The 230,686-nt window shown below is 45.5% G+C and carries 204 protein-coding genes, 1 tRNA gene and 1 pseudogene (2 of these 206 only partly in view); 120 read left to right on the forward strand and 86 right to left on the reverse strand.

What is annotated here, in order from left to right; all coding sequences use genetic code 11:
- The 7 genes from ACMXI2_RS06270 to ACMXI2_RS06300 form a co-directional block, all read right to left on the reverse strand.
- On the reverse strand, positions 1 to 577 hold the 5' portion of the coding sequence (locus ACMXI2_RS06270) for a fumarylacetoacetate hydrolase family protein (RefSeq protein ID WP_483780843.1). Its footprint begins 284 nt before the window's first position; the window shows 577 of its 861 coding nt (coding positions 1-577); its start codon is at positions 575 to 577; its stop codon lies beyond the left edge, outside the window.
- Positions 578 to 583: 6 nt separating this feature from the next.
- Positions 584 to 1,816 carry a DUF6786 family protein gene (locus ACMXI2_RS06275; protein WP_483780844.1) on the reverse strand — a complete coding sequence of 411 codons (1,233 nt, stop codon included), beginning with the start codon at positions 1,814 to 1,816 and terminating at the stop codon, positions 584 to 586.
- A 31-nt stretch (positions 1,817 to 1,847) separates the two neighbouring features.
- The gene (locus ACMXI2_RS06280; protein WP_483780845.1) at positions 1,848 to 3,476 is read right to left on the reverse strand and encodes a UxaA family hydrolase; all 1,629 of its coding nucleotides are present in this window, start codon (positions 3,474 to 3,476) and stop codon (positions 1,848 to 1,850) included.
- A gap of 21 nt (positions 3,477 to 3,497) precedes the next feature.
- The gene (locus tag ACMXI2_RS06285; RefSeq protein ID WP_483780846.1) at positions 3,498 to 4,280 is read right to left on the reverse strand and encodes an L-fucose dehydrogenase; all 783 of its coding nucleotides are present in this window, start codon (positions 4,278 to 4,280) and stop codon (positions 3,498 to 3,500) included.
- 9 nt (positions 4,281 to 4,289) lie between these two features.
- Positions 4,290 to 5,852 carry an aldehyde dehydrogenase (NADP(+)) gene (locus ACMXI2_RS06290; RefSeq protein WP_483780847.1) on the reverse strand — a complete coding sequence of 521 codons (1,563 nt, stop codon included), beginning with the start codon at positions 5,850 to 5,852 and terminating at the stop codon, positions 4,290 to 4,292.
- Between the two features lie 19 nt (positions 5,853 to 5,871).
- On the reverse strand, positions 5,872 to 7,014 hold the full coding sequence (locus ACMXI2_RS06295; protein ID WP_483780848.1) for a glycoside hydrolase family 172 protein: 1,143 nt from the start codon (positions 7,012 to 7,014) through the stop codon (positions 5,872 to 5,874).
- A gap of 107 nt (positions 7,015 to 7,121) precedes the next feature.
- Complete coding sequence (locus ACMXI2_RS06300) at positions 7,122 to 8,141, reverse strand: LacI family DNA-binding transcriptional regulator (RefSeq protein ID WP_483780849.1); 1,020 nt, start codon at positions 8,139 to 8,141, stop codon at positions 7,122 to 7,124.
- A gap of 202 nt (positions 8,142 to 8,343) precedes the next feature.
- Here ACMXI2_RS06300 and ACMXI2_RS06305 point away from each other — a divergent pair, with 202 nt between their 5' ends.
- Positions 8,344 to 9,879: a site-specific DNA-methyltransferase gene (locus tag ACMXI2_RS06305; RefSeq protein WP_483780850.1), complete on the forward strand. Its 1,536-nt coding sequence runs from the start codon at positions 8,344 to 8,346 to the stop codon at positions 9,877 to 9,879.
- On the opposite strand, the gene ACMXI2_RS06310 is transcribed toward ACMXI2_RS06305, so the two are convergent.
- On the reverse strand, positions 9,880 to 10,677 hold the full coding sequence (locus ACMXI2_RS06310; RefSeq protein ID WP_483780851.1) for a class I SAM-dependent methyltransferase: 798 nt from the start codon (positions 10,675 to 10,677) through the stop codon (positions 9,880 to 9,882). It lies immediately after the preceding gene.
- Positions 10,678 to 10,875: 198 nt separating this feature from the next.
- On the opposite strand from ACMXI2_RS06310, the gene ACMXI2_RS06315 reads away from it, so the two are divergent.
- Together ACMXI2_RS06315 and ACMXI2_RS06320 are read left to right on the forward strand one after the other, a co-directional pair.
- Positions 10,876 to 11,217: a YciI family protein gene (locus ACMXI2_RS06315; RefSeq protein ID WP_483780852.1), complete on the forward strand. Its 342-nt coding sequence runs from the start codon at positions 10,876 to 10,878 to the stop codon at positions 11,215 to 11,217.
- Positions 11,218 to 11,259: 42 nt separating this feature from the next.
- Entirely contained in the window at positions 11,260 to 12,495 is a 1,236-nt protein-coding gene (locus ACMXI2_RS06320; protein WP_483780853.1) for an RNA polymerase sigma factor, read from the forward strand.
- Positions 12,496 to 12,501: 6 nt separating this feature from the next.
- Here the strand turns inward: ACMXI2_RS06320 and ACMXI2_RS06325 are convergent, their stop codons facing one another.
- A complete protein-coding gene (locus ACMXI2_RS06325) occupies positions 12,502 to 13,320 on the reverse strand; it encodes an SDR family oxidoreductase (RefSeq protein WP_483780854.1) in 819 nt (272 codons plus the stop codon).
- An 84-nt stretch (positions 13,321 to 13,404) separates the two neighbouring features.
- Here ACMXI2_RS06325 and ACMXI2_RS06330 point away from each other — a divergent pair, with 84 nt between their 5' ends.
- Both ACMXI2_RS06330 and ACMXI2_RS06335 read left to right on the forward strand, forming a co-directional pair.
- Positions 13,405 to 13,755 (forward strand): winged helix-turn-helix transcriptional regulator, encoded by a 351-nt coding sequence (locus ACMXI2_RS06330; RefSeq protein WP_483780855.1) that lies wholly within the window; start codon positions 13,405 to 13,407, stop codon positions 13,753 to 13,755.
- A 100-nt stretch (positions 13,756 to 13,855) separates the two neighbouring features.
- Complete coding sequence (locus ACMXI2_RS06335) at positions 13,856 to 14,398, forward strand: hypothetical protein (protein WP_483780856.1); 543 nt, start codon at positions 13,856 to 13,858, stop codon at positions 14,396 to 14,398.
- Here ACMXI2_RS06335 and ACMXI2_RS06340 read toward each other — a convergent pair.
- Entirely contained in the window at positions 14,332 to 14,724 is a 393-nt protein-coding gene (locus ACMXI2_RS06340) for a winged helix-turn-helix transcriptional regulator (RefSeq protein ID WP_483780857.1), read from the reverse strand. The genes ACMXI2_RS06335 and ACMXI2_RS06340 overlap by 67 nt on opposite strands.
- Positions 14,725 to 14,824: 100 nt before the next feature.
- Between ACMXI2_RS06340 and ACMXI2_RS06345 the strand changes: the two genes are divergently transcribed.
- Positions 14,825 to 15,307 (forward strand): hypothetical protein, encoded by a 483-nt coding sequence (locus ACMXI2_RS06345; RefSeq protein WP_483780858.1) that lies wholly within the window; start codon positions 14,825 to 14,827, stop codon positions 15,305 to 15,307.
- Here ACMXI2_RS06345 and ACMXI2_RS06350 read toward each other — a convergent pair.
- The gene (locus ACMXI2_RS06350) at positions 15,296 to 15,796 is read right to left on the reverse strand and encodes a DinB family protein (protein ID WP_483780859.1); all 501 of its coding nucleotides are present in this window, start codon (positions 15,794 to 15,796) and stop codon (positions 15,296 to 15,298) included. The genes ACMXI2_RS06345 and ACMXI2_RS06350 overlap by 12 nt on opposite strands.
- Before the next feature lie 173 nt (positions 15,797 to 15,969).
- Between ACMXI2_RS06350 and ACMXI2_RS06355 the strand changes: the two genes are divergently transcribed.
- Both ACMXI2_RS06355 and ACMXI2_RS06360 read left to right on the forward strand, forming a co-directional pair.
- Positions 15,970 to 16,470 (forward strand): RNA polymerase sigma factor, encoded by a 501-nt coding sequence (locus ACMXI2_RS06355; protein WP_483780860.1) that lies wholly within the window; start codon positions 15,970 to 15,972, stop codon positions 16,468 to 16,470.
- A 5-nt stretch (positions 16,471 to 16,475) separates the two neighbouring features.
- A complete protein-coding gene (locus ACMXI2_RS06360; RefSeq protein ID WP_483780861.1) occupies positions 16,476 to 17,126 on the forward strand; it encodes a hypothetical protein in 651 nt (216 codons plus the stop codon).
- A gap of 150 nt (positions 17,127 to 17,276) precedes the next feature.
- Here the strand turns inward: ACMXI2_RS06360 and ACMXI2_RS06365 are convergent, their stop codons facing one another.
- On the reverse strand, positions 17,277 to 17,861 hold the full coding sequence (locus ACMXI2_RS06365) for a hypothetical protein (protein WP_483780862.1): 585 nt from the start codon (positions 17,859 to 17,861) through the stop codon (positions 17,277 to 17,279).
- A gap of 163 nt (positions 17,862 to 18,024) precedes the next feature.
- Here ACMXI2_RS06365 and ACMXI2_RS06370 point away from each other — a divergent pair, with 163 nt between their 5' ends.
- From ACMXI2_RS06370 to ACMXI2_RS06410, 9 genes are all read left to right on the forward strand, one after another.
- Positions 18,025 to 18,633 carry an RNA polymerase sigma factor gene (locus ACMXI2_RS06370; protein WP_483780863.1) on the forward strand — a complete coding sequence of 203 codons (609 nt, stop codon included), beginning with the start codon at positions 18,025 to 18,027 and terminating at the stop codon, positions 18,631 to 18,633.
- 51 nt (positions 18,634 to 18,684) lie between these two features.
- A complete protein-coding gene (locus tag ACMXI2_RS06375; protein WP_483780864.1) occupies positions 18,685 to 19,260 on the forward strand; it encodes an RNA polymerase sigma factor in 576 nt (191 codons plus the stop codon).
- A gap of 22 nt (positions 19,261 to 19,282) precedes the next feature.
- The gene (locus ACMXI2_RS06380; protein ID WP_483780865.1) at positions 19,283 to 20,455 is read left to right on the forward strand and encodes a FecR domain-containing protein; all 1,173 of its coding nucleotides are present in this window, start codon (positions 19,283 to 19,285) and stop codon (positions 20,453 to 20,455) included.
- Positions 20,456 to 20,674: 219 nt separating this feature from the next.
- Positions 20,675 to 24,256, forward strand: a complete 3,582-nt coding sequence (locus tag ACMXI2_RS06385) for a SusC/RagA family TonB-linked outer membrane protein (protein WP_483780866.1) — start codon at positions 20,675 to 20,677, stop codon at positions 24,254 to 24,256.
- A 22-nt stretch (positions 24,257 to 24,278) separates the two neighbouring features.
- Entirely contained in the window at positions 24,279 to 25,751 is a 1,473-nt protein-coding gene (locus ACMXI2_RS06390) for a RagB/SusD family nutrient uptake outer membrane protein (RefSeq protein ID WP_483780867.1), read from the forward strand.
- Positions 25,752 to 25,778: 27 nt separating this feature from the next.
- A complete protein-coding gene (locus tag ACMXI2_RS06395; RefSeq protein ID WP_483780868.1) occupies positions 25,779 to 26,705 on the forward strand; it encodes an ABC transporter ATP-binding protein in 927 nt (308 codons plus the stop codon).
- Between the two features lie 9 nt (positions 26,706 to 26,714).
- The gene (locus tag ACMXI2_RS06400; RefSeq protein WP_483780869.1) at positions 26,715 to 29,027 is read left to right on the forward strand and encodes a Gldg family protein; all 2,313 of its coding nucleotides are present in this window, start codon (positions 26,715 to 26,717) and stop codon (positions 29,025 to 29,027) included.
- A gap of 6 nt (positions 29,028 to 29,033) precedes the next feature.
- Positions 29,034 to 30,368 carry a MutS-related protein gene (locus ACMXI2_RS06405; RefSeq protein WP_483780870.1) on the forward strand — a complete coding sequence of 445 codons (1,335 nt, stop codon included), beginning with the start codon at positions 29,034 to 29,036 and terminating at the stop codon, positions 30,366 to 30,368.
- A 16-nt stretch (positions 30,369 to 30,384) separates the two neighbouring features.
- Positions 30,385 to 31,707, forward strand: a complete 1,323-nt coding sequence (locus ACMXI2_RS06410; RefSeq protein ID WP_483780871.1) for a MutS-related protein — start codon at positions 30,385 to 30,387, stop codon at positions 31,705 to 31,707.
- Positions 31,708 to 31,722: 15 nt separating this feature from the next.
- On the opposite strand, the gene ACMXI2_RS06415 is transcribed toward ACMXI2_RS06410, so the two are convergent.
- From ACMXI2_RS06415 to ACMXI2_RS06430, 4 genes are all read right to left on the reverse strand, one after another.
- Positions 31,723 to 33,090 (reverse strand): hypothetical protein, encoded by a 1,368-nt coding sequence (locus tag ACMXI2_RS06415; protein ID WP_483780872.1) that lies wholly within the window; start codon positions 33,088 to 33,090, stop codon positions 31,723 to 31,725.
- Positions 33,077 to 34,060 carry a caspase family protein gene (locus tag ACMXI2_RS06420; protein ID WP_483780873.1) on the reverse strand — a complete coding sequence of 328 codons (984 nt, stop codon included), beginning with the start codon at positions 34,058 to 34,060 and terminating at the stop codon, positions 33,077 to 33,079. Before ACMXI2_RS06420 ends, ACMXI2_RS06415 begins: the two co-directional genes overlap by 14 nt.
- Positions 34,061 to 34,063: 3 nt before the next feature.
- Entirely contained in the window at positions 34,064 to 35,494 is a 1,431-nt protein-coding gene (locus tag ACMXI2_RS06425) for a hypothetical protein (protein WP_483780874.1), read from the reverse strand.
- A gap of 391 nt (positions 35,495 to 35,885) precedes the next feature.
- Positions 35,886 to 36,620 carry an SDR family NAD(P)-dependent oxidoreductase gene (locus ACMXI2_RS06430; protein ID WP_483780875.1) on the reverse strand — a complete coding sequence of 245 codons (735 nt, stop codon included), beginning with the start codon at positions 36,618 to 36,620 and terminating at the stop codon, positions 35,886 to 35,888.
- Between the two features lie 815 nt (positions 36,621 to 37,435).
- On the opposite strand from ACMXI2_RS06430, the gene ACMXI2_RS06435 reads away from it, so the two are divergent.
- On the forward strand, positions 37,436 to 38,209 hold the full coding sequence (locus ACMXI2_RS06435; protein WP_483780876.1) for a LuxR C-terminal-related transcriptional regulator: 774 nt from the start codon (positions 37,436 to 37,438) through the stop codon (positions 38,207 to 38,209).
- Here ACMXI2_RS06435 and ACMXI2_RS06440 read toward each other — a convergent pair.
- Positions 38,175 to 39,260 (reverse strand): ATP-binding protein, encoded by a 1,086-nt coding sequence (locus ACMXI2_RS06440; RefSeq protein WP_483780877.1) that lies wholly within the window; start codon positions 39,258 to 39,260, stop codon positions 38,175 to 38,177. The two genes, ACMXI2_RS06435 and ACMXI2_RS06440, sit on opposite strands and share 35 nt — an antisense overlap.
- A 163-nt stretch (positions 39,261 to 39,423) precedes the next feature.
- Positions 39,424 to 39,954 (reverse strand): NAD(P)H-dependent oxidoreductase, encoded by a 531-nt coding sequence (locus tag ACMXI2_RS06445; RefSeq protein ID WP_483780878.1) that lies wholly within the window; start codon positions 39,952 to 39,954, stop codon positions 39,424 to 39,426.
- Between the two features lie 99 nt (positions 39,955 to 40,053).
- On the opposite strand from ACMXI2_RS06445, the gene ACMXI2_RS06450 reads away from it, so the two are divergent.
- From ACMXI2_RS06450 to ACMXI2_RS06490, 9 genes are all read left to right on the forward strand, one after another.
- Positions 40,054 to 40,410 carry a winged helix-turn-helix transcriptional regulator gene (locus ACMXI2_RS06450; protein WP_483780879.1) on the forward strand — a complete coding sequence of 119 codons (357 nt, stop codon included), beginning with the start codon at positions 40,054 to 40,056 and terminating at the stop codon, positions 40,408 to 40,410.
- 148 nt (positions 40,411 to 40,558) lie between these two features.
- Entirely contained in the window at positions 40,559 to 41,398 is an 840-nt protein-coding gene (locus tag ACMXI2_RS06455; protein ID WP_483780880.1) for an NmrA family NAD(P)-binding protein, read from the forward strand.
- 149 nt (positions 41,399 to 41,547) lie between these two features.
- On the forward strand, positions 41,548 to 41,928 hold the full coding sequence (locus ACMXI2_RS06460; RefSeq protein WP_483780881.1) for a hypothetical protein: 381 nt from the start codon (positions 41,548 to 41,550) through the stop codon (positions 41,926 to 41,928).
- Between the two features lie 185 nt (positions 41,929 to 42,113).
- Positions 42,114 to 46,484: a CusA/CzcA family heavy metal efflux RND transporter gene (locus ACMXI2_RS06465; RefSeq protein ID WP_483780882.1), complete on the forward strand. Its 4,371-nt coding sequence runs from the start codon at positions 42,114 to 42,116 to the stop codon at positions 46,482 to 46,484.
- 4 nt (positions 46,485 to 46,488) lie between these two features.
- On the forward strand, positions 46,489 to 47,631 hold the full coding sequence (locus tag ACMXI2_RS06470; protein WP_483780883.1) for an efflux RND transporter periplasmic adaptor subunit: 1,143 nt from the start codon (positions 46,489 to 46,491) through the stop codon (positions 47,629 to 47,631).
- Positions 47,632 to 47,676: 45 nt separating this feature from the next.
- A complete protein-coding gene (locus ACMXI2_RS06475; RefSeq protein WP_483780884.1) occupies positions 47,677 to 48,282 on the forward strand; it encodes an HD domain-containing protein in 606 nt (201 codons plus the stop codon).
- Between the two features lie 35 nt (positions 48,283 to 48,317).
- Complete coding sequence (locus ACMXI2_RS06480) at positions 48,318 to 48,833, forward strand: DinB family protein (RefSeq protein WP_483780885.1); 516 nt, start codon at positions 48,318 to 48,320, stop codon at positions 48,831 to 48,833.
- Positions 48,834 to 48,836: 3 nt separating this feature from the next.
- A complete protein-coding gene (locus tag ACMXI2_RS06485) occupies positions 48,837 to 49,106 on the forward strand; it encodes a hypothetical protein (protein ID WP_483780886.1) in 270 nt (89 codons plus the stop codon).
- Between the two features lie 29 nt (positions 49,107 to 49,135).
- Positions 49,136 to 49,918: a serine hydrolase domain-containing protein gene (locus ACMXI2_RS06490; RefSeq protein WP_483780887.1), complete on the forward strand. Its 783-nt coding sequence runs from the start codon at positions 49,136 to 49,138 to the stop codon at positions 49,916 to 49,918.
- Here ACMXI2_RS06490 and ACMXI2_RS06495 read toward each other — a convergent pair.
- The gene (locus ACMXI2_RS06495) at positions 49,915 to 50,271 is read right to left on the reverse strand and encodes a cupin domain-containing protein (protein ID WP_483780888.1); all 357 of its coding nucleotides are present in this window, start codon (positions 50,269 to 50,271) and stop codon (positions 49,915 to 49,917) included. The genes ACMXI2_RS06490 and ACMXI2_RS06495 overlap by 4 nt on opposite strands.
- Positions 50,272 to 50,352: 81 nt before the next feature.
- On the reverse strand, positions 50,353 to 51,141 hold the full coding sequence (locus ACMXI2_RS06500) for a helix-turn-helix domain-containing protein (RefSeq protein WP_483780889.1): 789 nt from the start codon (positions 51,139 to 51,141) through the stop codon (positions 50,353 to 50,355).
- Between the two features lie 152 nt (positions 51,142 to 51,293).
- Between ACMXI2_RS06500 and ACMXI2_RS06505 the strand changes: the two genes are divergently transcribed.
- Entirely contained in the window at positions 51,294 to 53,153 is a 1,860-nt protein-coding gene (locus ACMXI2_RS06505) for a hypothetical protein (RefSeq protein ID WP_483780890.1), read from the forward strand.
- A gap of 126 nt (positions 53,154 to 53,279) precedes the next feature.
- A complete protein-coding gene (locus tag ACMXI2_RS06510; protein WP_483780891.1) occupies positions 53,280 to 53,846 on the forward strand; it encodes a hypothetical protein in 567 nt (188 codons plus the stop codon).
- A gap of 7 nt (positions 53,847 to 53,853) precedes the next feature.
- Here the strand turns inward: ACMXI2_RS06510 and ACMXI2_RS06515 are convergent, their stop codons facing one another.
- From ACMXI2_RS06515 to ACMXI2_RS06545, 7 genes are all read right to left on the reverse strand, one after another.
- Positions 53,854 to 54,165 carry a hypothetical protein gene (locus ACMXI2_RS06515; protein WP_079468386.1) on the reverse strand — a complete coding sequence of 104 codons (312 nt, stop codon included), beginning with the start codon at positions 54,163 to 54,165 and terminating at the stop codon, positions 53,854 to 53,856.
- An 80-nt stretch (positions 54,166 to 54,245) separates the two neighbouring features.
- Positions 54,246 to 55,607, reverse strand: a complete 1,362-nt coding sequence (locus ACMXI2_RS06520) for a DUF3526 domain-containing protein (protein ID WP_483780892.1) — start codon at positions 55,605 to 55,607, stop codon at positions 54,246 to 54,248.
- A gap of 8 nt (positions 55,608 to 55,615) precedes the next feature.
- On the reverse strand, positions 55,616 to 57,058 hold the full coding sequence (locus ACMXI2_RS06525; protein WP_483780893.1) for an ABC transporter permease: 1,443 nt from the start codon (positions 57,056 to 57,058) through the stop codon (positions 55,616 to 55,618).
- A gap of 4 nt (positions 57,059 to 57,062) precedes the next feature.
- A complete protein-coding gene (locus ACMXI2_RS06530) occupies positions 57,063 to 59,306 on the reverse strand; it encodes a TonB-dependent siderophore receptor (protein ID WP_483780894.1) in 2,244 nt (747 codons plus the stop codon).
- Between the two features lie 53 nt (positions 59,307 to 59,359).
- Positions 59,360 to 60,055 carry an ABC transporter ATP-binding protein gene (locus ACMXI2_RS06535; protein ID WP_483780895.1) on the reverse strand — a complete coding sequence of 232 codons (696 nt, stop codon included), beginning with the start codon at positions 60,053 to 60,055 and terminating at the stop codon, positions 59,360 to 59,362.
- A gap of 90 nt (positions 60,056 to 60,145) precedes the next feature.
- Positions 60,146 to 60,535 carry a hypothetical protein gene (locus ACMXI2_RS06540; protein WP_483780896.1) on the reverse strand — a complete coding sequence of 130 codons (390 nt, stop codon included), beginning with the start codon at positions 60,533 to 60,535 and terminating at the stop codon, positions 60,146 to 60,148.
- A 97-nt stretch (positions 60,536 to 60,632) separates the two neighbouring features.
- Positions 60,633 to 62,465 (reverse strand): glycosyl hydrolase family 18 protein, encoded by a 1,833-nt coding sequence (locus ACMXI2_RS06545; protein ID WP_483780897.1) that lies wholly within the window; start codon positions 62,463 to 62,465, stop codon positions 60,633 to 60,635.
- A 447-nt stretch (positions 62,466 to 62,912) separates the two neighbouring features.
- Between ACMXI2_RS06545 and ACMXI2_RS06550 the strand changes: the two genes are divergently transcribed.
- The 12 genes from ACMXI2_RS06550 (at position 62,913) to ACMXI2_RS06605 (ending at position 78,809) form a co-directional block, all read left to right on the forward strand.
- Positions 62,913 to 63,977 carry a LacI family DNA-binding transcriptional regulator gene (locus tag ACMXI2_RS06550; RefSeq protein ID WP_483780898.1) on the forward strand — a complete coding sequence of 355 codons (1,065 nt, stop codon included), beginning with the start codon at positions 62,913 to 62,915 and terminating at the stop codon, positions 63,975 to 63,977.
- A 352-nt stretch (positions 63,978 to 64,329) separates the two neighbouring features.
- Complete coding sequence (locus ACMXI2_RS06555) at positions 64,330 to 67,548, forward strand: SusC/RagA family TonB-linked outer membrane protein (RefSeq protein ID WP_483780899.1); 3,219 nt, start codon at positions 64,330 to 64,332, stop codon at positions 67,546 to 67,548.
- A 43-nt stretch (positions 67,549 to 67,591) separates the two neighbouring features.
- Positions 67,592 to 69,166 carry a SusD/RagB family nutrient-binding outer membrane lipoprotein gene (locus tag ACMXI2_RS06560; protein WP_483780900.1) on the forward strand — a complete coding sequence of 525 codons (1,575 nt, stop codon included), beginning with the start codon at positions 67,592 to 67,594 and terminating at the stop codon, positions 69,164 to 69,166.
- 32 nt (positions 69,167 to 69,198) lie between these two features.
- Positions 69,199 to 70,548 (forward strand): glycosyl hydrolase family 18 protein, encoded by a 1,350-nt coding sequence (locus ACMXI2_RS06565; RefSeq protein ID WP_483780901.1) that lies wholly within the window; start codon positions 69,199 to 69,201, stop codon positions 70,546 to 70,548.
- Positions 70,549 to 70,561: 13 nt separating this feature from the next.
- Positions 70,562 to 72,091: a beta-N-acetylhexosaminidase gene (locus ACMXI2_RS06570; protein ID WP_483780902.1), complete on the forward strand. Its 1,530-nt coding sequence runs from the start codon at positions 70,562 to 70,564 to the stop codon at positions 72,089 to 72,091.
- A 5-nt stretch (positions 72,092 to 72,096) separates the two neighbouring features.
- Positions 72,097 to 73,419 (forward strand): sugar MFS transporter, encoded by a 1,323-nt coding sequence (locus tag ACMXI2_RS06575; protein ID WP_483780903.1) that lies wholly within the window; start codon positions 72,097 to 72,099, stop codon positions 73,417 to 73,419.
- Positions 73,419 to 74,627 (forward strand): N-acetylglucosamine-6-phosphate deacetylase, encoded by a 1,209-nt coding sequence (gene nagA, locus ACMXI2_RS06580; RefSeq protein WP_483780904.1) that lies wholly within the window; start codon positions 73,419 to 73,421, stop codon positions 74,625 to 74,627. Before ACMXI2_RS06575 ends, nagA begins: the two co-directional genes overlap by 1 nt.
- 11 nt (positions 74,628 to 74,638) lie before the next feature.
- Positions 74,639 to 75,412 (forward strand): glucosamine-6-phosphate deaminase, encoded by a 774-nt coding sequence (locus ACMXI2_RS06585; protein ID WP_483780905.1) that lies wholly within the window; start codon positions 74,639 to 74,641, stop codon positions 75,410 to 75,412.
- The gene (locus tag ACMXI2_RS06590; RefSeq protein WP_483780906.1) at positions 75,409 to 76,053 is read left to right on the forward strand and encodes a carbohydrate-binding family 9-like protein; all 645 of its coding nucleotides are present in this window, start codon (positions 75,409 to 75,411) and stop codon (positions 76,051 to 76,053) included. Before ACMXI2_RS06585 ends, ACMXI2_RS06590 begins: the two co-directional genes overlap by 4 nt.
- Positions 76,054 to 76,083: 30 nt before the next feature.
- Positions 76,084 to 76,206, forward strand: a complete 123-nt coding sequence (locus tag ACMXI2_RS06595) for a hypothetical protein (protein ID WP_483780907.1) — start codon at positions 76,084 to 76,086, stop codon at positions 76,204 to 76,206.
- A gap of 6 nt (positions 76,207 to 76,212) precedes the next feature.
- Positions 76,213 to 77,337 (forward strand): acyltransferase family protein, encoded by a 1,125-nt coding sequence (locus ACMXI2_RS06600; RefSeq protein ID WP_483780908.1) that lies wholly within the window; start codon positions 76,213 to 76,215, stop codon positions 77,335 to 77,337.
- An 80-nt stretch (positions 77,338 to 77,417) separates the two neighbouring features.
- Positions 77,418 to 78,809 (forward strand): hypothetical protein, encoded by a 1,392-nt coding sequence (locus ACMXI2_RS06605; RefSeq protein WP_483780909.1) that lies wholly within the window; start codon positions 77,418 to 77,420, stop codon positions 78,807 to 78,809.
- 257 nt (positions 78,810 to 79,066) lie between these two features.
- Here the strand turns inward: ACMXI2_RS06605 and ACMXI2_RS06610 are convergent, their stop codons facing one another.
- On the reverse strand, positions 79,067 to 79,960 hold the full coding sequence (locus tag ACMXI2_RS06610; protein WP_483780910.1) for a DUF2268 domain-containing putative Zn-dependent protease: 894 nt from the start codon (positions 79,958 to 79,960) through the stop codon (positions 79,067 to 79,069).
- 244 nt (positions 79,961 to 80,204) lie between these two features.
- On the opposite strand from ACMXI2_RS06610, the gene ACMXI2_RS06615 reads away from it, so the two are divergent.
- From ACMXI2_RS06615 to ACMXI2_RS06635, 5 genes are all read left to right on the forward strand, one after another.
- A complete protein-coding gene (locus ACMXI2_RS06615; protein WP_483780911.1) occupies positions 80,205 to 82,175 on the forward strand; it encodes a DUF1963 domain-containing protein in 1,971 nt (656 codons plus the stop codon).
- A 34-nt stretch (positions 82,176 to 82,209) separates the two neighbouring features.
- The gene (locus tag ACMXI2_RS06620; protein ID WP_483780912.1) at positions 82,210 to 82,473 is read left to right on the forward strand and encodes a hypothetical protein; all 264 of its coding nucleotides are present in this window, start codon (positions 82,210 to 82,212) and stop codon (positions 82,471 to 82,473) included.
- Positions 82,474 to 82,599: 126 nt separating this feature from the next.
- Positions 82,600 to 83,040, forward strand: a complete 441-nt coding sequence (locus tag ACMXI2_RS06625; protein ID WP_483780913.1) for a YqgE/AlgH family protein — start codon at positions 82,600 to 82,602, stop codon at positions 83,038 to 83,040.
- 79 nt (positions 83,041 to 83,119) lie between these two features.
- Positions 83,120 to 83,425: an HP0495 family protein gene (locus ACMXI2_RS06630; RefSeq protein ID WP_483780914.1), complete on the forward strand. Its 306-nt coding sequence runs from the start codon at positions 83,120 to 83,122 to the stop codon at positions 83,423 to 83,425.
- Positions 83,426 to 83,551: 126 nt separating this feature from the next.
- Entirely contained in the window at positions 83,552 to 84,223 is a 672-nt protein-coding gene (locus ACMXI2_RS06635; protein WP_483780915.1) for a YceI family protein, read from the forward strand.
- A gap of 151 nt (positions 84,224 to 84,374) precedes the next feature.
- Here the strand turns inward: ACMXI2_RS06635 and ACMXI2_RS06640 are convergent, their stop codons facing one another.
- The 5 genes from ACMXI2_RS06640 to ACMXI2_RS06660 form a co-directional block, all read right to left on the reverse strand.
- A complete protein-coding gene (locus ACMXI2_RS06640) occupies positions 84,375 to 85,811 on the reverse strand; it encodes a DUF3526 domain-containing protein (protein ID WP_483780916.1) in 1,437 nt (478 codons plus the stop codon).
- On the reverse strand, positions 85,808 to 87,241 hold the full coding sequence (locus ACMXI2_RS06645; protein ID WP_483780917.1) for an ABC transporter permease: 1,434 nt from the start codon (positions 87,239 to 87,241) through the stop codon (positions 85,808 to 85,810). The genes ACMXI2_RS06640 and ACMXI2_RS06645 overlap by 4 nt, the downstream gene beginning before the upstream one ends.
- Positions 87,242 to 87,252: 11 nt before the next feature.
- Entirely contained in the window at positions 87,253 to 89,613 is a 2,361-nt protein-coding gene (locus ACMXI2_RS06650; protein WP_483780918.1) for a TonB-dependent siderophore receptor, read from the reverse strand.
- A gap of 102 nt (positions 89,614 to 89,715) precedes the next feature.
- On the reverse strand, positions 89,716 to 90,060 hold the full coding sequence (locus ACMXI2_RS06655; protein WP_483780919.1) for a hypothetical protein: 345 nt from the start codon (positions 90,058 to 90,060) through the stop codon (positions 89,716 to 89,718).
- A gap of 44 nt (positions 90,061 to 90,104) precedes the next feature.
- Complete coding sequence (locus ACMXI2_RS06660; protein WP_483780920.1) at positions 90,105 to 91,148, reverse strand: succinylglutamate desuccinylase/aspartoacylase family protein; 1,044 nt, start codon at positions 91,146 to 91,148, stop codon at positions 90,105 to 90,107.
- Positions 91,149 to 91,331: 183 nt separating this feature from the next.
- Between ACMXI2_RS06660 and ACMXI2_RS06665 the strand changes: the two genes are divergently transcribed.
- The 5 genes from ACMXI2_RS06665 to ACMXI2_RS06685 all read left to right on the forward strand — a co-directional run bounded on the left by ACMXI2_RS06665 (position 91,332) and on the right by ACMXI2_RS06685 (position 94,212).
- On the forward strand, positions 91,332 to 91,655 hold the full coding sequence (locus tag ACMXI2_RS06665; protein ID WP_079468362.1) for an ArsR/SmtB family transcription factor: 324 nt from the start codon (positions 91,332 to 91,334) through the stop codon (positions 91,653 to 91,655).
- A gap of 7 nt (positions 91,656 to 91,662) precedes the next feature.
- Entirely contained in the window at positions 91,663 to 92,130 is a 468-nt protein-coding gene (locus ACMXI2_RS06670; RefSeq protein ID WP_483780921.1) for an SRPBCC family protein, read from the forward strand.
- Positions 92,131 to 92,136: 6 nt separating this feature from the next.
- Positions 92,137 to 92,517 (forward strand): DoxX family protein, encoded by a 381-nt coding sequence (locus ACMXI2_RS06675; RefSeq protein ID WP_483780922.1) that lies wholly within the window; start codon positions 92,137 to 92,139, stop codon positions 92,515 to 92,517.
- A 12-nt stretch (positions 92,518 to 92,529) separates the two neighbouring features.
- On the forward strand, positions 92,530 to 93,108 hold the full coding sequence (locus tag ACMXI2_RS06680; protein ID WP_483780923.1) for a YdeI/OmpD-associated family protein: 579 nt from the start codon (positions 92,530 to 92,532) through the stop codon (positions 93,106 to 93,108).
- Between the two features lie 207 nt (positions 93,109 to 93,315).
- The gene (locus tag ACMXI2_RS06685; RefSeq protein ID WP_483780924.1) at positions 93,316 to 94,212 is read left to right on the forward strand and encodes a hypothetical protein; all 897 of its coding nucleotides are present in this window, start codon (positions 93,316 to 93,318) and stop codon (positions 94,210 to 94,212) included.
- An 80-nt stretch (positions 94,213 to 94,292) separates the two neighbouring features.
- Here ACMXI2_RS06685 and ACMXI2_RS06690 read toward each other — a convergent pair whose 3' ends face one another.
- The 3 genes from ACMXI2_RS06690 to ACMXI2_RS06700 all read right to left on the reverse strand — a co-directional run bounded on the left by ACMXI2_RS06690 (position 94,293) and on the right by ACMXI2_RS06700 (position 97,238).
- Complete coding sequence (locus tag ACMXI2_RS06690) at positions 94,293 to 94,757, reverse strand: hypothetical protein (RefSeq protein ID WP_483780925.1); 465 nt, start codon at positions 94,755 to 94,757, stop codon at positions 94,293 to 94,295.
- A gap of 104 nt (positions 94,758 to 94,861) precedes the next feature.
- The gene (locus tag ACMXI2_RS06695) at positions 94,862 to 95,992 is read right to left on the reverse strand and encodes a M12 family metallopeptidase (RefSeq protein ID WP_483780926.1); all 1,131 of its coding nucleotides are present in this window, start codon (positions 95,990 to 95,992) and stop codon (positions 94,862 to 94,864) included.
- A 388-nt stretch (positions 95,993 to 96,380) separates the two neighbouring features.
- A complete protein-coding gene (locus ACMXI2_RS06700) occupies positions 96,381 to 97,238 on the reverse strand; it encodes a sulfite exporter TauE/SafE family protein (RefSeq protein WP_483780927.1) in 858 nt (285 codons plus the stop codon).
- Between the two features lie 117 nt (positions 97,239 to 97,355).
- Here ACMXI2_RS06700 and ACMXI2_RS06705 point away from each other — a divergent pair, with 117 nt between their 5' ends.
- The gene (locus ACMXI2_RS06705) at positions 97,356 to 97,988 is read left to right on the forward strand and encodes a Crp/Fnr family transcriptional regulator (protein ID WP_483780928.1); all 633 of its coding nucleotides are present in this window, start codon (positions 97,356 to 97,358) and stop codon (positions 97,986 to 97,988) included.
- Positions 97,989 to 98,068: 80 nt separating this feature from the next.
- Positions 98,069 to 99,469 carry an MBL fold metallo-hydrolase gene (locus tag ACMXI2_RS06710; RefSeq protein ID WP_483780929.1) on the forward strand — a complete coding sequence of 467 codons (1,401 nt, stop codon included), beginning with the start codon at positions 98,069 to 98,071 and terminating at the stop codon, positions 99,467 to 99,469.
- Positions 99,470 to 99,482: 13 nt separating this feature from the next.
- Here ACMXI2_RS06710 and ACMXI2_RS06715 read toward each other — a convergent pair whose 3' ends face one another.
- The 3 genes from ACMXI2_RS06715 to ACMXI2_RS06725 are packed head-to-tail and all read right to left on the reverse strand — an operon-like array spanning position 99,483 to position 101,472.
- The gene (locus tag ACMXI2_RS06715) at positions 99,483 to 100,076 is read right to left on the reverse strand and encodes a hypothetical protein (protein WP_483780930.1); all 594 of its coding nucleotides are present in this window, start codon (positions 100,074 to 100,076) and stop codon (positions 99,483 to 99,485) included.
- A 50-nt stretch (positions 100,077 to 100,126) separates the two neighbouring features.
- Positions 100,127 to 100,966 (reverse strand): universal stress protein, encoded by an 840-nt coding sequence (locus ACMXI2_RS06720; RefSeq protein WP_483780931.1) that lies wholly within the window; start codon positions 100,964 to 100,966, stop codon positions 100,127 to 100,129.
- On the reverse strand, positions 100,963 to 101,472 hold the full coding sequence (locus ACMXI2_RS06725; RefSeq protein ID WP_483780932.1) for a hypothetical protein: 510 nt from the start codon (positions 101,470 to 101,472) through the stop codon (positions 100,963 to 100,965). Before ACMXI2_RS06725 ends, ACMXI2_RS06720 begins: the two co-directional genes overlap by 4 nt.
- Positions 101,473 to 101,673: 201 nt before the next feature.
- Between ACMXI2_RS06725 and ACMXI2_RS06730 the strand changes: the two genes are divergently transcribed.
- A complete protein-coding gene (locus ACMXI2_RS06730; protein WP_483780933.1) occupies positions 101,674 to 102,522 on the forward strand; it encodes a universal stress protein in 849 nt (282 codons plus the stop codon).
- A gap of 510 nt (positions 102,523 to 103,032) precedes the next feature.
- Here ACMXI2_RS06730 and ACMXI2_RS06735 read toward each other — a convergent pair.
- Entirely contained in the window at positions 103,033 to 103,797 is a 765-nt protein-coding gene (locus ACMXI2_RS06735; RefSeq protein WP_483780934.1) for an LOG family protein, read from the reverse strand.
- 135 nt (positions 103,798 to 103,932) lie between these two features.
- Between ACMXI2_RS06735 and ACMXI2_RS06740 the strand changes: the two genes are divergently transcribed.
- The 5 genes from ACMXI2_RS06740 to ACMXI2_RS06760 all read left to right on the forward strand — a co-directional run bounded on the left by ACMXI2_RS06740 (position 103,933) and on the right by ACMXI2_RS06760 (position 107,510).
- Complete coding sequence (locus ACMXI2_RS06740) at positions 103,933 to 104,331, forward strand: hypothetical protein (protein WP_483780935.1); 399 nt, start codon at positions 103,933 to 103,935, stop codon at positions 104,329 to 104,331.
- Between the two features lie 58 nt (positions 104,332 to 104,389).
- Positions 104,390 to 105,472 carry a hypothetical protein gene (locus tag ACMXI2_RS06745; RefSeq protein WP_483780936.1) on the forward strand — a complete coding sequence of 361 codons (1,083 nt, stop codon included), beginning with the start codon at positions 104,390 to 104,392 and terminating at the stop codon, positions 105,470 to 105,472.
- 26 nt (positions 105,473 to 105,498) lie between these two features.
- Positions 105,499 to 106,224 (forward strand): polysaccharide deacetylase family protein, encoded by a 726-nt coding sequence (locus ACMXI2_RS06750; RefSeq protein WP_483780937.1) that lies wholly within the window; start codon positions 105,499 to 105,501, stop codon positions 106,222 to 106,224.
- A 120-nt stretch (positions 106,225 to 106,344) separates the two neighbouring features.
- Complete coding sequence (locus ACMXI2_RS06755; protein WP_483780938.1) at positions 106,345 to 106,623, forward strand: zinc ribbon domain-containing protein; 279 nt, start codon at positions 106,345 to 106,347, stop codon at positions 106,621 to 106,623.
- A gap of 65 nt (positions 106,624 to 106,688) precedes the next feature.
- Positions 106,689 to 107,510, forward strand: a complete 822-nt coding sequence (locus ACMXI2_RS06760) for an adenine nucleotide alpha hydrolase family protein (RefSeq protein WP_483780939.1) — start codon at positions 106,689 to 106,691, stop codon at positions 107,508 to 107,510.
- A 91-nt stretch (positions 107,511 to 107,601) separates the two neighbouring features.
- Here ACMXI2_RS06760 and ACMXI2_RS06765 read toward each other — a convergent pair whose 3' ends face one another.
- The gene (locus ACMXI2_RS06765; protein ID WP_483780940.1) at positions 107,602 to 110,310 is read right to left on the reverse strand and encodes a cation-translocating P-type ATPase; all 2,709 of its coding nucleotides are present in this window, start codon (positions 110,308 to 110,310) and stop codon (positions 107,602 to 107,604) included.
- A 315-nt stretch (positions 110,311 to 110,625) separates the two neighbouring features.
- Here ACMXI2_RS06765 and ACMXI2_RS06770 point away from each other — a divergent pair, with 315 nt between their 5' ends.
- The 3 genes from ACMXI2_RS06770 to ACMXI2_RS06780 are packed head-to-tail and all read left to right on the forward strand — an operon-like array spanning position 110,626 to position 113,882.
- Positions 110,626 to 111,582: a 1-phosphofructokinase family hexose kinase gene (locus ACMXI2_RS06770; RefSeq protein ID WP_483780941.1), complete on the forward strand. Its 957-nt coding sequence runs from the start codon at positions 110,626 to 110,628 to the stop codon at positions 111,580 to 111,582.
- Positions 111,579 to 112,823: an NRAMP family divalent metal transporter gene (locus ACMXI2_RS06775; protein WP_483780942.1), complete on the forward strand. Its 1,245-nt coding sequence runs from the start codon at positions 111,579 to 111,581 to the stop codon at positions 112,821 to 112,823. Before ACMXI2_RS06770 ends, ACMXI2_RS06775 begins: the two co-directional genes overlap by 4 nt.
- 54 nt (positions 112,824 to 112,877) lie before the next feature.
- On the forward strand, positions 112,878 to 113,882 hold the full coding sequence (locus tag ACMXI2_RS06780; protein WP_483780943.1) for a zinc-dependent alcohol dehydrogenase family protein: 1,005 nt from the start codon (positions 112,878 to 112,880) through the stop codon (positions 113,880 to 113,882).
- Positions 113,883 to 113,893: 11 nt separating this feature from the next.
- Here ACMXI2_RS06780 and ACMXI2_RS06785 read toward each other — a convergent pair whose 3' ends face one another.
- Positions 113,894 to 115,024, reverse strand: coding sequence for a site-2 protease family protein (locus ACMXI2_RS06785; RefSeq protein WP_483780944.1), 1,131 nt, complete (start codon positions 115,022 to 115,024; stop codon positions 113,894 to 113,896).
- A 55-nt stretch (positions 115,025 to 115,079) separates the two neighbouring features.
- Positions 115,080 to 115,901, reverse strand: coding sequence for a hypothetical protein (locus ACMXI2_RS06790; RefSeq protein WP_483780945.1), 822 nt, complete (start codon positions 115,899 to 115,901; stop codon positions 115,080 to 115,082).
- A gap of 233 nt (positions 115,902 to 116,134) precedes the next feature.
- Between ACMXI2_RS06790 and ACMXI2_RS06795 the strand changes: the two genes are divergently transcribed.
- Entirely contained in the window at positions 116,135 to 116,533 is a 399-nt protein-coding gene (locus ACMXI2_RS06795) for a hypothetical protein (RefSeq protein ID WP_483780946.1), read from the forward strand.
- Here ACMXI2_RS06795 and ACMXI2_RS06800 read toward each other — a convergent pair.
- Together ACMXI2_RS06800 and ACMXI2_RS06805 are read right to left on the reverse strand one after the other, a co-directional pair.
- Positions 116,513 to 117,571, reverse strand: coding sequence for a response regulator (locus ACMXI2_RS06800; RefSeq protein ID WP_483780947.1), 1,059 nt, complete (start codon positions 117,569 to 117,571; stop codon positions 116,513 to 116,515). The two genes, ACMXI2_RS06795 and ACMXI2_RS06800, sit on opposite strands and share 21 nt — an antisense overlap.
- A complete protein-coding gene (locus tag ACMXI2_RS06805) occupies positions 117,568 to 119,163 on the reverse strand; it encodes a sensor histidine kinase (RefSeq protein ID WP_483780948.1) in 1,596 nt (531 codons plus the stop codon). The genes ACMXI2_RS06800 and ACMXI2_RS06805 overlap by 4 nt, the downstream gene beginning before the upstream one ends.
- Positions 119,164 to 119,367: 204 nt before the next feature.
- Between ACMXI2_RS06805 and ACMXI2_RS06810 the strand changes: the two genes are divergently transcribed.
- On the forward strand, positions 119,368 to 119,766 hold the full coding sequence (locus ACMXI2_RS06810) for a hypothetical protein (RefSeq protein WP_483780949.1): 399 nt from the start codon (positions 119,368 to 119,370) through the stop codon (positions 119,764 to 119,766).
- A 23-nt stretch (positions 119,767 to 119,789) separates the two neighbouring features.
- Entirely contained in the window at positions 119,790 to 122,204 is a 2,415-nt protein-coding gene (gene ppsA, locus ACMXI2_RS06815) for a phosphoenolpyruvate synthase (protein ID WP_483780950.1), read from the forward strand.
- Positions 122,205 to 122,228: 24 nt separating this feature from the next.
- On the opposite strand, the gene ACMXI2_RS06820 is transcribed toward ppsA, so the two are convergent.
- From ACMXI2_RS06820 to ACMXI2_RS06840, 5 genes are read right to left on the reverse strand one after another with little or no spacing between them, the layout of a single operon-like run.
- A complete protein-coding gene (locus ACMXI2_RS06820; RefSeq protein WP_483780951.1) occupies positions 122,229 to 122,687 on the reverse strand; it encodes a pyridoxamine 5'-phosphate oxidase family protein in 459 nt (152 codons plus the stop codon).
- A gap of 19 nt (positions 122,688 to 122,706) precedes the next feature.
- On the reverse strand, positions 122,707 to 126,903 hold the full coding sequence (glgP, locus tag ACMXI2_RS06825; RefSeq protein WP_483780952.1) for an alpha-glucan family phosphorylase: 4,197 nt from the start codon (positions 126,901 to 126,903) through the stop codon (positions 122,707 to 122,709).
- Positions 126,866 to 127,912 (reverse strand): polysaccharide deacetylase family protein, encoded by a 1,047-nt coding sequence (locus tag ACMXI2_RS06830; protein ID WP_483780953.1) that lies wholly within the window; start codon positions 127,910 to 127,912, stop codon positions 126,866 to 126,868. The genes glgP and ACMXI2_RS06830 overlap by 38 nt, the downstream gene beginning before the upstream one ends.
- Positions 127,913 to 127,924: 12 nt before the next feature.
- A complete protein-coding gene (locus ACMXI2_RS06835) occupies positions 127,925 to 129,211 on the reverse strand; it encodes a glycosyltransferase (RefSeq protein WP_483780954.1) in 1,287 nt (428 codons plus the stop codon).
- A 10-nt stretch (positions 129,212 to 129,221) separates the two neighbouring features.
- Entirely contained in the window at positions 129,222 to 131,180 is a 1,959-nt protein-coding gene (locus ACMXI2_RS06840; RefSeq protein WP_483780955.1) for an amylo-alpha-1,6-glucosidase, read from the reverse strand.
- A 188-nt stretch (positions 131,181 to 131,368) separates the two neighbouring features.
- Between ACMXI2_RS06840 and ACMXI2_RS06845 the strand changes: the two genes are divergently transcribed.
- Positions 131,369 to 132,523, forward strand: a complete 1,155-nt coding sequence (locus tag ACMXI2_RS06845; RefSeq protein WP_483780956.1) for a S1C family serine protease — start codon at positions 131,369 to 131,371, stop codon at positions 132,521 to 132,523.
- Positions 132,524 to 132,552: 29 nt separating this feature from the next.
- On the opposite strand, the gene ACMXI2_RS06850 is transcribed toward ACMXI2_RS06845, so the two are convergent.
- Positions 132,553 to 132,726: a hypothetical protein gene (locus ACMXI2_RS06850; protein WP_483780957.1), complete on the reverse strand. Its 174-nt coding sequence runs from the start codon at positions 132,724 to 132,726 to the stop codon at positions 132,553 to 132,555.
- 20 nt (positions 132,727 to 132,746) lie between these two features.
- Positions 132,747 to 133,583, reverse strand: a complete 837-nt coding sequence (locus tag ACMXI2_RS06855) for a hypothetical protein (protein ID WP_483780958.1) — start codon at positions 133,581 to 133,583, stop codon at positions 132,747 to 132,749.
- 192 nt (positions 133,584 to 133,775) lie between these two features.
- Here ACMXI2_RS06855 and ACMXI2_RS06860 point away from each other — a divergent pair, with 192 nt between their 5' ends.
- The 5 genes from ACMXI2_RS06860 (at position 133,776) to ACMXI2_RS06880 (ending at position 138,005) form a co-directional block, all read left to right on the forward strand.
- Positions 133,776 to 134,228, forward strand: coding sequence for an Hsp20/alpha crystallin family protein (locus ACMXI2_RS06860; RefSeq protein ID WP_483780959.1), 453 nt, complete (start codon positions 133,776 to 133,778; stop codon positions 134,226 to 134,228).
- A 64-nt stretch (positions 134,229 to 134,292) separates the two neighbouring features.
- Positions 134,293 to 135,126 (forward strand): hypothetical protein, encoded by an 834-nt coding sequence (locus ACMXI2_RS06865; RefSeq protein WP_483780960.1) that lies wholly within the window; start codon positions 134,293 to 134,295, stop codon positions 135,124 to 135,126.
- A gap of 21 nt (positions 135,127 to 135,147) precedes the next feature.
- On the forward strand, positions 135,148 to 135,984 hold the full coding sequence (locus ACMXI2_RS06870) for a hypothetical protein (protein WP_483780961.1): 837 nt from the start codon (positions 135,148 to 135,150) through the stop codon (positions 135,982 to 135,984).
- A 12-nt stretch (positions 135,985 to 135,996) separates the two neighbouring features.
- Positions 135,997 to 136,512 carry a flavodoxin domain-containing protein gene (locus tag ACMXI2_RS06875; RefSeq protein WP_483780962.1) on the forward strand — a complete coding sequence of 172 codons (516 nt, stop codon included), beginning with the start codon at positions 135,997 to 135,999 and terminating at the stop codon, positions 136,510 to 136,512.
- Entirely contained in the window at positions 136,512 to 138,005 is a 1,494-nt protein-coding gene (locus tag ACMXI2_RS06880; protein WP_483780963.1) for a L,D-transpeptidase family protein, read from the forward strand. Before ACMXI2_RS06875 ends, ACMXI2_RS06880 begins: the two co-directional genes overlap by 1 nt.
- Here the strand turns inward: ACMXI2_RS06880 and ACMXI2_RS06885 are convergent, their stop codons facing one another.
- A complete protein-coding gene (locus ACMXI2_RS06885; protein ID WP_483780964.1) occupies positions 138,006 to 139,508 on the reverse strand; it encodes a DNA polymerase III in 1,503 nt (500 codons plus the stop codon).
- A gap of 37 nt (positions 139,509 to 139,545) precedes the next feature.
- Positions 139,546 to 140,415 carry a hypothetical protein gene (locus tag ACMXI2_RS06890; protein ID WP_483780965.1) on the reverse strand — a complete coding sequence of 290 codons (870 nt, stop codon included), beginning with the start codon at positions 140,413 to 140,415 and terminating at the stop codon, positions 139,546 to 139,548.
- A gap of 158 nt (positions 140,416 to 140,573) precedes the next feature.
- On the opposite strand from ACMXI2_RS06890, the gene ACMXI2_RS06895 reads away from it, so the two are divergent.
- The gene (locus ACMXI2_RS06895) at positions 140,574 to 141,026 is read left to right on the forward strand and encodes a DUF2267 domain-containing protein (protein ID WP_483780966.1); all 453 of its coding nucleotides are present in this window, start codon (positions 140,574 to 140,576) and stop codon (positions 141,024 to 141,026) included.
- Between the two features lie 391 nt (positions 141,027 to 141,417).
- On the opposite strand, the pseudogene ACMXI2_RS06900 reads toward ACMXI2_RS06895, so the two are convergent.
- A pseudogene (locus tag ACMXI2_RS06900) lies at positions 141,418 to 141,705 on the reverse strand (DKNYY domain-containing protein); the annotation flags it as partial.
- Positions 141,706 to 142,067: 362 nt separating this feature from the next.
- Here ACMXI2_RS06900 and ACMXI2_RS06905 point away from each other — a divergent pair.
- Positions 142,068 to 142,481: a hypothetical protein gene (locus ACMXI2_RS06905; RefSeq protein ID WP_483780967.1), complete on the forward strand. Its 414-nt coding sequence runs from the start codon at positions 142,068 to 142,070 to the stop codon at positions 142,479 to 142,481.
- 76 nt (positions 142,482 to 142,557) lie between these two features.
- Here the strand turns inward: ACMXI2_RS06905 and ACMXI2_RS06910 are convergent, their stop codons facing one another.
- The 5 genes from ACMXI2_RS06910 to ACMXI2_RS06930 all read right to left on the reverse strand — a co-directional run bounded on the left by ACMXI2_RS06910 (position 142,558) and on the right by ACMXI2_RS06930 (position 150,596).
- Positions 142,558 to 143,733, reverse strand: coding sequence for an IPT/TIG domain-containing protein (locus ACMXI2_RS06910; protein ID WP_483780968.1), 1,176 nt, complete (start codon positions 143,731 to 143,733; stop codon positions 142,558 to 142,560).
- Positions 143,734 to 143,749: 16 nt separating this feature from the next.
- The gene (locus ACMXI2_RS06915; RefSeq protein WP_483780969.1) at positions 143,750 to 144,487 is read right to left on the reverse strand and encodes a DUF4397 domain-containing protein; all 738 of its coding nucleotides are present in this window, start codon (positions 144,485 to 144,487) and stop codon (positions 143,750 to 143,752) included.
- A gap of 35 nt (positions 144,488 to 144,522) precedes the next feature.
- Positions 144,523 to 146,235 carry an NHL repeat-containing protein gene (locus ACMXI2_RS06920; protein WP_483780970.1) on the reverse strand — a complete coding sequence of 571 codons (1,713 nt, stop codon included), beginning with the start codon at positions 146,233 to 146,235 and terminating at the stop codon, positions 144,523 to 144,525.
- 20 nt (positions 146,236 to 146,255) lie between these two features.
- Complete coding sequence (locus tag ACMXI2_RS06925; RefSeq protein ID WP_483780971.1) at positions 146,256 to 149,516, reverse strand: TonB-dependent receptor; 3,261 nt, start codon at positions 149,514 to 149,516, stop codon at positions 146,256 to 146,258.
- 69 nt (positions 149,517 to 149,585) lie between these two features.
- Positions 149,586 to 150,596: a FecR family protein gene (locus ACMXI2_RS06930; protein ID WP_483780972.1), complete on the reverse strand. Its 1,011-nt coding sequence runs from the start codon at positions 150,594 to 150,596 to the stop codon at positions 149,586 to 149,588.
- Between the two features lie 195 nt (positions 150,597 to 150,791).
- On the opposite strand from ACMXI2_RS06930, the gene ACMXI2_RS06935 reads away from it, so the two are divergent.
- The 14 genes from ACMXI2_RS06935 (at position 150,792) to ACMXI2_RS07000 (ending at position 171,793) form a co-directional block, all read left to right on the forward strand.
- On the forward strand, positions 150,792 to 151,352 hold the full coding sequence (locus ACMXI2_RS06935) for an RNA polymerase sigma factor (protein WP_483780973.1): 561 nt from the start codon (positions 150,792 to 150,794) through the stop codon (positions 151,350 to 151,352).
- Between the two features lie 220 nt (positions 151,353 to 151,572).
- The gene (locus ACMXI2_RS06940) at positions 151,573 to 152,172 is read left to right on the forward strand and encodes an RNA polymerase sigma factor (protein WP_483780974.1); all 600 of its coding nucleotides are present in this window, start codon (positions 151,573 to 151,575) and stop codon (positions 152,170 to 152,172) included.
- A gap of 83 nt (positions 152,173 to 152,255) precedes the next feature.
- Complete coding sequence (locus ACMXI2_RS06945; protein ID WP_483780975.1) at positions 152,256 to 153,467, forward strand: FecR family protein; 1,212 nt, start codon at positions 152,256 to 152,258, stop codon at positions 153,465 to 153,467.
- Between the two features lie 370 nt (positions 153,468 to 153,837).
- A complete protein-coding gene (locus ACMXI2_RS06950) occupies positions 153,838 to 157,149 on the forward strand; it encodes a SusC/RagA family TonB-linked outer membrane protein (protein ID WP_483780976.1) in 3,312 nt (1,103 codons plus the stop codon).
- Positions 157,150 to 157,160: 11 nt separating this feature from the next.
- A complete protein-coding gene (locus ACMXI2_RS06955; RefSeq protein WP_483780977.1) occupies positions 157,161 to 158,564 on the forward strand; it encodes a RagB/SusD family nutrient uptake outer membrane protein in 1,404 nt (467 codons plus the stop codon).
- A 24-nt stretch (positions 158,565 to 158,588) separates the two neighbouring features.
- Positions 158,589 to 160,754, forward strand: coding sequence for a redoxin domain-containing protein (locus ACMXI2_RS06960; protein ID WP_483780978.1), 2,166 nt, complete (start codon positions 158,589 to 158,591; stop codon positions 160,752 to 160,754).
- A gap of 247 nt (positions 160,755 to 161,001) precedes the next feature.
- The gene (locus ACMXI2_RS06965; protein ID WP_483780979.1) at positions 161,002 to 161,589 is read left to right on the forward strand and encodes an RNA polymerase sigma factor; all 588 of its coding nucleotides are present in this window, start codon (positions 161,002 to 161,004) and stop codon (positions 161,587 to 161,589) included.
- Between the two features lie 70 nt (positions 161,590 to 161,659).
- Positions 161,660 to 162,850, forward strand: a complete 1,191-nt coding sequence (locus ACMXI2_RS06970) for a FecR family protein (protein WP_483780980.1) — start codon at positions 161,660 to 161,662, stop codon at positions 162,848 to 162,850.
- A gap of 277 nt (positions 162,851 to 163,127) precedes the next feature.
- Positions 163,128 to 166,643, forward strand: a complete 3,516-nt coding sequence (locus ACMXI2_RS06975) for a SusC/RagA family TonB-linked outer membrane protein (protein ID WP_483780981.1) — start codon at positions 163,128 to 163,130, stop codon at positions 166,641 to 166,643.
- Positions 166,644 to 166,663: 20 nt separating this feature from the next.
- Positions 166,664 to 168,112, forward strand: a complete 1,449-nt coding sequence (locus ACMXI2_RS06980; RefSeq protein WP_483780982.1) for a RagB/SusD family nutrient uptake outer membrane protein — start codon at positions 166,664 to 166,666, stop codon at positions 168,110 to 168,112.
- A 58-nt stretch (positions 168,113 to 168,170) separates the two neighbouring features.
- The gene (locus ACMXI2_RS06985) at positions 168,171 to 168,689 is read left to right on the forward strand and encodes a TlpA family protein disulfide reductase (RefSeq protein ID WP_079468303.1); all 519 of its coding nucleotides are present in this window, start codon (positions 168,171 to 168,173) and stop codon (positions 168,687 to 168,689) included.
- Positions 168,690 to 168,730: 41 nt separating this feature from the next.
- Positions 168,731 to 169,444 carry a DUF4369 domain-containing protein gene (locus ACMXI2_RS06990; protein WP_483780983.1) on the forward strand — a complete coding sequence of 238 codons (714 nt, stop codon included), beginning with the start codon at positions 168,731 to 168,733 and terminating at the stop codon, positions 169,442 to 169,444.
- Between the two features lie 124 nt (positions 169,445 to 169,568).
- Positions 169,569 to 170,579: a redoxin domain-containing protein gene (locus ACMXI2_RS06995; protein ID WP_483780984.1), complete on the forward strand. Its 1,011-nt coding sequence runs from the start codon at positions 169,569 to 169,571 to the stop codon at positions 170,577 to 170,579.
- Positions 170,580 to 170,656: 77 nt separating this feature from the next.
- Complete coding sequence (locus tag ACMXI2_RS07000; protein WP_483780985.1) at positions 170,657 to 171,793, forward strand: TlpA family protein disulfide reductase; 1,137 nt, start codon at positions 170,657 to 170,659, stop codon at positions 171,791 to 171,793.
- A 110-nt stretch (positions 171,794 to 171,903) separates the two neighbouring features.
- On the opposite strand, the gene ACMXI2_RS07005 is transcribed toward ACMXI2_RS07000, so the two are convergent.
- The gene (locus ACMXI2_RS07005; protein ID WP_483780986.1) at positions 171,904 to 172,497 is read right to left on the reverse strand and encodes a hypothetical protein; all 594 of its coding nucleotides are present in this window, start codon (positions 172,495 to 172,497) and stop codon (positions 171,904 to 171,906) included.
- 410 nt (positions 172,498 to 172,907) lie between these two features.
- Between ACMXI2_RS07005 and ACMXI2_RS07010 the strand changes: the two genes are divergently transcribed.
- The 4 genes from ACMXI2_RS07010 (at position 172,908) to ACMXI2_RS07025 (ending at position 176,836) form a co-directional block, all read left to right on the forward strand.
- Positions 172,908 to 173,180 carry a DUF4242 domain-containing protein gene (locus ACMXI2_RS07010; RefSeq protein WP_483780987.1) on the forward strand — a complete coding sequence of 91 codons (273 nt, stop codon included), beginning with the start codon at positions 172,908 to 172,910 and terminating at the stop codon, positions 173,178 to 173,180.
- A gap of 170 nt (positions 173,181 to 173,350) precedes the next feature.
- A complete protein-coding gene (locus tag ACMXI2_RS07015; RefSeq protein ID WP_483780988.1) occupies positions 173,351 to 174,427 on the forward strand; it encodes an alpha/beta hydrolase in 1,077 nt (358 codons plus the stop codon).
- A gap of 127 nt (positions 174,428 to 174,554) precedes the next feature.
- A complete protein-coding gene (locus ACMXI2_RS07020; RefSeq protein WP_483780989.1) occupies positions 174,555 to 175,361 on the forward strand; it encodes a helix-turn-helix domain-containing protein in 807 nt (268 codons plus the stop codon).
- A gap of 158 nt (positions 175,362 to 175,519) precedes the next feature.
- Complete coding sequence (locus ACMXI2_RS07025) at positions 175,520 to 176,836, forward strand: S41 family peptidase (protein WP_483780990.1); 1,317 nt, start codon at positions 175,520 to 175,522, stop codon at positions 176,834 to 176,836.
- 22 nt (positions 176,837 to 176,858) lie between these two features.
- Here the strand turns inward: ACMXI2_RS07025 and ACMXI2_RS07030 are convergent, their stop codons facing one another.
- The 7 genes from ACMXI2_RS07030 to ACMXI2_RS07060 form a co-directional block, all read right to left on the reverse strand.
- The gene (locus ACMXI2_RS07030) at positions 176,859 to 177,626 is read right to left on the reverse strand and encodes an ABC transporter permease (RefSeq protein WP_483780991.1); all 768 of its coding nucleotides are present in this window, start codon (positions 177,624 to 177,626) and stop codon (positions 176,859 to 176,861) included.
- 1 nt (position 177,627) lies between these two features.
- On the reverse strand, positions 177,628 to 178,383 hold the full coding sequence (locus ACMXI2_RS07035; protein WP_483780992.1) for an ABC transporter ATP-binding protein: 756 nt from the start codon (positions 178,381 to 178,383) through the stop codon (positions 177,628 to 177,630).
- Positions 178,384 to 178,395: 12 nt separating this feature from the next.
- On the reverse strand, positions 178,396 to 179,340 hold the full coding sequence (locus ACMXI2_RS07040; protein ID WP_483780993.1) for a pentapeptide repeat-containing protein: 945 nt from the start codon (positions 179,338 to 179,340) through the stop codon (positions 178,396 to 178,398).
- A 228-nt stretch (positions 179,341 to 179,568) separates the two neighbouring features.
- Positions 179,569 to 180,528 carry a tryptophan 2,3-dioxygenase family protein gene (locus ACMXI2_RS07045; RefSeq protein ID WP_483780994.1) on the reverse strand — a complete coding sequence of 320 codons (960 nt, stop codon included), beginning with the start codon at positions 180,526 to 180,528 and terminating at the stop codon, positions 179,569 to 179,571.
- 8 nt (positions 180,529 to 180,536) lie between these two features.
- Positions 180,537 to 181,835 (reverse strand): kynureninase, encoded by a 1,299-nt coding sequence (gene kynU, locus ACMXI2_RS07050; protein ID WP_483780995.1) that lies wholly within the window; start codon positions 181,833 to 181,835, stop codon positions 180,537 to 180,539.
- 542 nt (positions 181,836 to 182,377) lie between these two features.
- Entirely contained in the window at positions 182,378 to 183,760 is a 1,383-nt protein-coding gene (locus tag ACMXI2_RS07055) for a SusD/RagB family nutrient-binding outer membrane lipoprotein (protein WP_483780996.1), read from the reverse strand.
- A 28-nt stretch (positions 183,761 to 183,788) separates the two neighbouring features.
- Positions 183,789 to 186,830 carry a SusC/RagA family TonB-linked outer membrane protein gene (locus ACMXI2_RS07060; protein ID WP_483780997.1) on the reverse strand — a complete coding sequence of 1,014 codons (3,042 nt, stop codon included), beginning with the start codon at positions 186,828 to 186,830 and terminating at the stop codon, positions 183,789 to 183,791.
- 492 nt (positions 186,831 to 187,322) lie between these two features.
- Here ACMXI2_RS07060 and ACMXI2_RS07065 point away from each other — a divergent pair, with 492 nt between their 5' ends.
- The 3 genes from ACMXI2_RS07065 (at position 187,323) to ACMXI2_RS07075 (ending at position 190,457) form a co-directional block, all read left to right on the forward strand.
- Positions 187,323 to 187,976, forward strand: coding sequence for a BON domain-containing protein (locus ACMXI2_RS07065; protein ID WP_483780998.1), 654 nt, complete (start codon positions 187,323 to 187,325; stop codon positions 187,974 to 187,976).
- 275 nt (positions 187,977 to 188,251) lie between these two features.
- Entirely contained in the window at positions 188,252 to 189,013 is a 762-nt protein-coding gene (locus tag ACMXI2_RS07070; protein ID WP_483780999.1) for an SDR family oxidoreductase, read from the forward strand.
- Between the two features lie 109 nt (positions 189,014 to 189,122).
- Entirely contained in the window at positions 189,123 to 190,457 is a 1,335-nt protein-coding gene (locus ACMXI2_RS07075) for an erythromycin esterase family protein (protein WP_483781000.1), read from the forward strand.
- 76 nt (positions 190,458 to 190,533) lie between these two features.
- Here ACMXI2_RS07075 and ACMXI2_RS07080 read toward each other — a convergent pair whose 3' ends face one another.
- Complete coding sequence (locus ACMXI2_RS07080; protein WP_483781001.1) at positions 190,534 to 191,172, reverse strand: phosphoribosyltransferase; 639 nt, start codon at positions 191,170 to 191,172, stop codon at positions 190,534 to 190,536.
- 24 nt (positions 191,173 to 191,196) lie between these two features.
- On the reverse strand, positions 191,197 to 191,850 hold the full coding sequence (locus tag ACMXI2_RS07085; protein ID WP_483781002.1) for a dienelactone hydrolase family protein: 654 nt from the start codon (positions 191,848 to 191,850) through the stop codon (positions 191,197 to 191,199).
- A gap of 218 nt (positions 191,851 to 192,068) precedes the next feature.
- Here ACMXI2_RS07085 and ACMXI2_RS07090 point away from each other — a divergent pair, with 218 nt between their 5' ends.
- Positions 192,069 to 192,455, forward strand: coding sequence for a DUF302 domain-containing protein (locus tag ACMXI2_RS07090; RefSeq protein ID WP_483781003.1), 387 nt, complete (start codon positions 192,069 to 192,071; stop codon positions 192,453 to 192,455).
- 27 nt (positions 192,456 to 192,482) lie between these two features.
- On the opposite strand, the gene ACMXI2_RS07095 is transcribed toward ACMXI2_RS07090, so the two are convergent.
- The 4 genes from ACMXI2_RS07095 to ACMXI2_RS07110 all read right to left on the reverse strand — a co-directional run bounded on the left by ACMXI2_RS07095 (position 192,483) and on the right by ACMXI2_RS07110 (position 196,353).
- Positions 192,483 to 193,400: a helix-turn-helix domain-containing protein gene (locus tag ACMXI2_RS07095; protein ID WP_483781004.1), complete on the reverse strand. Its 918-nt coding sequence runs from the start codon at positions 193,398 to 193,400 to the stop codon at positions 192,483 to 192,485.
- A 27-nt stretch (positions 193,401 to 193,427) separates the two neighbouring features.
- Positions 193,428 to 194,168 carry an SDR family oxidoreductase gene (locus ACMXI2_RS07100; RefSeq protein ID WP_483781005.1) on the reverse strand — a complete coding sequence of 247 codons (741 nt, stop codon included), beginning with the start codon at positions 194,166 to 194,168 and terminating at the stop codon, positions 193,428 to 193,430.
- A 150-nt stretch (positions 194,169 to 194,318) separates the two neighbouring features.
- Entirely contained in the window at positions 194,319 to 195,377 is a 1,059-nt protein-coding gene (locus ACMXI2_RS07105; RefSeq protein WP_483781006.1) for a hypothetical protein, read from the reverse strand.
- 40 nt (positions 195,378 to 195,417) lie between these two features.
- Entirely contained in the window at positions 195,418 to 196,353 is a 936-nt protein-coding gene (locus ACMXI2_RS07110; protein ID WP_483781007.1) for a helix-turn-helix domain-containing protein, read from the reverse strand.
- Positions 196,354 to 197,327: 974 nt separating this feature from the next.
- Here ACMXI2_RS07110 and ACMXI2_RS07115 point away from each other — a divergent pair.
- From ACMXI2_RS07115 to ACMXI2_RS07150, 8 genes are all read left to right on the forward strand, one after another.
- Positions 197,328 to 197,783: a MaoC family dehydratase gene (locus ACMXI2_RS07115; protein ID WP_483781008.1), complete on the forward strand. Its 456-nt coding sequence runs from the start codon at positions 197,328 to 197,330 to the stop codon at positions 197,781 to 197,783.
- A 252-nt stretch (positions 197,784 to 198,035) separates the two neighbouring features.
- Positions 198,036 to 198,455, forward strand: coding sequence for an RNA polymerase sigma factor (locus tag ACMXI2_RS07120; RefSeq protein WP_483781009.1), 420 nt, complete (start codon positions 198,036 to 198,038; stop codon positions 198,453 to 198,455).
- Between the two features lie 711 nt (positions 198,456 to 199,166).
- Positions 199,167 to 199,757 (forward strand): Crp/Fnr family transcriptional regulator, encoded by a 591-nt coding sequence (locus tag ACMXI2_RS07125; protein WP_483781010.1) that lies wholly within the window; start codon positions 199,167 to 199,169, stop codon positions 199,755 to 199,757.
- A 73-nt stretch (positions 199,758 to 199,830) separates the two neighbouring features.
- Positions 199,831 to 200,469 (forward strand): NAD(P)-dependent oxidoreductase, encoded by a 639-nt coding sequence (locus tag ACMXI2_RS07130; RefSeq protein ID WP_483781011.1) that lies wholly within the window; start codon positions 199,831 to 199,833, stop codon positions 200,467 to 200,469.
- A 42-nt stretch (positions 200,470 to 200,511) separates the two neighbouring features.
- Entirely contained in the window at positions 200,512 to 201,294 is a 783-nt protein-coding gene (locus ACMXI2_RS07135; RefSeq protein WP_483781012.1) for an alpha/beta fold hydrolase, read from the forward strand.
- A gap of 80 nt (positions 201,295 to 201,374) precedes the next feature.
- Positions 201,375 to 201,740 carry a hypothetical protein gene (locus ACMXI2_RS07140; protein ID WP_483781013.1) on the forward strand — a complete coding sequence of 122 codons (366 nt, stop codon included), beginning with the start codon at positions 201,375 to 201,377 and terminating at the stop codon, positions 201,738 to 201,740.
- 905 nt (positions 201,741 to 202,645) lie between these two features.
- Positions 202,646 to 203,287 carry an AAA family ATPase gene (locus tag ACMXI2_RS07145; RefSeq protein WP_483781014.1) on the forward strand — a complete coding sequence of 214 codons (642 nt, stop codon included), beginning with the start codon at positions 202,646 to 202,648 and terminating at the stop codon, positions 203,285 to 203,287.
- A 399-nt stretch (positions 203,288 to 203,686) separates the two neighbouring features.
- Positions 203,687 to 204,532 carry a DUF5677 domain-containing protein gene (locus ACMXI2_RS07150; protein WP_483781015.1) on the forward strand — a complete coding sequence of 282 codons (846 nt, stop codon included), beginning with the start codon at positions 203,687 to 203,689 and terminating at the stop codon, positions 204,530 to 204,532.
- Positions 204,533 to 204,630: 98 nt separating this feature from the next.
- Here ACMXI2_RS07150 and ACMXI2_RS07155 read toward each other — a convergent pair whose 3' ends face one another.
- From ACMXI2_RS07155 to ACMXI2_RS07165, 3 genes are read right to left on the reverse strand one after another with little or no spacing between them, the layout of a single operon-like run.
- On the reverse strand, positions 204,631 to 205,848 hold the full coding sequence (locus tag ACMXI2_RS07155; RefSeq protein WP_483781016.1) for a tetratricopeptide repeat protein: 1,218 nt from the start codon (positions 205,846 to 205,848) through the stop codon (positions 204,631 to 204,633).
- Between the two features lie 4 nt (positions 205,849 to 205,852).
- Complete coding sequence (locus ACMXI2_RS07160) at positions 205,853 to 206,074, reverse strand: abortive infection family protein (protein WP_483781017.1); 222 nt, start codon at positions 206,072 to 206,074, stop codon at positions 205,853 to 205,855.
- On the reverse strand, positions 206,008 to 206,781 hold the full coding sequence (locus tag ACMXI2_RS07165; protein ID WP_483781018.1) for a phage integrase SAM-like domain-containing protein: 774 nt from the start codon (positions 206,779 to 206,781) through the stop codon (positions 206,008 to 206,010). Before ACMXI2_RS07165 ends, ACMXI2_RS07160 begins: the two co-directional genes overlap by 67 nt.
- 17 nt (positions 206,782 to 206,798) lie before the next feature.
- Between ACMXI2_RS07165 and ACMXI2_RS07170 the strand changes: the two genes are divergently transcribed.
- Both ACMXI2_RS07170 and ACMXI2_RS07175 read left to right on the forward strand, forming a co-directional pair.
- On the forward strand, positions 206,799 to 207,086 hold the full coding sequence (locus ACMXI2_RS07170; protein ID WP_111580750.1) for a transposase: 288 nt from the start codon (positions 206,799 to 206,801) through the stop codon (positions 207,084 to 207,086).
- Between the two features lie 23 nt (positions 207,087 to 207,109).
- Complete coding sequence (locus ACMXI2_RS07175) at positions 207,110 to 207,925, forward strand: IS3 family transposase (protein ID WP_483782389.1); 816 nt, start codon at positions 207,110 to 207,112, stop codon at positions 207,923 to 207,925.
- Between the two features lie 75 nt (positions 207,926 to 208,000).
- Here ACMXI2_RS07175 and ACMXI2_RS07180 read toward each other — a convergent pair whose 3' ends face one another.
- From ACMXI2_RS07180 to ACMXI2_RS07200, 5 genes are all read right to left on the reverse strand, one after another.
- The gene (locus tag ACMXI2_RS07180) at positions 208,001 to 208,405 is read right to left on the reverse strand and encodes a hypothetical protein (RefSeq protein WP_483782391.1); all 405 of its coding nucleotides are present in this window, start codon (positions 208,403 to 208,405) and stop codon (positions 208,001 to 208,003) included.
- Positions 208,406 to 208,492: 87 nt separating this feature from the next.
- Positions 208,493 to 209,224 (reverse strand): IS21-like element helper ATPase IstB, encoded by a 732-nt coding sequence (gene istB / locus ACMXI2_RS07185; protein ID WP_483777917.1) that lies wholly within the window; start codon positions 209,222 to 209,224, stop codon positions 208,493 to 208,495.
- A 32-nt stretch (positions 209,225 to 209,256) separates the two neighbouring features.
- Complete coding sequence (istA, locus tag ACMXI2_RS07190) at positions 209,257 to 210,804, reverse strand: IS21 family transposase (protein ID WP_483777378.1); 1,548 nt, start codon at positions 210,802 to 210,804, stop codon at positions 209,257 to 209,259.
- Between the two features lie 790 nt (positions 210,805 to 211,594).
- Positions 211,595 to 211,668 (reverse strand) — tRNA-Pro (locus ACMXI2_RS07195).
- Between the two features lie 77 nt (positions 211,669 to 211,745).
- Complete coding sequence (locus ACMXI2_RS07200; protein WP_483781019.1) at positions 211,746 to 212,045, reverse strand: RNA polymerase sigma factor; 300 nt, start codon at positions 212,043 to 212,045, stop codon at positions 211,746 to 211,748.
- Between the two features lie 413 nt (positions 212,046 to 212,458).
- Here ACMXI2_RS07200 and ACMXI2_RS07205 point away from each other — a divergent pair, with 413 nt between their 5' ends.
- Positions 212,459 to 212,776 (forward strand): hypothetical protein, encoded by a 318-nt coding sequence (locus ACMXI2_RS07205; protein WP_483781020.1) that lies wholly within the window; start codon positions 212,459 to 212,461, stop codon positions 212,774 to 212,776.
- Between the two features lie 96 nt (positions 212,777 to 212,872).
- Here the strand turns inward: ACMXI2_RS07205 and ACMXI2_RS07210 are convergent, their stop codons facing one another.
- The gene (locus tag ACMXI2_RS07210) at positions 212,873 to 213,409 is read right to left on the reverse strand and encodes a class I SAM-dependent methyltransferase (protein WP_483781021.1); all 537 of its coding nucleotides are present in this window, start codon (positions 213,407 to 213,409) and stop codon (positions 212,873 to 212,875) included.
- A gap of 177 nt (positions 213,410 to 213,586) precedes the next feature.
- On the opposite strand from ACMXI2_RS07210, the gene ACMXI2_RS07215 reads away from it, so the two are divergent.
- From ACMXI2_RS07215 to ACMXI2_RS07235, 5 genes are all read left to right on the forward strand, one after another.
- The gene (locus ACMXI2_RS07215; protein WP_483781022.1) at positions 213,587 to 213,751 is read left to right on the forward strand and encodes a hypothetical protein; all 165 of its coding nucleotides are present in this window, start codon (positions 213,587 to 213,589) and stop codon (positions 213,749 to 213,751) included.
- An 88-nt stretch (positions 213,752 to 213,839) separates the two neighbouring features.
- A complete protein-coding gene (locus ACMXI2_RS07220; protein WP_483781023.1) occupies positions 213,840 to 214,121 on the forward strand; it encodes a YHS domain-containing protein in 282 nt (93 codons plus the stop codon).
- Positions 214,121 to 214,744, forward strand: a complete 624-nt coding sequence (locus ACMXI2_RS07225) for an SCO family protein (RefSeq protein ID WP_483781024.1) — start codon at positions 214,121 to 214,123, stop codon at positions 214,742 to 214,744. The genes ACMXI2_RS07220 and ACMXI2_RS07225 overlap by 1 nt, the downstream gene beginning before the upstream one ends.
- Before the next feature lie 32 nt (positions 214,745 to 214,776).
- Complete coding sequence (locus tag ACMXI2_RS07230; protein WP_483781025.1) at positions 214,777 to 215,112, forward strand: hypothetical protein; 336 nt, start codon at positions 214,777 to 214,779, stop codon at positions 215,110 to 215,112.
- A 36-nt stretch (positions 215,113 to 215,148) separates the two neighbouring features.
- Positions 215,149 to 216,018, forward strand: coding sequence for an AraC family transcriptional regulator (locus ACMXI2_RS07235; RefSeq protein ID WP_483781026.1), 870 nt, complete (start codon positions 215,149 to 215,151; stop codon positions 216,016 to 216,018).
- Between the two features lie 24 nt (positions 216,019 to 216,042).
- Here ACMXI2_RS07235 and ACMXI2_RS07240 read toward each other — a convergent pair whose 3' ends face one another.
- On the reverse strand, positions 216,043 to 218,301 hold the full coding sequence (locus ACMXI2_RS07240) for a M60 family metallopeptidase (RefSeq protein WP_483781027.1): 2,259 nt from the start codon (positions 218,299 to 218,301) through the stop codon (positions 216,043 to 216,045).
- Positions 218,302 to 218,478: 177 nt separating this feature from the next.
- Between ACMXI2_RS07240 and ACMXI2_RS07245 the strand changes: the two genes are divergently transcribed.
- Both ACMXI2_RS07245 and ACMXI2_RS07250 read left to right on the forward strand, forming a co-directional pair.
- Entirely contained in the window at positions 218,479 to 219,039 is a 561-nt protein-coding gene (locus ACMXI2_RS07245) for a flavin reductase family protein (RefSeq protein ID WP_483781028.1), read from the forward strand.
- Position 219,040: 1 nt separating this feature from the next.
- Entirely contained in the window at positions 219,041 to 220,636 is a 1,596-nt protein-coding gene (locus tag ACMXI2_RS07250) for a Na+/H+ antiporter (protein WP_483781029.1), read from the forward strand.
- Between the two features lie 90 nt (positions 220,637 to 220,726).
- Here ACMXI2_RS07250 and ACMXI2_RS07255 read toward each other — a convergent pair whose 3' ends face one another.
- Positions 220,727 to 221,137: an SWIB/MDM2 domain-containing protein gene (locus ACMXI2_RS07255; RefSeq protein ID WP_483781030.1), complete on the reverse strand. Its 411-nt coding sequence runs from the start codon at positions 221,135 to 221,137 to the stop codon at positions 220,727 to 220,729.
- Positions 221,138 to 221,311: 174 nt separating this feature from the next.
- On the opposite strand from ACMXI2_RS07255, the gene ACMXI2_RS07260 reads away from it, so the two are divergent.
- The 5 genes from ACMXI2_RS07260 (at position 221,312) to ACMXI2_RS07280 (ending at position 228,021) form a co-directional block, all read left to right on the forward strand.
- Positions 221,312 to 221,827, forward strand: a complete 516-nt coding sequence (locus ACMXI2_RS07260) for a hypothetical protein (RefSeq protein ID WP_483781031.1) — start codon at positions 221,312 to 221,314, stop codon at positions 221,825 to 221,827.
- A 62-nt stretch (positions 221,828 to 221,889) separates the two neighbouring features.
- Complete coding sequence (locus ACMXI2_RS07265; protein WP_483781032.1) at positions 221,890 to 222,768, forward strand: LytTR family DNA-binding domain-containing protein; 879 nt, start codon at positions 221,890 to 221,892, stop codon at positions 222,766 to 222,768.
- A gap of 136 nt (positions 222,769 to 222,904) precedes the next feature.
- Entirely contained in the window at positions 222,905 to 225,655 is a 2,751-nt protein-coding gene (locus ACMXI2_RS07270; protein ID WP_483781033.1) for a TonB-dependent receptor, read from the forward strand.
- A gap of 24 nt (positions 225,656 to 225,679) precedes the next feature.
- Positions 225,680 to 226,951 carry a parallel beta-helix domain-containing protein gene (locus tag ACMXI2_RS07275; RefSeq protein ID WP_483781034.1) on the forward strand — a complete coding sequence of 424 codons (1,272 nt, stop codon included), beginning with the start codon at positions 225,680 to 225,682 and terminating at the stop codon, positions 226,949 to 226,951.
- Positions 226,952 to 226,977: 26 nt separating this feature from the next.
- Positions 226,978 to 228,021 (forward strand): SO2930 family diheme c-type cytochrome, encoded by a 1,044-nt coding sequence (locus ACMXI2_RS07280; RefSeq protein WP_483781035.1) that lies wholly within the window; start codon positions 226,978 to 226,980, stop codon positions 228,019 to 228,021.
- A 211-nt stretch (positions 228,022 to 228,232) separates the two neighbouring features.
- Here ACMXI2_RS07280 and ACMXI2_RS07285 read toward each other — a convergent pair whose 3' ends face one another.
- Entirely contained in the window at positions 228,233 to 228,703 is a 471-nt protein-coding gene (locus tag ACMXI2_RS07285; RefSeq protein ID WP_483781036.1) for a hypothetical protein, read from the reverse strand.
- Positions 228,704 to 228,818: 115 nt separating this feature from the next.
- On the opposite strand from ACMXI2_RS07285, the gene ACMXI2_RS07290 reads away from it, so the two are divergent.
- Both ACMXI2_RS07290 and ACMXI2_RS07295 read left to right on the forward strand, forming a co-directional pair.
- Positions 228,819 to 229,778 (forward strand): DUF6528 family protein, encoded by a 960-nt coding sequence (locus ACMXI2_RS07290; protein WP_483781037.1) that lies wholly within the window; start codon positions 228,819 to 228,821, stop codon positions 229,776 to 229,778.
- A 29-nt stretch (positions 229,779 to 229,807) separates the two neighbouring features.
- Positions 229,808 to 230,686 carry the 5' portion of a DEAD/DEAH box helicase gene (locus ACMXI2_RS07295; protein WP_483781038.1) on the forward strand. 453 nt of this gene lie beyond the right edge of the window, so only the first 879 of its 1,332 coding nucleotides appear in the window; it begins with the start codon at positions 229,808 to 229,810; its stop codon lies beyond the right edge, outside the window.

The raw sequence follows: 230,686 nt of genomic DNA on the forward strand, positions 1-230,686 counted from the left end.
GTACCATCAGGCAGGGACCAAGCCCGGCGCATTTCTCGTATACTTTTGCCTGCGGCAGATACAAAGGATTTTCACCTTCTATGCTGCGCGAACTCATGTCGTTGCCTATGGAATAACCTTCAATAGTGCCTTTGCTGCTGATAAACAAAGTAAGCTCCGGCTCCGGCACATCCCAGGAGGAATCGTCGCGGATATACACCATTTGTCCATGACCGGATACGCGGTGCGGCGTAGCTTTGAAGAACAACTCCGGGCGTTCGGCCACATATACCTTATCATAAAAAGTGGCGCCGCCGGATATTTCCGATTCTTCCATGCGGGCGGTACGGCTCCGGTAATAGGTAACGCCGGCGGCCCATACTTCCTGTGAACCGATAGGTGGCTGCAGCGATGTTGCCAGTATTTTTTCAGCAGCAGATTTTTCAATGGGCGACAATCCTTTCAGATCTTCCATCACACGCTGGTATAGACCTTCCCTGTTTACGAATTCATTCCAGCCGGCAATAATGGTGTAGTATTGCTCCTGGTAGGCGATGAGTAAAGTGGTAGTGGTTTTATAAATGTGGATACTATTCATTTGGAATTATTTGTTGGTAAGAAAATGTTGTACGTCTTCCAGTGGCAGCTGCCACAGCTGCATGGCCAGCGCCTGCAATGCTTTACGGTCGCCTTCAAAGTGCAGCGTGGTTTGCCGGTAGCTGAGCGATTCGCCTGCTTTCAGGGCGCGCGCATCTGAAGAGGACTCTACTTCATAGAAGGGGCCCATTTGCGTGCCGTCGGCGAGGGGCCCGTCATTATAGCAATTCACTGCGTCGCCTTTAAATGGCTCTTTCTGCAATTCCCATTTTGAATTTACATAACGGCCCTGTGGTACTACGTTATAGAGTAGTACGGTGAGCGTGTTGTTTTCAAGATCAATACTGCCGGCGCCTCTTTTGGCTACGAGCGGAGAGAGGCCCAGTTTGCCGCGGGCCTTTCCATCTGCACGGAACAGCAGGAGGCTGTCTTTTAACTTTAAATTCTGTGCTGGTATCTTTCCAAAATAATCATCCGTAATATGTTGGGTGGCATCAGGGCCTGGTCTGAAAGGTGCTACAATAGCCGTTTGATCGGATGGTTTAAACATGCCTAACAGCCAGATGCTCAATAATCCGTTTTCTTCCTGCCAGCTGCTGTCGCCTTTGTTGGTAATGGTGTTATCTGTTTCGTAGGCCACGCTGCTGATACCTGCGGGCAGCGCAAATCCAATACTGGAAACAATGTCGGCGTTGTTCAGCAACCGGATGGTTCTGTTGATCTGTAAGTGAAATGAGCTGCCTTTATAGTTTTGAATTGTTCCTTCCTGTTGATAGGTAATGCTGTTTTCCGACTGTGCAGTTACTGCATAATGTGCGGTATCTATCAGGCCGGGTGTTTGCCAGTTGGCAAAATCGAAGGGTTTTCCCGGGGGGAAGAAGAGTGCGTACTGTCCGCCTTCCGGCCCCAGCCAGAAACGTTCTTCGCCGCCAAAGGCATTGATATGTGGCGCGTATTGCTGCGATGATACCAGGTTGTAATTGATCCAGCCAAAACTCTTTCCTTTATCGCCGCCGGTGGTGCTGGTCATTACACGCGCCTGGTAGTCGCCGGTAACCACCAGCCGGCCGCTGTCGCTGCCATTTTTCAACACCACTACATTCTTCAGATGTTGCTGTAAAAAAGATACATCTTCACCAAAATTTGAAGGCTTCATATTATTGGGTTCTTTCGTTGGTCCGGCGCCGTTACAGCCAAAAAGCGCTGCCGCAATACAACCGGAGAGAAGGATAGATTTCATAACGATGGCATTTTGCGTAATAAAAAATGAGCTACAATGATACTCCTCTTTTCCAGGGAATAAAATCATCCTGTCCGAGTACCTGTGCTTTTGTCTGGTAGTTGCCGCTGGCGGTATCTATCACCATTTCCATGATACGGGCAGCCACTTCATCGATAGATGCTTCTCCATTGATGATGGCGCCGGTATCAAGATCAATGATGTCATGCATTTTGCGGGCGAGTATAGTGTTGGTAGATAGTTTAACGACCGGTGTAACGGGGTTGCCGGTAGGCGTGCCGAGGCCGGTGGTAAACAGTACAATGTTAGCGCCTGCCCCCACTTCAGCTGTAGTGGATTCCACGTCGCTGCCGGGTGTGCAGAGCAGGGCAAGCCCCGGACGTTGTACCCATCCCGGATAATCTATTACATCCGTTACAGGGGAGGAGCCGCCTTTTTTTGCGGCGCCCGCCGATTTGATAGCGTCTGTGATCAAGCCATCGCGGATGTTACCAGCAGAAGGGTTGGAGTCGAAGCCGGAACCTACCGCTTCCGCCCTGCTGGCGTAATCGCGCATCAGTTGTACATAGCGTGCGGCCATGTCCGTAGTAACGCAGCGATCGCTCAGCTCCTGTTCCACACCGCATAGTTCCGGGAATTCCGATAGTATCACCGAACCGCCTAATGCCACCAGGATATCGGCTACTTTGCCTACAGCCGGATTGGCAGAGATACCGGAGAACCCGTCGGAGCCGCCGCACTCCATGCCGATACATAATTTGTTAAGTGGCGCGGGTTGCCGCTGCCAGCTGTTGGCCTGCGTTAGCCCTTCAAAGGTTTGTTGCAGCGCCTGCGTCATCAGTTCCTTTTCCGAACCTACCTGTTGCTGTTCGAGATAGATAACGGTTCTGTCGAAGCCCGGCGACCGTTTTTCAATTTCTTCTTTGAGGATACTGATCTGCGCATTCTGACATCCGAGGCTCAGCACCGTAGCGCCGGCCACATTGGGATGGGTGATGTAACCCGCCAGTAATCCGCAGAGCGTACGTGCGTCATCTTTAGTACCGCCGCAGCCCATTGTGTGCGTGAGCAGTTTAATACCATCGATGTTGGGGAAGGTACGGGTGGGCAGCGTCAGCGTGGATGTAGCGGCAGAATGATCCTGCCGGTAATCCTGCAGTAACTGTTGCAGCATGGATTCATAGGGAGAGGGCTCCCGGTAGCCCAGCTCTTTCACCAGCATTTCATGCAGCAGTTGTACATTGCGGTTTTCGCAGAATACCAACGGAATAATTACCCAGTAGTTGCCGGTGCCTACGCGGCCATCTTTGCGGTGATAGCCCATAAAGGTGCGGTTTTTCCAGGGAGATGTATCCGGTGGCGTCCATTCGGCGTGGCGCTCGCCGCTCACGCTGAACTGGCCGGAGGCATGGCGTATATTCCGGGTGGTGATGAGTTCACCGGCCGGAAGATCTTCATTGGCCAGTCCTACCAGTACGCCGTACATAATAATGGGCGCATCTTTCGGGATATTACCCGCTGCTATTTTATGCTTGGCGGCAATATCACGTATAGCCGTTACTGTTTGTTTTCCGTTGCTCGCTGCGGTGCCGGCAGGAATGTTTTGCAATGCTACCCAAACGTTATCCGCGGGATGGATTTGTAATATGCTTTGTTTCATCGTTGCTCGAATAAAATAAATTTATGCCAGTGCCCTGTCGAGGTGTACATAGCCACCATCCACATGAATGAGTTGCCCGGTGGTGTGGCTCGATTTCCCCGACAGGAGGAAGGCCGTCATTTGGGCAATTTCTTCCGGGGTGGTCATGCGCTTTTCAAGTGGGATGCGTTCCACGATGCTGGCCAGTTTGGCTGCTTTATCGGGGAAGGTATTGATCCAGCTTTCGTATAAAGGCGTCCACGATTCGGCTACCACGATGGCGTTTACGCGGATGCTGAAAGGCAGCAGTTCCACGGCCCATTCACGGGTAAGCGCATTGCGGCCGCCATTGGCGGCAGCGTATGCGGAAGTGTTACCCTGACCCGTTTCTGCGGTTTTAGAAGTGATGTTTACAATAGCGCCCCTGGATGTTTTCAGGAAGGGAAGTGCGTGATGTGCCATCAGGTAATAGTGTACGAGGTTGCGGTGCAATGATTGCATAAATGCTTCGTAGTTTCCTTTTTCCAGTCCTACGCCATCGTTGATACCTGCGTTATTAACAATCCCGTCTATCCGTCCGAATTCCGCTGCCACTGCGGCCACGGCTTTTTCGCAGGCCAGCGGATCGGTCAGTTCTGCTACTACCTGTGCGCCATTGCCACCTGCTTCCCGGATACGTTCCAGCTGCAGGAGATTATCGGCTTCACTTCTGCCGATGATAACGGGAGTGGCGCCTTCCTGTGCCAACACTGCGCTGATAGCGGCGCCAATGCCTTTGGCGCCGCCGGTTACGATGATGATTTTATCTTTTAAACCCAGGTCCATACGTAATATTTAGAGGGAGTTTTTTGAAATGTCGCCATTCACCTGTCGCCATATCTTCATAGGATTTTCATCCTGAAGTTCGGGTGGCAGCAGGTAAGCGGGGAAGTCCTGGTAACATACGGGGCGGCAGAAGCGGTAGATCGCTGCCGTGCCTACGGATGTGCCGGCGGCAGGGGTAGTGGCCGGCCAGGGGCCGCCATGTACCATCGCATGACTAACGGCTACGCCTGTAGGAAATCCGTTGATGATGATCCTGCCTGCTTTCTCCCGTAAAATATCTATCAAAGCCGCGTGTTGCTGCAGTTCTTCTGCTGTACCATGAATGGTGGCGGTAAGTTGTCCTTCCAGCCGCCGGGCTACCGTGTATATTTCTTCTATGCTGCCGGCGTGGATATGCAGGGAGGAGGGGCCAAATACTTCATGACAGAGGGCCGGGTTTTCCAGGACCTGCGCGGCTGTAACCTGCAGCAGGCTGGGGGTGGCCTGTTGATCAGCAGGCGTGGCTTCACCCAGTATTTGTACGCCCTGCTCACGCAGGGTGGCAATACCATTATTATACGCGGCTAATATACCGGGTGTGAGCATGTAGCCGTTTGGTAATGTGCCTATGTCTTGCCGGAGCGCGTTGATAAAGGCATCCGTGGCATTGCCTGCTGCGGTGATGAACAAACCGGGATTGGTACAAAACTGCCCGGTGCCCAGGGTAACAGATTGCAGGAATTGCGTGGCGAGCGCAGTTCCTTTCTCCTGAAGTATTCCCGGAAGAAAAAACACCGGGTTTACGCTGCCCATTTCTGCAAATACAGGAATAGGCATTGCTCTTCGTGTAGCCGTGTCATATAGTGCCTTGCCTCCTTTAAAGGAGCCGGTAAAAGCGATGGCAGACACCAGTGGGTGTGCTGCCAGGTATTGCCCTGTTTCATGGGAGGTGCCATGTACCAGGGAGAATACGCCATCGGGCATATTGGTGCGCAGTACTGCTTTGCGTATAGCCGTAGCCGTTAAATGCGAGGTGTGCGGATGTGCGGGATGCGCTTTGAACACCACCGTACAGCCGGCAGCCAGTGCAGCGGTAGTGTCGCCGCCGGCTACGGAAAATGCCAGTGGAAAGTTGCTGGCGCCAAAGATACCGGTAACGCCTATGGGAATCTGCATTTGGCGCAGGTCAGGAGCGGGTGTGGTGATCCGCGCATTTACCCAGGAGCCTTCCGTGATGGTAGCGGCAAACAGCCGTAGTTGTCCCGTAGTGCGGTCTCTTTCTCCCTGTAGTCTCGGCAGTGGTAGTCCGCTCTCTGCCGAAGCTACGTTGATTAATTCATCTCCCAGGGAAATTATTTCCTCCGCAATCGCCTGCAGGAAAGCGGCCCTTTGCTGCGGGGTTGTTTTCTTATAAACGGTAAATGCCTGTGCGGCTAAATTTAAAGCCGAGTCAATTTCGCCGGTGGTGGCTTCCCTGAATTCCTGCGGCAGCCATTGCTGCTGCAGGGGAGCGAATGCGCGGAAGGTATGGTCGCCTTCACCGGAAAAGTTATTGCCTATCATCTGTAATCCTGTCAACGAGGTTCTGTTCATCTTCCTGGTATTTTTATGATTAGTTTACTTCCAGATCGTTCATGGCGGGCAGTTTCGGGAACGGCGCATGTGGTTCGCGCTGGTACCAGTATACTACGCTGCTGATATCTGATTGTTGCGGAAGATAGCGTCCGCCGCTGCGCCAGCCAAGATCCTGGATGGTGATCTTCAGATCTTTTTCAAAACGTACCGGGTCCATAATATGCCAGCGGTACAATCCAAACCGTTGCTGGGATTTATACAATCCGTCGGGGCGTATCACCTGTGATAAGCCGGAATAGGGCGTGCAGAATTCCTGGTAGCGGCCTTTGGTGTCGAAGTTGTAGGAGCCGCAGAAGTAGTCTTCCGTGCCGGTGCCGCAAATAGTTGGATATTGTTTATCGCCATCCATAAAGAATTTTATTTCTCCTTCGCCCCACCAGCCGTTGTTGTTAACGCCCCAGGCGATGTAAGTGCCTACGTACTGGCCTTTTCCTTTCACACCGTCGATCATGGTAAAGCTGGCGTCTTTCACGGGATTATTGCGGCGGAATTGTGCATGGAAATAGCCGGCGTCCTCAGGTACATTGGTGAGGGTATAATCTACCTGGTAGTATAAGGTCATTCTTTCTGTGTTGATATTTTCCATTGTGATGCGGCACTTTTTACGGAAGGGCATGGCCCAGTAGCAGTTGAAGGCGCTGCCTGGATTTACGCATACAGCCAGTGAGTTGAGTGGTGCATATTCGCCCCAGCCCATACCAAAGAAATCGCCAACCGGCACTTCAACGGAAGGCGTGGTTTCATCGTCCCAGTAAAAACGGAGGATAGAGTAGCGCCAGTTGCCGGTGGGTGTCATCCATATATGCTGGATAGCGCCGGGACCGGTAATTTCTGCCAGGGTAACGGTTTTCCCGGGTTCGATATGAATATATGGATTTACTTTCCAGCCCTGGCCCAGTTCTCTCGCGGCGCCGCGGGCGTTGCCCTGGTCGAGTGTGGCCATGCCGCCTTTGCCGGGTTCGCCGGTGAAGTTTTCGGGGCTGATAGAACGGGTTTTGGCATCAGACAAACGATAGAGGTTTCCCATGTTCATCTCCAGGCCATTAAAAGGTTGCTGGGCGCTGGTGGCCGTCCACGTGAAAAGCGCAATAAAAGGCAGGAGCAATAATTTTTTTATCATACGTGAATATTAAAAGATTAGGTTTCTACGGGTTTCTGCTGAATATAGCTTTATCGTTTAAGCAAGCTGATAAATTTTAAAAGATCACTTTCATACGTGGTCGTATATTACCGGCTGCCACAGGATTTTCTCACCACCAGCGTAGTGTCAATACAAATAGCAGTGGTGGCGGTGGTATGGTCAAGGATTTGTTCCAGCAGCACGCGCACTGCGGCCTTTCCTATTTCAAGGATCGGCTGTTTTACAAACGTTACCGGCGCATAAAACAAATCCAGCGCTTCCCCTTCGTCAAATGTAATCACCGCCAGTTCATCTGGTATGCGTATACCCAGTGTATTAATATATTTCAGTCCTTCTATGGCCAGGCTGTTAGTGGCAAAAAAGATGGCATCTGCCGGGCGTTTTCCTTTCAGCAGCTGGTCAATAGCCAGCCGGATATCTTTCTTTAAATGCGAGTATCTCGCCTTCTTCAGTAAACTATTCGTTGCCTTTATATCATGTTGTGCCAACGCATCCTGGTAGCCGCCTATCCTTTCACTGATATGATGCAGCGTGGTTTTATACGCCACCATACCGATACGCTTCCTGCCCGCTTTGATAAGGTGCGATACCGCCCCCGCTGCGGACTCCCGGTTATTAACGGCAATATAACTGGCGGCAATCTCCGGAAAGAACCGGTCAATCAGCACAAAAGGAATCTTCTGCTCCTGCAGTTGCCGGATCTGCTGCTCCGATCCTTCGGTAGGGGTGATAATAAGACCATCTACCTGCCGGTTTACGAGCACATTGATCAGGTCCTGCGACTTGTCCACGTTTTCGTCGGAGCTGCCAAAAATCACGTTGTAATTATGCTTCTTGGCCTCGTCTTCTATAGTACGGGCAATATTGGCAAAGAAAGGATTGGAGATATCCGCTACGATCAGGCCAATGGTAAAAGACCGGCCGCTTTTAAGACTGCGCGCAATATGATTGGGCTGGTAATTCAGCTTCCGCGCAATTTCACGGATCTTCTTAGCCATCTCTTCCCCGATCCTGGCCTTCTTGTCTTTGTTGGTCAGCACATAAGATACCAGCGCAGTGGATACACCTGCTTCGGTAGCGATATCTTTCAGCGAGACTTTCTTCATCTTTTAAAAATATGCTTAAACGTTTAAGTTTGCAAGCTTTTGGGAAGATTTTTTTGAGAGAGGAGGTCTTTTTAGTGCAGAAGAAGGATAGTGGCGGCATATAATATGGTGTTACAGAAAGCCGACTGGCAGATGCGGTAATATTTCCTACTTTAGCGGTTGGGCCGGCATATGCCGCGCCCATAAACAGAAGCCGATCAGCATGGAAAAACCAGCACTCACTTCACCCCGTTTGGTGAATGAAAATTTCGAAAAGCTTGCCACCCTCTTCCCGGATTGTGTTGTAGAAAGTGCCAATGGCAAAGTCATCGATTTTGATTTGCTGAAGCAGGAAATCAGCCATGCCGTGGTGGAAGGGCCCAGGGAAAGATACTGCCTGGAATGGCCCGGGAAGCGCGCTTCCATCGCTACAGCTAACCAGCCGGCCACAGAGGTGCTGCGCCCGGTAGAAACGGATTCCCTGCACTTTGAGGAAACAGCGAATAGCTATATCGAAGGAGATAATCTTGAAGTATTGAAATTGCTGCAGCAGAGCCATCTTGCTAAAATAAAAATGATCTACATTGATCCTCCCTATAATACCGGGCGAAACTTTGTATACCGCGATAATTTTACACAAAGCAACGGTGGCAATCACACGCTGAACGGCATGCCGGATGAACAGCCGGAGGCTCATGCTAACTGGCTTTCCATGATGTATCCGCGGCTGAAACTGGCCGCTGCCTTGTTGCGGGAAGACGGGATCATCTTTATTTCTATTGACGACAGGGAACTGCCAAATCTCCGCAGGATCTGTGATGAAATTTTTGGAGAGATAAATTTTGTGAGTTGCCTGCCACGCATCACCAAAAAAGCCGGTAAGTCAACTAACCTGATCGCCAAAAATAATGATTACGTGTTGTGTTACCGCAGGTCGCCTTACGCCCGCTTTAACTCCTGCACATTTGAAGCGCAGGGATACACTCACTCCGATGAATATGAACCGGAAAGAGGTAAGTATAAATTAAATCAAACGCTGGACTACAGCTCCATCCAGTATTCGGCCTCCCTTGACTATGAAATTGAGATAGAAGGACAGGTGTTAAGACCCGGAAATGCCACCCGGGAAGAGATGTTGAAGCGGCAGCAGCGCAATCCCCAAAGCGATTTTTGCTGGAGATGGAGCAAAGCGCTGTATGAATTTGGATTAAAGAATGGGTTTGTAGTGTTGAAGCAATCGAGGCACGGCTATCGCATTTATACCAAAACATACGAGAAAGCTACTATTTCCAAAGCAGGCAGCGGGTATACGGTGGAAATGAAAGAAAGAACCAAAGCCTTCACCAGTCTTGATTTTATTGATAACCGGTTCTCGAATGATAATGCCAAAAAAGACATGGGCAAATTGTTTGGGGAGAAAATATTTGAATATTCAAAACCGGTATCACTGATCAGTGAACTGATTGCCCTGGCTACCTCTGCAGATGATATTGTACTGGATTTCTTTTCGGGATCTGCCACCACAGCGCATGCAGTGTATTCACTGGCGGCGCGCACCGGTGAACAGCGGAAGTTTATCCTGGTGCAGGAGCCCCAGCCTACTGCTGAAGACAGCGACGCTTTTCACGCCGGCTATAAAAATATTTGTGAGATAGGGAAGGAGCGCATCCGGAGAGCCGGCAAAGCAGTAAAAGAGGAAACCGGCGCCAGCTTCGACGATGGTTTCCGTGTATATCAGTTAGGCAATCCGGATCAGTAGTTATTTGGAAAGAATATAAAATATTTCCGTAGGAGAAATCCGCTGCCACTTATTCACCGGGTGATATTTAATATTCCAGGAGAATATTTTAGACAGGTATTTATCTATAAAAAGATAAAACGGATATTCATAAATAGGTTTTGCCAGCAACTTCTCTGTTTTCCTGACAAGGAAGGAAGTCATGGTAAAAAAGTGATTTTTCTTTACCACTTTAAACCCGATCTCCGGAATATTTTTCCGGAAATATTCATAAGGAATCCCTCTTTCCCATTTGGTGAGCCCCTGCCTCGTTTCGCGCCAGTCGCCCATACTATTCACCGGTTCCTTCAGCAGTAAATGCCCGCCCGGCTCCAGGCAGCGGTGCATTTCCCGGAGCACATTTTTTACATTGGGAATATGATGAAGCGTATCGAAGCAAACGATCAGGTCGAAATAGTTATCAGGAAAATCTATTTTACCATCTACATTCGGCTTTTTGTAAGTTACTTTCACCTGCCCGATAGTATCGGATACCAGGTTATCGGAGGGTTCCAGAATATAGAGACTTTCTATTTGCGAACTGATAGGTTTAAATTCATGACCAAAAGCAGAGCCGATGCCGAGTACTCTTTTAAATTTTTTTCCCGGAAGATATTTGAATCCAAAAAGCTGGTTAACCCGGTGATAGCCGTAATGATAATCCGTATACCCGGATACAAGACCCGCGTAGCCCTCTTTTTCATCATCGTACCATTGCCTGATTTCATCCAGGGTAAAATCATCTCCATGTAATACCTCCCCGGAAAAATATTTCTCCATAAATTCATTTGTTTAGAACAAGATATAAAAAAAATCATATAAATACCTAAAAAGTACCGCCAAAATAGTGCCTGTTAAAGCGGCGTGATCAGTACTTCCGCCGTTTATTTCTTTATTCCGTTATATTTGATCCGGCATGTCCAATTGCTGCCATTCCATTTGTTATAAGGTATATTATCACACTTAAAACTTAAAAAGATGGAAGAATTTATGCTGATTTTCAGACACGAGGATGGCGCCAAAGTAGCCTCTCCGGAGCAAATCCAGGTTTGGATGAAACAAACGATGGACTGGATCGGAGGCATTGCCGCGCAAAACAAATTCGTGGAAGGCAATGGTTTGCCTTTTGCAGACAGCAGGGTGGTACATCATAATAACGTGGTCACCAACGGGCCTTTCGGGGAAATTAAAGAAACCATTGGCGGGTACATTATTGTAAAAGCGGCATCGGTAGAGGAAGCGGTGGAGTTTGCAAAAGGGAGCCCGGTGTTACAGGGAGATGGGAATACCGTGGAAGTAAGGAAAGTGGACCGTCACTAAAAAAGTATACAGGCCCCTGTACAACAGGGGCTGTTTTCATGTATGGCACAAGCTGAACTAATACCACATTTGTTCCGTACAGAGTTCCGGAAAATAACGGCGGTGCTCTGCAAGGTTTTTGGCATCGAACACCTGGAAGTTGCTGAAGACATTGCCAGTGAAACCTTTTTGTCGGCGATGGAAACCTGGACCTATAAAGGAATTCCGGAGAATCCAACGGCATGGCTATACCTGGTAGCAAAAAATAAAGCAAAGAATTATTTTCAGCGGAATCGCCTGTTTTTAGAAAAAATTGCCAACCAGGTAAAATATACTACTCCCGGCAGTGAAGAACCGGACATCGACCTGTCTGACAAAAATATCACCGACAGCCAGTTGCAGATGATCTTCGCCATTTGTCACCCCGGCATTTCAAAAGAGGCGCAGATAGGGCTTGCACTCCGCATCCTGTGCGGGTTTGGGATTACAGAAATTGCCACTGCTTTTTTAACCAATAAGGAAGTTATTAATAAGCGTTTATTGCGGGCGAAAGAAAAACTGCGGGAAGAAAAAGTGCAGATGGAATTTCCGGGAGAAACGGAAATCAGGAAACGCCTGGATACCGTACTCACCACCCTGTACCTGCTATTCAACGAAGGATATTATTCTGAAAGCCAGGATGCTATATTGCGGGAAGACTTTTGCCTGGAAGCTATGCGGCTTACTTACCTGTTGCTGGAAAATGCCACCACTAATACACCGGAGGTAAATGCATTGTTTGCCCTGATGTGTTTTCATGCGTCGCGGTTTGAGGCCCGCCGGAATGAGAACGGTGAAATTATCCTGTACCAGGATCAGGATGAATCGCGCTGGAATGAAACGCTGATCGCCAAAGGCGCGTGGTTCCTGCATGAAGCTTCCGGCGGGGAAAAGCTTTCCCGGTATCATCTTGAAGCTACCATTGCTTACTGGAATACACAGAAGCAGGATACGCCGGAAAAGTGGGAGAGTATCCTGCAACTGTATAACCGTTTGCTGCAGATCTGTTATTCACCGATAGCGGCATTGAACAGAACGTATGCATTATCAAAAGCCAATGGAAAGGAAGTAGCCATAGTAGCAGCAGAAAAACTGCAGCTCACGGATAACCATTATTACTTTGTGTTGCTGGGAGAATTGTATACAGATATTGACAATGCCCGTGCCGTTACTCATCTTCAAAAAGCTTTATTACTCGCTAAAACGGAAGCGGATAAACGAACTATTCAAAAGAAAATGGCCGCGCTGGGGACTGTGTAAGCCGGCTCAGGAGAAGTTCTGCGATATCTGTTCCAGGTACGTTTCAATAGGTACCGAATTTCTCAACGCCATCAGGCCGTTGCCGGAGTTGCCGATAACCGTCCGGAATTTATTGCTTTTCCTGGTGGCAAGGTCGAAAAGTATTTTTACAATATCCATCCTGTCGTCTTTCATGCTGTCATCCGCATTTTCAAACAGGCGCCGGAGTTTTCGTGTCAGTTCATCGTATACTGTGATGCCCGGATTCGTATTCCAGGTAACGTTTTCTACAAAGTTGGTACCGGTAGTGCCGCCCTGCTCAATGAGCCGCAACTCAATATTAAGTGGTTTCAGCTCATAGTACAGTCCTTCTGTAAGCCCTTCCAGTGCGAACTTCGACATGTTATACAATGATCCCAGCGGTACGGCAGTAGTAAGACCCATAAAGGAGCTTACATTAATGAACATACCGCCGCCGTTGTTACGGAAGTGCGGCAGAAATGCACGGATAACATTAATAGGGCCGCGCGTGTTTACGGCAAACTGCCAGTCGATATCCGCTTCCTTTGCCAGCTCCAGTGCGCCATAGGCGCCCATGCCGGCGTTGTTAATCACCACATCAATTTTTCCGAAAGCACTAATGGCATCCTGTGTGGCCTGCTGTACTTCTGCGAGATTGGTAACATCCAGCCGGAATATTTTGATATTGGGATATTTTGTCAGATCCGTTTCCTTTTCCGGGCTGCGCATAGTGGCCGCTACGTTCCATCCCTGTTCTGCAAAATAGCGGGCGCTGGCCTTACCTAATCCTGAACTGGTGCCGGTAATAAAAATAGTTTTGTTCATGATGTAATTATTTATGACACAAAATTACCGGTAAATTGGTATAACTTTGTTACCAGTATCACAGAGTATATCAAAAAAGGATGTATGGGAAAAGTTATTCAGCCAAGAAATCAGCAGGCAGAATTGAAAGCATTACAGGACACAATTTATGTGGTAGGCGGTAAATGGACCTTGCCTATTATTAACTCCATTTGTAATGGCAATAAACGTTTCAGGGAAATAGAGCGCAGCATACCTGGTATCACCACGCGCATGCTTTCCCGTGCATTGAAGGAGCTGGAACTAAACAACCTGGTAGTGCGTACCGTATATGACGAATCGCCGGCATTGGTGGAGTACACCTCCAATGATTATTGCAAAACATTAGGTCCGGTTATCCAGGCCATGATCCTTTGGGGCCAACAGCATAAAAATAAGATCCGGTCAAAAAAATAGTATTTTTTTAAGGCAGGCGCCCGGTTGCGGCGCAGAGGACAACGCCGGCAACAATATTACCGGACTGGTTGTTAAAACAAAAGAGAAACATCATATGATCATGAAAAATATACTGCTTTTTCTATTGTGCTTACCGCTTTTTACTTTCGCCCAGCGGGAGAAGCTGCTGTATGGTTACGCTTACGGCATGATCCACGACGGTAGCGGTGGTGGCGGTGTGACCGCTAATGTGGAGTTGCTGAATCATATTATCAGTGTAGGGCCCGGCGTGGAGCTTACTTCTTACAATGATCATACGCTGATCCCGGTATTTGCGGATGTGAAGATCAAACACCGTTTCGGGCATATCGATCCTTATATCACCGGCCAGTTCGGGCGGAATGGCTATAATGTAACCCGTACTGCGGAGGTCCCGTCAGGCACCGGGCAGGAGTCGGTTACTTTCAACGAGTCGGGTAAATACTTCTATGGAGCGGGCGCCGGTATTGCCTGGCACTTTAATAAAATAGGTGTGTTCGCTTCTTATATTTATCGCGGATACAAATACCGGTACCCCGACAGGATAGCGGAAGAAGATCACAGCGTTGTGTTCGGCGAAAAATCTGTGAATGCAAATGTGTTCATCGTAGGTATTGTATTTTGAAGCAGGTGCCGGTGGCCCCAGTTAAAGATCTGGTCTATGAGCTGCCGCAGGGAGGCGCCGCTTTCTGTTAACCTGTAAATAACCACCTGCGGGTGTTTGCTGACCTTCACTTCACGGGTTATCAGCCCATGCTTTTCCAGGTCCCTTAAGTGTTCGGTGAGTATCTTCCGGCTGATCTTTGGCATTTTTTCATGCAACAAGCCAAACCGGTTGATGTTATGCTGTATTAAATAGAGAATAACGGGCTTCCATTTACCGCTGATAAGTTCTATTGTTTTACTGACAGGGCAAATACCTGCATCATACTCCGTTTGTGTGATTGACATACGTATATCTTTTTTAAAAGAAAGTTGATAGTTACCATCCTGTAACTACTTGCCTGCGCTGTTTTACGGTTTTAGTTTTGCTTGTATAAAAATACAAATCATGTTCAAGCTACTGAAAAATGAGCAAACTAAAGTAAGTCTGTATAGTAACGTGCTGATGCTGCTCACCTCTGTTCATCATGTATACGGCGCCATCCGGTACAACACGCCGTGGCGGATACATGTGTTGCTGCTGAGTATCCCGGTATTGATTGTTACGGTGATCCTTCAACGTGTAATAAATCAAAAAGGGATTTCCGGGAAAAATGTGTGGTCCTGGATATATTGTTCCATCATCTTCCTTGCTTCTATTGTAATGATAGGAGGCTATGAAGGGCTTTACAATCATCTCCTTAAAAATATCCTTTACTTTGGCGGATTATCGGCAACGGGCATGTCTGTGCTTTTCCCGCCCGGCATGTATGAAATGCCGGATGATATATTTTTTGAAATAACGGGGATCCTGCAGGGGGTAGTTGTAATTCCTCTGGGTATGCATTTCATCCGGATGATCCGGCATCTGCTGGTAAAATTACCTGCTTAAAAAATCGGAAAGCTGTTGTTGTTTAATCTTCTCAATTTGCCGCCTGTGCCTGAGTATGTGAACAATGGCGTGTTCGGCCATTTGCTCTATATCGTATACCTGGCCCCAGCCGGCCTTTATTTTCAACGCGTTATCCATTTGTTCCAATTCATCATCTTTAAATGCTTCAAATACTTTTTCTGTGAAGATGAAAACATTGGTCAGGTCTTCCAGGTAGGCGTTTGTGGTGAGATGAAATGTTTTGGCGGGCCGCGTCAGCTGGGGGCCCCGGAGGTTGTGAATGCTGGTGGCATAGCTATATCCGGAGTTGACTACATGCGACAATATAGTTTGAACCGACCGGCAGTTTTCGTCGGCCGTATGCGGATCGGTGATGACGGTGAGTGCGTGATCGGGTATGGTGCCGATCACTTCTTTTAACGCTGAAATGGCTTTTTCATATTCATCAAGCAATGCGCCAATAGCGCCGTGTCTGAAAGGTTTGCTCATGTTATTTGTGATGGTCGCTTCAAAAGTAGCGGATTCACCTGATAATAGCGAAAAAAGCTACATTTACGAATGTGGCTTTTTTGATCAGGCCAGCCATCAATCCCAAAAAAACTTTCCCGGAAGTGTGATTTTTCTGTTATTGATGCGAATAATTAAGAAATAGCATTCAACGAATGAATTCAACTGATCTGTTTCTTGCTGTTCTACAAACAAATAAGGGCATTATCTATAAGATTGCCCAATCTTACTGCCAGGATGCAGAAGACAGGAAAGATCTTGTCCAGGAAATAATTATCCAGTTATGGCGGTCATTTGGCAATTATACCGGTGAGGCTAAGTATTCCACCTGGATTTATCGTATTGCGTTGAATGTCGCTATTTCATTCTATCGTAAAGGAACCCGTCGCAAACAGGCTTCCAATCCCCTATCTGAAGACATCCTGCACATCGTGGATACCAATGTAAAAGACGAAACAGCGGAAAATATTGGTTTTTTGCAGCGCTTTATTGCGGAGCTGAAAGAACTGGATAAGGCGCTGATGCTGCTCTATCTCGAAGAAAAAAGTTACCGGGAAATAGGAGAGATCATGGGACTGTCGGAAACCAATGTGGCTACTAAAATCGCAAGGATCAAGGGCATCTTAAAACAGAAATTTTCGTCCATCAAAACGTAACAAAAATGGAAGACAAAGAAATGATTCATCTCTGGAAAACTTATGACAGGAAACTGGAAGAAACGCTTTTGTTTAACCAGGAAGTAGCAGCGGATCTTACCCGGATGAAGGTGCAGCACTTTATTGCTTCCATGAAGCCGATAAAGATTTTTACTATTATAGTGGGGGTCTTATGGGTAGCCTTTGTGGACACGCTGATTATTAGTTTATTTTACACTGCCAGCCCTTTTTTCCTGGTTTCCGCCGGGATCCAGGTGTTACTGATACACCTGGCTGTCGGTATTTATCTTTACCAGTTGATATTAGTGCATCAGTTGGATATTGATGAGCCGGTGCTGACTATGCAGGAAAAATTATCCCGGCTGAAGGTATCCACGCTTTGGGTGGCTCGCCTGTTATTCCTGCAACTACCGGTATGGACCACCTTTTACCTCACCAGGGATATGTTGTTGCATGGCAATGCTGTGTTTGTATTGATCCAGCTATTGGTAACGGCCGTCTTCACATATCCTGCTGTATGGCTTTTTCTTAATATCCGGTATGAGAACAGGGATAAGAAATGGTTCCGGTTAATTTTTAAAGGAAAGGAATGGGACCCGATTATAAAATCGATGGAGTTGCTGAGGCAGGTGAGGGAGTATAGAAGTGCCGGGTAAAGGCACTTACGTGGCGAAGTAAAAGTATTTACCAGTGGAGATTTTATCGTCAGACCCGGTCTCCGCCGCTTTTGGGGCAGACAGGAACCGGGGCAGCGTTTGTGAACTCATATGCATACAGGGCCCTTCCCTGGCGTTGATTGAAACGCATTAATAATCAGATCGTTTTTTCGCTTCCTCCTTCGCCAGGTCCAGCAACGAATTTTTGATCACCTTTATATAAGCGTCTTTGGTTTTGTCGTTAAAGGAAAAGGACTGCAGGTATTGTGCGTAATCTTTCCCGTCGTAGTTCAATTTCTTTGCCAGCAGGAGCCAGGTATCCTGGCCGGCTCCTTTCCCGAAAATATGAATAATGGTAAGGGTATTACGCGTCAGCAGTGCAGCCAGGTAATCCTTGTGTTCCTTTGATGTGTCTTCTTTTGCAGCGAGATCTTTCATTACTACTGCGCCCAGGTCAACACTGTTCGCATCATATACCGGCTGGGGACTATCATCGGCTTGTTGAAGGCTGTCCCTTCTTTTATAATAGATATCCCGCGTCGCCTTCATGGCGGCTTCCGCTTTCTGCAGCTTTTTGGCATCTGCCTTCTCATTTCTCAGTGTAATAACCGCCTTCTTTATCAATGCCAGGAATCGCGCCTGTTTAACACTGTCTGCCTGTTGCGCGGAACAGTTGCCGGTAACAAAAAATAATAGGGTAGCAACTGCAAATGCGGAGAATATATGCTGTTTCATAAGATCAGGATATCTTTTTTAAGACAGACGAATATATAATATATTATGTATATGGCGTTTCGTTTTAAAAAAATAACCTTCAGGCAGATTTTATTAATAAATTTACTTCCATAACCATAATTTACTAATCAAGGAAATTTATCCTGATTTCATTGATTCACATATGAGGGGTTTCGGAATTCATGAGGATCTGCCAGGAGAGCAGGAATTGCTGCATCGTGTAGCTGACGGTGACAGCATGGCCTTTGCCATATTGTTTAAAGCGTATAAGAAAAATCTGTATACCACTGTTTTACATGTAACCGGGAGTCATGAGATGGCCGAAGATGTATTGCAGGAGGTATTTATCAAGGTATGGATGCACCGGGAGCGATTGACCGGTATTATTAACTTCCCCGGATGGCTGTATAAAGTGGCCGAATATGCCGCTTTCAAAGTGATCCGCAATAACCGGCGTATAGCAGGCGGACTGCATGTTTTATCCAATGATCCGTTAACTCCGCCGGAAAAAGATCCCGTTGATATTTTTATTGAGAAAGAATACGACCAGCTGCTGGAGGCTGCCATTGCGCAATTGCCGGAAAAACAGCAGCTCACTTACCGGCTCATTAGGCAACAGGGGCTGAGAAGAAAAGAGGTGGCAGCACGATTGTCAGTGTCGCCCGAAACCGTAAAATGGAACCTGGACCAGGCCAACCAGTCCGTCCGTAAATATTGCATGGCGCATTTGGGACTTACCCTGGCTTTTATACTGGTGAATGGCCTGCAATAAATTTTTTTTCGTCCTTACCCCCCAATTGTTATTCCCGTGGCTCTTATATATATGATTCACAGGAAAGGCCGTAAAAATCATACTGTTTATCTGCCTGATGAAGCAGGGTTACTCGGGAGAATTGCCAACGGAGACACCTCTGCCTTTGCCACGGTATTTGCGCATTACAGGAAACAACTGTATACAACCATCTATCACCTCACGGGAAGCCGGGAACTGGCCGAAGATGTGTTGCAGGAAGTTTTTATGAAGGTGTGGTTGCACCGGGAACGGTTGCCGGTGATCACCCATTTCGGAGGCTGGATTTACAGGGTAACGGAACACGCAGGTTTTAAAGTGATCCGGGAGTTGCGCAGAACCGTCAGCGACCCGCAGTCATCGCCGGAAACGGACAAAAAAGATCCGCTGGATCTCTACATCGAAAAAGAGCTGGATACTTTGCTGGATGAAGCTGTAGCCCGGCTGCCGGACAAACAGCAACAAACCTATAAGCTGATAAAACAGGAAGGATTAAAAAGAAATGAAGTGGCGGATCAGCTCCTGGTGTCGCCCGAAACTGTGAAATGGAACCTGGATCAGGCAATGCGATCGATACGGCAGTTTTGCCTGGCAAAGCTTTCCCATTAAAAACATACACCTAAGAAATTGAATGATGGAACTACCAGATAATATAGCTGCTTTATATCACCGTTGCATCCAGGGCGCCGCTACCGCACAGGAACACGCGGAATTCCTGCAGTATCTGCAGCAGCCCGGCCATGAGGATATTTTGCGCGAAGTGCTGCGCCGCGGTTTGCGGGAAAACAAACCGCTGACAGACCTGCCACCGGAGCGGGAAGACGTGGTGTGGCAGGCTATCATGACCGTCACCGGTGCAACCCCTGCTGCAACGCCCGTGTATCGCGTGGCCTGGTTCCGCATGGCTGCTGCGGCCTGTATAGCGGTATTGATTGGCATAGGTGGCTATACCTATTACCATTCGCTGGAACGCAGGCCAATGGCCGTACAAACGCCGCTGGCGCCGGGTGGCAACAAAGCCATACTCACGCTGGGCAATGGCAAAGTGATCACACTGGATAGTATCGGCAACGGACAAATTGCCGGTGAAAATGGCGTGGTTAAACAAAACAACGGCAAACTCGCCTATGCAGCTGATCCTTCGGGGGCTGTTACCATGCACGTGCTTACCATCCCGCGTGGCGGGCAATATCAGCTGCAGCTGTCTGATGGTACGGAGGTATGGCTCAACAGCGCTTCTTACATCAGGTATCCCAACCGTTTTGGTGATAAAGAAAGGAGTGTGGAAATTTCGGGAGAAGCATACCTCCGTGTGGCTAAGAATGCCACGAAACCTTTTATCGTTGTTTCTAAAGGGCAACGCATCGAAGTACTGGGAACGGAATTTAACCTGATGGCATACTCCGACGAAGCGGCCATCAAAACCACACTGATAAATGGCGCCATCAGGGTGATACAACAAAAAGAACAGAAAATATTAAAACCCGGGCAACAGGCAGCAGTAACAAATGGAGCACCCGGTATTACCATTACTACGCCAGATCTGGAAGAAGTGCTGGCCTGGAAGGAGGGCAAGTTCCGTTTTTATAATACAGACATTGCCACCATCATGCGGCAGGTGGCCAGGTGGTATGATGTAGAGATTGTATACCAGGGACAACTACCGGGTGAAGAATTTTACGGCGCCATTCCGAAAAGTGAAAATGCCACACAGATCCTGGACGTCCTGGAACTAACACATAAAGTACATTTTGAAGTAAAAGGGAAGAAGATCATCGTTATTCCCGGTCCGCGAAAAAATTAAACCAACCAGTCATTGTGAATGAAAATATATAAATAGTAGTACATCAATCAAAAATAATCCGGAAATGGGGAAAACATTTCCGGATAACAGCAGGACTAAACGTAAGACCAAAATCGCTTTTCAGCATTACTTTAACATCCAAACCGGTACAAAGATATGAACTTAATTGTACATGGCAATCCCATGCCTGATCGTATGCCACTTAAACTGACCAGATTTATGAAGGTATGTTTCTTTGTTTTTACAGCCGCATTACTTCTCAGCGCAAATGCTTACGCACAAAAGATTACGATCACAGGACGGAATTTATCTCTCGAGAAAATTTTCAGGGAAATAGAAAAACAAACGGGATATTCATTTCTAGTCAGCAAAGAAATACTGAAGAAATCCAAATCTGTAAACCTGAACGTAAAAGATGCTTCCCTGGAGGATGTATTGGATCAATGTCTTTCAGAACAACATCTCACCTGGGAAATAAAAAATAAGGTGATTGTGATCACGCCCGCACCACCTGCTGCAATGGCGCAACCGGTAATGGCACAGCCGGAGCCTTCCAATCCGGGCAGGATTTTCAGCGGGCGGGTGGTAGATGAACGCAAAAGACCTGTTGTCGGCGCCACCGTCCACGCCGATGTGGCGGCCGACCGTTTGCAGATGTCTTTTACAGATGAAAACGGGGACTTCATTTTATCCGAAGTAGAACTCCCGGTGGTAAAGGCCCAGATTACCAGTGTAAATATAGAACCCTGGACCGGCGAGCTGAACATAGATGAACAACAACATACCATTGTCGTAAAAAGTAAAGTATATCAGCTCTCCGATGTAAAGGTGATTGTTAATACCGGCTATCAGAAACTCGATAAAGAAAGGGCCACCGGCTCTTTTGGTAAACCGGATATGGAGATTGTTGCCAAACGCACCGGCAGCATGGATATCATGCAAAGGCTCGATGGACTGATCCCCGGATTAACCTTGGCAGTAGGCGCCGATTATGATGTGAATTCACGTAACTCCAACGGAAATGGCGTTACCACCCGGAGAAGCGTGATCAGGGGAAAAGGTACCGTTCAGCTGAACACAGATCCGCTGTATGTGATCAACGGTATGATCGTAAACGATTTCAGTACGCTGAACCCCGATGATATCGAAAATATCACCGTATTGAAAGACGCCGCTGCCGCCGCCATTTATGGCGCCAGGGCAGCCAATGGCGTAATAGTACTCACTACTAAATCGGGGAAAAATAATCAACGGCTCACGGTTAGCTACAACGGCTTTATTAACTTCCAGGGTAAACCCAACTATAGTTATATCCCGGTGATGAACAGCCAGCAGTTCATTGCCACCGCAAAAGAATTATTCGACCCCCAGCAGTTTCCGTGGAACACCTTGTATGATCAGACCATTCCGCCGCACGACCAGTTGATGTATGATCATTACCGCGGGCTGATTTCTGACGCGCAGTACAACAAAGGAATGGATAGCCTGGCGTCTATCAACAACCGGCAGCAGATCCTTGATCTGATGGTTCGCCCGGCGTTTACCACCAATCATACCGTTTCTGTGAGCGGTGGAAATAACGTGTATTCATTTTATGGGTCATTGGGCTATACCATGTCGCAGGATAATATGCCGGGGAATAAAGACAATAGTTACAAAATAAACCTGACGCAAAATCTTCAACCGAATAAAAATATCAGGATCTCTGTCAACGCCTCTCTCATCAACAGCGTACAAAGCGGAAAGAACCAGATGGCAGCTGGTCCTAATATGTTGCCGTATCTGCTGCCCAGGGATGCATCCGGGAAAAACGTGGCAATGCCTTTTATGTCAGGTTGGTCAGATTCCCTGCGGCTCGACTACCAGGCGCGCAGCAGGATCAATATGGATTATGTACCGCTCGATGAAATAGACTACGCGCATAGTGAAAGGAATACTATTTTCATTAACCTCACCGCTAACGCAAATATTAAGATCTGGAAAGGATTGAGTTTTGATGGTACCTATGGTTATGTGAAATCTCCGGGTATCAACAACTATTTTAATGATAACAGGGCGTTTTCTCAGCGGCAGCAACTCCTGGGTTTTACCATAGCGCCTACTGTCAATTCCACGCCTAAATACCTGGTACCGACCACCGGCGGCACTTTCATAGAAGGTCATAACGATCAGCGCAACTGGACGGTGCGGAATCAGCTGGTATATACCGCAGAACCTGCAGAGGGCCGGGATCACCTGATGGTACAGGTAGGGCAGGAGGCACAGGAACAATTCAATTTTTCCACCACCAGTACTTTTTTAGGATATGATGAGAAACTGGGTACCTACGGGCTGGTAGACTATGCCACACTGAGCCAGGGTGTAACAGGCACGGTTAGCGGTTACGGCTACCTGCAGCGCCCATACTTCATTAACCAAACGCTCTCCCGTTTTACGTCCAGATTTGCACTGGCCAGTTATACTTTTAACGGAAAATATAGTGTAGATGGAAGCTGGCGGCAGGATCACAGTAATCTTTTTGGCAGCGATGTTTCTTCGCAGAATAAACCGATATGGAGTTTTGGCGCTAAGTGGCAACTGGCAAAAGAGCATTTTTTCAAACCCATCACATGGGTCGATAACCTTAGTATCAGAACCACCTATGGTATCACCGGTAATTCACCCTACGTGGGGTCTGCATCGAGGAATGATATCCTGAATGCGGTCCCCCAGGTTAATAGCGGCGGAATAGCCGGTGATGCATTAGGTATTCAAACTACTGCCAATAACAAACTTGCCTGGGAGCATACTGAAACCATTAATATCGGTATAGATTATTCCCTGCTGAAAGGAAGGATCAGCGGAAGTATTGATATGTACCGCAAAACCACCTCCGACATGTTGGGCAATGTTTTCCTGAATCCATTTACCGGGTATAGAAGTAGCCTGGGCAATATCGGCAAATATTCCAATAAAGGCCTCGAATTGAATATTACTTCACAGAATATCCAGGGAAATGGTTTGAACTGGTCCACCACATTTATATTCAGCTATAACAAAAATAAGCTGCAGGATTTTGAAACGCTATCCGCCTATGCCAATACCGGGGATTATAAAATACAATCGTTCTATTATATCGGTTATCCTGCCGGGCCTGTTTTCGCCTACACCTGGGGGGGACTGGATAATATGGGCGACCCGCAGATAAAACTCAGTGATAAATCCATTATCAAAGACCCCTACTACCAAACAAAGAATGAGGATATCAAATATATGGGTACCACCATTCCCATTTTCAATGGCGGGTTCTCCAATACCTTCCGTTACAAAGGCATTTCACTGTCCGTGAACACGATTTATAACATGGGCAATGTGATGCGCACTGATGCAAACATTATCACTTCCGGCCGGATAGGAGGATATGCGGCAGGATTTACGTCCGGAAATCTACCCAGCTATTTCCTGGACCGCTGGAAAAAGCCGGGAGATGAAGCTATCACCAATGTGCCTTCCTACGTAGCCAATCCATCTGAAGGCTACACCCGCCGCAACATGAACTATTATAACAGGGCCGATATCAATGTAGTGAGCGCCTCCTATATAAAGATCAGGGATCTTACGCTTAATTATGAACTGCCTGCTTCCTGGCTGAAACCTTTGAAAGTACAGCAACTGAGCGTATACGCGCAAGCCACCAATTTCATGGTGTGGAAAGCCAATGATCACGGTATTGATCCGGAATACCACGATATGCGCCAGGGATACAGGTCCACTCCTCCTTTTCTGCATAGCTACAGCCTGGGCGTAAACCTTACTTTATAAGTGAACATAAAATGAACAGATCATGATAAAGAAAATAATTTGTCCTTTCTTATATATAATGCTGCTCTTTTCTTTGGTTGCCTGCAAAAAGGATTTCCTGGAGGTAGTGCCACAAGGTAGCCAGGTAGCTACCACCACCGATGACTATGATAAACTGATGAACAATCCCTGGTTTTATATGAACGATGGTTCGGGGTTGCAGGAAGCTGTTTCGATGGGAGATGAAACCGGCGCGGAAGCGGCTTTTCTGAACAGGGGCTCGGTATGGATGCCGCGGCTTTTTCAATGGGCCGACAGCATCTATAAGCCTGGCGATGAATTGTCGTACCCTTTTATGCTACGGGAAGGACTGGAATATATGTACCTGATCAATAAGATCATCGGGGAAGTGATGGAATCTTCTGGCGGGTCAGACGCGCAAAAAAAGCAACTCCTCGCCGAAGCAAAAGCTACCCGCGCCTGGACGAATTTCCAGTTTATCAATTATTACGCAAAACCTTACGACGCAGCTACGGCCGCCACAGATCCGGGTTTTCCGATTATTGACAAAGCGGATATTACTGTGCCGGAGTTCAGCCGCGGCAGCGTACAGGGGAGCTATGATTTTATTATTAAAGACCTTACAGAAGCATTGGCGGATGTACCTGTGCGCCCCAGCATTGTTACGCGTATGTCCAAACCCGCGGTGGCCGGGCTGTTGGGCAAAGTGTATGTATTCATGGGCCGCTATGCGGATGCCTTGCCATTGCTGAATAATGCGTTCACCGATATTGCGGCCAACGGCGCACCGGTGCTGTATAATTACAACGTGGAGTTTGCACCGGGTGGCGCATTCCTGCCCGTAGATCCAACTTTCGGCCCGCAGGGACCGGGCGTTAACCGCAATGATACCAGGGAAGCAATTCTTTCTAAAGTTTATTACAATGGTCCGTTCCGGGGGAATATGTTTGGGACCGACGGACTGGTACTGATGCCGGCCACCGCAGCCCTGTATGGGCCTCATGATCAGCGCTTGTTATTGTATACCAATAAAGACCTGGACGGTAACCCCAATCCTGGCGGCAGGTTGCGCAAATATGGTATTACCTGGTCGCGCTACGGCCTGCAATTGCCCGAACTGTACCTGCTACGGGCCGAATGCAGGGCCAGAACAAACGACCTGGGCGGCGCAGTTTCAGACCTGGAAACATTGAGAAGGAACCGCATGCCATCTGCAGATGCCCCTGTGCCGGCAGCCATTGCGGGCAACCAGGTAGCGCTGATAAAATATATCATCGATGAGCGTATCCGTGAATTTGCACAGGAGGGATACCGCTGGTTTGATATGCGCAGATTATCGGTAGATCCCATTTTCAGCGGTAAGCCGATCACGCATACCTTGTACAACACCAATGGAACAACTACGGTCATTACATTGAAGCAGCCCAACCGCCTGGTGATGAAAATACCGCCCTACTTTATACAGAACAACCCGGGCATGCCCGATAATCCATAATTCAATAAAAAAACAGACCAACACGATATGACCAGCATTGTAAAGCTTGAGCACCTGTCTCATAAGTATAGCAGCTCATGGGCGATCCGTGATATCAATATAGAGATCAACAAAACCGGCATTGTAGGACTGCTGGGATCCAATGGGGCGGGTAAGTCCACCACCATGAACATCCTCTGCGGCGCCCTGAACCAAACAGAGGGAAGTGTATACATCAATGGGATCAACATGCGCGAAGACCCGCAACTCGCAAAAAGAGAGATAGGTTTTTTGCCACAGAACCCGCCGCTGTACATGGATCTGACGGTAGATGAATACCTGGGTTATTGCGCCGGATTAAGACAATTGCCAAAAGACAGAATGAAACCAGCCATAAAAGAAGCCAAGGAACGTTGCGGCATCGACCACTTCAGCAGCCGGTTGATCCGCAATCTTTCCGGCGGCTACCGGCAACGTGTAGGCATTGCACAGGCTATCGTTCACCGTCCCCGCCTGGTAGTGCTGGACGAGCCTACCAATGGCCTCGATCCCAACCAGATTACAGAAGTCCGCTCCCTGATCAAAGAAATTGCACAGGACCGGGCCGTTATCTTTTCTTCTCACATTCTCTCTGAAATACAATTGCTCTGTAAAGAAATCAAGATGATTGAAAACGGAAGAATCGTATTCTCTGATAGCATGGATGCATTCAACAACTATGTGGAACCACACAGTGTAATGATGCACCTGGAAAATCCACCGGCTGCCACTGAGCTGTTGAAGACAGAAGGCGTTACCAAAGTGGATTTTCTCACAGAACGACAGGTGCGCCTGTACTTCAATGGCAGCCAGGATATCACCGAAAAGCTGATCATTGCCAGCGTGCAGAACGGATGGCGGCTGCGCGAAATCAATCTCGATAAAACAGCACTCGATGAGATCTTCAAACAATTATCCAGTCAATCATCTCAATAAAAATATTTAATGAAGACAATATTCAGAATTGCAAAAACAGAACTGCGGGTACTGTTCTATTCTCCCATTGCCTGGTTCTTATTGGTTGCCTTTTTTATTCAATGCGGTATCGCCTATTTCCTTCAACTGAAAGGATACGCCGGCATGCAGGAAATGGGCGGCGAACAGTTACGCTATATGGACCATCTGACCACAAAGATCTTTTCCAGTCAGATGAGCGTATTCGATAACGTGATGCAGAAACTTTATCTTTATATACCCTTGCTTACAATGGGATTGATCAGCCGGGAAACCAGCAGTGGTACCATTAAGCTGCTGTATTCTTCTCCCATCAAAGTGCGGGACATTGTGCTGGGTAAGTACCTGGCTATGCTCATCTACAGCCTGCTGATGGTGGTCGCCATGAGTGTTTTCATTGTGGCCGGAATGTGGCAGATCAAATCAATGGATAGCGGTATCATGTTGTCTGCTATACTGGGCCTTTTCCTGTTGCTGTGTACGTACGCCGCCATCGGCTTATTTATGTCCAGTTTAACTACCTACCAGGTGGTGGCAGCGGTATGTACTTTTGTAATGATCGGCATTCTTAGTTTTATAGGTACGCTGTGGCAGGGCATCGATTTTGTAAGGGATCTGGCTTATTTCCTGTCTATCCAGGGACGTACGCAAAAAATGTTGTTTGGTTTAATCAGCAGTAAAGATGTATTATATTTCCTCGTTATCATCTTTATGTTCATCGGCTTCACCTATTTCAAGCTGAAATCAGGCATGGAATCCAGGCCATTTATGGTGAAAGCGATGAGATATGTGATCGTGGTGGTTATTGGCCTGGCTGTGGGCTATATCAGTTCCCGGCCTGCCTTTACAACCTATACGGATACCACGGTTCACCAGGAACAAACCCTCACACCCAATGCTCAGCGGATTATAAAGGAGTTGGGAGATGAACCACTGGAGGTGACCACCTATAACAATGCTTTGGGCAGATTTGTGTGGATGGGAATACCTGAGCAGCGTAACAGGCTGTTGGGTAACTGGGATCTCTATACCCGTTTCAAACCGGATATCACATTCCGGTTTGTGAACTACTACGCTGAACCGCTGGATAATCCGCAGTTCCCGTTTTCTAAAATGTATCCCAACAAAACCGTTAAAGAAGCGGCGGAACAATCCATCCGTGGATTAGGCATGAAGGTAGGAGAGTTTAAAACGCCTGAAGAAATCAAAAAAATAATTGACCTGGAACCGGAACTGAACAGGTTCGTAATGCATTTAAAATACAAAGACCGCTCTACTTTTCTCCGGGTATTTGATGATCCTATGACATGGCCAAGTGAAACAGAAGTTTCTGCCGCGTTTAAACGTTTACTGCTGGCTAAATTACCAAAGATCCTGTTTGTAACCGGCAACCTGGAAAGGGATATTTATAAAGTAGGCGCCAGGGAATATATGACTATCACCAATACAAAAACATTCCGGTATTCCCTCATTAACCAGGGCTTCGATTCAGACACCATCTCCCTGGATTCGCGCGATATCCCGGAAGGTGTCGCCGCCCTGGTGCTGGCAGACCCTAAAACGGCCCTCAGTGCGGTTACGCTGGCCAAACTGGAACAGTATATCGATAAAGGAGGAAACCTGCTCATTGCCGGGGAAACGGGCAAGCAAACGGTGCTCAATCCTATCCTGCAAAAACTGGGCGTGCAGATGATGGAAGGCGTGGTAGCCCAACCCAGCAAGGAACTTACGCCGGATATCGTATTGCCGCAGTTAACTCCGCTGGCAGTATCTTTATCAGCCGATGTAGCTAAAACAGTGAAAGACAGCCTGAAAGTGGCAATGCCGGGCGTTACGGGTCTTACCTGCAGCAGTAGTTCCTTCACCGTTGAGCCGTTGCTGGTTACCGATGCCCAAAAGAGCTGGCTCAGGAAAACGGCAATGGTACTGGATTCAGCACAGGTGGTATACGATGCGGCCGCCGGCGATGAGAGAAAAGCATTGCCGGTGATGATCAGCATGACCCGCAAAGTGAACGGTAAAGAGCAACGCATCATTGTAGCCGGCGATGCCGATTTCATGAACAATACCAACCTGAACAGGTTTGATGTGGAAACCGCTAACTTCCCTTTCATTACCGCATTATTCAGCTGGCTGGATTACAAACAGTTCCCGATAGATACACACCGTCCGGAGTCGGAAGACAACCGGGTAAAAGTATCGCTCGACGATGTAGATCTGCTGAAGATCATCTACCTGTGGGTGATGCCGGGAATCATGATTGCTTTTGGCGCTATATTGCTGATCAGGCGGAAGCGGAAATAAAACTCTATGCTATTTACAACAGATAAACAAACACTGGAAGATCTTAACATCTTTGGCAAACATGGCGGAGATTCCATCTTCAATATCTTTAACCGCTGCATCACGAGAGGTGGTGCAGCGGTGCTGGATGAAATGTTCCAGTACCCGCTGTCGGACGAGCAGATGATTAACCGCCGCAGTGGTCTCATTCAGCATTTTGCCGCAAAGGAAACCGTGTTCCCGTTTGAGAATACACTCTTTGATGCAGCAGAACCTTATCTCGCAAATACGGATGAACGGACCAGGCTCACCATAGAAGAACATGCGGTCACTAAAAAACTCAGCAGCCTTATTGCACCGGATGCAGACGCTGTTCAGATCCGCAAGGGAGTGATGGCGCTTGCCAGGCTGATAAAAGGACTGCATGATTTTATTCACTCACCGGAAGTAGCGGGAATGCCTTATTACAAAACCGAGAAAGCTGCTATTGCTGCACTGCTGACAGACCCTGCGCTGAACCCCGTGATAACACAAACGGGGAAAGACAAGCTGTCGGCCGCTACAATGGCTGCTTTCGACAGTATTTTCCGTTTCCGCCACCGGGACATTATTTTAAAACTGCTGCGGCATATCTATTATCTCGATGTATACATCGCCGTGGCAAAGGTGGCAAAGGAACGGGGATTTGTGTTCCCGGTTGCCCTGCAAAAAAGCCGCCTGATGGTAACCCTGGAAGGCGTGTATCACCCGCAGGTGCCAAATGCCGTTGCCAACACTATCGGGATAACCCCGGATGGCAACGTTATTTTCCTGACAGGCGCTAATATGGCCGGGAAGTCTACTTTCATGAAATCGCTGAGCATTGCGCTGTTCCTCGCGCATATGGGTTTCCCGGTACCGGCCACCCGCATGGAGTTTTCAGTGCTGGATGGCATTTACACTACAATAAATCTTCCGGATAATCTTGGGATGGGCGCCAGCCATTTTTACGCGGAAGTGCTGCGCGTGAAAAAGATGGCGCATGAACTCAGTCAGGGTAAAAACCTGCTGATCGTTTTTGATGAAATGTTCCGCGGTACCAACGTAAAAGATGCCCACGAAGCTACTATTGCCATCACCAAAGCCTTTGCCACCAAACGTAACAGCCTGTTTGTGATTTCCACCCATATCATTGAGGCCGGGGAGGTATTAAAACAAGCCTGTGATAATGTTCATTTTATTTACCTCCCTACACGTATGGATGGTAACAAACCCGTGTATACGTACAAACTGGAAAATGGTATAACGGACGACCGTCATGGTATGATCATCATCAATAATGAGGGTATCCTCGATATGCTCCGGGCAGGTATCTCAAAATGAATTAAATGATAATAATATGAGCTTCATTGCCGATAAACAAACATTGGATGACCTGAACCTGCTGGGTAAATATAAGTCGCATTCTATTTACAGTCTTTTTAATAAAGTGCGCACAGCAGGCGGTGAGCGGTTACTGGAATCTATGTTCCAGCATCCGCTTACAACGCCGGAGGAGATCAACCGGCGCAGCAGCACGTTCCGGTACTTCCAGGAAAAGCAGCTGGAGTTTCCCTTTCAGAACGGCTCCTTCCGGGCAGCGGAAAATTACCTGGGCATGGGATCTGCCGGTAACAGGGTATCGGAAATGATTACTACGGTGAAAAAAAAGGTCTGGCATTCGCTGTTGAGAGATGACCAGTTTACTATACTGCACAACGGGCTGCTGGCTTGTATAGCCGCATTAAACGCGTTGAAGGAGCTGTTAGGTCATATGGATGATAACCATCCGCATCCTTTCCGGGAACAGGTAAAAATGTTGCTGGATATTTTTTCCGGTCACCGGTTAAAATGGCTTACCGAAGAAAAAGACGCAACACAGTTGCCGCTGATAAAAGTGGCCCGCTATGATTTCCTGTTGCGTAATACCCTGCGAAAGGAAATGGAAACCATCCTGGAAAATATCTACCTGCTGGATGTTTACACAGCAGTGAGCCAGGTGGCGCGGGAGAAAAATTTCTCTTATGCAGCCGCGCTGCCGGTAACGGATCATTTAATGCAGATGGATGGACTCCGGCATCCGGCGCTGGACAATGGTGTGCCTAATTCTTTATCCCTTCACCTGAACCGGAATGTGATGTTCCTCACCGGCGCCAATATGGCCGGGAAATCCACCTTGATGAAATCTTTTGGCATTGCGGTATACCTGGCGCATATGGGATTCCCGGTAGCCGCCGCCTCGATGAAGTTTGCGGTGAGAGATGGATTATATACCTCTATCAACGTACCGGACAGCCTGAGCCTGGGGTATAGCCATTTTTATGCGGAAGTGATGCGGGTAAAAAATGTGGCCGCAGAAGTGAGTCAGAAAAAGAACCTGGTTGTAATTTTTGACGAATTATTTAAAGGCACCAATGTAAAAGATGCGTACGATGCCACCCTGGCGGTAACGGAAGCCTTTTCCCAATACAGGAATTCCTTCTTTATTATCTCCACTCATATCATTGAGGTAGGGGAAACACTAAAACAGCGATGTGATAATCTGCAGTTTGCTTATCTGCCAACCGTGATGGAAGGCGTCGTTCCCAGGTATACTTACCAGCTTGAATCCGGTATCACTACCGACCGGCACGGCATGATGATCATAGAAAATGAGGGGATCCTGGAAATTATTTTGTCTTAGTAAGACAGAGGTCTCTCATTGCGTGGGCTTTATCTTATTATAAATATCGTTGTAGGTATCGAAGTTCCTGAACACCTGGCTGGTGGGTAAATTTAATTGTTGCGCGATCGTGGAAATGCTATCTGCTCTTGTGAGCAATTTAATGGCTTCCCTTGTCTGGTTGGTGGCGATCAGGCGGGTAACGGCCTGGATCAGCCGTTCCTGGTAGGTATTGCCTTTTACATTAATGATGTAGGGATGTGTAATAAAGCTTCTCGTAAGCTCGTCCAAACGGTTCATGAATCCGGTGAGATTGCTGTAAGGTGCATCCATCTGCGAAAAATTATTCCAGTAAAGATCATATTTAACGTAATCGATCACCATATCTATCAGCAACTCCTGTTCAAAATTAATCCCGCTGTTATTTTCGTTAACGGCAAAGCGGGTCATCACGGCAGACAGCACCGGCAAGAGATTATTTAATTCAATGAGCTGTTTGTTGCCCGCCAGCAGGTCAAGATCGGGGAGGGGAAGGAATTCACAGTCTGTAAAGTCCGTATTTTCCCCGGTGGCCAGCATTTGCAGGGCACGGACAAGCGTTACCAGGAAAGGATGCTCCCGGATGATCCCGTGATCGCTGTCGGTGAGCTGCTGGAAATTTTTATAGTCTTTGAACGCATACATGATTTTGTCCAGCACCAGGTATTCTTCCGCCTCCCGGCGGAATGATTGTTTGTTGGAATAAAAGAAAAAGCAGTTCTCCATATCCGCTTTATTATGATAGCGGATCAGGAATTGGGTTTGATAGTGATCGTATATATAGAAGGGAAAGATCCTGGGATCTTCTGTGCCATTGGCTTTCAGGAAGTATAATCCGTTATCCAGTTTGCCGGAAAAAATAAACCAGCCTTCTTCATTATTAAAGCGGGTATTAGCGGCATTAAATTCAATCAGCATTTCATTGCTGCTGCTGAGAATGGAGTAACTGGTAAGCAATGTAACAGGAACGAGTTCCGGGAAGGTGTTTTTGTCGTATTTGGCGCCGAAGAAAAGGAAGTTGGGCCGGTCCGGTGTATCGGGGTTGGTGGATTGTATGCTGAATGCTTCAAGATTTTTGCATAAGTAATCATGGGTGGCTTTGAAAGATAAGATGGGTGCAACAGAGGGGTAGTCGAAGTCGAAGTGAAATGTTTTATCGGCATCTACAATGAGGAGGTATTCCTGGTAATAGTCGATCAGGTTCACTTTCAGGCGGTAGATGCCTTTTTCCACAAACATGTCCAACTGGGAAGTGTACCCGGCATAAATGATCTGCAGATCGCCATCTACGAGCACCAGGTGTAATCCCTCCACTGGTTGGTTGAAAGCTACGAGAATATGGAATTTAGCATCAGAATTGTTCATAACCCACAGTATTTTCAGAGAAGTTGATGATAGTTTTTTGTTCACCACTTACGTTGTCGAGTAAAACATAATTCCCTTTTTCCAGTTTGTAGTGCCATTTATCTCCTATAACCACATTATCTGTACGCAGTTTGTCTGCGTTTTTATTATAGAGGGTCACATTGGAATTACGGTCAAAGGTGATTTCGAAGTTGTAGGCTTCTTCCAGTTTTTTTACTTCGCAGATCACGATATTATCGCCGCCATTGTCGGTGGAGGCGCTGCCGTTCTGGATCTTATTGTATTTCAGGGCGTAGGTAGGGAAATTGTTTTCTATGTGTTGTTTCAGGTCCAGTGCAGTGATCCTTCCGCTGTTGTTGATATCGGCATCGCCTTTCAGGCTTTCGATGAGAAAGGAGGTAAAGGCGCCTCTTTTCTGATTGGAGTCGATAGATACTTCATAGCTTAATTTCCCGTAGATGGTGGAATTGCATACCAATACTTTAGGTACGCGTTCTCCTACTTTATTCTGCCAGTCGCCAATAGGAGGGAGACCTTTTATCATCGTGTCGTTTTCCCGGCAGCAGTCAAGGAACAGTAGTACTTCATCAAAGATCCCTTTGTTAATCAGCCCGGTTAAGTAGTCCAGGCTGGAGATACAGTGATTAATCATTTTGGGCCAGAACCGCATGCATAATGCGGTATTGTTAAAGGTATTGCCGATGCCGTGGCCGGAAAAATAGAAATAGATACGATTGGTTTCGTTCCGGTGTGTTTTCGCACTTTCTGTGATGGCTTCAATGGCATTATCAATTTCGTAGCCAATCACAATCTGGTTGCTGGCATCGGATTTCAGTAGTTTGATATTGTCGGGGTTGGAAACGAGATGCATGTCGGTCAGGAATTCTGCAAATGCTGCTGCATCGGCTACTGCCCCGGAGAGTGCCCTTTTATCATAATGGTCAATACCTATTATAATTGCATATTCCATAAGTTAAATACTTTTTAGAATAGCGGTTAAAGTGAGTGTGTCGTTGTCAAAATCGCCGTGTTTAAGAGAGCTGCAGCGCAGGCTTTCGTCTGCATTTTCAAGATCGGTGGAGAGGATCAGTTTATTATTGCTGATATACTGATTCAGTTTTTTCAGTTCATCAAAGCCTTCGTAGCGGCCGGTTGCTTTCAGTTGTTCATGCAGCCCCATAATTTTGGCATCCACTTCTTCTTCAAAAAGGCCGGACACCAGGTATAGCAGGGAATGGGTGTATGTAAAGGGAATGCAATGATCTTTTTTCTCGTTGCTTTCGTCCATTGTAAACATCTTAAAATGTTTGAACACGCCTTTTTCCTGCGCAGGACTTCCTTTCTGGAGGAAGAAGTCTGTTCTGCAGGCGGGCGCCAGGAAGAAAACGTTGTTATAGGTAACGGCATTGAAATGGTTGGTAGTGGCTTCGAGCAGGTTGCATACGGCAATGGCGCCGGCGCTGTGTCCAATCAGTTCTATATCCAGTTTTTTCCCTGCGGCCTTTTGTTTTTGCAGGTGTGCATCCAGCAGGGAGAGGAAGTGCGTGCCGGCATGCAGGTTGGTACCGGTTCGCCCGTTGTTGCTGCTGAACATGTTGCCGGATTTATCTTTGATCTGTTTCCAGCCCCAGCCGCCAATTTTATCCAGGTACAGTTTTCTGAAGGCTTCTTCCATGATGGTAGGGTAGAAGTCGTGGTGCGTTTTTTTAAAGTAGCGTTTTAATACGGCAAAGGCTATTTGCGCTACTACTTTGGCTACAAACAGCATTCCGCCCCTGGCCGCTTCATCGCCTGCGACCTGTTCATATTTAAGTTCGTCCGATCCTTCGGCGCTCACCAGCCCTTTGGCTTCTGTTTCCAGTTTGGCGTAGTAGGTGCTGTAGTTCTCGTCTTCCTCATCTATTTCAAGAGGTGTTCCACCGCGGGCATCCAGTGATCTGTCGAGGTCTTCAAAAGGCTCGATCTTTTGTTTTTCTGCGGCAATGGTTTCGTCGCTGAGGTAGGTGCCGCCGCCTTTGGCATCATCCAGCCCCAGTTTTTTAGCCACCAGTTTGGTAACGAATTTCACGATCTCATCGAACACGCCTTTGCCGGTGAGCGCTTTCAGGTTTTTCAGGTTTTGCATCACTACTTCAGCAGGACCGGTTTCCCATACAAAGGCAACGGTATGTCTTTTTGCTGCTGTATCGGCGAAGTGTTCTTTCATGACGGCGGCTGCTTTCAGCCCGCTTTTTTCGCTGACCAATCCACCGTGAAAATAGATCAGCAGTTTTTCGATATCTTTTTCTTCAAGGAAGCTAAAGATTTGTTCTACATCGGCCGGAGTAGAGGACAGGTGGCCGGAACCGGCAAAAGTGCCATCGGCGCCAACATTCACAAAGAAGATTTTTTCAAGTGCTTCCATGATCTTTTTTTTGGGGATGATTTGAATACACGGAAAGGCCCATTTTTATTTGGGATTATTGGGGTACTGGTTTGGAGTTACTCGTCTTTTGGGGCTTCTTTTCCTGATCTCTAATATCGGTCATTTTTATAGAAATTCAAATTTATTGTACAGGGAGAGGTCTGCCGGGTTAGTTTTATCTGAAAAAATTATTGGTTCTTTTTTATGAAAACCAAAATACTTGTATACCTTGTTGCCTGCGCTTAAATTGCGAAGGTATCCGCCTTCCGAAATAGAGCACCGTGCGGGCGAACTCCTTAAATTGCCCGGGGTAGCCGACCAGGCGCATAAGCGGGCATCATTGCTTTCCGGTGGCCAACAGCAGCGGGTGGCTATTATAGACGAAGTGCATCTAAGGTAGCCTCGCCGCCAGCTTCTCCGGCATATATTTCAGTACCTGGTAAATGATCTTCCATTTGGCTCCCGGCACAATGGCAAAACGATTCCCGGCATTCACTATTTTCTGTGCAATAAAGGAAGGCTCCATCAGTAAGTATTCGGGAAGGTCAAGCCCTGCTGTCATTTTACTGCGGATATACCCCGCTATTATTACATTAACAATAATTTTCCTGGAGAACAGGTATTGCCGCAGTCCTGCAAGATACTGTGTGAATGCAGCTTTGGTACTCCCATATACAAAGTTACTCTTGCGTCCGCGTACGCCGGAAAGCGACGATAGCCCGATGATCCTTTCCAGGTGATCGTTTTCCTTGTCGGTAATGATGATATTAAGAATAGACAGGGCGCCGGCATAATGCACGTTGATCATCCGGTAACTGCCTTCCCAATCTACCAGTGCTTGTTCGTTGGTTACCTGGAATCCGGCAGCGTATACCACGATGTGAGGTTTGGCAGGCAGGCCGGCGTAAAATCCTGCATGACCGGAAAAAGCGGTGGCATCAAAATAGCAGATAGTCAGTTGCTGATCAGCTGCTTTCCTGGCTTTCATAAACGACGCGATGTCGCCGGTGCTGCGTGAAGCAGCCATAACATGATAGCCTTTCTCCAGGTACAGTAATATTGCTTCTTTGGCCACATCGGAATTGGCGCCGAGGACAAGGACTGTTTTGATAGCAGGAAGATTCATAGATCATAAAAATAGTCATTGTCCGGATATTAGTTGCATTGCCGGAAACGTAATTTCCGGCAATGCAACGGGAACGGTGTCAGGATCTTCTTTTACTGATATCACAAAGCATATCGGAATGGATATTCAGCCCGATGTTGGCGTTAACTTCCATTATTTTTTAAAAAAAAGATCCCCTACCGGATGAAAAAAATCTCTACTATGCTGATGTTGGTGGCGGCTATGATGACAACAAACCAGTTAAAAGCACAAGAGCTGGTAAAGGCAAGCTTGATTTCCTGAAGGCCGTTACCGAACTGGGCGTATCCTTTGACTACAATAAAGTAACCGTAGGAATAGAGGGCAAAGAAGCGAACTATCTCAAAAGAAAAAAGCAGAAAAGATGTCAAAGAGCCCGGAAAAGGCGACAAATGGAGGGAAAGGGACAGTTCGCTACAGGTAAGCGGATTGGTGACGCATATGCCAAAGCGGGAAAAGAACTGGGACAGCGGGTGAGTAAAAAGCAAAATAGTAACTGGTATCTCCAGTCAAAAAAAACCGGTGCAGCTCTGTATTACTGCACCGGTCTGGGGAACATTGTATTTATTGATGGGGCCGGGTTATCAACAATGACGTTAAGACACACTATTAAAAACTAAAATTGGGGTGTTACCGAGATGCCATCATTACTACAAACTGTTGCCAGGTATGTGTTTGATGGGATCTCCGGATAAAAGGCCATCAGCTATTCTTCTTGTTAATCCATATAGGATTGTATTACAGGGGCAAAAGTATAGTGCAGAAGCCAGGCAATCAACTGCGAAAATTCGCAGGTTATGCGATTCTTTATTATTTTTACGATCAAAAAGATGCATCCTGATAAGTTGGCGTTTGGTAGTTACTCGAAAGGATTTATAACTGATGTTCCGGCTGATCTCACCAGCCCGGAGGCATTGCATTTTAAAAATACGATCCGCCGGTTTGCGGAAGAAGCCATCTATATTTACTCCTTTAAAGAAAATAAGATGCTGTATGCTGATGGCTGGGAGGAATTGCTCGGCTATGCAGATCATGAAATCAGCATGCTCACCATTGTAAATATCACTGCACCCGAATATGCCCCTTTTTCCAATGAACTGAACGATAAAGCCCTGATGTTCCTGCACAATAAATTTATTGGCGACGAGCAATACAGCTTTACCATCGAATTAAAAAAGATCCATAAAAATGGTACGCCGGTACCCCTGATCAGCAAAGTGGGCGTATTTACCACAGAACAGGGGAAGGTGACCAGCATCATTGGCCACTCCCAGAAAAATGAGAGCATTAAATTCGGAAACGTGATGCGCTATGCCGCCTACGGACCGGAAAAGTCTGAGTTTGAAGAAGAGCTGAACAAGCAGCTGTTCCGGTATTATGCCATCTCTGAAAAAGAGAAAGACGCCCTTTCGTTGGTGGCTGAGGGTTATTCCTTCAAGGAAATTGCTGCCCGGTTTGGAGTGTCACAGTCGGCTATCGAAAAAAGGATCTTACCGATGTATAAACGTTTCGGTGTAAAAAGCCTGACCCACCTCATCAGCTTTGCATTTGCAAATCATATTCTGCCTTAGCCGCTTTGTTTTTCCGGGCATACCGTTCCAGGTTGAGTGAAAGCATTTTTTCCCGTTCCACACCTATGCTGTGCAGCATGTTTTGCCAGGCAGCAGATAGTTTACGGTCCTGATCGTCATTGCCCAATACCCAGATAACATTGGTATCCTTCAGCGCGGTTCTGTTAATGTCGTTGGTAGAAGAGCCATCCACAAAGCTGAGGAAGCGATCGGATGTGATCAGGTCTTCCTTAACCGGGTTGCCGGGGTTAATATCATCTATCACCAGTATGGAAGCTTTGCGCCAGGTCCACAGCACATCGGCAGTGGAGTCATCGTCCTGCTCATAAAACATGCAGTAAAGCTTCATGGCGGACGTATATACCGCGGAATAGTGGCGGATGGATAACTCGGTAGCTATTGCCACGCTCAAACTTGTTTTGCCGCTGTTCTTGGGGCCAAACAGGAACAGGTGCATGCCCTGTGTATTGCTGTCCAGGAAACGCCTGATCAGGCCGATATCCTCCGGGGCAATCTGCTCTGTACTCCACTGGCTCAGCCGGAACTGAAACGGATAGCCGGGTGTTTGCAGGTACATTTTGGTAAGATACCAGTAATAGGTAGGATACAGGAGCAATGTGGCAGTTGCGATGACTACCACTCTGGCCACCGTGGTGTCTTTGCATAACAGGGAACAGAAAAAAGCACCCAGCCAGAAAAACAACAGGTCGGTGATGGTGTCAAAAGCCACATTTCCCCAGGCAGGCTGAAATACATAGGACTTTACACCGCCTTTTTTTCCAAAGGTCAACGGCCACAGGAAGTTGATGGCCTCAAATACCAGCCATACGGCGCTGATGCTCCAGGCGGCGGTAAGTGCGGCACGCGTTTCCTCTATGCGGTTCTTCAGCACCAGGTATAAAATGAAAGCGGGAATAAACCCCAGTGAGAAGTGACCAAACTGATTTGCCAGCCACGTATAAGTAAGCGTAACCCCGCGGTAAGAGTCCTTACCTCCGAGGTCAGCCTTCAGCTGACGGAACATGTTTCCGCGGGTAATAGTTTTTTTCATGAGCAGTTCGGGATGGCAGCGGTTGGATAATCGAGGGTAAATATAATAAGTTGACAGAAATAATATACCGGCTTCCCCAAAAAAAGCATTGAAATAACAAGACTGCCCGGGATTAATAATCTGCAGGAAATGAGTATTAAACCCGGAGCATTAAGTAAGATCTTTATAAAGCATTTAAGAAATCCAGATATAGAGGAACGCTTTTTTCAATCCATTCAGCAGAAGAATTGTACTCAATCCCATAGTATGCAAACAGGGGTTTGTAATCAGCTTTTATATATTCAAAAGTAAGCTCGAATGGACGGGTTAATTCTTCCAGGGAATATTTATATACTTCTGTTGGACCCAATTCACGTTCATCCAATCCCAATGAGATAGCCAGGGCAATTTTCTTTCCCGAAACCTTATAACCGCTTTTACTTCCATAAGCCCATCCGTGAGTCAAAACTTCATCTAACCATTTCTTGAAAAGCGGGGGACAATTGAACCAGTAATATGGAAACTGAAATACAATTTTGTCATATTGCTCCACCAGTTTTTGTTCTGCCGGTACATCAATTTTTTCATCAGGATAAACTTCGTACAACCTGTGAACTGTATATCTGTCAGGAAATTTATTCAATTCTTCCATCCATCTCCTGTTAACAACCGAATTTTCCATATCGGGATGGATGATGATTACCAATGTCTTCATTTTATCTAAGCTTAAAATTATTCGACGCAAAGATAAAGTGCATAGCCTAAATGTTGTAGGTTAGCAACCAAATGTAACGTACTATAAAAAATGTAAGTAATGTCTAAGATAAAAGAAACATCTACAAACTTTGCCAACAAACAAGCACTGGCCGATGAATGTCCGGAAGCTTATGCTGCAAACATTATTGGCGGACAATGGGCTTTGGTAATTTGTTCCTGGTTGGTAAACGGAAAACTCAGATTCGGCGAATTGAAGAAAAAATTGCCAAACATAACGGAACGAATGCTGACCCTGCAACTGCGGAAACTGGAGGAAAACAAAATTGTGAAACGAACCATTTACACAGAAGTGCCACCACGGGTAGAATACGAACTAACCCCCATCGGCTACGAATTGAAACCCATCATCAAACACCTCGAGAAGTGGGGACAGAAACATAAAGATCTAAAGTAAAAGAATTACAAGTGCTGAAGTAAGTATTTCTTTAAAGAGAAAGGACAGCACACCGGGGGCTGCATATATTATTACAAAAAAAATCGCCGTGTCGGTTTTGTTCTATTTTCCGGCTGACCGCCATAGTAGCTTTGAGAAAAAATAGATCATGAAAACAGCAAATACCACAAAACAAACAGTACTCGTATTAGGTGGCACCGGTAAAACCGGCAGCAGGGTAGCCGCACAACTAAAAGAAAAAGGCTGGCCCGTACGTATCGGATCACGTTCTGCTAATCCTTCTTTTGACTGGGAAGATAAAACCACCTGGGAGCCCGCCTTACAGGGTATTGATGCCGTATATCTCAGCTATCATCCTGATCTGGCCATACCTGGCGCAGTGGATAAGGTACGTTCACTTACCCAAACAGCTATAAAAAGCGGCGTCAGGAAAATAGTGCTGCTATCCGGCCGGGGAGAGAAGGAAGCCCAGGCATGTGAGCAGATTATTATGAACAGTGGAATCAGCCGGACCATCGTCAGGTGCGCCTGGTTTAACCAGAATTTCAGTGAAGGCTATCTTGTAGACCCGCTGCTGGCCGGCCATGTAGCGCTCCCGGCCGGAAACGTGGCTGAGCCGTTTATTGATGTGGAAGACATTGCAGATGTAGCTGTTGCGGCGCTTACCACAGAAGACCATAACGGCCAGTTGTACGAACTCACCGGTCCGCGTATGATGACCTTTGAAGAGGCTGTCCAGGAAATTGCCAAAGCTGCGGGCAAACCCATTCAATACCAGGCCATCCCAGTGGAAGAATACAAAGCCATGCTGATTGAATACAATATCCCGGATGACTTCATCTGGCTGGTCACCTACTTATTTACCGAAGTACTGGATGGCCGGAACGCCCATCTCAGCGATGGCGTGCAACGCGCACTGGGCCGCGCCCCACGCGACTTTTCCGAATATGCCCGGAAAACCGCTGCCGAAGGCGTTTGGAATGCATAGAGAAGGGCATATAATTTATGACAGCTGATTAACAACATCGTTTCATGGCGGAGAAAATTTCCTGCAACCGCCGGCAGGCTGAAATACGAAAGATACCCCCTTTCGGAAATGAATACTCCCATCTTACTTTTTTTTTATAACTTTAGGACGTGAAAAAAGCCGTCGCTATATTTTTAATGGCTCTTTACCTGCTGGGTACCACCGAAGCAGGGCAGGTGTTAAAACTGCCGCTGCTGGTGGGGCATTATATAAAACACAAGGGTGATAGCCCCGGCATTACCATCGCCTCATTTTTTAGGATGCATTACGTGGATGCTCAGCCATATGATGCAGATTACAGGCAGGATATGGAGTTACCGTTCAAAACCTGTTTATATTTTTTCACGCTTACCCCACCAAGTATATTACCTATCTTACCGCAATTATCATTTAAGGAGCCCACAGAGGCCCCTGTAAGATGGAAGATAATTAATGACGAGATCCCTCCTTGTCTCCTTTTACACAGCATTTTCCAGCCTCCCCGGGCATAGCTATATCATACAATTCAGGTTTTTATTTTTTCTGAAACCGGCGTAATGCCGCCTATGGCCGCATGCGGGAAAGGTTTTGGGGTGCGTTATCCCATTTATCTTACCGGCATGTACCTGGCTGGTGCAGCGCGTGCTGTATCTGCGGGTGATTACGCTGTTGTATTCATATATCCCAATAGATAATCATGTTAAATAAGATCATTCATTTTTCTGTCAGGAATAAACTGATCATTCTGCTGTTTGTACTGGCATTGATCGGCTGGGGGAGTTATTCGGTGACGCAGCTGCCTATTGATGCAGTGCCTGATATTACCAATAACCAGGTGCTGGTGATCACGTCGGCGCCGGGTCTTGGTGCGCCGGATGTGGAACGTTTTATCACCGTTCCTATAGAACAGGCCACACGGAATGTGCCCGGCATTATTGAGCAACGCAGCTTTTCCCGTTTCGGGCTTAGCCTGGTGACCATTGTATTCAACGACAATACAGATGTGTACTGGGCGCGGCAGCAGATCAGCGAGCGACTGGGGCAGGTGCGTCCACAAATCCCTGCGGGCATGGGAGATCCGCAGCTGGGGCCCGTGACTACCGGCCTGGGGGAAATATTCCAGTATGTAGTGAAACCTAAACCCGGCTACGAAGGCAAATACGACCTGATGGCCCTGCGGGATATACAGGACTGGATTGTACGCCGTCAGCTCCTGAGTGTGGAAGGCGTGGCCGATGTAAGCAGCTTTGGCGGATTGGTTAAGCAATATGAAGTAGCCATTGACCCTGATAAACTTAAAAGCTTCGGACTAACGGTAGCGGATGTATTTAAAAGCTTACGGGATAACAACCAGAACACTGGCGGCGCTTACATTGAGAAAGGCCCGAATGTGGTTTTTATCCGCAGTGAGGGCCTCGCCAAGAATATCGGGGACATTAACAATATCGTGGTAAAGCAGGTAAGCGGTGGAGTGCCGCTACTGGTAAGGGATGTGGCTAAAGTGCAGCAGGGCCATGCCGTGCGGTATGGGGCTGTGGTATATAACGGCGAAGGAGAAGTAGCCGGCGCCGTAGTGATGATGCTGAAAGGAGAAAACAGCGCGGCGGTAATAAAAGGCATCAAAAACAGGGTAAAAGAAATTGAAAAAACACTGCCGGAAGGCGTGATCATTGAACCCTTCCTGGACCGTACCAAAATGGTGGACAACGCTATTTCCACCGTGGAACGGAACCTGCTGGAAGGAGCGCTCATCGTGGTTTTTGTGCTGGTGATATTCATGGGCAACATCCGGGCCGGCCTGATCGTAGCCTCCGTGATCCCGCTGGCGATGTTGTTTGCCATTATCATGATGAATCTCTTTGGGGTGAGCGGGAACCTGATGAGCCTCGGTGCGCTCGATTTTGGCTTGCTGGTAGATGGCGCCGTGATCATCATCGAAGCAGTGATGCATAAGCTCACCAAAGGCGCTTCACTGCATGGAACCACCCTGATGACGCAGGAGCAGATGGACAATGAAGTAGAATCTTCTGCCAAAACCATGATGAACAGCGCGGCTTTCGGGCAAATCATCATCCTGATTGTTTATCTCCCTATACTTTCCCTCCAGGGCATTGAAGGAAAAATGTTCCGGCCAATGGCGCAAACAGTATCTTTTGCTATCATCGGCGCATTTATTTTGTCACTTACCTATGTGCCGATGATGGGCGCACTGGTGTTAAATAAAAAGCTAAGTCATAAAGAGAGCTTCGCCGATAAAATGATGCGCGCGGTACAGCGGTTTTATGATCCTTTGCTGAAGAATGTATTGCGTACGCCCCGGCTGGTGGTGGGACTGGCGTTTGTATTATTTGCCGCTGCCATCCCGGTGCTGATGTCGCTGGGCGGAGAGTTCATCCCGCAGCTGGAGGAAGGGGATTTTGCGGTAGATACAAGACTGCTCACGGGTTCGTCTTTAACCAATACCATCAACACTACGCAGAAGGGAGCACGGATACTGCTGGATAAATTCCCGGAAGTGCAGAAAGTGGTTACCAAAATAGGTTCCGGTGAAATACCGACAGATCCGATGCCGATGGAAGCCGCTGATATGATGGTAATATTGAAACCCAAAAAGGAATGGACCAGCGCCACTTCCTTCCCGGAGCTGGCAGGGAAAATGAGCGCAGCACTGGAAGAAGTACCCGGTATTGCCACCGGCTTCCAGTTCCCGGTGCAGATGCGGTTTAATGAACTGATGACCGGCGCCCGGCAGGATGTGGTATGTAAGATCTTTGGCGACGACCTGGACACGCTTTCTGCTTATGCCGGTCAGTTAGGCAAAGTAATACAATCCATTAACGGGGCTACGGATCTTTATACAGAAACGGTGACGGGTATTCCACAACTGGTGGTTACCTACAACCGGGAAGCGATTGCGCGGTTTGGCGTATCAATAAATGATATCAATAATACATTGCAGGCTGCGTATGCAGGGGCCATAGCGGGCCTGGTGTTTGAAGCGGACAAACGCTACGACCTGGTGATCCGTATGGACGACCGGCAGCGCCGGGATATCAATGAAATAGGCAACCTGCTGGTGGGGCTGCCCGGCGGACAACAAGTGCCGCTGCATATGCTGGCCGGTATTGAACTCCAGGATGGCCCTTACCAGATCCAGCGGGAAGATGCCCGGCGGAGAATCACCGTAGGCTTTAACGTACGGGGAAGGGATGTGCAGAGCATTGTGCAGGAGTTGCAACGTAAGGTGGGCAGCCATGTAAAATTCCCTGCGGGTTACTACGTTACTTACGGAGGACAGTATGAGAACCTGCAACATGCTACCCGGCGCCTCGCCATAGCGCTGCCGGTGGCGCTGCTGCTGATCTTCCTCCTGTTGTTTTTTGCATTCCGCAACCTGAAATATTGTGTGCTTATTTTTTCGGCCATTCCTTTATCTGCTATAGGAGGAGTACTGGCAATCTGGCTGAGAGGAATGCCTTTCAGCATCTCCGCCGGCGTTGGTTTTATAGCGCTTTTCGGCGTAGCGGTATTAAACGGGATTGTGTTGATAGGAGAAATGAACCAGTTGAAAAAAGAAGGTATGACAGATATCATGCAGATCATTTTACAGGCCACGCACGATCGGTTAAGACCGGTGCTGATGACCGCCACCGTGGCATCGCTGGGCTTCCTGCCAATGGCGCTGAGTCAGGGCGCGGGCGCGGAAGTGCAACGTCCGTTGGCCACCGTGGTGATAGGCGGGCTCATTACCGCTACCATGCTTACCTTGCTGGTGTTGCCCTGCCTGTATTACCTGGCTGAAAAAGGATGGCGGTCACCCAACGCGAAGGCCGTTGCCGCCCCGCTGATAGTATTACTGCTGGCTTGTCCCGGTTTACTGAAAGCACAGAACGCTAAGCCGCTGTCACTGCAGGATGCGCTTCATATCGCGGTAGAACAAAACCGGCAGATAGCGTTGGGCCGTTTGCAGGAATCTTATTACGAAGCATTGCGTCATTCCTCCGTAGACCCCGCGAGGACTGCCATTACCGGGGAACTGGGAAATATTAACAGCACTTCTTTTGATAATAAGTTTACCATTGCCCAGGGGTTTTCTCTCCCCGCCTTATACAAAAAACAAAAGAATGTTTTTGAACAGGAATGGTTGGGGGCACAATGGCAAACCACTTTACAGAAAGCTGAAATTATCCGGTTGGTGAAACAGGCATACCTGCAACTGCAATACATCAACAGCCGGCGGTTATTGCTGGAGAAAATGGACAGCACCTATTCCCGGTATACAAAAGTAGCTGCCCTGCGTTTTGAGAAAGGAGAAACCAACCTGCTGGAAAAAACATCTTTGGAGAACCAGGCCAGCCAGATAAAAATGTTGCTGCAGATGACCTACGCTGATGAGAAAGTAGCGGGTGTACAACTGGGTACTTTGCTGAATGAGCGTGGCGCTATAACGGCTACGGATACACTGAACGCAAATGTGGTGCTGTACGATACCACTTTGCTGGCACAGCACCCGGTGCTGCAGCTTTACCAGCAGCAGCACCGGATTGCAGCAGGGAACACACAACTGGAAAAAGCAAAGCTGCTGCCGGACTGGAACCTGGGATATTCTAACCAGTCGATCATAGGCTGGCAGATGGATAGAAACCAGGTGGATCACTATTATGGCGGCGGTACGCGTTTTTCCACCGTGCAGATTGGCGTAGGCATTCCCATTTTTGCCAGAACGCAGCGGGCAAAAATAAAGGCGGCTACACGTATGGAGGATATCGCGGCGTTGTCGTCGGAAGTGGCTGCCACAAAGCTGTGGGCGCAATTGCAGCAAAACCACAGTGAATACCTGAAATACCAGCAGGCGGTGGATTACTATACCGGCAGCGCGTTACGACAGGCGGAGGTGATGATCCAAACGGCTAATCTTACCTATAAGAACGGAGAGATCGGCTATATAGAATGGGGAACGCTGATTAACAACGCCGTTACCCTGCAAAGCGAATACCTGGACGCCGTAAAGGAACTGAACCTGCGGAAAATAGAGCTTGAATATTTATTGTCATCCAATCAAAATTAGCGGCATGAAAAAGTTATTGATATATAGTGTGCTGATGATGGCGGCAGTTGCCTGTAAGCAAAAGAACGAAACGGCAGCTTCCACATCATCCGCACCGGCAGCATCAGAACAGAACGTGGTGATGCTCGACAGTTTACAGAAGAAGAACGCAGGTATTGTAACCGCTACCGCGCAGGAAGGCACCACACACGCTACTATCCGGGCCTCCGGCTCTGTAGATGTGCCTCCCCAGAGCCTCATTTCGGTGAGCTTTCCGTTGGGCGGATATTTAAAAAGCACCACACTGCTGCCAGGCTCCCCGATATCCAAAGGACAGGTAATTGCGGTGATGGAAGATCCGGCCTATGTGCAGTTGCAACAGGATTACCTTACGGCAAAGGCTAAAATGCAATACCTGGCTACGGATATGCAGCGGCAAAGGGAACTGAGCGAGGCAGATGCTACCAGTAAGAAAACCTACCAGCTTGCGCTCAGCGAATATAATACGCAGGAGGTGATGATACAATCGCTCGCCGCCAAGCTGCGGATTATTCACATTAACCCGGATAAACTAAGCCCGGGCACCATATCAGGCGTAGTGCCCATTTATGCGCCTATCAATGGTTACGTGAGCAAAGTGAATGTGAATATCGGCAAATACGTAAATCCTGCGGATGTATTATTTGAGCTGGTAAATCCCGATGACATCCATGCTGCTATTACGGTATTTGAAAAGAATATCAACTCCTTTAAAAAAGGCATGCATGGAAAAGTAAGCCTGGTGGATAAACCGGACGAGTGGTACGATGTGGAAACCATTTTGGTGACCCGCAACGTGGATGAAAACAGGAGTGGCGTGCTGCATTGCCATTTTGAAAAGCAGATGCTGCACCTGTTGCCGGGCATGTTCCTGAACGCTGTATTTGAACTGGATAATAAACCGGCCGCAATTGTACCAGAAGACGCACTGGTGCGTTATAATGGAAAGGAGTATGTGTTTACGACAGCAGATGAAAGCAGCTTCCACCTGGTACCGGTAACCGCCGGCGACCGGGAAAATGGCAAGGTGGCATTGCTGCCGGACAGCACCGACTGGCTGAAAACAAAGATTGTTGTTCAGGGCGCATATTCCCTGTTGGGCAAATTGAAAAACAAGGTGGAAGAGTAGTGGTAACTGGCACGGTTATACGTCTTTTTAAAAAATTGATATGTTATGTATTCCAATAAGGCTGACCTGTTAGGAGAGATAGAAGAATATATCAGTTCATTGCTGAACAGGGAGCTGGCGGCGCCGGTTTCGTTTCATACTATAGTCCATACCCGGACCGTGGTAGCGGCGGTAGCGGAAATAGGCGCCGCCAGCGGGCTTACACCCGCTCAACTGCAACTGGTGCAGATAGCCGCGTGGTTTCATGATTCAGGTTATTGCTATACTTACATAGGCCATGAAGAAGAAAGCAAAAAGGTGGCGCAGCAATACTTATCGCAACACGGTATGCCTGAAGCCGCCATACAACAGGTACTGGCCTGCATTGAAGCCACCAAAATGCCGCAGCATCCTTTAACGCTCCTGGAAGAAGTGCTTTGTGATGCAGACCTTTACCACCTGTCGCAGGACAATTACCAGGAAGAAGAGGCGCTGCTCCGGGAAGAGTGGGCTGACTGCCTGTTTCAGTGTTTTACGGATGAGGAATGGAACCGCATGAATAATGCCTTCCTCATCCGGCACCAATACTTCACCGACTACGGACGAAGGGTATTACAGGAAAGAAAAGAGATGTGGTTGAAAAAAAGAGACAACAGGCAGGCAGACATCTGAAAAGAAAATGTAGCTTCCCACTATAGAAATCAGTAATGGAAACAAACCAAGTCACTGCTTTACGCCAGCATTTCAACGAAACCATTGAAAAATGGATGGCGCACCTCAACGGCTACACGTTGGAAATGCTTTGCCGGAAACCCCGCGAGGATACCTGGTCGCTGGGACAGGTGTACCTGCACATTATAGCAGATACCGGCTATTTTGTTGAGCAAATGAAAGCAGCTTTGCTGGACCATGCCAACCATGATAAAGCCATGCACAAACATGCCAAAGCGATGTTTGCCAATAGTGCATTCCCTGATATGTTGCTCGGAAACCCTTCCAATGATCCTTATTCAAGACAACCACAAAGTAAAGATGAATTATTGCAGGGCCTGTTGCGTTTAAAGCAGGAGGTGAATGCGATCGATTTTTCAACGGCAGGCGGGAAAACCGAACATCCGGGTTTGCTCTTTTTTAGTTCGCTGGAATGGCTTCAGTTTGCGGAAATGCACATGAGACATCATCTGAGGCAGAAAGAGCGGATTGATGAACAACTTTTCAGATAAAAAATGAAGCAGGGAATAGTCTTTACATTTATAGCGGTTTTGATGACGGTTCATGTAAACGGGCAGTCGGAAAGTGCGGCATCCATAGACAGCATCCTCACTGAAATGACCCGGCAGGACCAGTTTTCAGGGGCGGTGCTCATCGCAGACCGGTCGGGCGTATTACTTTCCAAAGGCTATGGCTATTCCGACCGGGAGCATAAGATTAAAAATACGCCCGACACGAAGTTTAGCTTATCATCAGGATCAAAGATCTTACGGGAACGGCTATAGCCTGTCTTGCGCAGGAGGGCAAATTAAAAGTGACAGATACCCTGGGACAATACCTGAACGGATTTGCGGGGGGAGGCAAGATCACTATCCACCAGATGCTTACTCATTCGGCGGGGTTGGATGATTTCTTTAAAGCAAAGAACTTCAGTTACGAAGGTGTGAAGAACTGCACGGATATGTTACCTTTTATGAGAGGGCTACCATTGGTATACACTCCCGGCGATAGTTGCATCTATTCAACCGGCGATTGTATTGTACTTGGTGCGATCATAGAAAAGATTACGGGTATGAGCTTCCAGGATTATATTAAAAAACGGTTCGTTGAGCCATTGGGGTTAGTGAATACCAATTTTACTGCTTATGGGGAGTTGGATGACGGTCAGCGGGGTTATGCTGTGGGCTATCGTAAAACAGATCCGGCCGGATATAAACGTATCCCTTACAATTACGACAATGGCGCTATCCCGTTATCGGCGGGCGGGGCCTGGAGCAGCGTGACAGATCTGTACCGTTTTGATAAAGCGGTGTTTTCTGGTGAAATACTGAATAAAGAATACCTGGCGCAAATGACGGCCAGGTATTCTTCTCAATGGGAGCATACTCACTTTGGTTATATCTGGATAACCACAGATAAGCAGGGCTATTACAGTATCGGGCATGCAGGAGATAGTTCAGGATGGCATGCTATGAACGACTATTACCCCAAACAGCAATACACGGTCATCCTGTTAACAAATTTTGGATCGGTGGATTTATACGATCTTTCAAAAAAAATTGAAGCCGTGTTATTCCCGGCTGGATTTAGTAACTAAGAAAGGATCTCTACTTCCTCCGGGATCACAAAGAACAGAACGCATCCGGTGTTGCTCGTAACAGAGTGCCGGAAGCCTGGTGGCGTATACAGGTAATCGCCTGCCAATAGTGTGGCATGTTCCAGTACGGCGTCGCCACTCAGCACAAAGATCTCTTCCCCTCCGGGATGGTTATGATACGGATACTTGGCGCCGGGCTCAAATTTGAGTAAGATAGTTGTAGAGCGTCCGGCGGCTTCGTCGTACCGGAGCGACTTTACGAATATTCCTTTATAGTGAATATTTTTCTCTACGAGTGGTTGCCATTCAACCTGGTTACTTTTAGTGATGTAGTGATGGATGTCTGTATTCATGATTATTGTTTTTACATGATACAAAGGTGGGTTTTATGGGTGGCTCCGGGAATAGAGAATCCTGCAAAAAGCATGTAACATTTACAGGGCGAACTGCTCTTTGTAAAGTTTGGGGGAGATCCGGGTTTGTTTTTTGAAGAAGTTGGAAAAATAGAAGGGGTCGTTGAACCCGAGTTTATAAGCGACTTCTTTTACGGACAGATCGCCATAGGTAAGCATTCGTTTTGCTTCAGACGTAACAAGGCCGTAAATTACGTTCTGGGCTGTTTTCCCGGCATGGAGCTTCGCCAGCTCATTGAGTTTGGCCTCCGTAGTACCGAGCAGCTTTGCAAATTGTGCAAGGGTATAGTTATGCTCAAAGTTATCCCTCACCGCTTCCAGGAACCTCAGGAATAGCGCTTCCGGTTTCCAGATTTCATCGCCACGTTTCACCTTTGCCCGGTTGATAGACACCAGTATCAGGGCTACGCGGCTATGCACAGAAATGAGGTATTGGTAAGGCTGCTCCTGTAATTCCTCCCGGATGAGGGCCAGTTGTGTTTCCATGATATCTTTATCCACAGGGATTACTTCATTCATGGCGAAGTGGCAGAAAAGTCCGTTGTGAAAAATGAGTTCAATATCCTTATCATCTTTACAGAAAAAATTCAATGTGAATTCCAGTACAAATCCTTTGGCTTTCTGAGCCGGCCGGATACTGTGTATCTGGCCGGAGGTAATAGTGATAACGTCGCCTGGCTTCAGGGTAAATACAGTATGATCTGCCTGTACATTTAGTTTTCCTGCTGTACAGTAAACCAATACATACTTCATGATGCGCCGTGGTTCGCCGGGAAACGGGCTATGGTCCAGGTCTTTTATTTCAATCATCCTGTACTTGGTGGTTGTGTTACCGAAGATAGTATTTTAAACGGTATCCTGAATCTGCGTATTTAATATTTCCGATACGCATTTACAGTGCGTATCGGAAGCGGATTTTTATAAAGACAATTTCTTTATTGAAACCCAAAACCAAATTAAAAATGACATTTAAAAATGTAACTGAATTGACAGGAACTGCCGGCACAACTAATGGTGAGCTTTGCCATCTGTTGGGATATCATGATCCGGCCGATGGAGGAGGCGGCGTATTTTACTGGGATAGTACTTCTTCTTTAGATCCCAACCTGGGTACTATATTCAAAGTGGGCAATCTACCCGGCAGGTGGATCAGGAATATTGATGGAAACATTATCAATGTTCTGTGGTTTGGCGCTTCAGGAAGTCCTGCCATTGATTCAACTGCTGCATTGCAGGATGCAGTCCGTGTAGCAAATGCTTACTCGGCTACTTCGCCGGATCCGGGTTCCACTTATTATGGGAACAAGCCTACCTTATATTTCCCCAGGGGAGACCGGTACACCTGCAACGATACCCTCAATATTGCCGCCGGTGTGAATGTGGAAATGGAAGCGCCGGTAAGTTTTGTTGATCCTACTGATTCACTGCCGGGTATGGTGATAGGAAGTGATAGCGTAACCAATGCATCCATAAAACTTAGCCTCCGGATCGTTAAGGAAACAATATCAGCCTGGACAAATGAAAGCTGTATTGGCGTAAAGCTCATTAACCTTTTATCATCAAGACTAAACCTGGAATTTGTAAGCTCCTTTACCATTAATGTGCAACTCCTTGGTAGTGGACAATGCGCCTACAACAGGGTGGGAATAGGTACGTTAAAAGACGGCAAAATACAGCTGGACCTGCAGGCGTCAGGAACAGACGGTTTTTGTAACGAAAATGTTTTTACCGGCGGACGATTCAGCGTGAACTCAGGAAGTACGCTGGCGGATAAAGCAAGGTATGGCGTCAGGATAGGAATGTCGGGAACAACCGCGCACATACCCAACAACAATGTATTTTACAAGCCCAGTTTTGAGCTGAGTGCGTCATATATCACTGATCCAACCGTTACGGAATGCCGCGCCGTATTAATAAACCGGGGAATTAATAACCGGATGTGGGATGCACGGAATGAAAACAGCGGGAAGTGTTCAATGAAAATCACCGGTGCAGACAGCGTGCAGAATAGTGTTTATATCGGATATACCGATTTATCTGCCAGTGAGGTAAATGATACTGCTGTTCAGATAGAGGACGGAAGTAAATCCCGTAACAACCGGGTGGCTAATTATCCAAACTATTATAACGATGCTGTTAATAACAGTAATTGCTGGCAATCGCTTTTCCTACCATTGCATATCAATAAGTATAACAGCACCAATTACTTTTTCAGGGGGCTGCATTGCGCCGATAAAGCCAGCAGCGCTGTACTGCCTTCAAGACTTGTTGCGGCAGCGACAGCCAGTTATGTGGAAATTTCCGGTAACACAGGCATTGGTGTTTTTATCAATACCTTATCAGCGAAGAAATTTATTGTAAGAAAGAATGCAGATGCTGGATTTGGAGGTAGGGTATCTGTTGTTTGTTACGATAGTGCGGGCAATATACTGGCGCCTGTGATCGGTGCCAACCTCTTTTCACCGCATTTGACAATAGTTAATGCGGGGCAGTTTGGAGGATGTTATCTGAACAGTTCAGATGTTGATTTTGCTACCAGTTTTGCCGTGGGCGACAATGTAGCGTTTATAAGGGTGATATTAACATCCGGTACAGCGAATCTGAGGATAAGATCATTCTCGGTGGCTACGCTCGACTTTAAACAGGTAACAGCCTACACTGGCCTTGAAGCGGCAGGTATTGATCACAATTTGTCCTATGCGGCCGTTGTGCCAACAGATGTGAAACCCAAAGGAACTATTATATATAACGACTGGAGCATAACAACGGGACACCTTTGCTGGAGAAATGCAGATGGAGGCACCACCTGGGCTGAATTGTAGCGGTGATATTTGAAAGCCCGCCTGGAGCGGGCTTTCAAAATGGTGAATGGAATATTAGTAAGTTTCTTGTAGACTATTTTACAACTACTAAAGAATTATTACTAATTTCCGGTATAAAAAATTACGATGCGCCATCTATTCAAACTATGCCTGTTACTTTCTGTTTATTTGCCAGCGATGGCTCAGAAACCCGCTAATGAACTACATTTCACCAGCAGCCAGCAACAGCTGATTACTGTGTACAAGGGTACTATTTTCGTGAATGGCAATAAAGCTTTTGTACTGCATGAAGACATTATTAACTACAAAAGTAAACGCAACCGCCTGGTGGAGAACGGTAAATCCGTTTTTCTTTTCCTGGAGGTAAACGGCAGCCCGAACAAGAATCGGTTGTATGTGTTCAATATTGACCACTCCCTGGCAGACTCCCTGTTGAGTGTGGTGAGTTCAGATGTGAAAGACTGGGATCGTGACGGTAACCTTGAATTCGGAGGCAGTGATGTTACAAAGCCCTATCCTGCTGCCGATTCGATGTATTACATCCCGTCGAAGTTCTATGAAATAAAACGAGGTAAGATCACTTATGATGCAGAACTGACGGAAACCACCGATAAAAAAGCCAATGGCATTTTCCTGTCCCCGCCATTGAACGGCAGCAGTACAGTAATACCTAAACCGAAGAAACGTTACTAGGGGATAGTTAAATTTCCTGGTCGTTGTTCTTCTCTCTTTGCTCCGCCTTCCAGATAAGGAGGTCGATTCCTGACAACCCGGAAGGGTGGGAGGAGGCGTCTTCCTTATCTGTTTTTTCTTTCTTTACAACCGGTGTAACCGGTGTGAGCGTTTTAAAATCATTTGCAAAATCGGTTGTTGCCGGCCGGTTATTTTCCCAGAACTTCGACAGGAAGTTTAAGGCTTGCTGGGGCGTATCTATCTTCTCTTCTTCCTTCAGTAATTCCAGCAGCTTTAAATCGAATCTTACGGGTACCGGCTTGTTTTTTTCTTTTGCCATAGCTATAAAGGTACTACCTTACCCGCACACCAGGAAAATATATCCGCTTTGTGACGGCAGCAACTGAACAGCCCCTTCAATCAGTACATCTTCTTTCTGAAATTATATATTGCTATACCCGATAGCAGCGAAATAAAAATCACCAGTGAAAGGATACTTTGCCAGATGGCGCCACTTCCATCCTCATAATAGCGTTTTAGCTTAAACTGGCTCCAGTCAATGTTTTTAACCGGCTGGTCCTGGAAAATGGCCGGATAAAAATACAGGCGTAGCTGTTCGTGATAATTTCTGAGCGCCTGCTGGAAATCCAGGTGCTGCTGAAGATCAGATCCGGCAATTCCATTCAGCGTGAGCTGGGTTTGAATACCGGGAAGGATAAACGCAACGGCATTTGTAAAATCGTTTCTTTGCGCCAGTTTGTGTTTCATGGAACTGGCGCCGGGTGCTGCCTGGTCGTCACCGTTTTGCTGCATGGCAAAGTACCAATACCAGCTGAATGCCAGTTCTTCGGGGAACGGGTATTTTTTAAACTGTGGATAATGCTGGTAAAATGAAGTGAGGGCAACGCGCTTATCCATATCCCATTTTTCATGATATCCCTCTCGTTGCATCACCACGGTTTCCAGTGCTTCGGGAACGGGATATTTCCGGGTAAGCCAAACATTCACCAAAGCAGGTGCAAGGATGTTCAGCACCACCCAACATGAAATAAGCATAACCGCATTCACGCTGGAAGATCTTCCCCGCGAAATGACCCAGAAGGAGAGCGCGAACCAGCACAACAGGTACAGGCTCAATACCAGGATGACGGTCAGCAAACGAAGGTCCGCTGCAAGCCGGAGGTAAACACCTGCCACAGCCATCAATACCAGCGCTGTCAGGTAAATGGCGGCCATTCTCACCGCAAACTTCCGCCATAGTATTTTCAAAGGAGCAACAGATTGTGAACGGAGCAACCCCCATATACCGGATTCCTGTTCTCCCGAAAGTAAATTATAGTTAAATGCAATGATGATAAGGGGAAATATAAAGATAAATACAAAAGCCAGGTCCATATTACCCAGGAGCAGGGTAGTGGGGTTGTTAAGGTCGGTATCGTAGAGTTGTCCTTCGAGGCCCAGTGTGGTAACGCCGATGAGATAAGGATTGATGTCGCGCTGACCATTGGAAAATGCCGCCCAGCTGCGCGGCTCGTTAGCCATCGAAAATTTGGTATGATATAATACCAGTCCCAGTTCTTTGCCGAAGTATTTAATATTCCTGGCGGTATTTTCGGTCTGTAGTTTTTCCGCTTTGGCGATCACTTCTTTCTGCCTGTCTATAAAATTCTTCCCAAAATACAACCCGGCAAACCCGCTGATCAGCAGGATAAATATCCCTGTCAGGAGCGTTTTATTCCTGAAAAGGATTTTGCATTCCAATAAATATATACGTTGATTCATATTCGCTGTTATAAAGTTTTAACCCATTTTGATGATAGCAGCAGGCATCCCAGCAAGGCCATTAACCAGAAGAGCAGGGAAACGATGGTGGGGAGGTGATGCGACATCACCTGGTTAACCGGTTTAAACACATACTTAAAATCGGCCTGCTCCGCCCAATGGGCGCGGCTGATGGTTAAAGGCTTATCCTTTTCTCCGGGGGGCGTGTTGCTGATCTTTTCTTTCTGCAATTTGTTCATCCGCTGGGCGAGCCCGTAGCGGTAGGCTTCTGCCTGATCCTGGAAATCAGCATAGGTGTTAAAGTCAGAGGCTGTGAGCGCCATTGAGAGGTTCTTAATAGCGAGGAACGGGTTCAGGTAGCCCGCTGCCACCTGGAAACTGTTTTGCTGTTCAAATGTTTTTGTAAGGGCTTCCTGATGACGGGTATAAATATCCGCCGAAATCCTTTCTCCTTCGGCCATTACATAGCCACCGTAGTTAAAGGGAAGTTCTTTGACGTCATTTACCCCGTATTGTTTTAATACATCTGCCCGGAACTTTGCGTAATGCGGATCATCCGGATTATGACTATCACCCTGCTTGTGAAGGTCTGATTCAACGGCGGCAGCAAATTCAATTTTCGATGGAGAAGGATACACTTTAACGCCAATGGCCTGCGTAATCCTGGGCATCACAATGGTAAAGAATACCCAGCAGGCCAGCAACGTAGTGAGGGCCGCCCCCGATGTTTTGTGAACGGCTGATACCACTACTGCAATGCCGGCACAAATGATAAAGTAAATCGCATAAGCCAGTACCAGTAATAAAAGACGGATGGCTGCATCGGCTGTTACCTGCCAGTGACTAAGCATTGCCCACAGGAAAATGGTGAGCAAAATGACCGGGATAAAAAGTGTAAAGCTGACGGCAATAATCCCTGCAATTTTTCCCGACAACAGTGCCCGCCAGCTAACGCCCTGGCAAAGCAGTATTTTTAACGTACCATTTTCGCGTTCTGCGGAAATACTGTTATACCCGAGAAAAAAGATCAGCAACGGAACGAGCAGCTGCAACACCATTGCTACGCTCATCTCCCCGAAACGAAGCATACCGTTTGAGAAGCCGGCCTCGCTGAAGTTAACGGTATTTTGTTTGTGCGCTTCCAGGAAGATGGATACGCCCGCGAAGCTTTCAATACCAAAATCAAAGAAGCTCAGTTCATGTTTATCGCGGAAAGCGAGGTAGCCATAATGGGCCATCCGGTGTGGGTGCTTATCCGGTTTGGCCAGCCATTGCTGGCGGACAGTTTGTTTATATTTCAGTCGCTGGCCATTCTGGATATTAAAGTTCTGCCACCCGATATAGGTGGCCAGGCACAATGCCAGTCCGAGGATCAGGGTGAGGGCCAAAGTGGCTTTATTCCTGAAGGATGCTTTCCAGGTGCTGCCTGCAATTAGAAGGATCGTTTTCATTTGGTCAGAATTTATAAGTAGCGTTGAACATCACATTTCTGGGAGAACCAGGGAAGAGGCGGAGATAATTCTGCGCACCTATCCAATAGGTTTTGTTCAGGACGTTACCGATATTCAATGCCAGTTGTACCCTTGTTTTTGCCGGGCTATAATATAAAGCGGCATCCAGTAAAGTGTATGCCGGCAGTGTAAAATCACGGATGTACCACGGAAGTTTGTTGCCGCTGTATTGGATGCCGGCGCCAAAGCCAATTCCTTTTAGCATGCTATGGTCGTTCAGGTCGTAGCGGGTCCACAGGCTGCCGCTGTGTTTGGGCGTGTTCTGTACGCGCTCACCTTTTAGTTTTGGATTTAAGTCTTCCAGGATGATGGCATCCACAAAACTGTACCCTGCATTAAACTGCCAGTTGGACCTGATAAACCCCGAGGCTTCGAGTTCTATTCCGCGGCTGCGTTGTGCGCCCCTTTCCACCAGCCGGTTCACATCTTCAGGGTCGTTGGCATTCATCAGCAGGTGCTTCTGATTGATTTCAAAAAGGGAGATGTTCACCATCAGCAGGTCATTCAGCCAGGTTGATTTTGCCCCGATTTCTTTAAGATCGCTTTCCAGCGGTTTATAGTTGGCGCCTGCCGGCGGAGGTACCACTACCAGTGTGGAGGTATTGCCCTGCGGCTGGTAACCACGTAGGTAAGTGCTGTACAGGTTTATATTGGGAGTGATGGCATAGGTAACACCTATCCTGGGCAGCAGCTGCTGCCGGGAAATTTTCTTTTCGCTGGGGAGCTTATAGTTGCTGAAATCTTCATACCATTCCTGCCGCAGGCCAAGCGTGAGGGTGAGCTTCTGATAGTTCACCTGGTCCTGGATGTATACGCCGTTAATGAGGTAGTAAGCAGGTGGAATTTCTGTTCTGCTGAAAATATAATCGCCCAGGTTACGGATGGTATAACTGGGGTTGGCCAGGTTAAAGAAGTCCACGTTAGGCACCGGTGCATTTACGCCGTTAATTGTTTTAAAAAGATAGAGCTCTTTCTTTGCCGGATCGTACCGTGTAGCGATGGTCCCGTCTTTCAGCCGGTAGCCCTGGGCGGAGTTTTCGCCGCCGCCCCTGTACTTCTGTGTGTTGATGCGGTCGTATCCCGCTACGATCTTGTGATTTACAGCGCCGGTGTTGGTGTTGATGCTGAAATAGGCGCTCAGGTTATCTGTATTCCATTTCTGTTGTCGTTGTACGGCGCGCATGCCTGCTAAGGTGGGGATAGGAGCGTTGTTTTCATCTACGCCAAATGCGTTGGTGGTGCGGTGTTCGAGCAGGTCTTCATTCCAGGTTTGCTTCATGTAGGCAACATTAAAAACCACTTTTGATGTGAAGGCGTGGGAGCCGTTAATCATCAGCATCAGGTCCTGCGTATTAAAATAGTCGTTGCTGCCACCCATATTAAAATTGATGGGGGTGCTGTTCAGGTTTGTTTGCCCGGCGATAGCCCCGAATATGGCCTGTCCGCGGTCCAGCCTGGAGTTGCTGTTATTCATCACAAGCTCTACGTTCATGCTGGTGCTTTGATTGGGTACATAGGAAAACGAAGGTGAAATCAGGTATGCCTTTTTATATTGCAGGTCGCGGAAACTTTTGCTGTTTTCGTATCCTGCATTCAGGCGGTACAGCAGTGTTTTTTCCTTATTCAAGGGGCCGGTGAAATCGAGGGCGGCCCTTATGGTGCTGAAGCTGCCGGTGGAGATGCTCACCTGTTTCCTGTTTTCCGTGAGTGGTTTTTTTGTCACCATATTGATACTGCCGCCGGGGTCCACACTGGAAAAAGTAGCGCTGGCGGGTCCTTTAATCACTTCAATGCGTTCCAGGTTATTGGTGAGCGGCTGGTTAAAAAAGTACTGGCGTGTTCGCATACCATTGATAATAGCGCCTTCTTCATTCTGGCTGATACCGCGTATAGCAAACTGGTTATAGTAGCTGCTCTGGGAAACGCCTGTTACATTTTTCACTGCATCTGCCAGCGTAAATGCCTGCCGGTCGGCGATCAGCTCTTTTGATACGGAAGAAATAGCCTGCGGAATATCTTTGTTGGGAGATGCGATCTTTGTGGCCGAGAAGGAGTAGTCGCCATAATACTTTTGTGCGTTGGTACCGGTGATTTCCACCGTTTGTAGTTCCACTTTTTTTCCGGAAGAATCAATAATCTTTATTTGCGCTGCTGCCGCCGGTGACAAATACACAAAGCCTGTTGCCAAAAATAAGTTTTTGGCCACCGGGTGAGAAGAAAGAAATTTCATGAAGTATGTAACTAAATGGTTTGTAAGTATAGTTCCTGGAGATCGCGGGCATTGATATCGCCGGCGTTTAAGGTATGTACAAGCTGACCTTTGCGCATGATGCCAATCCGCGCGCCTACATTAACGGCATTGAATATATCGTGCGTAGCCATTAGCACAGATTTGCCCTGCCTCCCGAGTTCCCGGACCAATCCTGTGAATTCGTCAGTGGCTTTGGGATCCAGTCCGCTGGTGGGTTCATCCATGAGGATTACATCCGCGTTTTTTGCCAGCGCTATGGCGATGCCTACTTTTTGCCGCATGCCTTTGCTGAAGCCGGAGAGGTGCTTATCGTGCGCCTCCTGTTGTAAGCCGCAATCAGAGAGGAAAGCAGTGAGCCTGGGGTTATCATACCTAAAACCGGCCAGCCGGCTGAAGTAGTCCAGGTTTTCGGTGGCGGTTAAGCTGCCATACAGCATTACTACTTCGGGAATATACGCCAGGTGTTTGCGTGTTTCGGCGTCGCCGGGCCGTACTTCCTGCTGGTGGATCATTACTTTCCCTGAGGTGGGCGCTGTAAAGCCCAGGAACAGGTTGATAGTAGTGGTTTTGCCAGCGCCGTTCTGGCCCAGCAAACAGAAAATTTCACCTGGCTTAACTTCCAGGTTGAGATTGTCCAGCGCAACATGCGACTGGTAATGTTTTGATAACGATATTGCCTGAAGCATAAAAAATAGAATATAAGCAGCAATACACCTCCCGTATAGCAGGTGTGAAAAATCAGGAAACGGATGTTACATCCGATAGCAGTAAATAATTTAGCAGAAAGCGGGAGGTCCTTTATTTGTACAGGAGAGCAGGTAGCCTGAATAAGCCTGTACGCGGAAAAGTGAAGCGGTTGTTTTTTTAACCGGGGAGATGAATACCAGGTGAGGCAATTGTGTTGGCAGGAAGTGATGCGACTGATGTTTTATCAGATCACACAGCTTACACTTTGCATGGACCGTATTGAATTGATGATTGCCGGTATCCGTATGTTTTTTTAGCACCAGCTCAGTGCCGGTATTGCAGTGATGATGATGGAAAGCCTCTATCAGCGGGGTACTCAGGAAGATGAGCAATAGAAATATTGCTCCAATCCTGGAGAGTAGCAGAAGGCGGTATTTTTGTTTTTTATTCAAAATATGCAACGAAGTTACAATTTTCATTAAAACGGCGGAAGTTTTATTTTTTGAAACGGGACAGGAGTATATTAAAATGCCCGGTGATTTTTGAATCACCGGGCATTTTAATGAAGTTTCGCGTTTAGTTTTTAAGATCAAAACTTATAAAAATATTACTCAGCGTTGCCAGCAGTGAATTAGCACTTGTTGGCGGCGTGGTACCGGGCGTGCCGGTATTTCCTGATGCGTTAAAAGAAAAACTATTGATGGTGCTGAGGGCTGCCAGTTCCCCGGTAGCCGGGAAGTTTGTTAATGAAGAAGCCCCCTGTATCAGCACATCATTTACCCAAAGATTATAGGTTTGTGCCGGCAGTGTATAGCTGGTGGCGTCTTTTGTATAATTCTCTCCTGCGCTGCTGTTATTGCAGTATAATTCAATTTTATAGTTCCCGGTTTTATTGAATACTGTGTTGTTAATGGTGGTGTAGCCGAAGGTAGCATTGCGGTAGGAGAGGGTGGCAAAGTTGCCGCCATAAAAATCCAGGCGGATAGCCGCAAAAACGCCGGGCGTGTTAACGGAGGTCAGCTGGTTGGTGTTATTAAAGGTACTGCTGCTGGTGGTGCTGTAGCCAAACGGAATGATCAGCTGGCCGTTTGTTAATGCAGCATTGAGGTTGAGGTTAAAAGTAAGTGCGGCCAGCGGTTTTGCCTCGTCAATTGTATACCATGAAAGTTTTGCCGGGGTGTTGGTGGAGCTGGCGGCGATTTTCAGGCCGGGAGGATTAGTGCCGGCTTGTAGTTGAAAGTATCCTCCGCAGGTGGCTGGCAGAAATACCCGTCCGTAGCCATATGGCGGAGCGGGGAGAAAGCCGGGAGTTCCTTTTACAGAAACAGAAGCTTTGGCAGCGGTGGAGTCGGTGAAGGTGGCGGAGGCCGGTGCGCTCAGGTCAAATTTCCAGGTGATGTAGGGATGTTCCCATCCGGTACTGCTGTTTATTTTGTCGTGAATAGCATTGAGCAGGGAGAGCGACCCGCTCGCGTCCTGAAGCACCTGCCAGAACATAATGCCGCCCGCTTCCTGCTGGGCATACGCCGTTTTATTCTGAATGGTGGGGATGCCATTGTAGTTAACCACGTTGCCATCTGACCGCCGTACGGTGTCTTTGTTTTCGGCGCCGGGATATTGTGCGGTGATCTCGCTGAATTTCATGGATTGTAAATTGCCGGATAGTGTATATAGTCCGTAGAAAGGAACGCCTACCACTATTTTATTTGCTGCCAGTCCTCTTTGGCCTTTCCAGTACTCCACATGTTGTTTTGCATAGCTGTAAGGCGAATGTTCGTCGCCGGCTTTGTCGTAGGCCATTACGTTTATAAAGTCGAACGCTGCCAGGCAGGAATCTGTAACGCGGTCGCGCGTCCACCAGGCAACGGCTGCGGTGAGCAGTTTTTCGCTGGGTTTAAGTTGAGCCGACAGCCCGGTGATAAATGCTTCGTAGTTTTCATCGATGTTATCTCCTTCCAGGTCTACATCGATGCCATCCACATTGTATTGTGATACGAGGTTGATCACTTTGGTAATGAAAGCCGCCCTGTTGGCTGCGGTGAGCAGGTTGGCATACTGACTCTGATTGGAGCCGCCGCCGAGCGACAACAGTACTTTAACGTTGTTAAGATGCGCTTTTGATACAATGGTATCCAGCCCGGTGCCTTGTGATGCAGGGAAGTTACCATTTACGTCGGGATTAAAGAAAGCAATATTCAGGTGGGTGACTTTGGAGAAATCAAAGGCATTGATATGATCAGCGAGTGTGGAAGTATATTTAGGCAGATAGGCTACTATCTTAAACCCGGTTTCTTCCAGTTGCAATGTGGACATATGCCCTGTTTTGGTGGCGTTAAGCATATACCGGATTTTTGTGCAGCCGGAAATAAGTAACACCAGGATAGCGGATACGACTAGTTTTTGTTTCATTTTTTTTGGTTTAAATGAACAGTAAATAATAAGCGGAAATATTTTAAATAGCTGGTCTTGCCCGGTGCGGAAATTACCGGGAACCCATGATCTGGTTGATGTTATAATATCGGGTAGCCATCATCGTTATACCACTAAAGAAGTAGTACAATAATGCAGCATGGAAGCGTGTCTTATAAGACCTGCTTCGGCAATGACGGGAGATGTGTTTTTGGGCGAACGTTTTTTTACCTACTTTCGTGTACGTACACAAAAATAACTTTTATTTCTTCATTTCCAAGTTTTACAATAAAAATATAAGATATTAATGTGCCCGTATATGAATGGATGAAAACAGGATTAAATTAGTATTTTTGATGTATTACCGGCTGGTATAGCAGGTTTTGCCGGAACAGGCATACCTTCGCTGCTGTAAGCCGAATAATTGAATGCTCAATAAACCAGTTAATGAAAGATACAAAAGAAGCAGCATTGGTAGGAGTGAAGGAAATAGCCCGCAGGGCAAATGTTTCCATCGGCACGGTAGACAGGGTATTGAATAATCGTACCGGTGTGGCGGACAAAACGAGGGAAAAGGTACTGGAGATTATTAAGGACCTGGATTATCAGCCAAATATAATGGCAAGGCGACTGGCATCCAAAAGGCTCCTTCATCTGGCAGTGCTGATCCCGGCGGCTTCCGGTGAAACAGGATACTGGAATGCACCACTGAATGGTATCAGGCAGGCGGCTGCTGCGATACGCGACTTTGGGGTAACCGTGGAAATTTACTTTTTTGATCAGAATGATAAAACTACGTTCACCGCCAGGGCCAACGAAATTCTAAAGAAGGACTACCAGGGCATCCTGCTGGCGCCTATGTTTGAAGAGGAGTCCCTGAATTTTACCAAAAAATGCCGGGCAAAAAAGATCCCCTTTGTATTTATTAACTCGGATATCGAAACGGAGGGGAGTCTCACCTATATTGGGCCAGACCTGTACCAGAGTGGTTACCTCGCAGCGCATCTCATCAGCTATCTCGTAAGGGAAGGGCAGCAGGTACTGATTGTTAATATTTCCAGGGAAATGGACCTGCATCATCACCTGCTCAGAAAAGAAGAGGGTTTCCGGGCATATTATAAAGCGCATCCTGCTGATATCCAGATAAGGAAAACCGATATCCGGCAAACCGACTATAAATCCGTAAAAAGTAAATTACACAAAGCGCTGGCGAAAACGCCGGTGGATATCATCTTTGTTACCAATTCGCGGGTAGCCACGGTAGGGCGTTACCTGGAGGAAGCCGGTCTTGGCCATATTAAACTGATAGGCTACGATTTCCTCGCGGAGAATATCGACTATCTCAAAAAGTCGGTGATTGATTTCCTCATCTGCCAGAAGCCGCAGGAGCAGGGTCATAAAGGCATCATGGCTTTATACGACCACCTGGTTCACGCCGCTGTGATTGAGCGGCAGCAGTACATGCCCATTGATATCATCACAAGGGAAAACTATCTCAACTACAGGAATTAACCCTTTTTTTATCTCTCCCGAAAAAAAATATTTTATGATAGATAGCATTTTCTGATTTTTATTTCTATATTCGTGTACGTTAACGAAATGATCAGTTTTCTCTTTTCGTTAACGTGCATGGAATTGTGCTTTTGGGCGATTCCTCTTTTTTACCTTTTTTTCGTGTACGTTAACGGTCGTAATTTCACCCATCGTTTTTTAACAGCCTGTATTATTTCATCGTTGTTGCCAGGGAGTATTTAGTCAACCAGAATGCGCTACGCTTTATTCCGGATAAAGTGGAGCCGGGCGGGTATTTATTGATCACTGCCTGTACTTATCGAATTAGGCCAGAACCAAAATCACTACCACCATGAATGCAATTGTCAAGTTTAAACATCTGTACTTATGTATAACGATGTTGGCGGCTTCCCGGCATTATGCCGCTGCGCAGGCCCCCGCTGTTATAAAGGGCATCATCACCGATGAAAAAGGCGCTATCATTCCCGGCGCAAGTATCTTCAATAAAAACAGTAAGGAAACGGCCATCTCGGCGGGCGATGGCGGTTATTCCATCAAAGCCGCCGGCGGAGATAGCATCATTATCCAGATGATTGGCTACGAACGTTCCGGTTTCCTCACCAAAACGCAACGCCTCCAGAACGTAAGGCTCCGGTCGCGTTCAGAAACACTGAAAGATGTAGTGGTAACTGCACTCGGTATCCGGAGAGAAGAACGGGAACTGGGCTACGCATTTTCCGAAGTAAAGGGTGATGATATCAATAAAGCAAAAGAAACCAACGTGATCAATTCCCTGGCAGGAAAAGTGCCGGGCCTGATCATCAACAGTACGGCCGGAGGCCCCTCCGGTTCTTCAAGGGTTATCATCCGCGGAAATACCAGTATTACCGGCAACAACCAGCCGCTATATGTTATCGACGGCATCCCGATGGATAATTCCAACTACGGCCAGGTGGGCGATACCAAGTTCGCGGAAGGCGTGGATATGGGCGATGCCATCTCCGCTATTAACCCGGATGATATCGATAAAATCAGTGTGCTGAAAGGCCCCTCTGCCGCAGCTTTATATGGCAGCAGCGCGGCCAACGGCGTAATCCTTATCACTACCAAAAAAGGCGCGAAGTCAAAGGAATTGGGCGTGGAACTGAACAGCACTGCTACCATTGAAAACCAGCTTACAAAAGTAGATGGTAACCAATACCTGTACGGACAGGGCCGCTCCGGGCAATTGCCGCAGGATCAGTCGCAGGCGCAAAGTACCATGTTCACTAATTTTGGCCCCCGGTTAGATCCCAGCCTGAATGCCATCGGGTTCGACGGCGTAACCAGGCCCTATGCCCTCGCAAAAGATAATTTCGGAAGCTTTTTCAGAACAGGATCTTCCCTGAATAATACGCTGTCGCTCACCAACGCAACAGACCGGTCCAACTTCCGCTTCTCCGTTTCAGACCTGCGGTATAAAGACATCCTGCCGAACAGTGATATCCGCCGCAATAATTTTACGTTCAGCGGCCGGTCTAAATTCGGCAGCAAACTCGATGTGGATGTAAGGGCCACCTATCTGAATGAAAGGGTTAACAACAGGGCCGGACTGGGAGATGCACCCACCAACATCGGCCAGAACTTTAACGGCCTGGCCAATAACATCGATCAATCTGTTTTTTCCGATACCTATAAATCCGCACAGGGCGAGTACGTGGAATGGGGCGGTGGCGCCTACCGCCTGAATCCTTACTGGATCCTGTATGAAATGTCGAACGTTACGCTGAAAGACAGGCTCACCGGTGCTTTTAACGCTACCTATACGGTTAACAGCTGGCTGAGTTTCCTGGCAAGGGCTTCCACCGATATCACTTTCCTGGACTACCGGAAATACAGTCCGCGTACAACACCACTGGCGCTTTCGGGCATGATGAATGTATTGGATCAGAAGTACTCTACTACCCAGGCGGATTTCATGGCTACCCTTACCAAAAAGATTACACCTGATCTTAACTTCTCTGCACGCCTGGGCGCCAGCCTTAACCAGCGTATCAGGAAAGGTACCACCGCTACCTATTCCAATATGACGGTAACAGATGTTATCAGCATCAACAGCTACCAGGATAAAAGTATTGAAGAAAATAACAGCCGCAGGGAGATAAGATCAGCCTATGGATTGTTCACCTTCGGCTATAAGAATTACCTTTACCTCGATGCTACGGTGAGAACAGATGCCTCCTCTACGTTGCCTGAAAACAACAACGTATATACCTATCCATCCGTATCTGCCAGTTTCATTTTTACCGACGCGTTTAAAATGAAGAGCGATGTATTGTCGTTCGGCAAGCTGAGGGCTTCCTGGGCGGAAGTAGGTAACGACACCGATCCTTACATGCTGGATGTGTATTACAGTCTTTACCCACTGGCATTTAACGGTGTGCAACCAGCTAGCCTGGCCACCAAAATATTACCGAACATTAACCTGAAACCCACCAGGACCCGCTCATTTGAAGCCGGTACCAATCTTAAATTTTTTAACGGCCGTCTCAATTTTGACGCAACGTATTATACCTCCCGCTCCAGGGATCAGATCAATATTGTACCGGCGCCAATTTCTTCCGGGTATCCAAAACAGATCATCAACGCGGGTATGATCACCAATAAAGGCATAGAATTGTTATTGTCCGGCACACCTGTATCCAAAAAGGATTTCTCCTGGGATCTCACATTGAATTTTGCACGCAACATCAATAATGTAGAATCGCTGGCAGATGATGTACCGTTTATTGCTTTATCAGAAGCAAGATGGCTTGGCCTGCTGGTAGCCGCTATGCCTGGTCAGAAATACGGCGCTATCCTCGGATACGACTACCAGAGAGATCCGGAGGGAAACATTATCCTTAACCCATCTTCCCTGAACCCGATACCTACACCCGACAGAAAGGTATTGGGCAAAGGCGTGTTCGACTGGACCGGTGGTGTAATGAGTCGTTTTACCTATAAGAATTTCAGTCTCAATGCCGCATTCGACATCAAATACGGTGCTGATATTTTCTCTATGACAGACCTGTTCTCCGTAGTAAGAGGCAGCAGCGTGAAAACGTTACCGGGCCGCGAAGAATGGATCCTTTCGGAACAGGAAAGACTGGCCGCCAAAAAGACTCCCGGCGAATGGCAGGCAGCTGGAAATGTAAAAGGATATGTGCCTGAAGGCGTGGTACAAACCGGCACCGATGCCGGCGGCAAACCGGTATACACAAAAAATACACGGGCAGTAGATCCCTCTGTTTACTGGGGCGGTTTTTATTCCGATGGTAACGGTATCGCGGTACCATTTATTTACAAGGCTACCTATGTGAAGGTGAGGGAAATTACGTTGTCATACAAACTACCGGGCGCCTTCAACAGGAAGTTAGGGATCAAAGATGCCGCTGTGAGTTTGGTAGCAAGAAATCCTTTTATCATCTACAAAGATATTCCCAATGTAGATCCGGATTCCAATTATAATAACGGTAACGGCCAGGGACTGGAATATGGATCACTTCCATCAAGACGGGGCTGGGGAATTAATCTGAATGTTAAGTTCTAAATGATCAAACATGACAGACATGAACACTAAAAGCAACCATTCAATGAGATATATACTACTGGCGCTGTTGCTGCTGATATCCGCCTGCAGCAAATTCGGCGATCTGAATACAGATCCCACGAAGTCCAGCAAAATAAACCCCGAGAACCAGTTGATCTTTGCGCAACTATGGTTCTCCGGAGATCTCTCTACGCAGGAACGTACCAACAGCATTGTGCTGTTGCCGATGATGCAACAGCTGGGCGCCGCTTACTATGCGCGGGTAGGAGGCATGTATATCAAAGACATTACACGGATGTGGGTAATGTGGGAAAACAGTTATCAGAATAATGTGGTGAATATAGTAGACGCCGTAGAACGCACCAACGGGGTGGAATCAAAAACCAATCTGAATGCCATCTGCCGGATCATGAAAGTATATACGTTTGCCAGGTTAACGGATTTGTATGGAGATATACCCTATTCCCAGGCCGGCAGCGCCTTTTACACCCAGGTGAAGCGTCCGGTGTATGATCAGCAGCAGGACATCTACAACAATTTTCTTGAAGAACTGAAAGCCGCATCCGCACAACTGGACCCCGCGAAGGATAAAGTATCCAATGAAATTTTTTACAAAGGAGATATTGCCGCCTGGAAAAAATTTGCCAATTCCCTCCGGATCAGGCTGGCCCTGCGCCTGGTAAAACGTGATGCAGAAAAGGCAAAGAAAGAAGTACAGGAAGCCTTTAATGCAGATGGCGGCGTTATGATCAGCAATGCAGATAATTGCATGACGAAGCACATGGACATCCAGAATAATTATTCGGACCTGCGCGGCAACTCCGTGTCTGCCGCCATCAATCAGCAAAGTGCGATGCCGAAGATCGTGACCACTTTCCTCGATCAGCTGAAAAATACCAACGACCCGCGTATCAACTACATACCACGTTGTTACAAACAGAATGTGCCGCTGAAGCCTTTTGAGAGAGAAGATATTACGGCACAGGTAAGAGCCAGCGTGCTGGGGCTGGTGGGATCGAAACCCGGGAAGTATGTGTATGAAGACTGGGTAGGTCCGGTTACAGTTAAACTCGCCAATGGCGCCAATTATAACGCAGTGAACGGTGATTTGAAATGTGAGATGAATACTTGTTTTATGCGCAATAATGCTCCCTTCCTGCATTTGACCTATGCAGAAGTGGAGTTGTTATTGGCAGATGCGTCTGTGCGCCTGGGGCTCACACTGGGTGCAGACGCGGCTACGCATTATCAGAAGGGGGTAGAGGCAGCGATGAAACAGCTGAGCCTTTACCCCGGCGGGCCGGTAATCTCCGATGCGGAAATAGCTGATTTCTTAACCAACAATCCACTGCAGCCGGGAACAGAATTAAAACAGATCAATAACCAGTTGTGGATCGCCTTAATGCTGAACGGGCCTGAGCTGTTTGCCAACTGGCGCAGGAGCGGGTATCCTGAACTGGTAGCCACGCCCAACAATGAATCCACCTCCCTGACTATACCACGCCGGTTTCAGTATCCATTGTCCGAAAAAGAACAGAATAAAGTGAATGTACAGGCTGCCATTGACAGGATAGGGGAAGATGACTGGCTGAAAAGAGTATGGTGGGACAAAGAATAAACATCCAAACACAGGAATAAAAATATTAACTGATGAAACGATCTATTTATTTATTGCTGGCGGTTTTTATGGGATGCTGCTTTATGATAGCAGGATGTAAAAAAGAAGAAGCCGGTGAACAGGCCGATGGAAGGCCGTTTACACCACGCGTATTCAATGAAGCCGCCCTGTTCCCGGAAAGTCCGGACAGTGTAAGGGTATTGATGATGGGGGAGAAGCTGCCCTTCACCGGTATGCAATATTCTCCCGGAGGCAAAGTGGCCATATCCTGGAAAGTAAACGACAAAGAAGTATCTACTGCTGATACCTTTGCATTCACTGCCACAGCCGGCGGCGCATTCCGTATCCGGCTGGAAGTGTCTTATGAAGGAAAAACCACCAGTCGCTACCGCGATGTTTTTGTAGTGCCGGATACCTATCAGAAAAAGGCCGCCGCCGGCGTTGTGCTGGCATACCTGAATGATACGGCCGGCTATAAGTATATCGACTGGAACACGATCACGCACCTGGCGTACAAAGTAGGTACTATCACAGCTGCCGGCGTAATGGACATTTCGAAAGGAGAACCTTACCGGAAGGCCGAAGAGCTGACAGGCAGGGCGCATCTCAACGGCGTACCGGTGTTGCTGGGTGTAAGCGGCGCATTGTCGGGCGATGGATGGAGCGTAAGCCAGAGCAATAATTTTGGCGCCGTGATCACAGATGCGGCAAAAAGGGCGACGCTGGTAAAGGCCATCGCAGCTTATATTGCCGCAAAGAAAATGGATGGCGTGGATATCATGATGACCGACATCAACGCATCTTCTGCTATTATTAATGCTAACATTGCAGCAACGGGTTTGTTATTGAACGAGCTGCGGGCGGCACTGGGCGCAGGCGCTATTATTTCAGTAACAGTGCCCACCAATCAATATCACGACCGTTATCCTGATCTCTCCGCCGCCACCTGGTTAAACGTGCATGCCTTCGAAGACGGTATGCATGTAGGGCCGGGTAAGGTTCCGGGTCAGCCTTCGGGATATGATTACTTTGTGGCCGGGGCGCAGCTGTGGAAAGCAAAGTATCCTGCTTCAAAACTGGTGATCGGTATACCGGCTTTCGGACTGAGATATAACCAGCTGGATGCAAACGGGAATAACCTGGGCTGGTCGTCTTATAACTATATTCCCTACAAGGATATCCTGGCAGCGGCGCCCACGGCAGCTGATAAAGAATATGCAGCGATTTCCAAAGGGGTATACTTTAATGGCTTACCACTGGTAACGCAGAAAGCCACTTACCTGAAACAGAACGGCTTCCTGGGCGCTTATATCTGGACAGCCGATTATGATGTAAAAGGCGCCAGTTCTTTAACCGGAACTATATTCAACTTATTGAAATAAAACAAGCAGTACTATGATGGCAAAGCGGGTATTAACAGTGGTGTTTATATTGGCCATGTATCTTCCGGTAAATGGTCAGGCGGATACTTTCCGCGTGAAAGGTTTTCATCTCGACCTGCGTATCCAGGTGATGAAAATGCCGGCGTTGAAAGCGTTTGTGCAGCAGTTAAGCGAACATGGTATCAACACACTGGTGATGGAGTGGGAGGCTACCTATCCTTATCAGCAACACGCCGTTATTTCCAACCGGTATGCCTACACGCGAACGGAGATTATTGACTTCGTAAAGTACTGCAACGGGTTGGGTGTTGACGTGATCCCCCTCCAGCAAAGCTTTGGCCATGTTGAATATATTCTCCGCCACTGGCGCTACCGGGAACTCCGGGAAGACCAGAAAGACTATTCACAGGTAAACCCAACCAAAGAAGCGCTATGCAAAGCACTTTTCAGCGATCTGTATAAAGATCTTATCTCCACACATACCTCCCGGTATATTCATATTGGTGGTGATGAAACTTATCTGCTTGGTCATTCGGAAGCCTCCAAACAAAAGGTGGCAAAAGTGGGCAAAGGACGTTTGTATGGTGATTACATAAAAATGTTGTGTGAAGAAGTAGTAAAGTTGGGCAAAATACCGGTAGTGTGGGCAGATATTGCGTTGAAATATCCTGATGCGTTACAGGGCTTACCAAAGCAAACTGTTTTTATAGACTGGAACTATGGCTGGGACCTCAATCGTTTTGGGGATCATGAAAAGCTCATGCAGAGCGGGTTTGAGATATGGGGTTCCCCGGCAATCAGGAGCGGGCCTGATAATTATTTCCTGACCGACTGGAAGAAACATTTTAATAATATCCGCGACTTCATTCCGCAGGCGCGGAAGTTGGGCTACCGTGGTATGATCATGACTTCGTGGTCTACTTCCGGAATATATTCCCCGGTGTTTGAATCGGCTACCGATATTACCGACCTGTATGCGATCCGCCGGGTATATCCCATTACGGGATTTGATATGCTGATAGCAGCATATTTTGAAAGTCTGCGTACCACGGGCCCCCTGGAAATAGAAAAGTTCATTGGGCGCTACTGCAAAGATAAATACGGCTTTAATGAAACGCAGTCCATGTTATTCTGGAATGCCCTGAAAAAAACGCCTTATGAAGTATTGCAGGGAGCCGTGGTGAAGCCGGGTGTTTCGCTTGCCGCTTTGCTGGACAGCGCCCGGGAAACAGCCAGGGTGCTATATTCGCTGCAACCTTCCGCCAACAAATCCAGTTTCGGTCACTTCCTGTTGATGAGTGATATCCGGATCTATTACCTGACATGCTTAACGATAGAAGCCAGGATGAATGATGGTACATATTCGCGGGAACAAGCAGCGGGCCTGCTGCAACAGCTGAATGAGCTGAAGCCGGAGCAGCTGAATAAACGTTTCGCTCTTATGAATAAGGAGGTGTTGTTTCCTGCGGAGATTGAAACAGAAAACACATTGCGTAATGAAAGATGGAATCAGTTAAGATATAAGCTGGAGGCCAACAAATGACACATATGAACATGCAGGGAGTACTGTACAAGAGGAAGGAAGATACCATTCCCATTATAATCATCGGGTGGATGTTTTTTATTTTTGGGATGGTCACCTGGATCAATGCGATCCTGATCCCTTATTTTAAGATAGGCTGTGAACTGAATAATTTTCAATCCTACCTGGTGGCATTTGCTTTTTATATTGCTTACCTGGTGATGTCGCTGCCGGCAGGTTACCTGTTGAAGAAAACAGGTTTCCGCAAGGGGATGATGATTGGTTTCTGGATCATGGCTTCCGGCACATTGCTCTTTGTGCCTGCGGGTATTACGAGGGCTTACCCGCTTTTCCTGGCGGGTCTTTTCACGATTGGTTTGGGTCTTGCGATCCTTCAAACCGCTGCCAATCCGTACATCACCATCCTCGGCGATAAAGAGCGGGCCGCGCAGCGGTTCAGCATTATGGGTATCTGCAACAAAGCAGCCGGCATACTGGCGCCGCTTTTATTTGCAGTGGCTATTATACGGCCGGGTGATCAAACACTTTTCAGGGAACTTCCCGCCATGCAGGGACCGGAAAAGGAAGTGATCCTGGACCAGCTGATCCAACGGGTGGTGATACCTTATGCAGTGGTATCTGTTGTTTTATTTTTGCTGGGATTATTGATAAGATTTTCTCCTTTGCCGGAAATTGATACCGATGCCGGCCCCTCAGCTATGGCGGTTCCGCAGGAGCGCCCGAAAAGCATACTGGAATTTCCACACCTGGTGCTGGGGGCAGTAGCCATTTTCTTTCACGTAGGCTCACAGGTGATTGCGGTGGACAGTATCATCAACTACGCTTCCAGTATGGGGATGCCTTTCCTCGAAGCAAAGGTATTCCCGTCGTATACTTTAGCGGCCACTATCACAGGTTATATACTGGGTATCTTATTGATACCACGTGTTCTTTCGCAACTGACAGCGCTGCGTATCTGTACCCTATTGGGCCTTTTGTTCAGCTGCATGATTCCCTTTGTACAGGGGAAGGTACCGCTGCTGGGGCATCACACCGATGTTTCTGTATGGTGCATTGTACTCCTGGGATTCGCCAACTCCATGATATGGGCGGGAATATGGCCGCTGGCACTCGACCACCTCGGACGTTTTATAAAAACAGGCGCCTCTTTACTGGTGATGGGATTATGCGGTAATGCCATTTTGCCACTCCTGTATGGCTATTGGGCCGATAAGGTTGGTTTGCGCCTCGCCTACCTGGTACTATTACCCTGTTATGGATACCTGATCTTTTACGCATTTTATGCATTTGGCCTGAGAAGCTGGAACCGGAAAACAGTAAATGAATAATGAAATACCTGAAGATATATAACGGAATGGTACTTACGCCGCAACGCACTATTAGCAGTGGTTGCGTGATCATCGCAGATGGCGTTATCGCAGAGGTGAGCGATAAAAATATAGCTATACCCGGCGCAGCAGAGATCGATGCCCGCGGAAAATACATTGCTCCCGGCTTCATAGACATGCATGTGCACGGTGGTGGTGGTCACGACTTTATGGACAACACGCTGGAAGCTTTTCTGCAGATTGCGATTACGCATGCGCGTTATGGCACCACAGCCATGATGCCCACCACCCTGAGCTGCGATAAGCAGGATTTGCTGGATACCCTGGCTATTTATGAACAAGCCCATAAGCTGAACGATAAAGGCGCCGCATTTGCCGGGCTGCATATTGAAGGGCCTTACTTTTCCATGCAGCAGAAAGGCGCGCAGGACCCGCGGTATATCCGCCATCCGGACCCCGCTGAATACGTGGACATACTTTCCCGCTCGCCAGCCATCAAAAGATGGAGTGCTGCGCCGGAGCTGCCCGGCGCACTGGAATTCGGAAGATATTTAACCAACAGGAATATCCTGGCGGCATTGGCGCATACCGATGCCATTTATGAAGAAGTGATAAAGGGCTACGAAGCAGGTTTTACGCATGCTACGCATTTTTACTCCTGTATGTCCGGTGTTTCGCGGCGCAATGCGTACCGCTATGCCGGGGTAATAGAAAGCGCTTACCTGATTGATGGCATGACCGTAGAAATCATTGCTGATGGTATTCATTTGCCTGCCCCGTTGCTGAAACTCGTGTATAAAATTAAAGGCCCCGAACGTACGGCGTTGATCACCGATGCCATGCGGGCAGCGGCCATGCCGGAAGGCCCATCTGTGTTAGGCAGCCTTAAAGATGGGTTGAACGTGCTGGTGGAAGATGGCGTAGCCAAATTGCCCGACCGCAGCGCTTTTGCGGGAAGCGTAGCTACTGCCGACCGGTTAGTACGGAACATGGTGGAACTGGCAGAGATACCCCTGCGCGATGCGGTAAGGATGATGAGTGAAACACCTGCATCTATTCTTCATATACAGGACCGGAAAGGAACACTGGTAAAGGGGAAAGATGCGGATCTCGTCATCTTCGACGACAGGATAAATATTGACACCACCATCGTGAACGGAAACATTGTATACATGTCGAAAGAAACATTCTCCGGTTATCTTATCTAAATAAAACAAACATGATAAAGGAATTTAAAGCAGGGAAATTAACCGCGAAGATTTATCCGGACCGGCAGGAAATGGGCAGGGCAGCTGCAGCAATGACGGCAACTACTCTCCGGTATTTATTGGGAAATAAAAAAGAAGTGAATATCATTTTTGCGGCCGCCCCTTCCCAGAACGAGTTCCTGGAAACGCTGTTACAGGAGAAAGGCATTGAGTGGCGCCGCGTAAATGCTTTTCACATGGATGAATACATTGGCCTGCCGGCAGATGCACCACAGGGATTCGGCAACTTTTTGAAGCACCGGATCTTTGATGCATTACCCTTTCATACCACCCGCTATATCGATGGCAGTGGAACGGAAGCCGCCTGTGAAAAGTATGCCGCGCTGCTGCAAACACATGTTGCAGATATCGTATGCATGGGAATAGGGGAGAATGGTCACCTTGCTTTCAACGACCCGCCGGTGGCCGATTTTAAAGATCCGCGGAAAGTGAAAATAGTAATGCTGGATGAAGTGTGCCGGCAGCAACAGGTAAATGACGGCTGTTTCACTACGCTGGAAGAAGTACCCACGCATGCCGTTACGTTAACCATCCCTGCACTGCTGGCAGCGCCGTATATTTTTTGCGTAGTGCCTGGCCCGCGGAAAGCAGCAGCAGTATATGATACTATTCACCAGGATATACAGGAACAATATCCCGCCACTATCCTGCGAAACCACCCCGGCGCCATACTTTTCCTGGATGGGGAAAGTAGTGCCCGGTTAAGCCACCAAAAGGTATCATGATGCGGAAACTGGAGGTGCCCTTTATTCCGTTGTATGGTAAACCGGCCCCGGCTGAGGTGAGCAGGATGCTGGACAGGCTACAGGTGATCCCGATCAGTTGTAACCCCTGGCCCCAGTATGCGCACGCGGTGGAGGCAGCATTTTCTATTGCCCATAGTGAAGATGCTATCCTGCTCAAGTACTACGTAAAAGAAAGTCATTTGCTGGCGGCGGCTTCTACCAACGGGGATATTCATAAAGACAGCTGCGTGGAATTTTTTGTTGCCTGCGATGATGGCGGAAACTATTATAACCTGGAGTTTAATTGCATCGGCTGGTGTAAAGCCGGGTTTGGATCCAGCCGTGAAAACAGGGCCCCGTTGCCCGTTACGGCTACTGACCTGATCACCACCGCCACTCATATCATATCAGCAGCAGAGCATGGCAGAAGGTCATTTGTTTGGGAATTAACGGTGATTATACCGGCAGTAGTATTTAGCTATCACAACATTACTACACTAACTGCCATGAAGGTAAAAGGTAATTTTTATAAATGCGGAGATGAAATGCCGGCGCCACATTTTTTAACCTGGAATGATGTAAAGGCCGCCATGCCGGATTTCCACCGGAGGGAAGATTTTGCCGACATCTGTTTTCTCTGAGTATTCATTAACCTATAAAAAGTACAACGTATGAAAAGCATTTTTGCATGGCTGCTGGCAGCCATCCCTGTTTGTTTTACAAATTGTACCTCTTCTAAGCTGGATGGCCCGGTTCAAACAAAAGCAAGTGTTCAGCTTACCCCCTTATCTTAATTAAGTATGAAATCTGTACCGGAAAGATACCCTGCGTTGGATGTGCTGAGAGGCATGACCATTGCTTTCATGATAGTGGTGAATACACCCGGCAACTGGAATGCGATCTATGCGCCTTTCAAACATTCCGGCTGGCACGGTTTTACGGTGACCGACCTGGTGTTTCCTTCCTTTCTTTTTGTGGTGGGAAACGCGCTTAGCTTCAGTATGAGAAAGATGAATAGTCTTTCTCATACTGCATTTACAGGGAAGGTATTCAGGCGTACAGCGATCATTTTTGTAACAGGCATATTACTCGGTGTGTTCCCTTTTGTTCAGTATGAGCAAGGGCATTATACGTGGATGCGCCTGGCTGATACCCGTATCTGGGGCGTTTTACAGCGTATTGCGGTTTGTTACTGCATCGCAGCTTTTATGATCCGTTATTGCAATAGCCGCGCGCTTGTTATCATGTGTGTATTGATATTATTGTTGTATTGGTATGTGCTGTATTGTTTTGGTGTACCGCCCGGCCCTTACAGCCTGGAAGGAAATGCGGTTGGCAGATTGGATGCGCTTTATTTATCTCCGGGGCATATGTATAAGCATTATGGCTTTCCGTTTGATCCGCTGGGACTGCTGAGTACATTTCCTGCCGTTGTTAATGTGGTGGCAGGATTTCTTACGGGGAGTTTTGTTCAGAAGAATGGAAAGGGCGTGGCCGGTATCATCAGGCTATTTGCTGCCGGGATACTACTGGTAGCAGCCGGTGCGTTGTGGAACAGGTGGCTGCCCATCAACAAGCCGCTCTGGACCAGCTCCTATGTTATTTATGCCACCGGTTTTGATTTGCTGATCCTCGCTGCACTGATCACCATCATTGAGGTATGGTTATTCCGGAAATGGACTTACTTCTTTGAAGTATTCGGTAAAAATCCCTTGTTCATCTACATTGTTGCGTGGGTAGTGATTGTGCTGATGGGGATGATACGCATAAACGGGGGATCTGTGAAAGGAATTATTTACAGAGATGCTTTTAGCAGTTGGTTATCTGACAAAAATGCTTCCCTGTTGTTTGCTATTGTTTATATGCTGATGATGTGGCTGGTTGGGTATGTGATGGATAGACGGAAGATACATGTGAAGGTGTAATTTATATTTTGCAAGCGGTTTTTCTTTGTATATATTAGAGTAAGACGTGTGTTTAATGCGAGAACAGACAACCCAGTATTATGAATACCCGTGTTCACAAAGCAGCAGAAAATAGAAACCCGGCTACCGGTCATCTCCAAAGTAATGGTAACCCGGTGTTTCAGTTGAAGGATAATCGTCCCGAAGCAATTGCTCAGCGAAGAATGCAGGAAGCGATTAGCAGCAGTCCCCGTGTGCAGCAATTAAATGCCCGCCAGGAGATGATTAGTAATAGTCCTCGGGTGTTGCAGCAGCATGCTCCCATTCAGATGGTAAAGCTTGGTCCGGCTGAGGCTGTGGCAGAGGCTGATGCAAAAAGGACGGCAAATCCGCACAATCGTGCCGCCATGACGAACGATTGGATTGCTGATGCAGATGAGGGTGCAACAACTGCCGCCTGGGCTTTAGCCGCTCCCCGTGGGTATGTCTACAATTCTTCCGCATCTATTACCAATGGCGGTCCCGACCGGCCCGTCAGCATCGACCTGAAGGCGAAGCCGGCAGGGGGTATAGAAGCGGAGTTCATATTCCATCTTCCCAGGTTTACCGGTATTGCTGCCATGATTGATTATTTGATACGGAGTTCCGGTATCAGGCGGAGAACTGACGCGATCAACGAACTCTCCGGCATCAACCTGGCAACATCAAGTGATTTCGAACTCAGGAAGATCGAAGATGCAGAAAGCGTGAGTATTGCGCCGCTTAGAAATAACCCGGTTTACCGCGCAAATAAAGCCGAAATCTTAGCATACGATCCCCATTTTTTTATTAACCTTAAACATCAAATTCGCGGTAAAAATACCGAACTGGGCAACATCCGCAGCAACCCTCAATATATCAGTCGCCTTGCAAATAAAAAGGCGCGGGAAGCCAAACAGACATACCCGAATGTATACAGAATTGTTTTGGCCGAACTTCCTGCGGAAAGAAAAGATACCGATTACGCACGATTTACCGGAGTAGAAAACAACATGGCCAGGCTTAACCAGGCGTATGCAATTGCCAGTGCATTGTTTTCGGCAGAGGAAACACAGCGTCACCTGGCATTGAATGCAACATTTGACCGTTATAAGCGTATCAGGGCTGAATTTGTGAATCTCATGAGTGGTTTGTCCGCCGCGTATAATGCAGCGCTGCATGCAACGTACCCTACTAAGGAAAGTTGGAGTTTAGCTGCCAGGCAACGGGCGGGTTTCGGAGAACAGTTTCGCGCACAGAGACCGGATTGGACCGGTGCGGAGAAAGACGAAGTTTCGCAGCTGTTAAAGGCCTTCTTAACGGTATTGAGCCGCAAAAGGCCTGCGTCTGAGGAACCGGAAAAAGAAACGGAACTGGATAAACGCAAAAGAGGAGATGAAGATGATCCGGATGCGAAGAGGAAATTCAAGCCCGAAGTAACGCCGCCTCCCCCGGTTACAGCTGTCAACAGCTAAAATATTTTCATCTGTTAGAATAATGGCCCTGGCATGCCCGGCTAAAACAGTGCGGCCGATGAACCTCGCGGATGCTTCTGCGGTGCCTCGGACTTGCGTATGTCATGGATAGTCCATGCACTATCAATACTGTTCCCATGCACTCCTCATGCACTCCTCATGCACTGTTAATGCACTATCAATGCACTATCTCCCTTAGATGACCGCATGGGTCCGCCAGGATAGGGGAAGCGGAATACAAATAATAGATTTACATTTTATTTAATATAATCCTTCAGATACCCACTTTGGGCTAAAAAAGCCTTATAATCCTTAATGTCAAGAATTTCCCTGACAGCCTGCTTTTTATCTGGGGCCTTCATGAAATATTGCTGTGTGATCTTATAACCCATCCAGTAACCCAGGTCATTAGGCCGGTCGTCTTTCCGGGAAACATCATATAGCCAGTCGATATAGTTTGTACTGTCAATTCTTGTTACAAATTCCCGGCATAGTTTTTCCTCGTTTTTATTCCCATAGTCTATGGCGGTTTTATTGGTGGTTGCCCCTGATATCAGTTCTCCCAAAAAATCCGCACTGCCTTCAATAATGCTCTGCTGCAATAAAGTTGGATTTTCCATCCAGTTCTTTTGCTGAAAATGAATCAGCTCATGCGCCACAATAAACGGGATGTTGCTGATATCAGTTTGTTTTTCGGCGCCAATGAACAAACCCTCTTCGTTGAATGTTCCACCCGAATTGTAAGCGCCGATCACAAAGTAAACAGGTGGATACTGCGCCGGCGGGTACCAGTATTTTAAAGCGTAAAATGTGCTTCTGCACTGCTTTTCCTTATCTTTCATCTGTAAAGTGGCGGCCCTGACTTTTTCATAGTCGTGGCTACGCTTCCTGACTACCTTATACAAATTTCCGGCGTTTTTAATCCTGTCCGGGATAAACCCTTTCACACCCGCACTGCCAATGTCGAGGTAGGCGCTGCCAAACGGGTTGACGGTTGTATCTTTTTTAAAAAGATCAAAAGCTTTCCAGAAATTATCTATGTCTTTTGTAAGAAAAACAGCGCTGTCGGGGTTACTTGAAAAAGCTGTCTGGGAATAAGCAACCGTGCAGGTAATTGCAACCAATAATAATGTCAGGCAATATTTAAGCATAGCAGCAGGTAAATTGAAAGGGCTTCATAATGATGTAAAATAATTTTTTTGAAGCAAATTTCAACAGGAATGTCTAGGTTGAAATAAATAATTAATGAGAAATTTCCTGGTTAAGGGGGGAGTTATCATCTGACAAAAGTTTCGGCGGAAAATTCTTTTTTTAACCGGCTTTTCGTATAATTATGCAACGTGCCGGTAACCCGGTTAACCCAATTTCAGGAAACCATATCAAAAGAACGGGCTTATGGAACTTCATGCTTTTGCGCCACCAGCGGATGGTAAAGATCACTTTCAGATAAACGATTTCATTTTTGAGATAGATGATACGCAGTCCGGACAGGATTTCGATTATTCCGGCGCTTTACTTATCACTATTGTTGCCCGCACCAGCGACGTGGAAAGAGCCGTAAAAGCAGCGCTGCTGGACGACTACGAGCCCACAGGGGAAGTGAAAATAGGGGTTCCCGCCCTGGGGATTTATAAAAGCGATGCACCGGAAGGAATGATTCATTTTAAGGAAGACAAGCACGAAGTGCCCTATCTTTCAATGAACCGCGAACGGTTTCATTATACGCTGAAGTTTTATGGGGATGTTGTTTTTAAAGATGGCTGGGTAGCGCTGCTGGGGCAGCTGAAACCTTCCTGGAGTGATCAGCCTGATTTCCCGGTTACTATTTACAGGAAGATAAATACCGCACAGCTAAACTGGGAGCGATACTGTTTTACTGCTGTGGAAGAAGCAGCCGGCGCCCCGGTGGAAAGGGTGAAGAAACTGGCGCTTATCAATCCCACATTCGACCGGTTGCCGAATGAATTTTATCGCCTGAAGGCATTGCGGCACGTGGAGATCACCGCTAAATGGCCGGTGAAGAAGCTGCCCCTGGAACGGCTGGATGATAAGCTGCTCCATTTCCAGGAACTGGAGCACCTGGTGATTGTTGATTCAAGCCTGTGCCGCATTCCTGAATATATGAGCAAGCTCACAAAACTCAGGCATTGTTCGTTTGCCGGAGGCGATTTGTCGCGCGTGCCCGCCCACCTCATGGATATGCCGCACCTGGAATACCTTAACCTGAACGGCAACCAGATCAGCGACATTTCAGTATTTGAATTGCCGGAGCTTAAATACCTGCACCTGGCGAAGAATCAATTAAAAACTTTGCCTGAAAACCTGCTGGCTTTACCAAAAATTGTAAAGATCAACGCAGCCAATAACCCGTTTTCATTCCTGCCCGCCGCTTATTCAGATTTTGCCGGGCTGGATCTGGATATGAATAATAAACAGCAGTTGCTTGATAATACCTACAAAGATGCAGATGGCAACGGACCAGTTATCTGGAACGATGAATTGTTTTTTGCTCAACAGGACGAAGTGTTAATCAGGCCCGTTGACGAAATTCTCATGAAAGACGGGTTGTTGCCGCACCGCGAAGCCTTACGTGCGCTCGTGAAAAGGACTATCGGGTTTAATCATTCCGGTGAGGAAGACTACACTGCTACCGGTAATCACCGGTTTGGCGGCATGCCCGACCTGCCTGAAAATATTGACTATCCTGATTATTACGACGATTACAACAAGCAGCATTATAAGTATGAATTTATAGCCCAGGTTAATTGTGAAGCACTGGCGCCATTGCAGGAATATTTGCCGGAAACAGGAACGCTTTTCTTTTTCCTGGAAACCATTCATAACATCGGCGCCCGCGACGGCCATTTGCCTTGTAAAGTGTTGTATGTGGCCGATAATTCCACCCTGCAATCCGGCAAAAGGTTTTCCTTCGGGGAGGAGGACTTTTATGAATTGCAGGACGGGCAATACACGCCCTATAAAGCACACGCCGTTGTTAAAAATTCGGCGCCGGGGTTTTACTCCTGGCATTCCAACCAGTACATTTTCCGGGAGGTTTCAAAACCGTTGCTGCAGGAGGAAGAACTACTCGGTAACCTGTACGAAATATTTGAAGAACCGGTTAATCTCCTGCTGGAAAGTGATCATGAAATCAACAACTATGGTTTCACCCAGCATCAATCCCCGGAGTTGCAGGCGGCGCTGACCTGCAAAGGTAATCCCGAAGACTGGACCATCCTGCTTACCGTGAAGTCCCGCGGGGATTTTGCGTGGGGAGATGCCGGTGATTTGTTTTTTGTGATACATAAAAGCGACCTGGCGAAAAAGGATTTCCGCAAGGTGTATCTAACAATAGAGAGCAGTTAAGTTTCGCAGATTACATCATGAAAGTTATATTGTTATGAGAAGAAAATTGATTTTGTTCTGGCAGCGTTATGGTCCTCCTATAGAAGTGGCGGGGCTTATACTTTTAATTATCGGGAGCACCTATATGAAAAACTCCGTTACCTTTAAAAGCATTGCCGTCGTTTTCTGGATTGTGTGTATGGTGATTTATATAATAGCGGAACCAACCTACCGGACATTCCGGTTCTGGCTCTTCCTGATACTTGGTTTAACCCTGGCCACCAGCCAGGTACTTCAGTTGATAGCTACCTTTAATTAATTATCCGGGGGGAGATATATAACCGCACATAGCGGTTGCTTTCTTTTTAAATGGGTTGCCGCAGGCAAGAAATTCCTTTTTGATACGTACTTTCGAAGTTTAATAAAGCTCCCGGTTTACAAAGTTATGGATGCAGGAATATTTATAACCAGCACATCGCTGCTGGATGATACTTTTTTTGAAGATGTTACCCTTTTCATTACTGAATATAATGAAAAGGGAGCGATGGGGTTTGTGGTGAACAAGGAGTTTCCCCGTAAGTTTAATGAATTGGAAGAGTTTAAATATAGTCCGCCGTTTCCGCTGTATGATGGCGGCCCCGTGGACCGGGAACATCTTTATTTTGTACACCGGCGTCCTGAGCTGATAGCAGGAGGTATCCCGGTAGCGGATAACATCTATATGGGAGGGGACTTTAAGGCTGCGGTGATGTATATGAATAATGGAACGATATCAGAACAAGACATCCGGTTATTCATCGGGTATTGTGGCTGGAACATGCATGAACTCGAAGAAGAAATAGCAGAGGGCAGTTGGGAGATCTGGAAGGAAGGCAGGCTGTTTTAATGGCCGACAGGTGGATTTTTAAAAAAGAAGTTATTTTGCAGGTTGAATTTGCGAAGTAAAATTGATAAATAGTATTAATATGTCTACAGGTGAAAATATAGATGCCAGCTTAAGCGGAGATCCGTATGAAAATTTTCGTTCATTGTTGCAGCAATCAATAGTATTCCCCACTGAATATACTTTTAAGTTTATTATTAAGGCGGACGAGGATAAGATAGCAGAGCTGAAGTCGATGTTTGCGGATGTAAGCGCACGAATTACAGAAACCAATTCTTCCGGGGGGAAATATAAATCTTTTACCGTGCAGTTACCTGTTCAGGATGAGGAAGAGGTGATCTCGTACTATAAGGAGGTGTCAAAAATTGATTCGGTGATTATGCTGTAGGAGCGGTTACCAGGCAAAAAACTATGCATGAATTGTTATAATATTGACATTTTTCGATATGTTGCATCGTGATTAAACCCAATTGCCTATATTCGGGAATTTATATATAATTTTAATTTAAAATTTATGAAGCAAACAGTACCTGCCTTTGCCCTGCTGCTTACACTTGCAGCATGTGGCGGTGCTTCGACTGATCAGGCGAAGACCGAAGAAAAGAAAGAAGCAGCTGTGACCGCCGGCGCAGCTTATGCAATTGACACTGCCACTACAACTGTACAATGGCGTGCTACTCACAAAGGTGGATTTGCCCCCCGCTTTGGTACTATCAAAGTTGCAGATGGTAGTCTCAACGTTGAAAACGGAGCGGTTACCGGTGGTAGCTTTGCCGTAAACCTGGCTACCCTGGTGGCGGACCCGGCTTCTGTTACTGAACCGGATAAAAAGGCTTCCGATCTGGAAGGGCACCTGAAAAGCCCTGACTTCTTCGATGTGGCCAAGTATCCATCAGCTAAATTTGTTATCACATCTGTAGCTCCTTTCGACAGCACCAAGCAGAAAAGCCTGCTTCCTGGCGCTACCAATCTGATCAGCGGCAACCTGACGCTGAAAGACAGCACCCTGAACATCACTTTCCCTGCACAAGTTACTGTTGGCGAAAACGACATTACTGCTAATGCAAAATTCGTGATCGACAGATCTTCATGGGGTATCACCTACAAAACAGAAGGCAGCCCTGAAAACTGGATGATCAGTAAAGATGTTGAAATTGGTTTCAGCCTGAAAGCAGCAAAGAAATAAATTCTTTATTACGGCTTAAAGTCCTGATATATCAATATCAAAAGAAAGCAGCCTGGCACATGATTGTGCCAGGCTGCTTTCTTTTAGGTAGTCGCTGTATTGTTTTATTTTTGCCAGCTCATAGCCGCAACCCGGCGGGATATCCCAGCTTTTACGATGTATGTTTTTTATGAGTGAAGATATAAATCCCGGCGCCTGTTAGTAGTAACACCAGGCATAGCAGGTACCCTGCCTGGAGCATTAAATGGGGAGCAGGCAATGCTGGTGCGTGGTATTGAAAAACCGGGAAGTTTTTATAATCTGCCGGCGTAAGGCGTTTGTCGGGAATATGAAAACCGTAAAGGAATGTTTTCCATTTTTGCTGATAGATATCAGACTGCCGGGAGAAATCCTGGTATGCAGTTAACTGGGTCCCGGCTAAGCAATTGAGCCATTGTTGTACCAGGGAAGATGGATTCCGGTTGGAAAGCGTTTCAAAATGAAGATTACGTTGCTTTATCTTCTCCTGGAAGGGCGTAAGCACTCTGTTCATCCGTTTTTCCAGCAGATCGTAATACCCGGCTACATATCGTGTACTGAGCGGCAGCGTATCCCTGGCGGGGTTGATGCTGGCGGCATACTGCGGATTATACCGGTTGAAGCTGTCGGATAGTATCCGGGCAGGCGTATTCCATATCTCTTCTCCCTGGTGGCGACGATACGCAGCAATCTCATCTTTCATCGGCAGGGGATATTTTTTTTGCACATAGGTATTGATGAGTGATGGCAGGATAACGAGGAGCAGCATCCAGCAGCTCACCAGGTACAAACCTGTGCGGGTACCGCTGAACCGGAAGGCGAGCACAACATAGGTGATCGTGATCCAGAACAGGAGATATAACAAGGTAGCTGAACACCATAGCAGCATTGTGACGGCGGAAGGAAAGGATTGTTTATAAGCCAGGATAAATCCCAACGCATTAACGGTGAGCAGGAGAGTAGCCAGCACCAGCAAGCGAAAAAGCAGCTTTAGAGCAATGATACGGTGAATGCTGCCTGCATGAATCATGAGCATGGTTAATGTGCCGGTTTCTTTCTCGGAAGAATACAGGTTATAACAATATACCAGGACGAGTAGCGGTAGTAAATAGATGATCACAAATGCAAGGTCGAAATTACCGGCGAACAGCATCATCGGGTTGCTGACAGGCATATCGGTTGCCTCCTCAAAGCTTTTGGTGTATTTGATTTGCTGGTAGCAGGGCTGGATATCGTTGAGGCCAAGTGAAAGAGCGGCCAGCGGAGCCGGTAATTTAACGGTATTTTGCGGCAACCAGTAATTAACCATAACGGCCAGTCCTGCATTTTTTGCAGTTGCCCTGCCCTTATCAGTAAGGGTATCTGAAAACCGCCGGAGTGCCGTCACATAATCGCGGTGGTATCCTTCCCGGATACTATCGGCCTGGATAAACCGGCTTTCAATAGTGCGGTTGGAGGAGCGGATGGATAGTAAGCCGATCAACATAAACAGCAACAGGCTTACCAGCATCCATCGTTGCCGCAGTAATTGTTGCCATTCAAACAGGAAAATAGTTTTTAGCAGCATCATAGCTTTATCTTAATAAGTTGCTTTGCAGTAAGGTTTACAAGTATTATTATCAGCACACACCAGGCCCCCAGGGCCAGCCATGCCAGGTGATGCCAGGCAACGGCGCTTTTGGCCGGAGGTGGATCATAGGTGAAATCTTTCATTCTTTTAAAAAAATCCGGTCCTGCTTTATAATCATAGGTAAGATATTGTGCGCCGCTGTTGGCCAGGTCCATATTCAGTATACGGATAAACTCATCCCGGTATTTTTTTGCCTGGTGATGAAAGGAACGGTGATGATAATAATCAGATCCGGAAAGCCCCATCGACACCTGCTGAATAGCGATGAAAGGAGACCCCAGTCCGGCTTTTTCCAACTGTTCCTGCTGCAGTTCGATGATCTCTTCTACTTCACCGTTGTATCGTTCATATACTTTGGTATTGTAGTCTTCGCCATATTGCATGGAGAGGCCATCGAAGTTGACCGGCAACTGTTTCACAGAATCCACCCCGTATTTTTTCAGCGTGCTGTCCAGGTAGCGCTGGTAACGCTGTATGCTGGTGCCATCGCCATGCAGTCCTTTGCTGTATCCCTGCGCCATCCGTTTGTTTAATTCATAGCGGGAAGGTAGCGGATGCCCTTCATCGATGAGGCGTACGGTTAGCCTGGGCGCCAGTACCGACAGCAGGAACCATATGCCGATGCAAGCCACCAGGGCGCCGCTGGAGCTACGGCTCCACGCCGATACCAGTGTGCCTATGCTGGTGAACAGGAAAAAGTAAACCAGGTAGCCCACGGCAAACAGGCCGTAACGAACAGGAATATCCGGCTGACTGCCTTGTTGAAATACGGGTAAGCCCAATAGTATAAAGGCCGGAATAATAATCGTAAGAACGATCGCATAGTTGCCGGTGATTTTCCCCCAGATGAGTTGCTTAGGTCGTATGCCCTGCATTAACAGTAAGGGCAGGGTATTGCCTTCCCGCTCACGGGTAATGGTACTGTAGGTGATAAGCAGGATGAGTAAAGGTATCAGCAGCTGTAAAACCATCGATACAGATAGTTCCCCGAAGCGCAGCTGACTGTCGGTAGTCTGGGCTTCTGCCTGGTTTACTTCATGCTGAACATGCGCCTCCACCCGGTAGGTTACGCCGAGGTAACGGTTAAGCCCATAGTCGTATATGCTGAGAAAGGTGTTGGGCTTAAACAGATATGTACCAAAATGAGCCGCAGAATGTGGATTGGCTTGTTGTTCTTCCCATTCATGGCGGAACATGGCAGCAGCCCTGTTTTTTTGCAGCGATGTTTGCTGTCCGCGCTCCCATCCGGTATACGCAGCCGCCGCCAGTAAAATCCAGGCGATCATCGCCAGCAGCATCACTATCCTGTCTCTGTAGATCATTACATACTCATGAGTTGCAATGGTAGATAGCGGTGAGCGTTTTTTCATAGAGAGATGTTTTACCTGAATGAGCAATTCAATGATACCAGCAGATTTCCTGGCGCGCCAGGGGTATAGGAATTAACAACCCCACTCACAGCATACCGTTTGTTGGCCAGGTTATTACCATTGACCTGGAGGCTGTATTGTTTATACCGGTATCCGACGAGGGCATTGAAAATAGTATAGGCAGGCATTTCCAGCACGTCGGTACTGGTTTCTTTTTTATTACTGAAATAACGGGTATCCACATACTGGAAACCTGCACCTATGAAAAGTCCTTTCAGCGCGTTGGTAGTAAAAGTGTATTTAGCCCAGCCGTTGGCTGAATTTTCGGGAGAGTTGGCAAAGAGCTGACCGATGTCTTCCGGCTTTATACTTTTCGTAATTTTTGTTTTGTTGTAATTGTAATTGACATTGAGGAAAAGAGTGCCCAGTAGCGTACCTTTTGCGCCAATCTCGATTCCCCGGCTCTGTACCTGCCCGATAGCCTCTCTCCAATATGGCAGATCAGGTTTTGGAACCGACTGCAACACATTTTTCCGGTCGCTCTGGTAAATTGATATAAAGGGTTGAAACGTGTTTTGGAAGAATTCTCCCTTAGCACCGAATTCATATTGCTTGGAGGTTTCAGGGGCAAAGGGTCCTCCGTTTTCAGTGTTATTACTATAGTGGGGAGAAAAGCCTTCGTTATAATCCAGGTAAATGGAAACGGTGCTGACAGGCTGATAAACAACTCCCAGCCGCGGAGAAAAGTTTTCCGTGCGTAAGGGACGTTCATCATTCTGGACGGTGCCATCCGGCTTATCAGCAAAATAGCGCCGGAAGTAGTTGTTATATCTCAGGCCGGCCAGAATTTTCCATTTGGAAGTAATTTCAATCTGGTCCTGTGCATAGGCGCCGAATGTATTATAGGTGAATTTTTCTGTTCTTGATTTACCATAGAAGGTCATTCCCGTAGTATCGTAGCGGCTTTCCTGTTCTGTGTCGAATACCGGTAACCGTGTAGCGGCATACTGCAGGATGCCATTGGGATAGTTGTTGCGCGACAGCATTGCATCGCCACCGATGGTGACCTGGTGGATGATCTTCCAGGTTTTAACCTTTATGTTCGTGTAAATATTAACGGTGGTTTGTGGAGAGTTGATCTGTTGCCAGCTATAGGAACGGCTCACGGTATTGTCGGTGGGCCGTACAAATCCGGAAGCGGTATATTGATTACGATCGGCCCTGGATTCGCTGTAAGCTGCCAGCAGTCCAATTTTCCAGTTACCGGAAATACGATGTTCCATCACAGATTGCACCTGGTAATTATTGCCTTTGTAACGGCTGTCGTAGCCCGGGTTAAAATCGTAAGGCACCAGGAAGATACTGTCTTTATCCTTGCTTTTGTAGATGGGAACGCGGGGCTGATAATTATTGCCGGCGTCTTCATTTACGTAATTACCATTTATCTGCCAGCTGGTTTTTGGATTTATTTCCCATTTCAGTGAGCCATATACCTGTATACTGCGGCGATCAAAATGCCGGGTAAAGCTGCCCCCGCTTTGCCACCCGGCGCCGGCGAGAAAGTAGAGGTTTTTCTTTTTATTGATGCTGCCGGTGATATCGGCCTGCGCCCTCATGAGGTCAAAAGAGCCCGCAGCAACAGTGGCGTTTACCACACGGTATTTCCGCGGTTGTTTGGTGACCATATTGATATTGCCGCCCATTCCGCCTTGTCCGTATAAGATAGCAGACGGGCCATGTATCACTTCCACACTTTCAATATTGCCGAGTAACGGGAGCTGACCTTCCGGGTAGGGCGAGCCTGTCATGCCATTGGTGGTAACTCCGCCGATACCGGAAGTGTAACCCCTGGAACTGAAGCTGCCGTAATAGTCGGTGGAGGTGAAACCTGCCACATTCCGGAGCGCTTCATCCAGCTGGAAAAGCTGCTGGTCGTTAATCGTGGTACGGTCTACCGACTGGATATTTTGCGGAATATCTCTCAGCGGGGTATTAGTCCTGGTGAGTGCACTGGATTGAGCGGATGGCCGCTTACCTGCAATATGTACCTCTCTTAACGTGGACGTAGCTATATCAAGTTCCAGGCGAAGAAATATTGTTTTATTATTTTCTACTGTAATGCGGCTACTCTTGGCTTTATATCCAACGCCGCTCGCAATCAGTACATAATTGCCGGGTTGTATGCCCGTGAAGAAAAAATTTCCGTCGTCATCAGTTTGGGTAGCTTTCGATCGCCCTTCCATACTGATGGTAATGCCCGCGAGTACTTTCTGATCGGGACCGGAAATATTTCCCTGGATTTTGCCATGCTGGGCATAAATTATATTTGAAGCTACACAGAGTAGCAGTACAAAACAGAGGCGCTGAATCATTGTTTGTAATTAATGAAGGATAAATGGAGAAATTAATGAGACATAGGTGCGCAGCCAAACGCGCCGGCGCCGGCGGCATACATTGAAGTAGTGGAATCGGTATTAAAAAGCGGCAGGAGGACCTTTATTGGAGCAGGCAAAAGAGGGAATTTCACAGGTAGCCACAGCGGGGAAGGCATAACGATGCGTGGCTGGCGTCAGCACAGGGCCTGCATACTTATCCTGCTGGCTATAGTAAACCGTATACTGATGATCGCATACTTTACATCCGGCAGGAACATATTTGCAGGCTTTAGTAATGCCCGTATCAAAAGATGTTGCCGTTGTTTTTATGGTTTCCGGATGCGAATGCCAGTAGTGAACAGGCATTGCAATAAATGCATATAGCGCCAGCAATACGCTGGCGACCCATGATCGATATTTCGGTGGCAGTATCAATTTTGACACAACAGTGTATAAAATTAATTGTTGTTTTTCAGCACATATCCGGCCTACAATGCACCAAAGCTGAACAGTATTTCTCCTCTATTCACCGGTGGAGTGGCGATCTGATAAACGATAAAGCCATCAATGGGCGAATAGATATCGGTTAGCAGGGTCCCTTTTAAATCGGTGATGTAGCCTAACTTCATCCCCTTGCTGATCAGTTGTCCGCTTCTGCAATCGCTGTAAAAAATACCGGTATATTCACTGTTGATTGAACTGCGTTTGGTGATTTCCAGCGGATGATTGGGCATTTCAACTTTGCCCGGCAAGAATTGCAGGCTTCGCATTAAATTTAGCAGGCCACTGTTTATTTTTGTTACTTCAGCTGTTGAAACATTTCCCAGCCTGCCACATTCAATTGCAACAGTTGGTATTCCCTGCCGCACTGCTTCCTTTGAGCAATACAGTGTTGGCGCTCCATTTACAAAGCTGGCTTCAGATTTCATGATCCAGTCGAAGCCCAGTGCCTCTGCCATTTGCCTGGCTTTGGCGGTTTGCCCGCCATATACATAGTATCCCACGTAATCGTGCAGGTCTTCCGGGGCATCACCTGCGTGTATATCTACCAGGTAATTACATCTGGGTAATATTTTCTGTGATAGTACCCAGGCAATGCAGGGCGTTTGGCTGCCTTTATTATCTCCCGGAAATTCCCGGTTAAGATTTTTCCCGTCAACCGGGTTATAGTATACGGACCTGCCAAGAAATGCGTTTACATTGGCTATATGAACAATGATGACCGTACCGCTTAATGCGGCAGGGTTAAGCTCCCGTGCCATTTGCTGCATGGCCATAATGGGTGGATATTCAAATCCGTGAATGCCGGCTATCAGCCCGATTACAGGACCCGTTTTTTTACCATGTATTACGGTAACGGGGATAAAGGTGCTGTCTTTTGAAGCCGTGATAACCGGTATATTAAACGAAGCTTTTTCTCCCGCCGTCACCTGGTGGCCTTCTATTGTAAATGGAGCCTGCCGGGCAAATATTTCCGGCGCCCGGAAACTTAACAACAAAGTAAGCATGTAGAAAGGAACAGATAATCGCATACAGTAGCCCTGATTGTAAAAATATCATTTGCAACAATGATGCAAATATATATTATTTCCGGAATTATCAATTTTTAAAGGGTTACCGGTAAAACCTGGTTGTATCCTGCAAGATAGAGCCGGGCAAAATAAATTTGTGTAGTTAAATAACTACATGTATATTTGTAGTCAAATAGCTACACAATGAATTTACGACGAGATGTATTTCAAGCCATAGCGGACCCGACAAGACGGGCTATACTTCTATTGGTAGCTTCGCAGGCCATGACAGCGGGTGCAATAGCCTCAAACTTTGACACCGCAAGGCCAACCGTTTCAAAGCACCTGCAGATACTCACGGAGTGCGAACTACTTGAACAAAAGCAAAATGGCAGGGAAATTTATTATCACATCAACGCAAAAAAAATGAAAGCAGTAGCAGACTTTATCGAACCATTCCGCCAAATGTGGGATGACCGGTTTAACAAATTAGAAGCCATCATGAAAAAGTACAAATCAAAAAAATAACACCCATATGGAACGTAAAACAAAAATTAATGCCGAAGACGGCAAACAGGAATTAGTAATAACGAGGGAGTTTGATTTGCCGGTGGAACTACTTTTTAAAGCCTATGTAGAGCCCGAAATTGTGGAGCAATGGATGGGAACCAAAGTACTGAAGCTTGAAAATAAAAAGCACGGCGGCTGGCATTTCGAAACAAGCGATGCCAGCGGAAAGGTAGTGTTTGAGGCCAGTGGCACCATCCATGAGTTTGTTCCGGACCAGAAAATTACCCGGACATTTGAAATGGAGAATGCGCCTTTTGCCGCCCAGCTTGAGTTCCTGGAATTTGAACCCCTTACGGAGGATACCAGTAAACTCAGTATGCATATCGTTTATAAATCTGTTGCACTCAGGGATCAGATGATGCAAATGGGTTTTGCCCCAGGTTTGAATATGGCACATAACCGGTTACAAACTGTTGTAAGCAAATTAAAATAACACATCATGTCAAAGAGAAATAAAATTATCTATTGGATTGCTACGCTTTGGCTTGCATTAGGAATGGTATCAACCGGATTAGTACAGTTATTTAAAGAGCAGGACGAAACAGATTTTACCGCGCATCTGGGCTATCCCACTTATTTACTGACAATACTGGGCGTCTGGAAATTGTTGGGAGCTGTAGCAATACTTATTCCTAAATTTCCTTTACTGAAGGAGTGGGCGTATGCAGGCTTTTTCTTTGCCATGTCAGGAGCGGCCCTTTCACATCTGGCAACAGGTACGCTGAACAACATATTTCCCTCGTTGTTATTACTCGCCCTGACGGCGGTATCCTGGTACTTCAGGCCTGCGGATAGGAAAACTATTTCAGTTAATCAATAAAAATGAAATAAAATGAATCCCAAGGTTGATTTTTATTTTAATAAAGCTGAAACGTGGAAGAAAGAAATAGAGAAGTTGAGAACGATTGTTCTCGACTGTCATCTGAGTGAGGAATTGAAGTGGGGATGTCCTTGTTACACGTTTGAAAAAAGTAACATCGTTTTAATTCATGTTTTTAAAGAATACTGTGCGGTACTATTTTTCAAAGGCGCCCTGTTAAAGGATCCTAAAGGTATCCTGATCCAGCAAACAGCGAATGTGCAGGCTGCGCGGCAGGTGCGGTTCACCAGTATTCAGGAGATCGCCAAACTGGAGTCTACCCTGAAAGCCTACATTTATGAAGCCGTTGAACTGGAAGAAGCCGGTGTGAAAGTGGAGTTTAAAAAGACTAAAGAATACCCCGTTCCGGAAGAATTTCAAAAGCAACTGGATAAAACGCCGGCTTTGAAAACTGCATTTTATGAATTGACACCAGGCCGGCAAAGAGGATACCTGCTCTATTTTTCTGCTCCCAAACAATCTAAAACCCGGGAGTCGAGAGTGGAAAAATATATAGAGCAAATTCTCGATGGAAGAGGATTAGATGATTAAGGAGAACGGGCTTGTAGCTGCCAAAAACAAATGACTAACCAGAATTATAGCGCTTTGTGGAACTGCCACCTGATACCGTGGATTTTAACCTGGAGGGGAAAAATATTTTTTCCCTGAAAATTATGTTTTCATTTCTTATTCCGGAGAAGCATGTATCTTTAGTATACATGAAAACACTATTTGCATCTGTTATATAATCCCAATAACATGGCCAGCTTCAAACCCTCATGGTCGGGTGTTACCCTCATTATTATCACGCTGTTTAGTCATTTGCCGGTAAATGCACAGTCCCGCCAGTTCTCAGTATCAGGAGGTGGCGCCCTGAACATAAATGATTTCGACTGGTCCATTGCAGGCAATTCACAGGGGCAATTCCCCAACGTTTTATCAGAACTGCATTTTAACAGCATTACCTCTCTTGGTTTTTATCTGAATGGCGCCTACAGGCCGGTGAAATACCTGCGGTTTGATGCGTACTATCAAAGAAACGGTGTAGTCAGTGGCAGCGGTATGGACACGGATTATAAAGGCGATGATCGTACAGATCCTACATTTCAGCAATCCTTTTCCAGCGACAGGGGCTATTTGGAGGTGTTCAGGATAGGCATCAGTGCTGTATTTCTTCAACGTACAAAATTCAGTTTAGGGGCCGGCGTATCCTATAAAAATACCCGGCAAAACTTTATCATTCTCAGCCCGGAGTTAACAGACCTGCAAAGCACTTACACCGCAAGGTGGCGTGGACCAGCGTTTTCCCTGGAAGGTAATTACCTGATCAGCCGGTCGCTGTCAGTTGGCGCCAATATAGCCTATACGTTAATCAGTTACAGGGGAGAGGCGGACTGGAACCTGATAGATATATTCATGCATCCATTGAGTTTTGAACAAACCTCAAAGGGGCACGGCATGGATTGTGGTTTGAATTTCAGATATACTGTTAACGGTTTTCTTTCGTTTTCACTTGACGGAATGCTGGGGAATGCAAGGATTTTCCAAGGAACCGATATATCTTATCTGACAAACGGTACACAGATTTCCACACAGTTCAATGGTTCCGATAATTACTTTTACGGCGTCCGCCTGGGAGCCATCGTTCAGTTCTGATTAGTTTAAATGAACTGGCTATAAACACCTAAAGCCAGTTTTAATAACCGGCAGTTTATAAATTTTTTAAGTAATGGTGCTTACTTTTCCAGTTTGTATTTTATCGTAATCGCCGGCGATACTGCTGTGTTGAGTACCACTAATGAAGTATCCGGGGAATAGGTTATTTTCCCTTTCAGATCTGTTCGTGGCTTGCCGTTTCCATCCATGAAATAGATACTGTCGGCAGTCAGCTTAATTGCAAATACAGAATCTTTCCGGATAGTATATACAAAATCCGTTTTGATATTTGTGCGAAGACCATAAGCTGCGAAATTGGTGCTTTGCAGTGTGTTGTCTTTTGCCAGCCAGGAAAATACATTGCCGTTACTGATCTTTGTCCAGGCCCCTTCCTGTTGTGTCTTTATAGAATCTTCCCGCCAGTCGAATTTAGCACCATAAGTAAAAGGGTCTACCTGTAAGTCATCATCCTTATCGTTCTTATCGCAGGATTGTAATAACAGCAACGTCACAATTGGACATAAAAAAATGAAAAAGTTTTTCATCCGTCGATATTTTAGCTATGTTGAAAAGTAAATTACGTTTTTTATCTTTCAAATGAGAAAGAAGCCTGTCACTTTTTAACAGGCTTCTTCCCGGTATTGTCAACTTAAGGACAAGTAAATTTTCCTAAATCATTGGCCAGCGTACAACAATTAGGAGGGTATGGATTGCCGTTGTTCAAGGCCGCCTGCAGATCAAGTCTTTCACTCGGTGTCATGATTGTATTATCTGACTTGTATACAGTCGGCGCTAATTCAGCATACACATCTGTTCTTGCCATATATGGAATATAGAAGTAGTTTATCCATGACCTGTCGCTGTTGGAAAGAAAACTACCCTGGTAAATATCAGTGCCATCTGTTTTAGTGTACATCGGCAGGCTGGTGTTATGTACAATGGAGGTGCTGCTTGTATAAGAGCTATATCCCATTACAGAAGTGTAATCGTAAGTACCGGTCTGGTAGTAATTGGTGGATGGGATATTAAATTGTGCCAGTCCGGAAGAAGTAAGATTGGATGTATTAACAGTAACAAACGAATTCCTGTCGAGGCGCGTATGTTCATGTCTTAAACCCAGTGCATGGCATATTTCATGAATAATTACACTGTTATCCCATGAATTAAAGGCGAAATCAGCCAGGTTGATACGTTGTACACCGCCTGTTCTTCCGAGGTTTGACTCACTGACATCAGCGCCATCTGTGGACCAGAACTCAATGTTAGGGTAGGTAAATCCATAAGTGGGGTCAACGAGTGGTTCGCAGGTAGCATTGTAGAATCTTACGTTGGTATTGGACTCCATTTCAAGCAGAGCTGAACGTACTTTCTGTTTCTCCGCCAACGTTAAGTTTGATCCGTATATAATTCTCACCATTGCCCATAAATTATAGGCAGTGGGGTATATACTGAATGCGCGTGGAATGGTGCGACCCTGAGCGGTGTTTTGAAAGGGCACATTATAAACCGGGTGTGCATTTTTTTCAGCGCCTACATAGTCGGGCTTCTTCGACTGTAGCTGACCATAGACTTCCAGGTTTTTGTATTGCTCTTTAGTAAGGCGGATGTCGCCTTCCCAAAAATAATCAGCGCCCTTTTTTTCGACTATCACACCGGATTTTAAAGTGATGGGGCCGTCTTTCTGGTTATCTGATTGATTAGATTGCTTATCCTTACTGCAGGACAAGAAAAACAATACTGCTAACAATGGGATTGTTTTCAAATAGTGGGTACGTTTCATGGGTAATTTTTATTGGTTGAAAGAATACTTTGGGTTATTGTGAGACTATAGCAAAAAAAATGAGAATAGGTTAAGCAAATTAGTTTCGTGATACCTGAGGGTCAGTAGCACATATAACGATATCTAAAGTAAAAGAATATTTCTAATTATCGGGAAATTATTTTCAGGCAGATGATTTGTAATCCTAATAATAGGAATGGTCCGCATTGAAATCAGCCTGTATATTTATGATAATCAATTGTTTTCCTCCTGATTAATTTTACCCGGCCGGATTTAAATAGGTTTGAGCTATGCAGGAGCTAATTTTATCAAGCAGGTAGCATTGGTTTATCTGCTTCTTCGGATTTTGAACCCCGGTACCAAAACAAATTTTTTAAGTGTAGAAGTATTATAGCGCACCTGCAAGTTCTTTAACCAGGATATAGATACCTATTGCCAGTACAAACCAGCCAAACCCTTTTTTTAGTCTGCCGGCGGGGATTTTCCGGTTAAGGTAGCTCCCCGCTAAAATACCTGCTATGGCGAGGGAAGTAACTGTTAACAGGAGCTGCCAGTCTATTCCCTTATCATACAGGTTGCCGGTAAATCCTATAAGGGAGTTTAAGGCAATCACGAGCAGGGAAGTACCAACCGCCTCTTTCATGGGAAGGTGTAATAACAATACCAGTGCCGGGATGAGCAGGAATCCACCGCCGGCTCCCAGTAAACCGGTTACTAACCCGATGCCTGCGCCAAACAGGATCATTTTTCCCGTATTGATTTTCCGGTCGGCTATTCCTGCTGAGGGAACTGATTTGCTGCGCATCATGGATACAGATGAGATAACCATCAGAATGGCAAACAAGACCATCGTGAGCCAATTCTCTGTAACCACAAATCCACCTATAGTGGCGATATGTTCCGGTATCGCCGGTACTAACCATTTACGGGTGAGGAAAACAATTGCTGCAGAAATGGCGGCCAACAACAGGGCTATCCTGATATTCACAAATCCTTGTTTATACTGCCTGGCCGCGCCCACAAGGCTTGCGGAACCCACCACGAATAAAGAATAGGAGGTAGCGGTTACCGGAGACACACCAAACAGGTAAACCATCAGGGGCATGGTTAGTATGGAGCCGCCGCCGCCAATCAATCCTAATGATACCCCAATCAGTAAAGAAGCTATATATCCCAGCAGATGCATGTTATGTACTTTCAGACAAAGGTCGCTGCCCCTGCTATTTCTATCAGTGATAATAGTCACGCAGCATTGTTAAAAGGGTTTTCCTGCCCGCGTAACCAAGGTCACTGAAAACTTCTCAATAAGGACAAAGAATAGCCCCGTATTTTTTAAAAGATCTAAAGTTGTAAATTTGAAGCTATGCAGGAACAATATCCCATCCGGAAATTATTTCCCGGACTTGAAGATGGTCTTTATGAAGAAATGATCCAATATGGCGACATCCGGGAAATTCCGGCAGGCACCCTCATGTTACGCAAGGGACAATCCATCAGATCCACCATGCTGATACTGCAAGGTATTGTTAAGCTTTACCAGGAGGATGAGGAGGGCAATGAATTTTTCATGTATGATATAGAACCCGGAGAAGCCTGCGCAGTATCTATGGTATGCACTTACCGGCAGGAGAACAGCCAGGTAGTGGCTAAAGCAATGACTGATGTGACCGTGCTCACCATCCCACTTCAATATATGGATGAATGGCTGGGTAAATATAAAAGCTGGCACTACTTTGTGATCAGGACCTGGCGGGCCCGCTATGAGGAATTGCTGAACACCATCAATGAGATTGCATTCAGAAATATGGATGAAAGACTGGAATTTTATATTAAGGGACAGGTAAAGAAAATGGGGAGGCAGATTAAGCTGACGCACCAGGAAATCGCCACCGATCTCAATTCTTCACGTGAAGTGATCAGCCGCCTGATGAAAAAGATGGAAAAAAATGGCTGGGTTATTATTCACCGCAATTTTTTCGAATGGATTAAGCCGTAAATTTTTTCCTGTGTGACTGGTATCACCGATAGACTGAAATAGAGGCGGCATCTTTGTGGTCAACAGAAAAACAAAACACCATGTATTTTCAGCACATTTATGATAAGAGCCTGGCACAAGGCAGTTATTTCATCGGATGTCAGAAGGCGGGAGTAGCCGCAGTAATCGATCCTAAAAGGGATGTGGATACTTATCTGGAAATTGCACATGAACATAAAATGCAAATTACCCATATCCTGGAAACGCATATCCATGCGGATTTTCTCTCGGGATCGCGGGAATTGGCAGCTCTTACAGGAGCCAGCATGTACCTCTCTGATGAGGGCGGTCCTGAATGGCAATACGAATTTGATCATATTGGTCTCCGGGACGGCAGCCGTATCCAGGTGGGCAACCTTGAACTAACAGTACTACATACGCCGGGACATACACCGGAAAGTATCAGCTTTTTGTTAACAGACAAACCAGCCAGTGAAGCTCCGGTTATGTTATTTACAGGAGACTTTGTATTTGTAGGTGATGTTGGCCGTCCCGATTTACTGGAGAAAGCTGCCGGTATGAAAGGCACCGGGATAGCAGGGGCACACCAGTTATTTGCTTCTCTTAAAAAATTCAGCGCCTTGCCAGGCTTTATACAGGTTTGGCCTGGACACGGCGCCGGTTCTGCCTGTGGGAAAGCGCTGGGCGCAGTGCCTTCCACCACTACGGGGTATGAACTTATCAGGAACCAGGCTTTCCGCTTTGAACAGGATGAAGAAGGCTTTGTGCAGTACCTGTTGGCGGATCAACCTGAGCCGCCGGCATATTTTGCGATGATGAAAAAGCTCAATAAGGTAAACAGACCGCTGCTTACCCAGGTACCTGACCTTAAAGAAATTGGCAAAGATGAACTGAAAGCAGCTTTGGACAAAGGCTACAAACTGATCGATACGCGTGATAAAGCAGCTTTTGCTGCGGGTTATATTCCTGGCAGTATTAATATACAAGACAATAACTCCTTCAACACCTGGGCCGGCTGGTTCCTGGATTATGAAACGCCTTTTATTTTATTGGCAGACCCTTCTGAATTGAACGATCTTACCCGTAAACTGATGCGGATAGGTCTTGATAATATTCACGGTTACATACCCTCTGTAAAAGTATGGGAAGACACTGGCGGTAAACTTGAAAAAGCTTCCGTCATTTCGATAGATAACTTCAAAACCCTCTATCAAAACAATGGAATCCAGGTGGTGGATCTGCGCGGCGCCACGGAATATAATTCCGGGCATATCAAAGGAGCTGATCATGTGTTTATAGGAACCATGCTCAATAATCTCGATAAGGTCAGCAAAGATAAAAAAGTAGTGATCCATTGCCAGGGCGGCGACCGTGCCGCAATAGCATATTCATTGCTTGCCCAAAAAGGTTATAATAATGTACTGAACTTTTCAGATGGTATGAATAAGTGGATAGAGGAAGGAAATCCTGTAGTTCATTGATGAAATCAGTAGTTCAGTAAGGATGGAAAAGGATATTATTCCTGGTGATGTTTTTTACAATAACACGGGCATAACTGCTACTCAGGTCTTCCAGGGAGAGGGGATCGAAAGAGGCTGTTTGTACAGCGTAAACCAATGCCCCGCTGGCAACATCATAGATATTGCTTTTCCAAAACCAGGCAGTATGTTCCTTGTAGTCCTCATAAAATGGATGATACTCATTCATCGCGCTGTAATACATCCAGAAATCATTCTCCCGGAAGGGATAAAGTGAAAAGAGAACTTTTTCGGTGACGTTGTAGATTTCCCTGGATTTATCCCGTAGATCAATAGTTAATACCACGTTTATACTATCCCGCCGGAGTATCTTTTTAATGGAATCAGTGGGCAGGGAAACAAAAGCGCCCTGTCCGTAGTAGGAACAGGCGGAAATGGCCCTGTAACCATGCGCTGTAAGCTGGTTTACCATATGTTTTTCCATAATTTCCTGCATGCTGCTGTCTGGTCCGTGTATTATTGCCAGGACAAGGATATTTTTGTAGTGCTCAGGATGGATGTCTGTTCCTTTCCAGGTTCCTGTAATCCGGGAGGTGGTACACTGACACATGAATATTGAAATAATGATATATAGAAGTATTCTTGGCATCCTTTATTTTTCTATTTACAGTGAGCTATAAACAAGGGGCACTCTAATGCCGACAGCAGGGCATCTGCCATACTGGGGTGAAACCACCTTGACAGGCGGCTTCTATGATAGGCGCCTAAAACAACAACAGTACTGCTATGCCCTTTTTGTAAATACGCGGGGATTACTTCCCACGGAATTCCCTGCAATACATGATAGCTGGCATCAGGGTAGTGTCTTTTCATAAATTCCTTCATCAGCTTTCCGTCCGGCAGATGCAGATCGGACACCGGACTTTTTACGGAAACGACTTTAACCGGTTTATACTTTAAGGCAGGCAGGGTATAGTCAAACATCCTGATGGCATATACCGAAGACGGAGACCCGTCATACAGCATCACTGATTTGTCGAGCCCTTTAAATGTTGATGGTACCAGCAATACCGGGCATACTGCTTCGGCAATCAGGTGTTTCAGAAAGAGGGAGGGCGGGTCTTCTTTACGCCGGTTAAATGTTTCTTTTGACGATATTATCATCAGATCCGCATAGATACTTTCATGTAATATGGCATCTAAAGCCATGTCTTTGTCTTTATGCACAGAGTAGTTGAGTCCCACTTCCTGGCATGCCAGTTCAAACCGTTCTACGCTTCGCGCGCGTGTTTGCTTATCCTTATCTGCATAATCCCTTATCCGCTGATCGGATACGCCCGATTCATCTACGAGATCATGAAGGGCATAACTCCTGTAGGTAATATCCTCAGGGAAAACACCTACAAGATGTGCCATTTCCTGTTGGGCGATAAACACAGCATATGTAACAGTGCTGCTGGAATAATTCAGTCCGTCTAAAATGGTAATCATTTTTTTCATATTCCGTTTTTTTTGCCTGAAAGAAAATGAGAGAACCCAAACCATAATGGGTGAGCAGAAAGATGTTTTTCCTTAAAGAGCAGCACGATAGCCGCTGCCGCCAGCAAAAGCGTAGATGGAAAGGCGGAGCCGGCACCAAGTGGGGCTATCGCTACCAGGAACGTAGTGGCAGCGATTAACCCCAGCTTCATCAGTGCGCCCCTGGCAGCGATAAAAAAACCTGTTGCCAGCTGACATATTGAAATGGACACGACAATTGCGGTAATGTTATCCCGGAAAGCGCCATAAATGAATTGTTCGTACACCGGTGAAACGGTCATTGCACCGTAGACCATAAACAGTTCCGGTTCCCAGATCGCCATAACTGCGTTGAAAAAGGCCGCACCGATAAATATCAACGCTAACACGAATCTCGCAGTAAGAGGCCGGCAAATAGCTGCTATCAATACTACCAGGCTAATTACGTTGGCTACCAGGTAGGTAGGAGAAAAGATATTGGCGTGCATGATACCAGGTTTTGAAGTATGAATGACTGGGAATAATTTCAATGATAAAATTATAAGAGTATTTACTGTGGGTGAATGATACCGGTCATACCTGTTCTTGATTCAGGTCATGACCCCAATGATGACGAAAATCAGGACCCGGACTAATCCGGGTCATATGTTATTTTTCCTTCCGGTGCTACTTTTAAACAAAACAATGCCATGCAAAAGATCGCAGCTATATTTGATGGTCTCAGATTTTCAGAAAGTACCCTTCATTATTCCATTTGGATAGCGAAACAACAGCACGCACATCTGACCGGGGTTTTTTCCTACGACCTGACTTATAACAGTTTTAACGTATACGAGTTGTTGAAAGCAGGAACGGACGAGGCTACTCTCACAAAACTTGAAGCCGCTGATGAAGAAAAGCGGGAGGCTGCTGCCGGCATGTTTGAAGCTGCCTGTCAGAAGGCGGAAATAGCCTACAGCGTCCACCGTAATAGAAATATTTCCCTTCAGAGTGCCCTGGAGGAAAGCATTTATGCAGATTTACTGATCGTAGACGGGCAAGAAACATTTGTGCACAACGTTATGAAGCCGCCTACCCGTTTTATCCGCGATCTGCTGACGGATGTGCAATGTCCTGTGCTGATTGTGCCCGCACAGGTGCAGGCGCCGGCCGTTTTTAGCGATATCAGGAATGTAGTGCTGTTATACGACGGTGAACCGTCCTCTGTATATGCGATAAAAATGTATAACTACCTGTTACCCTCCCTGCAAACATTGCCAACAACTATTGTATCTGTTAATCCAGAAGGAAATCATCTTGAAAATAAGCACCTGATAAAGGATTTCATTAAGAGGCATTTCCCCAAAGCAGGGTATAAAGTAATGGAAGGCATTCCGGAAGAGGAAATTGTGAGCTATATGCTTGAACAGCCGGAGGGGACCATTGTAATACTGGGGGCGTACAGAAGAAGTACGGTTTCCCGGTGGTTCAGGGAAAGCATGGCAGATGTATTGATGCAAACATTATCTTCTCCACTGTTTATAGCTCATAATAAATAATGACTATGATCATAAACAGCCGGATTACTGATCGTGGTCATGTTTTGTGGGCACGGTCGGTAATACCTTAGTGCATTAGGTATTAAAAAATTAGATGATGTCAGATAATTTGAACGGACATTTGCCAGCCCATGAATCCTGGAGATACATATTGAGAGTGATGGAAGATGAAACCATTCTTTTTAAGATAAAACTAGCACATATACTCTCTGACGATTTTGATAGAAGTCATCTGAGGCATCTGGAAGTTTTTCAGCACAGGTTCCTGAAAATGGATGAACAGATAAGTTTACTCAGGCATGAAGTAAGAGAGTTGCAGCAAGCAATGTTATCTAGTAATGAACAAACCCCCCGTCCGGCGAATGTTACAATTTTGCAGAATGTGTTAACCAAAAAAATGGACCTGATACAGAGCAGTTTTGACATATTAGCCTCAGACTTTCAGCTGTATTTGAAAGAACATTTTCCCTCCAACTGATACATCATATTGGTATTGGCTGGTTTCACCGGTTATTCTCCTAAAAGGGCAAACCGGCGAAACTCTTTCCTGCGTTTTACATGGTATTGAGCCACTGCGTATTTTTGAAGGTGTTCCATTGCTTCTTTAACGGAATCTGTCAGTAAGATATATTTCAGATCTGCCGGTTCTATCATGTAGCTTTCAATCATTTTGTGAAACAAAGGCATCAGTGGTTCCCAATAACCGCGGTTCAGCAGTACCAACGGGAAGTTAAGGATCTTATGGGTCTGTACCAAAGTAAGCGCCTCAGAGAATTCATCAAGGGTGCCGATTCCCCCCGGCAATATCACAAATCCATAGGAATATTTGAACATTAATACTTTGCGGACGAAAAAGTACTTACAATTAAATTGCAGGTCAAGATATTTATTGGCGGTTTGTTCCCTGGGCAAACTGATATTACATCCCACCGATTTACCGCCGGCTTCTTTTGCTCCCCGGTTTGCAGCTTCCATAATACCTGGCCCTCCGCCTGTCATCACTGTAAAGCCTAGCTTTGCAATACCTGCCCCGGCTTTCCGGCCTGTTTCGTAATAGTCGGATCCTGGTAGTACCCTTGCAGAGCCAAATACGGCTATGCAGGGTCCTGCAAAATGGAATACCCTGAATCCACGGATAAATTCAATCAACACTTTCACGGAAAAGGAAAATTCCTTTGCTCTTGAACGGGGACCCTCCAGGAAATATTTTTCTTCCCGACCCGGTAATCCGGCCACCGTAGCGGATGATTGCTGGTTTATGTTTACTGCCTGCATAGTTAAATATTGAACCATCAATTTCCGGATATCTTCTTTCCTGTTACGTGACCGCTGTCATATAACAGGATGATTATCCTCATTTTCCGGTGACCGCAACAATGGTAAACTTGTATTAATTAAAACGCCTTTTTTATGCAGATATATATCAGTGAAGAAGCAATGGTAAAGGATATCCAGGAGAAATTTCAGACGGCATATCCATACCTGAAACTGGAGTTTTACAGGAAGCCACATCGGAAAGGGGAGTATTCTTCTGAAGAAGAAAAAATATCTCCGGATACTCCAATGGAAAAAATAAGGATACGGAATGATTCCGGATGGATGGATATCAGCTATTACAGGACAGCCGCAGCGGTGGAACATGACTTTAGCTACATTTTTGGATTAAACGCGCAGATACTCCGCAAAGCAGGAACACTATGGCTGGAAACTACCAGCACTGATAGCTGGACGTTGGAAGAATTGAATAATGCAGGAAAGCCGCCAAAGAGACGCGCTTTCCAGTTGCCCGAGCATCCGGATGAGGATTGATTCAATACCTCCGGTACTACCTAGCTATATTGGCTGAAACGCTTTCAAAATTCTGTATATGAAACTGGTACTGAAATTTGTAAATGGAGTATTTATTACCGCCATTCTTTTATGGACAGGAATTATAGCGTTATATATTTTTACTTCTATAGATCTGTTGTCTTTTAAGCAAGCAGATAATGTGAAGAAGGTAGGGCATTCGCATAGAGTAAATATATCACCTGCCAGCGATGATATGAGCGTTGAAAGCGATAAGGCTGAAATTACAGACACGGCCCGGTATAACAAACTCCTGTTGCACCTGGTACACAATAAGCCATCAGTTAAATGGCCCGTAAATGCGGGCTATCCATTGCCTGGAGCATTATTACCTTATAACCGTATTGTTGCTTTTTATGGCAATCTGTATTCTACACGCATGGGCATACTGGGCGCATTGCCGGAGGCTGAAATGTTAACGCAGCTGGCAGCAGAAACAGAAAAATGGAAGCAGGCAGACACCTGTATGCCAGTGGTTCCCGCTTTGCATTATATCGCCGTTACAGCCCAGAGAAATCCGGGGAAAGATCGGAAGTACAGGTTGCATATGCCGGCGACGGAAATAGATAAAGTACTCCGTTTGGCTGAAAAGGCGCATGCAATTGTTTTCCTGGATATTCAGCCGGGATGGAGTTCCTTGCAGGAAGAGCTTCCGCTACTGGAAAAGTACCTGTTACGGCCGGATGTACACCTGGGTATTGATCCGGAATATTCCATGAAAAACGGACAGGTACCTTGTACCGTCATTGGCACCTTTGATGCGGAAGATATTAATTATGCCATATCCTGGCTGGCTGCACTGGTACAGGAACATAACCTGCCACCTAAGATGCTGGTAGTACACCGCTTCACACAGGGAATGGTCACAAATTACCGCAACATTCACATCAAACCTGAAGTACAGTTTGTGATGAATATGGATGGTTTTGGTGGGGTGGCGAAAAAGATAGACTCCTACCGGTCCTGGATTTCAGGAGAACCAGTGCAATTTACGGGATTCAAATTATTTTATAAAAATGATGTGGTAACCGGCGGGCATCTGATGCAGCCGGCAGAAGTACTTGGGTTATTTCCGCAGCCGGTATACATCCAGTATCAGTGATTTTCTTTTGATGTCATAACAGCGATATGAAATATTTGATTTTACTTATTGTAATGGCCTTTGCTGCCAAAAATACATCAGCTCAGAATATACCGGTATTATGCTACCATCAGATTTATGCAGGGGGAAATCATAAGAATGATTTGCTGCATATCAGCAGTGAACAATTGAATAACCAGTTGAAGACACTAGCAGATAGTGGCTATCATACTATATTTCCGGATGAATTACTGATGTATTTAACTAAAAATATAGCAGCGCCTCCCAAATCGTTCATGATCACATTTGATGATTCACATAAAGAACATTTTTCTATAGCTGATTCTTTATTACGTCGTCACGGATTCAGAGGTGTTTTTTTTGTAATGACAGTTCCTCTTGAAAAACCGGGCTATATGACAGCCGTACAGGTAAAGGCACTTGCTGACCACGGGCATATCATTGCAGCCCATACCTGGGATCATCCACATTTATATACTACCGGTAAAATGGATTGGGAGAAACAATTGACCCGCCCCCGGAAAGTACTGGAGAAAATTACCGGTAAACCAGTATGGTATTTTGCCTATCCTTTCGGTGAGTGGAATGACACCATCATTAGCTATCTAAAGAAAAATGGGTACAGGGCAGCATTTCAGCTAAACGGGCGGCGTGAAAATACAGTGTATACCATCCGGCGTATGATGGTGGACGGGCGCTGGTCGGGGGCCAGATTGCAACAGGAGATGACCAGATTTAATAAAGGTGATTGATGTGGTAGTGTTTGGAGAAGAACTGACAGAGAACGACAATCAGGATGAAGAATGACGGTAATCATTCCTGGGTTTTGAAATTGCTGCTAATTTTATTCAGACAGATAAAAAATGAAAATCATGGAAAGCGATAAAATTTGCCAGAGTTGCAGTATGCCCCTGAATGAGGCGGAGCTTTTGGGAACGGAAAAGGATGGTTCCCTGAGCCAGGAATATTGCAAGTATTGCTATCAGCAAGGTGAGTTCACCCATCCTGATTTGTCCCTTGAAGAAATGAAGGAACACATGATCAGGATGATGGATAAAGAAAAATTGCCCGAAGATATATTGGAAGCGGCAATCAACCGTTTGCCGCATTTGAAGAGATGGGCCGGCAGAAAAGTGGATCATCTTTCGTGAAGAAGGGTGCTACACAGATACAAATCCGCTGTTACTATCATTAAGTATATTTTAATTAAAAAAGCATGAAAAAAATATTACTGGCCTTAGATGGCTCTCATTTTTCCAAAGGCGCTTTTGACTTTGCCTGTCAGTTGAATGATATACAACCACTGTTGCTGACGGGTACATTTTTGCCTAAAATGGATTTCTCTCCTTCCTGGAATTCAGCGCTTGTAACCGGTTCTGTATTTGAACCTACTTTGGAAAGATATAGTGACGAACTGGTAGACGAAAATATAAAAACCTTTGAAGAAGCCTGTATCCGGCGCCATATTGAATACAGGGTACATAAGGCGCCATACGACTTCACTTTAGATGATTTGAGGAAGGAAACACGCTTTGCAGATCTGCTGATACTGGGCAATGAGAAATTCTACGAAAACCTGGGTACCGACATTCCCAACGAGTACTTAAAAATGGCCTTGCATAACGCAGAGTGCCCCGTGCTGCTGATACCGGAAAAATCCCGTTTCCCGGAAACAATTGTTATGGCCTATGATGGCAGCAGGGATGCTACATTTGCTATTAAATCTTTCTGTTACCTGTTACCGGAGTTGTCAGCAAAGAAGGCTATTCTTGTATACGCCACTGATAAAGAAAAGGCGTCCATCCCTGAAATGCAGCTGATGGAAGAATTAGTAGCAAGACACTTTACAGATCTCACTATTCATACGCTGGAAGGCGACCCCGGAAAATATTTTGATACCTGGCTTGCAGATGTTGATAATCCCATGCTGGTGTGTGGGTCTTTTGCCCGGTCGGCTCTTTCAGAATTATTCAGGAAAAGCTTTGCCACTGAAGTAATGAGCGAACATAGAATGCCTGTTTTTATTGCACATTCTTAAATAACGAACGCTTCTTTTTAGAAAATGGAAATAAAATAATGCGCTCTCCGGAATATGGAGAGCGCATTATTTTATTTGCTGCGTATCGTTATCAGATGGTTATTCTCATTTTCTTAATGATCCTTATAATAGTTACCGTTAGTAAGGAGTAGAATAATATAATACACCAGTCTCCCGGGCTAATCACGGTTATACCTAAAATTTCTCTTACCGGCGTTATCCAATAAGCGGCTAACGACAGCAGAATGCAGCCTCCTATGGAGTACCATATGGCAGGGTTGCGAAATACATCCGTTTTATAGAAAGCGATGTCTCTCTTAAAAGTCATATTAAGCACCTGGAATAACTGGGCAAAGATCAATGTATAAAAGAGGATATTATTGTATACCAGGTTGTTCCATTTATCATTGTAATGAAATATCAGATGACTGGTAGCTACTGCTCCCAAAGTGGTAGCCGTGATGACGAATGAATAGACAAAAATGGCAGTCCATCTTTTTTTATCGATAATGAGAGTTTCCGGGGGATAAGGTTTTCGTTGCATAATTTGACCACCGCTGTTGCTGACTCCCAGCGCAAGTGCCGGCATTGAATCTGTCACGAAGTTAATGAAGAGGATCTGAAGCGGGAAAAGCTGGAACGGCAGGTTAAATAGCGCACATATAGCTATTACGAGCAGTTCGCTTAAGTTACATGATAATAGAAAGATTACGAATTTCCGGATATTTTCGAAAATGATCCTTCCTTGCCTGATAGCGGAAACAATAGCGGTAAAAGCATCATCTTTCAACACCATGTCTGCTGCTTCCCGTGCCACCTGTGTTCCTCTCAGGCCCATAGCAATACCAATATCCGCTTTTTTCAGGGCCGGAGCGTCATTTACGCCATCACCGGTCATGGCTACTATCATTTTTTCATCCTGTAAAACACTGACCAGGTGTTGTTTTTGTTCCGGGCTTACCCTGGCAAATACATTGGTTCTTAGCCATTGGGCCCTGTCTGATGCTGTTAGCTGGTCATAGGGCTTCATTGAGCTGCCAAGCATTACATCTTCTCCGGGAGTGGCTATCCCTAATTGCAGGGCAATATTTTTTGCGGTTTCGGGATGATCTCCCGTAATCATAATCACCCTTATTCCTGCATTTTTACATTCTTTAATTGCTGCCATCACACCGGCTCTCGGAGGATCACTGAAGCCAATAATTCCGGCCAGCGTTAAGTTATGCATGAAAGATTGCTCCTGCTTTGATGTTTCCCGGTAGGCAAATGCCAGCATACGGAATCCGGATTGCGCATGTTTCGTGGCAATAACTTTCCATTCTTCTTTTTGTTTTTCTCCCATGTGGCTTTTGCCGTTTTCATCAAGTACAGAAGTGCAATATTTCAATATGTCTTCCACAGCTCCTTTTGCAGCTATATAATAAAACTGATCCTGATCTTTGCTTTTGTGAAGGGTTGCCATAACCCTTGTTTCGGATGAGAAAGGTATTTCATCTGTTTTGGTGAATTGTTGCTGATACTGTACCGGTTTCATTCCGGATGCGTGTATCATTTTAAGCAAAGCTATCTCCAGTGGATCACCAGATGCGCTTGTTTCATTGCCATTGAGTTGGTAGCTGGCCGTATTGCATAATGCGGATATACGGCATAAATGAGTATAAGCAGCTGTTCCCGGGATGCTTTTATTTTCCATCCAATGCATGGAGGAACCTGCGGCATCGATCTGAACACGGGCAGAAAGACTTCCTGTCTGAATAAGTGATACTTCAATTTTATTTTGTGTAAGTGTACCCGTTTTATCAGTGCAGATAACATTCGTTCCTCCCAGTGTTTCTACTGCAGACAACTTTTTGACGATGACATTATGCCTGGCCATCCGCAACATACCAAAGGACAAAGCAAGCGTAGTTACAACAGGCAGCCCTTCAGGAATGGCTGCAACTGACAACGCTATTGCTATTTTTAACACAGTTGTAACGGGCGTTCCATAAAAGATGCTCCCGGTAAATATAGCTACAATCAATCCCAGGGTTATCCAAATCAGCTTTTTACTCAGGATCTGGACTTTTTTCTCCAATGGCGTAGCTACCTGTTCTGACCGTTGAACAATACCGGCAAGTTTGCCAAGTTCTGTTTTCATACCGGTATTCACAACGATAGCAAAACAATTACCTTTCGTAATAAAAGTACCTTTGTACAGCATGTTACTTCTTTCAGATAGCGGGATCTTTTCCGGCAGCAGGTGGTGGACTTTATCTACCGGAAAAGATTCGCCGGTGAGCGCGGACTCATCGACCTGAAGTTGATTGGCGTTAATAATTCTCGCATCGGCAGTCACCATTTCCCCGCTTTCCGCAAACAGCAAATCCCCGGGTACCAATAATTCAGATTTTATTTCCGTCATCTCTCCGTCCCGGACAACCCTTGCCTGAACAACACTCATTTTTTTTAACGCTTCCATAGAACGGTGTGCCTGGTATTCCATCCAGAAACCAATTACGGTATTCAGGATCATCACCGTCAGGATGGCAAAACCATCCAGCCATTCTTTAAAAATGAAGGAAAGAATGGTAGAAACTCCCAGCAGTAATATAAATGGACTGGTAAACTGCCGGAGCAATATTAGTAATGGTTGCCTTTTTTCAGTTGTGGTGATGCTATTATGACCGTGTTTGACCAATCTTGTTGCAGCTTCTTCCTTTGTTAATCCCCTGAGAGGATCTGTGGAAGAGACTTTTGCGATAGTTTCACCGGATAAAGCCCAGTAGTTAACAATTTTTTCTATGTTAGACAGCGGCATCTTTCTTGTTTTTCATGAGCGGACAGCGCCGATACGCCAGCGCATCAATTGACATCAACTTTATTCACCGCAAATGTTCCTTAAAGATATCTGTGCAACAATGACACCTGTCAGAAAACGCGGTGATATCCGTCATATCAAAGATCGCAGCGCTATTCCCTGTACTCCTGATGAAGATCAGCGGGATTACTAATTCCCGTCATTGCAGCCAGAGAAGGCAGCAGGTATCTTTGAACTGCTGCTGGCAAAAGCAGATTGATCAGCATCTAATAACCATCTTGTTGCTAATATGTTTCATTTTTAAATTTAACAGGTATGTCCGCAATTGTCACCATAACATTGAATCCCGCAATTGATAAGAGTACAAGCGTTCCTGCGCTGGTACCGGAAAGAAAGCTGAAATGCAGCGTGCCTCTTTTTGAACCTGGCGGCGGCGGCGTTAACGTGGCCAGGGCTATTATAAGGCTGGGTGGCGACGCAAATGCGGTGTACCTCGGGGGAGGGCACAGCGGTAAATTTTTTGAGTCACTGCTACGTGCAGAGGGCGTTCCGGGAACATCTGTTCCCATTGCGGGGCATACCCGGGAAAACCTGATCCTGACAGACAACAGCAACCATGCGCAGTATCGTTTAGGCATGCCAGGGCCTGTAGTTGACACTTATGAATGGCAGCATTTACTGGAAGTGATCCGGCAGATGGAAGGGATTGAATATCTTGTTGCCAGTGGCAGTTTGTGCCCCGGTGTGCCACCGGATATATTTGCCTCTTTCAGCGCTATTGCAGCGATCAAGGGGGCTCGTTTTATTGTGGATACTTCGGGCGACGCATTAAAGGAAGCTCTGAGGGAAGGAGCTTACCTGATCAAACCTAATATCAGGGAGTTGGCAGGTTTTGCAGGGGTAAGCACTCTTAATACAATGGAAATTGTTGATGTGGCCAAAGAAATCATCAGGAAGAATCGCTGTGAAGTAATAATAGTATCTATAGGAGAGGCAGGGGCGATGCTGGTAACAGCAGATCTTTCGATAAAGGTACCCGCGCCTGTGGTTCGCAGGGTGAGTACGGTTGGCGCCGGAGACAGCATGCTGGCCGGCATTGTTTATAGCCTGTTTGCCGGCAAGGATATCCTTGAGGCCACACAGTTTGGAGTAGCCTGTGGTACCGCCGCCACATTAAATCCCGGTACAGCGTTATGCAAGAAGGAAGACGCGCTGATACTTTTTGAGGAGGTACGCATGAAGCAATCATTAACCACGGGTGTTAAGAGATGAAAATCGGGGGAATAAGAAAGGCATTTAAAACGTTAGGTCCGGGTCTTATTACCGGTGCAAGCGACGACGATCCCTCAGGAATTGCCACCTATTCCCAGGCTGGCGCCGGTTTTGGTCTTTCCACACTATGGATGGCATTGTTCACATTTCCTTTGATGGCAGCTATGCAGGGAATGTGTGCCAGGATAGGTCTTGTAACCTCGCAGGGGCTTACGGCCACTCTCAGGCAGTATTATCCGAAGCCTATTCTTTATGGAATGCTGCTGTTCAGTTTTCCTGCTATTACGCTGAATATCGGGGCAAATATCCAGGCTATGGGGGCAGTTTGCCATATGGTATTGCCGGCTGTTCCGGTATCTGTGTTCTGCGTGGCGATTACACTTTTGCTGATGGTTATTATTATACATTATCCCTATCAGAAAATTGCGATGATCCTGAAGTGGCTTTGTATTTCCCTGTTGTTATACATCATTGTTCCTTTCCTGACAGATCAGAACTGGAAATTGATAGCAAGGGATACTTTTATTCCGGTGATCCGTTATGACAAAGAGTTCTTTTCTATCATTGTAGCCATCCTGGGAACCACTATTTCTCCTTATCTCTTTTACTGGCAAGCTAATATGGAAGCGGAAGACAGGCTGCATAACCATATAATTGTGGTGGATAAGAGGATATTAAATAATATGAAGGCAGATGTTAATACAGGCATGCTATTTTCCAATATTGTAATGTTTTTTATTATTCTAACCACCGGTACGGTACTTTTTCCGGCAGGCATCCGGCAGATTGATACGGTAGACCAGGCTGCAAGGGCGCTGCAGCCGCTCGCGGGCAACCTGACCTATCTCATTTTTGCGACCGGAGTACTTGGAACCGGTTTGCTGGCTGTTCCGGTGCTGGCGGGCGCGCAGTCTTATATGCTGGCGGAAACACTGGGATGGGAAGAAGGACTGGATAAAAAATTTGCACAGGCCAAACCTTTTTATATATCCATTATTGTTTCGCTGCTGGTAGGTCTGCTGCTCCAGTTTTCGGCTGTAAGCCCACTCAGAGCTCTGCTGTACACCGCTATTGTATATGGTTTGACGGCCCCGGTTTTAATAGCGGTTGTTTTGCATATCGGCAACAATAAAAAGATTATGAAGAGCAATACTAATTCGTGGTTTTCTAACCTTTTAGGCACTATAGCGTTAATAATAATGACCGCAGCAGCAATTGCACTAATCTGCTTCCTGCTGTAGTATAACTGAAATCTTCGACCTGATAATCCCCGATTGACTGTTAAAATTGTTACGATGAGTATCCAAAATATGCAGGCAATGGTGTTCACCAAACCCGGTACACCACTTCAGCTTAAAACACTTCCTGTTCCTGTTCCGGCCGCCGGACAGGTTTTGATAAAAATAACCGCGTGCGGGGTTTGCAGAACAGATCTGCATATACTTGACGGTGATCTGCCGCCGGTGTTGCTCCCGGTTATTCCCGGTCATGAAATAGTGGGGGAGGTGGTAGAGCTGGGAGATGAGGTTACGCAGCTGAAGCGGGGCGACAAGGTGGGGGTGCCCTGGCTGGCATATACATGCGGCCATTGTAAATATTGCATGCAGGGGCAGGAAAATCTTTGTGAAAATGCACTTTTTACAGGATATACCGTAAATGGGGGCTATGCAGAATATACGGTTGCCTGGGAAGCATTTTGCGTTGCAATGCCTGCATTATATGATAACGCAGCCGGTGCTCCTATGTTATGTGCAGGATTGATTGGTTACCGTTCCTGGCGGATGATGAATGAACATGCGCAGCATATTGGTATTTATGGTTTTGGTGCAGCTGCCCACATTCTCACGCAAATAGCAAGGTTCCAGTATAAGTCTGTATATGCCTTCACAAAACCGGATGATGGCGCTGGTCAGCAATTTGCCCTGGAAATGGGTGCAACATGGGCCGGCAGTTCCCTGGAGGCTCCACCCGTAAAGCTGGATGCCGCCATTATTTTTGCGCCGGACGGTAGCCTGGTGCCTGTTGCCCTATCTCATCTGGACAAGGGCGGAACTGTAGTATGTGGTGGAATTCATATGAGCGGCATTCCGGGTTTCCCCTATAGTATGCTCTGGGAAGAAAGGGCTATAAAATCCGTAGCCAATCTGACACGGGAAGATGCAATATTATTTTTCAGGATAGCGCCGCTGGTGCCTGTTAACACATCCACGCAACTCTTCCCGTTGCACCAGGCAAATGAGGCACTGGAAAATTTGCGGGCCGGAAATATTAAAGGTGCAGCTGTATTGGTAATGCCATAGTCGTAAATAATTCAACTGGCCTGCAGGAATTTATACATTGCGCCACTGTGGTTATGTTTTTTCAGATTTGCATCATGAACCGTCAGGTATTCTATAATATTTTGCATATTGACGGTTCCGGTTACCCGGCCCTCTGACACTACCGATAATGCTGCTGCTCTATTTTCCAAAAGCTTGTCAATCACTTCTGTCATCGTACTTTCTGCGTCAAGTTTTGGCACATTGGCAGTCATGAACTGTCTGACGGTTTCACCGTGCTTTCCTCCTGATAGCGCGCGAAGGATAGCGCTCCGCTCAATTATACCAGCAACAGTTTCATCATCCATTACAAGGAAATATTTATCCTGGTGAAACAGCATTTTTTCAGCAGCCTCGCCAATGGTCATGCCTGCAGGAAAGGAGCTATAAGTGGTTACCGCCAGATCCTTTAAATACAAACCTTTTGCAGCTGTTTTCAGGTAAGTCAGTTTTTCCTCGCCCGCTCCGCTGGCTATAATAAAAAGACCGATAAGCATCAGGATAATATCAAAAATAATCAGCCCGCCTATAATGAAGATGGCTGCTATTATCCTGCCTGCAAAGGCAGCTATGGCGGTTGAGCGGGTTGTGTCCATGCGCAGTTCCAATATTCCTTTCAGTATTCGTCCACCATCCATAGGAAAGGCTGGGATCAGGTTAAATAAAGCCAGCATTATATTAACAACATACAGGTAATAAAGAAAATTGCTCTGGTCCACAGATTCGATTACTTCTGCCGCTTTCCAGAATGGCGGGTATCCGGAGATGAAAGGGAGTAATATTAATGCAATCAGCAGGTTCACCATCGGGCCGGCCGCACTCACAATAATTTCGGGTATTGGTTTATCGGGCATTTTTTCCATAGCGGCAATGCCCCCTATTGGCAGCAACGTGATGCTTTTGGTGTGAATACCATATCTTGCCGCTGCCAGTGAATGGCCAAGTTCGTGAAGTACTACGCATGTGAATACGGCAACAATCGCCATTGCTGACCACAATATTTCGCTATTCGCGGTTCCGGTGGCACTTTGTATAAATAATATCAACGCCACAAACAACGCAAAAGACCAATGCAGGTAAATGCTGGTATGTTTGATAGTGAGTAATTTTAAACTGTTTTTCATTTCATAATATTTAACTAGTAAAGCAATAAAACAGGAGTTACGAATGATGAAGTGATCAACGGTGCGCCATGAAAACCGGTACCTTATATTCATCCAGTATTCCGGCTACAAAGCTCTTTTTGAACAACTGGGATAGTTCAGACCGGGCAAACGATCCGCAAACCAATATGGGAGCGTTGACGGCTGCAAGCCAGGTATCAAAATGTCTTTCCGGCGTTGCTTCCAGCGTATGTATGGTGAGATCTGTGAAATGCCTTGTTACCAGTTCCTCTATAGATGAAAGGTCCGGAATAGCTGCTTTTTTCTTGGATGTTGCGTATACCAGGATCGTTTTTTTATTGGAGAACTCCGGGAAAAGGTAACAAAAACTTTTAATGGCGAAAGCTGCATTTTCGCTACCATCATAGGCAAGGACAACACTTTCAGGAAAAACTGACTCTTCAGGTATCAGCAAAGAAGGGCACTCTGCATCATGTACCGCCATTCTGAGATATTCATTGGGAAATTCCATGCTGATATCTTCAAAGAATTTGCCGCTGTCCAGTATCAACAGATCTGTGAAGCGGGTTTCTTTCTTCAGTTCATACATGGCGGCGTCATAAGGGTGTTTGTGGACGCGGTATTCAATGTGCCGCCGGATACATTCCTGCTCAAATGTTTTCACGTTCTGTGCTATCTGCTCTGCGGTATATGCTTCCAGCGTTGGTATAAACGCAGCACCTCCGCCAGGTGAATAACTCCAGGAAGCAGAAATATCTACCCGGGGTAAAAATGCACCGGTCAGAAGAATGGGTTGTATTTCATTGAGCCGGGAAGCGAATTCAAAGGCTCCTCTGGCGAAATGAGCGCCATCAAAAGCCAGTAGTATCTTTTTCATAGATCAGTTTTACAGTAAAAGTACACGCCTGTGCTTTCAGGAAAAATGATTTCCGGCAACTATTGTATTGATCTTAATCAGGTGGAAAAAATATGATGAGGATCAGAGAAAGGACTAACAACTGTCATTTGAAACAGGATAGTGAGGAGCGTATATTCGGGTTGTAATATAATGAGGAAGTTGGTAAGAAAATAGTAAAGGCCCTATAACAATGAATATATAAAAAGCAGACGATGAAATATGAGTTGAGTGGAATGCTGCATCAAAATGAAGCCTGGAAGGAAATATTGAAACAGCTGGAAAACGAGAATATCTTCTTTAAAACAAAATTGACAGATATTCTGACAATGGATCTCGCTAAAGCGCAATTGGCACACCTGGAATTTTTCCAAAGCAGGTTTCTGAAAATGGATAGCCGGATAGGTTTACTCCGGCATGAGATCCGGGAGTATACCATTTTGCTGAAACAGCTTTTGCAAACAGATAACCAGGAGCAGGAGTTACTGAACCGGTATAAGAACCTGGAAGAAAACATCTTTTCCATCCGGGAGAGCTTTCAGCTTTTAAGGGCCGACTTTCAGGACTATTTATCGGATGCGTTTCCCGGTACTTTAATAAAGCATATTGGATAATTTTTTTTCATCCAGGAGCACTACGGCGCCTTCCCTGATATCAATCAGTTTTTCGTCCCGGAAATCGCTCAGTGTGCGGATAAGCGACTCAGTAGCGGTACCTGCAATAGTTGCCAGGTTTTCGCGGCTCACGTTGATGATGAAAGGCTGTTCATTTTGAGTATTGTATTTATTGTGAAGACTGATCAGCGCTTCGGCCACTTTTTTGCGAAGCGAATTATAGGCAAGCCCCAGCAGCTGCTGCTCTTTTGCGGCTACATTTTTAGCCAGCATGCGGATAAGCTGAACAGCTATTTCATGGTTATTATGCATAAGCTCTTCAAAATCGTCCAGAGGAATCATGGCAACTTCGCTTTCTTCCATCGCTATGGCTGTTTCTTTGTAAATGGTGCCTTCCAGTAAAGCGGTGTAACCAATGAAGTCGCCGGCGGTGAAAAGATCTATTACCAGCTCTTTACCCAGATCATTGGTTTTTATCGTTTTTATTTTACCGCGTTGCAGATAGAATAAGCGGGTAGGGTGATTACCTTCTGTGTAAATGGCTTGCTTCTTTTTGAATTTATCAATGTTCCTTCCTTCTGCCAACGCTTTGAGCGACTCTTTGCCGGTGGCTTCATACATCAGTTTGTTCAGTCCCTGCAGATCAGGCGCAAAATGTTGTTTCCTGATAGCAGCTTTTTTTAGCCTTCTTTCTATGGCATCCCATAACTCAGTTCCGCTGAATGGTTTGGTAATATAATCATCTGCTCCCATACCCATTCCTTTGCGAAAGTCGCTTCTTTCAGTTTTAGCAGTCAGGAAGATAAACGGGATATCCTTCATTTCTTCGTGCTGTTGCATCAGGTGCAATACGCCAAAACCATCCAGCACCGGCATCATAATATCACATATCACCAGGTCGGGTTTGTGGTTGAGGATCATTTCCACTCCGATCTTACCATTTTCTGCCGTGATCACATTGTACCCCGCTATAGCAAGAATATCCACTGTATTTTCACGTAATTCCTCGTTATCTTCAATTAATAAAATAGTTTTCATGATTGATAGGGGATGTTTTTAGCATCTAACTGAAAATTAATTGTAAAGGTAGTACCGGTATTGAGTTCACTTTTACAGGAAATGCTGCCATTCATCAATTCGGTGTATTTATTTACAATATGTAATCCGAGACCTGTTCCCTGTATATTGCTTACATTGGCGCCCCGGTAAAATCTTTCGAAAAGATGTTGCTGATCTTCGTGCGACATGCCGATGCCAGTGTCCTTAACGGTGAGGGAAAATGCATGGTCACTTTTCACAGTAAAGATTTCTATCACGCCATCGGACTTTGAAAATTTGATAGCATTTCCAACGAGGTTCATCGTAATGTGCTTAAGCAGCGAAGGATCCAGCAATACTGTTGGCTCCCCGCTGTGGCGGTATTCAATTACCTGCTTTTCTTTGGCTAATTCCTGCATCTCCTGAATGATGTTATTGAAATAGTCTTCTATGTCGAAATCAGCAAGCCGAACCTGTACTTTTCCTTCCTCAATTTTACCTACAGAGAGAAAATCGTTCAGGGTATCGGTCAGCAAAGTTACTGAGTTAACAATCCGTTGTATATGTTTGTTCCGGGTTGGCTGATCTTTTTCTTCTGCATAATGTTTTACCAGGAACGCGGAAGAGAGGATGGTGCTGAGAGGAGTTCTGAACTCGTGGGATGCCATAGATACAAAACGTGACTTCAGGTCTCCCAGTTCTTTTTCTTTACTTAGTGCTGCTGTCAGTTCTTCTTTTGATATTTTGAGTAGTTCCAGCGCTTTTGTGAGCTGCTCGGTGCGTTCTTCCACCATGCCTTCCAGCTCATCGTTAAGTCTTTCTATTTTTTCTTCCGCCTTTTTTCTTTCAGTAATATTATTGACATAGGCGATTACAAAGTGTCCTTCTTCATTGGCATAATGACTAAGACTGATTTCCACCGGGAATTCTGATTCGTCTTTTCGAACGGCAAACAAGTCCATGCCAATACCCATAGGCCTGCTTTGGGGGTGGGCATTGTAGCGGTTCCTGTGTTTTTCATGCCTGTCATGAACGCGCCTGGGAATAAGCACTTCTACTTTATGACCTAACAGTTCTTCCCGCCTGTATCCAAACTGGTCAAGGGCGAAGTCGTTGATCAGCATAATTTCTCCCTGTTGATTAGTTACCAGGATACCTATGCTGGCATAATCGAACAGGGCGGCAAAGCGCTCCAGCTCCCTGTTAAGCTGCTGCTTGAATCTGCGGTCTGCCAGGGAATCTGTGATGCGGAAAAAGCAATATTCCTTATTGTTATTGCGTAGTAATATTTCGTCATAAAGTCCCCGAAATGTTTCTCCCCGGATGTTTTGCCATTGGCGTTCTTTTGCCGGAAGATTATCTTCTGCCGCCCTTGCACTGAAACTGCCTCTACCCAGCTGATTCTGGTCAATCAGTAATTCAAGTTCAGCGTAATCATCTGTTCCCAGCATTTTCATGCCGGCCTCACTGATATAAATCAGCTGTCCGCTTTCCTGTTCCCTTATCGCTACAAGGCCCGGCATACGTTCCATGATAGCGGCAAACATACCCAGCTGAAAATTAATGTCCAGATCACTGATAGAAAAGCTCATAGGCTTACATAGTAGTTGTTATCAGCGGAAAGATAAGAATTTTATCTGTTTGAATCAAGATTTGGTCGGCGAAGGATTCATCCCGGCACATGGTATCCCGGACGGTAACAAGGGTATATGACCGCTATCATACAGCCGGCTGACTGATCTCATTTAGGGAGAACCTGTTGTGGGCTAATATTGTAGTAACATAAACTTTTTATCATGGATATCTATATTAGTGAAGAAGCTGTGGTAGGGGATATACAAAAGAGGTTCAGGGAATTTTACCCCTATCTCAGGCTGGCATTTTATCATAATCCGCACAAAACAGAAGAATGCTCGCCTAAGGAAGAAGCAGTGCCACCTGAAACGCCTATCGATAAGATCAGGATGATACATAACTCCGGATGGCTGGATGTTAGCTATTACCGGCTGGCGGCAGCTGTGGAACACGATTTCAGCCACGAGTTTGGTTTGAGTGCGCAGATCCTGCGCAGGAGTGGCGACCTGTGGCTGGAAACCACCACCACCGATAACTGGACACTGGAGGAATTGAATATTGCCGGGCGGCCGGTAGAACGGCAGCGGTTCCGGCTGCCGGATGAAATGGAAGAAGAATAGTACTTACTGTTAAAAACAAACTTATGAACGATATTATCAGGAACTTCTCAGCTATCAGGATCACTGATACGGCGATCGTGGGCGGCAAAAACGCTTCGCTTGGTGAAATGACCGTTACCCTTACCGGAAAGGGAATAAAAGTGCCGGAAGGATTTGCCACAACGGCTGCAGCCTTCTGGATGTACCTCGATTTTAATGGTATACAGCAGTCTTTGTTGCAGCAGATGCAGCAACTGGACCGGGAAACATTTTCAAATCTGGGGAAAACAGGAGCCGCCTGCCGTAAATTAATATTGGAAGGGACGATACCGGCAGACGTGACAAGAGAGATCTTAAAGGCTTACAGCATACTTGGTAAAGGGGCGCCGGTGGCAGTGGCCGTTCGGAGCAGCGCAACAGCGGAAGATATGCCTGAGGCCAGTTTTGCCGGGCAACATGAGTCATACCTGAATATCAGGGGAGAGCAGGCGCTGTTAAAAGCAGTACGCCGCTGCTTTGCCTCTTTGTATACCGACAGGGCCATTAAGTACCGGGAAGATAATGGCTTTGAACACAGCAAAGTAGCCCTTTCTGTAGGGATACAACTGATGGTGCGCACCAATGGATCCTGTTCGGGGGTTGGATTTACACTGGAGCCGGAATCGGGTTTCCGGGATGTGGTCCTGATATCCGGCATATGGGGATTGGGAGAAAATATTGTACAGGGAACCGTGGCGCCGGACGAATTTTATGTTTTCAAGCCAACGTTATTAGAGGGGAAACAGGCTATTATACAAAGGAAGCTGGGAGATAAAGCTAAAACGCTTTGTTTTTCCGATGATCCTAATGCTGAAGAAAGTACGGTGAATACGGATACATTACTGGAAGACCAGCAGCGTTATGTGTTGTCTGATCCTGAAGTATTGCAGCTGGCGCGCTGGGCGATGCAAATAGAGGAGCATTATAACTGCCCGATGGATATAGAGTGGGCCAGGGATGCTGTTACCGGGGAGTTATTCATATTGCAGGCACGCCCGGAAACAATCCATACTGCGAAGAAACCGCAGCAGCTGAAAATCTATACGTTAATGGAGAAAGGTACCCGTCTTGTATCGGGAGAAGCTATAGGCGAAAAAATGGCCACCGGCATAGCCCGCGTATTGCAGTCGCCTGCCGATATCGGAGAACTCCAGCCTGGTGATATTGTGGTTACTGACAATACCAGCCCGGATTGGGATCCTGTACTGAAAAAGGTGGCAGCTATTGTAACCAATACCGGCGGAAGAACCAGTCATGCCTCCATAGTGGCCAGGGAGCTGGGAGTGCCGGCCATTGTTGGCGCAATGGATGCTACGCGGAAGATCCCGGATGGCGCCACAATTACCGTATCCTGCGGTGAGGGAAAAATTGGGTACGTATATGAAGGAGCATTGCCATTTGAGGTAACAGAAGTGGATCCTGGAAATATTGCGTTACCGGAAAGTACAGAAGCATGTTTGATCATCAGCGACCCCGATAAAGCCTTCCAGTTGTCGTTTTATCCCAACGACGGAGTAGGCTTGCTGAGAATGGAATTCATTATTACGCATGCAATAGGTATTCATCCGATGGCCCTGGTGAAGTATGATGAACTAAAGGATAAAGCCGCCTGGTCGGCAATAACCGCAAAAACTTTACTTTATCCTGATAAGAAGAAGTTTTTTGTTGATAAGCTTTCGCAGGGTATTGCCACTATTGCTGCGGCCTTTTACCCTAAAGATGTAATTGTGCGGATGAGTGATTTTAAAACCAATGAGTATGCACAACTGCTTGGAGGAAACGCATTTGAGCCGTTGGAAGAAAATCCTATGCTTGGATTCCGGGGCGCCTCCAGGTATTACCATCCTTTATATAAAGAAGGATTCGGGCTGGAATGTGCAGCTATAAAGATGGTAAGAGAAGATATGGGACTGACAAATGTGAAGGTGATGATACCTTTTTGCCGTACGGTGGAAGAGGGCCGGAAAGTGCTGAATGTAATGGAATCATTTGGTTTACCACAGGGTGAAAATGGTCTGGAAGTTTATGTAATGGCAGAAATACCTTCCAATGTATTACAGGCCGCTGTCTTTGCTGATATATTTGACGGATTTTCCATCGGTTCAAATGACCTTACACAACTTACCCTGGGAATAGACCGGGATTCGGCGTTGGTATCGGATCTGTTCAGTGAAGAGGATGCCGCCGCGCGGATGATGATCAGTATGATGATAGCTGCTGCAAAAAAAGCAGGCGTGCGTGTCGGCCTTTGTGGTCAGGCGCCAAGTGATCTCCCTGATTTTGCGGCTTTTCTCGTTGCGCAGGGGATCAATAGTATTTCTTTTAATCCCGATGCTTTACTGAAGGGAATTGCCAATATCCGGAAAGCAGAAGATGAATATGGCATCAATAACAAAAATGCGTTACCTGTTTTAATTTAGTATGGCTATCCACCGGCAGGCAGATCAGGTACTTTCAAACCTGCCGGTTTTTTCAGTAATCCTTATCCGGTAAACAATAGGCCGGATAATGTTTTCAGGCAATCTCTCCTTTACTATTTCCTCATGCATTTCGGATACTCCTGCGGTTTCGCTTACCTGCAGATGTGCCAGCCGGCTTACAAGGAATTTCATGGCATAAAATCTTTCCTTCGGATCTGTTATTTCTTCATAATCTCCCCACAAAACAACACTGCGCCAGTTTGCCATATCGGTAATTTCATCCACCTGAAAACAAACATGCGGGTGCTGCCGCATCATGTCAATTTTCATTCCTTCCCTGGAATGTATTACCAGGTAGGCGTTATTGAAAGCATAACTAACGGGCACTATATATACTTTTTGCCCGTCGGTACATCCGATGCGGCCTGTTACATTTTTGGCCAGTACATGGTCAATCTGATCTAAATTTAATTTGCCTAACATAAAGTTTATTTTATAATGATTAAATCCAGGTCATCAACGGAAAGTCTTGCCGGTTAGGCAGCAACGGATGCCTGGGGAAAATTCTGAATCCATAAACAGCGGAGCCGGAAAACGGCAGCTGTATCTGGCAGGAGTAGGTGACCCTGTTATGGTTGATTGCTTCAACCGTCAACTCCTGTACAGTCAAGTATTTGTCTGGTTGTTCTTTGTTGTAAAAAACTACTTCCAAGCCTATTTCATCTGCATGTAAAGTTCCGATAGAAAGGTTTATCCTGGCCCGGAAAGTTTCTCCGGGCGATTCCAGGTAATAACTTCCCTGAGGTTCTTCGATTGTCATTACATGTATTTCCTGCCATGTGCTGCGAATCCTTTTCTTCCAGGCCACCAGGTCCCTGGTGTTTTTGTGATCTGCTGCCTGTAGAAGTTTGCTCCTGTTGTATAATTGTTCATAACAGTGGTCATATTCAGTGATAGCGCGATTCATATCAAATTGAGGCGTTATATCGGATAAACCTTTTCTAATCATATTAATCCATTTTTCAGGTAATCCTTCAGCATTGCGTTCAAAGAAAAGAGGTATGATTTCTTTTTCCAGCAGATTATATATTGTGGCTGCATCGTATTGATCATGATAAGTATCCTGTTCTGGCTGATTATCGATTTCCAACGTCCATCCTGCATTTTCACGGTTTGCCTCCGCCCACCAGCCTTCCCGTGGGCTGCAATGGAGAACGCCGTTGCAAACGGCTTTCATACCGCTGGTGCCGGACGCTTCCATGTTATGTTCCGGTGTGTTTAGCCATACATCCACTCCTTTTGTCAGCAATGCTGCCAATTCCATATCATAGTCTTCCAGAAACAAAATGCGCCCGTTCAATGCCGGCATTTGCGATGCCGTTATCACTTTTTTTATCAATGCGATACCATCCGCATCATTGGGATGAGCTTTGCCGGCAAGAATAATTAACACCGGATATTGGGTATTGTTGACGATGGCGGCCAACCGTTTTATATCGGTAAAGAGTAGCCCGGCTCTTTTGTAGGAAGCGAACCGTCTTGCAAAACCAATCACCAATATATCCCGGGTTATATCTTCCCGTGGGGAATCGTTTTTTTTAATGGTTTCATAAAGCGCCGGAATACCTGCTTGTTGTTTGTTGACAATGTCCAGCCACATATCCCTTTTCAGCTTTTTCCGTATGTTCCATATCGTGTTACCGGGGATTTGATACGCCTTATTAGCCATGATATCTTTATAACAGGGCTGCCAGGCAGGAGCCATCCAGGTAGGCAGATGTATGCCATTGGTGATACTGGTGATATGCAGTTCATCGGGTTTGAAATGCTTCCACAAAGGATTTAGTATATTACAGGATATCCCGCGGTGCTGTTTGCTTACTGCATTTATTCCCTGTGAAAGATTTGCTGCGAAGTGTAACATAGAAAATCCTCCGGAAGAGTGTTCCTCTTCCGCGCTGCCAAGTTTCATCAGGATATTCCAGTCAATGTTAAAATCTTTCGCCAGGTAAGACAGGTAGGTTCTAAGTAGTATTTCGTCGAAAACATCCTTTGCTGCCGGCACAGCAGTATGAGTAGTGAACTGGGTGGTGCATTTAACAATTTCCATTGCTTCGTCAAAGCTCAGATGGCACTGCTGCATGATGTTACGTATCCGTTCCAGGGCAGTAAATGCTGCGTGGCCTTCATTGATGTGATAGAGGTCAGGTTGTATGCCTAATGCTTCCAGCATTTTCACGCCGCCTATGCCAAGCAGGATTTCCTGTTTCAACCTCATTTCAGGATGACTGCTATACAGCTGTGCTGATATCTGCCGGTCTTCCTCATTATTTGCTGCCAGATCTGTGTCCAGCAGATACAGGGTAATACGTCCAACATCTATCTTCCAGACAGCGGCATGCACAATGCGGCCGGGGAAGGCCAGTTCAATGCTCATCGTTTCACCCTGATTATTTTGCACAGGAAAAACCGGCAGATTTTCCGTTTCCATTATATCCGGTATGGCCAGTTGCCCGCCGGCGGGGGATATTTTCTGTTTAAAGTAGCCGCTCTTATACAGGAGTCCGGTTGCTACCATATTCAACCCGTTATCGCTTGCAGCCTTGATATAATCGCCAGCCAGTACCCCCAGTCCCCCTGAATAAAGTTTCAGATCCGCATGCAGTCCATATTCCATGCAGAAATATGCTATTAACGGCGCCTGTTTGTCAGGGGGCTGCATATACTTTTGCCAGGCATCTGATACTGTTTGCTGCATTTCCAGGAAAACAGCGTCTTTTTCAAGCCTGTGGAGATTGCCGGGACTGATCGTTTTCAGTAGGAGACGCGGATTTTGTTTACACCGGTCCCATTCATTGTTACCAGCGTATGCATATAATGCGCATGCCTCCGGATTCCACGACCACCAAAGGTTTTGGCTGAGGTGCTGTAATGGTTGCAGGGGAGCTGGTAATACCGGTTGCACATTTATCTCTCTCCAGACAGGTGTTGATTCCGGTATGTCCTGAGTGGTTACTTCGGCCGGAGACGCCTGAGGTTTATTGCAGAAAAGTTGCTCCCGTTGAGTACTTTTCTGCAGTGCCAGATCATAAGCCTGATAGTAATAAACAAGAAGGCGATTCCACAGGAACTGTTCTGCTATATGAGCGGCGTCCTCCCTGGCGGCAGCTACGGAAGATGCTGTTTGTGCGGCGTAGGTGCTGATAATTCCGGCGATGGTGGCTGCAGCCTCGCGTTCATTATTATCATTTCTCTCTACTATAAATATTCCTTTACCGTTAAACTGGGGTAATTTGCTCACTGCGCTGCCAAATCCCGAAATATTGGTAGAAACAGCCGGAATATGAAATGCGGCGCTTTCCAGCGGAGTATAACCCCAGGGCTCATAATAAGAGGGGAATATCGCCAGGTCGAAGCCGATAAGGGTATCGTAGTAGCTGAGGTTAAATATTCCATCTGCTCCGTTGAGGTATACAGGTGCGTAAATGATCTTTACACGATTGGCCGGGGTATTGTCCAGTTGCTGTTGCCGGATATGATTTAATATGAGATCTGTGTCGGCTCCCTGCAAATTATGCGTCAGTACTTCCCCGGTCCGGGAAACAGGCGGAGTTTGCAGTAATAAGTTATCCTGTAATATTTTACGCGGACCGGTATGATTGGCGGGAACAAAAATAAATGCCAGGATATTCCGTTTTATTTCTTTTGATTTATTCAAGAATGAAATGGCGTCAATGAAAGTGTCAATCCCTTTATTCCTGTATTCATATCTGCCGCTTTTGATAACCAGTAGCGTATCTTCAGGTTGTTGCTGACCGAAAAGAGCTTTGGCTACGTTTAATAAAACGCTTCTTGCTTTGGCGCGCCTGGCGTCATACAACGAAGGGCCGGGTACTATATCCGCATCAAATCCGTTTGGAGTAATAAAGTCGGGGTATTTACCAAGAAATTTTTCGCATTCTTTTGCTGTAAAACTGCTTACGCATGTAAAGCAATCGGCCGTATGAGCAGCAATTTTTTCCAGGGAATGTTTGGAAACGATATGGAAGTCCCTGGCAGACTGCTCCGCATTAGAGCTTTCAAAACCGGTATAGAAGGGCATGCCGCTGCCGGCTATTGCCCGGCCGCATACGGTGGCATGTGTGGTAAATACAGTGGCTATCTGGGGAATGTTTTCTTCCAGGTATAAAATTCCTGTACCTGTCATCCACTCGTGGAACTGGGCAATAATATGATCGGTAGCGTTGAGATGACAATAATAAAACCCTTCAATTATTTTTCCCGCTGCATATCCAAACATGGCGGGTTCTATATAGTCCCATTGACCAGACAAGGAATCCAAACGGTACTTTGTCCAGAAATGCGTAAAAATTTCATTCTTCTGCTGGAAGAAAGGAGTAAAGTCTACAAGTATAACCAACGGATTCCCGGCAATGTTCCATCTGCCTGTTCGTACTCTCATCCCGGTTTTCTGCATATGTTTTTTCCAGGTGGGAAACAGGTTTTTGTCTTCTGTAAATTCCGGGTTGCCGGTAATACCGGCCGGCAGGTCGGGACCAATCATAATCAGCCGGTTACCCCATTGCTCCTCCAGTAAGCGGGCCTTCGTTGCTAATACGGTATGTATACCACCCACTTTATTGCATACTTCCCAGCTTACCTCAAATATATAATCCGGCTTCCAGCGTATATCGCCCATGAGGAGTAGTTTTTTTCTTTTCCAGAGAATTGTCTGTACGCAGGGAGAAATCTGTCAGCACATTCATATAATTAATGAAGGCATCGAAAGGACTATCATAGGGACTCAGTGAGTTCCCCGGATCCTGGATGCCCATATAATAGAAATGATCAGCGCTTTGGAGGTATGACCAATCCTGTTTCAGCCGCTCATCGTCAGTGGCGCGCACTTTTTTCCCGAGTGCGTACAAGGTATCGAAGGCGTCCTGTTGCATATCGTTGTTCAGCCAGGGCTGCAGATCATGATTTTCTTCCTGTGGGATTGTCATTTGCGGCCTCATAATGGAAGCTACTGCCGGCAATAGTTTTGTTACTTCTTCCGGTTGCAGCAGATGATTGTTTTGCAGCAATATTTCATTGGGTAAGTATTGAGCGAAAGTGCTTATTACATCTGCATGTTCATAAAATTTGCCGAAGGTCTGGTAATCTATGAACAGGTTGATGATTTTATCTTCCGGGGAAGCGCCATTGGCGAGTGTTGCAACAAAGCCCATAGCTGCCGCCATATCAGCGATTTTTCTATTGTAGATCTGTTCTGTATTACGGAATACCCGGGGTGTTTTCCCAAATAAAGCGGCCACTCTGGCGGTATGTTTTTTTACCTGGAGATTAAATTCGTCGCTGCTTTTCAATGCGGCAAGTGAATGGCTGTAAGTGTCGGACATAAATTCCACACAGCCTGTATCTGCGAGGGTCCTGAAACTTTCAATCAGTTCGGGCATATACCTTTCAAATTGATCCAATGCTGTACCTGAAATGGAAAAGTTCACATGAAGCTGCCGGTTACCTGCTTTTATTAGTTTCATTAATGCACTGTTGGCCGGTAAATAGGATTGCAGTGATACCCGCCTTAATATTTCACTGTTTAAAATTTCATCATAATAGGGAACTCCGTTGCCTATATCCATAAATGAGAACTTGTTTAGCCGGAAGGGCTGATGTACCTGGAAATAAAGACAGATATTTTTCATAGAGAATAATAATTAATAAGTAGAAGTAAGATGTTCATATACTTTTTTAATATAGTACGCCTGTTTTTCCCAGTTAAGAAAGTTCAGTTCCTGTGTACTTTCACGTTTCAGTAAGCGATGTATGCCCTTGTACCTGGCCAGTGCATGTATACAATTGGCCATATCGGAGGTATCAGGACTGTCTATTTTTAATGCATACTGTAATACTTCCTGAACGCCAGACTGCCGGGAAATAATAACGGGAACGCCGGCTCTGATGGCTTCCAATGGGATAATGCCGAATGGTTCTGAAACCGAGGGCATTACAAATACATCACTGATAGCCAGTAGCTTCTCCAGTTCAGCGCCTTTGAGGAAACCCGGAAAATGAAAATAGCGCGAAATGCGCAGCTGAGCTGCATATGAAATCATTGCTTTTAACATATCTCCGCTTCCGGCCATCACAAAACGGAACGACTTATCCACTTTCAATATCTTAGCTGCGGCCTCAATGAAATAGGCAGGTCCTTTCTGATAGGTAATTCTGCCTGCAAAGGTGATCACCTTTTCTTTGAAGGGTTTTGAAGGTAAGCTTTTAGGTTTTTCAGCGACCGGCAACACTGCGTTATGAATAGTCACCACTTTTTCAGGAGGAATGAAATAGCGATCGATGATAATCCGTCTTGTTAGTTCACTTACCGCAATAACTTTGTCGGCTTTCAGCATCCCCAGCCGTTCGGTTTCATACACCTGCATATTGATATTGCTTCCGGAGCGGTCAAATTCGGTGGCGTGAACATGTACAACCAATGGTTTTCCACTTGCTGCGCTGGCCATTATGCCGGCAGGGAAGGTGAGCCAGTCGTGCACATGGATAACATCAAAGTCATGTTGGGTAGCAATAGCAGCAGCGGTTAAAGCATATTGCCATACTTCTTTCATCAGGTTTTTTCCATAACCTCCTGTAAACGGGTATCGCATTATTGGCCCGTGGCTGGTTTGCTTACTTTCAACAGTGGATGTTTTAGCCGATACTGCAAATGTTTCCGGGCTGTGGTAGGGAACCACCGGGCTATTCACTTCAAAGTAAGAGAATGTTTCCTGTAATTTTTCTGTATACGCATATGGCAATGGAATTTCTATGTCGCTGGCGCCAACTACTTTAATTTCCCCGGCATCTTCATTACCATGTTTTTTGGGTACCACAAAGAGTACCTTTACGTTATTAACTGCCAGCCCGGTTGCTATGCCAAGACATGCTGTACCTAATCCTCCGGAAATATGTGGCGGAAACTCCCAACCAAACATTAGCACCTGCATATAAATATATTTACTGTTTATAATTATTCAACAAATTTCTGAATCGTAAAAGTTCTGCTACACTCCAGGCCTGGGAAACGGCGCCGCCGGCCTTGTGAGGGAAGTCGCCATCGAATACTTCCGCTATTGTATAGAGGCAGTTTTCGGCAAGGGCCGGGCTTATACCTTCATATATTTCTTCCAGCAGTTGGAGACCTTCCTGCTTGTATACCTTCAGGTATCCTTCTGCAAAATGACCCAGCATCCACGGCCAAACGGTGCCCTGGTGATACGCCGTGTCGCGGGTGGGCTGATCGCCGCCATAATGCCCCAGATAACGTGCATCATGCGGGGATAAGGTTCGCAGCCCCCTTGGCGTGAGGAGTTCTTCTTTTATTTTATCCATAACAACCTTTTGCTGTTCTTCCGTCAGCGGAGAGAAAGGGAGCGAAACCGCAAATAATTGATTGGGACGTACGGACCAATCCATGTAAGAACCATTTACACAATCAGCCAGGTATTTTTTTTCGGCATCCCAGAAACAGCTTACAAAAGATGTCCTGATTTTTTCGGGATAAGCGGCCCACTTTTTTACAAAGTTTCTATCACCGGCTTCCGTGGCAATCTGCAGGCAGAAACAAACCGCATTGTACCAGAGCGCATTTATTTCTACCGCTTTTCCGCCGCGGGGGGTAACCGGTTGATTATTTATTATTGCATCCATCCAGGTGAGGGCATATCCTTCTTCTCCGGCATATATTAATCCATCTTCTTCCATCCTGATGCCAAACAGGGTGCCTTGCCTGTAATGTTCCAGTATATCGGTGAGAGAAGATCCATAAATTTCCCAGAGTTTTTCCCCGGTTACATAGTACCGCACAAATTGCTGCATAGCCCAAACCAGCCAGAGGGAGGCGTCCGCTGTATTATAAGTGGCATGGCTACCAGTGCCGGTGTTAGGGATTATACCGCCCTTCATGTCTTCCAGCAAAGTATCCGCTATTTTTCTGAAGTAGTATACATCGCCGGTGAGTAAAGTTAACCCGGGAAGCGATATACAGGTGTCTCTTCCCCAGGAGCCAAACCAGTAATATCCGGCCTTGACAGTAGTTTGTTTATCTTTTTTGATGATAAACCGGTGGGCGCTGTTCCTCAGATAATCACATATAGTTACAGGAGTTTTTTGTTCTCGGAACAATCTGGTGACCCGTATTGGTATCCTTTCCATATTGGCTGCTTTTACCCCTGCTGCAAAGAAAACGGACTGACCGGCTTCCAGCTTCAGCTCAAAATAACCTGGTGTATACTGATCTTCCAGGTATTCATATCCTCTTTTTTGTTCTTCAGGGTAAGTAAAGTTATAATACCAGTTGGCCCCGGGAACGAACTTTTCATCGACTGAAGTTTGCAGGTAAAGCGGTGTATAACCTGGATATAGTTGGATAGAGAACCCTTTTGTAACCGGGGTAAGAGTACCGTTTACCTGGTTATTATGATGCGTAAGGGTATGCATATTCCTGAATGCCAGTAAAGGCATCAGCCGGAGCGTGATAGCTGAATCGGCCTCCTGCAAGGTATACTTAACATATAAGGTATTGTCCATTGCAAGAAACAGCCATTCTTTCACCAGCACCATGTTACCAAATCTGTAGGTCCAGGTTGGAATAACGTTGTTGTCGAATGTATGAATATGCCGGAATCCGTCAGGATAATATACATCCGGGTAGCAATGCGTACTTAATTGCCAGGTTTGCCCGTCTTTCAGTACCGACTCATCCAGGGAAGATAATAGCACGTGATTGTCTTCATTCAGCTGCGGTTGCGGCGCTACAAGCATTCCGTGATACTTTCTGCTGTTATACCCGCACAAAGTGGTTGCTGCATATGTACCATTATCACTGACCAACAGTAACTCCCGGCAGTCGGGTTGCCCTGTATGGTCCAACATCAGTTTGTTAAACAGCGGTTGTTTTTTTTCAGTGATCTGCATGAGTGAAATAAATTCAGATATACTTCAAATGTACTAAGGAGGCGTATCTTTATTCATGATTATGATTAGCAGGATATATGATTATTATCAATCTTCCCGTTACTTTGATCAGCATCATCGGGAAGGGTGACGGAAGTCATTACCAGGGCTTAACGGGTACGTTAGTTTTAACGTTTAAAAAAAGAGGTATGAAAAAGTTCCCCCTGTTATTTGCCTGGTTTTTATGCGGTTATTTTTATGCCGTCAATTGTATGGCCCAGGAGAAACCAATGGTTATTATTTCCCCAGGGATGCCATTTGTTTCGCTGGAAGAAAGGCAGCAGATGCAAAATGAACCGGTTGAATTTAATTTGCCGAAACCAACCGGTATCAATACCAGTTTCCGGTATGCTGCCGCCAGGGCTATACCGGGGGTAGTGCATATTATTACCACCTATGAACCTGGTTTTAAAGGACTGGAAGAATACGGTTTCCGGGCTGGAAGAGATCATCCCGGTATTTCTCAGGCAATTCTTGAACAGGGAGGTGTAACAGGAAGTGCTTCAGGAGTGATTATAACGCCTGATGGTTATGTGGTAACCAATTATCATGTTGCAAATCAGGCGGAAAGCCTGGAAGTGGTACTGGCAAACAAACGTTCTTTCAAAGCGCGTATAATAGGAATGGATTCTCTTACGGATATAGCACTGCTGAAAATCAGTGATCAGTCATTGCCTTTTGTACGCTTTGGCAGTATGGATTCTGTTGCGGTGGGGGATTGGGTATTGGCTATCGGAAGCCCGATGGGCATGAATTCTACCGTTACCGCCGGAATAGTGAGCGCCAAATCCAGGATTTTTACCAGCCAGGAAGAACTGGGACGTTTGTCTTCTTTTATACAAACAGATGCAGTAATGAATAGTGGCAATAGTGGTGGCGCGCTGGTAGACATCAATGGCAGGCTTATCGGTATCAATATCGGTATACTAACGCCAACAGGAAATTTTGCAGGTTATTCTTTTGCTATACCGGTAGAGGTAGTAAAAAAAGTATGCAATGATTTGTTGCGCAGCGGGCGAGCAATACGTGCTTCGCTGGGTGTATACATTACCAACACACCAGGTATGCCGGGGGTGTTGGTGTATAAACTGGTGGACAAAGGCGCCGCTACAAAAGGAGGTATCCAGGTAGAGGATATCATTAAAGAAATTGACAACGTAGAGGTGCGAAGCGTTGGGGATATCCAGCAAATATTGGTCTTGCATCATCCTGGTGATAAAATACACCTGAAAGTGATGCGAAAGGGGAAACCAGTTAGCTGCGAAGTAATATTAAGCGGTATGCAGGGAATAACGGAAAAATAAGGACAGGGGGGCGCTGATTAGCGCCTGCCCTAGTATTGATACCGGATGAATATTTCATACAACAGTTCCACAAAATATACGGCCAGTTTGATAAGCAATGAATATGTTGCAATGGGGAGCAGCAGGGCTGCTGTCCAGGCCAGTATCTTTTCTACATAAGTAAATACATAATGTATTGTCGGAGGTTGAAGTATGCGTTGCATAAATTTAGTTTTTAATGATTTTAATAATGGGTAATGAAAACAGGATATGCCAACGTTTTTATAAGGAGATCCGCGTGACTGTGTTTGAATAGCCTAGACACCATATTTCTGCCATAAGCGCCCATTACAACCAATGCATGTTGTTTCCTGAGCAGATAGTCAAACAACGCTTTTTCTGAACCACCTTTTATGGTAATGATATCTGCATACTCAAAGTGTTTACTGAGCCAGTTGGATATCCTTTTTCTTTCATCATCCTTAATTTCTTCTTCTTTGATCTGTACAACAGTGGCCCTTGTGCCGCCGAGTTCCGGTAAGATATAAGCTAATTGCTTCATGGCAAATACAGCGGATGGACTGCCATCATAACAGAACACAATTTCTTCGATAGGTGTAAAGGAGGACGGGGCGATAATTACCGGACACTGAGCGGAAATAAGAAGTTTCTGGAGAAAGGGAGAGAGCGCTTCCTGGGTTTTTGAAATATCGGAAACCGCTGCATCTGCGATGATCAGGTCTGCAAACCGGCTTTCTTCTATAATATTCTCCAGTACCTGTCCATTAATATATTTTGCAGATGCCGGTACTCCTTTTTCATCACATGTTTCTTCGAACAGCCGGATATGGTCTTCTGCTTTTCTGTTTTTTTTGCCGTATTCAGGCAAATCGCGGGAGGTAATGCTTTCCACATAAGGCATTCCATAAACTTTTTTTATTTCCGGCTTATCGGCGTATGTATCTTTCTCAAAGAAGAACCCGGTGAGCCTTGATCGCGTAATGTCAGACAGGTAACATGCAAAATTTATGGCGTTGAGGGTAGGCGCTGCACCACATACTACCAATAATATTTTTTCCATAGTTTTTTTTATTAAAATTAGCCCGGAAACCTCCTGGGAACTATGATGGCGGTCAGCCTGAAAGATGATTATGGACACAACGGGGTAGATATGATCACAATCAGGATCTCTATTGAGATTGATCATTTTTTTACGCCCTGATACATTATAGTTTAGCATAAAATTATTAATCAAAAAACAAGGAGGTATTTTATGTCATCTCAAGCACTAACTAAACACAGCGCACTTTTCCCATCTTTATTTGATGATTTTTTTAAACCCTGGCGGGAATGGACAACTGATTTTAATGGTGGCCGGTCTTTAGCGGAGCTAACTGTTCCGGCAGTGAATGTGAGTGAAGATAAAGACAGTTACAAACTCTCTGTTGCTGCTCCGGGTATGAAAAAGGATGATTTCAAGATTAACCTGGAGGGCAATGTGCTTACGGTAAGCGCGGAATCAGAAAATGAAAAGGAGGAAAAGAATGAGAAGTACAGCAGAAGGGAATATAATTATAACAGCTTTTCCCGCAGCTTTAATCTCCCTGAAAGTATCAGTAAAGAGAAAATTGAAGCGCATTATGAAGAAGGGGTGTTAAAATTGAAGCTTCCCAAAAATGAAGAGGCAAAAAAGAATGGCAAAAACATCCAGATAGCTGTTAAATAGATGCTGATCTGCAAAGCCCGGCCAGCCTTTCTGACCGGGTTTTAAATCCTGAAAAAATAGTGTTATGAAAAAGATATTATTTGTCACAGATGCTGTAAGCTTTAACGGACCTAGCCTTGAATTTGCCTGTTATCTCTGTAATCTCACACATTCAAAACTTACAGGCGTGTTTCTTGAAAACGAGGTGCTGGAACTCAGATCGGCAGAAGATATCCGGGAAATTGCGGTAGGGAAACCAGTTCCGGGAATTGAATTGGAAGATCAGAAAAATCTCTTCAGAGATAAAAATATAGACCGGTTCAAAAATATCTGTGAGTCTAATGGCGTGAATTGCCTGATACACCTGGATGCAGGTATGCCGGTTGCGGAAGTGGTGAAGGAAAGCCGTTATGCCGACCTGATAGTATTGGATGCTGCTACGTCATTTTCATGGAAACCGGAAGGTATTCCTACGGCATTTGTAAAGGAGGTACTGGAGAAATCTGAATGCCCGGTGGTGATAGCTCCGGAAGATTTTGACGGAGTTGATGAGATCATTTTCACCTACAACGGAAGTTGCTCATCAGTATTTGCGATGAAACAGTTCACGAACCTGTTCCCTCAGCTTGGAACATGTAAGGCAACCGTGCTGAGTGTAACAGAAACCGGTAAACCCATTAAAGGAGACGAAGCAAGGCTGCGGGAATGGCTGGACACGCACTACATTAACGCAGAGATCCAGGTGGTGGAAGATGAAAGCGTTAGTACCCGTTTATTGGAATTTATGTTCAGCAAGGAAAAAGTATTTATTGTAATGGGAGCATACGGACGGAGTATTTTGTCCACTGCATTTGTTCCTAACCCGGCTACACTGGTCGTAAAGCTGGTGACACAGCCCGTTTTTATCACCCATTATTAATTGTTTAAAACTATAATCACTATGAAAAAGATTATTGCTGCAATAGATGTGCTTCACTTTTCAGACGAACAGGTAGAAGCGTTTAAGTATATAGCTAAGGAGGCAGAAAGTCCCTTAACGGTGGTATGCCTGGATGATATTGTAAGTGAGCTGACGCCAATGGGCACCATGTACCCGGGAGGTTATGTCTACAATTACGAACAGATTACCGCTGAGAGCAGGGCTGCGTTGGAATTTCAGCGGGATAAAAACCTGAAACAACTGCATGAGATCTGTGATGGCGGCAATGTGGATATTAAGGTCCGGGAAACTGCAGGAGTACCGGTAGAAAAAGTAGTAGAAGAAAGCCGGTTTGCTGATCTTTTACTGATTAATAACAGTACGTCATTTGCCACACTGTACGATACCGATCCGCCCCGGTTTGTAAAAGATTTGCTCGCGGAAGCAGAGTGCCCGGTAATGGTTTTGCCGGAAGTGATGTCGCCGGTCAAAGAGATTATATTTTCCTATAATGGCACTTTTTCTTCTATGTATGCCATCAGGCAGTTCACCCAGCTTTTCCCGGGATATGCTGATATGCCGGTGAAAGTGGTGTATGTAGCGGAAAATAACAATAAAACAATGCCCTGGGAACCCAAACTCCGGGAATACCTGGATATGCATTATGACACGGTAGAGTACATCATTCTGAATGGTGAGCCGGCAACAGAGTTCCTGGCATTACTGATTCACAGGAAAGACTGTATTGTTACTTACGGAGCTTATGGCCGGAGTGGCGTTTCCCGTTTCTTCCATCGCAGCGATGCCGATAATATTCTGCGTACCGTGAACATCCCTGTATTTATTACTCATCCTTAAAATGAGCTGACTATGAAAGGTCTTATTATTTACAAAGGCAAATATGGCGCTACCCGTCAGTATGCGTTATGGCTGGGAAGTATGTTGGGATATCCGGTTATTCCGGCCGGTTCGGAAACCGCGCAGCAGCTGGCAGACGCAGATTGCATTATCCTCGGTTCCAGTATTTATATCGGTAAACTGCAGCTGCGTAAATGGCTGAAACAGCATGGTGATGTAATTATCAGTAAACGCTTGTTTCTTTTCCTGGTATCAGGAACTCCTTCTTCGGATAAAGAAAAGCTGCAGGGCTACCTGACGGCAAATATATCGGAATCCCTGAAAAGCAGGTGTGTGCCCTTTTTCCTGCCAGGAAAACTGGAATTCAGTAAACTTTCGTGGATAGACAAGCTGCTACTCACTATTGGTTCCAAGCTGGCCAGCGATAAAACGGATGACATCTCTATGGAAGATTATAATGATGTTAAAAAAGAACACCTGGAAGCCATTATTAATGCTGTCAGGAAGCTGAGTGAGGTGGCCGCGTGATGAAGTATATTATTTCACTCGTAACGCTGCTGTTGTCTTTTCTTTTCACAACTGCCAGCGAGCTGCATTTGCCGGATGATTCTGCCGCTGTGACTGTGTTTTACGGCAGAATGCAACAAAAGGTGGTGTGGTTGTCGCCCGACAGGAAACCCAGTTTGCGGCTGCTGATGGGTTTTTTAAAGCAGGCTCCTTACCTGGGATTAGAAGAGAATGATTATCAGTCGCAGTTTATATATTCGATGGCGGAGGATACGCTGCGTACTTTACCAGGCGCCGATACTGTTGCGGCCGACTGGCGTATCACGGAGCAAGCTATCCGGTTTTTTTGTGATGTTGCCTATGGACCGGTGAACAGCGCGGCAGTAAGATATAATGGTTTGACCGGACTACCGCCGGACAAACACCATGAAATGGCCCGTTTGCTGGCCGATTGTTTGCTGACCGACAGTTTCCCTTTTTTTCTTCAGCATATTGAACCGGAGGTGGCTGCTTATGCAGCAGTTAAGAACACCCTTGCTTATTTTTATACCACACTTTCAGATAGTAGTTTTGCAGAGAGGACTGTGGTGTCGCTGAAAGCAGATACCGCCAATGTTGCCTTGATTAAAAGGTTAGGGCAGTTAGGATTCAGGGATAGCATAGAGGCCGGCCGGTTGCAGGAAAGCATCATAAAAGCGCAGGAAAAGTTCAATGTGCTGAGTGACGGAGTATTGCGCAGCGGCTTTTTACGCGCGCTGAATGTTCCGTTTGTTTCCCGCATCAGGGAATTGAAAGTTGCATTGAATCATATCCGTTGGTTATACAGCTACCGGCAATATACGAGAGTAGTGGTCAATATCCCATCCACCGGGTTACAATTATACCAGGACAATAAACCAGTGTTATATTCCAGGGTTATTACCGGAAAGAAGAGCACGCCAACACCTACTTTGGCGAGCCGTATTACTGAAGTGATATTATACCCCTACTGGATGGTTCCTCATAGAATTGCTACGAGGGAATTACTTCCCCGGATAAAACTGAATCGTCGCTACCTTGTAGACAACCAGTTTGAAATACTGGACCGTAAAGGCAGGATAGTAAATGCCGCAGATATTAACTGGCAATCTCTTAGTGCCGGCAATTTTCCTTACGTTATCCGTCAGAATACCGGTTGTGACAATTCTCTCGGCATTGTAAAGCTGAATTTTTACAGTCCGTTTACGGTGTACCTGCATGATACGCCTGGTAAAAGCCTGTTTATGCTGAAGCAGCGGTTTTTCAGTCATGGCTGCATAAGGGTGGAAGAAGCGGTTTCGGTGGCACGTTTATTACTGGATGACGCCAATGCTGAAACAATGGATAACCTTATTAAAAGGGGGCCACAGGTTGATCAGAAGCCGGTTGTTTTACCGGTGAAATCACCTGCATTGGTTTTTGTATTGTATAATACAGCCTGGCCGGATAATATGGGCGAGGTCAGGTTTTATGAAGATGTTTATAACAGGTACTGATCATCCTTTTTTCAGGAGTTGTATTTTATTCTTTTTGAATTTTTCAATTTCTTCCCAGCTTCCGGTGTTCAGGATATTATGCTTCCCGCAGGCAGCTCTTCTTGCCACCCATACTCCCAGTTGCATAAAGTCAAAGTGAGGCAGGGTATGTGCATCTGTATCAATCACCAGTTTTACGTTGCTTTTTATCGCTGTTTTTACCAGTTCATCATTCAGATCCAACCGGTTTGGGCGTGCATTGATTTCCATAGCCGTACCGGTGGCGGCGGCCTGCTCAAAAACGTGGTTCCAGTTAACCGGTGAAGGTTTCCGGGCGCCAATCAACCGGCCGCTGGGATGCCCTATACAATGCACGTACGGATTTTCACAGGCTTTCATGATCCTGGCTGTATTGTCGATAGAGAAGCCGCTATGGACAGAAGCAATCACCCAGTCGAACTGCATAAGCTGTTCATCAGTGAGACTTAAACGACCATCTTCCAGTATATCTGTTTCTATACCTTTCTTTATAAAGTTAAAACCCAGGTATTGATTAACCCGGTCTATTTCAGCGGATTGCCCGGCGAAGCTTTCCGGTTGTAATGAACCGGTTGTTTTTTCACTGGATGCGTGGTCTGTAATTACGATGTACTGGTAGTGTGGAAAAACATGCAATACATAGTGGGCTATGCGTTCAATGCTCTCTTCGCCATCGCTCCAGTTGCTGTGGATCTGCATGTCCCCCTTTATCTGGCCGAATGTTACCAGGGAAGACAGGGAATGTTTTGCCGCTGTAGTAATATTTGTTTCGTCTTCTCTTAATTCTGGGTCCGGACATGTCATTTGCAGTTGCCCGTAAATATCTTCTTCGGTGTCCGCGGCTATGAGGCTTCCTGTTTTCAGGTCCGATAACCCATTTGGACTAAACAGGAAGCCTTTTTCCCTGGCCTGGTTTTCAAGCCATTTATTATACCATACCGGCCCGGTATAGTATAAAAGGGCGGCTGCATAGTTTTTCTGATCAGCCAGCCGGATATCCACCTGCATATGATTCTGCAAAAGGATGCTGACTCTTTCCCTGCCTGCTGCAATGATTCTTGTTACGAAAGAAAGCCTGCCGATTTTGTATATTAAATGTTTCCTGAGCGAAGCTTTTACCTGTAGCACCATATCGATATCGCCGATGGTGTCTTTTTTTCTTCTCAGGCTACCGGTGAGTGCAGCCTTTTCTACTTCAGGGAATTGCTTTACTGCCCTCAGCATTTCTTCAGCAGCCAGCAGCGCGTCCCACAACTGAACGCGGGTATCTTTGGAGAGCTTCAGGGCCCGCCTGATATTTTCTACCTTTCCTGCAGTTAATCCTTTTATGTTGGCCAGCTGCCCTGATGCGACAGCGGTGTTACATTCATTGATGTTATTTATGCCTAGTTGCTCATGTATGGCAATAACATTGGTGGCACTGATCCCTTTAATTTCCAGCAGTTCAGACAGCGCCCCGGGGACTTTTTTTATCATGTTTTTCATATTGGTTGTTTTAATAGTTATCTGTTCCGGTGACTGTTTAAGCGATTTCCGGTTTTGTAATCTCTTTGCAGAGATTTTGGGCTTCAGCTATCGCCAGATCTCTTCTGGGCGCGGCTATCCCCGCTTCTTCCAGGTATGATGCATGTTCCGCTAAAGTTTTGCACAGTATAATTCCCCTCTCCAGTAACTTGCACTTTTCGCTCCGGCTGAGTGTAGTAAGACAGGTAACCGGATATAAACCTGCCTTGTCAATGATATCCTTCAGGCTTTTCCCTGCAGGAAAGTCCCATGACATGAGATGTAATCCCATACATTGCGCATATTGCACGGCATCCGTAGAGAAGCGGGTATTGGTAATCAGCCATGCCTCGCAGTGTTGTTGTTTTTTTTCATGCGCGTTTTTCCATTGCCATTCGATATCCCTGAACCTCGATTCAACATAAAGCGGGATCTTTACGTCGCAGAAAGTTCCCCGCTGCTGATGATATTTGCATTCAATGATATTGGTGATATTGTTCTTAACCGCCAGTATATCTACTTCATGTTTAACACAACGTCCTTCCAGCATCTGGTTGGTTGTTGCCATGAAACCTTCCTGCCGGAATAGCTCGGCTATGTATTGTTCAAAGGGAAATCCTGATGGCCCCAGCTCAAATATGGCTTGTTTCAACTGGTATCTTCCGGCGGAAGATTTCGACAGTTTCTTCAGTAACCCATAGGCAATCTTGTATATCATACGGGTTGGCATATTGGGATACACCTGCTGATATAACTCATCCAGAATTGCTTCAATCACTTCAGGCCGGGCGCCGGATCTTTTCAGGGATTGCCTGATCTTTTCTGCAGAAAAAGGTACTGTAACGCCGGAGGCTTTGGTGACCAGTATTGATGGTTGTTTTGTTCCCATATGGATATATATTTGATGATACTAAAATTAGGATTTGATTCGGGGCCGTTAAATGATCGGTATTAGGTACTTATCTGATTATAATCACCTGCCTATATGAGACGGATCATTTATTTTAACCGCTGCAGGCACTAATTTGGTGTCTTAAATCAGAGGTTATGTCAGGTTATTTTGATCATTATTCAGCTAAAGGAAATCACCTGTTAAGTGAGTTGGCGGCAGAACTCGGGGATCGTGATAATATACCACGCGCCGCCAGGGTATTACGATGCACACTGCATACATTACGGCGTTGTTTAAGTATAGAAGAGTCGCTTCACTTTATATCACAATTGCCTTTAGTTATTAAAGGCGTGTATGTTGATGGCTGGAAAATAAGCCACAAGGAGCGCATAAAAACCTGGGATGAATTTTTGCTGGATTTATTTGATGCAGACGGAGCTGCGGCAGGCAGCGATTTTGAAGACAGGGAAAGTGCTGCAATAGCCGTTGCGGCAGTGTTAAGAGTGTTAATGGCGCATATTTCAGCAGGGGAAATGTCTGATGTTATAGCGCAGTTGCCGGCACAGTTAAGAAGCGCGCTTTTAGCGCTGATGACCAACGATTTTTAGGATTCGCCCGCCCGGATGAGAGGGGAAAGAATGGCGGGGCTTTCCGTGGTACATTGAGGATTTGATGGAAATGTACAGTAATTATCTCCTGAAAAAATAATATCCCCGCTTTTACGTTTAGTCATTGCCGTTTTACCCGGCAAATAGAATAACCCTGTTTAAGGTTATAGCAAACTTAACCATATCATCTTTATTGATTAAAACCAAACTTCATGAAAAAACGTTATTTACCAGCATTGATGATAGCAATCTCCGTGTTTGCCTGTCAGAAGCAGGGGGAGGGGCCAACGAAGCCTGTTCCCGAAGACGGAAAAAAGTTCATTTGATGCTAACACCCGCGCATTGAAGAGGAGTATTCTTAAAAACAGTAGTGATTCCACTTTTGGGCAGTTCACTGACTCGCTGCCAGTTGGCAGATACCTGATATCTGGTTATTGCTCTCATCCAATCTGAATCCGGTATCCAGGACCTCAAATGTTTCGTAATCTACTTTTTTGTCGATGCCACCAATATTGTAGATATAGGTTTTGTCCTTTGCAAAATAGATGTTCAGTACTTCAAATGACGTTGGGTCGGCACCCTTAAAAGCATCTCCCATCCGATAACAGGCTTTTTTATCTTTTGCAAAGTCGGGGGCGCAGACAAATGTTTCAGGGTCGGCGTTTTTTATTGGATACGAGTTGTAGTATACGCCTCAACCGGGAATGATATAGTATCCGTTTCCTCCCGGAAGATCTTTTATTGATGATAATGTTGCTGGTGTTGTCCACATAAACCGGTCATTTTTACTGGCCTGGTCAAAATTAAATAAGTACTTCGATATAATTTACTTGATAACTATGGTTGGTTTTCGCTTTAACTATGTATGCCAGCCTGCCACTGTAATCCCCCAATGTTAACGGCAGATTAACTTTGTTTTCCGGATAGCTGTTGCCCGCACTTACTGCATTGTTCTTTATATGGGATTCTTAATCTATTGAGATCTATAATGTTGTTACCGGCGCATGGTCCTATAGCAGCGTGATTCAGGGTAAACTGGGAATGAAGGGAGTTGTACTGGACAACAAAGTATTTCTGACGGGAGGTAATCCACTACCTTTTGATATTCCTTCCACAGGCAAATCAAAGATCATGGAGTTTTTTTCACAACCGGGTACTGTTAACACTACTATCACATTAAGTGCGGATAGAACGGTTGGTAATGCCGTTGCTGCAGGAGTCGGTAATTTTGTGGTGGTGGCAGGCGGACAGAATGGCATTACACCATCCACCGCATCAGCATATTATTATCCGACGGGCCAGGAAACCCAAATTCCATTGACTATTCCAGGTGACCTTTCCCGTATGGTAACTGCCGGTAACAAGGTATTCATCGCTGGCGGACGCGCATTGTTATCTGCACAGAAAAAGGTGATCCATACAGATATTGTAGATATACTGGAACTGAAACCATAATAATAATTAATAGAAAAAGCCGGCGTCTCATCTGTCAGTGAGGCGCCGGCTTTCTTTTGGGTAGCACTTCCGCATACTAGAAATAGATAATTCCCAGTTCTCCATCTGTTTCAAAAATGGTGGCATTCCCTATCTGGTGGCTTCTTAGTATTTTAACGGGAGGATTTGTTTCCCCGTAGATACCTGTCAGTTGCGCATATTTTTCGCCGTCCAGCTCTATAATGGAAACGGAATTCCCGGATGCATCGCTGTAATCATTTCCATACACCATTCTCATGGTAAAGGCGGTAAGGAATAGATCCCCCGCCTGCAGGGATTGCAGCTGAAGCTGTTGTCCGGGAACAACCGCTGTAATTAATAAGGTGTTATAATTATAGGGTGTTGCTTTTATTTTATTCAGAAAGTTTTCCTGGCTGATATTATTCCGGAGATAACTGTCGCTTGCAGGCACAAAGATGGTGTATTGCCGGTTGGGTTGTGCTATATACAGCAGCACGGAATCATAGATTCTTTTGTGAACATCCTGATAATTACCGCCGGCCAGTACGGGATAACCGCGCACCAGCGTGTCCATATAAGAAAACGCAGGATCCAGGTGCAGCCAATCTCTTACGGTATTGACTGCATAGCTGGCATGCCTGATAGGGAAAGGGACAGGAAGCGTATCTGAAGGGCCATCATACGTATGCCAGGATAAAAGCCCGGTATTCGCATTGGCAGGTAGTTTAACAAAAAAGGTATCCCTGTCTTTTTTCCTAACGATCTGTAATGCATCGCTTCCGATATAGAAAAAATTGTCACTATCCTGTTCACTGAAATTCTCCGTATATAAAGCAATAGTATCACCTGCATATGCATAGCTGGGCCAATAGCTTTTTATCAGCGGAGTAGGCTTTACCGCTATTTCAGGACCATTGGCACTTTTAAATTGCTGGTTACGGCTAATCGTTACCAGGATCCGGCCATTCGGTACTTTAGGCGGAATGATAATGGCAAGGCTGTCTGCTGACTGCCCCACTATTTCGCCGGGACGCCCACCGATAAATACTTCCGTAAGCAGGCCATCCTGTATAAGCGCATGCCCATAAATGGTTAAGCGGTCGCCCGTTTGTACAAACGTTCTGCTTACTTTGCTGATCAACGGTGTTTGTATAACAGGACTATCTGCCGAAGGCTGATCTTTCTTACAGGCAAAAAGCAAACACAATAGTAAAATGCCGGGTATATACCTGAATAAAAAAGTTGTTTTCATGATGGCGGTTGTAAGGTTAGAAATTGGTGATGGTAGACAGGTTGATGGTTTTATTTACATTGCCGTCCATAGGCTGCCGGTAACCCCGGAGGATCACGGTATAACATTTGCCTGCCTCCAGTGGAACCGACTTGCGGACCAGCGTTCTTTCTTCACCCGTAATATCATCCCGGTACATGATCCGGATAGCTGGCTTAGGACCCGGAGAAACGGTGGCATAATCGCTTACACCGTGGAAGGCAAGGTGGTTGATAGCGTTAATCGCGGTAGTATCTACCTTCACATATACCGCGCCCATATCCGGGCTTAGATGCACCAGCCTTATCTTTGCCTGGTCAGGATCAGGTTTAACATCATCCCGGGTATAAAGTATTTCATAAAATCCCAGGCTATCCAGCAGATAGAGCGTATAATGTTGTTGGTTTTCAAATTTTAGCAGGGTCTCCGAAATTTTATGGGCATTGACGGGCAGATTTGTTGTATCGGTAAACCCGATTTTGAAAATGCCGGTATCCGTGTAAGTATATTTGGAGAAGTTAAAGGCGCCTACCAGCCCATTACCGTTGTCATTATAGCTACGGGGGCCATAAGCCGCGTTATTCACCAGCACCATACTGTTGGCGCCATAAAAATCCGGTACCCCGTTGTATACCATCAGGTAGGCAAGGGGAGGAGCGGCTGGTAATTCACTATCCTTCTTACACGATATCAGTAAGCACGTTGCTGCAATAGCCAGGAGAAAGTATTTTTTCATAATTGTTTTTTACTTTGAATGGTACCCGCACTGTTTTATTTTCCGATGGCAATTTTTACGATCCTCACATCTGCGCCGCAGCACAAATAGTCATAACCTACATACAGATCGCCAAATTGATCAAATACAATCCTGTTGGGTCTGCCGAGAATACAGTTATTGCCCGGATGTGCATCCTGCATAAAAGCTCTCTGGGATTTATATTCCGGGGGAATAGGATTTTGCATAGGGCCTCCTGCAATCACCGCAATCGTTTCTGATCTCAGGTCCATTTTATAAATAGTGGTGAACCCGAAAACAATATTTCCGTCAAAATCCGTATCATAAGTGGTAATTGTGTAGGGCAAGCTCACCTCTTTGAAGGTGCCGGTTTCGTAGTCACTACGCTGCCCCTCTGGTAATCCAACAATGGTGGAGGCTTCCCGGGTATCCAGGTTTACTTCTGCGATATTGGTGCCCCACCCCGCGCCGTTGCTAAGTATATAGAGTTTGCCGTTGCCGGCCATCACCATGCTGGCGGCGTTATAAAAACGCACCTCATCACCAAATCCATCACTATGTTCCATGATATTGGTGTATAATACAGGATGATAGGTGATACCATCTGCATCTTCAAAATCAAACACCTCCCTGCTAACTTTGCCCATTACCGTTTTTATAGATCCATCGGCTTTAAGCACCCGGAGCAATGTTCCCTGGTCCAGGAAATAGAGATCCCCGTTTTTATCAAAAGTGAGTCCGTTGGGTGAAGTGATCATCGCTGAATCTGCAGGGCCATCTTCCAACCCACGGTAGTTCATGATTTCATTGGAATAGTAAACATCTACGCTGCGTTTGTTGTTACCGGCAAGAGTAGATACTTTACCGGTAGCGGGGTCCAGGCTTTGGATCAGTGAGTAGTCGGCCGGTTTTTGGTCTGGTGTTGCAGGCGCCATTCTGAACTGGTTCCTGAAATATAATTTGCCATCGGGTCCTGGTTTCATATCAATAGTATTGACCCCGACCGGGCTATAGTCATCTGCGCCCAGTTTAAGTTTACTGCTGGTGGTCGCAAAATAGTCATTACCGCCGCCTGCAATGGTGGTCACCATCCCGTTTTTGATCATCCGGATGCGTAGGGAGTTATCACTCTGCTGAAAATCGACGAAGTAGAAGGTCTGGGTGTTGCGGTCATAGGTCAGCTGTTTCACTACGTTCACTACTGCCTGTTTGGAGGGACCGTCTTTCAGTTCAACAGGGAAAATGTATTCAAATGCTCCGTCGCTGTTTTTTATGCTATCGGAATAAGAGAAGAGGAAAGGTATTACGGTTACCTGGTTTGGAATAAGGATATTCGGCCGTTTTACCACAAATGGGAGAGCGGGCTTGGTGACCCCGTTCATGGAGAAGTAAATATTACCGGGACCAATACGGGCCGCTTTAGGAACGGTGATATTAAAGGTATCCATAGGTACCTGTATGTGTTCTCCGATAGATGTTAAAAGCGTACCGTTGCCTTTCCCGTGGGTAACTACCTGGGCCTCTGCATCTGAAACAAATATTTTGACGGCCGCTGAAGGATCACCGATTTTGGCATATACCGTAATCGTTTCATCGATCTGTGCTTCTGTAATATTAGTTCCGGCTTTTACTACTTTAATAATGCCGGACTCATTATTCTGAACATCCAGCTTTTCCCTGAATTTATTGCAGCAGCATAAAAAGAGCGGAAGGAGAAGGAGGTATACGGCTGATGATTTTGTTTGCATATGAGTAAATATCATGACAATCAGAGAATGATGTTTAACGCGAGTGAATAGTAAGGATGCTGGTAATACCTGCGGTATATAATATCTGCCTCTTCAAAAGGTGTTACCTGTCCCGGTTCTGGCGCAGCGCCTTTTAATTGATCATAGTGATAGTTGTGTTTCCAGTCCTGGTAAAGCATGACGGGGGCATTCAGGATATTCTGTACACCGGCGCTGATGCTCCATGTTTTATTGATGCGTTGTCGCCAGGTAAGGTCCAGCTGATTCCTGGCTTTCATCATAATGTCGGTATCCGCTCTTTTGCCCCGGTTGGCGCCCACCGCATAGATGTAGTCGGCGGCGCGGTTGTAGGTAGCGGAAATTTTTGTGCCGAGGCCGGGGTTTTCGTAGTTAAGGGCGGCATTGACCAGGTAAGGTGATTGCCCCTGCATGGGTCTGGATCTTGTACCTTCATAGCCTACATACTGTGGCATGGAAGGCACATCCACATTGCTTTTGAACCAGGACCCGTTCAGCACCACCGATAAATTGCGGAAGAGGTTGCCCGAAATAAAATCCAGGTTTTTTCTAAGTTCGGCCTCTATGCCATATACTCTTGCTTTGCCGGTATTCACGTACACAAACTGGTCGAAGCCTTCATTAAAGATCATCCTGAAACGTTCAATGGGCCGGTCAAGCTGTTTATAAAAGAAACCCACATTTATCAGTTCATTACTGCGGGCGCCGTGGGGATACCATTCCAGGCGTAATTCGGTATTGTGGATATTCACTGTTTTCAGATCCGGGTTACCGTTGTAGGTTTCCTGGTCCAGGTAGTTAATGTATTGCATGGGAGCAGCTTCTCTAAACTCGGGGCGGTTTAGTGTTTTACCATAACCGATGCGGATGATCAGGGAGCTGTCTGCCTTGAAGGAAGCATTAATAGAAGGCAGAACGCTGGTGAGTGGCTGGTCTACTATAAGCGGATAGGCAGCCAGGCCATTTTCGTATGAACCCAGGATACGGAAATGATTGTTTTCAATCCTTACACCGCCAAAGATATTAAGGCGGTCCTGTAACAGGTTGATGTCGGAACTGATATAACCTGCCTCCAGTGTATTATCTGCGTAGTATTGATTATTGGGGGTTGTTTTTTCCAGCCACCGGTACCCGGTTCCGTCTGCCCGGAACATGGAGGGATCAAAATAATGCTGCAGGTATTTCTCTTCAATGAAGTGGCTGTTGCCCATTACCTCTCCGTTGTCTCCATCATATTTGGAGCCCCGGATAGCCAGGTTGGGATCATAGAGGTTTACACCGTTTACGATAATAAAGATACGGTTATTGAAATCCCTCATTCTCGACTGGTAATAGCCACCGGCTTTAAACCCCCATACATCCGTGATCCGGTAGTTCAGGTCTGTGTTGCCCTGGTAGCTTTTTTCGGTAATGTCGTTGAAAGAGCGGGATAATGTATAAAAGGAGATGAGTTCCGTGCTGAGGGCCCAGGGGTTTTCTCCCGCATTGGATGTCTGCCTGTTTAAGGTATAGTCGCGGTTATCCGGCTCCTGCTTGTGGATGGTGGAATAGCCTGCATTTGCTTTCAGTTCATTTCTTTTGTTTTTTCCAAAATGGTATGTTCCTGCAAGCTGACCGGAGTACAGGGTGTTTTGCACATAATAAAGATTGGTATGGCGAAATTCCTGGCCCGGGTAGTCATCCAGTTTCCGGTAATCTTCTACGGCAATACGTTGATTATTGACATTGAAAAAATTATGAAGCGCCAGTGTCAGCCGGTCGTTCACCTGCATCTCATTATCCTGTATAACGGAAAGCCTGGCGGCATGAATACCCTGCGTAAGCTGTCCATCATAAAACTTGTATAACGAACGTTGTTCTGAAAGCCTTTGTTCGTGGGTGTTGGAATAAGAAACGGAACTGAGGTTTTTCAGGTATTTCCGTCCTGTTTTCCAGGCATCGTAATAATTGAGATTCAACCGAAGGTCCGGTAATGCCTTATAGGTTTTATCCAGTACATAAATGTTTTTGAACTGTTTTGAATACCCGGCATTTTCTGCCGGGGTAAGATGATTAAAATTTGCTGCTCTGGGTATGTCCGAAGGTAGTTTGCGCGTACCATCATCAAAACCCAGGAAGTCATATTTACCGCCTGCATAAGACCAGACATTATCAAATGTAGAACCGGAACGGTATTGGGTAGAAAGCTGAAGATCTACCTGCCGGGTCATCTGGCTCTTCTTGGTATATATTTTTACAAGCCCCCCGGAAAACTCACCGGGTAAATCGGGTGAGGGCGATTTGTACACCATCATACGATCAATGGCATTGCTGCTGATCACATCATAGGAAAATGAGCGGCTGTCGGCATCATTGGCAGGAGCAATTGCATCGTTGAGATAGGTAAGGTTATATCGCTTGCTTAACCCGCGAACGATAACAAAATTATCTTCCGAGATATTTACGCCCGGTACTCTTTTTACCACTTCCGCCGCATCACGGTCCAGCGTTCTTGCTATTTGTTCGCTGGAAATACCGGATACTACTGATTTGGCGTTGTATAATTCCCGGATCAGTTGCGCATCTGTGGTGTTGGCCACCCGTTTCCGTTTAATGGCTGTTACTACCACCGTATTGGCGGTGGTGGATTTCACCTGTAGCTTTACATCTACCGTATTATTTCCTGCTTCCACCCGGATCATCTGATGGGTGGTAGCATAGCCCGTATAGGTAATGGTAAGGGTGTATTTGCCGGCCTGGATACCATTGAGGTTATAATAGCCCTTGTCGTCGCTGATGGTGACTTTGCCGGTTCCTTCCAGTCGTACTGTTGCACCGGGCAGTGGCTGTGCATTTTCGAAATCAACAATTCTCCCTTTTAGTATTCCTTCTGTTGACGCAGGTTTTTTGGGAGAAGCAGCCGCTTTACGTACGGCAATATTTTTTCCGGCTACGGAAAATGCCAGGCCATCATGTTCTTCCAGGTATTGTAATGCTTTTCCGAGGCTTATTTTGGTAAAGTGTACATTGCGGACGGTGATGCTGTTTAATACGGCCCTGTCTATAGAAAAAGTATAGTCCGTTTGTTTCTGTAAGGATTCGAGTAACGCGGATGCGCTGACAGCGGCGGATGAGTATTCAACTTTAGTGGTAAGCCCCGGGAATTTTTCCTGTGCCTGCAAACTAAGAATGGTACAACACATCAGCAGGCTCAAACACCATCGCTTTATTTGTATAGGAAGGAATTTAAACGGCAAAGGAATTCCTTTTGCCTTATAGTGCATAAAAAGCATACATTAATTTATTTTAAGAATAGATGACAGCAGGCATGTTGTCCTGCTGTTGGTATTGGTTTAAGGCATATTGTAAACGGTAATGTCCTGGCCGCGCTGCTGCATATAGCAGTTGGAAATGAAGAGTATATTATTTAAGATTTCGCTACTGCTTTCTTTCCGGAAGATGGCGGTTATCTTTTTATCTGACAATGCTGATGGCGTTCCTTTTGCGTAATGTATAACCAGGTGGTAGCGTACAGCCACTCTTTGCAGGGCGTCGGTAAGCAGCAGGTCATTGAATACCAGTGAGCCTTTCATCCATTCTTCCGGATCGCTGATCCTGATCTGCTGCCGTTTAAACGTGCGGCTGTTTTTTTCGTAATCCATTACATCGCCGGGGTGAAGCTGTGCCACCACCTGATCAATGCTGTCTGCAGGCGCTACTGCCACCATCCCGCTTACCAGCGATACCCGTACTGCTGCCTCCTGCGGATAGGCTTCAATATTAAAGGTGGTACCTAGTACACGGGTAGCCAGTTTGCCGGTATACACTACAAATGGCCGGGTTGCGTTTTGCGCAACATTAAAAAATGCTTCTCCATCCAGTTTTATACTGCGTTCCTCTTTACCTGTAAACGGGGTATAGGATAATTTACTGCCCGGGGCCAGCCATACCTTACTATTGTCGGGTAATACGGCCAGTTCCGGGTTGTTATGGTGGTTATAAATGGTGGTCCAGGTGATGGGTACGGTGTGCTTCCTGTGCGTAGTCAACCAGTATGTGACGCCTGTTACGATGAACACTGATGCAGCTGCCACACGCAGCCAGTTTTTCTTCCAGCCCCGGGAAGCATGTTCAATAGGAATAATTCTCTTTCTGCCATACGTTTTCATCTCCAGCTGCAACAGCATCCGCCGGGTAATGTCTTCGCCGATGTTATCGGCAGGCACTTCTTCCCACGATTGCTCCATGAGGGAAATGAATTCCTGGTGATCCTGTCCTGCCAGGTAATTGAGCACCCGCTGTTCCTCCTGTGGTGTGCATGTTCCGTCAAAATATTTACTAAGCAATGCTTTATCTATCTTCATGAAGTGCATTTAAAACCTCCGCTAATAATAACACAGCACCGGCACAGCAAAACCCTACCGCGAAAATTGGACTTAACATTAGGATAACATTGGAGGAGAAGGTGTGTGAATTAATCATTATCTTTTACCGGAGCAGCAACAAAAGATAAATCTTTTCCAACTTTGTAGCTCCGGATAACGGGAAGCATCAGCAATATGGACACGCAATCACTTCACCTGGAGGAAAGGTTTAAGCGGATCTACCTGGAGAATAAGGACCGCCTATATCATTTTGTAAAGCGATATACTAAAGATCCCCTTATAGTAGAAGACCTTGTGCAGGAGTGTTTCATTAAGGTGTGGGATAACCTGCCTTCACTGAAAGACGATGCAATGATTTATCCCTTATTACGCACCTATGTTTACCGGATTGTAGTGAATCATAATCAGAAAGAAGCAAGACGTTTGTTACGGGATACCGCCTTTAATGAAAAGCAACCGCTTTCGGTATCTTTCGAAGAAGACTTTATATTTAAAGATGGATGGCGTAGCTTTCATGAAGTGATTAACACATTACCAGAGAAACGCCGTAAGATATTCCTCCTGAAACAGCAACATGGTTATACACACCAGGAAATTGCCGACCAGCTGAAGGTGAGTGTAAAAGCAATCGAGAAACATCTGAGCCTGGCTAACCAGGTACTGCGCGAGAAATTTGTGGCAGATAAGTTAGTGGTGGTATTAATATTGTTAAGTATGCAGGCGGAATTTATGTAGTGATGTAATTTACCCATCGAAGCATCCTACCACAGCTGTCACATCCATAATTTGTCAATATTCCTGTTTAAAATCCGGTAATGGATTAGTAATTTGCAAGCGGCGCCGCTTTTTAAAGCAGCCTTTTGTAGAAATTCATTTGTCTTTGGTATACCTTCCTGCGAAAATTCATATTCAAAGATTGTTCTATTTTTACTGACAAACTGCTAACGACATAGGATTGAGCAACACTAGTTTAGACACGAAACAGGATGAGCAGGAGGTGCTGAAACAGGTTGCACTGGGGGACGAGCGGGCATTTAACCGGATCGTCAGAAAATATTCCCAGGTAATCTATCCCTATCTCCTTTACTGGCTTAAATCGCCTCAACTTGCCGAGGAGGTGGCCCAGGATGTTTTTCTGCGCATCTGGAAAAACAGGCAAAAACTCCCTGACATCAGCAATTTTCCCGGCTATGTATATGTGATCACCCGGAACTGCGTCAACTCCCAGTTTGAGCGTGGGTTACCGGAAACGGAAGCCCCGGATATCATTCAAATCGATCAGACACTGACCAATCCTCAAACAGATCTGGAAACGAAGGAACTGGCAACCATCATGAACCGTGCCATTGAATCCCTGCCGCCGCGACGCAAAGAAGTATTCCTGTTAAGCCGCAACGAACAGCTAACATACGAGGAAATTGCCGCGCGATTAGGGATTTCGAGGAGTACGGTGAGGGAACATATGGTGGAAGCGTTGGTTTTTCTGCGAACCTATTTAAGGAGAAATGCCGGGGTCATTATTACCTTGTTATATGCGTTAATTAGCCAGTGGTGACGCGGCCATTAAATAATTGTCAATATTTTTTTATTGCGACCCGTCCTACCCCTGTTTAAACCGGGTCTTTATTACTGATTACAATGACTGAACAGCAACTGACATATTATTTTGAACGATACGCCCAGGGAAAGCTGAGCAAAGATGAGCGTGTTGTTTTTGCCGATTTGCTTAAAGATCCGGCCAATAAGGAAATGGTACAGCAGATTCTGGACAGGGATTGGCCATTATGGGAAAACAACCAACTGGACTTTTCTCAGGAAATTGCCCGGATCGAACAGGGAGTAGCTTCCAGGATCCACGCCGACACTGCTATTTCTGGAGTACGCCAGGTGCATCGTGTACGCTTCCTGGAGAAATGGGGCTGGGCCGCTGCAATATTGATCCTGCTGGGGGCCGGGGCTTACTTCTACACGACCTCAAAGAAAACCGGAACGGATTTCGTGAAAGGGAAAACAATATCAACTCCAGGAATTTTACCCGGGTCAAATAAGGCGCTGCTTACCTTATCAGACGGAACAACTATTACGCTCGACAGCGCCGCCAGCGGCGCTATTGCACAACAGGGGAGTTCTTCGATCGTCAAAACGGCCAATGATGAAATAATCTACGATGCCAGGGGCCTTTCCCAGGGTGAAGCGATGATGAATACCATGTCCACGCCGCGCGGCGGACAATATCGTCTCACGCTTCCTGATGGAACAATCGTGTGGCTGAATGCGGCAAGTTCTGTTACTTTCCCGGCTGCATTTACAGGAAACAACCGCAAAGTGAAAGTAACCGGTGAAGTGTATATGGAAGTTGCGAAAAACGCCAAAATGCCTTTCATAGTGGATGTTGACGGAAAAGCGATCGTTGAAGTGTTGGGAACCAGTTTCAACATTAACTCTTACACTGATGAAGGTGCGATTGCAACAACGCTTGTTGAGGGCAGGGTCAAAGTGTTGCCAGGTAATGCTGCGTCGTCTCATGGGGTGACGCTAGGTCCCGGTCAGCAGGCATTGCAGCAGCATAATATCACCAACATTACCGTCAATTCTGAGGCCAACCTGGAGCAGGTGCTGGCCTGGAAAAATGGTATTTTCAGTTTCACCGGCAAATCCTTCCCGTCTATTATGAAAGACGTTGAAAGATGGTACGATATCCAGGTTAGATATGAAGGAGCTATTCCAACAAGGAAATTGAAAGGAGAAATGGACAGGGGCGTTCAATTAACCGATTTGATTCGTTTTCTGCGGGGTTTCGGCCTGCATGTTGAACTGAAAGACAGGACATTGATCATAGGAGAAAAATAAATGTTGAACCGAAATCTGATTGGGGCCAAATCCCGTTATACTGTGATATGATATGTTCGTAAAATAATTTGCCAACAAACCAACCATATAATCTATTCCTGCGGCTATCAGTCCAGGCAATGAGGATATTGCGCAATTATCCTGATAATTCCCCTTTGATGGGGACACCATATACAACTCCTTACTCAAAGCAAAAAGCCAATGATGGGGAAACATCATTGGCCGAGTAGTTTAGGTAACATTCAAAAACAAAGTCTGCACAGACTGCTTATTCAGCACCTAAACCAGTTTCAAAGGTATGACAAAAACTGCTTTTTGTGGATGGCCTGCCCGTGGCGGTACCTATCCCTTCACCAAAATCGTGTTAGTTATGAAACTAACTTTCTTTTTTCTTACAGCCGCTTTTTTTAATGTGGCAGCCAACGGATTTTCTCAAAGTGTGACCTACTCAGGCAAAAATGTATCGCTCGAGACGGTTTTTTCTGCTGTAAAAAAACAGACCGGCTATTTGTTTCTATACCAGGAAACGGATTTGTCGGGAGCCAAGCCGGTTACTGTTCAGGCTACCAACGAACCACTTTTGCAGTTTCTTGAAAATGTGTTCAGAAACCAGCCTTTAAAATACCTGATTGGAAGCAAAACGATCAGTATATATCCCATCGTGCAGTTTGCCGGAAGTAATACCACGGCCGTATTTTCCGGCCAGCTTTCATTATTTCCCGTCAGCGGTATTATTCTTAACCGTGAGGGGGAACCGCTCCCCGGCGCCAATGTACTTATCAAAGGAACAAAAACCGGCACCGCAACGAAGGCCGATGGCTCCTTTACTATTAACGCGAATACAGGCGATGTGTTGGTGATAAGCAGGATCGGTTACGGAAGTATAGAGTTAAAATTAATCTCCGCCACAAATGCGGTGCTAGTCGCTTATCCCGACAGTAAAGCTAATGGGGGAGCGCTTAAAGCCGGTCAATCCATCTTTACCGGGTCGCCAGGTTTTAGTTTAATACTCCCTCCGTCCATTTCTAAACTTGACGAAGTTCAGATTATTGCTTACGGCACCACTACGCAACGTTTTAACACAGGTAGTGTTACCAGTATAAAAGCAGAAGAAATAGCGAGACAACCAGTAAGTAACGTCCTCGAAGCGTTACAAGGTAACGTTCCGGGCCTTTTCATCACGCGTTCCAGTGGTAACCCCGGCAGCCAGATGAATATTTCTATCCGGCAACAGCAATCCATTCAGCTGTCCACCGGCAACAAAAATATGCCACTATTCATTATCGATGGAGTGCCATTTGTGGAAACGCCATTTTCCAGCGCAGGGGCTTCAGGACCGATAGATCCTATGAACTCCATTAACCCGGCAGATATCGCTGATATATCCGTATTGAAAGACGCTGATGCTACTGCCATCTATGGCTCCCGGGGGGCGAATGGTGTTATCCTGATCACCACGAAAAGAGGTAAGGCTTCAGAGGCACATTTCGATTTCAATGTTTACACAGGCGCCGGTAAAGTAACCAACTATTTGCCGATGCTGAATCTTTCTGAATACCTGGCCATGCGTAGAACCGCTTTCGCTAATGATAATGTTACGCCCGATTTTTCCAATGCCCCGGACCTTACCGTTTGGGATACTACAAAATCCAGGAATTTCCTGAAAGATTATATCGGCAACACCGCAAATCAAACTGAGGTTACAGGTGCATTTTCAGGTGGAAATCAATATTTACGTTACCGCTTCTCCAATACCCTCAGGCATGAATCCACTGTATTTCCCGGCGACTGGGGATACAACCGCTATTCCTCTCACCTGAGTATAGACAATACCTCGCGTAATGGTAAATTCACGCTGGGGGCTTCTGTTATGTATACCAAGGAATCCAACAACCAGGTTGCTACCGATCTTACCCGTGTTGTGTATGTATTACCGCCCAACTATCCTGTACATAACCAGGATGGCAGTTTAAACTGGACAGGCGGATTCACCAATCCTGATTCCTACCTGTTGCAATCGGCCAGCTTCAAATCGGATAACCTGTTGGCGAATGCTAATTTAAAGTATAACATATTACCAGGATTAGATGCAAAGGTGAGTCTTGGATATAATAAAATAGCACAAATAAACGAAACACATCTTCCTAAATCCTCTCTTGACCCCAATGGCAGCTCAGGAGAATCGGCTGCTACATATACATCCGACTACATTGAAAGCTATATCGTAGAGCCACAACTGACTTACAACAGAACGCTGGGTGATGGCAGACTTAGCGTGCTGGCGGGAGGAACCTGGCAACAATCCAGCTTTGCCGAGCCATATTGGGTGAGAGCCACGGGCTTCTCCAACGATAAGCTGATGAGCTCCTGGACAGCAGCTTCCAATATTAGTTATAAAAGCAGCAGCTTTAAAGAATACAAATACGTTTCCGCATTTGGACGTATCAACTATATCCTGAAAGACCGTTATATTTTTAATCTCACCGGCCGTAGAGATGGCTCTTCCCGGTTCGGCCCTAACCGTCAATTCGGTAATTTTGGTTCGGTTGGTACAGGATGGGTATTCAGCAGTGAGCAGTGGGTTAAAACAACCCTTCCCTGGTTGAGCTACGGTAAACTCAGGGCCAGCTACGGAACAACCGGGAATGACCAGATCCCGGACTATGGATACCTGGCATCCTATGGCAATCTATTTTATCAATATGGTAGCACAGGAATTTATCCTTTGCGAAGCGCCAACCCTGATTACGGATGGGAATCCAATCGCAAATTGGATATTGGCCTGGAAACCGGATTCCTGGATGATCAGCTTTTCCTCTCTGCTTCCTGGTTTTCCAGCCGCACAGATAATCAGCTGGTGAATTCGCCATTATCCTCCCAGTCGGGATTTACTTCTTTTACCGGTAATATGCCGGCATTGCTGCAAAGCTCGGGATGGGAATTAGAATTGAAAACAAAGAATATCAGTCGTAAGAATTTTTCCTGGAATAGTTCCTTCAACATTACCATACCCCGTAATAAACTCATCTCCTTCCCCGGTTTAGAAACAACAAGCTATGCTTATGTATACATGGAGGGGCAGCCTATCAGTAACTATGGCGGGTATCATTATACCGGACTGGAAGATGGCATCGCTACTATTGCGGATCTCAACCATGACGGGAAATTTACAACAGGGTTGTTACAAACTGCCAATGGAGATTACCAGATTATAGGCGCCAGCATTCCCGATTTCTATGGTGGGTTCAGCAACGCTCTCAAACTCGGCAGGTTTCAGCTGGATATCCTGTTTCAATTCGTGAAGCAGATCAAATCCTCTGTTCGCTCATCAGTAGGTATGCAACCAGGTGGATTGTCCAATCAGGATGATCAGATTATTGCTGATGGCTTCAGGCCATCAACACTATCCGGCAGTGAGGCTACTTATGCGTATAAAAATTATTACCTGCTATCAGATGGTAATTATTCAGATGCCAGTTTTATAAGACTTAAAAACCTGAACCTGTCTTATGAGCTGCCATCTTCGTGGACAAAGTCAATCAGGTTAATTTCAGCCGGGGCATTTATCAGGGCGCAAAACCTGTTTACTATCACCAATTACCTGGGATTTGATCCTGAAACCGGCGGCGCTGTATTGCCACCGATAAGACAAATTGCAGCCGGTATTCATTGCTCACTTTAAACAATAGGGAAATGAAAAAACAACTCTTTTTATATACTTGTATGGTATTATTGGCAGAATGGATGATGAGTAGCTGTAAGAAATTGATTGAGATAGGCCCACCAAAAGACCAGTTAATGTCCAACAGCGTATTCATGGACTCAACTACGGCGGAAGCAGCCATCATAGGCTTATATGCGAGTGTGGCGAACCCGAATCCCGGCAATGACATGGGCACTTCCATCACCATGTTCAATAGTTTGTCGGCGGATGAAGCGTACGGATATTCTGTGAATTATTATGATGACTTTACAAACAACTCCTTAACCCCTATGATCTATTACATAGATGGTTTATGGAGTACGATTTATAAAAATGTTTACATCGCCAATTCTGTTATAACCGGGCTCGCCGGATCTCCCTTATCCGAAGCATACAAACAAAGAGCTACGGGCGAGGCCAGGTTCATACGGGCGCTTTGCTATTTCTATCTGGTAAATGAATATGGAGCCGTGCCAGTGGTAACGGCTACCGATGTACACATCACTACCAGCCAGGCCCGCGATAACGTGGATGCAGTTTATGATCAGATAGAAAAAGATCTTACAGATGCGCAAAAAGTACTACCCGCTACATTGGATATCTATGGCGGCAAGCGCATACGCGCTACTACCTGGGCTGCCGATGCATTATTGGCCAGGGTATACCTTTACAGGGGAAAATGGCAATTGGCCGAAAGTATGGCTACTGCCGTCATCAACAACCCGGGATTGTTTACTATGAATGACTCCCTCAACCAGGTATTCCTGGCCAACAACAAAGAAGGGATTCTTCAATTTGTAAATAGTATCACCAGTTCATGGATTGCCAACAACTTCGTTCCTTCTGCATTGAGTACAACTCCCAAGTTTGTACTTAAAGATGGCCTCTATAAAGATTTTGAACCTGGAGATCAGCGAAAGGCCACCTGGGTTGGTTATAAAAATTATGGTGGCATCGACTATCCATACCCTGCAAAGTACAGGTACATGGCAGGTGTTGGCGCAGTGGAATATAACCAGGTACTACGCTTGTCTGAGCAGTTTTTAATTCGTGCCGAAGCCCGTACGCAACAGTTCAATTATATACAGGCAGCAGCCGATATTAACATGGTTCGGTTAAGAGCGGGTTTGCCAGATACCAAAGCTACTGATAAAGCCACACTGATGGCTGCCATTGAACATGAACGCCGTATCGAATTTTTCTGCGAATGGGGATCTCGCTGGTTAGATCTGAAAAGATTGCCCGGCATCAATAATCCTTCTACCTTCAGGGCCGATGAAGTATTATCTCAGCTCAAAGGAAGTCAATGGCAGCCGACGGATGTGCTTTATCCCATTCCGCAACCGGCCATCAATTCCAATGTGCACCTGAGTCAAAACAAGGGATATTTTTAGAGCTAAACAGAAACCAAACATATTATGCGTTATCAGTTATTATTCAGGCAATGGCTGCCTGCTGCCCTACTCATGACCGGAACGGTTGTAGCAGAGGCACAGCCTGGCCACACAAACCCATTCACATTAAAAGGGCAGATAACTGCCCCGCAATACCCAGTCAAACTTTATCTTCAATATGAGCTGAACGATAAAGAGATGGCAACCGATTCTGTTTTGCTACAAAAGGATGGACATTTCGTGTTCAGGGGCAAGCTGAGCAGGCCAGTATTGGCCAGGGTATATATGAAACCACCGGACACCAGGTATGTTTCCCGGCGTTTCTATTTACAACCCGGGGAAGTTGGAATCAACGCAACCGGTTCCCTCGATTCAGCAACTGTAACAGGTAGTTCTGATACGAAGATCCTGGATGAATTTGTTGAACACGGAGATAAATATGCGGGTACTTTTACTTCCCTGAATACAAGAGCTTACTGCAACCGTGGCATGAAAGACTCTATGCGGGCTATTAATGCGGAACAGGAGCAGGTGAGGACGAAATTTAATGATGAAGTAGCCGGGATCATCAGGCGGCATCCCGGGGCTTATGCCTCCTGGGATATGGTTTATAGCTACCGCATAGCTTTAGATCCAGAAACGATTACACCTCTTTTCGGGGCGCTCAGTCCTGCATTTAAGAATTCGGAAGAAGGAAAAGCCCTGGCAAAGCAGATCGCCCATGTGAGGAAAATAATGGTTGGCTCACCCGCTCCGGACTTTACACAGGCAGATGTAACAGGAAAGGATGTGAAACTATCCTCCTTCCGGGGCAAATATGTACTGGTTGATTTCTGGGCCAGTTGGTGCGGTATCTGCCGGGCTGAAAACCCAAACGTACTGCGTGCCTACAACGCCTATAAAGATAAGGGCTTCACCGTGTTAGGTGTATCCCTGGATGATTCCCTGCACCGCCAGCAATGGATACAGGCCATCAGGGATGATAATATGCCCTGGCAGCAAGTGTCTGATCTGAAAGGAAGAAATAATGAAGCTGCCATTGAATACGGCATCAAAGGGATTCCTCAAAATGTACTCATAGATCCGGATGGCAGGATAATAGCCAAAAATAAGCGCAACAACGATCTGATGAACACGCTGATGGAAATCTTTGACCACGGATATAATATGCGCATGGATGGAGATATAAAAGGCCGGAACGATAGCGTAATTGTTTTTAAATATGATAAAAACAACGGGTACCAAAACGATACTGTATCCATTCATGATGGCAAATTTACCTGGCTCGCTGAAATGCAGGAGCCACAGCGGGTGAATGCCACCATCTTGCCGGAAGGCAAACAGCTTACCTTCTTCTCCGATATCGGTTACCTGCAATTATCAGTTAATATGGATTCGTTACCGGACTTCACATTAAAAGGCTCCAATATTCAGCTTGAAGCCAATCACTTCTTTGCTGCTGCAAGAGAGCTGAATCATGAGCAAAAGGAACTGCTGCAACAACTCACCAATGCCTCACAGGAGGAAAGGCCCAAAATAGGAGAACAACTGCTTTCCTTAGCCAGGAGCCGGTATACGGCGAATGTTAAAAAGTACGTTGAAGAGCATCCCTACAGCCTGTTTTCATTGCAACTGGTAAAGGATATGGCAGAAGATATCTCGGGACCAAAATACAACACCGTTTACCCGCTTTATACATCGCTTCCGGAAGTAATCCGTGGAACGCCCGCCGGCAAAAGAATAGGCGGGATGCTACCCATAATGAAAAGAAGCGCCGAAGGAGCAATGATTGCAGATGTATCTCAACCCGATACCAGCGGACAGGAAATATCTCTTTCCAGCTTTAAAGGAAAATATGTACTGATAGATTTCTGGGCCAGCTGGTGTGGGCCGTGCCGCGCAGAGAATCCCAATTTGCTGAAGGCATACAATATTTACAAATCCAAAGGGTTCACAATAGTGGGCATTTCCCTCGACAGCGATGCCGGCAAATGGAAAAAGGCCGTTAAAGATGATCAATTACCGTGGACACAGTTATCAGATCTGAAAGGCCGGGAAAATGCGATTGCACAGTATTACAACGTGCGTGGCATCCCCTGGAATATCCTGATTGATCGTGATGGCAGGATCGTCGCTAAAGATTTAAGAGGCTTTGCCTTGCAGAAGGAACTATCGGAGTTGATAAAATAATTTATAATCCCCAGAAATGCAGCCGCGAAATTCCCGGAAGGGAAGACGCGGCTGTTTTTTTGAGATATATGGAATTTCAGAATTTAATGGAATGAATGAGAATTCTAGAGATGCGGTTACCCGGATTGTTGCGCCAGGAGCATGATGATTTACAGGAATGGCATATTATGCTCCGGGAATTAAAAACCACCTGACATGTGTTCATTTTCCTATAACTTTACCCCCCAACCAACAAACACTGCATTTGGTGTACTCACAGAAAGATAGCGAAAAAGAGCTGCTCCGGCAGGTGGCCGCTGGTTCTCACCAGGCATTTGAGCAATTATTTTTGGAATATAAGGACAGGGTTTATCACGTTGCCGGACTTTATTCAAAGGACGATTCGATTGCAGAGGAAATTGTTCAGGAAGTATTTCTGACTGTCTGGAAAAAGAGGGAATCACTTGAGGAACTGGACGATTTCAGGTCCTGGTTATTTATTCTCAGCCGGAACCAGGTGATCAAATACCTGGAAAAATGGGCAAATAACAAAGTACTGGAACATTCCTGGGGCAGCCAGGCCGGTCCAACCCAGCCTATAACAGAAATGGCTCAGCACCAGGAACAGCTGCTGCTGGTGCTGGATGAAGCGCTTCTTTCTCTTCCACAGCAGCAAAGGATGGTATTCTCCCTGGCCAAACAGGAAAAATTAAGCTACGAGGCTATTGCAGACCGTCTCGGCATTTCGGTTTTAACTGTAAAAACTCATATGCAAAGGGCCCGGCAGGGTATCCGGTCTTATCTTAAACAGCGGGGCGACCTTTTTATAATTTTATTTATTTTAATGAATTATTAAAAATTTCTGCGCTCCCTGTACTCCATTTATAACACCTGCCGGTCTTTAGTATTAAAAGGGGAACATCAGGATGGATACACGGCATTATTTTCTTGAACTACTGGATAAATATGTAGAGGGCACCCTTCTTCCCGGAGAGGAGCGTGAGTTTGCGCTCATGTTGCAGAATCGCAGCTATCATGAGTGGTTATCTGTAGAGATATTAGATAAATTAGAAATGGAACCCGTGGATCTGAAAAAAATCCCGGAAGAAAGAACTGCAGAAATACTATCAGCAATATTGAAATCAGAACCAACCACTGGTTTGTTGCCTCTAACCGCAGACACTGAGTCTGCGGTTAATCATCGTTCGCCTTTCCCGCTCCGGAGCACCTGGCTCCGTTATGCAGCCATGATTCTACTATTGGCCGGAACCGCAACCGTACTATATTTCAGGCATCAGTCGCCCAAAAAAGAAATGGCCCTGGCTCCTTCAAAGGTGCAGCCGGATATTCTTCCGGGGGGCAATAAAGCTACGCTGACGTTGTCTGATGGCAGCACCATTGTTCTCGACAGCGCAGCCAATGGATCCCTCGCCAGCCAGGGAGGTTTAAAGATCATTAAACGGGATGCAGGCATGCTTGCATATGAAGGCCGGAACATCGGTGGAGAACAATTGTATAATAAAGTCAGTACGCCAAAAGGGGGGCAATATCAACTGATCTTACCCGATGGCACCAAAGTATGGCTAAACGCCGCATCGAGTGTGCGATTCCCTACTGCATTCACCGGGCATAGAACAATAGAGATTTCCGGCGAATCCTACCTGGAAGTAGCGCCTGATCACAACAGACCTTTCTTCGTAAAAACCAGGGGAACCACCATCCAGGTGCTCGGCACCAGTTTCAATGTAAATGCCTATGCTGATGAGGTTGCGGATAAAATATCGTTGCTGGAAGGAAGCGTGAAAATTGGATCCACGGTATTGAAACCCGGACAAGCCTACCGCTCCGGTAAAGTGATGGCCGCCGATCTTGAACAGGACCTGGCCTGGAAAAATGGAGTATTTAATTTTGATAATAAGCCGTTTGAGGAAGCCATGCGGCAACTGGCAAGATGGTATGATATACAGGTTGTGTATGAACGGCCTGTTCGTGAAATTCAGTTTGGAGGTACTTTTAAAAGGAATTTACCTTTGTCTGAAGTGCTGCATTTTCTTGAAGGAGTGGGCCTGCGTTACAGGCTGGAAGCTAACAACAGGCTGGTTATATTGAATAACTGATCTTAGAGATATTAATTCCTGTGCCATAACAACCATTACAATTTCATAGTAAGTAAACCAGGGGGATCAAATAAAAAACCGAAGATGCTGGTAACATCTCCGGTAGGATTATTTGGTCAACCAATAAAAACAATTTTCACTCGAAGAAGAACTGCTTATTTATCAACCAAACCAGGACAAAGTTATGCAATTTTCTGCTTTAAACCAGCCGTCAGGAGCCCGTGTATCTCCGAATGAACGCAGGGTGCCGGGGCTATCAACCAAAATACTGTTAGCTATGAAACTAACAATCGTTTTTCTAACTGTCGCTTTTTTTCAGGTGCAGGCATCAGCCATAGCTCAATCAATCACCTTGAGCGCAAAGAAAATGCCTTTATCAAAAGTTTTTAAAATTATTGAGAAGCAAACCGGTTTAAGCGTTTTTTACAATAGTGAGCAAATCAAAAACGCCGGTCCCGTTACCTTAGAGGCACGTAATATGCCTGTAGAAGATTTTTTAAAAGCTGTCCTGAAACAGGAGCTGCTGAGTTACGAAATTTCTAAAGGAAATATTTTAATCAAATACCGGGAGAAGCCGGTGAAGGCATCGGATCTTGTCGTTCCCATAAAAGTTTCCGGTACTGTTTTGGACGACGACAAACAACCAATGATAGGCGCAACAATCCGGGTAAAAGGACAAAAGGTAAGCGCCGTCAGCGATGAGCACGGGAACTTTCAGATAGCTGTTGAACCGGGGGCAGTTATTGTAGTAAGCTACATTGGCTTCGAAGAGAAAGAAGTAAAAATCACCGGCGAGGAAGCCATAAAGATTACACTCAATGCAGTTGAAACAGTATTGGAAGCTGCGGAAATAGTTTCTACCGGGTACCAGAAAATTTCAAGGGAACGAAGTGCAGGTTCTTTTTCCAAACCTAATTTGGATATTATGAAGAACCGTTCCGGTAGCGCAAATATCCTTTCGAGATTAGATGGACTTGTACCCGGACTGGTTGTAAATAACGCGCCCAGTGCCAGTCAAAACCCTTTTTTAGTACGGGGACTGGCAACAATTGGTTTATATGATGAGTTTGGAAATTCCGTACCAGGCGGCGCCAGCAGAAGCCCATTGATTGTGGTCGACGGTGTTCCCCAGGATAATATATCCGCTATCAATACACAGGATGTGGAAGATATTACCGTATTAAAGGATGCAACTGCCGCCTCTATATGGGGTACAAGGGCCGCTAATGGCGTTATCGTGGTTACCACAAAAAAAGGGAAAGCCGGTAATAAGCTGAGTATTGAATATGATGGATTTGTAAATTTTCAGGGAAAGCCGGACCTGAACTATATCCAAAGACTGAACAGCAGGGATTTCATTACCGCTTCCGGAGAGGTATTTCAGCAAAGTAAAGCCAGTTATCCCTTTGGTTTGGCCTCACAGTTAGCATCGCTACGCCCTCATCAGGTTATCCAGTACAACAGGGAGGCCGGGCTGATTTCCGCTGCGCAGGAAACCAAAAGCCTGGATAGCCTGGCTGCCATAAACAACACAGGTGAAATTGCAGACCTTTTTTACCGGAATGCCACACTGACCAACCAAACCATTTCTGTATCCGGCGGGGGAAAGGCGTATGCATTTTATGGATCCGTCAGCTATACCGGGACCAGATCAAATCAACCCGGTCAAAAGGATGATCTTTATAAAATCAACTTTCGCCAGGATCTTGTTCTCAACAAAAGCATCTCGCTTTTCCTGATTACCGATATCAGCAATAGCCAGACTTCATCTCCCATTGATATATCGTTAAGTCCCAATTTTGTTCCTTATCAGTTATTCAAAGATGCTGGGGGTAATCCCTTAACCATTAATCATATGGGGGATTTCAGCGACGCAAGAAGACTGGATTATCAGAACCGTAGCGGGATTAATCTTGAATATAATCCGCTCAATGAGCGTAACCTCGGCTATAATAAAAGTGATCAGCTATACAGCAGGATAGTAGGAGGAGGTACCGTTAAGATCCTGAAAAACCTGCGTTTTGAAGGAAACTATGGGTACAATATTTTGTCGGCCAACGCAACAGGATTTTTGGACGCCAACAGTTATGCAGTGCGTAGGGAATTGCTGGACTTTACCGTGGCAGTGCCCGGAGAAGCTCCTGTTTATTATCTGCCAAACAGTGGCGGCAGATTAACAGAGAATAACTCCTACCTGAAAAATTACTCCATCAGGAACCAGCTTGTTTTTGATCAGAACTGGCAAAAACACCAGTTAACCGTACTCGCCGGACAAGAGGCCACTTCACAGTATGGAAGAGCAACACAGATCATTGTAAGAGGCTGGGACGATAAACTGCAGGTTGGACAGCCGATAGATTACAAAACATTAAACGCCGGAGTGGATGGTACAATAACCAATTCCTCTACATTTTTAGATCAGAATTTTACCGGGGGAGAATCACCTGTAGTCAGAACCAGCTCTTATTATTCAAACCTGAGTTACAGCTACATGGGTAAATATACACTGAATGGTAGCTGGAGAAATGATCAGAGCAATTTGTTTGGCAGGGATAAATCTGCACAAAACAGACCGGTGTGGAGTATAGGCGGAAAATGGAGACTTGGTGAAGAGTCATTTATGCCGGGTAATGACTGGTTAAACAGACTTGATCTGAGGGCTACTTACGGCGTTGCAGGAAATGCGCCGCAACCGGGTACAGCTGCATCTTACGATATTTTAAAAGCGGATGCAGGCCCGTATTATGTAACAGGCATGGGGCTGATTATCGGCACGCCGGGTAACGATAAACTAACCTGGGAGAGTACCGTCATTAAAAACGCCGGAGTAGATTTTGGTTTGCTTGGAGGAAGATTAGGCGGATCCATAGATGCTTATATCAAAAATACAACAGATCTGTTGGGTAACCTGCCGGTGAGTCCTTTTTCAGGCTATCAGAATGTGGTAGGGAACCTGGGATCCATACAAAATAAGGGGTTTGAAATTGGTTTGAACTCGATTAATGTGGTTGGTAAGAATTTTTTCTGGAGTACTAATTTCACCCTGGGCTATAATAAAAACAAGGTTATCCGGATAGAATCCCTGGGTACAATTGCCACCGGAACGGAAATGATCAGTCAGCGTTATGTGGCAGGCTATCCTGCTTTTTCATTGTTCGCATTTGATTATGCAGGACTGAACAACAACGGGGATCCGCAAATCAGGCTCGCCGACGGAACCATCACCACTGATCCTGTTGCTTCAAAGGCAACAGATGTAAAGTTTATGGGAACCACGCAACCGCTTTGGGCCGGTGGATTATCAAATGGCTTTAGTTACAGGGATTTCTCTTTAAACATTAACCTGGTGTACAACCTGGGTCATGTGATGTTCCGTGATGTTAATACGTTTTGGAGCGAACCAATGTATGACAACGTTCATGCAGAATTTGCCGACAGGTGGAAAGTCCGCGGAGATGAGAACAAAACAAATATTCCCCGCTACATAGGCAACAAGGCTGAGAACAGCGATAGAAATACCACTTACTATACTGCTGCCAACATTAATGTGTTCAATGCCTCATTTGTTAAAGTGAGAGATATAACACTGGCTTACAATCTTCCGGAAAAATTAATCAACCAGCTGAAGGTCCGGGCAATAACCTTTAGGGCACAGGTGTCAAACCTGATGCTATGGAAAGCAAATAAACTGGGAATTGACCCGGAATTCCAGGATTCCGGACTCTATGGATCCGGTAGAACCTTACGTACTGGTCAGGGTAGCCTTACCCTGGGTGCACATGTTTCATTTTAGGCCTGATAAACGTTCAAATTATGCGTATTCCAAACAGACGATATATTTTACTCTTTCTCACAGCAGTGATTGTAGTTACGGCCTCCTGTAAAAAAGGATACCTGGAAGTAGAACCTAAAGGGGCGCTTATTGCAAAGGCCACCCAGGATTATGAAGCATTGCTGAACACCACTAAAGTAGACCCTTCAACAGCCGCAGGGTTTCTGGGAGACGAGGTGGCTGCACAGCAGAGCTATTTTGGCGGGGCATCTGTATACAGGCAGCGCCTGTTCAAATATATTGGCGATGCCTTGCTGCCGGACGACCTGCCGGAAATGGGGTATCTTAAATCGAACTATGCTTTTAATAAGATCATTGAAGAGATAGATGCTTCCACCGGCGGCACTGAACAACAAAAGGCCCAGATCATGGCGGAAGCTAAGGTAGGCAGGGCGGTTTGCCATTTGCTCTTTTTAAATGATTTTGGCAAGCCTTACAATGAGGCAACAGCAGCTACTGATTGGGGCGTACCGATTATTACCGCTGCTGATGTAACCAAAACTGATTATAAAAGGGCTACTGTAAAGGAAGTTTATGAGTTCATCATCAATGATATCACGGAGGCATTACCAAATTTATCGAAACCTTTCTCCCATTCACTTAAAATATCAAAGCCTGCTGCCGAAGGAATTCTTGCAAGAGTTTATCTCTACATGCATAATTATACCGCATCCCGTGAGCACCTGGATAAGGCTTTCAGTGCCTTAACAGGAGCAACAAAAACTGTCGGTTTATACGATTATAATGTTACGCTTAGTCCGGATGGAACCTGGCAACCAGCTGATCCTGCATATTTTGGACCTGCATTAATGCCAAATTCTTTTTTGGGAGAAGATCAGGAAAGTATATTGAATATGAGTTTAAGCGCTTTTTATATTGGCTCGGCCAATGCATTTGTATGCAGACCGGAAGTTGCAGCCCTTTATGATCCCTCTGATTTCAGGTTACAGATCTATTCGAATACAGAACTTTTTGGAACGGTTATTTTTCCCAATGGAATGAGACGCTATCCAAGATTTAGTGCAGAAGTAGGAATTTGTTTGCCGGATATGTATTTAATGCGTGCTGAACTGAAAGCACGTGCAAATGATTTGGCAGGTGCAAAAGCCGATGTGGAATTACTAAGGGCCAACCGGATGCCTGCTGCGGCGGCTGTTGTTCCGGCCGGAATTGCGGCTAATCAGCAGCAGTTGGTCCGCTTTATCCTGGAAGAACGGATCAGGGAATTTGCCTTAAAAGGTATGAGATGGTACGATGTACGTCGTTTATCTACAGATCCGGTTTATAGCAATACAATTAATTATACCCATAAACTGTATTCAGCTACCGGCGATGTAGTGGAATCTTATACCCTCACTCCGGAGCGGCTGGTGTTGAAGTTTGGAAGAAAACTTACCTCTCAGCATCCGTTACTTATTGAGAACCCTTAATTAAAAGACTGTTTGGAAAAATGATCCGGCAATAGCAGAACACTAAAAAAATATACAAATGAAAACAACAATAGTATTGGCATTGCTCCTTCTTGGAGCAGTTACCTGTTCTCATGCTCAATCGAAAAGTGAAGCCGGGAAAAAAAAGGTGTCAAAAATGATAGGAGGACTGCCTGTTGGTACGAAAGCGCCGGCATTGAAAGTGGAAGAGTGGCTTTCTGAGATACCGGATATGAAAGGGAAATTTGTGGCGCTGGATTTCTGGGGAACCCATTGCGGACCCTGCATTTCCGGGTTTGCTCATGTTAATGAACTACATCGCAAATACAAAGATAAGATAGCATTCATTGCCTCAACTACAAATGAAGCGCCGGAGGACGTATATGTTTTTGAAAAAGCTCCCATTGAATTTTACAGTATGATGCAAAAGGCCAAAGCGTGGAACGACGATTATAAGATCGTAGGAATACCCCATATGATCATAGTCGATCCTAAGGGTATTGTTCGCTTTTCCGGAAACGGTCATGATGTTACAGATGAAATGCTGCATGATCTGTTTGAAAAATACGGCAGGTAAAAAACGTGGCTCAAAGAATTTATCTTTTAAAGCATTGCAAAATGAAAATTATCCCATTGTTTATATTGGTTTTAACAGCCATCACTACGAATGCACAGGAATTGGAATTTACCGGGGAGTTGAAAGACCTGCAACCTGGTACAAAAGTAATCTTAACCGACCTCCGGCCCCGTTCTGATCTGAAAGGAAAGAGATTTCATGATACTGCGGTTGTAAGCAATGATGCTTTCAGGTTTAAAACCAAACTTCCCGGCGCAGGTATCTATGTGCTTCGGGTAGGGTTAATCGGACAAAATCCTGAACACCGGACATTGTACCTGGATGCAGGAATAGTGCGGCTAACCGGGAAACGTGGCGAACTTAAAAAGGCTGTCGTTTCAGGTAATGATGGGTATATGAAAGATTATACCCGGTTCACGGAGATAATGGAAAGTCAGGAGGTGTTCGGCAGAAAGAAAGCGATTTACGATACCGCTATGGCGCTGATGGCCAGCACAGGTTCTTATGAAGGTCTTTTTAAAGATAAAGCTTTCCTGGAAAGGGAAACCAAAGTGGATCAGGAAGCCCGTGATAAAACCCTGGAAATAGCCTGGCGATGGCTGGAAGAAAACCCCGCTTCGGACATCAATGCTTACGTGATTTACACTTATCTGGCCAGGCAGGACGGGGATAAGAGGTATAAAGCAGCAATGGAGAAGCTTAGTCCATCAGCGCGCAAATCCTTTCCCGGAAAAATGCTGACTGATAAGTTTTAATTGAAAGCGCTAAAAACGAAAACCATGGAAAATCCCGGCTGCCGGTCCCGGACACGATATGGATGCAATTCGTGCTGCGCTCAAATAAGGATAATCAAAAATCAATGAGAGATAAAACATGCATATGAATAGATTATTTTTTCTGACAGTAGCCTCTTTTATGACTACATCAGTGTTTGCACAGATGAGTTTTAATATTAAGGGGAAAGTTGCTCCCAATATATCTGCTACCCGTGCAGTATTGACATATGGAGGCGATGCTAAAAGTGATACCGTTAACATTAAGAATGGAGTCTTTGGATTTAAAGGAAATACCCGGAGACCTGAGCTGGTAGTGATAGATTTGATGACCCCTGGTTCATCCGGAGAAGAAGAATGCGCTGCATTCTTTTATATGGACCCAAATGCTATCACGGTCGATTTTGATAAAAGTGGTACTGCAAAGATCATAAGCACAGGTAAAGAGCAGAAGATTTTCCGGGAGTATAGCGCCCGGGAACAGGATCCCAAAAATTTCGGTATGGATACTGAACAGGATATCGCCAAATTGATTAAGCAGTATCCCGACAGTTATGTTGGCTTGGATAAGCTGACATATAATTCCGTAAAGATGCAACCCACGAGGGCTCAACAATTGTTTGGCAGCTTAAGCAAAAGAATACAGCAGACAAAAGATGGTATCGCTTTTAAAAAGGAACTGGAAATAGCCCTTAAGTTTGATGTAGGCCAACCTTCGATAGATTTTACACTTCCCGATACGGAAGGTAAACCGGTATCACTGGCTTCTTTCAAAGGACGGTATGTATTGCTTGATTTTTGGGCAAGCTGGTGCGGTCCATGCAGAGCAACTCATCCTGAGCTGAAAAATACTTACAATAAGTACAAGGATAAAAATTTTCAGGTCCTGGCTGTTTCGCTCGATACACAAAAAAATCTCTGGCTGAAAGCAATCAAAGAGGATCAATTGCCCTGGACGCAGGTCATCGATTTGAAGACTGCTTCTAATCAGGTGGCAAAAATGTATGGAATTACACAAATTCCGCAGAGTTTTTTGATTGACCCCAACGGAAAAATTGTAAGCAGAAATCTGAAAGGAGAGGCTTTGGACGCCAAACTCTCACAGTTGCTTAAATAAGGATCAATACACGTTTAATATACCATTTACTATCATCAGATTGCGACCTTCAGTAGCAATCAGGCAAAAAAAACATTATGAAAAAGTTGCTAATATTAGTTTACGCGTTGACAGCAATGCTTACTGCCAATAGCCAGAATTTTACGGTTAAGGGAAAATTATCCGGACTTAATATACCTGCTGATATCAGTCTCCAATATGACGGGAAAGTACTGAAACAGGTTTCAAATAATGGCACTTTTGAATTCAAAGGTTCCGGTCGTCCGGCTAATGCCTTGCTTAAAGTCATCATTCATCATCCTACCCTGACAATGCAGGATACTGCATTTTGGTCATGGGTAAAGCCCAATATGCATTTAATGGGCGGGAGGAGTTTTTTCCTGGAGGGTGACGTAACCATTAAAGGCGAAACAATAAATGATGTAGTGGTGGAGGGTGGCAAACAAGCTGTTTATGAGGGATTCAGAGCCAGGGAGGATGCGCTCAAACGTTCTTTGGATTCGATAAGAGGAATGGAAAGAGGAAATGAAAGTAACGATGAGGACGATGAGAACGCAGAAGAGACTGTGGAGAGAGAGCCCTCAGCAGCTGAAAAACAGTTATTGAAACAGATAAGTGATTTGAAATTGCGTTTTGTAGAGCAGCATCCGGATAGCTACTTCAGTCTTAATTTAACCGGGGAGCAAAGTAATGGAGATGTACCTACCTTTAACCGGATGCTGGATCTATTAAGTGAGCGTATGCGTAAAACCCCTGTATATGCAGGTTTGAAGTCAATGTCTGCAGGGTTTTCCATGAAGAAAGTCGGTAATGCTGCAAAAAATTTTACATTAAATACCGCGGATGGAACACCCGTATCTTTGGCATCTTACAAAGGGAAATATGTATTGGTTGATTTCTGGGCCAGCTGGTGTGGACCATGCAGAGCCGAAAACCCTAACGTATTACGTGCCTACAATCAATTCAAAAGCAGGAACTTTGAAGTATTAAGTATTTCGGTAGATGCTAAAAAAGAAGAGTGGATAAAAGCGGTGAAAGAAGATAAGCTTCCCTGGACGCAGGTATTGGATTTAAAAGGGAACAATTCAACGGCAACGGCTTACGCAGTTACGGGTATCCCTGACAATGTTTTGGTGGACCCTAATGGTATCATCATTGCTACAAATCTCCGGGGTAAGCAACTGGAAAAAACGCTTGAGAAAATGCTCAAATAAAAAATACAGCAATCATGATAGGCAACAGTAACAGCCGGGCGCTTGCCTGGCTGTTGCTTTCAGGAAAGAGTTGTTCCAAAACATGCATTTATCTTCCGGCAGGTAAAACATTATTCACGAAAGTAATTCATGATGATTTTACTAATGGTATCTGCTTTATTAAAAACCATGAGATGTCCTCCGCCCTTAATGCGATAATCAGGATGCACAAGTCTGCTGGTTATTACCCTGTCGGCCGTTCCATGAATTTGAATAGTTTTTTCAGGTGTTTCTCTATTCTCCCAATGACCAATGCTTTTCAATGCCCAGCGAAAAAAGGCAACATCTGTGTCCTGCAATAATTTCGTTAGCGCTTTCTTGTCGTTGGGGGACCGGGCGCCAAAGTAGCGATAGGTAAGAAAATTGGTACGTTTTATTAGTGAACCGGGAATAATCCGGTATAAACCCAGTTTCATGAAAAAAAACTGCACTTTGTTCAGCTCTTCCTTTGTTCTGACGGAAGAGATCAATACCATTTTTTGTACCTTTATCTGTTTGGATACTTCCACCGCCATGATGCCTCCAAAAGAAAGACCGATTATATACGGATTTTCAACAGTGATCTGGCTCTTTATCCTGCCTGCATACTCTGTTATTGATTCATTTGGCAACGCAGGAATCCAGGAGACGTAAACTTTATGGTAGCCTGGAAGTTTCAGGTTCATGAAGATACTTGAATCCGCCCCGATACCACTAAAAAGATATACCGTCTTTTGTTCTTTTTTAGCTGTATCCTTCGGGGTTTGGGCACCAGCCAGGAAGCTGCAGAACATCAATAAAACAAAAAAAATTACTTTTACATTTTGCGTCATAAATTTCCCCGCTTCTTGCAATGTAGTAGGTTACGATATTATTAAAAAAAGTTACTCTTTAAAACAATCATATGTTGGCCCTGTGTCGGCTGAGTTAACATATATATATGTATGACCACCAGGGAAATCCGGCGGATCTTAAAATAATTGCTTACATTTAGGATATGTTACTCCATTGGCTATTCCTAAAATGCCAGAACCTGTAAAAGTCCCTACAACTAGCAAGATTTAACTGTCATAGGATCAGAATTAAAACTAAAATTATGCCTAAGTATGTTATTGAACGCGAAATCCCTGGTGCAGGTAAATTATCAGGAGAACAATTAAAAGCAATTTCACAAGCTTCCTGCGGTGTACTAAGTAATATGGGCCCACAAATCCAATGGGTGCATAGTTATGTGACAACCGATAAGATCTATTGTGTTTATATTGCCCCTAATGAAGATATGATCCGTGAACACGCCAAACAGGGCGGATTCCCAGCCAACGCTATCAGTGAGGTGGCTGCCATTATTGATCCTGCAACTGCAGAATAAAACATAACTATATCCTTTAAAACGTCCCTGCGCCTTAAAAGGGAAACACCCGTAAATAGGAATATTTATCGGCGCTTAGCTCTTTTTGATTTTTTTGCGGGCCACCATGCTACATTTTGGTGTCCAAATTTGTATATTACCTCCGCTAATTACAACCTAATTGCAGTCTTATGATAAAACACCTGGCCTCTCTTACCATTGCTTTCGTCTTTATATTATTGTCTTGTTCCGTGAAAAGCCTGGCGCAGAAGCCGGAAATTGCAAAGGGTACAGTACAGCGGATAAAAGTTCACAGCAAGTTGCTGGAAGGTAATCTCAGTGGCGACAATGCCGACCGCCATGTGTCTGTTTATCTGCCTGCCGGCTATAGTTCCGGTACTAAAAAACGCTATCCGGTGGTTTACTTCCTGCATGGCTACACGGACAATGATGCAAAATTTTATGGATTTCAAAAGCATTGGATGACGCTGCCCCCGATACTGGATACCGCGTTTTCCCAAAGCCCGGGTCATGAAATGATTGTGGTTACTCCCGATGCCTATACGCTTTTCCAGGGAAGTATGTATTCCAATTCAGTAACAACCGGAAATTGGGAAGACTTTGTAGCCAGCGAACTGGTAGGTTATATTGATAGTCACTACCGCACCCTTGCACAGAAAGAGAGCAGGGGCTTATGCGGCCACTCAATGGGTGGCTACGGTGCATTACGGATCGGGGAAAAGAATCCTGGTGTATTTTCAACGGTATATCTGTTAAGTCCCTGTTGTCTGAACTCCCCTGCAATGTCATCGGAAACCTTGCTGCCACAACTTATCCGGGCAGACAGCATTAAGACGATAGAAGAATTTCAGAAATCGGATTTCTTCACTAAAGCGCTCTTTGCGTCTGCAGCGGCCTGGTCGCCCAATCCGGGAAACCCTCCATTTTATCTTGATCTTCCGGTAAAGAATGGAAATTTGCAACCGCAAATATTGCATAAGTGGGACGCGAACCGTCCATTAAATAATTTGGATCAGTATATCTATAACATCAGAAAATTAAAGTCTATTGGTTTTGATGCAGGCGATAAGGATAGGGCCATAGCAGAGAGTATTAAAACGCTGGATGAAGAACTAAGCAAATACAGGATCGAACATTTCTTCGAAATTTATGAAGGAGACCATATCAACCGTATCGCAAACAGAATTGAAGAAAATATGCTACAATTCTTTTCAAAGCATTTATCGTTTAAACAAAATACAAAGTAGTAAACTGTGCTGCTTCTTCTGGTAGACCGTTTCCTCCTGCTAAATGTTATATTTGCATCTCCTTAAAAAACATACATGCGGGTTCTGCGCTCATGATGCGGGACAGGAATAAAAATTTAATTGGAAGATGAAAATGGAATTTTACAGGCCGGTAAATGAGATATTACAAAGATATATAGAAGGTTATTATTTTATCTCTCCCGGTAAAAATTCTGAACAGCTACATTACTGGACATTTCCGAACAACTACTTTATCGTATCAGTGAGCCGGGATATTGAAATTGAAGCAGGGAATAACAAAATCACCGTCAGACCTTCCCGGCAAGAGAACATTGTAGCCAACTTTGTGTCACGGTATATCGCTCCGATCGAAGTTATAATTGAGGGCGGGGTAAACGAGATTACGATTTATTTCAAGCCGTTGGCCATCAATTATTTTCTGGATAATGCCCACGAGCTTTTTGATCAGGAAAATGCGGTGGATTTTAATCCTTTTGCCGATTTTATACCGGCGATGAAGCAGATCCTGCTTGAAGATGACAGGAACCTTCAGCAAAAAAGCCTGGAAGACTACTGGATTTCAAAACTCAATCCACGGGAACCTGGATTGATGGAGAGAATTATATCCGATATCGAATCTGGTTTGAAGATAGAGGAGATTGCCCGTAACAATAACTTTTCGAGACAATATCTCAACAGGCTCTTTACCAGGAATGTCGGTAAATCACCCTCGGAATTCTACAGGATCCACCGGTTCAGGAAGGCGATAGCGAAACAGAGAGAGGTCAGGAACCTTACGGAACTGTCTTACGAGAGCCTTTTTTATGATCAATCACACCTGATAAAGGACTTTAAACAGCTTACCAACGTTAATCCCTATACTTTTTTTAAAAAGGTGAATACAGACAGTGCATCCATCTGGCTATTTATCTAACAGTTTACATTTTTACAATTTTAGCCATAGTGACAGAGCTATATTTGCGGCTCGCTCAATAGATATTTAATATGAAGAAATGGTTACTTTGTCTCGCTTTTAATATATTTTCATTTTCGGTGTATGCGCAGCAATCAGGCTGCAATTGCGTGGTGATATTGGAAAAACTGATGAAGAAAGTGGAGACCGAATATCCGGGTTTTGCGGACAAAACGAAGGAAGGATTGCTCTATGAAGAACTAAAACAGCATCTGACCAGGGAGGCCCAAACTGCGGATAACCCTACCTGCGAAAAAATACTAAAGAGGTATACCGATTTCTTCAAAGATCCCCATTTATGGGTTGGCTCAAACGGATCTCCTTTTTCTTCCGGTAACAGTGGCCCTGCAGAATCCATAGTAGTTGATATCCGGGATTTTCAGGATAAAATTAGGTTCACAAGGGATCCGTTGGAAGGGGTATGGTCGACAGAGGGTTACAAGATTGGGATTAAAAAATTGAGTGGAAATGAATATACGGGGTTTATTATCGGGGCGGAATCTGCATCCTGGAAAGCCGGAGATATAAAGTTCAGGTTGCTTCCGGACGGTTCTTTTGAGTATTCAATGCTTGACCGGTCGAAGAAAAAGGGACGCTATACCATGCATAAGGAGGGTATCCTGTTTTTGGATGCCGTTGGGATGGCGCTGGTCAGGGAACTTCCTTTACCACCGGCAAGCGCAGCCCAACTGGAAGAAAAGCTAAAGGAACTTGCAGGTTTTTATTTCAGGAAACTATCCGCCAGGACATCGATCCTTAAATTACCGAGTTTTGAATACCGGTACCTGGGAAAAATTGATGAGCTGATCTCGCAGAACAGGACGCAAATTGAAGGTAGCGAGAACCTGATCATTGACCTTCGTGGCAATCCCGGGGGAACAACAGATGCTTATCAGCAACTTCTTCCGTACATCTCGGGAAAGTCAATACGGAACACCGGAGCGGAGTTCCTGGCTACGCAAACTTATATCGGAAATCTTCAGACATACAAAAAAAGCCTGGATAAGAATACCTCAACAGATGAAATAGACAAGCAAATAGATCAGTTAAAAAAGAACCTGGGTCATTTCGTGAACTTTAGCGATACAGGTAAACCTGTGTATATCGAAAACGTTGAGCCGGCCGCTAAAGGTCCCCGGCAAATTGTTATCCTTGCAGATAAGGGAACAGGGAGTTCGGCCGAGTACTTTTTGTTCATCGCAAAACAGAGCAGAAAGGTCAAGTTATTGGGCATACCCAGTTATGGTGCATTGGATTACGGCAATGCATACCTGGTAGATTTCGGATGTCCAGGCTACCAGGTATTCATGCCTACCTATCGCGCAATGCGTCTGCCTGACTACCCGATAGACAATATCGGCATCCAGCCGGATATCTATCTTGACAGTTCTGTAGAGGACTGGGTAGCATTTGCATGGCGGTACGTTGAGGAATGAGGTTGCCCGTAAAAGCAAACCTTTACGCCTGTTTTTTATACACGCGCATCGCAATGATATAAGCTACGAGCATAATCCCGATACACCAGGCAAGCGCCACCCATATTTCATTGCCCACCGGCTGGTTTGAAAGTAACGCGCGAATGGTTTCCACTATGGAGGTTACCGGTTGATTTTCGGCAAAGGCGCGAACCGGCCCCGGCATCGTATCTGTTGGTACAAACGCCGAGCTGATTAACGGCAGGAAGTGAATAGGATAGGCAATTGCAGTAGCTCCATCCACCGATTTTGCAGATAAGCCGGCAATCGCTGCAATCCAGGCCAGTGCAAGCGTAAACAATGCGAGTATGCCAGCCACGGCAAGCCACGACAATATGCCGGCCGGCGAGCGAAAACCCATTATTAATGCTACAATAATAATAACGGTGAGTGAAATCAGATTAGATACCAATGAGGTCATGATATGCCCCCATATTGCGGCCGAACGCGCAATTGGCATGGAGTTGAAACGCTCAAATATTCCCCGTTGTACATCGTTAAAGAGGCGGTAAGACACATAGCCAACACTGTTTGCAATGGCAATTAACAGTATACCGGGCAACAGGTAATCCACATAGTTATCTGTACCGGATTGAATAGCGCCTCCGAGTACGTAGACGAACAACAGCATCATTGCAATTGGCATGATGGTGACGGTGATGATGGTATCCATACTGCGGAAAACATGGCGCATGGAACGTCCAAGCATAACACTCATATCTACAAAAAAATAGTTTTTTATTGTTTCCATTTTACTTTTCTTTTTTTCCAACAATTGCAAGAAATATCTCTTCTAAGGTTGGCTGTTTTTCAATATACTCTACTTGTGTGGGCGGGAACAGCTGTTTGAGTTCTGCGAAAGTGCCGCTCACGATGATCCTGCCCTCGTGAAGAATGGCAATTCTGTCGGCGAGCTGTTCGGCTTCCTCTAAATACTGGGTGGTCAGGAATACTGTTGTGCCGTTACCGGAAAGTTCCCTGACAATTTTCCAGAACTCAATCCGGGCTTCAGGGTCAAGCCCGGTGGTTGGCTCGTCGAGGAAAATAAGCGGCGGGTTTCCCACGAGGCTCATGGCGATGTCGAGCCGGCGGCGCATCCCTCCTGAATACGTGGAGGCGCGGCGGTCAGCAGCATCAGTTAAGCCGATGCGTTTCAGGAGATCGTTGGCCACCTGACGCGGATTGCTAAGGTGCCGCAACCTGGCAATCATGGTAATATTTTCACGCCCGGTTAAAACCTCGTCTATGGCTGCAAATTGGCCGGTGAGGCTGATTGACTGCCGCACGTTTTCGGGCTTTAAAAGGACATCGAATCCATTTACGGTCACATTTCCGCTGTCCTGTTTGAGCAGGGTGCTGAGGATTCTGACGATGGTTGTTTTACCCGTACCGTTGGAGCCGAGCAGGGCAAAAATGCTACCCTTTTCAACCTCGAAATCTACGCCCTTCAGGACATGAAGCTGCTTATAGGACTTTTGGAGTCCTTTCACTTGAATTGAGTTTTGCATATACTTCGTTCTTTATATAAATGTAACCTTCGACAGATCCGCCCCCATGCCTTTGAGTTCGGCATAGGTCAGCTTATCCATCATTGCGCCGTCAAAGCAGATGGTTTTAATGGCACGGTAGTATTTATTGGTTAAGGCATATGTTGGACGAAAAGATACATTCCTGAGCGTCGCGCCATTAAACGTAGCCTCATTTAGCGCCGTTTTATCGAACTTGACGCCGATAAAGGTCTGCCCGTCAAGGCATAGCCCCCGCATATCGGAATACTTAAAGTCCACGCCATTGAAGATGCAGTTTTCAAAAACCGTTTTTCTAAGATCTGTCTTGGTTAGCTTTACATTGGTCAGTTCTGCATTGATGAATTTCGCCCCGGCCAGTCCTGACGTGCTGAATACGGTGCGGATGAGAATAGTTTTCCTGAAACTCGCATCTGTAAGGTTATTGGATGACAGGGTGCAGTCTGTCAGGTTTGCCCCATCGAAATTGGCTTCATGTATATCGCTACCCATAAACGAACTGCCGGTAAGGTCTGCCCCTGCAAAGTCGGAGCCCTGCAGGGCACTCCCGTTAAATTTCCTTTTATGCGCAGTAACCCCTGTGAAGTCGCTTTCTGAAAGGTTGCCCCCGCTGAAGTTCGTCAGTAGCTGCCGCTCTTCCGGCGCGGTGGAAGTGGAGGGAACCTCCTGTGCCGCTTGCCCGGGTTCGTCATTATTCTCAGTGGTCTTAAAAAATGTGCTATCATCCGCAGATTGGAAGTTTTCTGAAAAATAGTTGAGGTCGACACCCAGGATTTCCGCAAGCCGGTTAATAGTAACGATGTCTGGAATTGATTCTCCGCGCTCCCATTTTCCAACTGCCTGCGGGCTGATAAACAGAAGCTGGGCAAGTTGCGCCTGAGACATATTTTTATCCTTGCGCGCTTTGGCAATTTTGCTGCCGATCATTTTAGTGTCCATATTTTTGTTTTAGTTTATCGACCCTGTAAAGGTATACGGATGTATTTCCTGAATCAAAAAAATGCAAACACTCATAGTTGTATTTACGCTACTTTGAGTTGTTATTAATAACCTGCAGTGGTATATGTGGGGGATCAACTGTCTGGAAAGGGGAGGGCTGAGAGGATAGGGAAGGATTGGAACTACCGGGTCTTCACGCCGCCGGCGTGAAGACCCGGTAATATGCTGCTAAGTCCGGTAAGCTTTCAATACATTCATTACCCAGGATTTGCCCCATTGCTCAATCTGTTCTTCAGTCCACAGGTATGGGTAGAAAATCCTTTTTTGGAACCTCGGCGGCAGGTATTTCTGCCAGTTGGTGCCGCCGGTGGCGGCGATGTCTACCGGGTCGCGCTCCAGGTAGCGTACTGCAGACTTATAGTGCGATAGCGGCCATTCCACGTTTACAAACAGATCCAGCTTTCTGAGTTCGGCTTCTACAGCACTCATGTCTTCTCCACGCCGGAGCAGCGTTTTGTACAGGGAGGAAAAATTGTGGTCAATACTGTTCTGCGCCAGCTGCAGGAGTTGTCCGGCATATTTCATAATGAACTGTTGCAGTGTAAGCGTCTGCTTACCGGTAGATAATTCTGAAGCGCCGTATTTCCAGTAAATGTTTTCAAACTGTTCTGCCGGTGAGGCCTGTTTTAATTGCTCTCTTTTGCTCAGTGTTACCAGTTGAATGAGGTCTGTTGAATAGATCTCTATCATACGGTACTGTGCAGATTGGAAGCCACTTGCGGGCAACAGCGACATCCTGAATTTCAGGAATTGTTCTTTGTCCATTCCATCCACCATGATATCGAAGGATGATACCAGGGCAGTGAAATAAGCATTAATTCTTTTAAGCCTGGAAGCAAAAAAGTCAGGAGTAAGTGAAGTATTGGCGCTTATTTGCCGGCATTCGTGCAGGGTAAGCTTAAAATAGAGTTCGGTGATCTGATGATACATGATGAAAATCTCCTCATCCGGATAAGAAGTTTTCGGATGCTGAAGGCTCAGCAGTGTGTCCAGGTGAATATAATCCCAATATGTCAGGTAATCTGCATAAAGAAGGCCATCAAGATAGGCGGTGATGTCCTGCCCCATTGCGGCATACTTCTCCTGCAACAGGGATAGTCTGTCTTTAATTTCAGCTGTTATTTCCATTTCTGCTGTTATTGTTTTGGTGTGATCAGTTCTTTACTTATTGCCAGCATCCGTTCTGCTGTAAGGAAAACATCCTCGAAGCTATTATACAGTGGCGCCGGGCTGAGCCTGATAACATCAGGTTCGCGCCAGTCGCCCAGGATATTGTTGGCTACGAGTGCCTGGAATATTTCCTTGCCTTTGTATTGGGCTATGATGGACAGCTGAGCGCCTCTTTCCGTTTCGGCGGCAGGTGTGATGATCTTGTATTGTTCAAAGCCGAGCGTTTTATTCACTTCGCTGATGAGGTAGTAGAGATAGGCCGTTAGCCTGAGGCTCTTTTCCCTGAGGGGGCCAATGAAGCCGGCTTTTTCGAAAGTTTTAAGCGAGGCATGATACAACGCCATTGGAATGACCTGCGTGCAGCTTACCTGCCAGCCGTCGGCGCCAGCTTCAGCTATAAACCCTTTCTCCATTTTAAACCGTTGCTGTTCCTGGTAGCCCCACCATCCTGCAAAACGGTCGGACGATGTGTCGGAGAAATGTTTTTCATGCACAAAAATTCCGCTGATTCCTCCCGGGCCTGCATTCTGATATTTGTAAGAGCACCAGCATGCGAAATCAACTTCCCAGTCGTGCAATTTCAGCGGTACGTTGCCTGCTGCATGTGCCAGGTCAAATCCAACAACAGCGCCGGCAGTGTGCCCTGCTTTTGTAATAGCCGGCATGTCAAACCACTGGCCGGTAAAATAATTTATACCGCCAAACAAGACGAGAGCAAGCTGCCCGCTATTATCGGCAATAGCAGCCAGGATATCCTCTGTTCGCAAAGTAGCTTCACCAACCCGGGGCGCCACTTCAATAATGGCGTCTTTCGGATCATAGCCGTGGAACCTGACCTGGCTCTCTACTGCATATTGGTCGGAAGGAAAAGCGCCGGCCTCCATAATGATTTTAAATCTGTTTGCAGCAGGACGGTAGAAGCTCACCATCAGCAGGTGGAGGTTGACAGTAAGTGTGTTCATCGGGCATACTTCCTGAGGGCCGGCGCCAACGATATTAGCCATCAACCCCTTTAGTTCTTTGTGATAGTACATCCAGGGTGTTTCACCTTCAAACCATCCCTCTACTGCCAGGTTCTCCCAGTTGTTCAGTTGCTGATCAACATAGCTACGTGCTGCCCTGGGCTGCAATCCGAGCGAGTTGCCGCACATATAGATGAAAGGGACGCCATGCTGCTTTGGAAAAAGGAATTCATCTCTCAGGTTGTGTAATGGATCTTGCCGGTCCAGGCTTTGCGCAAAAGCCAGATTGTTTTCAAAAATCATATTGATAATTATGTTAGTGGTTGGAAATCGCGTGCATAGACATTGCTGTCGATGGCGTCAAAAACGGTATACTGGTAAGTTGGGTTATCGCAGCAAAATGCTGCCGGCAGAAGGAGCTTCTGCTAGGAGGGCCGGTTGATTATATTTTTATAAATATCTACCATTGGCTGGAAAGTGCGACAAAAAAAATACAAATTGTTTACACTGCCAAATAATATTTATCTGTTGTAGTAGCTTACACTTTTTTATTCTCCTGAAAAACCTGCCAATACTATACGATACACTCATAGTAATGCAAAGGGGACATACGCCGAAGCGGAAAAATGTTAAGGCCACTTTCTTATACCAGGGCGGATGAGCGGGAATAAGAGAGCAGCTGTATGCCTGTTTTTCCAGCCCATTTTTTTCATTAATACCTCCAGAGGCTCCCGGTAAAAGAAGATGGCTTTTAAAATACGTTGGCAATGCCCTGTGATCCCGGATATCCTGGAATAAAACCCGCTACTGGAGCGGGTTTTAAAAGTGTATTGGGAATGCCTGGTTTAGTTATCCCACCAGATTTTTGTACTCTGGATAGCTGTTTGTTGCGGTTGTGCATTCGTTAATATCTCGCTTTGCGGATATAATAGCCGGCGGGGGATATCTATCAATGCGCCGTCTACTTTCTTCAATTTTGGAAACCCGGTTCTTCTCCAGTCGTTATACGTTTCAAAGTTAAAGATATTAGCTACTGCTTTTTCTTCCATGATCAGCTGCAGAGCATTGCTGCTGGTTAGTTTACGGCTGTTTACATAAGCGTTGGCCGCAGCGGAGGTAGTATCAATCCCGAGTTTGGACAGATGGGAGTTGATCGCATTTACATACACCGGCTGCGCTGCAGTGTAACCGCTGGTAATCAGCAGGGCCTCTGCCTGTATGAATAGTGTTTCAGAATAATTGAATATATAATTGGAAGATGCTTTGGCGCCATAGAACACAGCAGGGTAAGAGTACTTCGCCAGGTCTCCTGTGGGAGTACCGATCTTTCTGCCGGTATATAGCCCTGTTGCCGTGGCGGGAGCAATCATCTTTGACAGCCGTGGATCATTCCTGTTACGCAATGAATCTATCAGTGTGGCATTCATCACGTAGGTGGTTACCGGCGTAAAGGTGAGGTACCAGATATTTTCCGATCCTGCTGCGCCGGCGTAGGTGAACTTAAGATCGTCTGTGTTGGATGTCATGCCTCCCTTTAAAGCAGCTATCGCGTTTTCGGCCTGCACTTTGGCGGTATACCCGGGCGCTTTGGTGAGATGCAGGTAATACCTGGCTTTCAGCGACCATGCGAGCTTGCGCCAGGCGTTCATATTACCGTTGTAGAAGTAGTCGTCGCCTGCGGGGCTTTTGGGACTGCTGTTTTTATCGATATTGGCAATGGCATCGGTGAGTAACGACTGGATACTTTTGTAAATATCTTCCTGTTTGTCGTAAGGCACTGTAAAAACGCCGCTGGTAAACGCTTTGGAATAAGGAATATCTCCCCAGAAATCAGTAGCTGTGCCCAGGGTGTAAGCGGTGAGTATTTTGGCAATGGCCGCATAGTTCCAGTTATTATTCGCTTCCGCCTTTTTATTCAGGGTAATCAGGTTGTTGAGCGAGGTTACGTAGAAGTTGGACCAGTCGCCATCCATATCAATATTAAACAACTGGTAACTGCCCACATAAGGATTCAGCTGGTTGGCAGCGATGTTCTGTACATAGTTCTGTATAATGATCCCCGCATTGCCGCCCTGGATATTGTCGGAAATGTTCAGTTCCGTTGGCGCCAGGATCAGTGATTCCTGCACATCTACCGGGTTGTTGGGATCGGTGTTTACATCCAGGAACTTTTTACATCCCTGTAAACAAAGGCCCGTGAGCAGCAGTATATAAAAAGACTTTTTCATGTTAATAAATTTTAGTGGTGCTGGCATACTAAAAACTGAATTTCAGTGAGAAGTTGATAGAGCGTGCTGTAGGCGTAGAAAACGCATAGATGCCCTGTGAGCTGTTGCCCGTGCCATAGGAACTTACTTCCGGATCAGCGCCGGTAAAATGCGGACTGTAAATCCAGAGATTTCTGCCGGCTACTGCCAGCGAAGCGGATTTGAATGGTGTTTTAACCAGGAAGGAAGCTGGCAGGAGGTACGAAAGGCTTACATTCCGCAACTTGATATAAGTACCATCCTGGATGGTAGATTCGTATTGCCTGGTTTGGTAGTACGTTTGCGCGTCTACTTCCACGGTGTTGGGTTTTCCATCCACTTCGCTGATGCCTTTCACCACTATGTTACCACGGGTGGCAGTCACCTTCGCTGTGCCGTAGTAGAAACCGGCTGACTCTACATCATTTTGCACATCGCCACCTTTTTTCATATCGAAGAAAAAGGAAAGGCTGATCTGTTTATAACGGAAGCTGTTATCCATGCCGGCCAGCCAATCAGGGTTAATATCGCCTACAATGCCCTGTTGCGGATCTACTACCGGTAAACCACCGGCGTCGATTAGCAGCTCCCCGTTGCCGGCGCGTTTATAACGGTTGCCATAGAACACGTTATAAGGTTGTCCTTTGATCAGGCGGCCCAGCTGCTCAATGTCTGGCCCCAGGGTAAGCACTTCGTTTTTGATCTTCGAAAAGTTCAGAGTAATATTCCAGCTGAAATCTTTTGTTTTCACCGGAGTAGCGCCCAGCAGCAGTTCTATTCCTTTGTTGGATATTTCTGCTGAGTTAAAAGTGGTATTGTTGTAGCCGGTGGCATTGGTGATTTGTGAACCTGGTATGAGCCCATTTTTGGAGCGGCGGCTAAAATAGGATCCTTCAAAGCTGAACCTGTTGTTCAGGAAACGCATTTCGAGCCCCACTTCATATTCATTGAGCCGTTCATTGATGAGTGTGGGGTTACCCAGTGCGGTTGTCAGTAAAAATCCCTGTTGCCCCTGGAACGGGAACTGGAAATAGCCGGCATTCGTGTTCCTGCCCGCCTGCACATAAGGGGTAGATAACGCGTACGCCCCTACGCCGTCGTTACCTACCGTAGCATAACTGAGTCGTACCTTTCCGAAGTTTATGATATTGGAAGCCTTCGGTCCCAGGAATTCGGAAAAGATAAAGCTGGCAGCAGCAGATCCGTAAGGGTAGAAGTTTTTATCAGGATTGAGCACGGAACTACCGTCGTACCTGCCGGTTAAAGACAGGTTAAGGAAGCGGTTGTACTCAATATTAGCTTGTGAGTAGAAGCCTACCTTTCTGGTCTGGGTATAACTTTCAGTACCTGTGATTGTGCTGCCGGATGATAAATTGTTAAAATCGGTAATGTTTAACCCGGTGCCATTAATATTCATATACTGGCTGTAAGTAGTATAGATATTATTGCCGAGCAGCAGGTTCACATTGAATTTGCCAAATGTTTTTGTAGCATTGATGATCAGGTCATTATTGAATTGCCGGAAGTTGATGTTCTGGTTCCTGATCTGCCCTGTGAGCCCGATCTGCGGACTGGGATGTTCTATGTATTTATCAGACTCCGTGTAAATATCCGCACCCAGTCTTTCTGTAATTGTAAGCCAGCTGGTGGGAGTGATGTTGGCGGTAAATACCGGGAGGAACCTGTTAACTTTTGAATCGTTGCTGATATTATCGAGCGTCCACAGCGGCATATTCCTCGAATAGCGGTAGCCGCGCTGGGTGCCGTCCGGGAGGAGTACCGGGTAAGGATTCCACGACACTGGTTGCAGCAGTAGTACAAACAAAGGCCCGTTACTGGCGCCTTCCGGCAGCCTGTCCTGCTTTGAGTTGCTGTATCCCATCTGGAAAGTAGTGTTTACATACTTGCCTATTTTGGAATTGTACTTTGCAAAAAAGGAATGCCGCTTAAAGTCATTTCCCGGCATTACGCCTTTCTGGTTAAAATAGGAGTAGCTGAGAAAGTAGTTGGAATTATTGTTACTGCCGGAGGCAGAAAGAGTGTTGTTGGTAGTAATACCGGTACGGAAGAAATCGTACGGGTCGTAGGTAGGTGCGGATTGACCGTTTACTTTGAGGGTATCCATGCGGGGCCCCCAGGAAAGGCTTGTTTTTTTGTCGGCATCCTCACCGTTATAAAAGATACCGTTGGTACCCTGTCCATAAATATTTTGCCGTTCCGGCAACAGCGGATGCTCAAACGAAGCGTCTGACGAAAAATTGAACACCGGTTTTTTATCCACACCGCCGTTTTTGGTGGTAATGAGTACCACGCCCCGGGCGCCGGAAGAACCGTACAACGCGGTAGCGGCGGCGCCTTTCAGGATGTTCACGTTTTCAATAATAGCGGGATCAATATCTGCGATGCGGTTTACGCCGGAGCCCGCCGCTCCACCACCGATATTGCCGGTTTCCGTATTATCAACCGGCACGCCGTCAATTACAAATAACGCCTGGTTTTCCCCGGTAGGAGAAGAGTTACCCCTGATAACAATACGGGAGGAGGCTCCAGCATTGCCGGACGAACTGGTGATCTGTATACCCGGTACCTTGCCGGCCAGAGTATTCACCAGGTTGGGCTCCTTGGTTTTTAACAGCTCCTCGCCGTTCAGTTGCTGGGAGCTGAAGGTAAGGTTGCGCTTTTCCCGTTTTACGCCCAATGCCGTTACTACCACCGCATTCAGCGCGGAGGTGTTGCTGGTTAAAGTAATGCTGAATGTTGTTTTGCTGCCTACCGGTACTTCCGCATTAAGGAACCCGATACTGGAAATGACCAGCGAATTTTTTTCATCTACGGTTAATTTAAAAGTACCGTCGGCGCCGCAGGTGGTGACGGCCTTGCCACCTTTTTCCCTGACAGTGGCGCCAATAACAGGCGTGCCGGATGAATCGGCAACAGTGCCTGTAATCGCTCTCTTCTGCGCAGACGCAGAAAAGGAGAAGAGAGCGAGAAAACATACCACACATAGTGGTACGAAGCATCCTGATACCGCTGATTTTGCTGATAATGCCATTTGATTGAACTTTTGGTTGACAGGTTGAGGACCCTCATAGAATAGTTAGCAGAATAAAAGTAGGTGTAAGCTGTAAATATGGATACAGAATAATTAACCGATTGTAAACGTATATTATCCCAAAAACCGCTACGTGTATTAATATACAAGTATGTTAAATGTCATATCGACAATAATCTGAATAAGAAGAGGAACAGGTTTTTGTTATAAGTATTATTTTGACACTAATATTTGCTTCTTCACCGTAGGCAGGATGGAGTTGTTCATTAAAATGAACGCCATCAAAACCCGCAATATCTTTTTCATATACCACTTCTATGATTAAACTAACCGGTTATGCTTTCAGGAAAATGATTCCCGGTAAACATTGTATTGGTTTTGGTCAGCAAAAAGCATGACGAGGATCAGAAGCTATCCTAATAATTGTCATTTGAAACACCCGGCGGAGGAAGGTACATTCGTGTTATTTTTTTAACCTTAAACTATTTTATTATGAAAACAGATGTGCAATTAAGGGAAGACATATTAGATGAATTAATGTGGGAACCCCTGTTACGTCCGTCAGAGATTGGAGTAACGGTAAAAGATGGTATCGTTACACTTTCCGGCTATGTGAGTGATTACAGTAAGAAACTGGCTGCTGAAAAGACAGTAAAGAGAGTAAAAGGAGTAAAAGCTGTAGCCGAAGATATCGAAGTACGGTTACCTTATGGAACACAAAAAAATGATGAAGAAATTGCCCGGGAAATAGTAAATGCGCTGAAATGGAATATCGATGTTCCGAATGACAAGATATCCGTGAAGGTGGATAACGGATGGGTGACGCTGGATGGCGAACTGGAATGGCAGTACCAGCGGGATGCCGCAAAGAATGCTGTTAAGAATCTGTTAGGTGTAAACGGAGTGATTAACCTGATAAAGCTCAAACCGGCATTGAACTCACAGATAATTAAAAGCAATATCAAAAAAGCATTGGAACGTAACGCTGATCTGGAAGCTGATAAAATTACGGTCGATGCTTCAGACAGTACGGTTACTATAAAAGGCACGGTCCATTCCTGGAGTGAAAAGGACGAGGCGGAAAGAGCGATCTGGGCAACCCCTGGTGTTGCAGAGGTAATTAATCAGCTGGAAATAAATGCATAAATCGACATGCCATAGTTTTATCCTTAAATTAACCGGATATATTCCTTCTGACTATGATTGTGGCCAGCCGTAAAAAATGATTATGGACACAGCTACGCAGGACTGGTTTTAGCAGAGCTAATTGCTCCTGCAGTGAAAATTGAAACTCGCAAAATGAAGATGTAAAGAGTTTTTCTGTCCGGATTTTTGCAGCTATGCTGATAATATTTTGCGGAGAGTCAATATACTCATGCCCATTACCTATTCATGAATTATTCAATAATAAAAAAATTGGTATGGAACAGATATTTGAGAACAAAGTGGCCATTGTAACCGGTGGCAGTTTTGGAATTGGCCAGGCAACAGCCCTGGCTTTCGCCAGGAGAGGTGCGAAGGTGGTTATTGCAGACTGGATAGAAGATAAAGAGCAGGCTACGTTAAAGCAGATTAAAGCTGCAGGAGGAGAAGCCCTGTTCGTGAAATGTGATGTTTCGAAGGCCGGGGATATAACCGCAATGATGGATGCCACTTTTTCTGCCTATGGCCGGCTGGACTTTGCGTTTAATAACGCAGGCATCGAAGGTGTGTCTGCGTCAACGCAGGAATGCACCCAGGACAATTGGGAAAGAACGATTGCGGTTAATCTTACCGGCATCTGGTTATGTATGAAACATGAGCTGCCTCATATGCTCAAACAGGGGAAAGGTGCTATTGTCAATTGCGCATCCGTAGCGGGGCTGATTGGATTTACGGAACTCCCTGCATATGTGGCGAGCAAGCATGGCGTGATTGGTCTTACGAAGACAGCGGCACTGGAGAATGCGAAGCTGGGGGTACGTGTTAATGCCGTATGTCCGGGGGTAATAAAGACAGCTATGGTAGACAGGATTACCGGAAACGACAAGGTAGTGGAACAGCAGTTCATGAATATGGAGCCGATAGGCCGGTTTGGAGACCCGGCTGAAGTGGCGGAGGCAGTTGTTTGGCTATGCTCAGATGCGGCCTCCTTTGTGACCGGGCATGCAATGCCGGTTGACGGAGGATGGATTGCTTCCTGAAATCTATATTGATCAGTAGTGCTGTTAAATATGATTTCTGTCACAAAAAGACATGATGCCCCTCATTTATTTCCCTGATCAAATAAGCTTTCTTTGAAAAAAGTCAAAGATGTCTGATTATTCCACCAGGTCCTCTAAACACGATGAAGAGGAAGCAACCGGAGCCATTAAGCAATGGGCTTACCCGCTAACAGATAAAGATAGTCTCGATCCTTTATTTGAGCGGATCGGCGACGCCCGGATCGTGATGCTTGGTGAAGCATCTCACGGAACACATGAATACTACAACTGGCGTAGTTATATTTCCAGGCGGCTGATTGAAGAAAAAGGATTCAATTTTATTGCGGTGGAAGGGGATTGGCCTGATTGCTACCACTTAAACAGGTATATAAAGAATTATGTGGAAGAAGGAAAGGGCGCATTCAAGGTGCTTCATGCTTTTAACCGGTGGCCAACCTGGATGTGGGCCAATTGGGAAATTGTGGCATTGGCAGACTGGCTACAACAGCACAACCAGGCGTTACCTTTAAATAAGAAGGTAGGATTATACGGGCTGGATGTATATAGCTTGTGGGAGAGCATGGAGAATATTATGCAATACCTTGGGAAAACAGATCCCCAGGCACTAAAAGTTGCGGAGGAGGCATTTAAATGTTTTGAACCTTATCGACACCAGGATGGTCAGTCCTATGCAAGGGCAACTCAATTCGTACCGGAACTATGTGAAAATGAAGTAGTCCATTTGCTAAAGGAGATCCGTGCCAAACTCCCCTCTTACAATACAGATCATGAAAACGTATTCAATGCAGAGCAAAATGCCCTGGTGATGGTAGATGCGGAAAGATACTACCGCGCAATGATTCATGGTGGTCCCCATTCGTGGAATATCCGTGATGATCATATGGCTCAAACACTTGACCGGCTCCTGAAACTGCATGGTGAAAAAGCCAAGGCTATCATCTGGGCACATAACACACATGTCGGGGATGCCCGGGCAACCGATATGAGTAATGAGGGTATGTATAATATCGGAGAGCTTGCCAGGTTGAAGTATAATGATGATAATGTTGTGTTGGTAGGCTTTGGTTCTTATAAAGGCTTCGTAATCGCAGGCCGTAGTTGGGGGGCATCCATGCAAAAAATGGAAGTTCCTCCTGCTTCCAGGGGATCATGGGAACATTTGTTGCATACCGCCAGTAGCCAAAATAAATTATTGATAATGAATGATTTTCATCACGACGTCTTCATGGAAAATCATATCGGCCATCGCGCAATCGGCGTAGTTTACAATCCGCAATATGAAAAATATGGGAATTATGTTCCTACCATACTCCCTTTACGGTATGATGCTTTTATTTATGTGGATGAGACGACTGCCCTGCATCCTTTGCATATCCAGCCGGATGGTCACCAGATGCCGGAAACATTTCCATTTGGGGTTTAATAATATATCTGACAAAGGAGAAATTGTAAACATAAACTTTATGAGAAGTTGTCAGCCTGTTTTTTGGTTGGATTATCTACACGCGATTTTCGTATTCTTCCCTTAGTTTAGAAAGGTAATAGATCACCTCTGCATCTGTCACCTGCTGAAAGTCATCATAAAAAGCTCCGACTCCCGCAAAAAACTCCGGTACATGTAATACTACGAGATCATCAACTTCTTTTGACAGCATTGCATAGGCGTTTTTTGAAGCTATCGGAGCAGCCACTACGATTTTAGCTGGATTGGCCTTACGTAACATTCTGACAGTGGCCAATAAGGTATTCCCCGTTGCAATGCCATCATCAATAACAATTACTGTTTTTCCACTGATGGATTCCGGCTGGCGGTCGCCCAGATACATCTGGTACATTTCCCGTAATCGCTTGCGTACACGGATAGTGGCCTCCTTAATATAAGCAGGAGAAACTTCTTCATGCGGCACAATATAGCTGTCTGTGAGGCTGACAGCGCCAATTGCATATTCTTCATTGGCAGGGTGGCCAATTTTTTTGGTAAGTACAAGACTAAGCGGCAGACTCAACTCTTTAGCTACTATATAGGCAATTGGTACTCCACCCCTGGGAACTGCCAATACCAATCCCTCTGGTTGTTCTTTATATTTTTTTAACAGAGGAACTAATTTATGAGCTGCTATAATTCTATTGCCAAACATAACTTTTACATTTAGTTGAACAGATCAGATTTGCGTATGCGCCTCGAGATATAGATTAAACCAGATTGCGGTAGCTTCAGCTACTTCTTCCATGGACTTGTCTTCCTCGAACAAATGCCCGGCGCCTTCTATTATAAGTAGTTTTTTAGGCCCCTGCAACCGTTCATAGGCAAAACGGTTATATGTTATTACTTCATGATCCAGACTACCAACAATAAGCAATGTAGGTATTGTTATTTGTGATAACACATTTGCTGCAAGATCCGGTCTTCCACCCCGACTGACTATTGCACGAATATGCGGCAAAGAATGGGCAGCACTTAAAGCCGCTGCAGCTCCGGTGCTGGCGCCAAAGTATCCTATTTTGTAATTTTGGGTGTGCGAAAAATTCTCCACCCATTCTGTAACGCCGATGAGTCTGTTGGCCAGCAATTGTATATCAAACCGCGTATAATAATGTGCCTCATCTTCTTCTTTTGTAAGCAAATCGAATAGCAACGTTCCAAAATTGTATTCCTGCAATTGTAATGCCACTGCTTTGTTGCGTGGGCTGAATCTGCTACTGCCACTTCCATGACAAAAAATGATGATAGAGTCTGCTGTTTCAGGAATTGTTAATTCACCTTCCAACATTTTATTGCCTATCGGGATGCTCACTATGTCATCAAAGCATTTCATAGTTCAAATCTATCAAAGCATATCATTTTTATTAGTGATGGTTGTCAGATATACTGATGATTTTCATCATTGTGATTTGTATCAGGCAAATGGCTGACTCATGTCACATATGATGAGACATTAACTTAGGAAGTTTGTAAATGTATCGAAATGTCAGGATAGTGAAAATATCAGGAAGAATACCTGTATTAACAAAATAAGATTAAATCAGAATGAAAATGAAATACTATTTCAGCAAAAAAGTAACAGGAAGTTTCGAAGAAGTCATTCAACGGGTCACCAATGCGTTAAGCAAAGAGGGATTCGGCATATTGACAGAAATTGACATCAAAGCTACTTTAAAGAAAAAGCTTGGTGAAGACTTCTATAACTATAAAATATTGGGTGCATGCAACCCGCCATTTGCCTACAAGGCATTGTTGACGGAAGATAAAATTGGTACAATGCTGCCCTGTAATATAATTGTTCAGGAAAAGAAGCCTGGTAGCATTGAAGTCTCGGCAATAAATCCGATAGTGTCTATGAAGGCGGTATTAAACAAAGATCTGCGCAAGATAGCAACTGAGATAAAAGATAAATTAAAAAAAGTGTTGGAGCAGTTATAATTACCAACAAACAGCAGCTCAGTACACTCAATTGAATGATTGCCTGTATTCAAGAGGTGACCGGCTTGTTTTGGACTTAAAAAGCTTGTTGAAGGATTGTGGATGTTCAAATCCTAATTGGTAAGCTATCTCTGCTACAGATAGTGAGGTAGTGGTTAACAGGTTTTTTGAATGCTCGATCACCTTGTGCTGAATGTATTGTTGTGTGGTCATCCCGGTAATTGATCCCAACAGGTCGCTGAGGTAACGCATGGATAACTGCAACCGCCCGCAAACATACTGCACGGAAGGAAGCCCATTTTTCAGCCCTTTATTTTCATTGAAGTACTTGTTCAGTAAATTATCCAGGGAATTCACTATTTCATTGTTAATGCTTTTGCGGGTAATGAATTGACGGTTGTAAAACCGGTTGCTGTAATTCAGCAGCTGCTCTATTTGCGAAATGAGAATAGACTGACTGAAAGCATCGATGTTATTTTCCAATTCCGCAGCTATGGCTGCAAATAAATTACTGATCATGCCTTTTTCCCTGTGTGATAGGAATAGCGCTTCCGAAGTAGAGTAGGAAAAGAAGCCATAATTGTCGATGAGATTATTAAGTGGATAGCCTCTGATAAAGTCAGGATGAAAAAACAGGGCATATCCCTCATAGCTTAATATATCATCCGGCGAAAAAACAATTTGCCGGGGTTTTATAAATGCCAGACCGCCTTCTTCAAAATCGTAATGTCCCTGGCCATATTTCACTTGTCCGCTAAAAGCCGTTTTAAAGGAGATTTTATATAGATCAAGGCAGATCTTCTTTCCCTTTTCAATATGGCCCATTTGGACCTGGCTATAATCGACCAGGCCGATCAAGGGATGTAAGGGCTCCGGTTGCCCCAAATCGCGCATCAGTTCTGAGATGCTGCTGATTATACAGATGTCTGGCGTTGATTGATACATACTACTCCTGTTGTATAAACGAATATACTAATTCTGGCGGGCGGGACGAATAACAATATCGCCCACTTCAACATCGGCAGGCTGACTAACAGCATACACCACGGCGCCGGCAATCGCATCCGGGCTAATGGCCAGCTGTTCCATAGCAGAAGCTACGGCTTCCCGCATCTGTGGATTTTTCATGTTGCGGGAGAAGTCAGTTTTTACAACGCCCGGCGAAATACCTGTTATCCGGATGGTACCGTCGGATTCCTGGCGGAAGGCTTCTGCAAGGGTCCGCACGGCATTCTTTGTTGCGGCATATACACCCTGCGTGGGTACAATCTTTATTCCTGAAGTGGAAATGATGTTAACAATATGTCCGGATTGCTGCTGCCTGAAAACAGGCATCGCCGCTGCTATGCAATATAGTACTCCTTTCAGGTTGATGTCAATCATATCTTCCCAACCTGCTACATCCAGTTCATCTATACGGCTTAGCTGAGCCACGCCGGCATTATTCACAAGCACATCCAGGCGGCCATATTTTGTCATAGCGGCTGCTATCAATTGAGCGGCATCAGCCTGATGTCTTACATCCATCATTACGGCTGTTGCTTCACCTCCTGTATAATTGATTTCCTTGGCTACGGCTTCCAATAATTCCTTTCGGCGACCTCCAAGAACAACCCTGGCGCCCAACTTTGACAAATTAACTGCGATTGCTTTTCCAATGCCACTGCCTGCTCCTGAAATAGCAACTATTTTACCTTCGATCAGATTACTCATGATGCTGATATTTATTGAACTACAAAACTGTTTTATTTTGCTCAGTCGTAAATAGCCTTATTGGTAAATGTTGTAGTCAGGTTGGTAATTGGAGCTGTAGGAAATTGAAGATAAGTTCCCGGGTACGATCAATACCCGGGTTAAATAAAGTTATTCTGGTTCAGGTACATAGATCAGTTGCATTTGCAGACTGTCCTTACCTAATACGCCGCTAAAGCGGAAATGTTTGTGGCCCAGTTGTTCTAGTGTTCCTTCAAATCCGTTTTTATAGCCTGCGGGGTATCGCCACTGTACCTTGATATGCCTGCTTTTTTCATCGAGATAATAAGTGCCAATATACCTGCTGTTGTAATGATTGAATTCAAGTACGAAGTCATCCTGCCAGTCCATATACACAGTGGTAAGCAGACTGTCTGTTTGCTGTTTTACCTCCCTGGGTTTTCCATTTATCCTTAATTGTTCTACCCGGTATTTTCCGGTAAGTTCCGGATGCCTGTCGGGATACCGATAAGTGGCCAGTAATAATAATGGTATTGTGATCACCAATATTCCCAATAGCCATTGCGAACCTTGACCAACTTTTAACGGGAGGGCATCAGGGCTGCGGAAAAAGAACGTGATCAACCAGGGCAGGTATTGCATAAGGAGGTACAAGACGCCAGACATGAGTATAAGTGCATGTAATAATACCCAGGTATGCAAATGATAGAAGATATCGATAAGGATAATATTGAGCAGAATCGGGATTATTACTATTAATCCTAAGAGCCTTGTTCGTTTAAGCAATAACAATAAGGATCCGGAAATCTGGGCAATGGCTATTGCTACAGTAAAGGGATACGAGCGTCTGAAATAAGCCCAGGTCAGAGTTTCCCCATCCAGGCTGTTAAAGGGCATATCAAGCATGCCAAGTATGACCACCATTTGCAACCTGCAGATCTTCTGCCAGCCGAAAGAGTACAGGTCAAATGCCAGGAGGTAAAGGATTATTGCAGTAAAGAATGCCTTAGTCCGGTCGGGGGATCTGAAATATCCAACGCAACCGGTAACAAGACTTATAGTCAACATCAAAAATGATATTCCCCATACGGCAACAGGAGGGAGCCAGGTGGCGGCATATCTGGCCAGTAGCCTGTAAATTACAAACGCTGCCAATAAACCTGCGATAGTGGACGCGATAATAATAGGACCAAATTTTAGTTTTTTCATAATAATGCTTTTGCAGCAATAATAGCCATGAGCAATCGTTTTACTGCCCGTTTGTATCCAGTCGCACCACTATTTTGCGAAATTCTCCCGGTGTTTGGCCCGTGAGCTTTTTGAATGAAGTATTAAAAGCTGTTTTTGAATTAAAGCCGGCTTCGAAGCCAATAGCCAGTATGCTTAAATGCTGATGCTCTGCCGAGTATAGCAACTCTTTGGCTTTGGCTACCCTGTATTGATTAATATATTGATAAAAGTTTTTCTCAAACCCGGTGTTCAGCAGATATGAAAGTTCATGTACGCCGATTTTCAAATAATCAGCCAAACCGGGCAGGCTAAGATCCGGATCAGTATGGGGTTCTTGTTCTTTCATCAATGTTTCAAGTTTTACTTTGTAGCTGTTAAGTTCCTTATTATTTAACCTGGGTGCAGAAATGGCCGCTTGCGGAATAACCCGTTGCCTGATTATATAATAGGCAGCAACATTGGCACATACGAGGTAAAGAAAGCTGTTGATGTTATACTCAGATAATGGTCTTATCCATGAAGTAAGCAGGTATACAGCTATCATTATCCCTACAGTTATTACCAGGTATTTAAGCCAGGAGGTGCTGTGCTGACTGATAAGTACTAAACGAAAGCCTGCGATCCAATAAAGTACGAGCTGTAATTTTATACTTATTCCCACCAACAGTCCTGCTCCCCTTGGTAAATACATGTTTAAACCAGCTAGCAGGCATATAAAGATCAGGGCAGGAATAAAATGTAAAGAACATTTCCAGTTAACAGCGGCGGTTGGTGTGGTAAAGTGCATTACAGACAGATATAACGCCGGCGCCACGGCAAAACGGGTTGTTTCTAGGGAAGGAATCAATAAAGGATACTGATTATGGATAGAAGACCTTTCTGCCAGGAAAGACAGCATGGCAAAACCTGCGAACAGGAAGAAAATACCCATCCAGCGGTTAGCAAGACTATGCATGTTGATCGCGTTGCTCACCAGTATGAATGAGAGTAGAAACAGACAGCCACATGTCAGATATCCTAATAACAAAGTTAAATTTTAAAAGGAGATGCAGAAGAAGTATAAATCCATAGATTTCTGAATATTTTCCTACTTGATAATTTTGTTTTTTGTTAAGGGTAGGGGTCTATTTCCTGAAGGAACTTGAACGAAGTTGGAGGTCATTTGAACAAGCCTGCCACACAAATAATATTATCTTTCTGCTCTAAGGGCATTCTCGCCTTTAAAACTATTTTAAACCTGACAAACACTATGTACAGATTTGTTATCATGTTATGCTTCCCCCTGGACTGTACACCCTTACCCATCAGCTGTTACTCAAATCCTTTAATATCGACAATGACACGCTAAAGTATACGATAGAGGCACTAATACTACCGGATGACACCGGCTGGCTGCCTTCAAAAATGCCGGTGATCCAATCGGTTTCCCCCAACAATAAGAACTATGGCAGCTTTGACCATTGCATTGGGTTCCAGGTGGAGCGGAATAACACTTTTCAAAACAATAAAAACTCATCGGGTTCAGTGACTATATCTTCTCGAACTTATTCATCCATCACTAAATGTGTGTGGCAGGTATCGCAATTTAAAAAATCAACTGCTTTTGTTTAAATTGGCTTTCTGATATAATATCAATCACCAATCAGGATAAATGAACAAGAACAGCGCTTTAAAAAAAGGCGCTGTTCTTTTTTAATTTTAATTAGTAGCATTCTATTTGAATTGGAGATATAAGGAAATAGCGCATCCCTGTCAATAGACCTTTCATCGTTAGTGGTTTTTTGTTTTTTCGAAGACTTTTAACAAATTAAATCGAATGATGTTTTGGATACTTGAAGAAATAAGAGTAAGTTGGAAATTCGTTTATTCCTGGCAACTTTAATGCCTGGGCGCTTGTATCTATAAATAATAATAAAAGAAGAAAGAATTATGGTAATTGTATCCAGTTTCGCAGAATATCAAGCGTATGAGGGTAAAGAAATAGGTAGCTCTGAGTGGCATAAAATAGACCAGGAACAGATCAACAAATTTGCGGATGCAACACTGGACCATCAATGGATCCATTGCAATGAGGAAAGAGCAAAAAGTGAAGGACCTTTCAAAACGACTATTGCTCATGGTTATCTGACATTGGCGTTAATTCCTTATTTGTGGAAGCAAATTGCAGACATCCGGAATGTTAAAATGGAGATAAACTACGGTATAGAGCGGTTTAAGTTTGGTCAGGCGGTGTTTGTGAACGACGAAGTACAGTTGAAAGCGAAACTCAATTCCATCGTCGATTTAAGAGGAGTTACCAAAGTGGTAATTGGTGCTACGCTTAGTATTAAAGGCAAGGCGAAGCCGGCTTATACAGGTGATGTGGTATTTTTATACCATTTTTGAGGCAGTTTCAATACTGCATCTATCCGAATCACAAAAAAGGGCGTGATAGTAATGTAGAACGTAGCACCTCATTCCAGCTTATTCTTTTTATTTCCTGGTGTGACGCCTCAAATACCGCTTCTGCAGTTTGTGCTGTCGTTAATCATTTCTGTGGTTTTTTGTTAAATCAAAATGGAAAGATGCAATGAGACAGTGCAGGAGTGGTGCGAAAAGATAATAATAGCGTAATATTCGGCTGCTATATTTGCAGTTATGCAAATGGATGACTGGAATGACCAGGACTTATGGCAACGCATCCAGCAGGATGACAAGGCGGCGTTTGAATCCGTGTACCGTTGTTTTGTTGAAGTAATCTTTGCCCTGGTATTTAAGCATATAGATAACCGCAATGATGCAGAAGATGTAACCCAGGATGTTTTTTTAAGCGTATGGGAACAACGGAAGCAAATTGTATTGCAGAAAAAGATCTTCTCCTACCTATATAGTGTAGCCCGTTATAAAACATTCCGTTACAACCGCGATAAGGGACGGACAGATCTGTACCAGCGGCAATGGGAACATTTCCTGAACCTGGACCAGTCGCCTGGCGCCACCCCCGAAGTTTTCGTGAAAGCAGAAATGCTCCGGCTGGAAGCCAATATGAGCAAGGAAATAGAGAAATTAAATCACTAATGCCTATTACATCCATGATCGAAAAATGTTTTCTGGTTAAGGTTTTTAGAGGAACTGTACTAATTGTAACTGACCTTAAATGAATTGACTAACATGACTTGGAGAGATACTATTTTGACTGCTGCTATGACTTGAAATACGTTGATAATTGCGCGTAAATCAAATCCCGCTGAAAATGGGCGACTGCAGCGGGTTTGCGCCGAAAAAAGGCGCCGGTTCACCACTAAGTTCCTGCGGAAAATAGCCCCTGTTTTTAAACAGAAAAGCATGAAATTCAATGCTTTGAACTTCATGCTTGGCCTCTGTTGGTCGGGTTGACTGGACCAATTTCGAACCAGTATTTGGAGGATTTGAGGGAAATTCAGCGACTTAAGTATTTACTTCCATCTTCCCCACAAAAAAGTAAGTTGATATAACCTCTGCTATCAGGATTGGCCCCGGATGGCTTTTGATGATTGTCAGAACTGTCTTTCGAACTCACGGACTTTCACACTCAACCCGGCAACGGAGTTCCTGTTGAAACGTAACCCCGGCAATGCCTTCCGCAGAACAGCAGGAAACGTCCTGGGAGGGTCAGGTAACTCAGTTGTGTATTACTTTGAGCTTTTTTACTAAATTCGGCGACGGGTTACTGTTTCCGGTACATCGAAAATACGAGATCAGTCAGCAGTAAGGCTATCTAAACCTTTAACAACAAAACAATACATTAAATTGAAAGAGGCTATTGATACATATTTAAGTGCAGTCAAGGCACTTTGTCCCATGGTGACAACTGCTGAATTGGACTATCTGATAAGTGGCTTGACAGTTTCTGAACTAAAGCCAAAGCATTTTTACATGCACGCAAATACTGTTCAAAAAGAAATAGGATTTGTGTTTTCAGGCTTATTGCGGGCATTCTATATTGACGATAAAGGCGATCAGATTTCAGTGAATTTTGTTCGGGAAAACCGGTATGTAACTCATTATCCTACATTCATCACTCAAACTCCCAGTAAATATTACTTTCAATGTATAGAGCCAACAATTGTTGTCAACCTTGGATACAACCATATTCAAGAGGGTTACAACAGGTTTCCAATTTTGGAACGATATGGCAGATTGGTAGCAGAGGAAGCTTTGAAAATTCAACACAGAAGAATTGAGAGTTTTTTGTTTGATACTGCCGAAACCAGGTACCTCGATTTCATAGAAGGAAATCCCGATTTGTTCAACAGGGTATCTTTATCTTACTTATCATCCTACCTTGGTATAGAGCGACAATCTCTAACCCGGATAAGAAAAAAATTGACGCATTATTGATTTTGACACTTTTGTGTCAGGTGCGGCTTCCAAAGTGCGACTACTTTTGGTTTGAAAATAAACCAACATAAAAATGAAAGTAGTCATCTTCGGTGCTACAGGTTTCGCTGGTAATGCCATTTTGAAAGAAATCTTAGCACAAAATCATCAGACAACCATATTAGTGAGAAACAAATCCTCGGTTTCGATCAACGACAAAAGGCTGACCATCATTGAAGGCAATGTCATGGACAGAAAGAAGGTCTCGGAAATATTGGAAAATCAAGACGCAGTAATTCAATGTCTTGGCACCGGTGGAAAGGACGTTAAACCAACATCTTTTATTTCTGATGCAACAAAAATAATTGTTGAGGAGATGGAAAACACAGGTGTTAAACGGCTGCTGGCAATGAGTAATATCGGAGCAGGAAATAGTATAGGTTATAATCCCTGGTACTTTACCAAAATCATTCTCCCCTACTTTATGAAATGGTTAAAAGTCGTTATTGACGACAAGAACCGCATGGAACCAATGATCATGAACAGCCGGCTGAACTGGACTATTGTTCGCTGTCCCAATATTGTAGACAAACCTGCAAAAGGAAGATGTCACGCAACTTTAGATGGTAAAGGACTAAAGCTATCCATTACTTTAGGCGATTTGTCAAAGTTCATGGTTCAGCAATTAACGGACGCAGGCTTATCCAGACAAGCGCCTTCAATAAGCAATTAGCGGCAGGCAGCTATTTTTCTTAATTATTCATAGATCATAACAATGAATGTAATAACACAAAAAGCTGAAATAACAACCAGCATTGGAAAAATTTCAGTTTATATAAATAAAACCACATCCGGCAAACTACCACTTGTTTTCTTACACGGGATATATTTAGATCACCATCTCTGGAACAAACAATTGGAAGAAATAAAAGACCGCACCGTAATTGCTGTTGACATGCCTATGCATGGCGATAGCCGGGAAAATATCAAGCCAAATTGGACCCTGAATGATTGTGCGAATATGCTGGTTGAGATTTTAGATAGCTTACAAATCCCAAGAGTCATTGCAATTGGACATTCATGGGGTAGTATGACAATTTTGAGAGCTGCACATAAACACCCTGAACGGTTTGAATCTATTGGATTGTGTAATATGTCTTTTCTGGCAGCAACAAAAAAACAAAAAGCCACCTTCGGTTTACAACATTCCATGTTAGTGTTAAGAACTTTTTATATAAATCAGTCTGCTAAGACGATGTTTGGTAAAACGTCACTAAAAGAAGATCCTTCCTTAATAAATCAGCTTAAACGGCCAATGAGCATCTTGTCTAACAAGCAAATCAGGCAAATTGACAAAGCTGTTTTGATCGATGCAGAGGACGCTACTAACTTAATAAAAACATTGAAAGTTAAAGCCATTGCATTAAAAGGCGAAGAAGACTTTGTGCCAACACCACCCAATATTGAAACAATAATAGTTAAAGGTGGACATATTAGTCCTTTAGAAAAAACGATGGAGGTTGCTAATTTAATCAGCAGACTACTTGAGTGGGACTAACGTGAAGATTAGCAGCCATCCTATGTGGCAAATGCTACTTATCATAAAAAGATATTTCTTAATGCTTAAAACTGAATATAATGACAAAGCAGGTTCAATACACATCAGCATTTACAATTGTTGAGGGTAAAATTGAAGAATTTAAAAGGATCATGCATTCAATCATTGAATCTGTTGAAAAAAATGAACATGACCTGAATGCTTATCAGGTTTACCTTAATGCTGAAGAAAACAAAGCATTTATTGTTGAGTGGTTTAAAAATTCCGAGGCTATTTTAATACATTTAGCAAACGTAGGACCTCTATTTCCCGAACTCTTAGCGGTAGCACCAATTGTGCGCTTAGAAGTTTTTGGTGACTTAACGAAAGAGGCAGAAGAGGCACTAAAATCTATTGGCGCAAACATTTTTAAATACCATGAAGGATTTATACGTGGAGACGTTTAATTGTATTGAGGGTAATCCTAAGAAAGGAAAGACTTGGCCGCGAACGGTGTATTTGAACCGGTATTTTTAACGGGAAAAGTATTTGAGTCAATCCCGCTCCTTAACAGAATTCAAAAAAGGATAAAATAAGTAAGACATCAAGTAGGCTCACTTATTACTGGCACAGGAAGCTTTAGGGTTATTGTCTGAACCCTTTTAGATTTTGCCTCTCGCAGTTCGAACCCACAAGTCTTTCTTTAGCAATAAATTGTATAAGAAGGCGAATGCGATATTAATTCCATTAAACTAAAAACCCTTCAAATCCAACGATCTGAAGGGTTCCTTTTTTATAGTCGGGATGACAATACGACCGGGGGCCCAATCGGGCGCGGGTTTCCGCGGAAAAAAGCATTGGTTCACCAGTTAGTTCCTGCATGTTTTGTGTTAAAAAAAAACTGCTTGAAAATGCTTTCTGTCGGGCGACTGTCAGACCAATAGTATTCTCAGAAAAATGGAAGTCAAAAGTTTAGGGTCAGTAACCAGTTGGTTTCACCACTTAGTTCCTGAGCTTTTTGTAAAAGAACTGCGTATGTAAGATAATACAATTTGATATTAATTCGTACATGGGATGCCGGTATCTGTAGGCGGGCTTATTGCTGAAGGGACAGCTGAAAATATGCAGCCGTCAGTTTGGTTGATCAAGGCAGTAAGATCACCTAATATTGCACAACGGTCTTGGTATTTCTACTGCCGTACAGTTGGACTGCATATTGCCGCTTAATTTTTTTGCTCTTTCCCTCAGCTTTTGTAAAAGATCGTCAACTTTCTATACTTTTTTTAGCCGTAATATCCAGCTAAGCAACTGGTTTATATACTCCAACCAATTGCGTATTTTTTGTTATATTACAGCACCCTAAAATATAAACATGCGCATAGACATTTATCCCGCCGTTGTATTGATCGGATTCTCCACAGCAGGAAAATCAACATTTCTGAAACGTGCTTCCGAGGCTTTTGGAGATCGTATCCAGTGCCTGGATTCAGATAAATGGATCACTCAATCCTTTGAGAAGGAACACATCTTCGAAATATTCATGCAGCAGGGCCGCGATCTGGCTTTACAACAAATAGCTGAGAAGGAAAACCGTTTCCTTGATACTTTCAGCCAACCGCAATCCCGGCCAACGCTGATTGCTGCGGGGCCGTTCATTCCGATGCAGCGATCCTGGACAGCATATGTAGCTAAAATCCGACCTTATATTATACACCTAAGCATAAGCCCTGAGGATGTTTATGAAGGCTTAATGCATAGAAGACGGCAACATGCAACCATAGTAGACGCCGGACACGAGCTTTTTGGTAGCTGGGATAATGACGTCACTACCACCTGGAACGGGAGCCGCTATATTCAACTACCCAAAGAAGTCGCCATTGAAAATATTTCACGCGTAATGGCAGCCGTAGTACCTACATATCACCAGTTCCAGCATATTTCATTCCCCGGCGGTCAGCATGCCGATCACCAAGCCATTGAGGAAGAGATTTATACACGATTAGGAATTAATTAATGACTCGGAACATCCCACAGGGCTCTTCACAAACGCAACAGTATGTTATCAGATTTGAAGTTAACATCGTTATCGAAGATTATCTTTGGACAGTCAACTTTTCTCCAATTATCAACAACAGAGTATTGGACATAATAATGAAAGCCCTCCAGGACCTTTCGGAAAATGAATATTGGAAAAGGGAAAATCATTTAATTAAGCGTAAGTCTAGTCGGCCGCGAAAAAGTCTCCATCAAGTCAAAAATGATAATACAGACCGGGGACTTTCAGATCAAATTTGAGATTAGTCACAAGATTATGTTATGAGCTATAAAGAAATATTAATGTGCCTGAATGTCGATAATTGGGAGTTTTCTTAAAATGATTTTTATAGTCTATGTTTCAAATACATCACAATCTATGAGTAGATATTCGACATTACAGATGATGCTTCAAGAGTTAGATGAAATGAATAGTAAAGTTGAAACTACTTTGGCAGATAATAGAAATTGGTTTGTATTTGGCCCAATAATCTGCCGTAAGTTCCTTAATCAGGCACATTCATTCATGCTGATTTTGCAAAAAAATTTAAGCTCAAACAGTACTGATATAAATAATGAAAGATTTGATGTATCATCAATTTGGGCACTGATAAGAGTGCTGTTTGAAACACACGCAACCTATTTTCATTTATTTATGCCATGTGATAATATTGAGGAGAATATTTTGAGATTTAGATTATGGGAATTAGATAGTACTAAATCGTTGATTAGATTCAGACGACAACATATTGAAGCAGAGATGAGTGAAATGATCGAGTGGTTATCCCAGAGCGAAGAGAGATGTAGAAATGCTATTCATAGCTTGGGATATTTTAACGGCCTTGATGAGAGAACAAAAGGTTTTTTATTGGACAAGTGTTGCTGGAGATTTAGCAGTGAGAGCTTATTGAGATCCAATAAAAGATTATCGTATAATGAACTGATAAAAAATACGGGAATTGATGAAAGCCATTTTTCTGACTTTTATGAATATGCTTCTATGCATGTACATGCATCCTATGGCGGAGTTAGGCAAAATGCGGGGTTAAGTAAGCGGAATATTGAAGAAATGTTACATGTGGCTATAATGCAAGGCTGTTTTGTGTCTTCTTTTTTCATACATGATTTAAAGGCAAGGTATGTAGAAGCGGGTGAACATTTTTCAAAAATGAGTGAATTGAACATCCGTGTTATTGATTCTTTTGTACGTCAGGGGAGAACTTAATGTAACCTGTCCTTATTAAAAAAATAAAAATCAATAAATGAGCACTTTCGTAAACCCAGAAGTGTTAGTAGTTTGCTCTGAGCATTTTAATCGGATCGCTATGCTTCATTGCTGGTGTGATTATTGTTTTTTTTATTACTTAGTGCGTCTTTAAAAGCTCGGTCAATATTCGTTTTGATTTGCGGAAACGTTTGAATAGCGTCAGTAAAGGATTTCATAGCAAGCGGGCGATTTCCAAGGTTCCAGTGAGCCATGCCTAAATAGAAAAGATAATTAGCTCTTTCTTTTTCTTTGGTAACATCGAATGCCATGTTAAGTTCATCAATACACTTTTGCCAGTCACCAACGCTAAAATAAGCCAATCCTGCTTTAAAATACTTCGATATCCGGTCCTCGGTAGTTATGGTGGCTTTAATAGCAAATTTCGGCAATATGGTGTCAATAAAGTCGACCTCATCACCGTAAAAGATTTGAGGACGTGGAAGGCCGCATTCTTGTCTGCTGTAGACAAATCCGAAAGCAGCCTGCTTTATGTGGATCGCGGCAGCACTGCCATCTTCTGATCCTCCGAAAAAATGTATAGAATATGCTCCATCCCTGGCATTGCCATGTCCCAATGGATGAGGACCTGTTCCTAATAGCACAAATGGCTGCCGATATATGGCATTATACATACGATATTGAAACCTGGCATCAAATATTACAAAAACCTTAAATCCACCGACCGATGCAACTGCCCCTTCCTCAATAACATAATCCATAGCAGCTGTCATCTTTGAAAAGAGCGGTGAATCAATTTCCGTTGTCACGGTTAGACGAAATTCTTCGAACTCTATAAATATGCCATCGGAACTCTGACGTCCATTTTTGTTGTTTTTTTTCTTTGATTTTGGTTGCGGCTTTTTTGGCAACATGTCCATCATAAAGCCTTGAAAAAGCTTAAATGCTTCGTTATCACCCAAATAACAACTGTGTACTTCACCACATTCGTTGTTCTTGAATTTGTACAGCAGATTAGGCGATCCAGTGCAATAAAGAAACTCGGTCTTGTATTCTGACAGCTTATGATACTTCTTCAAAACTTCTATAATATTGGCAGCTGTGATGTTTGTCCCTATCTCTTTAAGAGCGTCTTCAGCATAGCTAATCTCTCCAGCATAGGAAATAGTTGCATTGCCGTCTAAAATTACAGTTTTCAAAACACCGTCGGATGGCTGCGTTTTCTGTGCTTTTACCTCATGATAAGGATAAGTTAGCTTTGTATCGCTAACGACTGCAAGTTTACTTCCGTCTTTCCGAGCTACTATTAATGACATTTTGTTAACTATTTACTTCTTTCAAACTTCTGATCATAAAATGTGATAAAGCAGATGCCATGTTTACTGCTAATTCAGCATGACGTGGAGAGGGCCTTGCCTGATTGGGTGCAGCTCCGTGTGCATCCCCTAAACGATTGCGTAACCCTGCTATTCCATCTACGATATTGACTGCTCCACGCAGTAGAGTCTGAATTGAGGTTTGTGTATGTTGATCTGGAGCCATATTGAGCGCTCTTGCTGCATTTTTGTATAGTTTACAATAGGAACTCCCTGGGCCAATGTAACAGTAGTAGCGAAAGTGTACCTTGCCATATAAAATGTTAGTGGCATATTAACTTCGCAAATTTCCCCTATCATCTTTAGTTTGTCGTTCAAAACTTGATTGCACACATATGGAAATACTGTTTTGTAGTCATCGTGTTTTAATTCAAAATATTTTTTGATTAAGAGTAGAGGTGTCTGAAGGAGAGGGACGTTAGCGGTTATATTGCTTTTTTTTCTTACATAGGAAATCCATATTAAATTATCCTTACCCTTGTAAACTTGATCTGGTGACAGCTGCTGAACATCAATTGGTGACATGCCGGTATAACAACAAAAGATAAAAATATCCTTAACAAGGTTAAGCATCGGGGCGTGAAAGCATTTATTTTCTATCATTTTTAATTGAGTCCAATTAAGCCAACGTTGCTCGAAACGTTTTTTCCTTATTCTAAAAGAGGAGAAAAGGTTCCGGTCAACATAACGCATTTCATAAGCCCATAGTGCAACCTTTTTTAAGCGCTCCAAATGTTTCATACATCCATTGTTAGTACAAGGATCGTTGGGTTTAATTGGATGCAATAGAATAAAATTCCTAAATTCTTCGATAAAAGAGTAAGTATAATGGTCCCCGAAAAAAGGTCCGGTATTTAAGATAGAAAAAATCATCTTAAATTGCCAAAGTAATGACTAAAAAGAGCAGACGTAAATTTACCGGGGACTTCAAAGCAAAAGTTGTATTAGAAGCCCTGAAGGAACGCAGCACAATTGAGGAGCTGGCGAAGAAGTATGAGCTACACCCAACACAAATAAACACGTGGAAACGGGAAGCTGCCGCGAAATTGGCTGGAGCATTTGACTCTGACGCTCCCACCAGCAATAGTGAAGACCAGGAGGCACAAATGGAGAAACTATATGCCCAAATCGGTCAATTGAAGGTGGAGAATGATTTTTTGAAAAAAAAGTTGCGGTGAAGTCACTAGTCTCTCGTAGAAAAATGATTGAATCTTCAAATCCATCAATAAGTATTCGTCAGCAATGTCGGCTATTGAGCTTGCATCGTAGTGGATTATACTACCAGCCGCTTGCAGAAACGGAGGAGAATCTGACAATAATGCGCTTGCTTGATGAGCAGTACTATAAGACTCCATTTTTCGGGGAACGGAAGTTAAAGATCTGGTTGCGTGGCCTGGGATACTTCGTCAACCGCAAGCGGCTTGGCCGCTTAATGAAGCTAATGGGCTGGGAGACGTTATATAAAAGACCTGGTACGAGTGATCCGAATACATCACATAAGGTATACCCCTATTTACTTAAAGGGTTAGCGATTACGAGGGCCAATCAGGTATGGGCAACGGACATTACTTATGTGCCCATGCGTAAAGGCTTCATGTACCTTTGTGCGGTAATTGATTTGCATACCCGGTACGTAGTAAATTGGAGTGTCAGCAATACGATGACTGCAGACTGGTGTAAAAGCGTAGTTGAAGAAGCGATAGCGACAAGTGGTAAACCTGAAATATTCAATACTGATCAAGGGAGCCAGTTCACCAGTGAAATATTTACCAGCATCCTGAAAAAGCATGAAATACAGATCAGTATGGATGGAAAGGGAAGAGCGATTGACAATATTTTTGTTGAGAGGTTATGGAAAAGCGTGAAGTATGAAAATATTTATTTGAACGTATACGAAGACGGAGTAAGTTTGTATCAAGGATTGCAACAGTACTTTGAGTTTTATAATACAGAGCGCTTCCATCAATCACTGGGATACAAAACACCAGCGGATCTTTACAGAAAGATTGCTGCCTAGCCCCTGACGGGGCTTGTGCTAACAAAACAGATGCGCAGGCGCATCCATTTTGTTAGCACTTGAAAAAGCTTAGATCTACAAATTATCGGTCCTGACATTGGGGACCATTATATAAGTCAAGGACTTGAAAAAAATATCGTTAATCCCATATTTAAATTGGCAAAATGCTTGAATATACTTTTTTGTTGCACCATAGTTTTTAAGACTTCCTTGCACTAATTCTTTTGCATATTGTTCCATAGCGAGATCAAATACTTGTAACAGGGAGTAATAGAGTGATTCTTTTCCCAAATAGATATTTTTTACTTGTTGTGCAGATAGATATTGGCCATTCAATGCAGCTTCTAGATATATATTTTGAAGTTTTGCCTTAATGGAATCTAGTAATAGTGAAAGCTTAACAAGCCTATCATTAGATTGTTTCGGTATTCCACGCCTTTCATTCCAGTCATTTTTACTTATGCTTTGAATTACACAAATCTCTCTAGGTGGATATTACGGTTAAAGTGTACCAGTATTTCACCGCAAAGTGTACCACATTTAAAGACTCGTGGTAGCTGATGTAATTTAGTTGTTTTTCTTCTTTCTTAAGGATTCACCTTTCAGTTCCACTTTATGGGCGTTTGCTGTCAGCCTGTCACAGATTGCATCAGCCAGTGTAGGTTCATTGATATATTCATACCACTTATTGACAGGTAATTGAGAGGTAATAATGGTCGCGCCTTTAGCGAAGCGATCTTCCAGGATTTGGAGTAGGGTTAATTTCATATCATTACTCAATGGCATCAACCCAAAGTCATCGATTATTAACAATGGTGTTTTAGCAATCATATTTAGCCACCGTATGTAAGTTCCATCAAGCCTTGCAGCCGCCAGTGCTTCAACGAACCTGTTCATCGAGTAATACAAAGTTCTATGGCCAAGTAGACAAGCATTCCTTCCCATAGCGCAGGCCAGATAACTTTTACCACATCCGGTCGCCCCTGTGATCAATAGATTTTCTGATTTTTCAATGAACATGCCATCAGATAACGTGATCAGCACTTCTTTGGTTATTCCCCTTGCCGGGGTGCAATTAATTTCTTCAGGTGTTGCATTGTAACGGAGTTTGGCAAGCCGTAGGTAAAGTTGGGTTCTCTGATGTACCCGGTAACCAGCTTCCGCTTCTGCCAGCGAAGCGATCAACATATGTGGTTCTGGTTGTTGATGCACGGGCTGCATTAAAATGGCTGCATACCTTTTTGCCATACCTGATAGTTTGAGTTCCTGTAATTGATCTAGTGTGCTTTGCTGATTCATGTGGTGATTATTTAGTTAATTATTGAAGATATTTATTGATAGGTTCCTGCCCCACGGAGGTTTTCATGGTCCGGAAGCTTGAACAGATCCGGAGGTTCTGTGATATCTAACTGATCCAGGTTGTTGATCAGGATATTTTGCAAGGTTCTGTAATTAAAAGTGATGCCGTTCAAAGCACGGCTGCAAGCTGCTTGTAACCTTATCGGTCCATATTCATGGTTTAACCGCAGGATGCCCCGACAGGCGTTATAGGTTTGTTCTGTATAGGCCTTGCTTTTTAATACCTCATCCACGTAAGACTGGACTGAGGGGCCGATGGCTATTGCCTGTTTTAAAAAGTACGAGGGCGTCCATCCTTGTTGCTGTGCATAGTTCTGATGGCCAGCTGGCATATGTATTCCTGTTGTCGTGAACCCATGTTTCTTATAACTCCGGATGTGCATGGCAATGCGCTGATGCTGATAATAGATCTCTACCACATCAGTGTCGTAAACGGCACTCACTTTCTTTCCAATGAACTGATATGGAACGCTGTAATGATGATAGTTCTCCCCCAGGGTAATATGATAGTTCTTCTGGACCTTAGCCAGCACCCGGTGCTTTATTACAAAGACATCTGTTGGTAGCTGCTGCAGCAAATCTTTTTCCTGGCTGGCGTATAATTGAACCCGGCTGTGATCTTTTAACTGGAATAGCTTCTGGTTATGGATCTCCAACTGCACTGCAATGGCGGTATTCATCTCATTGATATGGAAGAATGTTTGATCTCTTAGGGGTGCATAGATGCGCTGGTAGGCAATCTTTACAAGGTTCTCTACCGCCGCTTTGTCTTTGGGCTTCACGGGCCTGGTTGCCAACAACGTGATGTTGTAATGAAGTGCCCATTGTTGCAAGGCCTCACTAAAAAGGGGTTCATATCGGGATGGCTTGGTGACCACCTGTTTCATGTTATCTGTTTTCAGGCTTAACGGAACCCCATCATAATATTGAAGACAGGCATTCAAAGCTTTGATTACCTGGGGAATGGTTGCATTAGGCAATGCCATAGCAAATGAATAATTACTAAACGGTAGCACAGCTACCAGGACTGGGCAATCAACAATCTCACCGGTAGATTTATCAATATAGCTCATTTTGTCTCCGGCAAAATCAACCATCACCATCTCTCCGGGTTTATGCACCAGGTGCATAGTAGCCTGCGAGATCTTACTGGATTCTTTCAGCAGAATACAAAATTGGGTATACCGATAATGGGATGCAAATTCCTTACTGTATTCTTCCCACAGCAATAAGCGGGTAACTCCCGTGCGCTTAAGTTCCGCTTGAAAATAAGGTATCTGTTTATTGAACTCCAGCCTTCGAACATTATCGTCAAAGTCAGCTGGTCCCTCTACCGGGTAAACAATTTTGGCCAACTCCGCATCCGGCAACTGTCGAAGAGATTCAAAGGCAGTGGTGGCATTCTTAAGCCTGATACTATATAGGGTTACAGCCTGTCGGGATAATTTTAATTGAGCAGTGATAGACCTTAAAGAGTATCCCTTCTCAATCAACTGCATGAGCGCACGAATATGTTGCATTTGAATCACTTTATTGGCCATGCTTTTATTACAAAGAAAGGCCGTGAAAAAATGCTATCAACAAGTCTTTGAGAAGTGGTACACTTTGCGCCGTAATGTCAGTTTATTCCCTAGTCGAGTGGTACACTTTGCACTGAAATACCATAATTAGAACAGTTAAAACTGGTACACTTTGCACTGAAATCGCTGGTAAACTTTGGACTGAAACGAGTGGTACACTATAGGCCGTAATATCCACTCTAGGCAAATGTCTTGGTGTTTTAATACAGCAATAAACAGCATAGTCATTACGCTGGTTCTTGTTGAGGCGTATCTAAAAATGTACACGCATAAAATTCGAAGACATAAAAAATATTTTAGATTAAGGGATCAAGTAATAAAAGAGGTTATTGGTAGCTCTACAGGGGACGTTACTAAAGTATAAGAAACAATCTTACAATAACTCAATTGGCTTTTGGGACATCCTTACTTTTAAAACAAATTTCTAAGAAATACTTCTTCGCTATAAAGTCTTGCAATAATGATCGATCATAAATAATCCGTGAGGATTAAATAGCTACATATCATATCAAAACAAAGCTGGTAGAATAATAACAATATAAGAATAGGAAAGTTCAACGCGATATATATGCTAAACAACAAATAGGAACAGTTGATTTATAAGAGATTAGCTAGTAAAATTACTCAGTTTTGCACTCAGTCAATTACTCAGAAAACAGGCAAAATTTGACCCAAATAAGTGAATTGTATTATACAAAAAAGGTTGTAAATCAACGACTTACAACCTTCGTCGGGATGACTGGATTCGAACCAGCGGCCTCTTCGTCCCGAACGAAGCGCGCTACCGGGCTGCGCTACATCCCGAAGGAGGCCCTAAATTAAAAATATTTCTTTATCCGGCAAATTTTCACGCACAAATTTCCATAGCCCCACAAACAACGTTAATACCCTTCTTTTATAAGATAGGCCCGTATACGTCTGAGTGCAAGCGAAAGCTGGTTACGGACCGTTTTTTCTGATATGCCCGGTAAACTGCCTATCTGGGGATTGTTCAATGCATGACTGAAACGCATATGGTATACTCTCTGGTTTTGGTCGGGTAGCTGTTCAATAAAGCCCGTCAGTTTGCTGAGCAGTTCCCTGTGGAGTAGCGGAGCATCGGTGGTAATGTGAACAACATCCGGCAGTGATGCCAGGAGAATGGTTTCTTTCTTCGATCTGTCCTGGATATAGGCAGCCACTGCATCTTTTCTTTTCCATAGTGAAATGAAAGTGTTTTGTACAATATCTTCTGCAACAAAATCATCTTGTATCAGTTTTAAAAACCAGTAGTGAGAAAGGAAGTGGTATGATCAAATTTCTGGGCGGATATTTACAGCGCTTTTTACCAGGGTAGCTTTTACTATACACAAGATGGAAATATCATCAGTAAACAACGGATCATTAACGGTAAGTACAAAGAACTGGGTAGTATAGTGGCCAGTGCCGGATCCTGGCAGTGTTCCCGGCACCTGCCTTTACCATTTATGATAATAACGGAAACCCAAGGCAAAAAAAGATATTCCGCTGACGCCATCCAGTTTTTCTATCAGAGATAATAAGGCATTCATTGGTTTTTACTACGACTGGATTACAAAAACTGGATACCGCATATATGCTGGTTTGTGATTATCCGGCCTTAACCAATGTGAAACTGTTAAAGGACAACAGGCTTAGGCATGTATCAGGTGTCTGGTATGACAGCTCCTCCAGCTTCACAGATGAAAACGGCGATTATTATTTTTCCACCATCAGCAAAAGTAAAACATATGGCCTGTTGCGCATAAAAAGCGGCACTACAGTAATAGATCCTGATTACGCATATGATCTGAAAGAAGTGGGCAATATAAGCGGTACCGTCAGCTGGGGCGACTACGCCGGTTCAGATCACCATGTGTATATTAAAAACGGTATGGCCTTTATGGGTTCTTAGATCATTGATGTGCGCAATAAGAAAGTAATTAAAGATCTGAACAGTTTCGGATTGGGTAAAAAGCAACAAGGTGTATTGTTATGCCTTGTTGTTTTTTTATTTAGGCATCCTGCGGCTGAACATCGCTGCATACATATGCCCGGATCCATATAGGGAAGGTCTTTCGTTCAGCTTCACAGCAGATGTAAATCCTGCCTGATAAAACAACCCTTTTAAAGCATGGAATGGCACGGGGTAGGGTACCCAGGGATTGGCTTTTGTAGTTTCGTACTCTACTATCAGAAAAGCACCGTTTTCCTGCAGGTGCGCACTTATTTTATCAATAAAGGCCGTTTTCCCTGGCACGTAGTGCAGGGAGTTGGCCATCAGGATACCGTCCAGCCCTGATACGGGTAAATCATCTTTCAGAAAATCCAGTTGCCCCGGCTGGATAGTAATATGATGCGGGTTGGGCAGGCTGGACAGCGCAGGGCGTGTTTTGTCCCAGGCGTAAATAGTACTGCCTGTTGCCAGCAGGTTGGCTAAGGCATGGGTAAATAAACCTGACCCGCATCCAAGATCCGCCCAAATGGTTGGGGCTCCGTTAGTAACCGGAGTATGGTTTATCAGCGCAATGGCATCTCTTATATCCATAGCATATAAAGGTACAAATAAGGGGGCACCCTGATGCCAGGTTGGTAAATCCCGTATTAAAGCATTAGATAAAACACTGATAAGTTATAGATAAGCCATATCTCTATAGGTACGGCTTATATATGGCTTATATACGGGTTATATACGGGTTATCTATGGCTTATCCTATAATGGAGTATGCCTGGGTCTGGTATAGCGAGATATCCTGAAACAGGCAGCGATGCGCTGGAAAACTTTGTCAATGAAGAGATCTTTAAAGCGGCAAAGCAGAAGGCTATTGCCACCCGCGGAAATTTTGCTTTTGAAACCAACTCTAGTGCCGAATTCTCCCTCTCCCAGTAACCTTTTTCTAAACTATTGTCCCGTTCATTTTACCCCTCTCTTCATTTTAATTCCTATTTTTGCGGCTGGTAATGAAAAATAAACAGGCATGAAGGCTTATATAGGATTATTTTTAATAACCGCACTGGCAGCCTGCGGAGGTAGCACCAGCCACGAAAAGGGCGATGCTTCTATGGCGGTAGCCCCGGAGGAAATTCAGTACGACACTGCGCTGGTGGCCAACCGGAGAGATCCCGTATGCAGGATGCCTGTCAAGGCGGGGATTTATGATACTGCGCATTACCAGGGCGCTGTTCTCGGGTTCTGCTCCTCCGCCTGCAAGGATAGCTTTTTATTAAAGCCTGCGGCTTACACACTTGTCATGAAATAATGAAGAAGATACTCCTGCTTGCTTTACTGGTATCCGGATGTACATCGCCGGCGAAAAAGCTGCCTATACTGGGTGAGCCAGGAGTAACAGCGCGTCAGGATAACGGGAAAACGGTGTATGACACCATTTACCCGGTCATCCCGCCGTTTTCGTTTACAGACCAGGATAGTCTCGCAGTAAGCGAACAGTCCTTTGCCGGTAAGATTTACGTGGCGGATTTCATCTTTTTGTCGTGCCCGAATATATGCCCGAAGATGACCGTGGAGATGAAGAAGGTGTACAACACCTTTAAAGCAAACGATGGCATTTACTTCCTGTCGCACACCATTGACCCGGAAGACGACTCCATTCCGCGGCTGAAGGCATATGCAGCCAGCCTGGAAGTGACAGGCCCCAAATGGCGGTTTGTTGCCGGTAACCAGGATACCATTTACCGCCTGGCAGAAAAGGGATACTTTTCCACGGCTTATAAAGACAGCACCGCTCCCGGGGGCTATGTACACAGCGGCGGACTGCTGCTGGTGGATAAAGCCAGGCATATACGCGGGGTATATAACGGCACAGACCCGCAGGAAACAACCCGGCTGATAAACGATATTAACATCTTACTAAAAGAAAATTGAAAAGAATACTATCCATATGGCTTTTGTGTATCATGCTTTTACAAGGCACGGGCAACTGCTGGATAGTAGCTGCATTTTATCTTAACAGGAACTATATCGCCTCAGAACTTTGTATCAACCGGTTCGACCTTGTCCCGGTTTGTAAAGGCTCCTGCTTCCTGGAAAAGAAAATAAAAGAAAACGATAAACCCGAAAACACCACAAGCGTCCGGCTCAAAGAAATCACTCTCTTTTGCCAGCAATATGATCTTGCCCCGCCAAAACCCATATCACGGGAAAGCTTCGTCACCTTCTGCAACTACCAGTCGCCCTGCTTCCCCCAGCTCCTCATCAGGCAGGTATTCCGGCCCCCGGCCACTATGGCGTAATTCCTCCCGTTACGTTCAACATCATTAAGCTACTACATGAGTATGAAATCCAGCGAAATAGCTGTATTATCTGCTGACATGTTTGACACCGGTAATGATTTTTTCTGGATAGGCAGCCTCGGATGTATACCTGATAAGTATCCTTTGCTGGAACAGCCCCACAGGCAAATGTTCTACATGCTGCTGTGCATCGAAAGTGCACACGGCACCGCGGTAATTGACGGCGCTGTTATCCGGCTGGATCATCCGAAAATCATTTGTGTGAAACCCGGCAGCATATGCAGCATACATATTAACAACACCGCCTGCGGTAACGTTATCTGCTTTACAGAAAGTTTTTTCTCCCTGAGATATAACAATAATGTACTGCTCAACTTTTCTTTCCTGAACAAAGAAAACATACACGAAGTATGCCTGGAAGAAAACAAGGCAGCAGAATGGAACCAGATCACCCGGTTTATGCACCAGGAGTTTTATGGCGGGGATAAAGGCGCCGGTAACGTGCTGCGGTCGTACCTGAATATCCTGCTTTGTAACCTCGACCGGCATTTCAACCCTTCCACCGAAATAGAACGGAAGAGTAATAAAGAAGAAAAACTGCGGCAGTTCAAAGGGTTGCTGGAGGAGCATTTCATACAACATAAAACCCCTTCTTTTTACGCGGGGCAATTAAATATCACCACCAACTACCTGAATAAACTGTGCCGGGAATATAACGGGCTGTCCAGCGGAGAGCTGATCCGCAAAAGAATCACCCTGGAAGCACAGCGCCTGCTGCATTACACCGGGTTGTCGGTGGCGGAAGTAGCCAAAGAACTGGCGTTTGAAAGCGCTTCATATTTCGTTACCTTCTTTGGTAAAAATGCCGGCATGACACCCGAAAGTTTCCGGAGAAATCAACAGTAAAAATATTGGAGGCCCCGGTGGATATTACCTGAGTTCTTCCGGCAACCAGGAGGGATAATTACTTACCGCCTTCTTCGCATTTTCAGTAACAGGTACCTGCCACTTTTCAAAGAAGAGGGAAAGATCTTTTTGCGTGGCGGTGCTGATGCATGTAAACCAATAATCCCTTTTGTCCGCCTCTGATACAGGGTATTGCGAGGCGGGTAAGGACCTGTATTTTTTGAAGACTTCGGCAATCGGCTGCCACCCGAAATGTTCAATTATTTCGATGTACATTTTTAAGGCGAGGAACGGGTCTTCGCAAAATTTGTCGAAACCGGGCCGGCCTTTCATGTAGTTCTTCACTTCATCAATAACCGCCTGCCTGCTGCTGATGTTTTCATGATTATAAAGTCCTTTATGCAGTACCTGGTCGTATACGTACATGGTGTAGAGGTTTACCGTTACCTCACCGAGGCCGCTGAAATCAATGCCCCAGAACTGGTGGCGGTGGCCCAGTTCATGAAAATGCCCCCAGGAGCCCTTGCTGCGGAGCTGCGCTTCATCCAGCATCAGGGTGCAGCTTTCATCGTCGGGCGCCACAATTTTATGCGGCGCCGTATACATATAGCCGAAGGCCACCTGTTGATCAATAATAATCCTTTCCGGATGAAGCCTGTCGGGAGCTATATCCGCCAGCCTGGCATCGGCATCCATAACTTCATCCCAGAATTGCATGAGCTTTTCAGGGTCGTCCAGTTGGCGGATACGATGGGAAGGCACGGTGAGAATAATTTTATCAGTGGCCAGTTCTGCCCACGGCCCCGGGTAGTTGCGGATGGTATTTTTCCAATCGGCCATACTGGTAACGCCTGATTTGAAGTAAGGACTTCTAACCGCTCCGTTTACCTGTACGCTAATTGTTGTCAGCGAAGTGGTGTCGGGCGCCTTTATCATCAGCAGTCCTCCAAACGGGGAAAAAATAGTAGTAGTGGATTTGTTCAGTTCAAACGTTTTCGTCAGGTTATCGTAATGGCGCACGTAATAATCCATATGATTCAGATTGTCTTCATGTACGCCTATCTGCGCTTTCAGCTGTTGCGGAATACAGCCGGGGGAAATGGTAATAGTCACGGTGTCGCCGGCAGCCACGTATAAGCCGGTGCTGTGCCACCGGTAAAAAACGCCGTCCGGTTCCAGTAAACCCTGTGTGCCTTTTTTTATGGGGATAACTACCAGCTCATTCACTCTTTGGGCCGTTTTACTTACTTCACCCGGAAATATTTTGCCGGCTGGATGGATGTAGCCGGTGTCGGTATGTCCATGCTGGCGTTGCATTTCCAGGTAGTTTTGCACATTGTAGGCGAGCCGGTTTTTTATATCTTTTTTCCAGAGAGGATGTGCGGGAGATGGAATGACTGGCGCCTGCCGGTTTTCAAACATTGCCCTGATTTCATTTGAGATAGCAGCCGTATCGGGATTATTAAACAAATAGTTGGCTATGGTACTGGCATAGCTGTCTGCTTCCGCAGCTGCGGGTATAAACCCGGGTGTTTTAAATGCGGCCAGTAAGGAAGAAATATGTACGTACGGAGGAAGGGGATTGGTAGTCAGCGTTTCTTTTTTATCTTCCGGTTTCAGCGCAGAGGTAACATGAAACATGCCTGCTTTAATAAAAAGCTGGTTTAAACCCATGTCAAAATAGTTGATTTTCTCCTGGGTTAAGATGCTGGTAGCGGGAGAACCAAATATTAAGGCGCCTCCTTTTCTTACAAATGTTTCCAGGTTATTTCTTTTAACGGTATCGCTAACATCCTGCGTCAGGATAATAATGCCGGTTGCAGGATTGATGTTAACGGTATCGGCTATATTTTTATATCCTTCCAGGAGATGTAAAAAGGATGGAAGATCGCTGTTGCTGCCCCATACCTGTATGGTTTTGCGGTTGGTATTTGCAGCCCATACAATTGCATTCCGCAGCAACTGCTGTGTGTTTTTATCGTTTAACAGGGGCTTTTTAAAATATTGATCAGACCCTATAATCAGTATCCGGCCACTATCCAGCCGGGAGGTGATGATAACAGGCAGGTGCTGCTTTGTTTCTTTTTCGGTTGTCGTGGCAATAACGGCGGGCTGTTCGTTTAAAGGGATGGTGAAACTCACATGAGCCGGGGCCACCGGCATCCTTACCAGGGAAATATTATTCAGCAGGTGCTTTGGGTCGGTTTGCTGTGCCGATAATGAATGATGGATGAAAAGCAGATAGCTGGTGAAAATGAAGGATATAAGTGTCTTTGATGTCATGGATTACCTGGGCTGTTTAATAATAGGCGGATGCGCTTGCCTGCCAATTTAATAAGAATAAACACAGCGGCGAGGATCTTCCTTTGCTTGATAGGATTAACTATATAGTCAACAATGTGCGGCGGCCTTTGTTGTGTATGATTATTGCAGCCCTGCATCCAAACAGCATATCATATTATGAGAAGAGCTTACAAAAAGGCGGATCTTCCTGTAGCGGAGATCCGCAGATTCCTGGAACCTGGTCCCATTGTACTGGTCAGTTCCCGCTGGAAAAACCACACCAACATCATGACGATGGGGTGGCATACTGTGATGGAGTTTTCCCCTTCGCTGGTGGGATGCATGATCACTGCTGCCAATCACAGTTATGAGATGATCCGGAAAAGCGGCGAGTGTGTGATCAATATCCCTACTGTTCACCTGGTAGAAGAGATTGTCGGTATTGGCAACACCACCGGCGTTCATTTAGACAAGTTCCGGAAATTCGGTCTTACAGAAGAAGCAGGAAATTTGGTAAAAGCGCCGCTGATAAAGGAGTGTTATGCCAATTATGAATGCAGGGTGGCCGATACGCAACTGCTCAAAGGATATAATTTCTTTATCCTGGAAGTGGTGAGCGCCCGTGCGGCTGTTTATCCGAAGTACCCGAAAACGGTGCATTACAGGGGAGAAGGCATCTTTATGGTATCGGGGAAACATATTAACTTGAGAAAGAAATTTAAGAACCAGAATCTTTAGTATGCTCACTACCGTTATCCAACACATTTTACTGATCTTTTTTATTTTGGTCCTGGTGATGATTGCGCAGAAGCTGAAAATTGCTTACCCGATCATTCTCGTGCTTGGCGGACTGGGCCTCAGTATGCTGAGGCTTTTTCCATCCATTGAAATCAACCCCGAACTGATCCTGCTGATCTTCCTGCCGCCATTATTATATGAGGCGGCGTGGTATACGTCGTGGAAAGAGCTTTGGCGATGGCGGCGGGTGATCTCCATTTTTGCTTTTTTAATCGTGATTGTTACCTCCGGGGTAGTAGCGGTGGTATCGCATGCGCTGATCCCGGGATTTTCGCTGGCGTTGGGGTTTGTGCTGGGTGGTATTGTATCTCCGCCGGATGCGGTATCTGCCACTACCATCCTGAAATACGTGAAAGTGCCGAAAAGGATTTCTGCCATCCTTGAAGGAGAAAGCCTGATGAATGATGCCTCCAGTTTGATTGTGTTCACCTTCGCCAAAACGGCCGTGATCTCCGGCGTGTTTGTGTTGCATGAAGCGGCCGTGAGCTTTGTAGTGGCCATTGTGATGGGTATTGCCATTGGGTTGCTGGTGGCGTTATTGTATTACGCCGTTCACCGCTGGTTGCCTACTGGTACGGAGATGGATGTGATCCTGACCCTTACTGCGCCTTACGTGATGTATATTACGGCCGAATATTTTCATGGCTCCGGCGTACTGGCTGTAGTGAGCGGCGGATTGTTCCTTTCTTCCCGGAGCCAGCATATCCTGAGTTACCGGAGCCGGCTGCAGGGCGCCAATGTATGGGCTACGCTGGGGTTTATGCTGAACGGACTGGTGTTTATGCTCATCGGGCTGGAACTGCCTGTGATCATCAAAGAACTGGGTACCGTGAGTTTTTCGGAAGCCATTAAGTATGGCGTTATTATTACGGGTGTGCTGATTATAACCCGTTTGCTTTGTACTATGTTTGCTTCCGTATTCACCGTATTTATCAGCAGGTATATCACCACCGCAGATAGCCGGCCAGGCTGGAAAGGTCCTTTTATCATCGGCTGGGCGGGTATGAGGGGAGTGGTGTCGCTGGCGGCGGCGTTATCCATCCCGGTATACATGGATAATGGCGCACTTTTTCCGCAACGCAACCTGATCCTGTTCATCACCTTTACGGTGATCCTGCTTACGCTGGTGGCACAGGGGCTCTCGCTGCCGCTGGTGATCAAATGGGTGAACATGGAAGACCCGGACAAACAGCTCCCCGTGGAAGAACAGGAGCGGGTCATCCGCGACCGGTTGCTGGAAGGAAGCATCCGTTTCCTGGATAGTCATTTCCCTGAAGAAGTAAAAGGAAATCCCGCACTGAAACAGCTGCGGGAAGACCTGGAGCATCGTAAAACCGTGTCCATGCACAACAAAGTAGAAGGGGGGGACCATCTTTTATACAAGAAAGTATACCTGAAGATGCTGAATCACCAGCGAAGCGTATTGCACGAACTAAACAAGGACCCTGCTACTGCGCATGAGCTGATCCGGAAGTATCATGAGCTGGTGGATATTGAAGAGGAGATCCTGAGAATGAAATATGAACCTGCTTCCTGAACGGGGTGGGCATAAAATAACAACAGGGTGCTTCCGGTACTTAGCCGGAGGCGCCCTCTCATTGCCGGTTAACCTTATTTTGCCCGGTATTTATTTCACATGAACACTGATCACTTTGGCCAGGTCAAACATAGAGATCTGCTTCTTTCCGCCAAATAATTTATTCAGCTTATCATCTGCATTGATCATGCGTTTGTTAGCCTTATCCTGCAGATCATTCTTCTTAATGTAATCCCATACTTTTTTTACGATCTCGGTTCTTGGCAATGCTGTGGTACCAATAACAGCGGCCAGCTCTGCAGAGGGTGTGAGTGGTTTTTTAAGACCGGAACCGGCAGAGGCGCCTGCTGCTTTTTTAGCGGCAGCTGGTTTTGTGGCAGTTGCTTTGGCTGGTGCAGCCTTCTTGGCGGGCGCTTTAGCTGCAGTAGCCTTTGTTGCTGCTTTCTTTGCCGGTGCTTTTGCAGCAGCCGCTTTCTTGCCGGTAGTACTTTTGTTTGCCATTTTTCTTGTTTTAAGATGATATGATGCAGTTCCTTTAAATGATTCCATCAGTTTTTCAGGCGGAACCGTTGGGACATACGCCCCGTAACATCAACACATATGCCAGATTATTGAAAAAACCGCATTATTCACCGGTGGACCTGCTTTTATATCACTTAATTGTATCTTTCCGGCATGAAAAGGAGTGATTACCTGCGGCAGGGCAAGTCTGAGAATTACCAGGATGCCGAACAAAAGGGTTTATTGAAAGCCGGTGAAGTAGCAGTATTGCTATCGAAGAAATTCAACACTAAAATATCGGCAAAGGAACTGAGCGTATTTTCCACAGAATGGCACCACGCCGGTGTTTTCAAGGGCGCACGGAATGGCAGGTTAATCGGGCGCAAAGTTTATTTCTTTTCGGCAGCCGCTGTCAGTCACATCTCCCTGGATGCTATACTCGCCAACAGGAATAAAGCGGACGAGAAACCGTTGCCGGACAATAGCCCTGTTCAGGGCTGGTATCCGCAGTTTTTTCGTATGACCGACCCCGTTACCCGCAGAACCTTCCCGAAGCCTTTCATCGGCATTTACAAAGGACCCGCCTCCAAAGCGCCGAAGGGTTTCAAGGCATTGCCGGACGACGCATTTGCAGCAGCCGGAAAGCTGCGGGGAAAAGAACTGAAGCCGGGAGAGGAGCCCCGGTTTTAACCTTCACTGCATCCGGATTCCGGCTTTTTTACTTAACTTAATTAAAGTAAATCATCCACTACATGAAAAGCTTGCCTACTTTGCCACTTATTTCCCGGTATACTGCAGAGCAACCCCGCTTTACGTTACTGGATTCCGTAGCCAACAGGATTTCCCTGATCGCTTTCTGCAGCGTTTTCAGCTTCCTGTTCATGTATATCTTCCTGCCTTTTAATATTAATATGTGGTATGAAGGACAACAGTTATCCCTGATGGCATTGTTCCTCCTATTTACCCTGTGCGGGGTGGTAGTGCTTACCATATCACAGTTTGGACTGGCCCGGTTAAAATGGCGCCGCAAACTAACTAATGCCACTTACCTCTGCTGGTTCCTGGGCGAAATTGTAGGAGTGGCCGTTACGGTTACCATTGTGGATGTAACCCTCACAGATACTTTTTTCCTCACCTGGGCTGAGTTTATCACCACCCTTCGTTACATCGCCCTTATTTTACCGCTGCCTTACTGCATTTCCCTCCTGTGGTTTTTTACCAGGGAGAAGATGGCCCAGCTCAAAAGCCTGGAAAAGGAACAGGTGAGCAAAACCGGCGATCCCTGTATCCTGATCCGTGACGAACATGATAAACCCGTACTCACCCTGCACCCGGGGAAGTTACTGCTCATGAAAGCAGAAGATAATTACGTGCAGGTATTTTATATCTCCGGAAATATGATCAGCAAAGAACTCATCAGAACATCCCTGAAGAAACTGGAATCGTACCTGGCGCCCGATAATTTTGTGCGCGCACATCGCTCCTACCTGGTGAATATCTCCAAAGTGGTTCTTTTTAAGAAAAATACAAAAGGACATTACCTGGAACTGGAAGGTCTCAATGACATCAGCGTGCCGGTATCGGCCACCTGTTTAACCGCCTTCCAGGAAAGATTCGCCCCCACGTCCTGATTTTTACCCCCAATAGTCCCGGTTTCGCCCCAAAGTCAATGGTACCAATACTTCCCGTCCCGGTATTTTGGTAATATCGTTATGCCACAAGGCGATAAAATGATAAACAACCAAGCCATCTAAATCCCACCTGCCGATGTTAAGATCCATAATTATAAGTATGGTTTGCCTGTTCGGGGTATGCCTTACGGTTAATGCACAGATTGTGATTTCGGGCAACGTTCGTAACAGCGTTACCCAGGAAGTAGTGCCCGTTGTTTCCGTAACCATGAAGGAAGCACAGAACGGCGACTATACCAACGACCAGGGAAACTTCAAATTCTCCACCCGGAAAAATTATCCTGTTACCCTTATACTGTCATCGGTGGGCTTTGAAACAAAAGAAATCATCATTTCCGGTCCGGGATTCCAGCGTATTGAGTTGTTGCCCGCATCGGTACTGGGAAAAGAAGTGGTGGTTTCTGCCAGCCGGTTTGTACAAAAGAAAATAGAATCCCCGGTTACCATTGAAAGGATCAGCGGCAAAGATATCATCAACTCCCCGCAGCCCAGTTACTATAATATGCTGCAGGGCCTCAAAGGCGTGGATGTTACCACCTCCAGCCTCCTGTTCACCACCATTACCACCCGTGGCTTCAACACCAGCGGTAACACCAACTTCACCCAGATTGTGGACGGCATGGATAACCAGGCCCCTGGTCTCAACTTCCCCATCGGCGCTATTATCGGTCTCACGGAACTGGATGTGGACAACCTCGAAGTGCTGTCCGGCGCCTCCTCTGCATTGTACGGCTCCCGCGGGCTCAATGGCACAATGGTCATGACCGGCAAGGACCCTTTCAAATACCAGGGCCTCAGCGCGCAGATCACGCAGGGGGTGAATCACATTAAAAAAGGAAAGGCCAATGATCCGCTGGGGCCATCGCCTTACTACGACTGGACCGTGCGCTGGGGCAAAAAAGTAAACGACAAGTTCGCCTTTAAAATAAATGTGCAATACACGCAGGCGAAAGACTGGATGGCCAACGATACCACCAACACGAACGGTCCCGGTGGCCCCCGCCAGGACCCTAACTATAACGGCGTAAATATTTACGGCAGCAGAACATCTGTAGACATCAACCCTTTCCTGGAAGGGGCCCTGGCACAGGCGCCGGAACTGGAACCTATCATTTCGCCCATACTCGCGGAAGGCAGGCATATGGTAGCCCGAACCGGCTACCCCGAATACGGCTACCTGAGCAGCGACGCTAAAATGTTCAAAGCCAATGTGGAACTGCGCTATAAGATCAAACCGAAGCTGGAAGCCATCCTGTCCGGTACCTACGGACAAGGCAACGCGGTATACAGTAACGATACCCGTTACGCACTCAAAGACTTCCACCTGGGACAATACCGCGCCGAGCTAAAAGCGGAGCACTGGTTTGTAAGGGCCTATACCTCCCGCGAAAATTCGGGTCGTACCATTATCGCCATGCCCACGGCGCAGCTGATCAACGAAGCCTGGAAGCCCAGCTACGACGGCAACACCGGCGATGGCTGGTACCCGCAGTATACCGGCGCTTTGCTGGAAGCCATGTCGCAGGGCCAAAGCTATATCGATGCCGGCAACCTGGCCAGGGCATTCGCCGACCAGGGACGGCCCGACGCCGGCAGCCCGCAGTTCCTGCATCTGAAAGACAGTATCTCCAACATCCCCACCTCAAAAGGAGGTACCCTGTTCACCGATAAAAGCCGCCTGTTTAATGCGGAAACCCAGTATAATTTTACGCACCTGGTAAAATTTGCGGAGCTGATTGCAGGGCTGAACTACCGTCTTTACCGGCTGGATTCCAAAGGCACCCTGTTTCCGGATAACGAGGGTCCCATTGATGTAGCGGAATACAGCGCATACGCCCATCTCACCAAAAAAGTGATCCGCGAAAAACTGAGCCTGGCCGCCGCCTTCCGGTATGATAAGAATACGTTGTTCGCCAAACCGCGTGTCACTACCCGGGTATCTGCCGTGCTGGAAGTAAACAAGGAAAGCTTTATCCGCTTCTCCTACCAGAATGCGTATAGCTTCCCGTCCAATATCCAGTCGCTCCAAAGCACCCCGGTGGATTACAACAGCTTCGCTTCCGGCGGCTCCGACAGGTTGCTCAACGGCGTATACCAGTTTAATAAATATCCGGCCTATACCCTGGAAAGTGTGGATTCTTTCCAGCGCACCAAGAACCCCGCCGACCTGAAACAGTTTGCTTTGAATGACATTAAACCGCAGTCCGTAGATGCGTTCGAGTTAGGTTACTCGTCCCTCATCGCCGGCCGGGTATTGATAGATGTGCTGGGTTATTATTCTACCTGGAAAAATTTCATCGGCTATGTAAATGTGGCCAACACGCCGGGAACCGCAGATCCCAATGCCTTCCTGGATCATGGCACCTATGTACAGTATAATATTGCGTATAACGGCGCGGAAAAAGTGAATACCTATGGCTATGCCGCCAGTGTGAGCGTGGATTTATCGCATCACTTCCTGGCAAAGGTGAACTTCTCTTCCGACTTCCTGAAAAACCGGAATAACAGCCAGGTGAATAATTTCAATACGCCCAACTATAAATTCAACGTGGATTTTGGAAATACCGGCTTTGGTAAGAAGGAAAGATTCTCATTTAATACTACCTTCCGTTACAGACCGGCCTATTTCTACCAGATTGGTTTTGGCAGCGGTACGGTACCCGCCTCGGCAGTCATTGATGCACAGGTGAGTTACCGGCTTCTGCAGGCGCATTCCACGATTAAACTGGGTGGGGTAAATCTCACCAATACTTACTACAGAAATGGCTTTGGCAGCCCGGCCATCGGGGGTATGTACTACGTCACCTTCGCTTATAATGTTTTCTGATTTGTCTAAATAAATATTTTAAATATGAAACGATATCCTATCTGTTTGTTATTGATTGCCCTGCTGGCAGCCTGCCAGGGTCCGGATGTACAGGAGAAAAGCGGGTATAAAACCCGGCTCCAGTTTGGTCCCGGCGAGGAAACAAAAATTGCGGAAGCCTTTCTGTCGCTGAAAGACAGCAGCAGCATCACCTTAAAAGAAGGGACGTATAAATTTGATAACCTCAGCATTGCGCAGGTAAATCATATCCTGATCCAGGGCGCCGGCCCGGATAAAACCATCTTCGACTTTTCGGCTCAAAGCCAGGGTGGGGAAGGCATCCGGGTAACGGATGTAAAAGGCTTTACCATCGATGGCCTTACCCTGCGCGACTCCAAAGGGGATCTGATCAAAATCAATAAAAGCGAAAGGGTAGTGGTGACCAATGTACATGCCATCTGGTCAGTATCCGACTCCACCAGCGGTGGGTACGCCATTTACCCGGTGATGTGTAAAGATGTGCTGGTAGAAAACTGCTATGCCCAGGGCGCTTCTGACGCCGGCATTTATGTAGGACAAACCGACAGCGCCATCGTACGTAAATGCAAGGCATTTAAAAACGTGGCTGGCTGCGAAATAGAAAATACCTCGCATGCACAGGTATACGATAATGAGTTTTGGGGCAATACCGCCGGCTTCCTCATTTTTGATTTGCCCGACCTGTCGAAACGCGGCGGTTTTGTTAAAGCATATAACAATTATATGCACGACAACAACGAAAAGAATTTTGCCAAATCCGGTAGCTTCGGTTCTACCTGGGGTGTGGGCAACGCTGCCCCCGGCAGTGGCGTGGTGATCCTCGCAGCATCGGATATAGAGCTATACAACAACCGTATCATCAATAATAACTCCAGCGCTATTTCAGTGGTGTCCGGGTTTTTTATTGATGAAAAAGCAGGCGCCAAAATCAATGATCACTATTTCCCGATTTCCCGCAATGTGCATATACATGATAACGTCATGGAAGTGGGCGCTGCTTTTCCACCGGCCGTATATGAACATCATACCGGGAAGATCCTGGTGGGCATAGAACAGAAATTAAATGCAGATGATCCGGCGCGTAAAAATGCCCGCCTGCCTTTCATTACCTATGATGGTATTACCACCAACATCCTTACAAAAGGTACGGCCGTGAATCCTGATTCGCTTTGCATCCAGCAGCAGGGCCCTAACTTATTTGTAAATGTGGATGCCATGAACATGACATCGAAAAACTGGAAGCCCAGTACCGATGTTACACCTTATGTATGTAAATAGTGTTTTTATTAAATTTTTTTAGGGAGATGAGGAAGTCTTGTTTGTTTGTGATGTGTTTAATTTTATGGATCGCCGCCACGCAGAGTTGTCAGCAACGACCAGCGCCTGGGGGCCCGTTCCAGTTTAAACAGAAATTATCTGAGTATGGATTTTTTTCCGGCGCACTCAAAGCCTTACAGCCGCGTAAAGGCGTAGTGAATTATGAACTGGTTACGCCACTGTTCACCGACTATGCGGTAAAAGACCGCTTCATTGTATTACCGGAAGGGAAAACAGCAGGCTACACAGATCATGGGGCTCTCGATTTTCCGGATTCCACTTTTATCATTAAAAACTTTGCCTATACCAACCCGGCGCATGAAAAGATCATGATAGAAACACGGCTGCTGTTTAAAGATCCGGCAGATCACCAGTGGAAAGTGATGAACTACCTCTGGAACAACAATCAGCAGGACGCAGAGAAATGGATCCTGGGAAAAAAGATTCCCATCACCTTCCTGGACGACAACGGGCATGAGCAATCTACCCTGTACCAGATGCCTAACACCAACGACTGTAAACGCTGTCATATTAATAACAGCGTGCTTACGCCTATTGGTCCCAAAGCGCGTAATCTTAATTTTGTGCGCCACGGGCAAACGCAGAACCAGCTGCAGCAATGGGCCGGCAACGGTTTGCTGACCGGAATGCCCTCCCTGGAAAAGGTACAACAGCTACCCGATTGGAAAGATAGTATTCATTATACGGTGAATGAACGCGCCCGTGCTTATCTTGATGTAAACTGTGCGCACTGCCACACCAAAGGCGGCGACGCGTTTAATACCGGTTTATTCCTGGAATATGAACAAACTACCCCGGATCATCTTGGTATAATGAAGTCGCCCGTTTCTGCGGGTGGCGGCGCCGGCGGACTGGATTATGACGTGATCCCCGGCGACCCGTTGCATTCTATCCTGGCTTACCGCATGAACAGTGTGGAACCCGGTACTGCTATGCCGGAGCTGGCGCGCACGGTGGTGCATACAGAAGGAGTGGAGTTGATCCGGCAGTGGATTGCGGCGATGAAATAGCGCGGATGTTGTCTTTCTCAGGATTACGCTGATTATACTGATTTAGGGATTTGATCACTTTGGATTTTAGATGATTTGGGGAGATATAAGCGGATATTTTCGCTCATATCTCCCCAAATCTTTTAAATCAAAAAAAATCAAAAAAGTAAAATCAAGCAAATCAGTATAATCAGCGTAATCCTGAGAAAGACAACATCCGCGGTAAGCCCCACTATTTGCAGGCTCCCTCCACAAGTGGGATATTGTCGAATTTCAGCGCTTCGTTTTGTGTATTAAACACAGGTAATCCCTGGTGGTCGATACTGTCGGGTAACGCCTCGTATGCTTCGTGGTCGGATATTTTGAAGATCACCTGGCGGGAACTTTCCACGCCTTCGCTAAAGAAAACATATTTTCCGCGGACGATGCCGTTGCTGATAAGGCCATTAAATTCACCGGTATTCTTATCTTTTTCAAAATAATTATATACCAGTGTGCCGGTAGCTACGCTGTCGTGCATTGTTATCCGGAGCTGGATGGTATCCCTGCCGAGTACTTTTTCGAAGCAATGGTTGGATTTTTCTTTTTCCACCACCGGTGGTAATGAATCTTTTACAACGTTGGTTTGCTGCTGCTGGCCCTGTTGTTGGCAGGATGCAAAGATGCCTGCGCCAAGTGCCAGTAATATGTAAGGTGTTTTCATATGCTGAAAGTAAGAAAAATGGGGCAATTGCATGCCTGTTGATCCTTTTTATTCCCCGGAAAAAATTGTAATTATGTGACGCCACAGCCAAACGTGGTGATATATCTTACCAACAATGAAAAAAAGAAGATCCTTTTTGGCCGCCATGATCTGTTTGCTGGCCATTGCCGCTTCCGGCAAAAGCAATGCTCCGGATACGGCTGTAACAGTAGCGGGATGTAATCAGTGCATGGTAATAGCGGAGCAGTCGCAGCACCGGATTGTAATCGCAGCATTGCCTTCCGGCACGGTGATCTGGGAATGGAAGCCGGAAAACTCCAATGTGCAGCCGGCGCATGTAAAATGGTTCAGCAATCCCAGTGATGCCAAAATGGTATATAACAACGAATATGTGTTAATGAATGCCTCTGGCGGCGGTGTGGCGCTGATCAGGGTAGCAGATAAGAAAACGGTGTTTTATGCTTATGCAGGCGGTAATACGCATTCTGTTGAGCTATTGCCGGATGGTAATATAGTGAGCGCTTCCAGTACGGGCAACTACCTGATGGTGTTTAAAACAGATACCGTTCATTTCCCCGATAACGTATATACGAAAAAAATACCTATTGATTTCGGGCATAATGTAGTATGGGATGCTGGTCAGCAAAGACTATGGTCTGCCGCCAGGGCTCATATGCATTCATTCAGGTATAACTTTAACTGCAATGCGCCGGATCTGGTACAGGATACCGTTTTTTCCCTTCCCGGAACAGAGGCGCATGATCTCTTTCCGGTATATGGTGAAAATAAGCTATGGCTGACCAATACTACCAACGTATATAAATTTGATGTTATTACGCAAAAGCTCACGAAGGCTGATGTGTTGCAGGACAACATTAAGTGCGTTTCATCCGCCGGGGACGGCCTTCCCACCATTGTAATCCGGCCAAAAGAATCCTGGTGGACGGATGAGGTGCTGGACGCCAAAGGCAAGCGGCTGTTTATCCAAAAGGGCTGGAAGATCTACAAAGCCAGGTGGGTAGTCCGCAATACCTTCAGTTATCCCGCGGGCGAGCCGATGCATTTGTGCAGGTAAAACCCGTTAATCTTCGTACTTTTGCGGCAATGCAAAAAGAAAAATACTCATTAGGTAATATTCTTACCAATCTAAAGATCGATTCACTCAATGAAATGCAGCAGGCATCAGTGGACGCAAACAAGCATCACAATGATGTTATCCTGTTGTCGGCTACCGGTTCCGGTAAAACGCTGGCATTCCTGCTGCCCATCCTGGAGAATCTCGATCCGGCCAATAAAAATACCCAGGCCCTGATCGTGGTGCCCTCCCGTGAGCTGGCCTTACAGATAGAGAAAGTGTTCAAGCTGATGGGCACCGGCTATAAGATCACCGCCTGTTATGGCGGACACCTGAGGGAAACAGAAGAGAATAACCTGATACAGCCACCAGCAGTGATTGTAGGTACCCCCGGCCGCCTGGGAGACCACATCCGCAGGGAAAATATCACCACCGCAGCCATTGAAACGCTGGTACTCGACGAATTTGATAAAACCCTGGAGCTCGGATTCCAGGAGGAAGTGTCTTTCATTATTGAATCACTCCCCAATATCAAAAAACGGATACTGACCTCCGCCACAGAGTCAGTGGACATCCCTGATTTCCTGTCGCTGGAAAAGCCGGAGAAGCTGGACTTCCTCCCGGAAGAAGGCACTCCTGCCGCCCGTTTAACGATCAAGGAAGTGTTGTCGCCGGAAAATGATAAGGTAGAAACCCTTTTCCGCCTCATCTGCTACCTGGGCAACCGCTCTACCATTGTGTTCTGCAATCACCGCGAAGCAGTGGAACGCACCAGTAAAATGCTGTCTGAAAAAAGTATTATCAATACTTTCTATCATGGCGCTATGGAGCAACAGGAACGCGATGCGGCCCTCTGCAAATTCCGTAATGGGTCTGTGAATGTACTGGTCACCACCGATCTGGCGGCC

It is taken from the genome of Chitinophaga sp. G7 BAM 1005, assembly GCF_057126945.1.

What these genes read in the sequence shown, in the direction of transcription:
- ACMXI2_RS06275 (WP_483780844.1), bottom strand. Translation starts at nt 1,816, where the DNA reads ATGAAATCTATCCTTCTCTCCGGTTGTATTGCGGCAGCGCTTTTTGGC.
- ACMXI2_RS06280 (WP_483780845.1), bottom strand. Translation starts at nt 3,476, where the DNA reads ATGAAACAAAGCATATTACAAATCCATCCCGCGGATAACGTTTGGGTA.
- ACMXI2_RS06285 (WP_483780846.1), bottom strand. Translation starts at nt 4,280, where the DNA reads ATGGACCTGGGTTTAAAAGATAAAATCATCATCGTAACCGGCGGCGCC.
- ACMXI2_RS06290 (WP_483780847.1), bottom strand. Translation starts at nt 5,852, where the DNA reads ATGAACAGAACCTCGTTGACAGGATTACAGATGATAGGCAATAACTTT.
- ACMXI2_RS06295 (WP_483780848.1), bottom strand. Translation starts at nt 7,014, where the DNA reads ATGATAAAAAAATTATTGCTCCTGCCTTTTATTGCGCTTTTCACGTGG.
- ACMXI2_RS06300 (WP_483780849.1), bottom strand. Translation starts at nt 8,141, where the DNA reads ATGAAGAAAGTCTCGCTGAAAGATATCGCTACCGAAGCAGGTGTATCC.
- ACMXI2_RS06305 (WP_483780850.1), top strand. Translation starts at nt 8,344, where the DNA reads ATGGAAAAACCAGCACTCACTTCACCCCGTTTGGTGAATGAAAATTTC.
- ACMXI2_RS06310 (WP_483780851.1), bottom strand. Translation starts at nt 10,677, where the DNA reads ATGGAGAAATATTTTTCCGGGGAGGTATTACATGGAGATGATTTTACC.
- ACMXI2_RS06315 (WP_483780852.1), top strand. Translation starts at nt 10,876, where the DNA reads ATGGAAGAATTTATGCTGATTTTCAGACACGAGGATGGCGCCAAAGTA.
- ACMXI2_RS06320 (WP_483780853.1), top strand. Translation starts at nt 11,260, where the DNA reads ATGGCACAAGCTGAACTAATACCACATTTGTTCCGTACAGAGTTCCGG.
- ACMXI2_RS06325 (WP_483780854.1), bottom strand. Translation starts at nt 13,320, where the DNA reads ATGAACAAAACTATTTTTATTACCGGCACCAGTTCAGGATTAGGTAAG.
- ACMXI2_RS06330 (WP_483780855.1), top strand. Translation starts at nt 13,405, where the DNA reads ATGGGAAAAGTTATTCAGCCAAGAAATCAGCAGGCAGAATTGAAAGCA.
- ACMXI2_RS06335 (WP_483780856.1), top strand. Translation starts at nt 13,856, where the DNA reads ATGAAAAATATACTGCTTTTTCTATTGTGCTTACCGCTTTTTACTTTC.
- ACMXI2_RS06340 (WP_483780857.1), bottom strand. Translation starts at nt 14,724, where the DNA reads ATGTCAATCACACAAACGGAGTATGATGCAGGTATTTGCCCTGTCAGT.
- ACMXI2_RS06345 (WP_483780858.1), top strand. Translation starts at nt 14,825, where the DNA reads ATGTTCAAGCTACTGAAAAATGAGCAAACTAAAGTAAGTCTGTATAGT.
- ACMXI2_RS06350 (WP_483780859.1), bottom strand. Translation starts at nt 15,796, where the DNA reads ATGAGCAAACCTTTCAGACACGGCGCTATTGGCGCATTGCTTGATGAA.
- ACMXI2_RS06355 (WP_483780860.1), top strand. Translation starts at nt 15,970, where the DNA reads ATGAATTCAACTGATCTGTTTCTTGCTGTTCTACAAACAAATAAGGGC.
- ACMXI2_RS06360 (WP_483780861.1), top strand. Translation starts at nt 16,476, where the DNA reads ATGGAAGACAAAGAAATGATTCATCTCTGGAAAACTTATGACAGGAAA.
- ACMXI2_RS06365 (WP_483780862.1), bottom strand. Translation starts at nt 17,861, where the DNA reads ATGAAACAGCATATATTCTCCGCATTTGCAGTTGCTACCCTATTATTT.
- ACMXI2_RS06370 (WP_483780863.1), top strand. Translation starts at nt 18,025, where the DNA reads ATGAGGGGTTTCGGAATTCATGAGGATCTGCCAGGAGAGCAGGAATTG.
- ACMXI2_RS06375 (WP_483780864.1), top strand. Translation starts at nt 18,685, where the DNA reads ATGATTCACAGGAAAGGCCGTAAAAATCATACTGTTTATCTGCCTGAT.
- ACMXI2_RS06380 (WP_483780865.1), top strand. Translation starts at nt 19,283, where the DNA reads ATGATGGAACTACCAGATAATATAGCTGCTTTATATCACCGTTGCATC.
- ACMXI2_RS06385 (WP_483780866.1), top strand. Translation starts at nt 20,675, where the DNA reads ATGAAGGTATGTTTCTTTGTTTTTACAGCCGCATTACTTCTCAGCGCA.
- ACMXI2_RS06390 (WP_483780867.1), top strand. Translation starts at nt 24,279, where the DNA reads ATGATAAAGAAAATAATTTGTCCTTTCTTATATATAATGCTGCTCTTT.
- ACMXI2_RS06395 (WP_483780868.1), top strand. Translation starts at nt 25,779, where the DNA reads ATGACCAGCATTGTAAAGCTTGAGCACCTGTCTCATAAGTATAGCAGC.
- ACMXI2_RS06400 (WP_483780869.1), top strand. Translation starts at nt 26,715, where the DNA reads ATGAAGACAATATTCAGAATTGCAAAAACAGAACTGCGGGTACTGTTC.
- ACMXI2_RS06405 (WP_483780870.1), top strand. Translation starts at nt 29,034, where the DNA reads ATGCTATTTACAACAGATAAACAAACACTGGAAGATCTTAACATCTTT.
- ACMXI2_RS06410 (WP_483780871.1), top strand. Translation starts at nt 30,385, where the DNA reads ATGAGCTTCATTGCCGATAAACAAACATTGGATGACCTGAACCTGCTG.
- ACMXI2_RS06415 (WP_483780872.1), bottom strand. Translation starts at nt 33,090, where the DNA reads ATGAACAATTCTGATGCTAAATTCCATATTCTCGTAGCTTTCAACCAA.
- ACMXI2_RS06420 (WP_483780873.1), bottom strand. Translation starts at nt 34,060, where the DNA reads ATGGAATATGCAATTATAATAGGTATTGACCATTATGATAAAAGGGCA.
- ACMXI2_RS06425 (WP_483780874.1), bottom strand. Translation starts at nt 35,494, where the DNA reads ATGGAAGCACTTGAAAAAATCTTCTTTGTGAATGTTGGCGCCGATGGC.
- ACMXI2_RS06430 (WP_483780875.1), bottom strand. Translation starts at nt 36,620, where the DNA reads ATGAATCTTCCTGCTATCAAAACAGTCCTTGTCCTCGGCGCCAATTCC.
- ACMXI2_RS06435 (WP_483780876.1), top strand. Translation starts at nt 37,436, where the DNA reads ATGCGATTCTTTATTATTTTTACGATCAAAAAGATGCATCCTGATAAG.
- ACMXI2_RS06440 (WP_483780877.1), bottom strand. Translation starts at nt 39,260, where the DNA reads ATGAAAAAAACTATTACCCGCGGAAACATGTTCCGTCAGCTGAAGGCT.
- ACMXI2_RS06445 (WP_483780878.1), bottom strand. Translation starts at nt 39,954, where the DNA reads ATGAAGACATTGGTAATCATCATCCATCCCGATATGGAAAATTCGGTT.
- ACMXI2_RS06450 (WP_483780879.1), top strand. Translation starts at nt 40,054, where the DNA reads ATGTCTAAGATAAAAGAAACATCTACAAACTTTGCCAACAAACAAGCA.
- ACMXI2_RS06455 (WP_483780880.1), top strand. Translation starts at nt 40,559, where the DNA reads ATGAAAACAGCAAATACCACAAAACAAACAGTACTCGTATTAGGTGGC.
- ACMXI2_RS06465 (WP_483780882.1), top strand. Translation starts at nt 42,114, where the DNA reads ATGTTAAATAAGATCATTCATTTTTCTGTCAGGAATAAACTGATCATT.
- ACMXI2_RS06470 (WP_483780883.1), top strand. Translation starts at nt 46,489, where the DNA reads ATGAAAAAGTTATTGATATATAGTGTGCTGATGATGGCGGCAGTTGCC.
- ACMXI2_RS06475 (WP_483780884.1), top strand. Translation starts at nt 47,677, where the DNA reads ATGTATTCCAATAAGGCTGACCTGTTAGGAGAGATAGAAGAATATATC.
- ACMXI2_RS06480 (WP_483780885.1), top strand. Translation starts at nt 48,318, where the DNA reads ATGGAAACAAACCAAGTCACTGCTTTACGCCAGCATTTCAACGAAACC.
- ACMXI2_RS06485 (WP_483780886.1), top strand. Translation starts at nt 48,837, where the DNA reads ATGAAGCAGGGAATAGTCTTTACATTTATAGCGGTTTTGATGACGGTT.
- ACMXI2_RS06495 (WP_483780888.1), bottom strand. Translation starts at nt 50,271, where the DNA reads ATGAATACAGACATCCATCACTACATCACTAAAAGTAACCAGGTTGAA.
- ACMXI2_RS06500 (WP_483780889.1), bottom strand. Translation starts at nt 51,141, where the DNA reads ATGATTGAAATAAAAGACCTGGACCATAGCCCGTTTCCCGGCGAACCA.
- ACMXI2_RS06505 (WP_483780890.1), top strand. Translation starts at nt 51,294, where the DNA reads ATGACATTTAAAAATGTAACTGAATTGACAGGAACTGCCGGCACAACT.
- ACMXI2_RS06510 (WP_483780891.1), top strand. Translation starts at nt 53,280, where the DNA reads ATGCGCCATCTATTCAAACTATGCCTGTTACTTTCTGTTTATTTGCCA.
- ACMXI2_RS06515 (WP_079468386.1), bottom strand. Translation starts at nt 54,165, where the DNA reads ATGGCAAAAGAAAAAAACAAGCCGGTACCCGTAAGATTCGATTTAAAG.
- ACMXI2_RS06520 (WP_483780892.1), bottom strand. Translation starts at nt 55,607, where the DNA reads ATGAATCAACGTATATATTTATTGGAATGCAAAATCCTTTTCAGGAAT.
- ACMXI2_RS06525 (WP_483780893.1), bottom strand. Translation starts at nt 57,058, where the DNA reads ATGAAAACGATCCTTCTAATTGCAGGCAGCACCTGGAAAGCATCCTTC.
- ACMXI2_RS06535 (WP_483780895.1), bottom strand. Translation starts at nt 60,055, where the DNA reads ATGCTTCAGGCAATATCGTTATCAAAACATTACCAGTCGCATGTTGCG.
- ACMXI2_RS06540 (WP_483780896.1), bottom strand. Translation starts at nt 60,535, where the DNA reads ATGAAAATTGTAACTTCGTTGCATATTTTGAATAAAAAACAAAAATAC.
- ACMXI2_RS06545 (WP_483780897.1), bottom strand. Translation starts at nt 62,465, where the DNA reads ATGAAACAAAAACTAGTCGTATCCGCTATCCTGGTGTTACTTATTTCC.
- ACMXI2_RS06550 (WP_483780898.1), top strand. Translation starts at nt 62,913, where the DNA reads ATGAAAGATACAAAAGAAGCAGCATTGGTAGGAGTGAAGGAAATAGCC.
- ACMXI2_RS06555 (WP_483780899.1), top strand. Translation starts at nt 64,330, where the DNA reads ATGAATGCAATTGTCAAGTTTAAACATCTGTACTTATGTATAACGATG.
- ACMXI2_RS06560 (WP_483780900.1), top strand. Translation starts at nt 67,592, where the DNA reads ATGAGATATATACTACTGGCGCTGTTGCTGCTGATATCCGCCTGCAGC.
- ACMXI2_RS06565 (WP_483780901.1), top strand. Translation starts at nt 69,199, where the DNA reads ATGAAACGATCTATTTATTTATTGCTGGCGGTTTTTATGGGATGCTGC.
- ACMXI2_RS06570 (WP_483780902.1), top strand. Translation starts at nt 70,562, where the DNA reads ATGATGGCAAAGCGGGTATTAACAGTGGTGTTTATATTGGCCATGTAT.
- ACMXI2_RS06575 (WP_483780903.1), top strand. Translation starts at nt 72,097, where the DNA reads ATGAACATGCAGGGAGTACTGTACAAGAGGAAGGAAGATACCATTCCC.
- nagA (WP_483780904.1), top strand. Translation starts at nt 73,419, where the DNA reads ATGAAATACCTGAAGATATATAACGGAATGGTACTTACGCCGCAACGC.
- ACMXI2_RS06585 (WP_483780905.1), top strand. Translation starts at nt 74,639, where the DNA reads ATGATAAAGGAATTTAAAGCAGGGAAATTAACCGCGAAGATTTATCCG.
- ACMXI2_RS06590 (WP_483780906.1), top strand. Translation starts at nt 75,409, where the DNA reads ATGATGCGGAAACTGGAGGTGCCCTTTATTCCGTTGTATGGTAAACCG.
- ACMXI2_RS06595 (WP_483780907.1), top strand. Translation starts at nt 76,084, where the DNA reads ATGAAAAGCATTTTTGCATGGCTGCTGGCAGCCATCCCTGTTTGTTTT.
- ACMXI2_RS06600 (WP_483780908.1), top strand. Translation starts at nt 76,213, where the DNA reads ATGAAATCTGTACCGGAAAGATACCCTGCGTTGGATGTGCTGAGAGGC.
- ACMXI2_RS06605 (WP_483780909.1), top strand. Translation starts at nt 77,418, where the DNA reads ATGAATACCCGTGTTCACAAAGCAGCAGAAAATAGAAACCCGGCTACC.
- ACMXI2_RS06610 (WP_483780910.1), bottom strand. Translation starts at nt 79,960, where the DNA reads ATGCTTAAATATTGCCTGACATTATTATTGGTTGCAATTACCTGCACG.
- ACMXI2_RS06615 (WP_483780911.1), top strand. Translation starts at nt 80,205, where the DNA reads ATGGAACTTCATGCTTTTGCGCCACCAGCGGATGGTAAAGATCACTTT.
- ACMXI2_RS06620 (WP_483780912.1), top strand. Translation starts at nt 82,210, where the DNA reads ATGAGAAGAAAATTGATTTTGTTCTGGCAGCGTTATGGTCCTCCTATA.
- ACMXI2_RS06625 (WP_483780913.1), top strand. Translation starts at nt 82,600, where the DNA reads ATGGATGCAGGAATATTTATAACCAGCACATCGCTGCTGGATGATACT.
- ACMXI2_RS06630 (WP_483780914.1), top strand. Translation starts at nt 83,120, where the DNA reads ATGTCTACAGGTGAAAATATAGATGCCAGCTTAAGCGGAGATCCGTAT.
- ACMXI2_RS06635 (WP_483780915.1), top strand. Translation starts at nt 83,552, where the DNA reads ATGAAGCAAACAGTACCTGCCTTTGCCCTGCTGCTTACACTTGCAGCA.
- ACMXI2_RS06640 (WP_483780916.1), bottom strand. Translation starts at nt 85,811, where the DNA reads ATGATGCTGCTAAAAACTATTTTCCTGTTTGAATGGCAACAATTACTG.
- ACMXI2_RS06645 (WP_483780917.1), bottom strand. Translation starts at nt 87,241, where the DNA reads ATGAAAAAACGCTCACCGCTATCTACCATTGCAACTCATGAGTATGTA.
- ACMXI2_RS06650 (WP_483780918.1), bottom strand. Translation starts at nt 89,613, where the DNA reads ATGATTCAGCGCCTCTGTTTTGTACTGCTACTCTGTGTAGCTTCAAAT.
- ACMXI2_RS06660 (WP_483780920.1), bottom strand. Translation starts at nt 91,148, where the DNA reads ATGCGATTATCTGTTCCTTTCTACATGCTTACTTTGTTGTTAAGTTTC.
- ACMXI2_RS06665 (WP_079468362.1), top strand. Translation starts at nt 91,332, where the DNA reads ATGAATTTACGACGAGATGTATTTCAAGCCATAGCGGACCCGACAAGA.
- ACMXI2_RS06670 (WP_483780921.1), top strand. Translation starts at nt 91,663, where the DNA reads ATGGAACGTAAAACAAAAATTAATGCCGAAGACGGCAAACAGGAATTA.
- ACMXI2_RS06675 (WP_483780922.1), top strand. Translation starts at nt 92,137, where the DNA reads ATGTCAAAGAGAAATAAAATTATCTATTGGATTGCTACGCTTTGGCTT.
- ACMXI2_RS06680 (WP_483780923.1), top strand. Translation starts at nt 92,530, where the DNA reads ATGAATCCCAAGGTTGATTTTTATTTTAATAAAGCTGAAACGTGGAAG.
- ACMXI2_RS06685 (WP_483780924.1), top strand. Translation starts at nt 93,316, where the DNA reads ATGGCCAGCTTCAAACCCTCATGGTCGGGTGTTACCCTCATTATTATC.
- ACMXI2_RS06690 (WP_483780925.1), bottom strand. Translation starts at nt 94,757, where the DNA reads ATGAAAAACTTTTTCATTTTTTTATGTCCAATTGTGACGTTGCTGTTA.
- ACMXI2_RS06695 (WP_483780926.1), bottom strand. Translation starts at nt 95,992, where the DNA reads ATGAAACGTACCCACTATTTGAAAACAATCCCATTGTTAGCAGTATTG.
- ACMXI2_RS06705 (WP_483780928.1), top strand. Translation starts at nt 97,356, where the DNA reads ATGCAGGAACAATATCCCATCCGGAAATTATTTCCCGGACTTGAAGAT.
- ACMXI2_RS06710 (WP_483780929.1), top strand. Translation starts at nt 98,069, where the DNA reads ATGTATTTTCAGCACATTTATGATAAGAGCCTGGCACAAGGCAGTTAT.
- ACMXI2_RS06715 (WP_483780930.1), bottom strand. Translation starts at nt 100,076, where the DNA reads ATGTGTCAGTGTACCACCTCCCGGATTACAGGAACCTGGAAAGGAACA.
- ACMXI2_RS06720 (WP_483780931.1), bottom strand. Translation starts at nt 100,966, where the DNA reads ATGAAAAAAATGATTACCATTTTAGACGGACTGAATTATTCCAGCAGC.
- ACMXI2_RS06725 (WP_483780932.1), bottom strand. Translation starts at nt 101,472, where the DNA reads ATGCACGCCAATATCTTTTCTCCTACCTACCTGGTAGCCAACGTAATT.
- ACMXI2_RS06730 (WP_483780933.1), top strand. Translation starts at nt 101,674, where the DNA reads ATGCAAAAGATCGCAGCTATATTTGATGGTCTCAGATTTTCAGAAAGT.
- ACMXI2_RS06735 (WP_483780934.1), bottom strand. Translation starts at nt 103,797, where the DNA reads ATGCAGGCAGTAAACATAAACCAGCAATCATCCGCTACGGTGGCCGGA.
- ACMXI2_RS06740 (WP_483780935.1), top strand. Translation starts at nt 103,933, where the DNA reads ATGCAGATATATATCAGTGAAGAAGCAATGGTAAAGGATATCCAGGAG.
- ACMXI2_RS06745 (WP_483780936.1), top strand. Translation starts at nt 104,390, where the DNA reads ATGAAACTGGTACTGAAATTTGTAAATGGAGTATTTATTACCGCCATT.
- ACMXI2_RS06750 (WP_483780937.1), top strand. Translation starts at nt 105,499, where the DNA reads ATGAAATATTTGATTTTACTTATTGTAATGGCCTTTGCTGCCAAAAAT.
- ACMXI2_RS06755 (WP_483780938.1), top strand. Translation starts at nt 106,345, where the DNA reads ATGGAAAGCGATAAAATTTGCCAGAGTTGCAGTATGCCCCTGAATGAG.
- ACMXI2_RS06760 (WP_483780939.1), top strand. Translation starts at nt 106,689, where the DNA reads ATGAAAAAAATATTACTGGCCTTAGATGGCTCTCATTTTTCCAAAGGC.
- ACMXI2_RS06765 (WP_483780940.1), bottom strand. Translation starts at nt 110,310, where the DNA reads ATGCCGCTGTCTAACATAGAAAAAATTGTTAACTACTGGGCTTTATCC.
- ACMXI2_RS06770 (WP_483780941.1), top strand. Translation starts at nt 110,626, where the DNA reads ATGTCCGCAATTGTCACCATAACATTGAATCCCGCAATTGATAAGAGT.
- ACMXI2_RS06775 (WP_483780942.1), top strand. Translation starts at nt 111,579, where the DNA reads ATGAAAATCGGGGGAATAAGAAAGGCATTTAAAACGTTAGGTCCGGGT.
- ACMXI2_RS06780 (WP_483780943.1), top strand. Translation starts at nt 112,878, where the DNA reads ATGAGTATCCAAAATATGCAGGCAATGGTGTTCACCAAACCCGGTACA.
- ACMXI2_RS06785 (WP_483780944.1), bottom strand. Translation starts at nt 115,024, where the DNA reads ATGAAAAACAGTTTAAAATTACTCACTATCAAACATACCAGCATTTAC.
- ACMXI2_RS06790 (WP_483780945.1), bottom strand. Translation starts at nt 115,901, where the DNA reads ATGAAAAAGATACTACTGGCTTTTGATGGCGCTCATTTCGCCAGAGGA.
- ACMXI2_RS06795 (WP_483780946.1), top strand. Translation starts at nt 116,135, where the DNA reads ATGAAATATGAGTTGAGTGGAATGCTGCATCAAAATGAAGCCTGGAAG.
- ACMXI2_RS06800 (WP_483780947.1), bottom strand. Translation starts at nt 117,571, where the DNA reads ATGAAAACTATTTTATTAATTGAAGATAACGAGGAATTACGTGAAAAT.
- ACMXI2_RS06805 (WP_483780948.1), bottom strand. Translation starts at nt 119,163, where the DNA reads ATGAGCTTTTCTATCAGTGATCTGGACATTAATTTTCAGCTGGGTATG.
- ACMXI2_RS06810 (WP_483780949.1), top strand. Translation starts at nt 119,368, where the DNA reads ATGGATATCTATATTAGTGAAGAAGCTGTGGTAGGGGATATACAAAAG.
- ppsA (WP_483780950.1), top strand. Translation starts at nt 119,790, where the DNA reads ATGAACGATATTATCAGGAACTTCTCAGCTATCAGGATCACTGATACG.
- ACMXI2_RS06820 (WP_483780951.1), bottom strand. Translation starts at nt 122,687, where the DNA reads ATGTTAGGCAAATTAAATTTAGATCAGATTGACCATGTACTGGCCAAA.
- glgP (WP_483780952.1), bottom strand. Translation starts at nt 126,903, where the DNA reads ATGGGCGATATACGCTGGAAGCCGGATTATATATTTGAGGTAAGCTGG.
- ACMXI2_RS06830 (WP_483780953.1), bottom strand. Translation starts at nt 127,912, where the DNA reads ATGAAAAATATCTGTCTTTATTTCCAGGTACATCAGCCCTTCCGGCTA.
- ACMXI2_RS06835 (WP_483780954.1), bottom strand. Translation starts at nt 129,211, where the DNA reads ATGCAGGTGCTAATGTTTGGTTGGGAGTTTCCGCCACATATTTCCGGA.
- ACMXI2_RS06840 (WP_483780955.1), bottom strand. Translation starts at nt 131,180, where the DNA reads ATGCAGATCACTGAAAAAAAACAACCGCTGTTTAACAAACTGATGTTG.
- ACMXI2_RS06845 (WP_483780956.1), top strand. Translation starts at nt 131,369, where the DNA reads ATGAAAAAGTTCCCCCTGTTATTTGCCTGGTTTTTATGCGGTTATTTT.
- ACMXI2_RS06850 (WP_483780957.1), bottom strand. Translation starts at nt 132,726, where the DNA reads ATGCAACGCATACTTCAACCTCCGACAATACATTATGTATTTACTTAT.
- ACMXI2_RS06855 (WP_483780958.1), bottom strand. Translation starts at nt 133,583, where the DNA reads ATGGAAAAAATATTATTGGTAGTATGTGGTGCAGCGCCTACCCTCAAC.
- ACMXI2_RS06860 (WP_483780959.1), top strand. Translation starts at nt 133,776, where the DNA reads ATGTCATCTCAAGCACTAACTAAACACAGCGCACTTTTCCCATCTTTA.
- ACMXI2_RS06865 (WP_483780960.1), top strand. Translation starts at nt 134,293, where the DNA reads ATGAAAAAGATATTATTTGTCACAGATGCTGTAAGCTTTAACGGACCT.
- ACMXI2_RS06870 (WP_483780961.1), top strand. Translation starts at nt 135,148, where the DNA reads ATGAAAAAGATTATTGCTGCAATAGATGTGCTTCACTTTTCAGACGAA.
- ACMXI2_RS06875 (WP_483780962.1), top strand. Translation starts at nt 135,997, where the DNA reads ATGAAAGGTCTTATTATTTACAAAGGCAAATATGGCGCTACCCGTCAG.
- ACMXI2_RS06880 (WP_483780963.1), top strand. Translation starts at nt 136,512, where the DNA reads ATGAAGTATATTATTTCACTCGTAACGCTGCTGTTGTCTTTTCTTTTC.
- ACMXI2_RS06885 (WP_483780964.1), bottom strand. Translation starts at nt 139,508, where the DNA reads ATGAAAAACATGATAAAAAAAGTCCCCGGGGCGCTGTCTGAACTGCTG.
- ACMXI2_RS06890 (WP_483780965.1), bottom strand. Translation starts at nt 140,415, where the DNA reads ATGGGAACAAAACAACCATCAATACTGGTCACCAAAGCCTCCGGCGTT.
- ACMXI2_RS06895 (WP_483780966.1), top strand. Translation starts at nt 140,574, where the DNA reads ATGTCAGGTTATTTTGATCATTATTCAGCTAAAGGAAATCACCTGTTA.
- ACMXI2_RS06905 (WP_483780967.1), top strand. Translation starts at nt 142,068, where the DNA reads ATGAAGGGAGTTGTACTGGACAACAAAGTATTTCTGACGGGAGGTAAT.
- ACMXI2_RS06910 (WP_483780968.1), bottom strand. Translation starts at nt 143,733, where the DNA reads ATGAAAACAACTTTTTTATTCAGGTATATACCCGGCATTTTACTATTG.
- ACMXI2_RS06915 (WP_483780969.1), bottom strand. Translation starts at nt 144,487, where the DNA reads ATGAAAAAATACTTTCTCCTGGCTATTGCAGCAACGTGCTTACTGATA.
- ACMXI2_RS06920 (WP_483780970.1), bottom strand. Translation starts at nt 146,235, where the DNA reads ATGCAAACAAAATCATCAGCCGTATACCTCCTTCTCCTTCCGCTCTTT.
- ACMXI2_RS06925 (WP_483780971.1), bottom strand. Translation starts at nt 149,516, where the DNA reads ATGCACTATAAGGCAAAAGGAATTCCTTTGCCGTTTAAATTCCTTCCT.
- ACMXI2_RS06930 (WP_483780972.1), bottom strand. Translation starts at nt 150,596, where the DNA reads ATGAAGATAGATAAAGCATTGCTTAGTAAATATTTTGACGGAACATGC.
- ACMXI2_RS06935 (WP_483780973.1), top strand. Translation starts at nt 150,792, where the DNA reads ATGGACACGCAATCACTTCACCTGGAGGAAAGGTTTAAGCGGATCTAC.
- ACMXI2_RS06945 (WP_483780975.1), top strand. Translation starts at nt 152,256, where the DNA reads ATGACTGAACAGCAACTGACATATTATTTTGAACGATACGCCCAGGGA.
- ACMXI2_RS06950 (WP_483780976.1), top strand. Translation starts at nt 153,838, where the DNA reads ATGAAACTAACTTTCTTTTTTCTTACAGCCGCTTTTTTTAATGTGGCA.
- ACMXI2_RS06955 (WP_483780977.1), top strand. Translation starts at nt 157,161, where the DNA reads ATGAAAAAACAACTCTTTTTATATACTTGTATGGTATTATTGGCAGAA.
- ACMXI2_RS06960 (WP_483780978.1), top strand. Translation starts at nt 158,589, where the DNA reads ATGCGTTATCAGTTATTATTCAGGCAATGGCTGCCTGCTGCCCTACTC.
- ACMXI2_RS06970 (WP_483780980.1), top strand. Translation starts at nt 161,660, where the DNA reads ATGGATACACGGCATTATTTTCTTGAACTACTGGATAAATATGTAGAG.
- ACMXI2_RS06975 (WP_483780981.1), top strand. Translation starts at nt 163,128, where the DNA reads ATGAAACTAACAATCGTTTTTCTAACTGTCGCTTTTTTTCAGGTGCAG.
- ACMXI2_RS06980 (WP_483780982.1), top strand. Translation starts at nt 166,664, where the DNA reads ATGCGTATTCCAAACAGACGATATATTTTACTCTTTCTCACAGCAGTG.
- ACMXI2_RS06985 (WP_079468303.1), top strand. Translation starts at nt 168,171, where the DNA reads ATGAAAACAACAATAGTATTGGCATTGCTCCTTCTTGGAGCAGTTACC.
- ACMXI2_RS06990 (WP_483780983.1), top strand. Translation starts at nt 168,731, where the DNA reads ATGAAAATTATCCCATTGTTTATATTGGTTTTAACAGCCATCACTACG.
- ACMXI2_RS06995 (WP_483780984.1), top strand. Translation starts at nt 169,569, where the DNA reads ATGAATAGATTATTTTTTCTGACAGTAGCCTCTTTTATGACTACATCA.
- ACMXI2_RS07000 (WP_483780985.1), top strand. Translation starts at nt 170,657, where the DNA reads ATGAAAAAGTTGCTAATATTAGTTTACGCGTTGACAGCAATGCTTACT.
- ACMXI2_RS07005 (WP_483780986.1), bottom strand. Translation starts at nt 172,497, where the DNA reads ATGAACCTGAAACTTCCAGGCTACCATAAAGTTTACGTCTCCTGGATT.
- ACMXI2_RS07010 (WP_483780987.1), top strand. Translation starts at nt 172,908, where the DNA reads ATGCCTAAGTATGTTATTGAACGCGAAATCCCTGGTGCAGGTAAATTA.
- ACMXI2_RS07015 (WP_483780988.1), top strand. Translation starts at nt 173,351, where the DNA reads ATGATAAAACACCTGGCCTCTCTTACCATTGCTTTCGTCTTTATATTA.
- ACMXI2_RS07020 (WP_483780989.1), top strand. Translation starts at nt 174,555, where the DNA reads ATGAAAATGGAATTTTACAGGCCGGTAAATGAGATATTACAAAGATAT.
- ACMXI2_RS07030 (WP_483780991.1), bottom strand. Translation starts at nt 177,626, where the DNA reads ATGGAAACAATAAAAAACTATTTTTTTGTAGATATGAGTGTTATGCTT.
- ACMXI2_RS07035 (WP_483780992.1), bottom strand. Translation starts at nt 178,383, where the DNA reads ATGCAAAACTCAATTCAAGTGAAAGGACTCCAAAAGTCCTATAAGCAG.
- ACMXI2_RS07040 (WP_483780993.1), bottom strand. Translation starts at nt 179,340, where the DNA reads ATGGACACTAAAATGATCGGCAGCAAAATTGCCAAAGCGCGCAAGGAT.
- ACMXI2_RS07045 (WP_483780994.1), bottom strand. Translation starts at nt 180,528, where the DNA reads ATGGAAATAACAGCTGAAATTAAAGACAGACTATCCCTGTTGCAGGAG.
- kynU (WP_483780995.1), bottom strand. Translation starts at nt 181,835, where the DNA reads ATGATTTTTGAAAACAATCTGGCTTTTGCGCAAAGCCTGGACCGGCAA.
- ACMXI2_RS07055 (WP_483780996.1), bottom strand. Translation starts at nt 183,760, where the DNA reads ATGAAAAAGTCTTTTTATATACTGCTGCTCACGGGCCTTTGTTTACAG.
- ACMXI2_RS07060 (WP_483780997.1), bottom strand. Translation starts at nt 186,830, where the DNA reads ATGGCATTATCAGCAAAATCAGCGGTATCAGGATGCTTCGTACCACTA.
- ACMXI2_RS07065 (WP_483780998.1), top strand. Translation starts at nt 187,323, where the DNA reads ATGAAAACAGATGTGCAATTAAGGGAAGACATATTAGATGAATTAATG.
- ACMXI2_RS07070 (WP_483780999.1), top strand. Translation starts at nt 188,252, where the DNA reads ATGGAACAGATATTTGAGAACAAAGTGGCCATTGTAACCGGTGGCAGT.
- ACMXI2_RS07075 (WP_483781000.1), top strand. Translation starts at nt 189,123, where the DNA reads ATGTCTGATTATTCCACCAGGTCCTCTAAACACGATGAAGAGGAAGCA.
- ACMXI2_RS07080 (WP_483781001.1), bottom strand. Translation starts at nt 191,172, where the DNA reads ATGTTTGGCAATAGAATTATAGCAGCTCATAAATTAGTTCCTCTGTTA.
- ACMXI2_RS07085 (WP_483781002.1), bottom strand. Translation starts at nt 191,850, where the DNA reads ATGAAATGCTTTGATGACATAGTGAGCATCCCGATAGGCAATAAAATG.
- ACMXI2_RS07090 (WP_483781003.1), top strand. Translation starts at nt 192,069, where the DNA reads ATGAAATACTATTTCAGCAAAAAAGTAACAGGAAGTTTCGAAGAAGTC.
- ACMXI2_RS07095 (WP_483781004.1), bottom strand. Translation starts at nt 193,400, where the DNA reads ATGTATCAATCAACGCCAGACATCTGTATAATCAGCAGCATCTCAGAA.
- ACMXI2_RS07100 (WP_483781005.1), bottom strand. Translation starts at nt 194,168, where the DNA reads ATGAGTAATCTGATCGAAGGTAAAATAGTTGCTATTTCAGGAGCAGGC.
- ACMXI2_RS07105 (WP_483781006.1), bottom strand. Translation starts at nt 195,377, where the DNA reads ATGAAAAAACTAAAATTTGGTCCTATTATTATCGCGTCCACTATCGCA.
- ACMXI2_RS07110 (WP_483781007.1), bottom strand. Translation starts at nt 196,353, where the DNA reads ATGCATAGTCTTGCTAACCGCTGGATGGGTATTTTCTTCCTGTTCGCA.
- ACMXI2_RS07115 (WP_483781008.1), top strand. Translation starts at nt 197,328, where the DNA reads ATGGTAATTGTATCCAGTTTCGCAGAATATCAAGCGTATGAGGGTAAA.
- ACMXI2_RS07120 (WP_483781009.1), top strand. Translation starts at nt 198,036, where the DNA reads ATGCAAATGGATGACTGGAATGACCAGGACTTATGGCAACGCATCCAG.
- ACMXI2_RS07130 (WP_483781011.1), top strand. Translation starts at nt 199,831, where the DNA reads ATGAAAGTAGTCATCTTCGGTGCTACAGGTTTCGCTGGTAATGCCATT.
- ACMXI2_RS07135 (WP_483781012.1), top strand. Translation starts at nt 200,512, where the DNA reads ATGAATGTAATAACACAAAAAGCTGAAATAACAACCAGCATTGGAAAA.
- ACMXI2_RS07140 (WP_483781013.1), top strand. Translation starts at nt 201,375, where the DNA reads ATGACAAAGCAGGTTCAATACACATCAGCATTTACAATTGTTGAGGGT.
- ACMXI2_RS07145 (WP_483781014.1), top strand. Translation starts at nt 202,646, where the DNA reads ATGCGCATAGACATTTATCCCGCCGTTGTATTGATCGGATTCTCCACA.
- ACMXI2_RS07150 (WP_483781015.1), top strand. Translation starts at nt 203,687, where the DNA reads ATGAGTAGATATTCGACATTACAGATGATGCTTCAAGAGTTAGATGAA.
- ACMXI2_RS07155 (WP_483781016.1), bottom strand. Translation starts at nt 205,848, where the DNA reads ATGTCATTAATAGTAGCTCGGAAAGACGGAAGTAAACTTGCAGTCGTT.
- ACMXI2_RS07160 (WP_483781017.1), bottom strand. Translation starts at nt 206,074, where the DNA reads ATGGCTCCAGATCAACATACACAAACCTCAATTCAGACTCTACTGCGT.
- ACMXI2_RS07165 (WP_483781018.1), bottom strand. Translation starts at nt 206,781, where the DNA reads ATGATTTTTTCTATCTTAAATACCGGACCTTTTTTCGGGGACCATTAT.
- ACMXI2_RS07170 (WP_111580750.1), top strand. Translation starts at nt 206,799, where the DNA reads ATGACTAAAAAGAGCAGACGTAAATTTACCGGGGACTTCAAAGCAAAA.
- ACMXI2_RS07175 (WP_483782389.1), top strand. Translation starts at nt 207,110, where the DNA reads ATGATTGAATCTTCAAATCCATCAATAAGTATTCGTCAGCAATGTCGG.
- istB (WP_483777917.1), bottom strand. Translation starts at nt 209,224, where the DNA reads ATGAATCAGCAAAGCACACTAGATCAATTACAGGAACTCAAACTATCA.
- istA (WP_483777378.1), bottom strand. Translation starts at nt 210,804, where the DNA reads ATGCAACATATTCGTGCGCTCATGCAGTTGATTGAGAAGGGATACTCT.
- ACMXI2_RS07205 (WP_483781020.1), top strand. Translation starts at nt 212,459, where the DNA reads ATGCTGGTTTGTGATTATCCGGCCTTAACCAATGTGAAACTGTTAAAG.
- ACMXI2_RS07210 (WP_483781021.1), bottom strand. Translation starts at nt 213,409, where the DNA reads ATGGATATAAGAGATGCCATTGCGCTGATAAACCATACTCCGGTTACT.
- ACMXI2_RS07215 (WP_483781022.1), top strand. Translation starts at nt 213,587, where the DNA reads ATGCCTGGGTCTGGTATAGCGAGATATCCTGAAACAGGCAGCGATGCG.
- ACMXI2_RS07220 (WP_483781023.1), top strand. Translation starts at nt 213,840, where the DNA reads ATGAAGGCTTATATAGGATTATTTTTAATAACCGCACTGGCAGCCTGC.
- ACMXI2_RS07225 (WP_483781024.1), top strand. Translation starts at nt 214,121, where the DNA reads ATGAAGAAGATACTCCTGCTTGCTTTACTGGTATCCGGATGTACATCG.
- ACMXI2_RS07230 (WP_483781025.1), top strand. Translation starts at nt 214,777, where the DNA reads ATGCTTTTACAAGGCACGGGCAACTGCTGGATAGTAGCTGCATTTTAT.
- ACMXI2_RS07235 (WP_483781026.1), top strand. Translation starts at nt 215,149, where the DNA reads ATGAGTATGAAATCCAGCGAAATAGCTGTATTATCTGCTGACATGTTT.
- ACMXI2_RS07240 (WP_483781027.1), bottom strand. Translation starts at nt 218,301, where the DNA reads ATGACATCAAAGACACTTATATCCTTCATTTTCACCAGCTATCTGCTT.
- ACMXI2_RS07245 (WP_483781028.1), top strand. Translation starts at nt 218,479, where the DNA reads ATGAGAAGAGCTTACAAAAAGGCGGATCTTCCTGTAGCGGAGATCCGC.
- ACMXI2_RS07250 (WP_483781029.1), top strand. Translation starts at nt 219,041, where the DNA reads ATGCTCACTACCGTTATCCAACACATTTTACTGATCTTTTTTATTTTG.
- ACMXI2_RS07255 (WP_483781030.1), bottom strand. Translation starts at nt 221,137, where the DNA reads ATGGCAAACAAAAGTACTACCGGCAAGAAAGCGGCTGCTGCAAAAGCA.
- ACMXI2_RS07260 (WP_483781031.1), top strand. Translation starts at nt 221,312, where the DNA reads ATGAAAAGGAGTGATTACCTGCGGCAGGGCAAGTCTGAGAATTACCAG.
- ACMXI2_RS07265 (WP_483781032.1), top strand. Translation starts at nt 221,890, where the DNA reads ATGAAAAGCTTGCCTACTTTGCCACTTATTTCCCGGTATACTGCAGAG.
- ACMXI2_RS07270 (WP_483781033.1), top strand. Translation starts at nt 222,905, where the DNA reads ATGTTAAGATCCATAATTATAAGTATGGTTTGCCTGTTCGGGGTATGC.
- ACMXI2_RS07275 (WP_483781034.1), top strand. Translation starts at nt 225,680, where the DNA reads ATGAAACGATATCCTATCTGTTTGTTATTGATTGCCCTGCTGGCAGCC.
- ACMXI2_RS07280 (WP_483781035.1), top strand. Translation starts at nt 226,978, where the DNA reads ATGAGGAAGTCTTGTTTGTTTGTGATGTGTTTAATTTTATGGATCGCC.
- ACMXI2_RS07285 (WP_483781036.1), bottom strand. Translation starts at nt 228,703, where the DNA reads ATGAAAACACCTTACATATTACTGGCACTTGGCGCAGGCATCTTTGCA.
- ACMXI2_RS07290 (WP_483781037.1), top strand. Translation starts at nt 228,819, where the DNA reads ATGAAAAAAAGAAGATCCTTTTTGGCCGCCATGATCTGTTTGCTGGCC.